218 protein-coding genes, 1 tRNA gene, 2 pseudogenes and 1 riboswitch (1 of these 222 cut by a window edge) are annotated in these 223,417 nt (G+C 65.8%); of the genes and pseudogenes, 114 read left to right on the top strand and 107 right to left on the bottom strand.

Features of this window, described 5'->3' with window-relative positions; genetic code table 11:
- Positions 1–37 precede the first annotated feature (37 nt).
- The 4 genes from AC5RWU_RS02145 to AC5RWU_RS02160 all read right to left on the bottom strand — a co-directional run bounded on the left by AC5RWU_RS02145 (position 38) and on the right by AC5RWU_RS02160 (position 1,722).
- Entirely contained in the window at positions 38–574 is a 537-nt protein-coding gene (locus AC5RWU_RS02145; protein ID WP_494031664.1) for a hypothetical protein, read from the bottom strand.
- Positions 575–778: 204 nt separating this feature from the next.
- Positions 779–1,147, bottom strand: coding sequence for a hypothetical protein (locus tag AC5RWU_RS02150; RefSeq protein WP_494031663.1), 369 nt, complete (start codon positions 1,145–1,147; stop codon positions 779–781).
- 22 nt (positions 1,148–1,169) lie between these two features.
- On the bottom strand, positions 1,170–1,313 hold the full coding sequence (locus AC5RWU_RS02155) for a hypothetical protein (RefSeq protein WP_494031662.1): 144 nt from the start codon (positions 1,311–1,313) through the stop codon (positions 1,170–1,172).
- 88 nt (positions 1,314–1,401) lie between these two features.
- On the bottom strand, positions 1,402–1,722 hold the full coding sequence (locus AC5RWU_RS02160; protein WP_494031661.1) for a hypothetical protein: 321 nt from the start codon (positions 1,720–1,722) through the stop codon (positions 1,402–1,404).
- A 175-nt stretch (positions 1,723–1,897) separates the two neighbouring features.
- Here AC5RWU_RS02160 and AC5RWU_RS02165 point away from each other — a divergent pair, with 175 nt between their 5' ends.
- Positions 1,898–2,404: a hypothetical protein gene (locus tag AC5RWU_RS02165; RefSeq protein ID WP_494031660.1), complete on the top strand. Its 507-nt coding sequence runs from the start codon at positions 1,898–1,900 to the stop codon at positions 2,402–2,404.
- 217 nt (positions 2,405–2,621) lie between these two features.
- On the opposite strand, the gene AC5RWU_RS02170 is transcribed toward AC5RWU_RS02165, so the two are convergent.
- Complete coding sequence (locus tag AC5RWU_RS02170; protein WP_494031659.1) at positions 2,622–3,401, bottom strand: hypothetical protein; 780 nt, start codon at positions 3,399–3,401, stop codon at positions 2,622–2,624.
- 1,484 nt (positions 3,402–4,885) lie between these two features.
- Between AC5RWU_RS02170 and AC5RWU_RS02175 the strand changes: the two genes are divergently transcribed.
- On the top strand, positions 4,886–7,837 hold the full coding sequence (locus tag AC5RWU_RS02175) for a P-loop NTPase family protein (protein WP_494031658.1): 2,952 nt from the start codon (positions 4,886–4,888) through the stop codon (positions 7,835–7,837).
- Here AC5RWU_RS02175 and AC5RWU_RS02180 read toward each other — a convergent pair.
- Entirely contained in the window at positions 7,834–8,127 is a 294-nt protein-coding gene (locus AC5RWU_RS02180) for a hypothetical protein (RefSeq protein ID WP_494036884.1), read from the bottom strand. The two genes, AC5RWU_RS02175 and AC5RWU_RS02180, sit on opposite strands and share 4 nt — an antisense overlap.
- Before the next feature lie 146 nt (positions 8,128–8,273).
- Here AC5RWU_RS02180 and AC5RWU_RS02185 point away from each other — a divergent pair, with 146 nt between their 5' ends.
- From AC5RWU_RS02185 to AC5RWU_RS02215, 7 genes are all read left to right on the top strand, one after another.
- Entirely contained in the window at positions 8,274–8,516 is a 243-nt protein-coding gene (locus AC5RWU_RS02185; protein WP_494031656.1) for a helix-turn-helix domain-containing protein, read from the top strand.
- The gene (locus tag AC5RWU_RS02190) at positions 8,513–9,052 is read left to right on the top strand and encodes a hypothetical protein (protein WP_494031655.1); all 540 of its coding nucleotides are present in this window, start codon (positions 8,513–8,515) and stop codon (positions 9,050–9,052) included. The genes AC5RWU_RS02185 and AC5RWU_RS02190 overlap by 4 nt, the downstream gene beginning before the upstream one ends.
- On the top strand, positions 9,049–9,540 hold the full coding sequence (locus AC5RWU_RS02195; protein ID WP_494031654.1) for a hypothetical protein: 492 nt from the start codon (positions 9,049–9,051) through the stop codon (positions 9,538–9,540). Before AC5RWU_RS02190 ends, AC5RWU_RS02195 begins: the two co-directional genes overlap by 4 nt.
- A 130-nt stretch (positions 9,541–9,670) precedes the next feature.
- Positions 9,671–10,042 carry a hypothetical protein gene (locus AC5RWU_RS02200; protein WP_494031653.1) on the top strand — a complete coding sequence of 124 codons (372 nt, stop codon included), beginning with the start codon at positions 9,671–9,673 and terminating at the stop codon, positions 10,040–10,042.
- Positions 10,043–10,445: 403 nt separating this feature from the next.
- Positions 10,446–10,853, top strand: coding sequence for a hypothetical protein (locus AC5RWU_RS02205; RefSeq protein WP_494031652.1), 408 nt, complete (start codon positions 10,446–10,448; stop codon positions 10,851–10,853).
- Positions 10,854–11,119: 266 nt separating this feature from the next.
- Positions 11,120–11,410, top strand: coding sequence for a thioredoxin domain-containing protein (locus AC5RWU_RS02210; protein ID WP_494031651.1), 291 nt, complete (start codon positions 11,120–11,122; stop codon positions 11,408–11,410).
- A 2-nt stretch (positions 11,411–11,412) separates the two neighbouring features.
- Entirely contained in the window at positions 11,413–11,730 is a 318-nt protein-coding gene (locus AC5RWU_RS02215; RefSeq protein ID WP_494031650.1) for a hypothetical protein, read from the top strand.
- A 289-nt stretch (positions 11,731–12,019) separates the two neighbouring features.
- Here AC5RWU_RS02215 and AC5RWU_RS02220 read toward each other — a convergent pair whose 3' ends face one another.
- From AC5RWU_RS02220 to AC5RWU_RS02260, 9 genes are all read right to left on the bottom strand, one after another.
- The gene (locus AC5RWU_RS02220; protein WP_494031649.1) at positions 12,020–12,817 is read right to left on the bottom strand and encodes a hypothetical protein; all 798 of its coding nucleotides are present in this window, start codon (positions 12,815–12,817) and stop codon (positions 12,020–12,022) included.
- A 560-nt stretch (positions 12,818–13,377) separates the two neighbouring features.
- Positions 13,378–13,884 carry a DUF6650 family protein gene (locus AC5RWU_RS02225; RefSeq protein ID WP_494031648.1) on the bottom strand — a complete coding sequence of 169 codons (507 nt, stop codon included), beginning with the start codon at positions 13,882–13,884 and terminating at the stop codon, positions 13,378–13,380.
- A gap of 829 nt (positions 13,885–14,713) precedes the next feature.
- Complete coding sequence (locus tag AC5RWU_RS02230; RefSeq protein WP_494031647.1) at positions 14,714–15,349, bottom strand: recombinase family protein; 636 nt, start codon at positions 15,347–15,349, stop codon at positions 14,714–14,716.
- Positions 15,350–15,748: 399 nt separating this feature from the next.
- Complete coding sequence (locus AC5RWU_RS02235; protein ID WP_494031646.1) at positions 15,749–17,005, bottom strand: MFS transporter; 1,257 nt, start codon at positions 17,003–17,005, stop codon at positions 15,749–15,751.
- A complete protein-coding gene (locus AC5RWU_RS02240; RefSeq protein ID WP_494031645.1) occupies positions 17,002–17,937 on the bottom strand; it encodes an NADP-dependent oxidoreductase in 936 nt (311 codons plus the stop codon). The genes AC5RWU_RS02235 and AC5RWU_RS02240 overlap by 4 nt, the downstream gene beginning before the upstream one ends.
- 51 nt (positions 17,938–17,988) lie before the next feature.
- Positions 17,989–18,378, bottom strand: coding sequence for a tautomerase family protein (locus AC5RWU_RS02245; protein ID WP_494031644.1), 390 nt, complete (start codon positions 18,376–18,378; stop codon positions 17,989–17,991).
- Between the two features lie 128 nt (positions 18,379–18,506).
- Complete coding sequence (locus AC5RWU_RS02250) at positions 18,507–19,583, bottom strand: alkene reductase (protein ID WP_494031643.1); 1,077 nt, start codon at positions 19,581–19,583, stop codon at positions 18,507–18,509.
- A 55-nt stretch (positions 19,584–19,638) separates the two neighbouring features.
- Complete coding sequence (locus tag AC5RWU_RS02255; protein WP_494031642.1) at positions 19,639–20,490, bottom strand: alpha/beta fold hydrolase; 852 nt, start codon at positions 20,488–20,490, stop codon at positions 19,639–19,641.
- A gap of 42 nt (positions 20,491–20,532) precedes the next feature.
- The gene (locus tag AC5RWU_RS02260) at positions 20,533–21,489 is read right to left on the bottom strand and encodes an NADP-dependent oxidoreductase (RefSeq protein WP_494031641.1); all 957 of its coding nucleotides are present in this window, start codon (positions 21,487–21,489) and stop codon (positions 20,533–20,535) included.
- A 206-nt stretch (positions 21,490–21,695) separates the two neighbouring features.
- On the opposite strand from AC5RWU_RS02260, the gene AC5RWU_RS02265 reads away from it, so the two are divergent.
- The gene (locus AC5RWU_RS02265) at positions 21,696–22,079 is read left to right on the top strand and encodes a winged helix-turn-helix transcriptional regulator (protein WP_494036885.1); all 384 of its coding nucleotides are present in this window, start codon (positions 21,696–21,698) and stop codon (positions 22,077–22,079) included.
- An 82-nt stretch (positions 22,080–22,161) separates the two neighbouring features.
- On the opposite strand, the gene AC5RWU_RS02270 is transcribed toward AC5RWU_RS02265, so the two are convergent.
- Positions 22,162–22,527: a PaaI family thioesterase gene (locus AC5RWU_RS02270; protein WP_494031639.1), complete on the bottom strand. Its 366-nt coding sequence runs from the start codon at positions 22,525–22,527 to the stop codon at positions 22,162–22,164.
- 159 nt (positions 22,528–22,686) lie between these two features.
- On the opposite strand from AC5RWU_RS02270, the gene AC5RWU_RS02275 reads away from it, so the two are divergent.
- The 3 genes from AC5RWU_RS02275 (at position 22,687) to AC5RWU_RS02285 (ending at position 25,974) form a co-directional block, all read left to right on the top strand.
- Positions 22,687–23,751, top strand: a complete 1,065-nt coding sequence (locus AC5RWU_RS02275) for a transposase (protein WP_494036886.1) — start codon at positions 22,687–22,689, stop codon at positions 23,749–23,751.
- The gene (locus AC5RWU_RS02280) at positions 23,751–24,563 is read left to right on the top strand and encodes an AAA family ATPase (protein ID WP_494031637.1); all 813 of its coding nucleotides are present in this window, start codon (positions 23,751–23,753) and stop codon (positions 24,561–24,563) included. The genes AC5RWU_RS02275 and AC5RWU_RS02280 overlap by 1 nt, the downstream gene beginning before the upstream one ends.
- 232 nt (positions 24,564–24,795) lie before the next feature.
- Complete coding sequence (locus tag AC5RWU_RS02285; protein WP_494031636.1) at positions 24,796–25,974, top strand: PDDEXK family nuclease; 1,179 nt, start codon at positions 24,796–24,798, stop codon at positions 25,972–25,974.
- Between the two features lie 124 nt (positions 25,975–26,098).
- Here the strand turns inward: AC5RWU_RS02285 and AC5RWU_RS02290 are convergent, their stop codons facing one another.
- Positions 26,099–27,730, bottom strand: coding sequence for an S-layer homology domain-containing protein (locus tag AC5RWU_RS02290; RefSeq protein ID WP_494031635.1), 1,632 nt, complete (start codon positions 27,728–27,730; stop codon positions 26,099–26,101).
- Positions 27,731–28,192: 462 nt separating this feature from the next.
- Positions 28,193–28,432 carry a hypothetical protein gene (locus AC5RWU_RS02295; RefSeq protein ID WP_494031633.1) on the bottom strand — a complete coding sequence of 80 codons (240 nt, stop codon included), beginning with the start codon at positions 28,430–28,432 and terminating at the stop codon, positions 28,193–28,195.
- 225 nt (positions 28,433–28,657) lie between these two features.
- Here AC5RWU_RS02295 and AC5RWU_RS02300 point away from each other — a divergent pair, with 225 nt between their 5' ends.
- A complete protein-coding gene (locus AC5RWU_RS02300; RefSeq protein WP_494036887.1) occupies positions 28,658–29,815 on the top strand; it encodes an RNA-guided endonuclease InsQ/TnpB family protein in 1,158 nt (385 codons plus the stop codon).
- Positions 29,816–29,990: 175 nt separating this feature from the next.
- On the opposite strand, the gene AC5RWU_RS02305 is transcribed toward AC5RWU_RS02300, so the two are convergent.
- On the bottom strand, positions 29,991–30,389 hold the full coding sequence (locus AC5RWU_RS02305) for a hypothetical protein (protein WP_494031631.1): 399 nt from the start codon (positions 30,387–30,389) through the stop codon (positions 29,991–29,993).
- Between the two features lie 127 nt (positions 30,390–30,516).
- On the opposite strand from AC5RWU_RS02305, the gene AC5RWU_RS02310 reads away from it, so the two are divergent.
- A complete protein-coding gene (locus AC5RWU_RS02310) occupies positions 30,517–31,140 on the top strand; it encodes a hypothetical protein (RefSeq protein WP_494031630.1) in 624 nt (207 codons plus the stop codon).
- On the opposite strand, the gene AC5RWU_RS02315 is transcribed toward AC5RWU_RS02310, so the two are convergent.
- The 4 genes from AC5RWU_RS02315 to AC5RWU_RS02330 form a co-directional block, all read right to left on the bottom strand.
- The gene (locus AC5RWU_RS02315) at positions 31,124–31,432 is read right to left on the bottom strand and encodes a hypothetical protein (RefSeq protein ID WP_494031629.1); all 309 of its coding nucleotides are present in this window, start codon (positions 31,430–31,432) and stop codon (positions 31,124–31,126) included. The genes AC5RWU_RS02310 and AC5RWU_RS02315 overlap by 17 nt on opposite strands.
- 13 nt (positions 31,433–31,445) lie before the next feature.
- Complete coding sequence (locus AC5RWU_RS02320) at positions 31,446–31,682, bottom strand: DUF2188 domain-containing protein (protein WP_494031628.1); 237 nt, start codon at positions 31,680–31,682, stop codon at positions 31,446–31,448.
- Between the two features lie 106 nt (positions 31,683–31,788).
- A complete protein-coding gene (locus tag AC5RWU_RS02325; RefSeq protein ID WP_494031627.1) occupies positions 31,789–32,235 on the bottom strand; it encodes a hypothetical protein in 447 nt (148 codons plus the stop codon).
- 56 nt (positions 32,236–32,291) lie between these two features.
- Positions 32,292–32,717 carry a hypothetical protein gene (locus tag AC5RWU_RS02330; protein WP_494031626.1) on the bottom strand — a complete coding sequence of 142 codons (426 nt, stop codon included), beginning with the start codon at positions 32,715–32,717 and terminating at the stop codon, positions 32,292–32,294.
- 141 nt (positions 32,718–32,858) lie between these two features.
- On the opposite strand from AC5RWU_RS02330, the gene AC5RWU_RS02335 reads away from it, so the two are divergent.
- From AC5RWU_RS02335 to AC5RWU_RS02365, 7 genes are all read left to right on the top strand, one after another.
- A complete protein-coding gene (locus AC5RWU_RS02335) occupies positions 32,859–33,734 on the top strand; it encodes a hypothetical protein (RefSeq protein ID WP_494031625.1) in 876 nt (291 codons plus the stop codon).
- A gap of 26 nt (positions 33,735–33,760) precedes the next feature.
- Positions 33,761–34,216: an SHOCT domain-containing protein gene (locus AC5RWU_RS02340; RefSeq protein WP_494031624.1), complete on the top strand. Its 456-nt coding sequence runs from the start codon at positions 33,761–33,763 to the stop codon at positions 34,214–34,216.
- Between the two features lie 404 nt (positions 34,217–34,620).
- A complete protein-coding gene (locus tag AC5RWU_RS02345; RefSeq protein WP_494031623.1) occupies positions 34,621–36,138 on the top strand; it encodes a type I restriction-modification system subunit M in 1,518 nt (505 codons plus the stop codon).
- Positions 36,128–37,345: a restriction endonuclease subunit S gene (locus AC5RWU_RS02350; RefSeq protein WP_494031622.1), complete on the top strand. Its 1,218-nt coding sequence runs from the start codon at positions 36,128–36,130 to the stop codon at positions 37,343–37,345. The genes AC5RWU_RS02345 and AC5RWU_RS02350 overlap by 11 nt, the downstream gene beginning before the upstream one ends.
- Positions 37,346–37,427: 82 nt before the next feature.
- Positions 37,428–40,457, top strand: coding sequence for a type I restriction endonuclease subunit R (locus AC5RWU_RS02355; RefSeq protein WP_494031621.1), 3,030 nt, complete (start codon positions 37,428–37,430; stop codon positions 40,455–40,457).
- Positions 40,458–40,532: 75 nt separating this feature from the next.
- Positions 40,533–41,261, top strand: a complete 729-nt coding sequence (locus AC5RWU_RS02360; RefSeq protein WP_494031620.1) for an SOS response-associated peptidase — start codon at positions 40,533–40,535, stop codon at positions 41,259–41,261.
- 93 nt (positions 41,262–41,354) lie between these two features.
- Positions 41,355–41,672, top strand: coding sequence for a hypothetical protein (locus AC5RWU_RS02365; protein WP_494031619.1), 318 nt, complete (start codon positions 41,355–41,357; stop codon positions 41,670–41,672).
- A gap of 236 nt (positions 41,673–41,908) precedes the next feature.
- Here AC5RWU_RS02365 and AC5RWU_RS02370 read toward each other — a convergent pair whose 3' ends face one another.
- The 3 genes from AC5RWU_RS02370 to AC5RWU_RS02380 form a co-directional block, all read right to left on the bottom strand.
- Entirely contained in the window at positions 41,909–42,319 is a 411-nt protein-coding gene (locus AC5RWU_RS02370; RefSeq protein WP_494031618.1) for a hypothetical protein, read from the bottom strand.
- Positions 42,320–42,519: 200 nt separating this feature from the next.
- Entirely contained in the window at positions 42,520–43,182 is a 663-nt protein-coding gene (locus tag AC5RWU_RS02375) for a DUF7255 family protein (protein WP_494031617.1), read from the bottom strand.
- A 58-nt stretch (positions 43,183–43,240) separates the two neighbouring features.
- Complete coding sequence (locus tag AC5RWU_RS02380) at positions 43,241–43,444, bottom strand: hypothetical protein (RefSeq protein WP_494036888.1); 204 nt, start codon at positions 43,442–43,444, stop codon at positions 43,241–43,243.
- A gap of 193 nt (positions 43,445–43,637) precedes the next feature.
- Between AC5RWU_RS02380 and AC5RWU_RS02385 the strand changes: the two genes are divergently transcribed.
- The gene (locus tag AC5RWU_RS02385) at positions 43,638–43,841 is read left to right on the top strand and encodes a hypothetical protein (RefSeq protein ID WP_494002690.1); all 204 of its coding nucleotides are present in this window, start codon (positions 43,638–43,640) and stop codon (positions 43,839–43,841) included.
- A gap of 117 nt (positions 43,842–43,958) precedes the next feature.
- On the opposite strand, the gene AC5RWU_RS02390 is transcribed toward AC5RWU_RS02385, so the two are convergent.
- The 3 genes from AC5RWU_RS02390 to AC5RWU_RS02400 are packed head-to-tail and all read right to left on the bottom strand — an operon-like array spanning position 43,959 to position 44,423.
- Positions 43,959–44,123: a hypothetical protein gene (locus AC5RWU_RS02390; protein WP_494002691.1), complete on the bottom strand. Its 165-nt coding sequence runs from the start codon at positions 44,121–44,123 to the stop codon at positions 43,959–43,961.
- Positions 44,120–44,245, bottom strand: a complete 126-nt coding sequence (locus tag AC5RWU_RS02395) for a hypothetical protein (RefSeq protein ID WP_494031615.1) — start codon at positions 44,243–44,245, stop codon at positions 44,120–44,122. The genes AC5RWU_RS02390 and AC5RWU_RS02395 overlap by 4 nt, the downstream gene beginning before the upstream one ends.
- The gene (locus AC5RWU_RS02400; RefSeq protein ID WP_494031614.1) at positions 44,235–44,423 is read right to left on the bottom strand and encodes a hypothetical protein; all 189 of its coding nucleotides are present in this window, start codon (positions 44,421–44,423) and stop codon (positions 44,235–44,237) included. Before AC5RWU_RS02400 ends, AC5RWU_RS02395 begins: the two co-directional genes overlap by 11 nt.
- A gap of 291 nt (positions 44,424–44,714) precedes the next feature.
- Here AC5RWU_RS02400 and AC5RWU_RS02405 point away from each other — a divergent pair, with 291 nt between their 5' ends.
- A complete protein-coding gene (locus AC5RWU_RS02405; protein ID WP_494031613.1) occupies positions 44,715–45,107 on the top strand; it encodes a hypothetical protein in 393 nt (130 codons plus the stop codon).
- A gap of 164 nt (positions 45,108–45,271) precedes the next feature.
- Positions 45,272–45,844 (top strand): annotated as a pseudogene (locus AC5RWU_RS02410) (IS1634 family transposase); the annotation flags it as partial.
- Between the two features lie 41 nt (positions 45,845–45,885).
- On the opposite strand, the gene AC5RWU_RS02415 reads toward AC5RWU_RS02410, so the two are convergent.
- A complete protein-coding gene (locus AC5RWU_RS02415; protein ID WP_494028128.1) occupies positions 45,886–46,962 on the bottom strand; it encodes a DUF4062 domain-containing protein in 1,077 nt (358 codons plus the stop codon).
- Between the two features lie 542 nt (positions 46,963–47,504).
- Between AC5RWU_RS02415 and AC5RWU_RS02420 the strand changes: the two genes are divergently transcribed.
- Positions 47,505–47,804: a DUF4193 domain-containing protein gene (locus AC5RWU_RS02420; RefSeq protein WP_494028127.1), complete on the top strand. Its 300-nt coding sequence runs from the start codon at positions 47,505–47,507 to the stop codon at positions 47,802–47,804.
- Positions 47,805–47,981: 177 nt separating this feature from the next.
- A complete protein-coding gene (locus AC5RWU_RS02425) occupies positions 47,982–48,491 on the top strand; it encodes a hypothetical protein (RefSeq protein ID WP_494028126.1) in 510 nt (169 codons plus the stop codon).
- Positions 48,492–48,504: 13 nt separating this feature from the next.
- Here AC5RWU_RS02425 and AC5RWU_RS02430 read toward each other — a convergent pair whose 3' ends face one another.
- The 4 genes from AC5RWU_RS02430 to AC5RWU_RS02445 all read right to left on the bottom strand — a co-directional run bounded on the left by AC5RWU_RS02430 (position 48,505) and on the right by AC5RWU_RS02445 (position 51,316).
- Positions 48,505–49,587: an HNH endonuclease gene (locus AC5RWU_RS02430; RefSeq protein WP_494036889.1), complete on the bottom strand. Its 1,083-nt coding sequence runs from the start codon at positions 49,585–49,587 to the stop codon at positions 48,505–48,507.
- Between the two features lie 143 nt (positions 49,588–49,730).
- Positions 49,731–49,979: a hypothetical protein gene (locus AC5RWU_RS02435; RefSeq protein WP_494028124.1), complete on the bottom strand. Its 249-nt coding sequence runs from the start codon at positions 49,977–49,979 to the stop codon at positions 49,731–49,733.
- 96 nt (positions 49,980–50,075) lie between these two features.
- Positions 50,076–50,465: a hypothetical protein gene (locus AC5RWU_RS02440; protein ID WP_494028123.1), complete on the bottom strand. Its 390-nt coding sequence runs from the start codon at positions 50,463–50,465 to the stop codon at positions 50,076–50,078.
- Complete coding sequence (locus AC5RWU_RS02445) at positions 50,462–51,316, bottom strand: hypothetical protein (protein WP_494028122.1); 855 nt, start codon at positions 51,314–51,316, stop codon at positions 50,462–50,464. The genes AC5RWU_RS02440 and AC5RWU_RS02445 overlap by 4 nt, the downstream gene beginning before the upstream one ends.
- A gap of 168 nt (positions 51,317–51,484) precedes the next feature.
- Between AC5RWU_RS02445 and AC5RWU_RS02450 the strand changes: the two genes are divergently transcribed.
- A complete protein-coding gene (locus AC5RWU_RS02450) occupies positions 51,485–51,862 on the top strand; it encodes a hypothetical protein (RefSeq protein WP_494028121.1) in 378 nt (125 codons plus the stop codon).
- Between the two features lie 42 nt (positions 51,863–51,904).
- On the opposite strand, the gene AC5RWU_RS02455 is transcribed toward AC5RWU_RS02450, so the two are convergent.
- The 5 genes from AC5RWU_RS02455 to AC5RWU_RS02475 are packed head-to-tail and all read right to left on the bottom strand — an operon-like array spanning position 51,905 to position 58,115.
- Positions 51,905–52,735, bottom strand: a complete 831-nt coding sequence (locus tag AC5RWU_RS02455; RefSeq protein ID WP_494028120.1) for a hypothetical protein — start codon at positions 52,733–52,735, stop codon at positions 51,905–51,907.
- The gene (locus AC5RWU_RS02460; protein WP_494028119.1) at positions 52,728–53,522 is read right to left on the bottom strand and encodes a hypothetical protein; all 795 of its coding nucleotides are present in this window, start codon (positions 53,520–53,522) and stop codon (positions 52,728–52,730) included. The genes AC5RWU_RS02455 and AC5RWU_RS02460 overlap by 8 nt, the downstream gene beginning before the upstream one ends.
- 52 nt (positions 53,523–53,574) lie before the next feature.
- Positions 53,575–55,908 carry a type IV secretory system conjugative DNA transfer family protein gene (locus AC5RWU_RS02465; protein ID WP_494028118.1) on the bottom strand — a complete coding sequence of 778 codons (2,334 nt, stop codon included), beginning with the start codon at positions 55,906–55,908 and terminating at the stop codon, positions 53,575–53,577.
- Positions 55,909–55,924: 16 nt separating this feature from the next.
- On the bottom strand, positions 55,925–56,845 hold the full coding sequence (locus AC5RWU_RS02470) for a hypothetical protein (protein ID WP_494028117.1): 921 nt from the start codon (positions 56,843–56,845) through the stop codon (positions 55,925–55,927).
- A gap of 25 nt (positions 56,846–56,870) precedes the next feature.
- Positions 56,871–58,115, bottom strand: coding sequence for a hypothetical protein (locus AC5RWU_RS02475; RefSeq protein WP_494028116.1), 1,245 nt, complete (start codon positions 58,113–58,115; stop codon positions 56,871–56,873).
- Positions 58,116–58,360: 245 nt separating this feature from the next.
- Between AC5RWU_RS02475 and AC5RWU_RS02480 the strand changes: the two genes are divergently transcribed.
- The gene (locus AC5RWU_RS02480) at positions 58,361–58,741 is read left to right on the top strand and encodes a hypothetical protein (RefSeq protein ID WP_494028115.1); all 381 of its coding nucleotides are present in this window, start codon (positions 58,361–58,363) and stop codon (positions 58,739–58,741) included.
- A 111-nt stretch (positions 58,742–58,852) separates the two neighbouring features.
- Here the strand turns inward: AC5RWU_RS02480 and AC5RWU_RS02485 are convergent, their stop codons facing one another.
- Positions 58,853–59,509 (bottom strand): hypothetical protein, encoded by a 657-nt coding sequence (locus AC5RWU_RS02485; RefSeq protein WP_494028114.1) that lies wholly within the window; start codon positions 59,507–59,509, stop codon positions 58,853–58,855.
- Between the two features lie 400 nt (positions 59,510–59,909).
- Positions 59,910–61,289, bottom strand: coding sequence for an S-layer homology domain-containing protein (locus AC5RWU_RS02490; RefSeq protein WP_494028113.1), 1,380 nt, complete (start codon positions 61,287–61,289; stop codon positions 59,910–59,912).
- 846 nt (positions 61,290–62,135) lie between these two features.
- On the opposite strand from AC5RWU_RS02490, the gene AC5RWU_RS02495 reads away from it, so the two are divergent.
- The 4 genes from AC5RWU_RS02495 (at position 62,136) to AC5RWU_RS02510 (ending at position 65,494) form a co-directional block, all read left to right on the top strand.
- Positions 62,136–62,375, top strand: coding sequence for a hypothetical protein (locus AC5RWU_RS02495; protein ID WP_494028112.1), 240 nt, complete (start codon positions 62,136–62,138; stop codon positions 62,373–62,375).
- 195 nt (positions 62,376–62,570) lie between these two features.
- The gene (locus tag AC5RWU_RS02500; RefSeq protein ID WP_494028146.1) at positions 62,571–63,452 is read left to right on the top strand and encodes a SagB/ThcOx family dehydrogenase; all 882 of its coding nucleotides are present in this window, start codon (positions 62,571–62,573) and stop codon (positions 63,450–63,452) included.
- A gap of 218 nt (positions 63,453–63,670) precedes the next feature.
- The gene (locus AC5RWU_RS02505) at positions 63,671–63,832 is read left to right on the top strand and encodes a DUF8189 domain-containing protein (protein ID WP_494036899.1); all 162 of its coding nucleotides are present in this window, start codon (positions 63,671–63,673) and stop codon (positions 63,830–63,832) included.
- A gap of 72 nt (positions 63,833–63,904) precedes the next feature.
- On the top strand, positions 63,905–65,494 hold the full coding sequence (locus tag AC5RWU_RS02510) for a peroxidase family protein (RefSeq protein WP_494028110.1): 1,590 nt from the start codon (positions 63,905–63,907) through the stop codon (positions 65,492–65,494).
- Positions 65,495–66,662: 1,168 nt separating this feature from the next.
- On the opposite strand, the gene istB is transcribed toward AC5RWU_RS02510, so the two are convergent.
- Positions 66,663–67,508: an IS21-like element helper ATPase IstB gene (gene istB, locus AC5RWU_RS02515; RefSeq protein WP_494028109.1), complete on the bottom strand. Its 846-nt coding sequence runs from the start codon at positions 67,506–67,508 to the stop codon at positions 66,663–66,665.
- Positions 67,505–68,830, bottom strand: coding sequence for an IS21 family transposase (gene istA, locus AC5RWU_RS02520; RefSeq protein ID WP_494028108.1), 1,326 nt, complete (start codon positions 68,828–68,830; stop codon positions 67,505–67,507). Before istA ends, istB begins: the two co-directional genes overlap by 4 nt.
- 410 nt (positions 68,831–69,240) lie before the next feature.
- On the opposite strand from istA, the gene AC5RWU_RS02525 reads away from it, so the two are divergent.
- The 4 genes from AC5RWU_RS02525 to AC5RWU_RS02540 all read left to right on the top strand — a co-directional run bounded on the left by AC5RWU_RS02525 (position 69,241) and on the right by AC5RWU_RS02540 (position 72,244).
- On the top strand, positions 69,241–69,492 hold the full coding sequence (locus AC5RWU_RS02525; protein WP_494036900.1) for a hypothetical protein: 252 nt from the start codon (positions 69,241–69,243) through the stop codon (positions 69,490–69,492).
- 177 nt (positions 69,493–69,669) lie between these two features.
- The gene (locus AC5RWU_RS02530; RefSeq protein WP_494028107.1) at positions 69,670–70,074 is read left to right on the top strand and encodes a hypothetical protein; all 405 of its coding nucleotides are present in this window, start codon (positions 69,670–69,672) and stop codon (positions 70,072–70,074) included.
- Positions 70,075–70,169: 95 nt separating this feature from the next.
- A complete protein-coding gene (locus AC5RWU_RS02535; RefSeq protein WP_494028106.1) occupies positions 70,170–71,171 on the top strand; it encodes an MvdC/MvdD family ATP grasp protein in 1,002 nt (333 codons plus the stop codon).
- Between the two features lie 11 nt (positions 71,172–71,182).
- The gene (locus AC5RWU_RS02540; RefSeq protein ID WP_494028105.1) at positions 71,183–72,244 is read left to right on the top strand and encodes a TIGR04500 family putative peptide maturation system protein; all 1,062 of its coding nucleotides are present in this window, start codon (positions 71,183–71,185) and stop codon (positions 72,242–72,244) included.
- Between the two features lie 833 nt (positions 72,245–73,077).
- Here AC5RWU_RS02540 and AC5RWU_RS02545 read toward each other — a convergent pair.
- The 6 genes from AC5RWU_RS02545 to AC5RWU_RS02570 form a co-directional block, all read right to left on the bottom strand.
- Positions 73,078–74,004 (bottom strand): fascin domain-containing protein, encoded by a 927-nt coding sequence (locus tag AC5RWU_RS02545; protein ID WP_494028104.1) that lies wholly within the window; start codon positions 74,002–74,004, stop codon positions 73,078–73,080.
- A 67-nt stretch (positions 74,005–74,071) separates the two neighbouring features.
- Positions 74,072–74,950 (bottom strand): hypothetical protein, encoded by an 879-nt coding sequence (locus AC5RWU_RS02550; protein ID WP_494028103.1) that lies wholly within the window; start codon positions 74,948–74,950, stop codon positions 74,072–74,074.
- 443 nt (positions 74,951–75,393) lie between these two features.
- Entirely contained in the window at positions 75,394–75,585 is a 192-nt protein-coding gene (locus AC5RWU_RS02555) for a hypothetical protein (RefSeq protein WP_494028102.1), read from the bottom strand.
- 308 nt (positions 75,586–75,893) lie between these two features.
- Positions 75,894–76,307, bottom strand: coding sequence for a hypothetical protein (locus tag AC5RWU_RS02560; protein WP_494036890.1), 414 nt, complete (start codon positions 76,305–76,307; stop codon positions 75,894–75,896).
- Positions 76,308–76,614: 307 nt separating this feature from the next.
- A complete protein-coding gene (locus AC5RWU_RS02565) occupies positions 76,615–77,955 on the bottom strand; it encodes a tyrosine-type recombinase/integrase (RefSeq protein ID WP_494028100.1) in 1,341 nt (446 codons plus the stop codon).
- Position 77,956: 1 nt separating this feature from the next.
- The gene (locus tag AC5RWU_RS02570) at positions 77,957–78,181 is read right to left on the bottom strand and encodes a helix-turn-helix transcriptional regulator (protein ID WP_494028099.1); all 225 of its coding nucleotides are present in this window, start codon (positions 78,179–78,181) and stop codon (positions 77,957–77,959) included.
- Between the two features lie 338 nt (positions 78,182–78,519).
- Here AC5RWU_RS02570 and rlmN point away from each other — a divergent pair, with 338 nt between their 5' ends.
- Positions 78,520–79,776 carry a dual-specificity RNA methyltransferase RlmN gene (rlmN, locus tag AC5RWU_RS02575; protein WP_494028098.1) on the top strand — a complete coding sequence of 419 codons (1,257 nt, stop codon included), beginning with the start codon at positions 78,520–78,522 and terminating at the stop codon, positions 79,774–79,776.
- A gap of 30 nt (positions 79,777–79,806) precedes the next feature.
- On the opposite strand, the gene AC5RWU_RS02580 is transcribed toward rlmN, so the two are convergent.
- Positions 79,807–81,261, bottom strand: coding sequence for a lipase maturation factor family protein (locus AC5RWU_RS02580; protein WP_494028097.1), 1,455 nt, complete (start codon positions 81,259–81,261; stop codon positions 79,807–79,809).
- A gap of 144 nt (positions 81,262–81,405) precedes the next feature.
- On the opposite strand from AC5RWU_RS02580, the gene gluQRS reads away from it, so the two are divergent.
- Together gluQRS and AC5RWU_RS02590 are read left to right on the top strand one after the other, a co-directional pair.
- The gene (gene gluQRS / locus AC5RWU_RS02585) at positions 81,406–82,302 is read left to right on the top strand and encodes a tRNA glutamyl-Q(34) synthetase GluQRS (RefSeq protein ID WP_494028096.1); all 897 of its coding nucleotides are present in this window, start codon (positions 81,406–81,408) and stop codon (positions 82,300–82,302) included.
- Between the two features lie 40 nt (positions 82,303–82,342).
- A complete protein-coding gene (locus AC5RWU_RS02590; protein ID WP_494028095.1) occupies positions 82,343–83,401 on the top strand; it encodes a lactonase family protein in 1,059 nt (352 codons plus the stop codon).
- 33 nt (positions 83,402–83,434) lie between these two features.
- On the opposite strand, the gene AC5RWU_RS02595 is transcribed toward AC5RWU_RS02590, so the two are convergent.
- From AC5RWU_RS02595 to AC5RWU_RS02635, 9 genes are all read right to left on the bottom strand, one after another.
- On the bottom strand, positions 83,435–85,156 hold the full coding sequence (locus tag AC5RWU_RS02595; RefSeq protein ID WP_494028094.1) for a dipeptide ABC transporter ATP-binding protein: 1,722 nt from the start codon (positions 85,154–85,156) through the stop codon (positions 83,435–83,437).
- The gene (locus AC5RWU_RS02600; RefSeq protein ID WP_494028093.1) at positions 85,153–85,995 is read right to left on the bottom strand and encodes an ABC transporter permease; all 843 of its coding nucleotides are present in this window, start codon (positions 85,993–85,995) and stop codon (positions 85,153–85,155) included. Before AC5RWU_RS02600 ends, AC5RWU_RS02595 begins: the two co-directional genes overlap by 4 nt.
- The gene (locus tag AC5RWU_RS02605) at positions 85,992–86,951 is read right to left on the bottom strand and encodes an ABC transporter permease (protein WP_494028092.1); all 960 of its coding nucleotides are present in this window, start codon (positions 86,949–86,951) and stop codon (positions 85,992–85,994) included. Before AC5RWU_RS02605 ends, AC5RWU_RS02600 begins: the two co-directional genes overlap by 4 nt.
- Positions 86,936–88,585, bottom strand: coding sequence for an ABC transporter substrate-binding protein (locus tag AC5RWU_RS02610; protein WP_494028091.1), 1,650 nt, complete (start codon positions 88,583–88,585; stop codon positions 86,936–86,938). The genes AC5RWU_RS02605 and AC5RWU_RS02610 overlap by 16 nt, the downstream gene beginning before the upstream one ends.
- A gap of 115 nt (positions 88,586–88,700) precedes the next feature.
- Entirely contained in the window at positions 88,701–88,913 is a 213-nt protein-coding gene (locus tag AC5RWU_RS02615; protein ID WP_494028090.1) for a hypothetical protein, read from the bottom strand.
- 85 nt (positions 88,914–88,998) lie between these two features.
- The gene (locus AC5RWU_RS02620) at positions 88,999–90,819 is read right to left on the bottom strand and encodes a hypothetical protein (protein WP_494028089.1); all 1,821 of its coding nucleotides are present in this window, start codon (positions 90,817–90,819) and stop codon (positions 88,999–89,001) included.
- Complete coding sequence (gene zapE, locus AC5RWU_RS02625; protein ID WP_494028088.1) at positions 90,816–91,973, bottom strand: cell division protein ZapE; 1,158 nt, start codon at positions 91,971–91,973, stop codon at positions 90,816–90,818. The genes AC5RWU_RS02620 and zapE overlap by 4 nt, the downstream gene beginning before the upstream one ends.
- 62 nt (positions 91,974–92,035) lie before the next feature.
- A complete protein-coding gene (gene corA / locus AC5RWU_RS02630; RefSeq protein WP_494028087.1) occupies positions 92,036–93,031 on the bottom strand; it encodes a magnesium/cobalt transporter CorA in 996 nt (331 codons plus the stop codon).
- Positions 93,032–93,113: 82 nt separating this feature from the next.
- The gene (locus AC5RWU_RS02635) at positions 93,114–94,121 is read right to left on the bottom strand and encodes a nitronate monooxygenase (RefSeq protein WP_494028086.1); all 1,008 of its coding nucleotides are present in this window, start codon (positions 94,119–94,121) and stop codon (positions 93,114–93,116) included.
- Between the two features lie 79 nt (positions 94,122–94,200).
- On the opposite strand from AC5RWU_RS02635, the gene AC5RWU_RS02640 reads away from it, so the two are divergent.
- Together AC5RWU_RS02640 and AC5RWU_RS02645 are read left to right on the top strand one after the other, a co-directional pair.
- Positions 94,201–94,836 carry a RibD family protein gene (locus tag AC5RWU_RS02640; RefSeq protein ID WP_494028085.1) on the top strand — a complete coding sequence of 212 codons (636 nt, stop codon included), beginning with the start codon at positions 94,201–94,203 and terminating at the stop codon, positions 94,834–94,836.
- Positions 94,837–94,879: 43 nt separating this feature from the next.
- On the top strand, positions 94,880–95,809 hold the full coding sequence (locus tag AC5RWU_RS02645; protein WP_494028084.1) for an N-acetylglucosamine kinase: 930 nt from the start codon (positions 94,880–94,882) through the stop codon (positions 95,807–95,809).
- Here AC5RWU_RS02645 and AC5RWU_RS02650 read toward each other — a convergent pair.
- Positions 95,717–96,529 carry an alpha/beta fold hydrolase gene (locus AC5RWU_RS02650; protein WP_494028083.1) on the bottom strand — a complete coding sequence of 271 codons (813 nt, stop codon included), beginning with the start codon at positions 96,527–96,529 and terminating at the stop codon, positions 95,717–95,719. The genes AC5RWU_RS02645 and AC5RWU_RS02650 overlap by 93 nt on opposite strands.
- Positions 96,526–97,020, bottom strand: a complete 495-nt coding sequence (locus AC5RWU_RS02655) for a MarR family winged helix-turn-helix transcriptional regulator (protein WP_494028082.1) — start codon at positions 97,018–97,020, stop codon at positions 96,526–96,528. Before AC5RWU_RS02655 ends, AC5RWU_RS02650 begins: the two co-directional genes overlap by 4 nt.
- Before the next feature lie 226 nt (positions 97,021–97,246).
- Between AC5RWU_RS02655 and AC5RWU_RS02660 the strand changes: the two genes are divergently transcribed.
- From AC5RWU_RS02660 to AC5RWU_RS02685, 6 genes and pseudogenes are all read left to right on the top strand, one after another.
- Positions 97,247–98,368, top strand: coding sequence for an ABC transporter ATP-binding protein (locus AC5RWU_RS02660; protein ID WP_494028144.1), 1,122 nt, complete (start codon positions 97,247–97,249; stop codon positions 98,366–98,368).
- A gap of 1 nt (position 98,369) precedes the next feature.
- Positions 98,370–99,089 carry an ABC transporter permease gene (locus AC5RWU_RS02665; protein WP_494028081.1) on the top strand — a complete coding sequence of 240 codons (720 nt, stop codon included), beginning with the start codon at positions 98,370–98,372 and terminating at the stop codon, positions 99,087–99,089.
- Complete coding sequence (locus AC5RWU_RS02670; protein ID WP_494028080.1) at positions 99,086–99,838, top strand: ABC transporter permease; 753 nt, start codon at positions 99,086–99,088, stop codon at positions 99,836–99,838. Before AC5RWU_RS02665 ends, AC5RWU_RS02670 begins: the two co-directional genes overlap by 4 nt.
- Entirely contained in the window at positions 99,835–100,797 is a 963-nt protein-coding gene (locus tag AC5RWU_RS02675; RefSeq protein WP_494028079.1) for an ABC transporter substrate-binding protein, read from the top strand. Before AC5RWU_RS02670 ends, AC5RWU_RS02675 begins: the two co-directional genes overlap by 4 nt.
- Before the next feature lie 83 nt (positions 100,798–100,880).
- Positions 100,881–102,098, top strand: coding sequence for a pyridoxal phosphate-dependent aminotransferase (locus tag AC5RWU_RS02680; protein ID WP_494028078.1), 1,218 nt, complete (start codon positions 100,881–100,883; stop codon positions 102,096–102,098).
- 10 nt (positions 102,099–102,108) lie between these two features.
- Positions 102,109–102,962, top strand: a pseudogene (locus AC5RWU_RS02685) (PPK2 family polyphosphate kinase).
- On the opposite strand, the gene AC5RWU_RS02690 reads toward AC5RWU_RS02685, so the two are convergent.
- Positions 102,959–103,234: an exodeoxyribonuclease VII small subunit gene (locus tag AC5RWU_RS02690; protein WP_494028077.1), complete on the bottom strand. Its 276-nt coding sequence runs from the start codon at positions 103,232–103,234 to the stop codon at positions 102,959–102,961. The pseudogene AC5RWU_RS02685 and the gene AC5RWU_RS02690 overlap by 4 nt on opposite strands.
- Positions 103,235–103,368: 134 nt before the next feature.
- Positions 103,369–104,637 carry an exodeoxyribonuclease VII large subunit gene (gene xseA, locus AC5RWU_RS02695; protein WP_494028143.1) on the bottom strand — a complete coding sequence of 423 codons (1,269 nt, stop codon included), beginning with the start codon at positions 104,635–104,637 and terminating at the stop codon, positions 103,369–103,371.
- A 185-nt stretch (positions 104,638–104,822) separates the two neighbouring features.
- Between xseA and AC5RWU_RS02700 the strand changes: the two genes are divergently transcribed.
- Genes AC5RWU_RS02700 through AC5RWU_RS02715 form a run of 4 tightly spaced genes read left to right on the top strand, consistent with a single transcriptional unit; the run spans position 104,823 to position 107,172 of the window.
- Positions 104,823–105,656 carry a hypothetical protein gene (locus AC5RWU_RS02700; protein ID WP_494028076.1) on the top strand — a complete coding sequence of 278 codons (834 nt, stop codon included), beginning with the start codon at positions 104,823–104,825 and terminating at the stop codon, positions 105,654–105,656.
- A gap of 9 nt (positions 105,657–105,665) precedes the next feature.
- Positions 105,666–106,751, top strand: coding sequence for a 4-hydroxy-3-methylbut-2-enyl diphosphate reductase (locus AC5RWU_RS02705; RefSeq protein WP_494028075.1), 1,086 nt, complete (start codon positions 105,666–105,668; stop codon positions 106,749–106,751).
- A 5-nt stretch (positions 106,752–106,756) separates the two neighbouring features.
- Positions 106,757–107,017: an ACT domain-containing protein gene (locus tag AC5RWU_RS02710; RefSeq protein ID WP_494028074.1), complete on the top strand. Its 261-nt coding sequence runs from the start codon at positions 106,757–106,759 to the stop codon at positions 107,015–107,017.
- Entirely contained in the window at positions 106,966–107,172 is a 207-nt protein-coding gene (locus AC5RWU_RS02715) for an ACT domain-containing protein (RefSeq protein ID WP_494028073.1), read from the top strand. The genes AC5RWU_RS02710 and AC5RWU_RS02715 overlap by 52 nt, the downstream gene beginning before the upstream one ends.
- A gap of 47 nt (positions 107,173–107,219) precedes the next feature.
- Here the strand turns inward: AC5RWU_RS02715 and AC5RWU_RS02720 are convergent, their stop codons facing one another.
- The gene (locus AC5RWU_RS02720; RefSeq protein WP_494028072.1) at positions 107,220–108,455 is read right to left on the bottom strand and encodes a DNA recombination protein RmuC; all 1,236 of its coding nucleotides are present in this window, start codon (positions 108,453–108,455) and stop codon (positions 107,220–107,222) included.
- A 230-nt stretch (positions 108,456–108,685) separates the two neighbouring features.
- Here AC5RWU_RS02720 and AC5RWU_RS02725 point away from each other — a divergent pair, with 230 nt between their 5' ends.
- The 10 genes from AC5RWU_RS02725 (at position 108,686) to AC5RWU_RS02770 (ending at position 122,066) form a co-directional block, all read left to right on the top strand.
- Positions 108,686–110,284, top strand: coding sequence for a multicopper oxidase family protein (locus tag AC5RWU_RS02725; protein ID WP_494028071.1), 1,599 nt, complete (start codon positions 108,686–108,688; stop codon positions 110,282–110,284).
- A 3-nt stretch (positions 110,285–110,287) separates the two neighbouring features.
- Positions 110,288–110,782, top strand: a complete 495-nt coding sequence (lepB, locus tag AC5RWU_RS02730) for a signal peptidase I (RefSeq protein WP_494028070.1) — start codon at positions 110,288–110,290, stop codon at positions 110,780–110,782.
- Positions 110,783–110,838: 56 nt separating this feature from the next.
- Positions 110,839–111,924 (top strand): redox-regulated ATPase YchF, encoded by a 1,086-nt coding sequence (gene ychF, locus AC5RWU_RS02735; protein WP_494028069.1) that lies wholly within the window; start codon positions 110,839–110,841, stop codon positions 111,922–111,924.
- Positions 111,925–112,141: 217 nt separating this feature from the next.
- Complete coding sequence (locus tag AC5RWU_RS02740) at positions 112,142–113,743, top strand: multicopper oxidase family protein (protein ID WP_494028068.1); 1,602 nt, start codon at positions 112,142–112,144, stop codon at positions 113,741–113,743.
- Positions 113,744–114,118: 375 nt separating this feature from the next.
- Entirely contained in the window at positions 114,119–115,759 is a 1,641-nt protein-coding gene (locus AC5RWU_RS02745; RefSeq protein ID WP_494028067.1) for a peptide ABC transporter substrate-binding protein, read from the top strand.
- A 126-nt stretch (positions 115,760–115,885) separates the two neighbouring features.
- Positions 115,886–116,815, top strand: a complete 930-nt coding sequence (locus AC5RWU_RS02750) for an ABC transporter permease (RefSeq protein ID WP_494028066.1) — start codon at positions 115,886–115,888, stop codon at positions 116,813–116,815.
- On the top strand, positions 116,805–117,779 hold the full coding sequence (locus AC5RWU_RS02755; RefSeq protein WP_494028065.1) for an ABC transporter permease: 975 nt from the start codon (positions 116,805–116,807) through the stop codon (positions 117,777–117,779). Before AC5RWU_RS02750 ends, AC5RWU_RS02755 begins: the two co-directional genes overlap by 11 nt.
- A complete protein-coding gene (locus AC5RWU_RS02760; protein ID WP_494028064.1) occupies positions 117,776–119,479 on the top strand; it encodes a dipeptide ABC transporter ATP-binding protein in 1,704 nt (567 codons plus the stop codon). The genes AC5RWU_RS02755 and AC5RWU_RS02760 overlap by 4 nt, the downstream gene beginning before the upstream one ends.
- Before the next feature lie 121 nt (positions 119,480–119,600).
- Positions 119,601–121,517: a translational GTPase TypA gene (typA, locus tag AC5RWU_RS02765; RefSeq protein WP_494028063.1), complete on the top strand. Its 1,917-nt coding sequence runs from the start codon at positions 119,601–119,603 to the stop codon at positions 121,515–121,517.
- Between the two features lie 9 nt (positions 121,518–121,526).
- Positions 121,527–122,066: a hypothetical protein gene (locus AC5RWU_RS02770; RefSeq protein ID WP_494028062.1), complete on the top strand. Its 540-nt coding sequence runs from the start codon at positions 121,527–121,529 to the stop codon at positions 122,064–122,066.
- 15 nt (positions 122,067–122,081) lie between these two features.
- On the opposite strand, the gene AC5RWU_RS02775 is transcribed toward AC5RWU_RS02770, so the two are convergent.
- Positions 122,082–122,330 carry a putative acetyltransferase gene (locus AC5RWU_RS02775; RefSeq protein WP_494028061.1) on the bottom strand — a complete coding sequence of 83 codons (249 nt, stop codon included), beginning with the start codon at positions 122,328–122,330 and terminating at the stop codon, positions 122,082–122,084.
- 134 nt (positions 122,331–122,464) lie between these two features.
- Here AC5RWU_RS02775 and fdxA point away from each other — a divergent pair, with 134 nt between their 5' ends.
- The 3 genes from fdxA to AC5RWU_RS02790 all read left to right on the top strand — a co-directional run bounded on the left by fdxA (position 122,465) and on the right by AC5RWU_RS02790 (position 125,406).
- Positions 122,465–122,791 carry a ferredoxin gene (gene fdxA / locus AC5RWU_RS02780; RefSeq protein ID WP_494028060.1) on the top strand — a complete coding sequence of 109 codons (327 nt, stop codon included), beginning with the start codon at positions 122,465–122,467 and terminating at the stop codon, positions 122,789–122,791.
- Positions 122,788–123,951: a succinyldiaminopimelate transaminase gene (gene dapC / locus AC5RWU_RS02785; protein WP_494028059.1), complete on the top strand. Its 1,164-nt coding sequence runs from the start codon at positions 122,788–122,790 to the stop codon at positions 123,949–123,951. The genes fdxA and dapC overlap by 4 nt, the downstream gene beginning before the upstream one ends.
- 171 nt (positions 123,952–124,122) lie before the next feature.
- Positions 124,123–125,406, top strand: coding sequence for a citrate synthase (locus tag AC5RWU_RS02790; protein WP_494028058.1), 1,284 nt, complete (start codon positions 124,123–124,125; stop codon positions 125,404–125,406).
- Between the two features lie 83 nt (positions 125,407–125,489).
- On the opposite strand, the gene galE is transcribed toward AC5RWU_RS02790, so the two are convergent.
- Positions 125,490–126,503: a UDP-glucose 4-epimerase GalE gene (gene galE / locus AC5RWU_RS02795; protein WP_494028057.1), complete on the bottom strand. Its 1,014-nt coding sequence runs from the start codon at positions 126,501–126,503 to the stop codon at positions 125,490–125,492.
- A gap of 119 nt (positions 126,504–126,622) precedes the next feature.
- On the opposite strand from galE, the gene AC5RWU_RS02800 reads away from it, so the two are divergent.
- Complete coding sequence (locus AC5RWU_RS02800; protein WP_494028142.1) at positions 126,623–127,234, top strand: hypothetical protein; 612 nt, start codon at positions 126,623–126,625, stop codon at positions 127,232–127,234.
- Between the two features lie 3 nt (positions 127,235–127,237).
- Here AC5RWU_RS02800 and AC5RWU_RS02805 read toward each other — a convergent pair whose 3' ends face one another.
- Together AC5RWU_RS02805 and dapD are read right to left on the bottom strand one after the other, a co-directional pair.
- Positions 127,238–128,095 (bottom strand): hypothetical protein, encoded by an 858-nt coding sequence (locus tag AC5RWU_RS02805; RefSeq protein ID WP_494028056.1) that lies wholly within the window; start codon positions 128,093–128,095, stop codon positions 127,238–127,240.
- A 20-nt stretch (positions 128,096–128,115) separates the two neighbouring features.
- A complete protein-coding gene (gene dapD, locus AC5RWU_RS02810; protein WP_494028055.1) occupies positions 128,116–129,126 on the bottom strand; it encodes a 2,3,4,5-tetrahydropyridine-2,6-dicarboxylate N-succinyltransferase in 1,011 nt (336 codons plus the stop codon).
- A gap of 81 nt (positions 129,127–129,207) precedes the next feature.
- Between dapD and dapE the strand changes: the two genes are divergently transcribed.
- The gene (dapE, locus tag AC5RWU_RS02815; RefSeq protein WP_494028054.1) at positions 129,208–130,329 is read left to right on the top strand and encodes a succinyl-diaminopimelate desuccinylase; all 1,122 of its coding nucleotides are present in this window, start codon (positions 129,208–129,210) and stop codon (positions 130,327–130,329) included.
- On the opposite strand, the gene AC5RWU_RS02820 is transcribed toward dapE, so the two are convergent.
- From AC5RWU_RS02820 to AC5RWU_RS02835, 4 genes are all read right to left on the bottom strand, one after another.
- Entirely contained in the window at positions 130,326–131,210 is an 885-nt protein-coding gene (locus tag AC5RWU_RS02820) for an amino acid ABC transporter permease (protein WP_494028053.1), read from the bottom strand. The genes dapE and AC5RWU_RS02820 overlap by 4 nt on opposite strands.
- Positions 131,207–131,854, bottom strand: a complete 648-nt coding sequence (locus AC5RWU_RS02825) for an amino acid ABC transporter permease (protein ID WP_494028052.1) — start codon at positions 131,852–131,854, stop codon at positions 131,207–131,209. The genes AC5RWU_RS02820 and AC5RWU_RS02825 overlap by 4 nt, the downstream gene beginning before the upstream one ends.
- Before the next feature lie 99 nt (positions 131,855–131,953).
- Positions 131,954–132,865, bottom strand: a complete 912-nt coding sequence (locus tag AC5RWU_RS02830) for a glutamate ABC transporter substrate-binding protein (RefSeq protein ID WP_494028051.1) — start codon at positions 132,863–132,865, stop codon at positions 131,954–131,956.
- Positions 132,866–132,931: 66 nt separating this feature from the next.
- A complete protein-coding gene (locus tag AC5RWU_RS02835; protein WP_494028050.1) occupies positions 132,932–133,705 on the bottom strand; it encodes an amino acid ABC transporter ATP-binding protein in 774 nt (257 codons plus the stop codon).
- Between the two features lie 153 nt (positions 133,706–133,858).
- Here AC5RWU_RS02835 and AC5RWU_RS02840 point away from each other — a divergent pair, with 153 nt between their 5' ends.
- From AC5RWU_RS02840 to AC5RWU_RS02865, 6 genes are all read left to right on the top strand, one after another.
- Entirely contained in the window at positions 133,859–134,674 is an 816-nt protein-coding gene (locus AC5RWU_RS02840; RefSeq protein WP_494028049.1) for an LOG family protein, read from the top strand.
- A complete protein-coding gene (locus AC5RWU_RS02845) occupies positions 134,671–135,153 on the top strand; it encodes a DivIVA domain-containing protein (protein WP_494028048.1) in 483 nt (160 codons plus the stop codon). Before AC5RWU_RS02840 ends, AC5RWU_RS02845 begins: the two co-directional genes overlap by 4 nt.
- On the top strand, positions 135,138–135,728 hold the full coding sequence (locus tag AC5RWU_RS02850) for a DNA-3-methyladenine glycosylase I (protein WP_494028047.1): 591 nt from the start codon (positions 135,138–135,140) through the stop codon (positions 135,726–135,728). Before AC5RWU_RS02845 ends, AC5RWU_RS02850 begins: the two co-directional genes overlap by 16 nt.
- On the top strand, positions 135,718–136,971 hold the full coding sequence (locus tag AC5RWU_RS02855; protein WP_494036891.1) for a hypothetical protein: 1,254 nt from the start codon (positions 135,718–135,720) through the stop codon (positions 136,969–136,971). Before AC5RWU_RS02850 ends, AC5RWU_RS02855 begins: the two co-directional genes overlap by 11 nt.
- Positions 136,972–137,131: 160 nt before the next feature.
- Entirely contained in the window at positions 137,132–137,299 is a 168-nt protein-coding gene (locus AC5RWU_RS02860; RefSeq protein ID WP_494028045.1) for a DUF3117 domain-containing protein, read from the top strand.
- Positions 137,300–137,307: 8 nt separating this feature from the next.
- On the top strand, positions 137,308–138,942 hold the full coding sequence (locus tag AC5RWU_RS02865; RefSeq protein WP_494028044.1) for a leucyl aminopeptidase family protein: 1,635 nt from the start codon (positions 137,308–137,310) through the stop codon (positions 138,940–138,942).
- Between the two features lie 3 nt (positions 138,943–138,945).
- On the opposite strand, the gene AC5RWU_RS02870 is transcribed toward AC5RWU_RS02865, so the two are convergent.
- Positions 138,946–139,590, bottom strand: coding sequence for an O-methyltransferase (locus AC5RWU_RS02870; RefSeq protein ID WP_494028043.1), 645 nt, complete (start codon positions 139,588–139,590; stop codon positions 138,946–138,948).
- A 157-nt stretch (positions 139,591–139,747) separates the two neighbouring features.
- Here AC5RWU_RS02870 and sigE point away from each other — a divergent pair, with 157 nt between their 5' ends.
- From sigE to AC5RWU_RS02885, 3 genes are read left to right on the top strand one after another with little or no spacing between them, the layout of a single operon-like run.
- Positions 139,748–140,368 carry an RNA polymerase sigma factor SigE gene (sigE, locus tag AC5RWU_RS02875; RefSeq protein WP_494028042.1) on the top strand — a complete coding sequence of 207 codons (621 nt, stop codon included), beginning with the start codon at positions 139,748–139,750 and terminating at the stop codon, positions 140,366–140,368.
- A 6-nt stretch (positions 140,369–140,374) separates the two neighbouring features.
- Complete coding sequence (locus tag AC5RWU_RS02880; RefSeq protein ID WP_494036892.1) at positions 140,375–141,397, top strand: anti-sigma factor family protein; 1,023 nt, start codon at positions 140,375–140,377, stop codon at positions 141,395–141,397.
- Between the two features lie 51 nt (positions 141,398–141,448).
- Positions 141,449–141,934 (top strand): twin-arginine translocase TatA/TatE family subunit, encoded by a 486-nt coding sequence (locus AC5RWU_RS02885; protein ID WP_494028040.1) that lies wholly within the window; start codon positions 141,449–141,451, stop codon positions 141,932–141,934.
- Between the two features lie 8 nt (positions 141,935–141,942).
- Here AC5RWU_RS02885 and AC5RWU_RS02890 read toward each other — a convergent pair whose 3' ends face one another.
- From AC5RWU_RS02890 to AC5RWU_RS02900, 3 genes are read right to left on the bottom strand one after another with little or no spacing between them, the layout of a single operon-like run.
- Positions 141,943–143,064: an Mrp/NBP35 family ATP-binding protein gene (locus AC5RWU_RS02890; protein WP_494028039.1), complete on the bottom strand. Its 1,122-nt coding sequence runs from the start codon at positions 143,062–143,064 to the stop codon at positions 141,943–141,945.
- A 3-nt stretch (positions 143,065–143,067) separates the two neighbouring features.
- Positions 143,068–143,739: a DUF1003 domain-containing protein gene (locus AC5RWU_RS02895; RefSeq protein ID WP_494028038.1), complete on the bottom strand. Its 672-nt coding sequence runs from the start codon at positions 143,737–143,739 to the stop codon at positions 143,068–143,070.
- Positions 143,732–145,015, bottom strand: a complete 1,284-nt coding sequence (locus AC5RWU_RS02900; RefSeq protein ID WP_494028037.1) for a magnesium transporter MgtE N-terminal domain-containing protein — start codon at positions 145,013–145,015, stop codon at positions 143,732–143,734. The genes AC5RWU_RS02895 and AC5RWU_RS02900 overlap by 8 nt, the downstream gene beginning before the upstream one ends.
- Positions 145,016–145,175: 160 nt before the next feature.
- Here AC5RWU_RS02900 and AC5RWU_RS02905 point away from each other — a divergent pair, with 160 nt between their 5' ends.
- Entirely contained in the window at positions 145,176–146,033 is an 858-nt protein-coding gene (locus tag AC5RWU_RS02905; RefSeq protein ID WP_494028036.1) for a YflT domain-containing protein, read from the top strand.
- A gap of 68 nt (positions 146,034–146,101) precedes the next feature.
- On the opposite strand, the gene AC5RWU_RS02910 is transcribed toward AC5RWU_RS02905, so the two are convergent.
- A complete protein-coding gene (locus AC5RWU_RS02910) occupies positions 146,102–147,685 on the bottom strand; it encodes an aminopeptidase P family protein (RefSeq protein ID WP_494028035.1) in 1,584 nt (527 codons plus the stop codon).
- 112 nt (positions 147,686–147,797) lie between these two features.
- On the opposite strand from AC5RWU_RS02910, the gene AC5RWU_RS02915 reads away from it, so the two are divergent.
- The 3 genes from AC5RWU_RS02915 to AC5RWU_RS02925 all read left to right on the top strand — a co-directional run bounded on the left by AC5RWU_RS02915 (position 147,798) and on the right by AC5RWU_RS02925 (position 151,020).
- A complete protein-coding gene (locus AC5RWU_RS02915) occupies positions 147,798–148,646 on the top strand; it encodes a PHP domain-containing protein (protein ID WP_494028034.1) in 849 nt (282 codons plus the stop codon).
- Between the two features lie 551 nt (positions 148,647–149,197).
- Positions 149,198–150,874 carry a sodium:solute symporter family protein gene (locus tag AC5RWU_RS02920; RefSeq protein WP_494028033.1) on the top strand — a complete coding sequence of 559 codons (1,677 nt, stop codon included), beginning with the start codon at positions 149,198–149,200 and terminating at the stop codon, positions 150,872–150,874.
- 14 nt (positions 150,875–150,888) lie between these two features.
- On the top strand, positions 150,889–151,020 hold the full coding sequence (locus AC5RWU_RS02925) for a putative transporter small subunit (protein ID WP_494028032.1): 132 nt from the start codon (positions 150,889–150,891) through the stop codon (positions 151,018–151,020).
- An 80-nt stretch (positions 151,021–151,100) separates the two neighbouring features.
- Here the strand turns inward: AC5RWU_RS02925 and AC5RWU_RS02930 are convergent, their stop codons facing one another.
- From AC5RWU_RS02930 to AC5RWU_RS02940, 3 genes are all read right to left on the bottom strand, one after another.
- Entirely contained in the window at positions 151,101–151,973 is an 873-nt protein-coding gene (locus AC5RWU_RS02930; protein WP_494028031.1) for a DNA-methyltransferase, read from the bottom strand.
- 8 nt (positions 151,974–151,981) lie between these two features.
- Positions 151,982–153,700, bottom strand: a complete 1,719-nt coding sequence (locus AC5RWU_RS02935; protein WP_494036893.1) for a DEAD/DEAH box helicase — start codon at positions 153,698–153,700, stop codon at positions 151,982–151,984.
- A gap of 301 nt (positions 153,701–154,001) precedes the next feature.
- The gene (locus tag AC5RWU_RS02940; protein ID WP_494028030.1) at positions 154,002–155,525 is read right to left on the bottom strand and encodes an RNB domain-containing ribonuclease; all 1,524 of its coding nucleotides are present in this window, start codon (positions 155,523–155,525) and stop codon (positions 154,002–154,004) included.
- A gap of 44 nt (positions 155,526–155,569) precedes the next feature.
- Here AC5RWU_RS02940 and AC5RWU_RS02945 point away from each other — a divergent pair, with 44 nt between their 5' ends.
- Positions 155,570–156,262, top strand: a complete 693-nt coding sequence (locus tag AC5RWU_RS02945) for a ferritin-like fold-containing protein (RefSeq protein WP_494028029.1) — start codon at positions 155,570–155,572, stop codon at positions 156,260–156,262.
- Between the two features lie 3 nt (positions 156,263–156,265).
- Here AC5RWU_RS02945 and thiE read toward each other — a convergent pair whose 3' ends face one another.
- The gene (gene thiE, locus AC5RWU_RS02950; RefSeq protein ID WP_494028028.1) at positions 156,266–156,964 is read right to left on the bottom strand and encodes a thiamine phosphate synthase; all 699 of its coding nucleotides are present in this window, start codon (positions 156,962–156,964) and stop codon (positions 156,266–156,268) included.
- A 71-nt stretch (positions 156,965–157,035) separates the two neighbouring features.
- Positions 157,036–157,173: riboswitch (TPP riboswitch) on the top strand.
- Between thiE and thiO the strand changes: the two genes are divergently transcribed.
- The 4 genes from thiO (at position 157,169) to AC5RWU_RS02970 (ending at position 160,129) form a co-directional block, all read left to right on the top strand.
- A complete protein-coding gene (gene thiO / locus AC5RWU_RS02955; RefSeq protein WP_494028027.1) occupies positions 157,169–158,341 on the top strand; it encodes a glycine oxidase ThiO in 1,173 nt (390 codons plus the stop codon). (Overlaps the previous riboswitch by 5 nt.)
- On the top strand, positions 158,338–158,574 hold the full coding sequence (thiS, locus tag AC5RWU_RS02960) for a sulfur carrier protein ThiS (protein WP_494028026.1): 237 nt from the start codon (positions 158,338–158,340) through the stop codon (positions 158,572–158,574). Before thiO ends, thiS begins: the two co-directional genes overlap by 4 nt.
- Before the next feature lie 3 nt (positions 158,575–158,577).
- Positions 158,578–159,393 (top strand): thiazole synthase, encoded by an 816-nt coding sequence (locus AC5RWU_RS02965; protein ID WP_494028025.1) that lies wholly within the window; start codon positions 158,578–158,580, stop codon positions 159,391–159,393.
- Positions 159,394–159,442: 49 nt separating this feature from the next.
- Positions 159,443–160,129, top strand: a complete 687-nt coding sequence (locus tag AC5RWU_RS02970; protein WP_494028024.1) for a 4a-hydroxytetrahydrobiopterin dehydratase — start codon at positions 159,443–159,445, stop codon at positions 160,127–160,129.
- Positions 160,130–160,177: 48 nt separating this feature from the next.
- Here the strand turns inward: AC5RWU_RS02970 and AC5RWU_RS02975 are convergent, their stop codons facing one another.
- The 3 genes from AC5RWU_RS02975 to AC5RWU_RS02985 are packed head-to-tail and all read right to left on the bottom strand — an operon-like array spanning position 160,178 to position 161,396.
- Positions 160,178–160,480 (bottom strand): hypothetical protein, encoded by a 303-nt coding sequence (locus AC5RWU_RS02975; RefSeq protein ID WP_494028023.1) that lies wholly within the window; start codon positions 160,478–160,480, stop codon positions 160,178–160,180.
- Between the two features lie 23 nt (positions 160,481–160,503).
- Positions 160,504–160,728 carry a DUF3107 domain-containing protein gene (locus tag AC5RWU_RS02980; protein ID WP_494028022.1) on the bottom strand — a complete coding sequence of 75 codons (225 nt, stop codon included), beginning with the start codon at positions 160,726–160,728 and terminating at the stop codon, positions 160,504–160,506.
- Between the two features lie 47 nt (positions 160,729–160,775).
- Entirely contained in the window at positions 160,776–161,396 is a 621-nt protein-coding gene (locus AC5RWU_RS02985) for a TetR/AcrR family transcriptional regulator (RefSeq protein ID WP_494028021.1), read from the bottom strand.
- 121 nt (positions 161,397–161,517) lie between these two features.
- On the opposite strand from AC5RWU_RS02985, the gene moeB reads away from it, so the two are divergent.
- A complete protein-coding gene (gene moeB, locus AC5RWU_RS02990) occupies positions 161,518–162,696 on the top strand; it encodes a molybdopterin-synthase adenylyltransferase MoeB (RefSeq protein ID WP_494028020.1) in 1,179 nt (392 codons plus the stop codon).
- 40 nt (positions 162,697–162,736) lie between these two features.
- On the opposite strand, the gene AC5RWU_RS02995 is transcribed toward moeB, so the two are convergent.
- The gene (locus AC5RWU_RS02995; RefSeq protein WP_494028140.1) at positions 162,737–164,101 is read right to left on the bottom strand and encodes a glutamyl-tRNA reductase; all 1,365 of its coding nucleotides are present in this window, start codon (positions 164,099–164,101) and stop codon (positions 162,737–162,739) included.
- A 150-nt stretch (positions 164,102–164,251) separates the two neighbouring features.
- Here AC5RWU_RS02995 and hemE point away from each other — a divergent pair, with 150 nt between their 5' ends.
- From hemE to hemL, 8 genes are all read left to right on the top strand, one after another.
- On the top strand, positions 164,252–165,313 hold the full coding sequence (hemE, locus tag AC5RWU_RS03000) for a uroporphyrinogen decarboxylase (protein WP_494028019.1): 1,062 nt from the start codon (positions 164,252–164,254) through the stop codon (positions 165,311–165,313).
- A 41-nt stretch (positions 165,314–165,354) separates the two neighbouring features.
- Positions 165,355–167,226: a protoporphyrinogen/coproporphyrinogen oxidase gene (locus AC5RWU_RS03005; RefSeq protein ID WP_494028018.1), complete on the top strand. Its 1,872-nt coding sequence runs from the start codon at positions 165,355–165,357 to the stop codon at positions 167,224–167,226.
- 64 nt (positions 167,227–167,290) lie between these two features.
- Positions 167,291–167,989 carry a hydrogen peroxide-dependent heme synthase gene (gene hemQ, locus AC5RWU_RS03010; RefSeq protein ID WP_494028017.1) on the top strand — a complete coding sequence of 233 codons (699 nt, stop codon included), beginning with the start codon at positions 167,291–167,293 and terminating at the stop codon, positions 167,987–167,989.
- 62 nt (positions 167,990–168,051) lie between these two features.
- Entirely contained in the window at positions 168,052–169,200 is a 1,149-nt protein-coding gene (locus AC5RWU_RS03015; protein WP_494028139.1) for a ferrochelatase, read from the top strand.
- Between the two features lie 29 nt (positions 169,201–169,229).
- The gene (hemC, locus tag AC5RWU_RS03020) at positions 169,230–170,228 is read left to right on the top strand and encodes a hydroxymethylbilane synthase (protein ID WP_494028138.1); all 999 of its coding nucleotides are present in this window, start codon (positions 169,230–169,232) and stop codon (positions 170,226–170,228) included.
- Between the two features lie 41 nt (positions 170,229–170,269).
- Entirely contained in the window at positions 170,270–171,190 is a 921-nt protein-coding gene (locus tag AC5RWU_RS03025; protein WP_494036894.1) for a uroporphyrinogen-III synthase, read from the top strand.
- Positions 171,191–171,200: 10 nt separating this feature from the next.
- Positions 171,201–172,184, top strand: coding sequence for a porphobilinogen synthase (gene hemB / locus AC5RWU_RS03030; RefSeq protein WP_494028015.1), 984 nt, complete (start codon positions 171,201–171,203; stop codon positions 172,182–172,184).
- A complete protein-coding gene (gene hemL / locus AC5RWU_RS03035) occupies positions 172,185–173,492 on the top strand; it encodes a glutamate-1-semialdehyde 2,1-aminomutase (protein WP_494028014.1) in 1,308 nt (435 codons plus the stop codon).
- Between the two features lie 129 nt (positions 173,493–173,621).
- On the opposite strand, the gene AC5RWU_RS03040 is transcribed toward hemL, so the two are convergent.
- From AC5RWU_RS03040 to AC5RWU_RS03055, 4 genes are all read right to left on the bottom strand, one after another.
- Entirely contained in the window at positions 173,622–174,467 is an 846-nt protein-coding gene (locus AC5RWU_RS03040) for a MetQ/NlpA family ABC transporter substrate-binding protein (RefSeq protein WP_494028013.1), read from the bottom strand.
- Positions 174,468–174,590: 123 nt separating this feature from the next.
- Positions 174,591–175,271: a methionine ABC transporter permease gene (locus AC5RWU_RS03045; RefSeq protein ID WP_494028012.1), complete on the bottom strand. Its 681-nt coding sequence runs from the start codon at positions 175,269–175,271 to the stop codon at positions 174,591–174,593.
- Positions 175,268–176,248, bottom strand: coding sequence for a methionine ABC transporter ATP-binding protein (locus AC5RWU_RS03050; protein WP_494028011.1), 981 nt, complete (start codon positions 176,246–176,248; stop codon positions 175,268–175,270). Before AC5RWU_RS03050 ends, AC5RWU_RS03045 begins: the two co-directional genes overlap by 4 nt.
- A 234-nt stretch (positions 176,249–176,482) precedes the next feature.
- Positions 176,483–177,193 (bottom strand): 3'-5' exonuclease, encoded by a 711-nt coding sequence (locus AC5RWU_RS03055; RefSeq protein ID WP_494028010.1) that lies wholly within the window; start codon positions 177,191–177,193, stop codon positions 176,483–176,485.
- A gap of 106 nt (positions 177,194–177,299) precedes the next feature.
- On the opposite strand from AC5RWU_RS03055, the gene AC5RWU_RS03060 reads away from it, so the two are divergent.
- The 3 genes from AC5RWU_RS03060 to AC5RWU_RS03070 are packed head-to-tail and all read left to right on the top strand — an operon-like array spanning position 177,300 to position 184,371.
- On the top strand, positions 177,300–177,683 hold the full coding sequence (locus AC5RWU_RS03060; protein ID WP_494028009.1) for an MGMT family protein: 384 nt from the start codon (positions 177,300–177,302) through the stop codon (positions 177,681–177,683).
- Positions 177,680–180,949, top strand: coding sequence for an ATP-dependent helicase (locus AC5RWU_RS03065; RefSeq protein WP_494028008.1), 3,270 nt, complete (start codon positions 177,680–177,682; stop codon positions 180,947–180,949). The genes AC5RWU_RS03060 and AC5RWU_RS03065 overlap by 4 nt, the downstream gene beginning before the upstream one ends.
- Positions 180,946–184,371, top strand: a complete 3,426-nt coding sequence (locus AC5RWU_RS03070) for an ATP-dependent helicase (RefSeq protein ID WP_494028007.1) — start codon at positions 180,946–180,948, stop codon at positions 184,369–184,371. The genes AC5RWU_RS03065 and AC5RWU_RS03070 overlap by 4 nt, the downstream gene beginning before the upstream one ends.
- An 18-nt stretch (positions 184,372–184,389) precedes the next feature.
- On the opposite strand, the gene AC5RWU_RS03075 is transcribed toward AC5RWU_RS03070, so the two are convergent.
- Entirely contained in the window at positions 184,390–185,721 is a 1,332-nt protein-coding gene (locus AC5RWU_RS03075; RefSeq protein WP_494028006.1) for a macrolide 2'-phosphotransferase, read from the bottom strand.
- Between the two features lie 120 nt (positions 185,722–185,841).
- Here AC5RWU_RS03075 and nudC point away from each other — a divergent pair, with 120 nt between their 5' ends.
- Positions 185,842–186,822, top strand: a complete 981-nt coding sequence (nudC, locus tag AC5RWU_RS03080) for an NAD(+) diphosphatase (RefSeq protein ID WP_494028005.1) — start codon at positions 185,842–185,844, stop codon at positions 186,820–186,822.
- Complete coding sequence (locus AC5RWU_RS03085) at positions 186,819–188,930, top strand: ATP-dependent DNA helicase UvrD2 (RefSeq protein WP_494028004.1); 2,112 nt, start codon at positions 186,819–186,821, stop codon at positions 188,928–188,930. The genes nudC and AC5RWU_RS03085 overlap by 4 nt, the downstream gene beginning before the upstream one ends.
- 29 nt (positions 188,931–188,959) lie before the next feature.
- Here AC5RWU_RS03085 and AC5RWU_RS03090 read toward each other — a convergent pair whose 3' ends face one another.
- Entirely contained in the window at positions 188,960–190,108 is a 1,149-nt protein-coding gene (locus AC5RWU_RS03090; RefSeq protein ID WP_494028003.1) for a ThiF family adenylyltransferase, read from the bottom strand.
- A gap of 114 nt (positions 190,109–190,222) precedes the next feature.
- On the opposite strand from AC5RWU_RS03090, the gene AC5RWU_RS03095 reads away from it, so the two are divergent.
- Positions 190,223–190,849, top strand: a complete 627-nt coding sequence (locus AC5RWU_RS03095) for a M48 metallopeptidase family protein (RefSeq protein WP_494028002.1) — start codon at positions 190,223–190,225, stop codon at positions 190,847–190,849.
- A gap of 53 nt (positions 190,850–190,902) precedes the next feature.
- Here the strand turns inward: AC5RWU_RS03095 and AC5RWU_RS03100 are convergent, their stop codons facing one another.
- Positions 190,903–192,366: a zinc-dependent metalloprotease gene (locus AC5RWU_RS03100; protein ID WP_494028001.1), complete on the bottom strand. Its 1,464-nt coding sequence runs from the start codon at positions 192,364–192,366 to the stop codon at positions 190,903–190,905.
- Between the two features lie 317 nt (positions 192,367–192,683).
- On the opposite strand from AC5RWU_RS03100, the gene AC5RWU_RS03105 reads away from it, so the two are divergent.
- From AC5RWU_RS03105 to AC5RWU_RS03120, 4 genes are all read left to right on the top strand, one after another.
- Positions 192,684–193,769, top strand: coding sequence for a YlbL family protein (locus AC5RWU_RS03105; protein ID WP_494036895.1), 1,086 nt, complete (start codon positions 192,684–192,686; stop codon positions 193,767–193,769).
- Between the two features lie 191 nt (positions 193,770–193,960).
- Entirely contained in the window at positions 193,961–196,984 is a 3,024-nt protein-coding gene (locus tag AC5RWU_RS03110; protein ID WP_494027999.1) for a UPF0182 family membrane protein, read from the top strand.
- A gap of 103 nt (positions 196,985–197,087) precedes the next feature.
- Positions 197,088–197,161: transfer RNA gene (locus AC5RWU_RS03115), tRNA-Met, on the top strand.
- A gap of 89 nt (positions 197,162–197,250) precedes the next feature.
- A complete protein-coding gene (locus tag AC5RWU_RS03120; RefSeq protein WP_494027998.1) occupies positions 197,251–197,769 on the top strand; it encodes a DUF6328 family protein in 519 nt (172 codons plus the stop codon).
- A 96-nt stretch (positions 197,770–197,865) separates the two neighbouring features.
- Here the strand turns inward: AC5RWU_RS03120 and AC5RWU_RS03125 are convergent, their stop codons facing one another.
- Complete coding sequence (locus AC5RWU_RS03125) at positions 197,866–198,642, bottom strand: PspA/IM30 family protein (protein ID WP_494027997.1); 777 nt, start codon at positions 198,640–198,642, stop codon at positions 197,866–197,868.
- A 41-nt stretch (positions 198,643–198,683) separates the two neighbouring features.
- Positions 198,684–200,777, bottom strand: coding sequence for a TPM domain-containing protein (locus AC5RWU_RS03130; protein ID WP_494027996.1), 2,094 nt, complete (start codon positions 200,775–200,777; stop codon positions 198,684–198,686).
- A gap of 284 nt (positions 200,778–201,061) precedes the next feature.
- On the opposite strand from AC5RWU_RS03130, the gene AC5RWU_RS03135 reads away from it, so the two are divergent.
- The 4 genes from AC5RWU_RS03135 to AC5RWU_RS03150 all read left to right on the top strand — a co-directional run bounded on the left by AC5RWU_RS03135 (position 201,062) and on the right by AC5RWU_RS03150 (position 205,490).
- A complete protein-coding gene (locus tag AC5RWU_RS03135) occupies positions 201,062–202,588 on the top strand; it encodes a S1C family serine protease (protein WP_494027995.1) in 1,527 nt (508 codons plus the stop codon).
- Positions 202,589–202,889: 301 nt separating this feature from the next.
- Positions 202,890–203,708, top strand: coding sequence for an electron transfer flavoprotein subunit beta/FixA family protein (locus AC5RWU_RS03140; RefSeq protein WP_494028137.1), 819 nt, complete (start codon positions 202,890–202,892; stop codon positions 203,706–203,708).
- A gap of 76 nt (positions 203,709–203,784) precedes the next feature.
- Positions 203,785–204,729 carry an electron transfer flavoprotein subunit alpha/FixB family protein gene (locus tag AC5RWU_RS03145; RefSeq protein WP_494027994.1) on the top strand — a complete coding sequence of 315 codons (945 nt, stop codon included), beginning with the start codon at positions 203,785–203,787 and terminating at the stop codon, positions 204,727–204,729.
- 5 nt (positions 204,730–204,734) lie between these two features.
- Positions 204,735–205,490, top strand: coding sequence for a PIG-L deacetylase family protein (locus AC5RWU_RS03150; RefSeq protein WP_494027993.1), 756 nt, complete (start codon positions 204,735–204,737; stop codon positions 205,488–205,490).
- Here AC5RWU_RS03150 and AC5RWU_RS03155 read toward each other — a convergent pair whose 3' ends face one another.
- The 7 genes from AC5RWU_RS03155 to AC5RWU_RS03185 all read right to left on the bottom strand — a co-directional run bounded on the left by AC5RWU_RS03155 (position 205,491) and on the right by AC5RWU_RS03185 (position 211,731).
- Positions 205,491–206,258 carry a MerR family transcriptional regulator gene (locus tag AC5RWU_RS03155; protein WP_494027992.1) on the bottom strand — a complete coding sequence of 256 codons (768 nt, stop codon included), beginning with the start codon at positions 206,256–206,258 and terminating at the stop codon, positions 205,491–205,493. It abuts the gene before it with no gap.
- A gap of 33 nt (positions 206,259–206,291) precedes the next feature.
- Positions 206,292–207,101, bottom strand: coding sequence for a class I SAM-dependent methyltransferase (locus tag AC5RWU_RS03160; protein WP_494027991.1), 810 nt, complete (start codon positions 207,099–207,101; stop codon positions 206,292–206,294).
- Positions 207,102–207,127: 26 nt separating this feature from the next.
- Entirely contained in the window at positions 207,128–207,595 is a 468-nt protein-coding gene (locus tag AC5RWU_RS03165) for a tRNA (cytidine(34)-2'-O)-methyltransferase (RefSeq protein ID WP_494027990.1), read from the bottom strand.
- A gap of 34 nt (positions 207,596–207,629) precedes the next feature.
- Complete coding sequence (locus AC5RWU_RS03170; protein WP_494027989.1) at positions 207,630–208,628, bottom strand: J domain-containing protein; 999 nt, start codon at positions 208,626–208,628, stop codon at positions 207,630–207,632.
- Positions 208,629–208,733: 105 nt separating this feature from the next.
- Positions 208,734–209,537, bottom strand: coding sequence for a pyrimidine reductase family protein (locus AC5RWU_RS03175; RefSeq protein WP_494027988.1), 804 nt, complete (start codon positions 209,535–209,537; stop codon positions 208,734–208,736).
- Complete coding sequence (gene folP / locus AC5RWU_RS03180) at positions 209,537–210,394, bottom strand: dihydropteroate synthase (RefSeq protein WP_494028136.1); 858 nt, start codon at positions 210,392–210,394, stop codon at positions 209,537–209,539. The genes AC5RWU_RS03175 and folP overlap by 1 nt, the downstream gene beginning before the upstream one ends.
- 101 nt (positions 210,395–210,495) lie before the next feature.
- On the bottom strand, positions 210,496–211,731 hold the full coding sequence (locus AC5RWU_RS03185; RefSeq protein WP_494027987.1) for an NAD(P)/FAD-dependent oxidoreductase: 1,236 nt from the start codon (positions 211,729–211,731) through the stop codon (positions 210,496–210,498).
- A gap of 103 nt (positions 211,732–211,834) precedes the next feature.
- On the opposite strand from AC5RWU_RS03185, the gene AC5RWU_RS03190 reads away from it, so the two are divergent.
- Genes AC5RWU_RS03190 through AC5RWU_RS03205 form a run of 4 tightly spaced genes read left to right on the top strand, consistent with a single transcriptional unit; the run spans position 211,835 to position 215,864 of the window.
- Positions 211,835–213,112 carry a cysteine desulfurase family protein gene (locus tag AC5RWU_RS03190; RefSeq protein ID WP_494027986.1) on the top strand — a complete coding sequence of 426 codons (1,278 nt, stop codon included), beginning with the start codon at positions 211,835–211,837 and terminating at the stop codon, positions 213,110–213,112.
- Positions 213,112–214,317: a tRNA 2-thiouridine(34) synthase MnmA gene (mnmA, locus tag AC5RWU_RS03195; RefSeq protein WP_494027985.1), complete on the top strand. Its 1,206-nt coding sequence runs from the start codon at positions 213,112–213,114 to the stop codon at positions 214,315–214,317. Before AC5RWU_RS03190 ends, mnmA begins: the two co-directional genes overlap by 1 nt.
- A gap of 49 nt (positions 214,318–214,366) precedes the next feature.
- Positions 214,367–214,768 (top strand): chorismate mutase, encoded by a 402-nt coding sequence (locus AC5RWU_RS03200; protein ID WP_494027984.1) that lies wholly within the window; start codon positions 214,367–214,369, stop codon positions 214,766–214,768.
- Positions 214,769–214,802: 34 nt separating this feature from the next.
- Entirely contained in the window at positions 214,803–215,864 is a 1,062-nt protein-coding gene (locus AC5RWU_RS03205) for a uroporphyrinogen decarboxylase/cobalamine-independent methonine synthase family protein (protein WP_494027983.1), read from the top strand.
- A gap of 27 nt (positions 215,865–215,891) precedes the next feature.
- Here AC5RWU_RS03205 and AC5RWU_RS03210 read toward each other — a convergent pair whose 3' ends face one another.
- From AC5RWU_RS03210 to AC5RWU_RS03235, 6 genes are read right to left on the bottom strand one after another with little or no spacing between them, the layout of a single operon-like run.
- The gene (locus AC5RWU_RS03210) at positions 215,892–216,572 is read right to left on the bottom strand and encodes a DUF4166 domain-containing protein (RefSeq protein ID WP_494027982.1); all 681 of its coding nucleotides are present in this window, start codon (positions 216,570–216,572) and stop codon (positions 215,892–215,894) included.
- Between the two features lie 6 nt (positions 216,573–216,578).
- On the bottom strand, positions 216,579–217,871 hold the full coding sequence (locus AC5RWU_RS03215) for a DUF58 domain-containing protein (RefSeq protein WP_494027981.1): 1,293 nt from the start codon (positions 217,869–217,871) through the stop codon (positions 216,579–216,581).
- 18 nt (positions 217,872–217,889) lie between these two features.
- Positions 217,890–218,966: an AAA family ATPase gene (locus tag AC5RWU_RS03220; RefSeq protein WP_494027980.1), complete on the bottom strand. Its 1,077-nt coding sequence runs from the start codon at positions 218,964–218,966 to the stop codon at positions 217,890–217,892.
- Positions 218,963–220,171, bottom strand: coding sequence for a DUF4350 domain-containing protein (locus AC5RWU_RS03225; protein WP_494027979.1), 1,209 nt, complete (start codon positions 220,169–220,171; stop codon positions 218,963–218,965). Before AC5RWU_RS03225 ends, AC5RWU_RS03220 begins: the two co-directional genes overlap by 4 nt.
- A complete protein-coding gene (locus tag AC5RWU_RS03230) occupies positions 220,168–220,887 on the bottom strand; it encodes a DUF4129 domain-containing protein (protein ID WP_494027978.1) in 720 nt (239 codons plus the stop codon). Before AC5RWU_RS03230 ends, AC5RWU_RS03225 begins: the two co-directional genes overlap by 4 nt.
- A 6-nt stretch (positions 220,888–220,893) precedes the next feature.
- The gene (locus tag AC5RWU_RS03235; RefSeq protein ID WP_494027977.1) at positions 220,894–222,153 is read right to left on the bottom strand and encodes a DUF7847 domain-containing protein; all 1,260 of its coding nucleotides are present in this window, start codon (positions 222,151–222,153) and stop codon (positions 220,894–220,896) included.
- A gap of 167 nt (positions 222,154–222,320) precedes the next feature.
- Here AC5RWU_RS03235 and mtrA point away from each other — a divergent pair, with 167 nt between their 5' ends.
- Both mtrA and mtrB read left to right on the top strand, forming a co-directional pair.
- On the top strand, positions 222,321–222,998 hold the full coding sequence (mtrA, locus tag AC5RWU_RS03240; RefSeq protein WP_494027976.1) for an MtrAB system response regulator MtrA: 678 nt from the start codon (positions 222,321–222,323) through the stop codon (positions 222,996–222,998).
- Position 222,999: 1 nt separating this feature from the next.
- Positions 223,000–223,417, top strand: the start of a protein-coding gene (gene mtrB, locus AC5RWU_RS03245; RefSeq protein WP_494027975.1) for an MtrAB system histidine kinase MtrB. It continues 1,439 nt past the right edge of the window; 418 of the gene's 1,857 nt are visible here — the first part of the coding sequence; its start codon is at positions 223,000–223,002; its stop codon lies beyond the right edge, outside the window.

Below are 223,417 nucleotides of genomic sequence, written 5' to 3' on the forward strand. Positions count from 1 at the left end.
GCCCTGCCGGCGGCAGGGCGGACGCCGGGGGAACGGATTAGGCTTGGGATTCCAGTGCCCGCAGATCGGCGACGGCCCTGTCTCCCTCCTTCTTGAGCCGTTCGAGGTACTTGTTGGTGGAGCCGGCGCCGTTCTCCTGCAGCCAGGCCAGCTCTTCGGCTTTTAGTGCGGCGTACACGGCCTCCAGCTCGTCGGCGGTGATGCCGTTGAGGATCGTTGTGAAGCGCTCGGCCAGCTCTGCCGCGTGGCCGTGGCCCGGTGCCTGGGCGATCACGCTGCCTTCCAGGTCGCACAGCGAGATGCGGATCGTGAAGTCGTAGGACCGGAATTCGCCGTTGAGGATCCGCCCCTCGGTGACGGTCAGGCGGTCGTTGGTGATGTAGACCAGGGTGATGTTGCCCTGGTTGTCGCCGGTGATTTCCCGCGGTGCCCGGTGGCGCTCCTTGATGAGCTGGACGCGGGCGCGGACGAAGGGGTGCTCACTGTAGAGGCCGTCGGCGATGAGGATGTTGCGTCCGGCGGTTTCCTTGGCCCAGGCTTCGCGCTCTTCGGGGGTGTCGACCTGATCGATCATTTCTGCTCCTTTTGGCGTCCTGCCTTGTGACTCTAACATTACACGAAATAAATGGTTTAGGGAACACTTTTTCGTAATAATTGTCACGTTTGCGTAACATCTTTACGGAGGAGGCCGACCATTCCCGGGGGGCGTGAATACCAGTGCGGCGGCGGCATGACAATGTGGCCAGCCCTTGGGTGGACCGGCCGCACGGCGTCAGGGTCAGACGGCCAGGCGGTGTAGCGCGTCCAGGTAGGCCGGCACGGTGCGCCGGTTCGCCGCGCAGCGCACATCCAGGTAGGGCGTGGCCTCGGCAAGCATCTCCAGCACCTCCGGAGTGGCGTTCGGCGCGTGCAGCACCGCCGTGTGCAGCTCCCGGTCGGCGGCGGACCGGTGGGCGGCACTGTAGAAGACGCGGCCGGTGGCATGCGGGCTCGCAACATAGGCCGCCAGTACATCCGCCCAGCCGGCGTCCACGGCGCGGGAGGCGGTGGTCTCCAGGATTCGGGCGTCAGCACATGGGGCGGATGCAGCAGCAGCCAGGGCCTTGCGGTTCTTGGATTCGTGGGCGAGTCGTGCAGACGGTTCCACCCGTAGCCTTCGTGCATGACGGCTAGGGGAGCAGGGACGGAAAGCGGTTCCCGATATGCCGGGCGTAGCGGGCGCTCGTGCCGCCCCGCGGCAAGGCGCGGGCCTCGGCGGCGGTGGACGGGGAACAGTCGGTGTCGCACTTGGCGGGGAGGGTCTGGGGCGTCATGGTCGTCATCCTTTGCTCGGTGCAGCGGTGCGTGGAGGGTCGAGGAAGCTAGGGGAGGGGCCCTGGTGGTGGCCCCTCCCGGGGTGGATCAGGCGGCGGCGGCGAAACCGGTGACGAGGCTGTCGGCGAAGACCTTCGGCTCCAGGTCCTCATCCCTCCAGGCACCGATGATGTTGCGGTAGTCCATGCCGTACCGGTCGGAGAAGGCGCGGGCGGCGGCCTTGGCGGCCACGAGGTCAGTGCGGGCGAATTCGTTCTGTTCGTAGAGGGCGGCCTTGGTGCTGATGATGATGCGCATCAGGTCGGCTGCCGGCAGATCCCAGGCGGTCAGGTAGGCGATGTCGAAGCCGCCGAGGGACACCATGCCGTCGGTGGCGATGTCCCGGCGGATGATGGTGATGAGGTCCATTTTCGATCCTTTGCTTGTTCCTGCCTTGGTGTATATAACTATACACACAATAAAGGGTTTAGGGAAAATGTTTCCCACTTGTTCCGCGGATCGACCCGGATTTAGCTGACACTAATAATGGGTTCTTTTGGGGACAAGGGCTTGGTTTAGATTACATCTAATGTAGGGTTTGTGCGTGACTACCATCGAATCAGTCCAAGGCGCCGTCGATCTGGCGCGCCTAGCCAAGGCGCTCGGCGTCAAGATCCCGCGCGTTCATCAGTGGCTGGAAAGCGGCGCCGGCGTCGGTGCTGTCCTGCCCGCACCGGACGGGGTACTGAACACATCGTTTGTCTGGCGTGAAAAGGTGCTGCTCGCGGTCTGGGATGAGATCCTCGCCGCGCAGGCCCGCGTCGGCCGGCCGCCCGCTACGCAGGTGCCGCGTCCCATGGATCTGGCCGCCGTTGCCGCCCACCGGAGCACCACCAAGGGCGTGCCCAATGTGGCCGGCCTGCTGGATTCGGCCCTGGTCGCCGAGTATTTCGGCGTCGCCAACACGAGACTGCCCACCGTCTGGATGCAGAAAGGCCTGCTCGGTGCCGAGGCCGGCATTGTGGGCCGCGGCCGCGGATGGTCGGTCGAAACGGTTCTCGCCGCCGAGGACGCGATCCGCAACCGGCGCGCCCGCGCCAAGAGTGCCTGAGCACCGGTCTGATTCATCCCGGCGGGGATATGGAATACCGAGGCGTGCGGCTGCATGGTCAGCTTGCGGTTCGTCGTCCGCCCCGCTACGCGGCGGCGTCCCGTCAGTAGGAATAGTAGGAGGACTACTACTACTCCCGGGGCATTGAAACTCACCGGAGACGGGAAGGCCCCGCCCCGGAACGTATCCGGGGCGGGGCCTGCTTGTTCAGCCCGGGCTAGCTGGCGATGGTGCTGTTCACGCCGGCGGCTTCCAGGGCCTCGGCGATCCGGAGACGGTCCTCCACTGCGGCCAGCAGATGGCGCGGGTCCTCCGGGTCCACGGTGAAGCCGATGCCGGCCAAGGCCAGGTGTCCGGCGACGAGCGGCAGGAAATGGCCCTGTCCGCATTCGGGGCTGACGGCTGCCTTGCCGTTCTCCTGCCAGATGACAGCATGCAGGCGGCTGGGGCAGCATGTGTTGGCCGGTTCCGCAGCGTCCTGGCAGTCGGCACGGCCGGTCGTGGTCACCTCGGCGTTCTTGTCGTCCTCGGGAAGGTGGACTGTGACGTCGTGGCCCGACTCGACCAGCTCGTAGAGGACGTCGTCCAGATGCTCCAGCGGCACCAGGATGCTGGCTGCGTCCTGCCCGTCTTCGACGGGGATCCCGGAGAGTGTCAGATACCCGGCCGCGGTGATGAGCTCGACGCTCTCATCATCGCCGCTGGTGATCTCGACACAGCCCTCCGCGACCTCGACGAGCATGTGCGGGACGTGGTTCCTCTCGCGTGAGGTAGTTGCGGCTGTGAGGTACTGTGCACCAGTCTGCAGTGCCTGGCTCAGGCGGCGGGTAACCTCGGCCCGGCGGTTCTCCAGGGTCTGCTCCAGGATCGGCCGGCGGGTGGCCTTGTAATCCTCTGGGATGGTGTGCAGAGCGGCCCGGAGGCGGGCGGTTTCGCCGTCGCGCTTCAGGGTCAGCTCGAGAGCGTGCTGGGGCATGGTGGTGGTGGCGGTAGTCATGCGGTCTTCCTTCTGTTCGATGTCGCTGTTCGTGTTGCTGGATGGAACTCCCCGGCGGTCGGTGCCGGGGTGCGGGCCTGTCGCTGAGGCCTGCAACTGTTATCTATGCGGCCCGATCGCCGACGGGCGTAATGGGACGAGAAACTCAGAGGCGCCAGTCGCGGGCGTAGTCGGTCTCCACGACGCCGGGGCTGTGCCGTTGCACCCGGCCCAGGAGGCTGTCCTCATCGCGGGTCAGGATGAAGTCGGCACTGACGCGGCCGCGGATGCCGGGGGAGAGCTCTATGACGATCAGGTCGGCGGCCGTCCAGTCCTCGACCCGGTAGCTGAACCGCTGCTCCAGCAGTTGCAGGTGCAGGCCCGAGGCGTCGGCGCGGTAGGCGGTGTTCTTCAGCCAGTGCAGAACTCCGGCGGTGTCGCGGATGCGCTGGACGGTCAGCCGGCCCGGGTGCGATCAGCTGGCTTGGTCCCACCGGTAGACCTCGAAGACCAGGCGGGAGTAGGGAGGCCTTGGCGCCGGTCCAGGATAAGCGCAGTCTCGCGGACTCGATCTGCACATCCAGGTAGCGGCTCTCTTTCCGGCAGCCTCAGCCCGTGCCTCCGCGGAGCACATGCAGGTGGGGCAATGCTTCGGTCCATCGGTGCTCATCAGCAATTTGCTCGCGCCCAAGGCTCCGTGCTGTCCAGAACGATGCCGTGGAGCAAGACGAAGGCCGGCTGTCTCTCGGAGGAGAGTCAGCCGGCCTTCGAGCACAAGAAACCCAACGAAGCAACCGTATTGCGTTGCCTTTGAATAATGCAAATAAGACTCACTATTATTTAGCGCAGCAGCCTGATGGAGCGGGGATGCCTCGTTCCGGCAGTTCCGCCTTCCCTCGATGCAGGCAGAGTGGGGGAAGCAGGGATGTACATGATGGGCTCCTGGAGTTCAGGAACTGCGACGGTCCGATTACTCCAGTTCCGCCAATGTTCCGATACCTGGAACAAAGAATCCGCGCCGTTACAGGGATCCGCGGCAGTGTTCCGGTTGTTCCGGGTTTTCCCATGTCTGAGAGGTATAGGGGGAAGGCATGCATAGTGAGAGGCCAGGGTGGGGGAACTAAGTATGTGTTTGACCTATAAGGAAAAGAGCTGGGAAAACATGGAACAACTGGAACAAGCTTCCTTTTAGATAGACGGCCTACCACAACTCCCCTTTATTACGCGGTTTTTGCTCACCGACCCCATGTTCCGGCTTTTGTTCCAGCCTGTTCCGGATTCTTCGCCTTGTTCCGGTTTCTCCGGACCGGGCGCCGTGTTCTGCTCGATATTGCATGATGCAAATCTCTCACCTAATGTTGTTCATGCAGCCCCGTGGCCTTTACCGACAGCACCGCCCCGTCCGCCGGGGACACCCGCCGCCGGATTCTACGCATAGGAGATAGGGGAACCGCCCAACAGGTTCCGCCCAACACCAGCAGACGAGTTCCACGGAGGAATCAGAAATGCGCAAGGCCACCCCCACGACCGCCCCGGCTGCCGAGAACGACTTCGACTTCATGCCGGACGATGCCTTCGATCCGGCCGACCTGGAGGACTACGCCCCGGACGCCGAAGAGTATGTCTTCGATCCGGACCTGGGCCATGCCGGACACGAAGTCACCATGGCGTCGGCCGTCACCGCCCCGTCCGCAGCATTCGGGACGTCCGGACCCGTCCAGGCGCCGGACGCCCCGGAATACACCGGCGGTTCCGCCTTCGGCCGCACCCTCACCGACGGCCATGTGGATTACCTGAAGACCGAAGGCATTTCCCGCGAAGCCGCCGAAGCGCAGGGCGCCTTCTCCGTCGCTAGGAAGGCCGAAATGCCCAAGGAACTGCAGTTCGCTTGGGACGGCCCGGGGATCATCTTCGTCCACCACCGCGTCGACGGGTCCCAGGTGCCGCAGTACCGCCCGGACGAACCGACCCGCACGAACGAAAAGGGCAAGCCCCTCAAGTACGTCCTGCCGAAGGGCTGCGGGAACCTGCCCTACATCAGCCCTCTGCAGGAGCATCTCCGGCGCACCGCGAAGGTCATCTGGGTCATCGAAGGAACCAAGGGTCTTCTGTCCGTCCTGACGGCGCTGATCGAAGCCGGCCGCCTGGATGAAGTCCTTCTGGTCTCCGTGACCGGCGTCTGGGGCGGCCGTGAAGACGGCGTCCTGGCCAGGGACTTCAATAAGCTGATCGCACCCGGCGCGCAGATCGTGGCCTTCTTCGACGGTGACACCGCGACCAACGCTGATGTGCACACGGCCGCGGAAAAGTTCCAGGGCGGCATCGAGGACACCTTCGGCGACACCGGCGTGGCGGTGAAGTTCGCCAAGCTGCGGGGCAACTCCGGTTCCGCCGGCGTTTCGGACTGGCTGGGCACGCTGGAAGAATTCGAGCCGGCCGAGCGCGCACGAAAGATCTTCCACGTCGCCGGGCTGGCTTCGGAGAAGCTGGGGCGCAAACCGGCCGCGAAGAAGAAGACAGCCCCGGTCCGCACCGGTGCCGACGGCGCCTCAGCCATGTCCTCCGTCTCCGGCGTGAAGGTCTTCTGGAATGAAGGGGTCATCGCCCGGACCTTCATCGACGAGGCCGGAAGGGAAAAAGTCGGCGAGGTCTTCGTGGACGCGGCGATCAAGCTGACCGCCATCCACGAGGTGTTCGACGACCTGGCCAAGAACACCGTCCGCGTCGGCGAGTTCGACCTGATGGTTAAGGTCGGCGGCATGGAATACCCGCTGCACAAGGTTGACGCCGAGAAGATCAACAATCCGCGCTACATCCTCTCCCAGGTGCCGCACGCGGCCGGTGAGCGGGCCACGGTCCGCCCGCGCAGCGGTGAGGAGATCGGCGAGGCCATCCGCGCATCCGGCGGCCTGGACGAGATCCCGGTGATCCGCCGCCTCACCCGCTGCGGCTGGTACGGCCGCATGGAGGTCGGCGCCAACGGGGAACAGAAGATGGTCTGGCGCTACGTCGCCGGCAACATGGCCATCGGCCCGGACGACTCCGTCACGGACCTGGTCTGCGAAGTCGCAGAGGACACCTTCGACGGATACGAAGTCGTGGACCCCCACGAGGTACCGGTGGAGGACACCTGCGAGGCCATCCGCGAGTACCTGCGCTTCGGCGACACGATGCTGGTGGACAAGACCCCCTGGCTCATCGGAACCGGCTACATGTACGGAACCGGCGCCGGCCTCAAGGATCAGGGTGGCATGATCCTGGTCGGCGAACCCGGCTCCGGCAAGACGGAGATCGTCCTGGGCCTGGCCGCCAACCAGTTCCCCGGGCGGCCGCGCATGGCCAACTTCGAAGGCACGGAAAACTTCATCGCCTCCGTGGGAGCCGGGGTGGATGGCGCCACGTGCTTCCTGGACGACCTGCGCAACCGGGCCAATGGCAACCACCGCTCCCTCGAGGTCCAGAACGGCGCCTTCGAGGCGGTCATGAGGATGATGTACGGCGGGGACCAGTACAAGAAGGGCCGCCAGTACGTCGACAAGGTCCGCGACGAAATCCGCTCCCGTGAGAAGAAGCGCAACAACCCGTCCTTCATGATCACCGCCGAGCCCGGCGCCCTGCCCGAGGGTGTGAACCCGGACGGGACTGCCAACTCCAACATGGAACGCGGTCTGTTCATCACGGTGACGGAGGAGTCCACCTTCATCCCCGGCGGCGCGGATGCCCTGGAGGCCATGGGCCGGGAGGGTCTCCAGCACCTGGCCTGGGTCGGATACCTCAAGTGGATCGCCCGCGAAATGCAGTCCAAGAAGCGTGACGGGATGGGCGCCTGGATGGACTACATGCGCACCCTCCACAACCGCACCCGGGAATCCCTGCAGGACCTGTTCCCCGGCATCCCGAAGACCCGCCCCTACAAGGTCGCCGCCGGCGCCCTGGTCGGATACCACCTGTTCCTCCAGTACGCCATGGACATGGGCGCCATCGACAACGCCGGTTACCAGATGCGGCTGCGGGAGATGCGCCAGATCGTCGGCGAGGCAATGATCAAGTGCTGGGAGACTTTCCAGGGCGGCTCCGGCAAACGCACCGCGCTGGAAATGCTGGTCGGATCGGTCTTCTCCCACGAGTACTTCATCCAGGGCCTCTCCGGCTCGCAGGCCGAACGGACCCGCATGGGCTGGACCGGTACCGTCCGCACCGATGAGGGCGTCATCGACGTCATCAACGTACTGCCCGGCATCGCGGAGAAGGTCACCGGCCTGAAGGGCAAGGCCCTGGGCCAGGCGCTCAAGGCTCACCTGCTGCCGGGCAAAGACTCCCCGTACATGCGCAAGGCCCGCGACAAGGACCTGGGCGGGGTGTCCGTCTACGCGATTCGGATGGACTCCTGGGGCGCCAGCGTGACCCCGTACAGCGAGGACGACGCCGAGTTGGAGGCCCTGCCCGCGGCCGCCTAACGGGGCCGGCCGAAGGCATGGAAGACCGCTCCCCGCGTCATCCCGAGGAGCGGTCCCAGCTCTTCGCCGTGGACCTTCACGGCCGGGACGCCCTGGTCTTTCCGGTCGGCGGTGTACTCATCGACCGCCTGGCGGGCCAGGGCATCCGTGAGGGCCTTGAACCGCTCTTGCGCCGCCAGGTACAGGGCCGGGGCCAGCTGGCCGTCGTGGAGGGCTTCCTGACCGTCCTGGCGGGCCTGTTCCTCCAGGCGCACGATCTGTTCCCGGAGGCGCTCCACGAGGGCTTCCACGGGCCCGTCCACAAGGTTTGTGATCCAAGCCGGTTGAGGGTGTCGCTTAGGTGCCATGCGGATGAGCCTACCGCCCCGTCAAGTCGAAAAATCGCAGGAACCAACAAGAAATTGCATGATGCAAATACATGGTGCATACTAATTGCATGATGCAAATCCGAGAAGCCGCCGAACCGGCCGTCAGCCCGCTGCTGACCGTCCAGGAAGCCGCCGCGTTCCTGGGCATTTCCTACAACAACCTTCGCGGCGCCATCGACCGAGGTGAATTCGTCCTCGAGCCGGTCCGCCTCACCCGGTCCGACCGGGGGAAGCGCTACTTCCGCCGGACCGAACTGGAATCCCTCATCAACCCGCACGAAACCCAACATCCACGGAGGAAAAAACCATGAACGCCAAGCCCAACACCACCGCCCCGCCCATCGTCGCCACCGCGGAAGGACTGCCGACCCGCGCCGGCGCCGTCGAAGACCTGCGGAACGTGCTCACCGCCGCGACCACCGTCGACCTGGTCCGCAAGGCCAGCGGGGGCCCCAAGGCCATGCTGTACGCGAACCTGGTCACCGTGGTCATGTCCTTCCACTTCGCCGCCGGCTCCATGGCTTACCGGGCCGCAGCCATGATCCTGCTGCCCGCCGCCCACCGCGGCGCCAAGGAAACCGGCATCAGGACAACCGACCTGGCCCGGCTCGAACGGCGGGTCCGCCAGGCCTGGGAGGAGGCCTCCAGGGAAGCCACCCTCGAGGAGCTGAACGAATTCCACACCGCCAGCGACGGGGACGGTGGACCGCACACCCCGCGGGCCGCAGCAGCTTCAACACAGCCACCGGCGAAGCCGAACACCGGCGCGGCCCGGCCTTCCGCTACCGCCCCGCCAACTGACCATCCACCCGCACGAAACCCAACCCAAGTAAGGAACCTGCCATGAACGCCGTCACCACCACGAAGACCCCGGCCATCCGCATCCGCCATATCGACCGGCTTATGGAAGGCGTCCGGGACGCCTACCTGGCCATCTATACCGAAGAGGAGTGGGCCCGCTACGCCGTGGACAACAACTATTGCAGCCAGGACATGCAGGACGACGGCACCGACCGGGGGATCCGGGGGGCGGTCCGCTGGACCGAAGGCCATAAGGCCGTCACGTTCCGCCTGGCGCACACGCTGCGCGGCTGGAACGTCAACGCGACGGCGCTGGAAGGGGCTGACGCCATCCGGCGCGGGGCCATCGCCTTCGGTGCACCGTCCGGCGCGGAATCGTTCGCAGCCGAGGCAGTAAGTCACCACGTCAATGAGGACGCGTGCGAGTCCTATTCACGGGCTCAACCGATCGACTACTTCTTCAACAATGTCCGCGCCGCCATGGAAGCGGCCCTGGACGCGGGCGTCCTTTATACCCGGACCACTTCCCGCTGAATCAGTCCCACCCACACGAACCCCAACAGTAAGGAACCCGCCATGAACGCCGTCATCACCGCCCCGTCCGCCCCCGTCATCGTCGAAGGAACCACCACTACAACCGCCGGCCTCGTCTCCGACGTCACCGGTGCCGCCCCGGCCGACCGCTACGGGAGGCTCCGACCGCTACGGGAGGCTGGCCGTTATCGTCGCCTCCGAGGCCTTCGACACCGGCTCGATCGCCCACCGGGCCGCGGCCATCATCCTGCTGCCCGTCCTCTACGCCGCTGCCAGGGAGACCGGTGCCGACACCGCGAACCTGCGGTTCATCGAACGGCTGATCCTACGGGCCTGGCGCGAGTCCGCTCCGGACACCACGGTGGAGGACCTGAACGCCGCCCACACCGCCGGGGACGGCGGCCGCTGGATCCGGACACCCCGGTCCCTCACGTCCTTCAAGGACGGTGGCGTCCAGGTCACGGACTACTCCGTCTTCCGCTACCGCACCGCCGCCAACTGACCAACCCGTCCGGCCCGTCATCCCGGCTGGCCGGACACCCACCCTGCAAGAAACCCAACAGGCAAGGAACCACCCATCATGCCCCAGATCGCCCCATTTGAGATCCTCACCATCTCTAACACGGACGGCAGTGTCCTCGTCCGCTTCCGCGACGGCCTGGACCATCGCATCGTGACCGCCATCGACGCCGGCCTGGTCCGCACCGGCGGCCGGATCGACGGCTACGCCGTCACCTACGAGGCCTACGAGGAAGACCCGGAAAACCTGGCCTGGCTGCTGGAGAACGCCGAGTACTCCGGCCAGCTGGCCTTCCGGGCAGCCCTGCCTCCGGCGCCTCCCTGGCGAAGGCCGGGGCCGCATCCCGCCGCGCCGTCAAGGAATACAACAAGGCCAAGGCCGCTCGATGAACCGCCGCCATGTCCACGCCGAACCAACCATCACCCTGAACCCGAAGGAGACCACTACCATGCCCCGCCACGCCCTCACGACCGCCGAAATCGTCGCCCGTATTGTTGCCCGCTCCGCAGCCCAGGCCATCGAGGCCCGCCAGGCCAGTGAACGTAACGCCGCCCTGATCCGACATCTGGCCAGCACCGGCCTGCATAATCCTGACCCGGCGGCCCGGGCCGCCTATGAGGCCCGGCTGCGCAAGGCCCACGGTCTGCCGCCCGCCCAGGAAGACCGCGTGTTCCAAAGCCTGCGGGGCATGCTGGCTGACATTGACAAGCCGGACCTTCCAGCCGCCGTGAACGCCTTGCCGGCCAGTGCAGCCCGTCCGGCCCTGCGTCTGATTCAGGGTGGCCGGGCATGATGACCGCTGAAGACCTGGGCATTGAGCCGGTGGCCCAACCTTGTAGCGGCAGTCAGGAAGTGTCGTGCCACTCCCTGCTTTTCCGCGCAGTTCCGACCGCGGCATAGACCATCGTCCGTCCGTCCGGCCGAATCGGGATCTGAACGCCCGTCGAAGCGTTCCCGTCCGCCACATTCCGGCTCCGTTGCCCATGCCGACAAGTACGCGGGGCCTTTTCGAGGGCCACCCATAAAACGAATCCCCACCAGCACCGAAAGAGGTAACCTATGTCCGACACCTCAACCATTTCCCTGACCGTCTACGGCAAGCCCGCCTGCGTCCAGTGCACCGCCACCGAGCGCGACCTCAGCAGGCGGGCCGTGGCCTACAACCACGAAGACGCCACCGCCCAGGCTAGCCGGGCCATCTACGCCCCCTTGGGCCACATGCAGGCCCCGGTGTGCATCGTCCGCGATGCTGCCGGCAACATCGTTGATCACTGGTCCGGGTACCGTCCCGACCGGATCGCCGTCTGGGCGCCGCAGCTGCCGCTGCTGGACGTGCCGGCGGCCGCCTGACCATGCGCTTCGAGGCCAGGATCCCGGGCAACAGCGCCCGCCGCGGCTACGACGCCGACCGGCACCGGCGCACGGTCCGGATGCGCCTCGACGGCACCTTCGCTCACCGTCTCGGGGAGTTCCGTGGGCACGGCCTGACCGTGGCCGCGGAGCTCCCCAGGGGCGGCTTCATTCTCACCGGGCCGTTCACCCCGGCCCTGCACCGGCGGCTGACCTTCTGCTTCGGTTTCCCGTCCCAGATGGAATTGGACAGCCTCAAGGCCGCTGCCCGCCGCCACCTGAAAGGACCCCGGCATGCCACCGGTTCCGGGCTGAGCTAGCTCTAGCCGCCTGACCGCTGTGAGGTAAACCTACCTGATTACGAACAGCGACTCGATCTGCAGCGGCAGCACACCGGGTCGGATGAGCACGGCGCGAATTGTTCGTGTTCAGGACGTCTGCCCGTGTAGACGAGCCATCCTCGTGCCGAAGGTCCCCGATGCGGCGCTGGTACCAATGCCCCCAGAACACACTTCCCGGTTTTAGGACCTCCACCGCCCGATTGGAGGAGTAGTCGGCTTACATGAGAGCGCGCATGCCTTTCAATCCGACTCGCTACTCAATCGCACGTTAATCCGGTACGGCATTGAGCAAGGGGGCACATAGTAAGTCTGCGACAAAGAGTTCGAGATAGGCTCCTGCAACATTGACCTCGTTCAGGTCTAGGCCAATCGAGCTCCCGTGCACGATTTTACTGCGCAGCGTGTAGCAATTTTGAAAGAACACCGCCGGCTCCAAGCCTTGGTACTTGCGCCCTGAGAGGACTGTGGATGCAAGTTCCTTTCCTGCCTGTCCCACTGACTGCTTTTTCATCTGCCGCAAGGAGCCGGTGAGCGAAGCTTTCAGTTCTTCAGGAACTGCAGCAGAAGCTAGTTGTTCGTTGAATTGATTTATTAGCTGGACTACTTCCGTAGGGTGAGTTCGCTGGATGATGAGCGTTTCCACAGCCATCATCAGTGTCACTAACCGTGATGTGAACGATGCCGACGAAAATGACATGCCAAAGAGGTCAAAAGCTATGCGATGGGCGGGGGGCTGGACAAGATTCTTGGCCCTAGCAGCCTGCACGGCGGTGACAATTCTGGCTGGGTCTTTATTCACGACGGCGGCCGCGCTCCACCGCGAAAAGTAAGGTGGAGGATCTGTTTGATAGATGATTTTTCCAGGCCCGTCCTTAAGGATCGGCCGGCCTTCGCACATACCAAGGGGTCTTCCTGCATCCGGCGAAGGAATATCGAATTCTGCTCCTACATATCGTCTGGCCAGTCCAATTTGAAGATATGACGTCCATTTCTCAGCCGCCTGTGCCGCTTCATTACGGTTCGCGAAACCCACCCCCTTGAGGGCAAGGTCTGCGGCATCGCTCATTGACGATCCGTCCAGGGTAGTAATGAAGACGGATTGTGAAGAATCTACCTGCGAAGCCAAGACAAGTTCATTTTTCTCTTCGGCGATCCGGACCCTGTCCCCAAGGTGAAAACGCTCCCGAAAGGAATACATAGTAGCTGTCCCTCCCCAACGATTTCCGTTTAGTACTGGGTCTGGATGTGGCGCAAAATTTTGTCCGATAGTGCCGCACTGGGTGCGCGTATAGCCCCTTTTCTCGTGAGTCTCTGGTCTGGTTGTGGGAGCGGTCAACCGGGGGTCTTCACTCGTGCCATGAAAATCGGAGAGCGGGTTCGAGGGTTACCTCATTCCAATACACCCCTGCCTATGCAATATGGCACTCTGACGAAGTAGAGCTTCGAGGCTTCCTTTTGACCAGTGTCAATGGCATGAGCTCCTGGTTCAAAACCCAAGGGATAGAGGCCGAGCAGGCCGTCGCCCACTTGGATCCGGAGTATGCCTATGGGGATGCGGCTCATACCCATTTCATGGATAACGTTGGGATCTTCTGGGCCGGTGCCGGGTAGTGAGATTTTCCGGAACTAACGCGCGGAAGGACTTGTCTGACCGTCGTAGCCGCCCAACCGCTCAAAGAACCAGCCTGCACCGTCCGGCACGATCCGGGCGAGGTCATCTGACACGTCCAAGCCATATCGAAATGCCAACTCTCCAACTTGCATCCCGACAAGCCCTCGAAGTCTCCCTAGTGCAACGGACAATCGGTCGGTCCCATAAGGGGACATGTGTCGCCTCCATAGGTCTTCGTCACCAACCTCGTCCATAAAGGCCCGGAACGATGCCTGCAACGCATTGATCTGGGCGCCTAGACCGTTACTGATCTCTGGGTTGTTGAGCAGGATGCCGAGTTCGCGCCGCACCTGCTCAGCAGATTGGACGCAATGCTCCTCGATCTCCCGGCTGAAGTCCGCCCACAGCATCCGTCGGTCGCCTAAGAGGTTGAGTACGCGCCGGGCGATCTCTTTGTCGTCGTCTTTGCGTTCCCATTGGATGCCCCAGATCGAAACCCCTGTAGGCCGAAACCTAACCATTGCGCCGCCCCTTCGTCTGTCGTTTGCCCGAGTGGGAGAACCGGATTCGTTGCAGGTCACTCCGAGCCACTGCCAGTGCCTCCAAAGTCCGGGCTGCAGCTCTGGCCGACCTGTACGAACCTCAGGTCTCACCGGAGCCATACAAGCGTGTGTCAGTCTAGATCGCGATCGTTACTCGGGTGTTACTGCCATGACGTCCCAGCAAGGTTTGGAACCCTAACTGGCTGCTCGCGGTCTGCTGACCATTCTGCCGGTGGCAATGCCTGGATACACTCTGGCTGATCTCCGGTTCTCCTGACTGCCTGATTCAATGGGCCGAGGACGCCGGGGAAGTGCTCTCCTGCTGGGTCCCGGCCAAGAACGTGCACAGGTGTACCCCGGAGCAATGGCAGGGAAACTACCTGGCTAAGTGATGCGGGGGAGCGGTTGCTGAACCCCGCCCGATAGCGCTGCAAAAACTCCGCCAAAAGTCACGAACTGCGCGGTGAAGCGGTCGATGAGCTGATTCGGCAGAGCGAAGAACGTGGCCTCTATCCGCTGTTGAAGCGGGAGCCCTGATATAAGGGCTATAGCTTGATTTCGCGCATACTCAGCAGGACCATTTCGTCCTCTGGCATGTGGATGTTCAGCTCCTCAATCCCTTCAATGAAGATCTCCGGATCAGGTCCGATCTGCTCGCGGATGGCGCAGCTAGCAGGGGCACCGATTCTATGTTCACGGTGCGCCCTTCCCCGTAACGGACGACGAACGGTGTCGCGCCCGGTCGGGGGCGGTCCTCCAGCACTCAGACATGGGAGAAGCGGCCCGCAGGATCGCCTTCAGAGCTTGGTCAGAAAGCGTCACGGACGGACCCTGCGTCGGTTTCTTCGCCCCTGAGCTTCGGGGAGGTGTCCAGGTAGCGATACATGGTGGGCACTGAGACACCTAGAGCCCCCGCAATTTCTTTCACGGTCAGCGTCCCTTCGTCGTAGAGGCGCTGGGCGCGGCGTTTCTCCGTAAGGGTGAGGGCCTTCGGACGTCCGCCCTTGCGCCCCCGCGGTCTGCCTGCCGCTAGGGCGGCTTGGGTGCGTTCACTAATCGGGGAGCGTTCGAATTCTGCAACCATCCCCAACATTTGCAGGAGGAGCAGGCCCGTCGACGTGCTGGTATCTAGGGCCTGGTCCAGCACCACGAGGGAAACCCCCTTCTTTTCCAGTTCGTCGTGGATGTCGATCAGATGCTTCAAGGACCGGCCGGCGCGGTCCAGCCTGGTAATGACCAGCTTGTCGCCCGAACGGAGCGCTTTCCGGGCGTTATCCCATTCCGGTCGTGACGCCTTCGTTCCGGTCATCACGTCACTGTAGATCTCATCGCACCCGGCCGCCCTCAATTGGGCCTTCTGGGCCTCTAAGGATTGTTTGACGGTGCTGACCCGCGCATACCCGATCAGTGCCTCAGAAAACCCGATCGATCTGGCTGTCAGCATCAGGGAGTGGGGTCAAGGACAGACCCCTCAATCTGGCCGTGACGTCCTTGATGCTCACTAAAAGCTCCTTGGGCCGGTTTGTCTCCCATCAGCGTCCGAGGGGACGGCGATTTGGAGTGCAGTTCTCAAAACTACCACCCCTTTCAAGAATTAGATTCTGAGATGATTTTGAGAATAAGGGACCCCCTGCGGTGTGACTTTTAGGCTTGTTTGGCGGCTGCTTGCGGCTTCGAATGGCGTTCTTGACCACCGTAAGCGGTGGAGTCTTTGCCTTATCTAACTGTTCCTCCGTGGCCACTTATGAGGCTTTTGTAGCTCTGGCCAGTGAAGGCGGACAGGTCCTTACTTGTCCGGTCCAACATCGTGACCGGCTGGCAGTTCATTGGCAGAAGCTCTGCATCAGGGTGTGTCGAATGCTTCAGAGGAGTCCGTGGTCATAGTCGGCTGATGTGCCGGTGAACGTCTGGTGCGGGCATCAGTGATTGTGAGTACAAGCAGGGCGAGGCAGAGACCGGTCAGTGCTGCCGCTGCTGCGCTGACCGCGATGCCGAGCGTGGTCGCTGTGGCAAGTGCGCCTATCCCGATTGCGGTGGCTGCCTGGAGTGCGTAGGCGATCAGGTAGAGCAGGGACAGGGTCGCACCACGGTGCTCCAAGGGGGCTGCGTGGTTGATCACGCCCAGCCCGCCGGAGAATGCGAAGGAGTAGGCGACTCCGCCGATGATGCACCAGGCCAGGAACAGCACGATGGAACCGAACGCTGCGGCAGCGGCCATCAGTGCGAGGCTGAGAATGGTCAGAATGGCTCCGGCTCGAACTGAGACGTGCGGGGGTACTCGTGCGAGCAGCAGTGCCGTGACACCGATGGCCGCGGATGAGCAGCCCAACAGCACGCCGACGACGGCGGTGCCGGGGGTTTGGGCGAACTGGTTGATCATGTGTGCGCCGAGTGAGAGGAAGATCGCCCCGACGCAATAGGCAAGAGCTACAGACAGTGTCGCGATCGAGAAGGTCAGCCGCAGTTCTGGGAGGAGTCGCAGAGCCTGGGGCCGCCACCGTCGGGAGTGGGCAGGCCGGTCGTTAGGAGCCAGCGCGAGGGCAACCACTGCTGCGACGGCCAACGCAAGCAGGATGATGTAGCTCCAGACCAGAGGCATGGGCACGAATTGAGCGAACACTCCGCTGAGCACGAGGGCGAGTGTGAGTCCTGTGGCGGTTGCAACGGTCGCCAGTGAGCTGGCGAATCGCGGGTTGGCCGTGGTGTTGTTCTCGACCAGAGAGGCCGTCGCTGCGCTCATCGCCAAACCGGACCCAGCCCCCTGAAGCACGCGTCCCAGGAAGAGGAACGCGACATTCGGAGCGAGAGCGAAGATGAGCGCCGAGGCCGCCACCAGCCCCATACCCCAGATCATGACGAGCCTGCGACCGAACTGATCGGACAGGTTGCCGAAAAGAGGGAGGACGACGAGCAGCGACAGCTGGTAGGTGGCGAACACCGAGGTGACCACGACCGGGCTCAGCGACCACTGCTGTGCGTAGATCGGGTAGAGCACGCTTGGTGCCGCACTTGCCCACAGCACCAGTGCCAGCACTGCTGCTGACGCCCAGAATGTTCCTCGCCTGCTCAGCCGTGGTCGGCTCGCCTCGGCCCTTGTCATGGGAGCGTGAGGACGGTTTTGCCCGGCCCGGACTTGGTGTCCTGCGCGGTGCCGGCCTGTTCCAGCGGGTATGTCGCTGCGATGGTGGGGGTGAGCTGGCCGGTGTCGACGAGGTCGCCGAGTGCGGTCATGCCGAGTCGGTCGGCCTCGACGAACAGCCCGGCGATCCGGATGCTGCGCTCAGCTGCGCTGTCCGCGACTTCCGCGAGGGTGGGAGGCAGTGTGGACACGAGGATGCCGCCGGGCTTGAGCACCTCAAGAGCTTTGGCCGGGTAGTCGCCGCCGATGACCTCGAGGACAGCGTCGACGTCCTGGACCGCCTCGGTGAAGTCAGTCGTGGTGTAGTCGATGACCTCGTCGGCACCCAGTGCCCGCACGAACTCCACCTTCGCCGTCGATGCCAGTGCGATGACGTGAGCGCCGCGGGCCTTGGCGATCTGCACCGCGAAATGTCCGACACCGCCGGCCGCACCGTTGATCAGCACGCGGCTCCCCGTGCCGATCTGGGCGGTCTCCACCAGCGCCTGCCAGGCGGTGAGTCCGGCCAGGGGAATGGCCGCAGCCTGCACATGGTCCAGACTGGCTGGCTTCGGAACGAGCACGCGTGTCGGAGCCACGACGTACTGGGCATAGGCGCCGTGGCCGTGGGGGAAGGGAAGCATCCCGAACACTTCGTCACCGGGCTGGTACAGGGTCACTCCCAGACCGACTGCCTCGATCGTGCCCGAAACGTCCCACCCGAGGATGAACGGCGGTTCGCCGGAGAATGTGCCGTGTTGGCGATTCATCGCATCGGCGGGGTTCACGCCGGCAGCGTACACGCGGACGAGGACTTCTCCGAGGCCGGGCTCGGGGCGCGGAACGGTGGTGGGCTTGAGGACCTCGGGCCCGCCGAGCTCATCCTGGCTGATGGCCTGCATCGTGTCATTCATGCGTCACTCCTGACTGGGAAACGGTGGTGTGGACGGTTCGGACGCTGCTGCTCAGCCTTGGGCCAGTTGAAGCTCGCCGCGGCCGAAAGAGAAGTTCTCCTTCGGGACCGGCACCAGTGCGATGAACACGTCATCGGGGCTGATTCCCAGCGCCTTGACGGTGTTGTCGCAGATCGTCCGGACGACTGCGCGTTTGTCGGACAGCGGTCGTTCCGCAGTGAAGAGAACGGTGATGATCACTGCGGTCTCGCTGCGGTTCATCCCCATGTACGACGGGTCGAGGAACAGTGAACCGGCCGGCTGGTCGGAGATGATGACGAACTGGTCCTCGCGGGGAATGCCCAGGGCTTCGTGGAGAGCCTCGGGCAGCGCCGAACCGAGCGCCTGCTTCTGTTGAAGCGAGAATCGGTCAGCGGGGATGTGTGCTTTGAATACCGGCACGAGTCAGCCTTTCATCGGAGTGAATTGGTGCCTTTCGGCGTGTCTTGCAGTCCCTGGGGTCGAAACCCACCGCGATCGGCTACTGGGGGTACATCGCTTCGACACGCTAGCGACCCCCAGAACGGAAGTCAGACCCTGGTCAGGGTCGGGTAGTCGGTGTATCCGGCGGCCCCGCCTCCGTAGATGGTGGCCGGGTCGACGTCGTTGAGCTCGGTCCCTTCGCGCAATCTGTCGACGATGTCGGGGTTGGCCAGAGCGAACCGGCCCAGCGGGGCGATGTCCGCGAGACCTGCGTCGATGTCGGCCGCGATCTGCCCTCGTTCGCGCCCGTACCGGACCACCAGGACCGCACTGCGCCAGACCTCGCGGAAGGAACGCAGCAGCTCGTCATCGCCGAGGTGGTGGACATGCAGGTAGGCCAGATTCAGCGTCGCGAGCTCTCCAACGAGGTGGCGGTACTGTGTGCGCACCTCGCCGGCGTTGCCCTCGTCGAGTCCGCCGAGCGGGAACGCCGGGGATATGCGGATGCCGGTGCGATCCGCACCGATCTCCTCTGCGACAGCGTGGGCGACTTCGATCACGAATCGCGCACGGTTCTCCACCGATCCGCCGTACTCGTCGGTGCGGTGGTTGGCGTTCGGGGCCAGGAACTGGTGCAGCAGATATCCGTTGGCGGCATGGATCTCCACGCCGTCCGCCCCCGCTGCGATGGCCGACGCGGCCGCGTGGCAGAACTCGCCGATCACGTCCTGGATCTCCGCGGTGCTCAGTTCGCGCGGCACCGGTGTCTTCTGCGGTCCGGTGGGGGTGGGGATGTCCTGCTCGGCGGAGATCGCCGACGGCGCAACGGGCCGGCGGTGGTGTGGGGTGTTGTCCGGATGGGAGATGCGCCCCACGTGCATCAGTTGTATGAACAGGTGACCACCGCGCTCATGCACCGCCTCGGCAACGTCTCGCCAGCCCTCGATGTGCTCAGGAGTGTAGATGCCAGGAGTGTTCATATACCCCTGCCCATCCGCTGACGGTTGAGTGCCTTCGGTGATCACCAGTCCGAGGGACGCGCGCTGCGCGTAGTACCGGGCGGCCAGGTCTCCCGGCGTGCCGTCTGGATTCGCGCGGTTGCGGGTCATCGGTGCCAGAGCAAGGCGGTGCGGGAGCTGGAGGCGACCCAACGTGAAGGGTTGCCACAGTGAAGTCGTCGTCATCAGAGGAGAACGGTTCCTTTCGAGCGAGCGGGTGATCAGATGGGCACATCGCAGGTCAGTGGGCTGTCTCGGTTGAGTCCAGGAAGAGCCGGGTGTCGGTGACGAACCGTTCGGGGAATTGGAACAGTGAGCCGTGTCCGGAATCGGGATAGATGATGAGCTGCGCGTCCGGGAGGTGCTGGGACAGGATGAAGGAGTTTGCCGTCGGTACCATCACGTCGGTGTGTCCGTTGACCACCAGGGCCGGGTGGCTGATGCGTTTCAGGTATTCGAAGCGTTCGCCGCGCGGCTTGCGCCATTCGGCGATTGCGGTGGCTTGGGCGTGTGCAGTCTGCGCATCGGACGGGGGGTCCTGCTCGGTGCGCTGATGGCGGCGTTCCCAGAAGGCCTCGCCGGCCGCACGGCTGGTCTGCGTGGCAGCGAAGAACAGGAAGAGGAAATCGTCCAGTGTCGGAACTGGGTTTCCGGCCACTGCGAGCACTCGTTTATCCGTCGGCGGTTCGCCGTTGCGCGGGCCGGTGCCCACCAGGACCAGCTTTCGCACCAGCTGCGGGTGGGCCAACGCGAAGGCCTGGGCGACGAACCCGCCGATCGAGAACCCGAGGAGATCCACCTGGGGCAAGCCGAGCACGTTGACGAAGGTGGCTACATGCTCAGCCATGGCGTCGATCGTGTCGGGTGTTTCGCCGCTGGAACTGGCCACACCGGCGTTGTTGAACAGGATCACCGGCCGGTCCTTCGCCAGGCCATCGGTGACAGCAGGATCCCAGTTGTCCAGGCCACCGCGAAAGTGCTGCAGGAAGAGCAGCGGTGTACCCGTCTCCGCGCCGAAGCGCCGATACGCATAGCGGATTCCATTGGCCTCGACGAAACGAGTGGGGGCGGTGATGTGAGTTTCAGTAGGCATGATTCTCTCCAGATGGGGTGAGTCGACTTCTGAGGACATCGGTCAAGGGCGGCCAGAGCCAGTGCTCACCAGGACTTTGCCCCGTGCCCCGTCGGACAGCAGTGATGCCAGCGCCTGCGGGGTGCGGTCGAATGGAACGACCCGGTCGATGACCGGTCGGATGATGTTGCGGTCGACCAGGTCGGCGATCCTTCGGAGGTGTTCGCCCTCGGGCCGGATGAAGAGGAAGCGGTAGTCGACGCCGCGCCGGCGTGCGCGCCGGCGAACTCCGCTGCTCATGAGGCGGATCGCTGTCTGCACCAGCGGGTTGGCACCCACTCGTGTTGCGAAGTCGGGGTCTGGCGGGCCGGTGAGGCCGATAGCGGTACCGCCCGGGCGCAGGATATCCAGCGACCGCTTCAGCGTGTCACCGCCTTGGGTGTCGAGCACCAGGTCGACATTCTCCACCTTGTCCGTGAAGTCCTCGGTGCGGTAGTCGATGACGACGTCTGCGCCGAGCTCACGCACGAACGCGATATTGGCGGCACTGACCGTGGTGGCCACCGTCGCGCCGATGTGCTTCGCCAGCTGGATCGCCAGCGATCCGACGCCGCCGGAGCCGCCCTGGATGAGAACGGTCTGCCCGGCACTGAGATTGCCCATCTCCACGAGTCCTTGCCAGGCGGTCAACCCGGCGACCGGCAGCGATGCAGCCTGGAGGGCGTCCACGGACTCCGGACTGGCGGCAAGGTGGTCCTCATGGATGGCGATGAGCTCAGCGAATGCACCCATCCGGGCCTGATCCGGATACGCAAACACCTGCATCCCCGGGTGGAACGCTGTCACTGCCGAACCAGTCGCCACGACTTCCCCGGCGAACTCACTGCCCATGACCATGGGCAGCGAGAACGGAAAGACCTGTTTGAACTCTCCTGACCGGAGTCGTTCATCGCCATGGTTGACTCCGGCTGCGAGCATCCGGACCAGGACCTCACCATCGCCCAGCACGGGATCGGGCATACGCACCCGGCGTATGGAGGATCCATATTTCTCGAGAACGAATGCCTTGATCTCAGCTCCTGTAGACGACCCGGCCGACGGTATGTGCAAACGTCGGACCGCTAACTAGTTGCAATGTGTTACTAGTAGGACCGTATAGAATCCAGTAACAGGATGCAACCACTAGAGGGGGTGGCATGATCACGTCGCCACGGTCCGGATGTCCGGTGAACCGGGCCCTTGAGATGCTCGGAGACCAGTGGAGCCTGGTGATCCTGAGGGACATCGCGCTCCACGACCGGCGCAGCTTCCGCGAGCTGCTCACCGCCAATGCCGAGGGGATCAGTGCCCCGGTGCTGTCGAGGCGACTCACCGATCTGACGGAAGCGGGCTTCTTGACCAAGGCTGATGCGCCGCCTGGGAAGCAGGGCAGATACTCGCTGACCGAACTGGGACTGCAGACGGTCCCACTGATGGTGGAACTGGCGCAACTCGGAATCCTCATCGATCCCGCGACGGCCGAGCACCGGCCGGATTTCGCGCGGTCATCCGACGCCTCCGCCCTGGATGCAACGATGGCGGAACTCCGAGAACACCACCTCGGCGGCTGATCCAGCGCAAACGCACCGTCGGCCTCAGAGCGCTGACCTTCAGGCCACGTGCATGCGTCTCATGCCCGATGACGCCGCTGAGTCACCCGGTGGGTTCCAGCGGGAAGATCAGCAGCGACCCCGAAGCGGTCGCCACGGTCTTGCCATTGGTGTCGACAACCTCCCCCTCGGCGAACGCGACTCGACGCCCGGCTTTGACGACCCGACCGGTGCAGGTCAGTGGACCGCTGTCAGCGCTGACCGGTCGGAGGAAGTTGGTCTTGATCTCGATGGATGTGTAGCCGGTGCCTGCCGGCAGCGTGGTGTGGACGGCACAACTCTGACCACGCTGGCCGCGACCGAAGGAATCGGCCTCCGGACCCTGCAGCGCTGGCATGCGGCATACCGCCGCCACGGCATCGCAGGACTCATCCCCACCGTCCCACCCAAGCGCGAGCGAAGAACCCATCCGGAGCTCCAGACACTGATTGAGGGTCTCGCCCTGGTCAAGCCACGGTTGTCGACCACTGCGATCACTCGGAAAGCCCGTGCAATCGCTGAAATGCGCGGGTGGGCGGCGGTCTCCTACAGCACCGTCCGATCCATCGTCACCGCAATGGACCCCGGCATGATCACGCTGGCCCACCGCGGCGGCGCTGCCTACCGCGACAACTATGAAATCGTATGGCGGCACCGAGCGGAACGCCCCAACGCCACCTGGCAGGTCGATCACACCGAACTCGACATCCTCCTCCAGGACGCCAATGGCACACCGGCCCGGCCGTGGTTGACCGTAATCCTCGACGACTACTCCCGGGCAGTATGCGGCTACATGGTGTTCCTGGGCGCCCCATCCGCCTTGAACACTGCCCTGGCACTGCGCCACGGCATCTGGACGAAGAATGACCCGCACTGGCCGATGTGCGGCATCCCCGACCGGCTCTACGTCGACCACGGCACCGACTTCACCAGCGACCATCTCTCGCAGACCGCCAAGGATCTGCACTTCGAGATCATCTACTCCGCAGTGGCAAGGCCGCAGGGGCGCGGCAAAATCGAGCGGATCTTCGGCACCATCAATACCGAACTCCTGGCCACGCTTCCGGGCCATCTTGCAGAGGGCCACCGACATCCTGACCCAGTGCTGACACTGCCGGAACTCGACACCACCATTGGGGCGTTCATCGCCGATGACTATCACCAGCGCGAGCACCCGGAGACCAAAGCATCTCCGCACCAAGCGTGGCTCGGCGACGGATGGCTGCCCCGCCTGCCCGAAACTGTCGATGACCTCAACCTGCTGCTGCTGACCGTAGCCAAACCTCGCATCGTCCACCGCGACGGCGTCCATTTCCAAGGCCTGCGCTATGTGTCTCCGCTGCTGGCCGCCTACGTCAAAGAGCCGGTCATCATCCGTTACGATCCCCGCGACATCTCAGAAGTCCGCGTCTTCCACAAAGGGCAATACATCTGCAAAGCCGTCGACCCCGACCACGTTTCAGCCACCGTCAGCCTCAAAGACGTCCAGGCAGCACGCGCTGCCCGACGCCGCGAGCTGCGCGGACAAATCAACGAACGCCTCGCCGTCGTCACCCGACATCAACTGGCGCCTCCACCCACGCGGCAACCGACTCCCGCTGAACGTCCGAGCAACAAGAAGCCGAAACTGCGGACCTACCTTGAGGATGACTGATGCCCCAGCAACGATTCGTCGCCACGAAAGAACACCGCAGGTTCGTCGAGTTCGCCGATGCCGTGCGCCGGCAACGCACCATCGGCATCTGCTACGGGCAGGCAGGAATCGGCAAGACTCTGTCGGCCCGGCGATACGCCAACTGGCACAAGGCCGAGAAGCTCCTGGAACAATGGGGTCCCCGCGATGACTCGGACTACCAGGTCTACGCCGCCTTAGCCCAAAGGCGAACCGTGTTCTACACCCCGCAGGTCCTCGCCAGCCCGCGGCAGTTCATGCAAGACCTCACCCATATCACCTCTCGCGTGGCGATCTGCATCGACCAACACCTGAACAAGAACGGCACGCGGGAAAGACTGGGCACGGACTGGGACAAGCGCGTCGAACTCATCGTGATTGACGAGTCCGAAAGGCTTCGCCCTGCCGCTCTGGAGTACCTGCGCGACCGCTACGACCGCGCCAACACCGCGCTCATGCTGATCGGAATGCCCGGAATCGAGAAGCAATTCAGCCGCTACGCACAGCTCTACAGCCGCGTCGGCTTCGCCCACGAGTACCGGCCCCTGGCCGAAGACGAACTGCAATTCGTCCTCGAACGCCGCTGGCGCAAACTCGGCCAAACCCTCGACCCCGACGACTTCACCGACGCCCAAGCCATCGCGGCGATCGCTCGCATCACCCGCGGCAACTTCCGCCTCGTCGACCGCCTCTTCACCCAAATGGAACGCATCATGAAGATCAACGATCTCAACACCATCACCGACGACGTCGTCGAAGCCGCCCGCTCCACGCTCGTCATCGGCATCAGCTAAAGCCGCCACCTCAGCTGCAGAAAGCCGCCAATCCGAGCTAACAGTCACACCCCTGCGGCACGACTCGGTCCTTTCTCTCAAAAAGGTCCGTGTTTTGAGAGGGGTCGCTTGTGGGGTGGATCACATGCGCTGTGAGCGGCAGCGTCGACATACTCGAGTGACTCTCGTAGAAGATGGGGGTATGGAGCGAGACAGCACCGTGGCCGCAGCGACCCCAAAGGCACCGCGTCGAGTGCCGAAGTTCTACTACTCTGGCTCGGGCCGACCAGAGATGAACCGGCTGCAGAAGTCGTTCTACCGCCGCGCCTTCTTCCCATCGTTGCTCGCCGGCGACCCGGTGGATGTGCAGGGGCAGTCGGGGCACGGGTTGGTGTTGCTATACGAGCTGCTGGACGAGCGTCGGGTGAACCCGATCGATGCCAGGCGCACACTGGAGTCTTTGGTGAATGCATACCGTGGGGCTGACCTACCTCTTTATGCGGAGGACGCATTGGCTGACTTCTACTTTCTTGAGGGTGACTTCGCTTCCGGCTACGCTGCGCTCGGCGGGCAGGTTAGCCCGTCACACCACCTGACACTCTCGGCGTATCTCGACCACCCTCCGCTGACAGCAACGCAAGTATTTAGGTGGGCGGAGTGGGGAATCACCAGAAAGGGCATCGGGCACCTCGACGCGATTATGAACGCGCTTCAGGCACGGCTCGATGACTTCCATGCCTCTCATGGCGTGAGCATCCTGGAGGACTTCTGGCGGCGAGTGACTGCCGACAGGTCAGTGAACGAAGTCGCGGCCAGCATCGAAGATGAGGTCGTGCTGCGCTTCACGGGAGAAGATGTACGGGCTCTCCTCTCGGAAGCGCGTAAAGATAGCAGATTAGGAGAACCACCTAGAGCATTCCAGGAGTGGCCCGGGTATGAGGAGCCAATTGATTGGCCCGGACCCTGGGTCTCGTGGACTCTCCATTACGCGCTCCTTTTCGCTCGATTTCGCACTCTCATCCGGGAATCCGAAAACGTTGCCCGAGACGAAGCCGGGATTCCCCGAGTCGGAGAGGGGCGGGTGTCGGAGATGGCACTCCTGCGCCAGGTGCAGGCCGCATTCCCAGAGGAACGAGTAGTGCACCAGGCCCGTCCAGGTTGGCTCGCACCACAGAGCCTCGATATTTATCTCCCTGATTACAACATCGGGATCGAGTATCAAGGGGCTCAGCATTCATCCCCCGTCGAGCACTTCGGCGGTGCCAAAGCGTTCGAGCTTCAGCAGGAACGAGACGCCCGAAAGCTAGGCATCTGCAGACAGTACGGTTGCGTGCTCATCGAGGTGCACCCGGGCTATCAACTTGAACAAGTAATAACCCGAGTGAAGGACGCCATTCAGAAGGCGGACGGCAGACCACCCGTGGTCTCGTGACCGTTGTTCACGGGCATGTCACTGGTGAAGAGCCTTACGCCAAGATCGAGGCTCCAGGCCGCAAGACCGTTAAATAGGAGAGGGTGCCCATGATCCCACGGGCACCCTCAGACCACACAGTCGGCTAGAGACCTGTTCCAAACAGCCGGTCGAACCGGTACATAAATGCCGCCATGGATTCCCTGTTCACGGGCTGGTAAGGGCGGAAAGTGTTGTCATGGGTCCAGCCACTTGAAATTCCGGTGGATGCCAGCCAGGCGATCTCCTTGTAGAACTGGTTGTCGGTTGTTACATCGACGAATGGGGAGACTGCGGGAGGAGCGAACTCGGGTTCACCCGCCAGCCTGTACAGGAAGGCCGCCATCGCGTCGCGGTTGACCGAGTCCCAGGGGCGGTAGGTCTTGTCGGGCCACCCTGTGGAGATTTTGTTCTCAGCAAGCCAGGTGACTTCCTTGTAGAACTGAACACCGGATCTGATGTCGTTGAACGGGGATACCGCCGGCGCTGTGAAATCGGGGGAATAGCTCAGCCGGTACATGAACGCGGCCATTGCATCCCGGTCGATGAGGTCATAAGGGCGGAAGTTTCCGTTCGGGTATCCGGTGGAGATGCCGGCAGAGGCAAGCCAGGTTATCTCTTTGTAGAAGTAGGCATTTGCCGGGGCGACATCGGTGAACGACCGGCTCGTCGCAGTAAGCACCCGTTCGGGGGTCGGCTCACTCATCTCTTCAAGGGACTCAGTTGTCCCTTGGGGTGTACCGGTGGCGGATACTGTGAACCGATGACCGACGTCGTCGGGTCCAAGTACGTACTGCTGCCCGGTTTGCCCCTCAACGAGCTGTCCGCTCCGGTACCACTGGTAGCGCGGTGTTCCTGCTGAGGGGTCCCAGCCTTCAGAGAAAGCAGTCAGAATCTTTCCCTCCTTGCTGAGCCCTTCAATCCATGTGATTACAGGGGCGGAAGGGTCTTCACTTCTCGCTATGGCAACGAAACGCTCATAGACGTTGTTGGCATAGGTAATCATGTCGTAGGTAGTCTTGTCAGCTGTGACAAATACTTGGATCCGACGCCCCGCCATTTCTGCTGGTGGAACGAAAGTTTTTTGTGTCGCTCCATGTATCGGCACCCAGCCCCGGCTTTGGTCGTCTGTCATCCACTGATAGCTGATGACGTCGGGTTCTACGTTCCATATTGGCGGAATCGCCGCGAGCCGATGACCCGTGATGGCGTACCCGGTAACGGGGTCGAGTCCAGCGATTCTTGGCGCCGTGACTACCTCAAACTTGCGCGTGGGCTGCACTGGGGTGGTGGGCGTGCTGGTTTCTGAATGGCTTGTATAGCCCGGCTTAGTGCCGGTAACGGTCACGGTGATTTCCGCTCCGGTGTCCCCCGGGGTCAGGGTATACGTGGGGCCGGTAGCCCCGGGGATCGGCCTTGAACCGGTGAGGATAGTGACCCGGTTCCACTGGTAGGTCAGCGATACGGGGTCGGGCCCCCAGTCGCCGGGATCGACCGTCAGTGTGTGATCGACAAACACCGGGTTAGGTGCGTCGACGATCACAGGCGTCACGCTGCTCAGCTGCGCAGGGTCGGCGGTGGGTGCAGGGCTTGGGGTCTGCACGGTAGCCGGGGTGTAGCTCAGGCTTGGCTCTGTGGCCGAGGCGGGCAGAGCGCCAACGAAAAATGTAGTCAGAACCGTCGTCATTGCCGCAGCCACCGTGGTGCGCCTCCGGCGTGTGGCCTGTGAAATGGCCATACTTCCCCCAAATGTTCTCTTGAATGATGGGCACCAAGTAGCTGCCCTGCTGTGTGAAACGGCATAGTCGCATCGGGCCTGGAGTGCGAGTGATGGTGCATTCAGACACGGCAAACGACCTTCTAAATCCTACAGTCGGCAGGTCCGAAGTCGAGGTGAGGAATAATTGAGTTTTCAGCCCTCGAGATGGAACGGGGCGCGCCTTCCACTGACCGCGCTACGCGGCAGCATCTCCTCCTGCACCGTGCATCCGGGCCTTGCGCCTGATGTCAGCCCTGGCGTTGCGGTCCCCGCGGCCGCGCCCCGGACTGGCCGGCAGGGTGATGACAGGACCGTCGGGAATCGCCATCCGAAAATGTCCGTTTCCCAGCCGGCCGCGCCACTCGAAGCCGTGCTCCTGGGCATAGCGAACCAATTCCCGCACATCTTTATGCACGCGTGTGGCGCCGCTGACTCGGCCGTTCATGACCGCGCCTCCTGTGCTTTGCCGTCCCGCAGCACCTCGGCCAGCAGTACGTCATATCCGAAGATGTCACTGCATTCGTGCCTGGACGCGAGGATCGTCTCGGGTTCCTGGAATCCGCACAGCAGGCAGATGACGTTGATCCAGCAGTCCTCGCATGGGTGCGTGGGCAGGACGTACCCGGTGCGGTAGTGATACTCGAGGGTGAAGATCTCGGCAGTGTTCGATTTGCGGCTCATTGTGGGTCCTTTCCGGTGCCCCATTCGGGGCCTCTTGCTGGTGTGCACCCTTAATGTGTTTGGAGCCGCCGATTTCTCTCCCCGGTGAACCAAAAAACCGGGCCTACTGCCCGTTTTTGTGGTGAAAATCACCACAAAGATCTGAATGAGGGCGATAATCGGAGGACGGGCCATTTGTGGGCGGCAGGGTACTTTTCGCAGCCGCCGGCCGGAAGGCAGATGCTCATGGAGCTGACGCAAACCAGGCGGTACCGGTACCGGATCTACCCGGACCGGGACCAGGAACTCTTAATGGCCAAAACCTTTGGGTGTGTCCGCCTGGTCTACAACGATTTCCTTGCCGCCCACGAGCAGGCCTACCTGAATGGGGCCCCGGAATACACCTACGTCCGGGCCTCCGCTGAGCTGACCTGCGAGAAACGAACAGTGGAACGGGCGTGGCTGGCGGAGGTTTCGAGCGTGGCCCTGCAGCAGGCGTTGAGGGATGCCGAAGCGGCGTACAAGCGCTTCCTTGCCCAGTTTCGGAAAGGATCGACCAGGAAGAGGGCAATCGGCCGGCCACGATTCAAGAAACGGAAGGCAAGGCAGGCGTTCCGGCTCACCCGGGGGCTTTCCAAGATCCGGCCGCTTCCGAACGGGCGAGGACAGTTGTATTTGTCGAAAATCGGCTGGATGCCGATCCGCTTATCCCGGCCGCTGCCTTCCGAGCCTTCTTCTGTAACGGTCGTACGTGAAGCCGATGGGCGCTATTACGCGGGGTTCGTGGTGAAGGTGCCCCTTCAAGTGCTGGAGCCTAGTCCGCGGATCAGCGGCATCGATGTGGGGCTGAACCATTTGGCTGTCATTGCCAGCTCTGATGGAACCGTCGAGAAGGTGGAGAATCCCCGGTATTTGAAGCACCAGTTGCACAGGCTCAAGCGAGCCCAAAGAGTATTGTCACGGCGTCAGAAAGGATCGGCCAACTGGGAGAAAGCGCGAAGGAAAGTAGCCGTCTTGCATCGCAGGGTCAAGGAGACTCGGTTAGACCACTACCACAAGCTCGCTTATCGGCTCTGTCACGAGAACCAAGTGATTGGGCTGGAAAGGCTGAGTATCTGCGGTTTGGCCCGAACCCATCTGGCTAGGTCGGTTGCAGACGTCGCGTGGGGACTTCTCGTCAGGCTGATCGAGGAGAAAGCAGCTCTGTATGGAAGGACGGTTGTTCGGGTGAGACGGGACTTTCCATCGACTCTCCGTTGCTCGGAGTGTGGGTTGAAAGCCCCCAAAATGCCTCTCAGCGTTCGAATCTGGACGTGCACCGGCTGCAGTACGGTGCACGACCGTGACGTGAACTCAGCCAAAAACCTACTGCTCGTCGCCGAAGGGCTAATCGAGGGGACATAAACAGTCCAATCGAGGGGACGTAAAACGCCTGTGGAGGGAAGGTTAGACCGGTTAGACCGGCGCATCCCGGAGAAGCAGGAACCGCCGAACAATTGGCGGAGGTCAAGCCCCGTCTGTGTGCGGTTGTTGTTACTGGGCATGTGGATGAATGAAAGCATGCAGGCATGCATGAATGTCAACGCAGCCGGTCGGGCAGCGTGACGTCGTATGGATCGAGTTCGGGTCGGGCGCGCAGGTAGCGGACCAGGTGCCGGAAGGATTCGCCGGTCCAGGTGGCGTCGGCGGAGATCTCCACGACGATCGGGTCCACCGGGATGGCCGGTATGGTCTCGCGGCCGAAGCGGCTGGTGCCGGCCAGGTCGTCCTCGGTCCCGGGGTGGTCGTGGCCGGCGGGGTGGAGCAGCCGGCCCAGATCGCGGGCGGCCGGAGCCTTGAGCGGCAGGGAGCATCCGACCATCTGCAGCCGCCCGTCCAGAGGGACGGCGATGACGATCCGCTCAAGGCGGTCATAGGGCCGGGTGCGGCGAAAGGCGGGTACGGACAAAATAGGGTCAAGGATGCCGCGGGTAGTCATGCGGGCCCTCTTTCTGGTTGATTCCGGGCTGAAGAACCGGGTCGGTCCCCAGCCCCATCAGCCACTCGCCAAGGGGCATGCGTAGATCCCGCCGGTCAGGCTTCTTGGCCGCTGTTAGGCTGGCCGCATGGGGATTGAGGACGAGCTGAACGTTCACCTGCAGGCCATGGATGCGCTGCCCGATGAGCGGCCGCCGCACCGGGTCGAAGGCGAACGGCTGGTGCGTGAGGTCCGGGAACTGTGCGCCGACATCGCCCGTGTGCTGCGGGAACGCGGGGTGCCTACCCAGCCAATCGAGGTGAAGTCAGACAAGCCGGCCAACCGGTTCGTCCACTTCTTCAAGGGCGATGAGTCCAACCCGATGGTCAAGGCCACCGACGGCTGGGAGATCATCGACAGCCTGTGCGTGGACGTGAACGGCGGGCTCTGGGAATACCGGTTTATTGTCCTGAGCACCTGGAGTACGGACCAGTGGGGTCATGAAGCCTCCGGTTACCACGGCTGGCAGCAGATCGATTTTGCCGAGTGGGTGAAAGAGTTCTCGAAGGATCTGGACAGCCGGTACGTATGGGTGTCCCTGGGCAGCCGGTATCTGCACCGGCGATATAACCGGTATGACGACGAGTTCGAAGAAACCTGGCTGGAGATGACAGACAGTCAGTTCTCTGATGAGCCGGATGAGCCGGAAACCTTTGAAACATTCCGGGATCAGCTGCTGCGCGAAGCGGCCCGCCTCATCGCCGGACGATGAGACGGGCCGCCTTGAAGCAACCGGGCAATGGGCCCGCGGCTGTTAATTTCGGAGCGGAATCGACCTCAGTAGGGCTAGCCCACATCGCCGAGAGGACGGTGCCTTGGCAGGACCAGAGCGTAGTCGTGTTGCCGTCGCGCAGGATGACGACGCGGTAACCGTCGTACTTGGGCTCATACAGGGCCCCGCTGTCCAGTGCGTCTGGGTCCGGAATGGTGTCGACTACACGGGACAAGGTGACCTCGACCGGCGGCTGCAGGGATGCCCGCAGCCGGGTGTCGTCCACCTCCACGGGCGGGAGTTTCCTAGACTGTCAGCGGCAGGCGGTGGGACGGTTCCCGGGCCGGGGTGCTGACGGTGACGGTGTCGTCCTCGTCTCGGATGAGGTGAGCGACTCCGTACACGGCGGCATCCCGCTGCCCCTGTTCGATCATTGCCTTGCGGCTGCCGGTAACGGCGGCGGCGAACGGGTTATCGAAGCCGACCCGGCGGTTGGACCAGCGGCCGTTCTCGCAGTAGGTTTCGACGTCGCCTTTAGCCATGATGCGGTCCTTCAGGTTAGTGCGGGGTGTCCGGGGTACAGCGTACTGGCCGGGAATGGCACAGGCGTAAAGGGGGTGTAGGCAGATTGGAAGGCTGATTGAGGCACTACAGCAGACCGAGTTCGGCTGCCTTCAATTCGACGGCGGCGGCGTATTCGTGGACCGCGGCGGTCATCCGGGCACCCGTGAGCTCTTCTTTGAGGGCGCCCAAACTGCCGTTGATGTAGAGGATGTTGACCTCTGCTGCGTCATCGGTGGAAAGGAAGGGCAGTAGGTCCGTTCTGGCCCGGCGGTCCAGGTCGGACAGGGCAGCAAGGGCAGCGGTGTCATCCTCGAATGGGCCTTGGGCGATTTTCAGCGCTTCTTTGAGTGAGGCCGGTTCGTAATCCGGGTCAGAGGTCGGTTTTGACGTCGGCTTCATGACCATGGACGTCGCCGGGACGCTGGACTTCGCGGAGGGCGACGAGGTGTCGCCGGAGACGGCCGGCGTAGCGCAAGCGGACAGCAGGATGGCCCCGGCAACCAGGCAGGGGGCAATACGGGTGATGTTCACACAGATCCTTCGGTGGAGTGTTTGAAGTCAGCAGCAGGTCGAGGAGCGGCTGAGCGTCAGCTGTTGACGCGCTTGACCAGCCCGCCGATCAGGGCCACCACGCCCAGGGCCACGGCGGCGAAGCCTGCAGCCACGAAGAAGCCGGCGGCCTGCAGGTTGATGACCCGCTGGACAATCTGCCCGATGATGAATAGGATCACGGCGGCCGGGATGCCGGCGATACCCAGGGTCAGCGCCAGGGCGCCGGGCCGCTTCCCGGGAGCTTCCGGAGTGCGGGTGGCCCAGATGCCGGTAACGATCCCGCCGGCCAGACACAGGCCCAGCGAGGTAAACCGCATCATGGGTCCGAGCTGGAAGTTGGTGTTGCTGAGGATAAACAGCAGCAGCCCGGCCGCGGCCAGGACGACGCCGGTGATGAACGTTCCGTTGTATCGCTTCGCCGGAACAGCCTGCCGTCCCGCGTTTTCCTGTTCGATGCTCATAAATTCCCCCAACAATGCTCGGCTGCACGTCACCCGGATGGATGCCTTCGCATAGATTATCCGAAGTTTGAGCGTGGATGGCACGCAACCGTTCAACGCACACATATGATCAATCCGTAAATCGAATGTTGGGGGAAACACTTGAATCACTCTGCCCTGGGCCGCGTCTCCGTTCTGGCCGTTGTCGCTGTCGTCGCTCTGACCTCCTGTGCTTCTCCGGCAGCCAGTGAAACTCAGCCGTCCAGTCCGGCTGCTGCAGAAGAATCCTCCCGCTCCCAGTTCCAGCTGCAATGCTACGGCGACGGAGCGGACGATACCGCTTACTCCTCTCTGGAAGAGCTGTGGGCCGATGAGCTGGACGGCATGCTCATCTGCCATCCAGAGGCAAAGAATGGTGACGTCCGGTTGACAGCAGCTGATCTTGAAGCGGCGGCTGCGGCTGACCCTCAGAAAATCTGGCGGGACGACATGGCCCGCTTCGAGAGGGTGCTGCAGGCCTGCGCCACCTTCAGCGAGTCCCGAACGCAGTTCTTCGGGAACCGGGCAGACAAGGACCAGCTGCGGGCGGCTCTCACGATATGCCCCGATCATCCCGAGGCCGACCTGATGCGGGAATTCATGAACGCCCCCGTGCCCCAGCGGCAAACTGTCACAGCCACCCCGACTCAAACTGCCGCCCCGACGCGGCCCGCCGAGCGGGTCATCACATATGTGATTGAAGCAGACGGCTCCATCGAGGTGATCACCTATACCAACATGATTGGCGGCGACATGGGTCAGGAGCAGGCTTCCGGGCCGCTGCACGGGCCGGTTACCAAGGAGTACCGCTACCCTGAAGCCCGTTTCGGGGGCAGCTATAACGTCTGGTCCTTCGGCGTCAGCGCCCAGGCCGGCGCGGATACAACCTCCATCACCTGCCGGGTGCTGATCAACGGGTATGAGGTTTCGGCACAAACTTCCACTGGTCCCTACTCGATCGCCACCTGCAACGACGGCGGCTACCGCGTCAGCCCGTGAGCCAGCCACAAGGACAAGGAAGCAACATGGAACAGACCCCTGCCAACGAGGTCCAGGGCGCACGATCCGGAAGCATGGCGGCCGTCTGGCTGACCGTCCTCGGCATCACCTCAGTGGTCATCGGGATCATCATCGGATTCATGGAGGTGGGGTCTCTGTGCGGCAGGCCGTTCAGCCCCAACAAACTGGCCCCAGCGCTGTACGACACCATGGTCTCCAACGGGAGCAGCGAAGCCGACTGCAGACGCGACATTGCTAGCGCCACCTTCGTAACCTGGGCATTCATCATCGTCGGTGTGCTCTTGTTTGTCAGCGGCCTGATTGTCAACGCTCTCCGTAAGGCACCGAATAGTGCTCCTATCGCAACCGGCACCCCGACGGTCGCCGATGAGATCACCGGACTGGCACGCCTCCGCGACCAGGGCTTGCTGACCCCTGAGGAATTCGAAGGTAAGAAGCAGGAGCTGCTGAACCGGCTGTAACTGCTTCGCCCGCCGAAATCGTACAGCGCCTCTCCGGCCGGACATTGGCGCCGAGTGACGGGTGGTAAAGCCCGCTCAGGGCCGCAAGGGCGGGAGCACGGTCAACGGCTACAGTCTTGTGCTCAGCTTCCCTTGCGGATGCTCAGCAGCTCGTAGCCCTTCGGGATGCTCGCTTCGAGCGCCGCTTTCTACTCATAGGTGGCGCCTTCGGCGACGATCTCGTCGGTGGCGCCGGTGCGGATAATACCTTCACGGTTTCACCGCAAGAGTTTATTGGGCGACAGGCCGGCTCTGCCGTTACACGGGACATGCATAGGCAGGAGGCAGCGTGGAGCATTTTCGGACGAAAATGCGGGCGGTGTTAGAGTCCGAATCGACGTCTAGTATCAGTGAATCGAGTAAGAGTGACGCTCAGCGCAACCGAACCACACCACCTGACCCAGCAGCAGCTTGAATCCACTTTGTGGGCTGCCGCCAACGCCCTGCGGGGGCCGGTGGACCCGGGGGACTTCAAGGCCTATGTCTTCCCGGTCCTGTTCTTCAAGTGGATCTCGGATAACTGGGACTACGAGCACGCCCAGGCGGTCGAAGACTTCGGTGACGCGCTGACCGACGATCTGGAGGCTGGACTCCACACCTTCATGATTCCGGAGGGTTGTCACTGGTCTGATGTCATCGGCACCGCCCAGCACACCGGGGCAAAGCTGGACGAAGTCCTGCAGCGCCTGCAGACCGCCAATCCGGATTCCCTGCGGGGCGTTTTCGGTGACGTGCAGTGGGCGAACACGGACCGGCTGCCGCAGTCGGCGCTCATGGCCCTGCTGAACACTTTCCACTCGGTGCGGCTCGACCCGGACTCGGTCAACGGCGACATGCTCGGCAGCGCCTATGAGTACCTGCTGCGCGAGTTCGCTGAAGCCTCCGGCAAGAAGGCCGGAGAGTTCTTCACCCCGCGCCACGTCGTGCACCTACTGGTGAAGCTGCTGGATCCAAAACCGGGGGACGAGATCGCCGACCCCGCCTGTGGCTCCGGCGGAATGCTCGTCGAAACCGTCTCTGCAGTCCGGGCGGCCGGCGGCAACCCGAACACGCTGCGGCTGCACGGACAGGAAATCAACCTGACCACCAGCGCCATCGCCAAGATGAACCTCTACCTCCACGACCTGGAGGACTTCACCATCGTCCGCGGTGACACGTTCCGCGAGCCGAAACTGCTGGACGGCGCCGGGCTGAAGAAGTTCGACATCGTGATCGCCAATCCGCCGTTCAGTCTTCAGAACTGGGGCGCGGACACCTGGGCCTCCGACCCGTACGGGCGCAGCAAATACGGGGTGCCGCCGGCGAAGAACGGCGATTATGCCTGGATCGAGCATATGGTCGCCAGCATGAAGGATGAAACTGGCCGGGTCGGCGTTGTCATGCCCCACGGCACGCTGTTCCGCGGCCAGCAGGAGAGCGTCATCCGTGAGGCGATCATCCGTGACGACCTGCTTGAAGCCGTCATCGGCCTGCCCAAAAACCTTTTCTACTCCACTGGCATTCCCGTCGCTATTCTGGTCTTCCGAAAGCGCAAGAGCGCCGAGCGTCAGGGCAAGGTGCTGTTCATTGACGCCTCTGAGCGGTTCGTGTCCGGGAAGAACCAGAACAGTATGTCCGAGGAGGACATTGACGTCATCGACACCGCCTACAAGCAGGGCGTCGACATTGACGGTGAGAACGGGCTCAGTTTACGTCTTGTAGAGATGGCCGAAATCGAAGAGAACAGTTTCGACCTGAACATCGGCCGTTATCTGAGGACCGAGACCGCCGCCGAGGCCAACGTAGAGGAGGCTTTGATCGAGTACCAGGAGGCCCGTGAACGCCTCGCTGCAGCCGAGGAAGTCCTAGCCGAGAAGCTGAAGGCGGCCGGCTTTGAAATCTGACTGGAAGATACTGCAGCTGGGAGAATTGCTGACTCTGCAGCGTCGCAAGGCTGAAATTGATCCCGAAGCGACCTACAAGCTGGTCACCCTGCCGTTGCACGGACAAGGTGCCCGCCTCCGCAAGGAAGTACTGGGTCGCGAAGTGGGAACAGCTAAGTTTGTGGTTCACGCCGGAGATCTCATGATCTCTAAGATTGACGCCCGCAAGGGATCCAACTCGGTACTGCCAGCTGAACTGGACGGTGCTGTTGTGACAGGTGACTTCCTGTCATACTCCGTGGATGAGTCACTCGCTTCCCGCGAGTATCTCGATCTTGTCATCCGCACCCCGTGGTTCGAGGAACTGTGTGACTCGGTCTCTAGTGGAACAACGAACCGGGTACGGCTCGATGCAACCCGCTTCCTGACACTCCCTCTCAGCCTTCCGTCCCTGGATGAGCAGCGGCGTATCGTGGATCTAATCGGTGATATTGACGACACCATCGAGGCCGCCGAAGGTGAGCAGAAGTTTCGGCTTGTGCTGCGAGACAGTCTTGCTGATTCCGCATATGCGAAGGCTCGAGACGGGGAATGGCCCCTCCAATCTTTGGCAGAAGTCGTCGGCGAGAGTGGCCTGATTCAGACGGGCCCGTTTGGCAGTCAGTTGCATAGCTACGACTACACCGAGTCCGGGACCCCTGTTGTGATGCCTACAAACATTCAGGATGGACGAGTCGTTGTAGACGGTATCGCTCGGATTTCGGAGGCGAATGTAGCCCGCCTCAAGAAGCATTTGCTCCAACCAGGTGACATAGTTTGGGCGCGGCGCGGTGATGTTACGCGCTTTGCACGGATTACCGAGGACGACGAGCAAATGATCTGCGGAACTGGTTGCCTGCTGGTCCGCCCCGAGTCGCCAGAAACTGCTTCGTGGCTGACAGTCTGGTTGTCAGCTAAAAACATGCAAAACCTGATTGTTGACCGCGCGGTTGGGGCAACCATGCTCAACCTAAACACCACGATCCTCAGCGAACTTCCCGTTGCCATCCCCGAGGACGGCGAGGGGCTGGCAGAGACTCTTGAAGCCATTGGCGAGTCTTATGCGGCGGGAAGAGACCACGTTATCTCCCTCCGCTCCCTCCGCTCTGAGCTGCTGACCGCTCTTCTGTCTGGAGCCCACAGCATTCCGGAGTCGTATGACCGGGTCATGGAGGCTGTCGGCGCGTAACGCTGATGCATCTGCGCATGTTCCTGCAGGGAGACACATAGGGTGGTCTCAGGCAGAGTCGTCGATTTTCAGGGAGCTAGGTTTGGGGCAATTCAACGAGTCGAATACCGTCCAGCAGCCGATCCTTGACCTGCTGGTAGCGTCCGGCTGGAAGCATATTCCCGGCAACCGGCTGGCCCGGCACACCGAGGACGCCTTCATAGAGCCTGATCTCACGGCTGCCCTGACGCGGCTGAACCCTGCGGTGGCCGATGATCCGTCCCGTGCCACGGAAATGCTGAGCACCCTGCGGGCCATGGTTCTCTCGGCCCGCGACGACGGATTGGTGGCAACCAACCAGAGGTTCCTGGAGTGGCTGCGAGGGCAGAAAACCCACCGGTTCCAGGGCCGTGAAGGCTACGAGCCGGTCCGCCTGATCGATTTCCAGAATCTCCAGTCGAACACCCTGATTGTCTCCGACGAGGTGACCATGGGGCCGGCCGGGCACCAGTGCCGGTTCGACCTGGTCCTGTGGGTGAACGGCATACCACTCGTTGTAATCGAGACGAAGACCCGGCTGCAGGCCCGGGTGTCCTGGGTGAACGCCGCCCACGAGATTCACACCGTCTACGAGCCGGGCTGGCCGGAATTCTTCGTGCCCAACGCCTTCTCAATTGCCACCGACGGCAAGGAACTGCACTACGGGGGAGTGGGCACCGACATCGACCACTGGGGTGTCTGGGGATGCACCACCGAGGAGATTCCCCGGGCCGGCTGGGACCGGGTGAAGCGGTCCGTCGAACTGCTGCTGAACCCGGCGACCGTGCTGTCCGTCGTGAACGACTACACGGCCTTCGAGCTGAAGGGCCGCCACTCCGGCGCGCCCACCCTGCACAAGATTGTCCCGCGCTACCCGCAGGTGGAGGCTGTCGAGGCCATCCACGCCCGGGCGCTGCACGGCACCAAGCGCCAGGGCCTGATCCACCACACCCAGGGCTCCGGCAAAACCATCGCCATGCTGTTCGCCGCGGTGAAGCTGGTGAACGAGCCGCGCCTGAAGAACCCGTCGGTCATCCTCATCGCTGACAGGGTGCAGCTGGTCTCGCAGATGTACCGGCAGTTCAAGCGGGCCGGCATGCCGTCCCTGGAGACCCCGGAGACCGCGGCCGATCTACGCAAACTGCTCTCCGAGGACCGGCGCGGCATCGTCTTCACCACGGTGCACAAGTTCAAGGACGCCGGCGTGCTCAACGAGCGGGATAACATCATCGTCCTGGTCGACGAGGCTCACCGCACTCAGGAGGGCCAGCTGGGCAAGCACCTGCGCAAGGCCTTCCCGAACGCCCGGTTCTTCGGCTTCACCGGCACCCCGATCGCAGACGAGGACCGGAACACCTACGAACTGTTCGGCGACCCGGATGATCCCAACCATGCGATGAATACCTATGACTCGGACCGGTCCATCGCCGACGGCACCACGGTCCCGATGCATGTGGCACCCCGCCTGGTCGACTTCCACATCCGCCGCGACGACCTGGACAAGGCATTCGACGAGCTGGCTACTGAGATGGAATGGTCCGAGGAGACGCAGGAGTTTGTCGCCTCCAAGGCCATCTCCACCCGCACCATCTTCGCCAACCCCGAACGGGTTGAGAAGGTCTGCTCCGACATCGTGGAGCACTTCTACTCGACCATCGACCCGCTGGGCATGAAGGCTCAGGTTGTGGTTTTCGACCGCGGCCTGTGTGTGGCCTACCAGGAGGAACTGACCCGGCAGTTGGCTCAGCGCGCCGGCGCTGACGGAACCCCGGATGAGGCCGCCGTCGTCATGTCCGTCCAGTCCAAGGACGACCCGGAATGGCAGAAGTACAAGCTCACCGACGCCCAGGAAGAGCAGCTGCTGAACCGGTTCCGCGCCCTCGGCGACCCGCTCAAGTTCCTGGTCGTCACCTCCAAGCTCGGCACCGGGTTCGACGCGCCCATCGAGGGCGTCATGTACCTGGACAAACCGATGAAGCTGCACACCCTCTACCAGACGATCACCCGCACCAACCGGAACTGGAAGAACCCGGTCACCGGGCAGGAGAAGCTCTACGGGCTCATCGTCGACTACGTAGGCCTAGGCGACGGGTTCGCCCGCGCCATGAAGCCGGCCAACCCGGAAACGGCCCGCAAAGAGCTGGAGGTGGACGCCCTCATTGAGCAGTTCGAAATCGAACTGGCTAACACCCTGGACCGCTTCGCCGGCGTCGACCGCAACGCCAGCGGGTTTGAGGCCCTCCAGGACGCCCACGCCCGGATCCCCGACGATAAGGCCCAGGAACGCTTCTCCGCCCAGTTCGGGATGGTCCAGGGCATCTGGGAGGCCGTTTGGCCGGACGAGCGGCTGGAGCCCCACCGGGACGACTACAGGTGGCTGTCCAAGGTCTATGCCTCGATCCTTCCCGCGGACAGCGCCCGGTCTCTGCTGTGGGAAAGCATCGGCGCCAAGACCCTCGAACTGGTCCATGGCCACATCGGCCAGGTCACGGTCAAGGACGCCGGCGTCGATGTCGTCATTGCCGACGAGGGCACCATCAAACGGCTCATTGAGGCCGGAGTCATTGTGGATGAGGAGCCGGGCGAGAGCACCGTCGTCACCGCCACGGAGGTCGTCCAGAACATTGCGGGGCGGCTACAGCGCCGACTGGCCGGGGCCAACGGCAACCACGCCGTCTACCGGTCCCTCGCCGAGCGGCTGGAACGGCTGCGCGAACGCCAGTTCGCCAAGGCCCAGGAATCTATCTCCTTCCTGCAGGACATGCTCGACCTGGCGCGGGACCTGTCCGCCGCGGAAAAGGCGGAGGACGATGCCGGGACCCGCGGCCTCGACCTGCTGCCGGACCCGCACATCGGCGCTCTCACCCAGATCTTCGAGGAATACAAGCCGGAAGGGACCCCGGTCATCCTGGAAAAGGTTGTCCGCGACATCGACGAGATCGTCAAAATGGTCCGCTGGGACGGCTGGAACAACACGAAACGCGGTGACCGGGCGGTTCGCACCGCCATCCTCAAAGTCCTCCGCAACTACGAACTGCCTCTACAAGGGGACTTGTTTGATCATGCCTACGCCTACGTCGCGGAGAACTACTGACCACCTCACTGCTTGATCGCGCCGGGAGGCGGCAACGGCTGGTCCGGCACCTTCCGATGTTGCAGAATCGGTCCCATGTGCGGACGCTATGTGATGTCGAAGGCCACCGGAGACCTGGTCTCCGCCTTCAACGCGGACGAGGCGGCGGGCACGGACCTGCGGCCGTCCTGGAATGTGGCCCCGACCCAGAAGGTGCGCCTGGTTATCGAGCGGCTGGATCCGGAGACCGGGGAGCTGACCAGGGTCCTGGAGACGGTCCGCTGGGGGCTGGTGCCCTCCTGGGCCAAGGACGCCAAGGTTGGTTCCCGTATGATCAACGCCCGCAGCGAGACGGTGCTGCAGAAGCCTACCTTCCGGTCGGCGGCGGTCAAGCGCCGGGCGCTCGTGCCGGCGGAAGACTACTACGAATGGATGAAAACCGCTGACGGCAAAGTGCCCACTTATCTGCGCCCCAAGGGCGACGGCTCCCTGCTTGGCTTCGCGGGGCTGTATGAATACTGGCCGGACCCGGCCCTGCCCGAGGATCACCCGGCCAAGTGGCTGGCCACCTGCACCATCCTGACCCGGCCGGCCACGGATGCTCTCGGCCACATCCATGACCGGACCCCGGTCATCGTGCCCGAGGACCTTCAGCCGGACTGGCTGGATCCGAAGACCACCGCCCAGGATGACGTCGCGGCCATGCTGGACGCCATCCCCGAGCCCACGCTGGTGCCGGTGACGGTCAGTGCCCGGGTGAACTCGGTGCGCAACAACGGTCCGGAGCTGCTCGAACCGGTGCCCGAGGCACAGGCCGCCGTGTAGCGTCGCCTCCGCTGTCACCGGCAGGTGGCAGGCTGTCTCGAGGCCAGGAGAGAGGATCCTGACCGGATAATGGTGACAAGGCGGCGAGTAGCGATGAACAGCAAGCTTGATTTAACCGCGGCAGTACGTGGGCTGTCGGGGCTTCATGAAAAGTGGCATCCGGACTTTGATGTAGAGCCCGCGACCCACGCCCCTTACCGCCGTGAACCCTACGTACGGGCCCGACTTGTGGGCACAGACGACACCATGACGGTCATCGACGGTAAGGCCACCGCCTGGACCCGCGCGCATGTGCTCTTCCACTGGGTCGACACTAATTTGCATCATCACGAGGCCTGGCTGCCCGCAGGTGAGGTGCAGAGAATTGCGCGAGAGGAGTCACAGTGGATCGACCCCTACGACCTACGGTGACATACTGGTCCGCGGTGCCCTTCGATTTCACTTGATCCCCTTGCAAGTCGGAGGGGCTTTTATCTGCGCTAACCGCCCATGCAAGGATAGGGCGAAACCTCATTGCATGGGCGGACAGCGCAATTGGCAGACACTCGAGATTTTGGTTCTCGTATCCGCAAGGATGTCTGGGGTCGACTCCCATGCCTGGCACTCCTGCATAGGCTGAACTTTGGGCAGACCACCTGCCAGCTATTTCACCGGTAGTCCGGCTCCAGTTCGACCGGGTACCCCGACGCTTCACAGGACTCGACCAAATCATCCCTGGTGTCGTCAAGCGAGACTCGCACGTCCAGGAAGCTGTACGGCAAACCAGACTCGGTCTGCGTCTTGTCGTACATATCGACATAGGAAGCGTATGAGCCCAGGTTAGATTTGACGTCCCCGGAAGCCGTCTCCGCACCGGCCCTGGCAGCCTCACCCACCTTCAGCAGTGAAGGCAGGTACTCCTCGCCACTGGGCACGCGGATATTCATTTTGTCGCGCAGGTCGGCGGCATTGTAGGCGGCTGCAAAATCGTTGCAGGGAGCCTCGTTTTTAGCTGACGAGCAGCCGGTCAGGGCGGTGACGCCAAGACAGAGGGCAAGGACGGAGAAGATTGGTTTCACTGCGTCATCGTATGATGGCCAGCTCGTCGGCTTACTGCGACACTCCGCAGTACCGGATTCACCCACAGCCGACACTCCGGTAATGACTCTCACCCCCTGCCGGCGGCCCGGTATCGGCCGGACGCCCCATCTGGCGAACAGATCATCGGGCCGGGCCGGTAGTCAGCAGATGAATGTTAGGTATCGCTGACCGTAGTCGTTCATGAGGCATGCACCGTACGGGCCAGTACGAACTTGCGTAGTGCTCTTGGGTCCAATCCATTACCGGCGTACAGGGCGGGGTCGGCAACGACTCCGCCGATTGTGTCGTAGATGGATAGGCGGGCCATGGCGAGGTCCGGCGTGTAGTGCACATAGGCGTCTTTGACCGCATCGTAAAGTGCGCGCTGTTTCCATCTTGACGGCCCCAGGGGACCGAGGGTTCCGGGAGGATCCGACCCGCCGAACATGCGATCGCTGGGTGGGTTCGCCCACTTCCCGCCGTATGAACCGGCCTTCAGGCATAGATGCTCCCAATCGCTGCTGTACCGGGCGTAGCTATCCGTCCAGGGAGTTGCAGTAGCCCAGGGGACTTCGAGGGATGCGGCGCGGTAACGGTTGAAGTGGAGGTCCTCATCGAGTTCGATGTGGAGCCCGCCTCGGGTGGCCAAGTCCCATCGCCCGCTGGTGAAGTCCTCATCTCCTCTGACGCCGCCGAGCCTGCGGTATAGGTCGGCCAGTTCCGCTCGGACCGGGCGCGGCAGTGCATGAGTGCTCGCTTTTTGTAGCCCCCAGCACTCCTTGTCGCTGAGCAGATCGAAGCCGGCGGCCTGCAGAAAGGCCCTGAGGGACTGGGCCCTGTTCCGCTTCCGCTTCTTCGTCATACGGACAGGCTATCGACTATTGAGGCCGATGACCGGTGAGCAGGAGTCTGGCGTATGTTTAGGATTCCGGTGGATTACCCACCAACCTGGTAACGCTGACAATGGGCGTCGTTTCCCGGTAGGTGAGGACACCGTCGCCCCGAAGGTCGACCACAAAGGCGCCTCGTTCCCCGACATGGAGTCGGTGGATGTGTATCAGCGGGATGCGGTCGCCGTCGCGGCGTAGGACGCTGATGGGAACGGTCGTGAAGCGTTCGGTCATGGGGTACATCGTCCGCAGCCGCTGGGTGTACCGCCGGCCATCTGCACAGAACTCGAGAAGGTGCGCGCTCCCGCTTTCAGTCCGGACGCAATAAGAGCCGACCGGAGAGCCGTCCGTTAGCTCATTCATGCGGGCAGTGTATCGGCCGGCTCCCCTACACTGGTCGCATGACGGCTGAGCGGAGGCACTGCTTGTGCTGGTGACCGCTGCGGGGAAACGGGCCGATGAGCTGACCGACCGGCTGCTGGAGGTCATGACCCCGGCTCAGGCCGCTTTGTGGCTCCGCGGTAGCGATCCGCATCTGGCATGTGCCCGGCCAGCCGATGTCCTGCAGCTCGAAGGCCCGGACCCGCTGTTCGACGCGCTGGACGCGTACGAGCAGGGCGTCTTCGCCTGATTAGACGTCAGGCTGGCCTTCTGCCTGCGCCCGTGCGGCCGCCAGGACGCCGGGCATTCCCTCCCGAATAGCGGTAACAGGTGTGTTCTCAGAGAACCTGGGATTCCCGCCGATGAATCACATCCGCGCCATATGCGCGCCGTCAGCCTCCTCCAGGATCTGCCACACCCGGCAAGCCATCTCCAGCCGCGGATCATCCGGTGCGGCGTCCCGTCCGGCCAAGGCTGCGGTCAGCGTTGATCCCAGCCGGGCCCGCATGAACTCCAGGGCGTTGTCGATCATGCGTCCTCCAGACGCTTCAACAGCTCGGCGTCATGCTCCCTGAGGAAGGCCAACCCCGCCTCGATCTCCCGGCGGCGCTCCGCCTCGGACAGATCAGCGTCCTGTCGCTCCTCACTGTTCACGGGGATCATCCGGCCAGGGCGTCCTGTTGGCCAGCTCCTGGACCCAGGCGGGGGACGGAACGTGGTCTCGGCGGTCGAGCACGATCTGCAGCCGGGCCGCCGCTATTGCGACTTCCAGCGGGACGCCGTCCCGGACCTCGGAGCTGCCTTCAGGGCGTGCTGTCTGGTTGTCGCACATAGTCGGACTCTCTGGGGTAGGTGACTTCGGCGGCAAGTTCTTTGACCCAGCCCGGGGAGACCTTCCCCAGCTTGCGGTCCGTGACGAGCCGCAGGCGGGCGGCCTGGATCTGAACACGCCGCCGGGACTCCTGCTCTTTGCGGCGCTGCCGATGCGGGCAACGTTCCTCCGGTGCCGATCGATCATCACACATGCCGGCCTCCTCCGCCCTGTCTCCAGTGTGCCCCAGGATCAAGACCGGCGGCACCGGGGCAGGAACATAAAAACTGCTATACCCGTATCCTTGCCTTCATGAGTGCCCTGCTGCCGGAGCTGAACGATTTGGCGGAGCGGACCGGTCCGTTTTACGACACGGCTGCGCTGAACGCCTGGCTGGGCGTCACCCGGGATGCCCTCGACCGGCAAAGCCAGGACGGAGCGTTGCTCTCTGTCACGACTTCCGACGGGATCCGGCTGTACCCGACCTGGCAGTTTACGCCTGACGGCAGTCTTGTCGCTGGCCTTCAGGACGCACTGACTGCTTTACGGGCCGGAACCGATTCGGACTGGGTGATCGCCCTCTGGCTCGTAACCCCCGTCGTGGAGTTGGACGGGAAGTCGGCGATCGAATGGCTCAAGCAGGGGCGAACAGCCGTTCAGGTCCTTGAGCTGGCCCGCCATGACGCCGCCGTCTGGTCCGCCTGAACGACTGGCGCTCAATGGAGGAGGGGGCGTCCTGCCACTCACGGATTCGCATCCAATGCGAACATCACAGAGGTTACTGGTAACCGTGCGTATTCGTTCTGGTACTAATCCGGCTCATTGAGCCCAGGCGTCCGAATCCAGATTCCGCTCGGCTTTGCGACATACTCGGGTCAAGGCGCGCAACGAACTTCCGATCAGTTGCAAGGACGCAGTGGCGATGTGAAAGGCACCTGATGATCGACAAGGCCGAGCGCATCGTCGACGGCAAGGCCCCGCTGAAGAAGGCCAGGTTCCTGAAGGTCACCGGCGCGGCCAAGGAACTCGACCAGGCCACCATCGACCGGGCCAGACAGCTCGCCGGCCTGAAGGGCTACGTCACCAACCTCGAGAAGGCCAGGATGCCCGGAGCGGAGGTGATCAGCGCCTACCACGACCTCTGGCAGGTCGAACAATCCTTCCGCATGACCAAAAGCGACCTCAGGGCACGGCCGGTATTCCACCGCCAGCGCGAGGCCATCGAGGCGCACCTGACCGTGGTGTTCGCCGCCCTCGCCATCGCCCGCCACCTCCAGGACAGCACCGGCGTCACGATCAAAAAGCTCGTGCGGACCCTGCGCCCGCTGCGCACCGTGACCATCAGAATCGGCAGACAGACCATCACCGCAGCCCCGAACATCGGCCCCGACGCCCGCACCATCCTCGACCGGCTACCGCCCATCAACGCACCGGGGCACTAAACCTGTGCAACTCAGGTAAGAGAAAGAGCAGGGAGAAAAAGTCAGCGACTAACGTCCTCGCCCTTCTTAATTGCCCGCAGCTTCATGAGCGTATCTTGCCCGAGAGAGGTTAGAGACCAGTATTTGTTGCGGTCGGTAGTGGAACGCTTCTTGACGCCGTGGGCAATGAGGCCTAGCGCGAAGAGTTGGACAATTACATCGTCAAAAGATTCTTTGAATACTGAAGCGCTCTGCACTTGGCCAAAGTCATCAGGGAGCTTCTCATCCTCGTGGTTGAAGATGGTACTCAAAGCAAAACGATCGAGAATTTCATCTAGGTCATGTTCGCTGGCCTCGTTTATAAGCGCTGCTCCAACATCGTAGAAGATTTCGTTCCAAGTTACGGTAAGTACACGTTGCTGTCTGGTCCGTGGAGAGTGGCTATAGACACCTTTAGCGACCGTATCCTCGGTGTAATAGTAGAAGTTGCAATACATCTGATACTTGTCATTGCCGGACGCGAGGTCTTCGGGAATGGTTTCCTTCTTAGAGCTTGCAGTCGTGAGTTGGTTATTCAACTTCAACTCGCTGACCTGTGCCCGAAGCTCAGCGATTTCAGCCTGTGTCTCCGGCGTCATAGCGAAGCGGCCGCGCACCCACCCTTCGGCCGCAGTGTTCTTCATGGCGATATTCAGCGCACGTGAGACCTTCGACCCCAGGTCTTCGGCATTCTGGTACATCTTCACGTGGAGCGTCTGCACCTTGGCCCGGAAAGCCTCCAATCGATCTCGTGCGGCTGAGTCTAGCTCGCTCTTATTGGCGGGAATGCTGCCTGGGTCAGCATGAACGAAGCCAAGGACCGGTTTCCCCGTTTCCACGGCGTAGTCGTACTCCATCTCCGTGTAGCTAATGCCTTCGGCGGTGGTGCTGCCGTACCGTCCACCGACAATAACCACATAAAAGTCACTTTGATCGATGACTCTGCGGATTAGCGACCACTGGTCTTCGCTGGCCGCTGGAAAAATTTCCATGCCAGCTGGCAGGCAGTCCATCTCCAGGAGCGCCTGTATCACCTCGCGGCGCTCCTCGATTAGGTCGCGGAAGGTGGAGCTTACAAAGACTTGGTAGCGGCGTTCCATGCCTAATGTCTAGCACGCAGGGCCGACATGTCCCGTCGCCGTCGACCACGATGCCGAGGTGGGCTTCACTCCGGCTGTCCCAAGGTCATCATGTGTTCACACAGATGCTGTCCGGGTGGCGTAACCAACAGCTAAGCCGGAATCTTGCGCTGGGCACGATTGAATTCCGGGAAAAGCTGGTCCTGCGGTTCCAGGACCTCACCAACGAGTATCCAGCAGCCGGACCACGCCGATCTCCAGCACGCGCCCCGATGAATCAGCGCATTCCACCGCACAGCTAGGGCCTGATGGAGGCGTCGCGCACGAAGTCCTGATCAGCAAGGGTCGGGGGTTCAATGAATACGCGACACTCGTATTCAGCCCCGATGGTGGATTCGTCACACACATTCAGTGCCGGAACGGTCAGGTGACCGATTAGACATGCCTTCGACTAGGCCTTTCTCTGCCAGACGGAATGTGCCACAGCCGGTGGCACATTTGCCCGCGATGGTGTCTAATGCTTGCTCAGATATTCCCACCGCACTGGAGGCAATGAGCCGCATATGGCAACCGATTACGATGCACCCCGGACCACCGTCGAGGACGAGCCCGCCGACTCCCTTGAAGGATTGCGCGCCCAGCGCAGCGCCACCTCGACCGCCGTCATCGACGTGGACGAGAACGACACCGCCGAAGGCATCGATCTTCCGGGCGCGGATCTGTCCGGCGAGGAGCTGCACGTCCAGGTGATTCCGGTCCAGGCCGACGAGTTCACCTGCGGATCCTGCTTCCTGGTGAACCACCGCTCCCAGAAGGCGCGCGAGAAGGACGGCGTGGCCTACTGCCGCGACTGCGAAGGCTAACCGGCACCCTGTCCGGCTGAAGGCCCGGGGCTACTTCTGGTGGCCCTGGGCCTTTCCGTTGCCGTTGTTGCTGTTGCCCTGGCTGCCCGGATCAGCCGTCGGATTGCGCCAACCTCTTCCGTCTTTCGTGCCAGTGTTCCCAGGACCTTGACCGAACTGAAGTCGTATCCTTGCCCCATGAGGGATCACCCTGCCACCGGACCGGGAGGCAGCGATTGCGAGGACCTGTCGCCCCGGGAACGCCGCTTCTGGGCAGAGCATTCGGGCATCCCGGCCGCCGCGCCAAGGCAGCTGGATCGGATCCTGGCTGAGAATGCTGCGGCACGGAAGCGGATGGACTCGGAATCCCTCCCAGCAGAGGCTGCGGCGCAAAACCTGCAGCTGCCGCTCTCGACCATCCGGCAGTATCAGGCCGCCCGCAAACTGTATTCCTATCCGGTCAATGGAAAGCCGGCGTTCCCCACCTGGCAGTTCACTGCGGGCGGCCAACCGATCCCGCTGCTGGAGCAAGTGCTTCAGGTCCTTCCTGAGGGCCTCCACCCGCAGACTGTGGCCGGATTCTTCCTGACACCCCAGCCTGACCTCGTTTTGAACGGGAAACCGGTCAGCGCCAAGGAGTGGCTAGAAGCCGACGGAGCGCCCAACCACCTAGTTGAGCTGGCCGCGGAATGGACGTCCGGTCACTGACCGCCATTAGGCCTCAGCCAGTCATCTCTGAATCCGGCAGCCGGAAGAATTCCTCAGTGACTTGGATGGCCCGCAGAAGCTCAGGATGTTCCGCAGCCCTCTGCAGGACCGCCGGCAGCGGCCCATTCTCATCCCGCCAATTTGTAGGCACCCACGGATTTCCCTTCCTGCCTCGTGGGGCGGTCTTGTCCCAGCGCGGCTTGCCGCCGAGGAGAACTGGAGCCCACTCGAAGAGCAGCAAGCGGTTTAGCTTGCTTCCGTTGCACCCCGAGCAAGCAGGCGTGACGTTATAGAGGGCGTGGGGGCCGCCCTCACGAAGGGGAATGATGTGTTCCATGTGCATATCATCAGGATCAGTCTCCCCGCCGCAGTAGGTGCACCGGTACTCCAGGCGCTCGACCAACTCAACCCAGTCATCGACGGTAAACGGCTCGAATCCCGGATTGTTCAGCTTCTGGGCCTTGCGCATGGCTTGAGAAATGCGCTTACGCATTCGGATGACTTCGATGTTCCTGGCGGTACTGGCTGCATGCGTGCATTTGGTACTGCAATACTTCGCATTGCGCCGGGCAGTCGACATGTCATTCCCACACTCCGGACATTCCCGCGGTCCAAGCTCGGCGGCTCGTTCACCAGCGCGCTTATGGCGAAGGTAATGCATGTTGCACCTGCCGGCCTTGAACTGTCCGCTGGGGTCCGTCTCAGGCGTGACCTCGCAACCGGGTTCAGCACACACGGGCGAGTCGAATGATCCGGTGGCCTCCCTCAGCTGCCAGTGCTTTCGACAGAGGCCGTCATACAGTTTGTTCTGCGGTCCGCAGTCGACCCCTACGGAGCAGGTCGAGGGTATTTCGGCCCGCTTCTTCGCGGCCTTGAACTGCTGGTAATGCTTGGGGCATCTGCCGCCCACGAATTTATTCGCCTCGGCGGTGGGTTTGATGTCGCAGTCCGGCTCGATACAGGGGGCAACGTCGGCGTAGAAGTGGTGCTCCCGGCATTTGCCGCCCCAGAGCTTCGTCTGCGGTCCGCAGCCCTCTCCCCCCACCGAGCAGATGAGCTCGTAAGAGCTGTACCTTTTCATCCGCGCGTTGTGCATCCCGCAGACGCCGTTGATCAGCTTGGCCTGCGGGCCACATGCGTCGCCGCCGTAAGAACAGGTGTAAATGGCCGTAATCCCTTCGTCTCAGTGCGGAAGCCGCACTGTATCGGCCATTATGTCCCCCACCGGGGACAAGATAACTAGGCGGCGTCACAGGCGTTGATCTGGACGAGTTCCCGCGGCAGGCCGGCCCGGTCGATCAGGTCCAGCAGGATGCCGAATTCGTGATGCCCGGCGTCCTGGCGCCAGAAGCCGTACCAGCCGCCAAAGCGCGGTGTACAGGTGAAGCCAGCGGCGTGTGCGATACGGGTGAGATCGTGCAGCAGTCGTCGGCCGGGCAGCAGAACGGTGATGGTGCCGGGACGCTCAGGGACGTGGATGGAGGTCATGCGAGGCGGTCCTTCGTGTCGGTTCGGACTGGTTTGAACCGGTTCGGGTGGGCGTGGTGTGGATCTGGGCGGGGGTTTTATACGCGTTTAGATTCTTTAGATTTCACTAGGCGGAAAATAGCGCTTCTTGGTGCCGACAAGCTCGACCCGGAAGCCATATTTGCCGGGGTTCGCAGCGACGGTGTCGGGATGCCGGCCCACGCTCCGGGCGGCCGCGGCCAAGGTCAGTCCGGGCAGCTCCACGGGTCCGACGAGGTGCCCGTAGCGGGCCTGTGCGGCCTGCCGGGATTCGAAGCCCAGCTCATCGGCTACGTATTGCCACGTTGCTCCGGAGGCCAGGGCTCGGCTGACGTTCTCCGCCACGGCGGCATCGGCCAGGGTGCGGATGCGATTGGCGGCGGTCAAGGCGGATGTTCCTTCGACGGCGGCGGCCTCATCGATCAGGGCCCGTAGTTCGTCAGCGGGGTGTTTCTCGGTGTCTTTCATGCGTATGACCTCCAGGGATCGTCGCCGCTGCCCAGGACGTCGACGAAGGTGCCCGGTCCGGTGAGTTCGGCGATCTTGTCAGCATCCCCCGGGGTCAGGATGATGCCGAACCTATCCGCCTCCGCCCAAGAGTCCTGCGGATAGCCGCAGTCGGGGGACGGGCCGAGGATCGAGATGGGGGCAACGTTCTGTCTCGGTGTCGCATCCGTGGTCTCGGCCTGGGCGACAAGCATCGTTGGCAGCCCTTCCCCGCAGGTGGCATTGGCGACCGGGGTTCCGGAGGCGACGAAGCTCGGGCCGGAGGGCACCTCGGTACCGATCCGGGCCGGCACGTCGGCGAGCACGGTGCTGCCGGAGGTCACTTGGACGCGTCCGGTGGTCTTGTTGATGAAGATCCGGGGGCCGGAGTCTGTCAGGGTGACGGCCGATTCCAGAACCCAGGCGGTGCCGCCGTTGACCGGTCCACCCTGGCTGGCCAGTCCCACCCTTGAGGGGAGCATGACACGGACCCAACCGGCTCCGCCGCCAACCACCGGCACGGTCTCGGTGACCGGCAGTACGGCCAAGGGTGTGCCGCCCGGGGCGTCATAGACGGCAGTTCCTTCGGCGTTGGCGACGGCAGTCTGTCCGGTGCTGGCCGCACGCCCGTCGATCAGGGGTGCCCGGACGATGCTCAGATAATCGGCCGCCGGCAGCGGGAGCCCACTGGTGGGTGCCGGAGGAGTTGGCATGGCCTGGGCGGTTGCAGCCGGTGGTGCGGTTGCCTGAACGGGATCCTCCACGACGCCGTTTGTCAGCAGCAGGATGGTGCCGAGCAGAGCGACAGCCGCCGGCAGGTGGACGTTTCTCAAGGGTGATGTGCCTTTCGGGTCGGGCGTCATAGCGGATAGGTGTACAAGATGCAAGTTATGTACTTGACTCTACGGAAGATTTCGATTACTGTCAAAATTATCTTGACAACCAACGAAAGAGGACGTCATGGAAACCAGAACAGCCGCACTCACCGCAAAGGATTCGAAATGCCCTCCGCAGCAGCCACCGCAACGTCACTGACCATCCTGATCGGCGCCCTGGCCAGCGGCGCGGTCTTCGCCCAGGAGCAGTTCACCGAACTGACTGAGGACGCCTACGTGCACAACATGACGAACGATTTGAAGCTGGCCCAGTCCGAGATCCTGATGGATGTCGGCTTCACCGGCGGCCGTTTCACCCAGGCCGGCGCTCTGGCCTCCCTGGCGGATTTCACTCCGTCGGATGGAACCAAGCTGGCACTGAGCGTGAACGAACCGTCCAACTGCCTGACCCTGTACGCCACGCACCCGTCGGTGACCAAATACAACGTCGCCCTGGACGGCTGCGCCGCACAGCCTGGCATCAAGGTGACCGCCAAGAACTAGGGGCCCACCCCGTTTTCCGAGGTGGGCCCCTAGTCGTATGTTCTAGGCCGCCAGTGCGACGTCCTCTTTCTTCTTCGGCCGTCCCGTGTTCAGCAGACCGTCCTGCGCTGCCTTCGCGCTCTTGAGCCGCTTCTCCGTCGCTGTCAGCCGCGCCTCGGCGGCCTCCAGGTCCCGGACGGCCTGGTCATGGTCGGGCATCTGCTCGTAGAGCTTCCGCAGCCGCTCCTCATGCCGGACCGCGAAGCCGTGATCCTTCTCGACCGCCCGGTAAGCCTTCATCCGCCTGGACCAGGCGCCATTGGCGTTCGGCTTGTGGTCTCCGGGCCTGAGCTTGTCCCAGGCTGCCTTCAGCTTCTCCTCCGCCTCCGCCAGCTCCGACTGGGCCTCGAAGAACTCGATCTCCGCCAGATGCTTCGGAGTGTAGAAGCCCTCCATAGGCCGGGTCCGGATCTCCATTTCCACGGCGTCCTGGTGGGCATCCACCGCAGCGATATGCTCCTCGATGGCCGCGGTGGTCTCCTGAACGGCCTCCTCGGCCCGGACCCGGCGTTCCTCATCCTCGATCTTGGCCAGCCGCTCGGCCATGCGCTCCGCACGGACCTGCGCCAGCTTGGCACGGCTCTCCACCAGATGCTGCCGGACCGTGTCCATCGCCTTGGCCGCCTCCCGCATCATCCGCCGCCAGAAGGACAGAACACCGTCAGCAGACTCCTTGTCCTTGGCCTCGGCCAGGGCGCGGTGGCGGTCTCCCAGGACGGAAACCACGGCAGCGAACTTCTCGGTGGCCTTCGTGACGGCCCGGTCAACCACGCGGGCGACGGGATGGTGTTTCAGGCAGCGGCGGTACGCTGGGGTGTTCTTCTCCCTACACATGGCTAATCCCTTCAGTGGTGGTCTTTCGGTTGTTCTTGCGTATGTTCGGCAGGCAGGCCAGTGCCCACCAGGTAACAGCGATGATGCCCGCGACAGTTGCCACGCCGGTGCCGGCAGAGGTGACAGTCTCCGCCAAAGCCGAGGCTTCACGGGTCACAGACTCCCCGGCGCCCATGAACTCCACGGCATCATGCCCGGAGAAGTCCCGGGCAGCGTTGTCGATGGTTCCAGCGAGCCAGGAGGAACCCAGCCAGGCCAGCAGTCCGATGCCGGCCAGGGTCAGCTTGCCGCCGAGACGGTGGCAGGCCATACCCACGGTCAGTTCCACTCCTGCGGTTGCCAGGATCCGGCGCACCGCCACTGCTGCTGCGGCGGCCAGCGGGATCAGCCCCCACGGCACGCCGATGACGGCTGCCAGGACGATACCGGTAACGGCCAGCACCAGCGCCGAGGCCCACTGTGCCGGGGCGGCCATGAATCCGCCGCGGCTGGTCTCCAGGTGCTCTTTGCGGTCCCACAGCAGGGTGGCGCCGACACTCAGGCTGGCAGCCTTCACTGCCCAGAGCGCCCAGCCGGCCGGGGTGCGGTCAGCCGGCAGGATGTACGGGTTGTACGGGGCCAGGGTCAGCAGGCCGGCGGTGTTCACGGTGGCGGGGCGGCGCGGGTTGCGCGACGCTGAGGGCTGCGGTTCGGCTGCCTGCTGCGGGGCCGGGGTCTGTACGTGCCGGATGTGCCCTACCGGCCGCGGCCGCGAACGGGGCATAGCCGGGGTGGCCGGTGAATCCATGGTTCCTCCTGTTGTGCTGTGAGTGGTGGTGCCGGACTCCGGCTTAGTCGTCTCAGAAGCTGAACGGGTCGTCATCGTCAGCCTCCTTATTCAGGAAGGTCCGGGAAACCTTCGGCGTCTCTGTGCCGAAAATGTCCTCGTCGCCCGCGAAGACGGGCGTCTTCACGACGGGCAGCGGCTTGGTGACCGGATCCGCGGCGAACGGGTCGTCGTCAGCGGCAACCGGTGCCGCAGCGGATTCCTCCTCGTCCGTTTCCGGCACAGGAGTTGCTGCCGGGGTGTCCTCAGCCGCGGACGAGTCGTTCCAGTCCAGCTCCTCCTCGGGTTCTGCCGGAGTGTCTTCCTCGTCGGTGTCCAGATCGTTCCAGTCCAGTTCCATCTCACCCAGGTCCACCACGGCCGGCACCTCCGGCTTCCTGGCCGAACCTCCCCAGCCCATCGGCAGGTCATTGGTGTCTTCGTCCTTGATGGCGGCTTCGACGGCCCATTGCTTCGGCCTCGGGACGTTCCGGTCCTCCAGAAATCCGGGAATGTCCGTTTTTGGGGCGAAACCGACCCGGAATCCATCCACCTCGCCGCCGTCGGAGCCCATGACTCCCAGTCCGGGCGAGCGGCCGTTGTCCAGTTCCGCCAGCGTCTCTTGGGCCGAGATCAACTCGTCCCCGGAGAACAGCATCCCGAGGGCGTCACGTGAGGGCAGTTTGCCGGGCTTGGCCAGCTGAATTGCAGAGGTCAGATTGGAACGGAACTCACCGCTGCCCAGGAGGTTAGCGTCCGGGCGCTGCATGGCAATGGCCAGGTAAATTCCGACCCAGCGCAGCTCGCGGGCAATCTTTCCGGTGTACAGGGAAATGATCGCCTTGTGCTCGTTTGTCCGGGTAGCCTCCTTGACCGCCGGGTGTTCCTTGTCCAGAGTCTTCGGGATGGAGTCGGCCAGCAGCAGGGACGCGAACTCGTCAACCATCACAAGGGTGGGGTTAATGTTTTCCCGCTTCCGGACGTCGGAGGGCAGGTCTGCCCAGAAGGCGACGCCGTGTGCCTTGAGGATTTTCTTCCTGCGGACTCCCTCGTTGTAGGCGGTCACGATAATGTCGGCAGCATCCTTGACCGTCTCACCCCATGCGGAGCACCACGGTTTGATCTGCGCGAAGTCGGCACCCTCCTTGATGGCATCGACCAGGATGACCTCATGCCCCCGGGTGAGTGCCGAGACAGCCAGCTGCAGCAGCGCGATCGTCTTGCCCGAACCGGTGGGCCCCACCAGGATTGAATGCGGCCCGAGTTTCAGGTCGATGGCCGCGACCTGATTTTCCGGGTTGCGCCCCAGGGGCAAGGTCGCCCACTGGTCGGCGCGCAGGTTGTCCGGCAGCAGATCCTCCATCGGCACCATTTCCGAGAGCATCCGCAGCGTGCCGTACTCGAGCTGCGCCTGTCCGGAGACCGCATCCTCAGTGACCTTCCAGCCCGGAGTGCCGCCGGGAAGGACGGCGAGCATTTCACGCCAGGTCTCCAGCCGCTTGGCGGCGGCCACCCCGACCAGGGGTCCGCGCAGCACCGTCACCTTGCGCAGAGCAGTTACGCCCGGCTCGGTCTGCCCGTATTCGACGGCCAGTTCCAGCTCCCACGGGGCGGTCTTCAGCATGGCGGCGAGCCTGTCCCGCAGCGCCACCGTGGAGGGCAGCACGTTGGCCACAATCGCCTTGTGCTCATACGGTGCCCACTCCACCAGGGTCATCCCTTGGGCGGCGGCCTGCGCCGCACACTCAGCGGCCTTGGACGGAGAGACGTCGGCGGACAATTCCCAGACCAGGGTGGAGGGGCGCGGGTCCACCGCTCCGGTGACGATGACCGCGGCACCGTCCCGGATCTCCTGGATCTGCCAACCTTCCCCGGCCTGACGGGTGATGGCAGCGTGCAGCTTGGCGTGCGACTGGGAGGTGTCCGTGTAGCCGGCTGGCAGCGCCACCACCTGAATCTGTGCGGCGGGCACCACCGCAGCAGGCTCGGCCTCGTGGGGCTCGGCGTCATCCTCATCGTCCAGGCCCAGGGAAGCGTAGTACTGGTCGATGGCCGGCGGCACATCGGCGGCCGTCAGGCCGGCCTTGCGCAGCAGCTTCTCCGAACCCTTTTCATCGGCTTCATGCAGGGCCAGGGCGGAGCGGGCAATGGCAATCTCGGCGTCCGTGTAGATTCGGGTGCCAGGTTCCGGGTGGAAATGATCCAGGATGGCGTCGACGTGCTCCTGGGTCCAGCCCTTGCGGGCCAGCAGCAGGTTCGCCTCGTCGCGGTCGCCGGCCTCGTGCAGGTCGGCAAACTCCAGGGCAGACCTGTGGTCGGAGCGGCTGAAGCCGGCGGTGCGGGTCTTCTTGAACAGGGTGGACAGCAAGGGAGGGGCTCCTTTCTTAGGCGAGGTCGTCGGCGGTAATGGTGAACGCGGCAGGTGCTGCGGCCGGTACGGCTGCACCCACCGGGGCGGCGGGCTGGACGCCGGCGATGAGACCACCGGTCTGTGCGGCCATCTGGCGGCGCTGGACGGTCGCCTCGGAGGCCTGCGTCAGCACGAGGCGGGTGTGATCGGATTCTGCGGAGAACTCCCATTCCGGGGCGATCATGGCCAATTTTTCGTCCGCCTTCGGGTAGTTGAAGACGGCTGCCGCCGGCGGCTTGAGCACTACCAAATCCAGCCCCTCACGGGACACATCGCAGTGCTCCCAGTCCGCCAGCGGGGCGGAGAACGCCTTGACCAGCAGGTCGATGGAGCCGGCGCGGACCCGCTCGGCCTCGAAGGCTGCGGAGGTGTTCAGTCCGGAGGCCTTCACGGCCACGGTCAGCCAGGTGACCCAGGTGAAGGTCAGCAGTGCAATCCAGATGTACGTGGTGAACGCGGGCATGCTGAATCCGCCGCCCCAGGGGAACTGACCGAGGACGCCCACGGCCAGGGTCACGCCGGTGCCCCACAGGGCTGCCTTGCGCAGCGTCTGATTCATCAACGTTTCGGAGATGTCGGCACGGAAGTCGCGGAGCAGGTAGGGCACACCCTTCATTGCGGAAACCCGGCGGGCGACGATCAGCATGGTCAGGGCCAGGGACAGAAAACCGAACGGACCGTGGGCCAGGATCAGCCACCACGAAAGGAAGACGTGGAAGATGGCGGAGAGCCACTGGCCAGCCCGGGAGTACCAGGCCTCCTCGGACGGGTCGCCGACCCGCGATGGGGTATCGCCGATGAAGCCGAGCGGGATGATGATGAAGAAGATGAAGGCGCTGATGCCCTTGCCGGTATAAAGGGCGTTGCGCATCAGTTTGCGGCGGCTGGTGCTCATGGTGTTGCGGGTCCTTTCGGGTGGGTTATTCGGCCGCCGGCGGCTTCGCCAGCCGCAGCGTGTAGGCCATGATGAGGGCGGGGAGGATGGCGCTCGGCAGGGTCTGGCCGATATTGCCCAGGGCGTCCATCAACCAGTTCGAGCCGTCGCTGGCGGATGCCGCTGCAGGTTCGTCGGTCTTTTCGGAATGCGGCTCGGACGGTGCCGCCGGCGCGGATGACCCGGCTGTAACTGGGGGGCTGGCCTCCGGAGCTGTGGGATCCGCCGTGGCGGTCGGGGCCGTCAAATCCACCGGCTGAATGTTCCCCAGGCTGGTGGTGGTCGAGATGACGTAGCCGACAATTGCCCCGCTGTCTTCGGGCAGGGCAATGGCGACCCAGGGGACATGGTTGATCATGAACGGCAGGCTGGCCTTGTACGGATCCCCATACATCGGGACGTCATAATCCAGGGGCTCTGTCGTGTTGTCCGGAACCGGATAGACCTGGCTCATCATGTTGACCTCGGCGGTCTCGGTCAGCTCGGCAACCGTGGCAGGGTAACCCGCGGCTGCGTCGGGTGTGAGCGCCGGATCGGTGACCTTGGCGGCGGTGGCCGGCTCGATCTCCTGGACGAAGAACGCCTGGACGTAGCCGACACCGGTCTCGGTGTGCCCTTCAGTAACCTTGATGGCGATCCATTCCTGTCCCCGGTATTCGAACGGGGCGGAGGCGGCAGTGGTCTGCTCGCCCTCGGGCAGCGGATGGCCTGGGATTCGGTCCCCGCCGGGTGTGGCGGACACGGTGACGCCGATATTGACGTTCACAACACCGGTCAGCTCTTCGACGGCGGTCGGGTAGCCGGCCTTGGGCGCAGTGGAGGTCAGTGCGGCCATCGGTTCGGGCAGGTTGCCGAAGAAGTCCTCGTTCGGGGCAGTGCCAGCAAAGGGCAGGAAGCTCACGGCGTCGGCGTCCACATAGGCGACACCGGGTTCGACGGGTGTATGAATGGCCACCCACTGATCCCCAGCGGGACCGAAAGGCTTGCTGGCGTAGAACTTCCCATCCGCGTCATCGGCGATCCGGAAGTCGTGCAGTACACGCATGTCGGCGCCGGTGGGTGTGCTGTACACGACGGCAGTCGGATCGACGACAGCCCGCAGGGTCAGATCGGAGACGAATACCGCAACTTCGGCCGGTGCCTCAACGGCGACTGCGGCCGCGGCGGGTGCGGTCAGCAGGATTCCGGCAGCCAGGAGGGCCAGGGCGCCTCGGTTAGGGCTGGAAATCAAGGTGGTGCCTTTCAGTGGGTGCACGCTATGTACAGTACTTGAGTCTTGTACAAGCGTAGCCTATCTGTTTCACCTTTGGTACCCCTTTTCGGGCACAAAAAAGGAGGAGCTGGGAGATTGCTCCTGGGGCAGGCGGCCTGTACCCTCAAGGGGCAGAACACAGGCACAAGGCAGGCATGAACCGGGCAAAACACGAGCATGACCGGGGCCTGAGCGGTAGGCTGGGATGGCCGAAAGGGGAGCGTATGACGATGGCGCCGGGCGGACCCCGCCACAGGGCAGGCTCCGTCTACATGGACATTTCCGACGTCGTCCGCGAACTCTGCGATTCCATTACCGCTAGGCTCGTTGCCAGCCTCGCCGGCGTCAAGGACCCCGGACAGGTCCGCAAATGGGCCAACGGCCGGCTGCAGCCGACCCAACCGGCGCAGCAGCGCCTCCGGTTCGCCTACGACATGCTTCACGAGATTGAGGGCAGCCAGGGCCGGCGGACCGCCCAGGCCTGGATCATGACGGTCAACCCCCGGTTGGGCTACGAATCGCCCCTCAACGCCATCCGGGAAGACCGTTTCCCGGAGACCGCAGCCGCCGCCAAGGCACTCCTGGATGAGGGCTACGACGGTTGAGACACTGGACCTGCACGGAGACGGGCCTCGCCATAGTGGAGGGGCCCGTCACCATATACGTGAATTTCCGCAAAGATCATCCTCGGGCCCACACTCCCTCCCTGTCGACGACTAACCGGCCTTGCGGCGTGAACGCTCCTTGGCCGGCGGACGGATCGGCATACCGTTCTCATCCAACTTCGGGAAGTACCGCATGACCGGCTTCCCGGCCCGCAGTACCGGCTGTCCGTCACGTTCAAAGGGACGCGCCTCCAGTCGGCCGTCCTCGGCCATCGCCGCGATGGTCGCCCTGTTCGTCGGCCAGCCCGGCACCTGCGACAGCTGGTTGATGCTCCAGCCCGGCTCGGGTTCTCGTTTCGGAAGCCCGGCGCGCAGTTTCGCGACACGCTTCCGGGTCTGCAGCTTGCGCTTTTTGTGGGCGACCATGGGCGTATCGCCTTCGCGATTGCCACCGAATTTGTTCTGCACCGTCGCCACGGACCAACCCAGTTCCTGAGCGATCATGGGCATGGTGGCACCCTGATTGATCCGCGCGTTCTCCACCTGGGCCGGAATGAGCTCCTGATCGAGGAAATCCCGAAGCATCTTTGTTGAACCCGCATCGCTGGCGGGGCGACGGTCCGCCGGGTTCGGGTGCCGGAACTCCTCCAGTCGCTGTGACATTTCCAGGCCCAGCTCGCGGATCTTGTCCTGTACAGCTTCTGTACTTGGTACATCCATGGACATGACGGTACAGGATGGATCGGGGGCGGTGACGGCAATGCTCACGGGAAGGTCCTCCGGTTGTGGACCGAGGCGCCCCCGCGCTCGTGCGGAACGCCCCGGCGGGATGAATGGGTCAGAAGTCGGCCAAGGCGGCCATCGGCTCGGGAAGGCCGGCGGTACGGCTAAGACTGGAAGACGTTCGCCCGAACCGGGTCCGCGGCAGGCGACTGCGGCTCTACGCTGGGCCCCGGCAGGCCCAAGCCGGTTCGCACGAGGCCTGCATGTTGACAGGTAGTGCGGCGCTGGCGGGCAGTGCGGCCCCGGAGAGCAGAACCGCAGTGGCGGCCAGAGCGGCACGGACGGTTGAACGGGACAAGCGGTGCTCCTTCGGAACGCGGTCGGAACGGCTGTACAAATAGGGCCGGGGCGCCCTGGTTGGTCAGGACGCCCCGGTTGAGCGGACTTACTTGGCGGCGTTATCGAAGCGGTACAGGAACGCTGCCATCGCGTCCCGGTTCACCGGGCTCCACGGGCGGAAGGTCTTGAAACCGTTGCCCTCATCCCAGCCGGTGGTGATCTCCTGCTCGGCCAGCCAAGCGACCTCCTTGTAGAACTGGACGCCCGGGGCGATGTCGGCGAATGGGGATGCCTCGGGTGCCGTGTACTCCGGGGAGCCAGCCATCCGGTACAGGAAGGCAGCCATGGCGTCACGGTCGATCGCGGCATCCGGACGGAAAATCTTCGTACCGTCAGCCTCGGTCCAGCCGGTGGAGAGGCTTGCGGCGGCCAGCCAGGTGATCTCCTTGTAGAACTGGTGGTCGGGAGCCACATCGGCGAACGGGGACACTCCCGGGCCGATGAAGTCGGGCTCCCCGGCCATCCGATACAGGAATGCAGCCATAGCGTCACGGTTCACGGCGGCGGTCGGCTTGAAGGCTTCGTAGTCCCATCCGGTGGAGATCTTCTCCGAGGCCAGCCAGGAGATCTCCGTGTAGAACTGGGCACCGAACGGCACGTCAGCGAAGATCGGGGTCGACGGGGCGACGTACTGCATCGTCACCGAGGTGGAGGAGGTGGTCCGGTCCGCCTGGGCGGTGGCAAGGACGTCACCGTTGCGGGTGGACGCATCGGCCGGGATCTGCAGCCCCATACTGATCTTGCCTTCGGCGTCAGCCTGGGTTTGGAATGCATACTTCTGTTGGAAGGTCACGATGACGGTGTCGTTGGCGGGGAACCCCTCGCCTTCAAGGAGCACCGTGCCGCCGGGCGCAACGGGGCCCTGGTTGAGCACCTTGACCGAGTGGCTCTGGCTGAAACGGAGCGCCCCACAGCCGACGCCTTCCTGTGAGGGCAGGATCAGCACATCGCCTGTTGCGCAGACGCCGGTGTAGACCGGCGCCGAACGCAGGGAGATGTCAGCGGCAACAACAATCTTGCTGGACTGGCCCCGGGCGTACAGGCGGGTGTCGCCGGGGTGGGCGTCGGCCGGGACGGTCCACAGCGTGCCGATGCTGCCCTGGGCGTCGGCGGTGACCACAAAGCTGCCCTTGGGGCTGTTCTGGAAGGTGACCACGACTTTCTCGCCGGGATTCCATTTGGTGCCGGTGATGACGAGCTTTTCTGAGGGCGAGGCAGCCGGCTTGCTGAGGGAGAGGGTCTGGCCCTTCGCGTCAATGGCGGTGTGGTTGCAGCTGATGGTGTCTCCGGTGGAGAGCGTGATGGGGGTGTGGCTACTGCAGACACCGATATATTCGGCGGCCTGGGCGGGAAGCGCCACGCTGCCGGCCAAGACTACTGCTGTTGCCACGGCGGCCAGGGAGTTGCGGATGGATGGATGTAGCACGGGGGCCCTTTCGGATGGTGGTGGATACACTAGCTGGGGCCAACTGCGTACACCCCTTGTGTCTTGTGCATAACCGTACCATCTGAAACGGGTCAGTGTCACTACGTTCCTGCGGTGATGGCCAGGGGAAGGGGTGTTCTTCTACAGGCTGACGAAAGCGCCATCTGTGGGGAATGACTCACCAAGGGCCGAATTGCAGTCGGCTGTGGCAGGGCTGAGCGGTGGAGGGGGTCAAATCCTCGCCGGAGCACAAGAGCGCGCGGCATCAGCCCGTCCGGCGCCCACCCCTGGGCCGGGAAGCACACCGGAGGCAACACGAAACGGAGAACCCATGTTTCCGGTCGAAATGCGCGGCACCAAGAAACGCGGTCCACCTGTGGGCCCACGAGCATGAGGTGGAACCGGTCGCCCTGCAGGAGCTGCGCAACAGCGCCTCCCTCGAATGGGTGCACGGGGTGCGGGGGATGCCGGACGGGACCACGTAGCTGTTATCTGGACAAGGAGCAAAATGCAGGAACTGACCGCCAATAAGTGAGGCAGCTTGGCTTTTTTGTACGTCGTTACAGACCTACGACATAAATCGTAAGCTCATACTCTCATTGGCAGGCTGCTGCAAAACCATAACGGCTGAGCGCTAGCTAGCATCTAGATACCTAGACCTATAGGCTCCTTATTAACTGCAGGCCCACCTCAGGCGTTCAAGACTGCCTAAACTTCCTTAGAGACCACGGCGACTGGGCCGATAAAGTCCACAATTCCGCTTGCTTTAGTAACGGTCGAATAACGCTCCAGGTGTGTAATAGTCCCACTTTAATGATTCATTTCGCATTTCGAAGGACTCTGGCCATGGAAGCTGAACGGGAGGGCCAACCCTCGCAGGAGTTGTCGGCCCAAATCAAGCAAGAGGCCGAAAGGCAGCGCATCACGGTGGAACTGACAGAAGAGCAATTGGAAGCATTGCGCGCGGCCTGGGATGACGGCGATCCTAAGGCTGCTGCGCAGCTTACCTTCCTGGTCAGGGGCAAGCCCGTTGCCGAGATGTCCGTGGCAGGATACCGCTACCGCGGCGACACCTGCTGCGCATAGTTGTCCGGTTCGGCCGCGGTTGTGGGTGACGGTCCCAAGGTACGTCGGGCAAACTGCCTGCTCGGATGGTTTGACGACGGCCAGCTTCTGCTCGAAAACTACCTTACAGGCCGGCAAAGCGTTATTCACCCGGTCCTGCTACCTCTCCTGGGGTCCGTCACGGCTCCGGAAACGGAGTCCGCGATTCTGACCCGTATGGGTGGAGACGGCTATCGAACCGTCCTCGACCAACTGATCGGCCAAGACATCATCCTTCGATGCGGCAGTGATACAGAGGCACGGGACCGGTTAGTCCACCAGCGTTGGGTTTGGGGACATGATGCCCGATATTTCCACTATTCGACGGGCCGGACTCAATTCCTGTACGACCTGCAATCTGAACGCGATGCGCTTGTGGACCGTGCGCGACTTCTCGCTCAGCCGCCTCCATTCAAAGACTATGGAAAAGAAGATGCCCTTGATTGCCGGGCAGACCCGCGCCCAGCCGACCTGTGGGAGACGCTCTTAAGGCGAAGGACCGGAAGAAAATTTAGGCATTTACCCCTGAGGTCCTCGGAGCTAGCCGCCATCCTTAAATGGACGTGGGGCATCACTGATATCCGGCAGGATCCTGGCGTCGGAGTCGTGGCCTTGAAGACTTCTCCCTCGGGAGGAGCCCGTCATCCGGTAGAGGTGTATCCGGTCGTTCGACGCGTGGTGGGGGTCGCCCCCGGCGTGTATCACTACAACGCAGGCTCGGATCGACTGGAACAGCTCAGAGCCGGAAATTTCGAGAACGAGATCCTTCGCGCGTGCACCTTCCAGCCGTGGGTTTCGGACGCCGCCGCTGTCTTCTTCATGACCGGTGTCGTGAACCGGATTACATGGAAATACGAGCAGTCGCACGCGTACAGGGTGCTGCTTCTCGATGCAGGCCATACCGGGCAGACGTTTCATCTCGTCTGCACTGCCATGGACCTGTCGCCTTGGACATCAGCAGCGTTGGATGAACGTGCGGCCGAAGCACTGCTGGGAATCGACGGCATTGGCGAAGTCGTCATCTACGCTGCGGCTTGCGGGCGGAAACCGGAAGGCTAGGACGTGTAACGGCGTAGTAACGGCAGAGGTGTTTGCTTTCAGGTGTATAGGACACTGTCTAAACGACTCCTCGACGCAAAGCTTGGTAGCCAGCGGCCAGATGGCGCCGTTACATAGAACTAACGGCTAATTCTGACAGGAAGACGGCAAGGAGGAGACTCGATGAGCTGGTTTGGGCGGGGTTTTGACCAGCGCCCTGTCGGCGTCGTCCTGTTGTGGTGCCCGGGAGGCTGGATGCGTTTATGCGTGGTACGGACTCGGCTTTGCCGCACAAGTGGTTACAGAACGGTTGGTCCGGTTGGCGGAGCCTAGGGGCCCTCATATCGGTACCACGATACCGGCGAGCGTTCACTTTGCCTGGATTCACTAACACCGACTAAGTCGCCGTCTGATTCCACGAGAGCTTCGTCGGAGCCTCCATCCTCATCTTCTAAACCAGGAAGGCACGTCAAATGGCCGCACCCATTAACCCGCTTCCCCCGAACCGTACGCTCGACGGCTCGGACAACAATCCTGATCATCCTCGGTGGGGAAGCATTGGTCAGCGCCTCGTAAGACTGTCATCAAACGCCTACGCGGACCGTGTCTCGCGGCCCTCCGGCGTCAACAGACCGAATGCGCGGGTTATCAGTAATACGGTTTGCAAGCAGACAAAGTCAGTTCCCGATCGACGTGGTCTCAGTGACTGGGTCGGAGTATGGGCCCTGTTTCTCGCCCACGGCTTTCAGATCTTTCGAGCGGCTGAACCGGAAGAACCCTTCGGCATCCCGGTTCCTCCGAACGACCCCGTCTTCCCACCAGGTAGCACAATTCCGGTGAGCAGGTCGGCGTACGACATCTCCACCGGGCGGGGATCGACTAGCCCCCGACGCCAGCTGGTCAACGCGACTTCTTATTTGGATGCTTCGTTAGTGTACGGCGTCGACCCCAGCCGAAGCTCTGTCCTTCGGACTTTCACCAAAGGGACGATGAAAGTAACCGACGGAGATCTTCTTCCATTCAACATCTTCGACCTGCCGAACAGGGTGCCGGGCTCGAACTTCTTCGTCGCCGGCGACGACCGCGCCAACACCAGCTTCGCGCTTTGCGCCCTACACACTATCTTTGTTCGAGAGCATAATCGGCTCGCCGGAGAGATAGTTCGCGCTGATCCCAGCCTGAAGGACGAAGAAATTTTCCAACGCGCCCGGCATCTTGTGGACGGGCAGATACAAGCCATTACCTTTAATGAGTTCCTTCCCGCCCTTCTGGGCCCCAACGCACCTACTGGCAAAGTGTCCTACGACCCCCTCACGAATGCGACAATCAGTGATCTGTTCTCGATCGTTGGCTTGCGCTTCGGACACAGCGTGCTGCCTCCCAGGTTCGTACTCATCTACGACAATGGCGACGTGAAGCTCGTCCCGCAGAGGAACTCGTTTTTCAACGTCGAGGTCATCAAACAGGACGGCCTGGATCCCATCTGCCGTGGTCTGGCCTCTCAGGTGATGCAGAACATCGACCCTCAAGTCGTCGATGACATCCGCAACCAGACGATCCGATTCAACGTCAGGATCGATCTGCTTGCCTACGACATCCAGAGTGCACGCGATGTCGGCATTCCGGACTACAGTAGAACGCGACAGGACATGGGTCTCACCCCGGTTAGTCGGTTCTCCGACATCACCTCTGATGCCCAACTGCGGCACGACCTGCAATCCGTCTATAAGGATGTCAAAAACATCGACCCCTTGATCGGAGGCCTCGCAGAAGATCATCTGCCCGACTCAAGTCTGGGACCATTGTTCACCACCATCTTGGTCGAGCAGCTCGAGCGCGCCCGAAAGGGCGACCGCTTCTGGTACGAGAACAACCCGGCATTGTCGGCGGATGACGTCAAGAAACTTCAACGCACGACACTGGCTGACCTGATCCGCCGCAACACCGGAGTGCACGACATCCAGGACGACGTGATGTACGCGGTCGAACCAGGATTCCTTCGCTCCGATACAACGCCCACCAGCGTGATCGAACAAGAGTTGCTAGCGATTCCAATCAGATAGGTATCCGCATGGTCGCTGGGGCGTGTAGGCAGGGGCGGGAAAGCCAGATGTTGTACTCGGCCAAGTTGATATGTCCAAGGTGCTGTCCGTCGGTACCCTCGAAGATCCACAGGAGGGTGATCATTATCCGGTCCTGGACATCGGCGTCTCGTTGACACCAAATATGGGGGGCAGTTGATTGCGTGGCGCAAACTGCAGGATAGATCGGCCCTGCGCAGTGCCTTCACTATCCTTGAAAATCAACAGGTGACAGCGGACAAACAGTCCGCACTCCCACAGTGAGAACAAAAAAGCTGCGTGATAACCAATGCTGCTAGCATGCGATTTTGAGCACGGACACGACGATTGGGTAGCACTTCATCTCGCCGACAAAGTAACGGTGAACCATCCCGATATTGGTGATAAGGCATACTCCGGAACACATGTCCTGCGCGTCAGCACGACACAAGCCGGAGCTTCGGTTGCCGCCGACTTTTGGCGACTCAAGCTCGTTACCTGTGAAGGAGGTCGTAGCATACGTGAGAATGACATTGGCGCCATGGCCATGGTCCGCGTAAACCCGGACTCCGCTGCCAACACTATGGCGTGCACTTTCGCATTATGGGTAATCCAGAAATATCCTCACCTTCCCGCCCCCGATTACACGCAAAAGGGGATGAAGGCATACACCAACTTTGTGGCTACCAAAGAATGGAAACCTGTGTTTTGTTCACTGCGCGGGCCGGACGGTGCCCTTAACTGCCCCCCGCCGCCGTGGCCTTACCTACGTGCAGAAATCTACCTCGGTACGGCAAATGTCGAATTAGACATCGATTCAGTCCAGGTCACTTAACTGCCAGACCGGGCGGATTCTATGCGGTCGTACAGGGCTGCTGGCGGCCGCACACAAAGAAGGCATGACCACCTTCGCCAGCCCAAAGGGCATCCCGACCGGCGGCCAGTCCCCCGCAGTCCACCGGGAGAGCTGTGCATCTTTCGGGAGCACAGCCGCCGTGGCATCGTCCCGGGATTTCCCGGACCTGATCGAGCTGACCCCGGAAGCCGTCCAGGTGCTCGATGGTGCTCGATGCTTGCCGGGCCGCCGCCGGACGGCCGTTGATTGTCGGCGGTGACGGCGCTCATTTAAGTTCCCCGGTTTTGCTCGGTGGTTTTCCCCACTTCGCGTGAGTCAGGTTAGCAGGCTCCGGGGTGTTCCGGTGGTGGCTTTCCTGAGTTGTTCGGCTGCGTCCTGGTGGGCTCTGAGCCGGTAGGATTCCCCGTCGAGGTTCAGGACCATGGATCGGTGCAGGAGCCGGTCGAGCATCGCGGCGGCGACGGTGGTGTCGCCGAGGATTTCGCCCCAGGCGCCGACGGGCCGGTTGGTGGTGATGACGATGCTGGTTTTCAGGTAGCGCTGGTTGATGACCTGGAACAGGGCCGAGGCTGCTTCCCCGGGCAGCGGCAGGTAGCCCAGTTCGTCGATGACCAGCAGGGTCGGGCCGGCGAAGAAGCGCATGGTGGTGGCCCAGCGTCCCTCGATCGCGGCCTTGTGGCAGCGGGCGGCCAGGTCCGCGGCGGAGGTGAAGTAGGTGCGGTAGCCGGCCTCGGCGGAGGCGCGGGCGAGTCCTGCGGCCAGGTGCGTCTTGCCCGTGCCGGGCGGTCCGATGAGCAGGATGTTGGTGGCGTTTTCGATCCACCGGCAGGTGGCCAGTTCGCCCAGCAGGGGCCGGTCGATACCGTTGGCGTGGGAGAGGTCGAAGCTGTCCAGGGTGGCCGGGGTGGGGATGTTCGCGAAACGCAGCCGGCCGGCCATGCGGCGGGCTTCGGCCTGGTCGACTTCGACGGCCAGGAGGCGTTCGAGGGTTTCGGTCATCGACCAGCCTGCAGTGCGGGCTTGGTCGAGGATACCGGGCAGGGCCTCGGCGGCCCCGGTGAGTTTGAGGGTCGCCAGGTGGGTGCGCAGCTGCTGGTAGACGGTGGCCTGCGCGGTCGGGACTGGGGCCGTAGTCTCGGTACCGGTGGTGGGGTGGTTCATCGGGTGAGGGTCCTTTCGGCCGCGGCACGTTCATAGGCGGCCAGCGGGTTGATCGTGGCATCGGGGCGGGGATCGGCCTGCCCGCGCAGCAGCGCTGCCGCGGCGCGGGCCTCGGGTCCGGGCGGAATGCGTTCCTTGCGCCGGTGCGGACGCAGGCTGGAGGCGGCGGCCATCGCGGCGGCGTTGAGGGCGATGACGTGTCCGCCGTCGCGGACGGTGATCCCGGCGCCGTTGCCGGCGCGCAGGTGCCGGGCGATCACGGTCCCGGCGGTGGTGGTGATTTCCAGGTGCCTGTTGCCGAGGCGGTGGGTGACGGTGACCTGCGCGCCGGCCAGCTCCGGCGGGACGGAGTAGCGGTTGCCGCGCCAGGCGACCAGCGCCTGCCGGGTGGCGGTGCGCGGTTCTGCCAGCACCACCGGGTACGCCTCCGGCACCGGTGCCAGCGGTTCGGCGGCGGCCATGGCCGCCACGGTGGTGTTGCCCTCCGGGCCGTGGCGGGCCCGCCCGTCCTGGCGTGCGGCGAACGCGGCCACCGATTCCTGGGCCGCCTCGAAGGTGGTCTCATCGGGCAGGGTGCGCCACCAGCGCTGCGCGGCGGTGTGGTTGTTCTTCTCCACCACGCCCTTGCGGTTGCCCGCCCGCGGCGGGCAGATCGCGATGCTCACCCCGTGGTGTTTGGCGAAGCCGGCGAAGGCCGGGTTCAGCTCCCCGGTGGGAGGGTTGCAGACCGTGGCCATCCGGTCGAACCGCCAGATCCTGGTGACCCCGCCCAGCTGAGCGGTGACGGCCGTGATGGCCTCCAGCAGGTGGGGCTGGTCCATCGACGGGGCCAGCACCGCCCGCCATTTGCCCGAATGGGCCAGGGAACCGACCAGCAGCAGGGCCTTCTTCATGCCCCATCCGGCCGCCGGGTCGGGCAGTTCGAGCCAGTCGAACTGGGTCTCCTCACCGGGCGGATGCTCGATGACCGCGTTGGGCCGCTGCGCGGTGGTCCGGCAGGCCTGGCAGGCAGGGCGCAGGTTCCGTTCGCGGATCCTGCGGGTCAGGGACTGGTACGAGAGAGTGAAGCCCAGCGGCGTCAGTTCATCCATCAGCGTCTGCGCCCACAGGTGCGGATCCTCGATCAGCCGGGCCCGCACGTAATCCTCGAACGCATCGAACGGGTCAGGGGCGCTGCGTCTGCGTACCCCCGCGGTCCGTTCCCCGTTCAGATACGCGCGGATGGTTTTGCGGTCCCGGCCCGTCCTGCGGGCGATCTCGCTGATCGTCATTCCTTGTCGTCTCAATGCGTGGATGTCCACGTCTTCCTTCCGTGTCAACATGAAGGAGCGGGCCTTTCTCGTCAGCCGGTGTGTGGTCAGAGACCACCAGCTTCGGGGAAGGCCCGCCCCCGTTAAGGGACTGACACGAAGTGGGGAATTTCAGTGAGCAAAACTGGGGAATTTCGGTGAGCGCGATCAGCGGCGCCGACCGGAACGCCCTGCTCACGCCGGTCCAGGGCAGCACCGTCATCCCGAAGGACATCGACATCGAGGTTCACGGCCTGTGAGTGAGCCGGATCGACTGAAGATTGAACTGGTCGCTGACGGTAGCGTGAGTGAGCATCGGGCCGACTTCGTTCTGCTGGGCGTAAAGGTGGGCGGGCAGGAATTCGACGGGTCCTCCCGCGCCGGGTCCCTAGGACCGGGGCCGGCCACCGCGGCTTCGAGGTCACCGTGGACCATGCCTGAGCATCGAGGATGCGTCCGCCCGCCACGACTTCACCATCAACGGGACGTGGTGGGACCCGAAGACCGGGGTACTGGTGGACCCGTTTGACGGGGACGCAGACCTGGAGGCGAGGATCCTTCGCCACACCAGGATGCGTTCACCGACAACCCGCTGCGGGTGCGGCGCGGAGTCCAGTTTGCCGGGGTGCTGCTCGAGCATACTGCCATCCGCCTCGGAAAACAGTCCCTACAAGTCCCTAACCGGTTCAGGTTGAAATGCCGCATCAGGTAGCTGTAACGCAGCAGTAACGCACACGCCATTACGCTACCAGCCAATGAGGACACCGTCTGTTGTGGCAAATGCGAACCAAAGCGGGTTCAGCAGGGGCCGGTGAACCCTCATCGTACGTCTAATTCTTGCGTTCCGAGCTTGGAAACTTAGGAGACAGTCAATGAATCAAGACCCAGCAATCTGGGAAGAAGTGACGAACCGCGCTTCTGAGTCGCCGGAGTTTCGACAGCGTCTGATTGAGAACCCACAACAAACGCTCGACGAACTTGGCATCGAATTACCAGAAGACGTGACAATATCGTTCCGTGAGTTCAGTCCTAACGAGCTCGTGATTTTTCTTCCGCCGGACGAGGGAAGGGAGCCAGCGTCGAAAAGGTTCCACGCGCACTATGTCACTATGGAACCGTCCAACTCGGGGCAGCCTCCCTCGATTCACACAAGAATCCGGGATATTGCTGCAATCGGTCCCCTCTTGGATGAAGGCCGCCTGGTCACGGCATTTCTTGCCCAGTCCAAGGATGGGGGTTCTGACGCGACAGGCGGTCCGTGCGGGGCTTGCCATTGATCTTGAGGCTGAGTGTCCTTTTACTGCTTCTGCGACGTACGATCCGCATATCCGAAATGGCAGTCTTTGTTCTTGTTCGGCTTAGGTAACGCGCGATGACCGGAAAAGTACTGATTTTGACCGAAGAGGAGGACGCCACAGCTTCGCGCATCTTCGATCTATTGACCCACCGCAAGGTGAAAGTAATTGCCTTCGACCCGGCTTCCTTCCCTTCACAAGCCACCTTGAGCGTGACCGTCATGCCAGGGGCACCGATCCGGCGCCAACTTGCAGACCGGAACCAAGTTGTCGATTTGGAAGAAGTCTCAGCAGTCTGGTTCCGACGCCCAGCAGAACCAGTCGTTCACCCTACGCTGCGGGACCCGATCGCGCGCATGTATGTGGAGCACGAGTGCGCAGCGTTCGTGGCAGACCTCTGGGACAGTTTGAGGTGTAAGTTTGTGCCAGCAGTAGATTCTGTTGTGAGGCTAGCGGCAAGAAAAATACACCAGCTTTCCCAAGCAGTTCGAGTAGGGTTCGAATTGCCCCCAACGCTCATAACAAACGACCCCGATGAACTGATCGACTTCTACTGCGTCCATAACGGAAATGTCATCACGAAAGTCGCTGACCAACTGGGTACCTACACGACGAAAAATGACTTCGTACGATATACCCAATTTGTATCGCCGCGCGACCTCGTAAGAGTTCAATCCCTTCGCTTGGCACCCATAATTATCCAGTCATACATACCCAAGTCGCTGGAGGTGAGGGTCACGGTAGTAGGCAGTGAAGTTTTCGCGGTCGAAATCGACTCACAGAAGAGCAATCATGCTCGGGTCGACTGGCGCCGATACGACACTCGAACGACGCCACATAGAATCCATTTTCTACCGCCGTTGGTAGAAGGGCAATGCCGAAAACTCGTATCAGAACTAGGGTTGGTGTACGGGGCACTCGACTTGATTATCGATCCGGATGGACGATACATCTTTCTCGAAATCAATCCTAATGGTGAGTACTTATGGCTTGAACGATTGACAGGATTACCGATCAGTAATGCTATATGTGACCTGCTGCTCGACGATGACCGACCGACCCCAATAAGAGACTTCTGAAAGCTGCGTAAGTGTTTTCCCCAGAAACTGCCAAAAAAGCGATTATGGGTTCCTTGGACTATTTGCGCCGTATTGACCTAGATCAGCTCAGTCCGTCAGTAGCTAAGGCGCAATTAGCTGAACTTGCTGCCCAGCACCCAGATGTGAAACTGCGATTGGTTTGGCAGCAGGAAGCATTCGATAACTCAACTAATTACGATATGCTGCTCTTTTTTGACGGTGAGATGACCGTCTCGCTCGCATATAGCAGTGGGTTGCGAATGCCTTGGACACTATCTGGTGGACAGCGTGTACGCGACCACTTACTTCTCCGTGTCAACGGCATCGAGATGGAAGTGGGCCAAGCAATTGCGACGTTAGATTTCATTTGGGACGATGCCCGGTTCACTGACCGTCTGATCACATCTTGCCTGATCCGTGCGGAATTAGAACGGGATCCTGTCACACTAGATGATGCACGTCTGCAAGAAGCGATGGATGCTTTCCGCCGCGCGCGCGGACTTCTGACTGTTGAATCCACCCGGGCGTGGATGAGGACACATGGTCTCTCGCATCAGGATTTGGAGGAAGTGGTTGCGCTAGAGGCGGCTGTGGCTATTTTGCGGCGTCGAATAGCTGGAGCTGACGATGCTGTTGAAGCGTATTATCACCAGCACCGACAGCAACTGTGTGTCCTCACATTCCTCAAACTCGCCTTTAAGAGTGATACTGAGGCGCGACATGCGGCGGACAAGCTTAGGTTGGGCATTGATTTCTATGAAACAGCGGAGAGCCTTTGGAAACAGGGATTGCTTATGGGTTCAGGCCCTGTGTACGTCACGACGCGTGGTCTTGAAATGCCGACTGACATCACGGTCAATCTTCTGGCGGAAACGTCTGGAGCTGTTATCGGTCCAGTTAATTGGGACGGAGAAGCCGTCGTGTTAAGGCTTATCGACATTGTGGATCGGGGCCTTAACACTCAAACGCGTGAGTACATCGAGCACAGATTGTTCGATGACTGGTTGGAAGCACGTAAGGCTGCTGCGCGCATTGAGTGGTACTGGGGGGACAGGGCGCGAACTGGCCCGTAGTCGGGCTGCTTAACGGAATGGCGCCGCCAAACAGCAGGTCTATGGCTGTCTCCAGGTTTGCGGCGGCTCTTCTGCCAGCCGGGTGATGGGGGTACGGGGATCGTGCTGAGGTACGTGCCGCTGTCGACGCCGCCGACGTTAACGATATATGCGCCGCGTTCACCGACGCGGAGGCAATCGATATGCAGCAGTGGAATCCGTCTCGCACCTACACTCGGGCCATCGCACGCCCACGTGTGGGTTGGGCAGCAGGTCCAGGCCGGTAGCACCCTTGTTGTCCTCGACCTTCTCGGGGGGCCCAGGTCACGGACCAGTTCCAGCTCCTTCAGGAAGTCCACAGGAAGTCCACGGACTCCTGGGCCTTGGCCATCTGGCGTTCGCGCAGCCGCCCAGACGATCGGCCAGCGACCGGTACACCGGGAGCCGTTGGTGGCGGCCAGCCAGCGGCGCAGCCTGGTGGCGATGTTGTCCGCAACCTCGGCGCCGATGAGGCGGTGCCTTCATCGGTGATGACCACGTCCACGGCGCTGTCCTTGACGGTGCTGGCTGTGGATCAGTTCGAGTGTCTTGGCACCCAGACGGTGCCAGAGCAGATCGGGGCAGTATCGGAGGGCAGGACTTGTAGACGAACGGCCTGTACGACGACACCAAGGCCTACGTGCAGTCGGCGCTCCGCAACCAAGCCAGCTTCCCGTAACAAAGACCTATATGGGGGCCCGTGCCGTTTATCGGCGCGGGCCACTTCACCGTGCATGCCGTTTTCAGCATTTGGTGCGCAAAGCTGCCTGATATTACATGCTGGAAATGTTCAATTCTCCACCGGTGTAACGGAGTCATAACCTTCGCCCGAATTCGAGCAGAAAACGCTCCCCGGGTCCTACGGAATTGCCGGCTGCCCTTACCCTTCCCACGCGATCGGCCCAGACGTACTGGCCGTTGACCGCCTGAAGTGAGACTATGTATGAGTCTTGGCTTATAGGCGGTTCTATATTGCGTAGTCGGAGGGGCTCATAAGGTCCCACGACGACTCCTTGCGCCAGCAGGAGGCCTCCGCCGCCACCGGCGGCATAAACAAACTGTCCGCCATCGGCCCGAAGAGCGTATCGACTATTTGGATAAAAACCAATGTAGTCAAGGCAGTGGAGGCGAAACAGCTCCCATTGGCCAACCTCGCGTCGGTTCGCTACTAACTCGCGACCCCCGCCGCCTTCAGCCGTTACAATCCCGTAACTAGAGGTCTGTAAGTATATGGGGCCGACAGACACTTCAAGGGTGAACGGCTCATATCCGCCAATCTGCGGACCGCCGGCGCGGACCCTGCCATCCGGGGTGGCATAGACGAACCTGCCGTTCACGGCCTGCAGGGCGATGCGAGATCCATAGGTAATTTCGCCACCGGGGTTATTTATGTTGTGAATGGTGAATGGCTCCCAGGCCCCGATTGACAGGCCGCGGGCGTACAACACAGATCCTCCGGCGTTTTCTGCGTAGACCCACCGATTGTTGTACGCCTTGATAGCTATCTGGTCACGGTCCTGTAGTACGAAACGACCGCTCAGGTTCTCGATTTCGAACGCTTCCCATGAATCCCAGTTGACGACGGGCTTGGTTCGGTCGGCAACAACTAAGTCGCTCCCGGGCTCCAAGGAAAGGTATTTGCCATGAACGGAACGGAAATGGAAGCTGGCGCGATATACCACGACCGCTGTCTCCCTTCTAACTAACGGGGGGATATTTGAGTTTGGCGTCTGTTGGTACACCGAATTTCTATGTGGGCGGCCTCCGGATGGGTGAACAGTTTCAGTCTGCGGCAGACTGGCGAGGGCTTTACGAGGGGTGCAGACGACGGGGCCATCGCAGCTTCGGGCTGCCCGTCGTTGCGAAGACCTGCCCGTCATCGGTCACCATAATGCGCAGAACATCCGACATGGTGATCCGAGAAGGCTCGGGGCCGACCAGCATCAGCGCGAAGCTGCCGGTTCCGGGCGTCGGGGCGGCAAGTGTCGTTTCGATTACTGATGGGGCGTCCGGAGCGCCTCGTATGGACCGCGGGAACACACCGACGCGCCAGCCGTCCGGAAGCGACAAAACCCGGGCCATGGAGTCGTGGAACTCTTCACTGTCAGGACCGCTAAGCGTATCCATCATGATTTCGTCCTCGGGGTCATCGGCATTCTGGAATTCTTCCTTTATCCCCTCCATCATCTGATCTGCCAGGGGAGCGCCGGAAACCGCTGTCACCGTGAGCACCGGATCAATGGCGTATGTGACGTCCCAGCTAATGGTGGCCTCTCCCTGGAAACCCGGAATAGGGATCGGGATTTCAGCGCTCAGCCCTAATCCCGGCGTCACCTTGGCAACCCTGGAGCTGTAGATCCTGGCCGATGCGGAATGTGAATACTGCTCGGCGAATACATACGCGGTAGTCCAGCGCAGCCCCCTAGGAACGGGAAGGGACCACGGTGCATCCGACTGGTAAATGCGGCCCGGATTAATCGGCTTTGGGATGAAGCTAACAACACGGCGCTTGGGCGGAACACGGAAATCTTTGCGTAGCCAGGTAAGTATCGGGTTGAACACCTGATAGACCGTCAGTTCACCGGGCGGAAGCCCATCCATCTGCACCGTCTCCATCACCAGGTTCTTTGGCGGCAGGAACACGCCTTCGTCAACCACGGCATCGTTTGCTTTCCAGCGCAGCAGCATAGCTGTCTTCCTTCGGTGGTTCGGAGAATAAGTGAGTCGGCTTCATTCCAGATGTGGCGATAGGCGGAGTGCAAGCGCTACCGGTGTACGCCCGGATTCGCTGCGGAACTAAAAGGATAAGTGACCTAGCGTAGACAAAAAGTTATTGGTATCGACAATATTGGCTCTTCAGGTGTTATTAGAGCGTTATTACTGGCATCCAGTACGCGCCTAGCAAATGTCAGCTCAGATCGTTGCAACGATCAGTTATGCCTTGGTCCCTCTCCATTAGGCGTGACGTCGCAGATGGAAACCTGCGGCATCTGGTCTGATTTAGGGTAGGGGTGTGTGCGCGATGCGGCATGAACAATCACTGCGAATGATAATTTGCCCAGCCCAGCAGCGGCCTACGCGCGGCATGGAGGACACACCATGTAGATCCGTACGCCCTGGCTCCCCGCAGGTCAGTAGCTCTCGACCACGTAAGCGTAAGCGTGGTCAAACAGGCCGCCTTGGGCCGGCAGGCCGTAGTGGATGAGCGTCTTGCGGAAGGCAATGCGGACCTCCTTGTCGCCCTCCTTAGTGCCTTTCCAGCCGTCCCAGCGGACTTCCTTGACGATGGCGTCGATGTCGGCGACCACCTTGCCGACGATCACCGGGTCCCCTTCGGGCTCGTATTCTTCGAAGATCTGAGTAAGCGCGCCGACGTGCGGGTCCGGCAGCAGATCCAGCCCCGTGGTGCCCTGATCGTCCTCGGCCTTCTCGGCCGCGGCCAGGTCGCGGGCCAGATACAGGCCCTAGGGTTGTTGCCTAGCCGGCAGCGCCGAATGGGTGGGGAACTGCGGGAGCACGAGATGCAAGCGATGCGACAACGCACGGCGCCGATGATCTACTAAGCGTGTGAGTGGGTCGGGGAGTTATGGAAGGGGCCGCCCATGCGGCAGCAGGGGCGGGCATCAGGAGATTATGCGGGGTACGTCCAGACCCATCCACCGAAGCCTGAGGGGTCAACGGCGATTTCACCGGTTGGAGTGGTCGCGTCAAGAATGACGACGCCGGTAACCTTCTCTCCCTTGCCGATGTAGTCAGGCAATAGCTGCGTCCGGTCGGCTAGGCAGTTGTGATGAAGGCCTGTATCAACGGTGTTCATCCGCGTTCCGTTGTCTGCGTATCCCTTCCAGTAATAGGGGCCGAAGCTGATCAACCCAGGCTGGCCATTGACACTCAGAGGTCCTTCGAAGTCGGCTGTCGTTTCGATTTCCATAGTGACTGCCAACGGGATTCCAGTGGGCTGGGCATAGAGCGTGTCACAGGTGATTGGCTGTATGGATGTGACCTTGAAAGTCATGGTCACATTGCTTTCGTCGTCCTGCCACATGGTCCCGACCTGACCGATCGCCGAGGGAATTTGGCCGCGCTCATTCGTTTTTGGGCCCGTAGGCGTAGGCGTAGGCGTAGGTGTCGGCGTTGCGCTGGCCTGGGCCGGTTCGACGGATACCGTGGGTGCGGGCTTTGCCGGTTCAATTGTTCCCCCAAGCAGATGCAGTTTGATACGGCAACTATCCAATGGCCTGCGGGAGACTGGATTTGCCTCCAGCGTAACTGCCAGACTGCCCGGGATAGCGCCGGGGCAGTCGTTCTGGGGACGGATGTTGGACCGGGGACCGGAGACAGCGTCCGCATTATCATGATCCCGGCAAGGACCTCCTGCCCTGTGAATGGTGCCGCCGTTCCGTTGGTCCGAGGCCGAGCGAGCCATCCTGTCCTGTGATGTCCAGATAAACCCCCCTGGTAGCCAGGGCTTCCAAGAAGGCTCGGGTATCGGGGACCACCCGTTCCTTTCTGATGTAGTGCTTCCGCGTGACACTCTCCGGCAAAGCGTGCCCGAGCTGCAAAGAGGCGGTCCTCTCGTCCGCTACTTCCTCAATGAAGGTTGCCACGGTGCGCCGAAATGTGTGGGGCGTAACGTCCATCAGTGCTGTATCAAGATCCAGATCGAACTCAATGGTCAGCTCTTCCCGGACCTGTCGCCAGCGCCGCCGCCAGTTGTGGGGGGACACAAAACGACCGGATCGTGCTGGAAAGACCGCGTTGGCGTCATTGCGGATACCCGCATCCTGCAGGGCCTGGCGCCGTTTGAGGACTTCGACGGCGAACGGCGCAATTGGCAGGATCCGCCAGCTTGCCTCCGTTTTCGTGTTCTCCTGCCGGATCAGGCCCTTCCCCTTGACCTGCACAAGCGTCGCTGCGACCGTAATTGTCGGAAAATCTGGATCCAGGTCTACCTGGTCCCAGGTCAGCGCCAGCAGCTCGCCGATGCGTGCACCGCTGCCGAAAAACAGGTCGAGGGCATCTGCAATGTCGGCCGTCGGTTTTGGGCCGGGGCGGTTATAGGGGCGCTCGGTATGCTCTCGAACAGCCTGTCGAAGGATCGGGACCTCTTGGGGTTCTACAATTTGCACCTCCTTCTTCGGCGCGCTGGGAAGCCTTACACCGGCTGCGGGATTCGCCGGGATGAGCCGGCGGTGCGCCGCCCAGTCCAGAACCTGTTTCAGTACATTTCGAGTGTTCTCTGCATTGGAGTATCCGGTGCCGTTCTTGATCAGGCTCCGCAGGTAGACGGCGCACTTGATGGTGTCGATTTCATTCAGACGTAGCGCGCCCAGGGCAGGAATGACATTGCTGTGCACCAGCCGCTCGTACTCAGCCAGAGTTCCCATGCTCAGCTCACCGTCCTTGGCCTTCTCAGCCAGCCATTTTTCGGCAATGGCAGCAACCGTGCTGTCCGCGGACAGGGATGCTGCATGGCTGTCCCGACGTCGGAGAAGTTCATCCAGCAACGCCCTCTCGGCCTTGCGCTTGGTTGTACCGGAACGCCTCACCAGCTGCCGCTTGCCGTCATGGCCGCGATAGTAGGCGCTCACCTCATAAACGAAGTAGGTGCCGTTATTGCCGGTGCTGCGACTGATCTGCTTGGGTTCGGAGAATTCTCCCCACGTCCCAGGGGCGAGGCGAATCTGTGGCATGTCAGGCCGCCTTCCGGCTGGCTGCGATCCATGCCCGGACTTCTTCACGGGAATAGCGCACTGCTCCATCCCCGAATCTGTAGTAGGCAGGTCCCAGTCCCGCCGACGCCCAGTTCCGGAGCGTCCCAGGGGCTACCTCAAGCCAGTGGGCAACTTCGCGGCGTGTGAGCAGGGCGTCCGGCACTTCCGGATTCTCGTGGCGTTTCTTCAGCGGTTCATCTCTCATGCCAATTCCTATGCAGCCCAAGGGCCGACGGCTGCTCAATTCCGCATGCGAGTACTTTGCGATTACTTTCCTTGTGACACGCCGTGATTCCCCCAAAGGGAACTTTGACCTGGAACGTGACGTATGCCCTAGTGAGAGCTGGGTTGGAGAGGCTGCTATGATTGTTCGTGATTCGGGGCCCGCAATGAGAAGGTCAGGGGTTCGAATCCCCTTAGCTCCACCAGTTATGGCGCCCCGGCCCTCGGACCGGGGCGTTTTGCGTGCAGCTGGCGTCCGCGGCCGAAGAACCCGCGCGCATCGACAGCTGTCAATCAGAATCCCGCGAAATAATTGAGCCAATGCCTGAACTGAAGTCTCCCTCCGCTCCTGCCTCCGCCGGACAAACCGGATCCGAACGAGCCCGCCCCCAGCAGTCCCGCCCCCAGGTGCGTCCCAAAGTGGAAGGTGCCGAGCCCGTCGTCACCAGTGACGGCCGTCCCCTGCTGCAGTTCAAGTCCCCGCGGGTGCAGCAGCCGGCCACCCACCTGGCGGACCTGACGCTGGCGGAGCGGCAGGACAAGCTCAAGGAGCTGGGCCATCCCGGGTTCCGGGCCAAGCAGCTGTCCACGCACTATTTTTCCCACTACACCACGGACCCCGCAGCGATGAGCGACCTGCCGAAGGCCGGACGCGAGGAGCTGGTGCAGGCCATGTTCCCGCCGCTGCTGACCGAGGTGAAGCGGCTGAAGACGGACAACGGGGACACAATCAAGTTCCTGTGGCGCTTATTCGACGGCGCGCTGGTCGAGTCCGTGCTGATGCGCTATCCGGGCCGGGTGACGCTCTGCGTCTCCTCGCAGGCCGGCTGCGGCATGAACTGCCCGTTCTGCGCCACCGGCCAGGCCGGGCTGACCCGCAACATGTCCACCGCCGAGATCGTGGATCAGGTGGTGGCAGCCAACCGTGCCATCGCGGACGGTGAGCTGGGAGGCACCCGCAAGGACGGCGGCCACGACGCCGAGCGTGTGACCAACATCGTCTTCATGGGCATGGGTGAGCCGCTGGCCAACTACAAGCGGGTCATGGCCGCGGTGCGCCGGATGGTTGGCGACGCGCCCGAGGGCCTCGGAATGTCCGCCCGGAATATCACCGTTTCCACGGTGGGCCTGGTGCCGGCGATCAACAAGCTGGCTGCCGAGGACATCCCGGTGACCTTCGCGCTGTCCCTGCACGCGCCGGACGACGAGCTCCGCGACGAACTGATCCCCGTCAACACCCGCTGGAAGGTGGACGAGGCCATCGATGCCGCGTACAACTACTTCCGCACCACGGGCCGCCGGGTCAGCATCGAGTACGCACTGATCAAGGACATGAACGACCATGCCTGGCGCGCCGACCTGCTGGCCAAGAAGCTGAACAAGCGCGGCCGCGGCTGGGTGCATGTCAACCCGATCCCGCTCAACCCGACCCCCGGCTCCATCTGGACATCCTCGGACAAGGATGTCGCGGCCGAGTTCATCCGCCGGCTGCAGGAAGCGGGCATCCCCACCACGCTGCGGGATACCCGGGGCAAGGAAATCGACGGCGCCTGCGGCCAGCTGGCAGCGACTGAATAGTCCGGCGGGATAGTCTGACCGGATAGGCTGCTACTTCCTGGCCTGGCTCTGCCGCAGCCCGATGGTCCGTACATACATGCCGGCCGGGTAGCGCACCCACCAGTCGCCGGTTTCCCGCCGTTCCTTCCACGTCGTATACCGGTAGCGGTAGAAGCGCGCACGCACCCACCGCGGCCGCTCGCCGTCGAACGGGTCCACCCGCAGCATCCGCAGGGTCGGCCGGTCCGCCTCCAGCAGCTTGACCAGCAGCGGAATGAACCAATGCTCCCCCGGGGATCCCAGGGCCAGGAACCACATGAGCCAGTCCAGCCGCAGGTGGTACGGAGCGAACTGGCGCGGCCTCCGGTGTGGGTCGCCTGGCTTGCCGCGGAAGTGGTACTCGCGCCAGTCTGCGTCGTCACCGGGGTCCTCGTCCAGGGTTCCCTCGATCACCACCTCGTAGCGCTGGCGGGTGATGCTGCCAAAGGCGCCGTATGCGTTGGCCAGGTGCCACCGGTTGAAACTGGTGTTCATCAGCTGGTAGTCGGAGAACAGGTTGCGCAGCGCCGGGTAGCTCAGCCAGAGCATCCAGACCGTGACGGCAAGCACGATGACGATGAACCAGACCGGTGCCGGCGCCTGCACCTGGGGTACATCCGGGATCGCCGGGATGATCGCGTGCGCGGCCTGGTCGCTGACGGCGGAGAAAGCCAGGATGACGGCCATGGCGTTGAGCCAGGCGAAGTTGCCGGAGATGACCAGCCAGAGCTGGGTCACGATGATCACGGCCGCAGCCATGCTGGCCAGAGGCTGCGGGGCGAACAGCAGGAACGGGACAATCAGCTGCGTGAAATGGTTGCCCAGGACCTCGAGCTTGTGCAGCGGCTTGGGCAAGTGGTGGAAATACCAGCTGAGCGGTCCGGGCATGGGCTGGGTTTCATGGTGGTAGTACAAGGCCGTCAGGTCCCGCCAGCAGGAGTCGCCGCGCATCTTGATCATGCCGGCGCCGAACTCCAGCCGGAACACCAGCCACCAGAAGAGGACGATGATGGGCAGCGGGGGAGCGGTCTGGTTCGAACCCAGGAACGCGGCCAGGAACCCGGCCTCCAGCAGCAGGCTTTCCCAGCCGAAGCCGTAGAACACCTGGCCTACGTTCACGATCGACATGTAGAGCCACCAGATCAGCAGGAACGCCAGCATCGGCAGCCATGGCGGCCCCAGCTGCGGCAGGCCGAGCAGCAGCGTGGCGGCCACCGCCGCGCCGGTCCAGGCGATGGCCAGCAGCAGCTTGTCCGAATACGGCGTGCGGCGCCAGCGGAAGAGCGTCGGGCGGTCCCGGCCGGACGTCCGTTCAAGGTAGTCGGGCACCGGAAGGAGTCCGTGTTCCCCGAGCAGCACGCGGAACTGTGCGACGGCGGAGACAAAGCCGACCAGGTAGATGGCGGCAATGCCCCGCTGCAGGACCTGTCGGGCGAATTCATACCCTTCGGCATCGAACCAATCCATCGCACTTCCAACGTTAGAACGCGGCTTAGGGGTGTCAAGGGCGGCGGCGCGGCGGCAGTCCGGTGCGTTGTGGAAGTACCACGGCGGTACCTCAGGGTTTGGGATAATGTTCCGGTCCGTAGTCCCCACTGCAAGGAATCCTCGTTGCCTGCTCCCGCACCTGCCGGTCGGTTCGCTCCCAGCCCCTCCGGCGAGCTGCACCTGGGGAACTTCCGTACGGCGATGCTGGCGTGGCTGTTCGCCCGGAGCACCGGCCGGCGCTTTTTGATCCGGTTGGAGGACCTGGACCGGGAACGGCCGGGGGCCGCGGAGCGGCAGCTGGCGGACCTGGCGCGCCTGGGGCTGGACTGGGACGGCGAGGTGGTCCGCCAGACGCACCGGCTGGACCTGTACCGCGAGGCCATCGACCGGCTGCACAGCCAGGGCATGGTCTACGAGTGCTACTGCACCCGCCGCGAGATCCTGGATGCCCCGCGTGCGCCACATGCGCCCCAGGGCGCCTATCCGGGAACGTGCCGGAACCTGGACAGCCGGCAGCGCGCGGAGCGGGGGGCCGTCCGCCCGGCGGCCCTGCGGCTGCGCGCCGAGCTCGCCGAACTCACCATCCATGACCTGCTGCACGGCGCATTCACCGGCGTCGTCGACGATATGGTGCTGCAGCGCAACGACGGCGTGCCCGCCTACAACCTTGCCGTCGTCGTTGATGATGCGGCGCAGGGGATCGACCAGGTGGTGCGGGGCGACGACCTGCTCAGTTCCACGCCCCGGCAGGTCTACCTGGGCTCGCTGCTGGGCCTGCCGTCGCCGGAATACGCGCATGTGCCGCTGATCGTCAACCGGGCCGGACACCGGCTGGCCAAGCGCCACGGCGCGGTGACCCTGGACCATCTGGAACCGGACACCGCGCGCGATCTGCTGCTCGAATCCGCCGGCCTGCCGCCCGGACCGCTCGAGGAAGCGCTGGCAGCCTTCGACCCGGCCAAGCTGCCGCGCGAGGCCTGGGTCTTTGCCGCGGAGCACCACCGCCGGCACCATTCGTGAGGCTCCACGCAGGTGAACCATCATTGCTAGGGTTGCCTCTATGAGCCCAACCGCTGTGTATGTCGCCTGCGCCAAGGCGAAGAGGATCGACGTCTTCCACCTGGACCTGGTCTCCGGGGCGCTGGTTCCGGCCGGTAGCCACCAAGCGGACCACCAGGTCTCCTGCCTGGCGCTGCATCCGGACGGGCGGACCTTGTATGCGGCGCTGAACTCGCAGCCGGCCTCCGTGGCGTCCTTTGCCCTGGGCGCAGGCACAGGTGAACCGGCCCCGGTCGGAGCGGGTGAACTCGCCGCGAACATGGCCTACCTGAGTGTTGACCCGTCGGGCCGGCAGTTGCTGGCCGCGTCCTACCATGACCATCTGGTCACCGTCAGCGGCATCGGCGACGGCGGTGTCGCGGGCGGTGCGCCGACGGCGCAGGAGACACCGGGCCGGCACGCGCACGCCGTCCTTCCGAGCCCGGACGGTGGCTTCGTCTATGCGACGGCCCTTGGCGATGACTGCGTGGTCTGGTGGCCGCTGGATGCAGCCAACGGTACTTTGGGGGGAAGCGGCCGGATCCAGTCCCGACCGGGCAGCGGCCCGCGGCACCTGCGCTTCTCGCCTGCCGGTGATCGGCTCTACGTGCTGCATGAAATGTCCGGCGAGGTCACTGTCTACGGACGTGACAGTGGCACCGGTGCCCTGACCGAGCAGCAGACCGTCTCCTCCATTCCGCCTGAGCTGGACCTGGTGCCGGGCAAGGTCCGCAACGGCACCGGACCTGAGCCTGGGCCGAATGCCATCTGGTGCGCCGAGCTGCGGTTCACCCCCGACGGACGCTTCCTCTACACGACGGAGCGCTCCAGCAGTACGATTTCCATCTTTGCAGTGGACCAGGCGGACGGTTCGCTGACCTTGGGCGGCGGGGTCGGAACGGAGAAGCAGCCCCGCGGCATGAACATCGACCCGACCGGACAGTACCTGCTGGCCGCCGGCGAGGAGTCCGATCGGATCGCGGTGTACCGGATCGGCCACGAGGACGGGGCCCTGCAGCAGCTGGGCAGCTATCCCTGTTCAGCCGGACCGCGCTGGTTCGAGTTCGTCGCGCTGGCCTAACGCACGTGGATTCCGGCTTCTCCCGCTGACACCTCAGTGCCGCAGCCGCGGCGTGGAATCGAGCAGTTGCCGGCTATAGGGATGCCGCGGCGCGGTGAAGAGCTCCTCTGCAGTGGCCTCCTCCACGATCCGTCCGCGCTGCATGACAGCGACTCTGTCGCTCATATGGCGGACGACCCCCAGGTCGTGCGAGATGAACAGATAGCTCAGCGACAGCCGGTCCTGGAGTTCGTCGAGCAGGTCCAGGATCTGGGCCTGCACCGAGACGTCCAGGGCGGACGCGGGTTCGTCGCACACGACGATCCGTGGCCGCGGCGCGAGCGCGCGGGCGATCGCGACGCGCTGGCGCTGGCCGCCGGACAGGGTCCGGGGTCCGCGGTCGGCCAAGGCGGGGGAGAGCCCGACGAGTTCGAGCAGTTCGTCGACTTGCCCGCGCCACTGCCCCGCCCGGATGGTGCGCCCGCCGCTGAGGGCATCGGCGAGCGTCTGCCCCACTGTCAGCCGCGGGTCGAAGGAACTGAGCGGATCCTGGTACACCGCGCCGATCTGAGAGCGGCGGGCCCTGCGCTGCTGCTCCGGAACGCTGCTCCATGGTTCACCGAAAAGCCGCACCTCGCCGTTGTCCGGGGCCTCCAGGCCCAGCACCAGGCGGGCCGTCGTGGTCTTGCCGGACCCGGATTCGCCCACGATCCCCAGAGTCTCGCCGGCGCCGAGCGTGAAGGACACTCCGCCAAGCGCCCGCAGGAACAGCCCGTCCCGGCCCGGCGTGCGGTAGGTCCTGCTCAGGTCCGTGGCTTCCAGAACGACGGCGGAACCACCGGTTGTGCCGGAATCCCCAGCACCTGCCGCGCCGGCTTCGTCCAGCCAGCGTTCGGACAGGCTGAGGGTTCCGGGGGAGAGCCGCGAGCGGCGGGGATGCTCCGCCGGCACGGCCTGCAGCAGCCGCTGCGTGTACGGGTGCCGGGCAGCGCCGAGGACGGTGCGGGTGGGCCCGGCCTCCACGATCCGCCCCTGCGTCATGACGGCGACCTCATCCGCGACCTGGTCGACGACGGCCAGGTCGTGGCTGATCAGCAGCACGGCGGTGCCGCGGCGCTGCAAGGTCTGCAGCAGCTGAAGGATCTGGGCCTGGATGGTGGCATCGAGGGCCGTCGTGGGTTCATCGGCGATCAGCAGCGCGGGCTCCAGCGCCAGCGCGGAGGCGATCAGCGCCCGCTGGCGGAGCCCGCCGGAGAGCTCGCCGGCCCGCTGGCCGGCGCGCAGCTGCGGGTTGTCCATTCCCACGTCGTGCAGCAGTTCCAGCACGCGGGAACGCCGCTCGGCCGGACCAAGCCGGGTGTGCAGGCGCAGGGCGTCGTCGATTTCCCGGCCGATGGTGCGCAGCGGATCCAGCGACACCAGCGCGTCCTGCAGCACGAAACCCACCTGTCGGCCGCGGACGGCCCGCCACTGCCGGGCGGACAGCCCCTGCAGGGAGCGGCCATTGAGCTCAAGCCGGTCGGCGTCGACGGACGCGTTGGCGCCCGCGAGCCCGGCGACGGCGCGGGCGGTGACGCTCTTGCCGGAGCCGGATTCGCCCACCAGCGCCAGGCAGCGGCCGGCCGCCAGCGACAGCGAGACTCCGGACACTACCGGGTCCGCCCGCCCGAAGCGGACGGAAAGGTTCTCCAGCTGCAGCACCGGGGTGCCGGCGTCGTCATCCCTGGGCAGCGTTCCGCCGCTCACCGTTCCGCCGCTCACCGTTCCGCCGCTCACCGTTCCGCCAGCCGGCGCTGCAGCGCCCGCCCCAGCAGGGTGGTGGACGCGGCGGTCAGGACGATGAAGAGGCCGGGGAAGAATGTCATCCACCATGCGGTGGCCAGGTAGGTCCGGCCGGCGGACAGCATGGAGCCCCATTCGGCGGCCGGCGGCGGCGCGCCCAGGCCCAGGAAGCTGAGCGACGACGCCCAGACCACGGCCTGCCCCAGGCCGAGCGTGCCGAGGATGAAGATCGGGGACAGTGCGTTGGGCAGGATGTGCCGCAGCAGCAGCCGCCAGCGCGGCCTGCCCAGCACGACGGCGGCCTCCACCATCGCGGAGCTGCGCACCTGCAGGATTTGGCCGCGGATGATGCGCGCGTAGCCGGGGGCGGTGGACAGGCCCACGGCGACCACGGAGGTCACCACGCCGGGACCGGCCAGGGCGATGAACACCAGCGCCAGCAGCAGGCCGGGCAGCGCGAACATCACCTCCAGGAGCCGGCCGACGCCGAAGTCCAGTCTCCGGCCAGCGAGCCCTGCGACCGTGCCCAGGATGACGGCCAGGCCCAGCCCGATCGCGGTGGCGGCAGCTCCGATCAGCAGCGAGGTGCGGGCGCCGTGGACCACGCGCGCATAGATGTCCCGTCCGGACTCGTCGGTGCCAAACCAGTGCTCGGTTGATGGCGGCTCGAAGGCGTCCCGCGGGTTGATCGCCAGCGGATCCGTGGCGGTCAGCAGGCCGGGGAAAGCCGCGGCCAGGGCCAGGAAAACAACGACGGCGGCAGCCGCCGCTGTCACGAAGCCCACCGCCGGCGGGCGGCGCCGGGAGGCGGATACGGGCAGGATTTCGGTCATGCCGCACGCAGCCTCGGATCGGCGATGCGCTCGGCCAGGTCGCTGAGCGCCATGATGACGACGTAAGCCAGCGCGGAGACCAGTGCCACGCCGGTCACCAGCGGGATGTCGCGCAGCGTGACGGCGTTGAGCAACGTCCGGCCCAGGCCCGGCCGGGCGAAGATGGATTCCACCACCACCGCGCCGCTGACCAGGGAGCCGAAGGCCCAGCCGGACAGCGCGATCCCGGGCAGTGCGGCGTGGCGCAGCGCATGGCGGAAGAGTACGCCGTTCTCCGTTTCGCCGCGGGCCCGGGCGGACAGTGCGAACGGGGACGTCATGGCGTTGAGCATGGATTCCCGCATGACCTGCCCCAGGAAGCCCGCCAGCGGCAGCGCGAGCGTGGCCACCGGCAGCACCAGGCCGGCGGCGGTGCCGGTGCTGACCGGGGGCAGCCAGCCCAGGCTGTTGCTGAAGACCAGGATGAGCAGGCTGGCCAGCCAGAAGTGCGGCACGGCGGCGCCGGCGATTTCCAGGCCGGAGGCCACCAGTGCTGCGGCGCGTCCGCTGAGCGTCGACCAGCCGGCCAGGCCCAGGGCCAGCAGCCAGGCCAGCGCCAGGGCCAGAACGGAGAGCAGCAGGGTACCGGGGAGCTGGTCCGCGATCAGTTCGGAGACAGGCAGCCGCAGCGAATAGGACTGGCCCAGGTCCAGCTGCGCCAGGCGGGCCAGCTGCAGGAAATACTGCACCGCCAGCGGCTGGTCGAGGCCATACTCCGCGCGGACCTGGGCAACAGCTTCCGCGGAGGCCTGCGAGCCGGGTCCGCCGAGGATGGCTTCGGCGGGGTCTCCGGGGATGAGCCGGATGGCGAAGAAAATGAGCGTGGCCACGGCCCAGAGCACGAAGAGCGCACCCAGGGCCTTGGCCGCGAGCCAGCGGGAAGCCGGCCGCAAACGGACTTTTAGCTGCTCAGCCACGCGTCGTGGAACGTCGGGGTGGACACGTGCGGCATGGCCCGCAGGCCCTGCACCTCGGCCCGGTGCAGATAGTGGTTCTGCTGGTCGTACAGCGGCAGGATGTAGAAGCCCTCAAGGATCATCTTCTGTGCCTGCTCGTAGAGCTCCGCGCGCCGGGCCTCGTCGGTAACCCGGCCGGCTTCCTCCAGGATCGCGTCCAGTTGCGGATCCTTCAGCTTGGACAGATTGGCGAAGTACCCGCTGGGCGCCGGAATCGTTCCGGCGGAGTGGTAGAGGATGCGCAGCACGTCCGGTCCCACCTTGGAGTAGGGGGCGCTGACCAGGTCGTATTCGCTCTTGCCGAGTGCGCTGTACCAGCTGGACAGGTCCAGCGGGTGCAGCCTGACCTCGAAGCCGGCTTCCTTGGCCGTGGCCTGGATCTGCTCGAAGAGCGACTGCTCGGCGGGGATCGACTGGTTGGTGCTGACGGGGAAGTCAAGGGTCAGCCGCTGGCCGTCCTTCACCCGGTAGCCCTCGGCGTCGGTCTCCGTCCAGCCGGCCTCATCCAGCAGCCGCTTGGCCGCTTCCGGGTCATAAGTGAAAAGCTCCGGGTCGGAATAGCCCAGGGCCTCGATGCTGGACAGCGGCGAGTGGGACCGCGGTGCGGTACCGAAGAACAGGCCGTCGATGGCCGAATCCACATCGGCGGAACGGATGAAGGCCTCGCGGACCAGCGGATCGTCGAACGGCGCCTGGCCGGAGTTCAGCTCGATCCGGTTGGAGGCACCCGGGCGGGGAGCGTTCAGCTCCACCAGCGAGCCGTTCTGCTCGGCCGCCGCGAGGGTATCCGGCTGGGCGTTGTCGATCACGTCGACCTCCCCGGCCTGCAGCGCGGCATACCTGGAAGCGGATTCGGGGATGAAGCGCCACGTGATGGAGTCCAGGTAGGCCGGTCCCTGGTGTGCGGCGTCGGCGGGCGGGGAGTTGTAGTCCTCGTTCCGGGTGAAGGTGATCGCATCCTGCTTTACCCAGGACTCGACCTTGAACGGGCCGGTCCCCACCGGCGCGGCACAGTTCTCCGCGGCGGGCCGCTGCAGCGCGGCGGGGGACTGGATGGCCAGCCACGGCTGGGTGAGGGATTCCAGCAGGGCGCTGTCGGGCTGGTTCAGGTTGAACAGGATCGTGTGGTCGTCCACGATTTCGGTGCCGGTCACCTTGGCCAGGGCCAGGAAGCCGGTGGAGGACGCGGTGGCCGGGTCCTGCAGGTGCTCGATGTTGGCCTGCACCGCCTCCGCGTTCAGCGGGGTGCCGTCGGTAAAGCTGACATCCTCACGCAGCGTGAAAGTCCAGTTCAGCCCGTCCTCGCTCTCCTCCCACCCGGTGGCCAGCCAGGGAATGATCCGGCCTTCCGCGTCCCGGGAAACCAGCTGCTCCAGGAACTGGGTGGCCGCGAGCGCCTGCGGGTAATTGCCGCCCACGTGCGGATCCAGGCAGGTCGGTTCCGCGTCGCCGGAGGCGTACACCAAGTGGCCGCCCGAGACCGGCTCGGTAGCTTCGGGCTCCTGGCCGGGACTGCAGGCCGTGGCCAAAAGTACGACGGCGGCCGCTGCCGCCGTGGAAATGGTTACGCGGGAGGAGGGCCGGGCGTGCGGCATTGGGGGTACCACCTGTGTGCGGTCGGGAAACAAGCTCCCATAGACTCTATACCGCGCGGACTCCAATACCCGCACCGGGTTGTGTGCCGGGACGGTGCCCGGATTATCCCGGCGGCTAGCCCTCCCGGCGCCAGATGCTGTATTCGTCCAGGTGAAGCAGCTTCCGGGACCCCAGCAGGTCTTCGCTGATCCAGACGACTCCCAGGCCTGGAGCGGTGTCGATCACCATTCCGCGGTAATGTACAACGTCGTGCTGCCGGGCTTCGATTTCGTCGCCGCGGTTCAGCTGGGTGAGATCCTGGACCAGGGTGTGCGCATTCAATGCCATGAGGCCGCTCCGTAGGTAAGGCGTATCGGTTGCTGCCTCCGATCATTCGGAATCCACCTTGAGGTTTTCCTGAGCCGGCACTGCCCTAGCCGGTGTCCGCCCCGCCTGCGCCGTCGTCGTTCCGGTGGTCCAGTTCGTTGGCGGCGGCGCGCGCCGCCTCGGCCTCCGCCGCCCTGCCGAGGGTGTCCAGTGCGGCTGCCAGCTCCAGGTTCACGGCAATGCCCAGCGCCTGCTGGTCCCCGGTGTGGTCCAGGGCGTTGCGGAAGATGGGCACGGCATCCCGGGCGCGGTCCAGGCCGGTGAGCACACGGGCGGCGAACAGTTCGGCGTTTCCCGCGGCGGGGACGTCACCGGCTGCGGCGTACAGATCCGCCGCGTTCAGGGCCGCAGTCACCGCCTGCTCCCCATGACCCAGGACCCACAGGCCGCGCGCCCGGCTGTCAGTGAAGTCCGCCGCGAACCAGGCGGCGCCGTAACTGCGGGCCAGGTCGATGGCCTCGTCCAGCCGGTCGAGGCCTTCGGGGTCGCCCGCCTCGCAGAGGGCATAGCCGAGGGTATGCAGGGATTCGGGCAGCGCCGCGGGATTGTCCTGAGCTTTTCGGGCGGTATCGACGGCGGCCCGGAAGGCGGCAATGGCTTCCTGCTGCCGGCCGTCCTCGGCCAGCAGGGTGCCGATGGCCAGCAGCATCCGGGCGGATTCGGAATGCGCCCCGGCGCTGCGGAAGAGGCGGTTAGCTTCCTGCCAGGCATGCAGGGCGGCGGCATGGTCCTCACTGTGGCGGTGGGCACGGCCCAGACTGGCCAAGGTATCGGCCAGCTCGAGCCCGTTCGTGCCCGAGCGGCGCTGCAGCAGCAGTACTTCGGCCAGCACTTGGGCCGCAGCGCCGTACTCTTCAGCCTCGAGCAGGGCTTTGCCCAGATTGAGCTTCAGCGGCGCCAGCACCGGGTGTTCGCCGCGCTCGGCCTGGTCGACGGCGATCCGCAGGGCCGCGGCGGCATCCGCATGGCGGCCGGCCCCGACCAGCAGCTGTGCCATCAGGGTGCCGGCGGCGATGGCACCGGTCCGGATGCCGGTGGCCAGGTAGAGTTCCAGCGCGTCCAGGGCATCGGCACCGGCCGCTTCGGACCGTGAGGGGGTGCCGAGGCCGAGCTTGGCCCGCTGCAGCAGGACGGAGGCCCGCAGCGCCCGGTTGAGGTCCATGGCCAGCAGCTGGCCGCTGATGTCCAGCGCCTCCTCTTCGCGGTCCAGCTCCACCAGGCAGTGGGCCAGGTACATCAGGGAACCGGCGACGCCGTCGGCATGGTTGGACGCCCGGTACAGCTGCACCGCGCGCTGCAGCAGGGGGAGCGCCTCCGCGCTGCGGCCTGCTTCCTCATGGACGACGGCGATCGCGGAACACACATCCGCGGTGATGGCGTTGCGGTGTTCCGTTCCGTCCCGGTGCCCCATGGCGTCCAGCCGCTCCAGCTCGGCGGTCAGCCGCGGCAGTTCGGCCTCGGTAGCTTCGCGGAAGAGCAGCAGGCCCAGGCGGGATTCGACGTCGGCCTGCAGATCCATGCCGGCCGCGCGCAGCAATTCCAGCCGGCGGCGCAGGCTGTCCAGCGCGGCGTCTTCCGCGCCGGCGTTGGCCTGGACGGCAATCAGGATGCCGAGCAGGCGGACCTGCATCCCGACGTCGTTCCCGGCGGCGGCAATGCCGAGTTCGGCATTCCGGATGGCGCCCCGGGGGTCTTCGGCGAAGGAACGCTCGTAGGCGCGGTCCAGGAACCAGCGGGCGGACCTTATTTCGTTGCGCCCGCTGCTGCCGGTGCCGCCGATGTCCGTGGCGCCGTCGGAATCCGCCGTGGTGCTCCCGCTGGCGGCCAGCAGCCGCCGGAGCCGTTCGCCGGCCTCGCGCATGCTCACCGCGCCGCTTCCCGGCACGCAGGGAACACCGGTTCCGACCGGTGGGCCAGCAGCGACAGCCGACTGACGATGCGCGCCACATCGATGGGATGGGCAATTCCCGGATGGGCAATGTCCAGGGGGGCCGAGCTGACCAGGTCCAGGCGGCGGTCCTCGTCATAAAGCACATCCACAAGGTTGCTGAAGCGCTGCCAGCCGTCTGCGCCGGCTTCGTCCAGCGGCGGAACATCGCTGATAATCCAGTGGTCGAAGGCCTCGGCCAAGGCCAGGTAGTCCTGCGTTGCCGAGGGCTGTTCGCAGAGATCCGCGAAATTGAACCACAGCTGCCGGCCCTGCGCCCGGAGCGCGGTGAGCGCGTGCGTTGTCGGCTGCAGCCGGGTTCGTTCGGCCGGTTCCGGAGCCAGGAGTCCGACGGCGGCCAGCTGGGCAGCGGTGCCGGGCACCAGGAAGCTGCCGGCGGCAAATCCCCGTGCGCCGTCCACATGCTCCGGCCGACCCGGCACGGTCCGGTAGTCGACCGGGCCGGCCACGGGGACCAGCTGCATCTCCTGCTCGATCAAACTGATGGTAGGCAGGAAAATATCGTGGTACAGCGGGTTGGGCAGCAGCTGGTGCGGTGCGTAGTTCGACGTGCAGACCAGCGTTATTCCGCGGGCGAAGACCTCTTTGAGGAGCCTGCTGGCAAACATCGCGTCACCCACGTCCTGGACGTGGAATTCGTCGAAGCACAGCAGCCGGGAGTTACCGAGCAGGTCCGTCAGCGCCTGGTCGAAGGCGCTGGACATGCTGCTGTTGCCGGTATCGGCCGCGTGGGTGCGGGCATGGAGCTCGCGGAAGAAATCGTGGAAGTGCAGGCGGCGCTTGCGGTCGATCGGAACGGCCTGGTGGAAGACATTCATCAGCCAGCTCTTGCCCCGCCCCGGGGGACCCCAGAGATACAGGTGGGCAGCCGGGTGGCCTGCGGAGACGCCCGCGGCGACACCCGTCGAGATGGCGGCCCCCAGTGCGGCCAGCCGGTCGAGCGCCTCCAGCTGCTGCTGGTCCGGCTCGATGCCCTCCGCCGAGGCAGCGGCGAGCATACCGTCCCGCAGCGACGCCGCAGCGGCGGCGCGTCCGATGCGGAACCGGAGCCGTGACCGTGGTGAGCTGCCCATTTGACAGTTCTACCGGCGTCGTACGTACCAAGGCAAACAGGGCGGGGCAGGCACGCCGCGGCTCACAGCCACCGTTTCCATTTGAAGATGGCATACAGGCCGCCGGTCATGGCCAGCATGAGTGCGATCGCCATCGGATAGCCGAAGGTCCAGTGAAGTTCCGGCATGTGGTCGAAGTTCATTCCGTAGATGGCCCCGACGACCGTGGGGGCGAAGAGGATGGCCGCCCAGGAGGAGATCCGCTTCATCTGTTCGTTCTGGGCCACGCTGGTTTCGTTGAGCCGCGCCGCCGTCAGCGTGCTGTCCACGGTCAGGGCGTTCTGCAGTGTATTGCGGAAGGTGTCGGCGCGGGCGATGACCCGCTGGACATGGTCATCCACGTCCCGCAGGTAGTGCCGCAGCTCCATCTTCACCTCATGCTTGTCGAAGCCGCGGGAGAGGGACTCGATCATCCCGGAGAGCGGCTCGACCGCACGCTGGAACTCGACCACTTCCCGCAGCAGCTGGTAGATCCGGTGGGAGACGTCCGTGGCGCCGGAGAAGAGCTGGTCCTCGATCTCGTCAATATCGTTTTCCAGTCCCGCCACCACCGGGGCGTAGTCGTCGACCACCTGGTCCATCAGCGCGTACAGGACTGCCTCCGGGCCCAGCCGCAGCAGTTCCGGAGCCGCCTCGAGCCGGTCCCGCACGTGAGCGACGCCGCCGGTTTCCGCATGGCGGATAGTAATGACGAAGTCCGGCCCGGTGAAGACATGCAGTTCGCCGATCTCGACCACTTCGTCCCGGTCGATGTACCGGGCCGGGCGCAGCACCGTGAAGAGGTGGTCGGCGTAGCGTTCCAGCTTGGGCCGCTGGTGCGCGGAAATGGTGTCCTCGATCGCCAGCGCATGCAGGCCGAACTCCTTAGCTACGGAGGCGACCTCCTCGGGCGAGGGACGGTACATCCCGATCCAGGCCATGCCGCCGCGGTCCTGGAGCGTCTTGTAGGTCTGGTCCAGGCTGGCAGGATCGGCCGTGCGGAGGCCGTTGACGTAGATGGCATTGCGGATGATGCTCACCGGACCATTATGTGCATGCCGGGAGGCTGCAGCGTCTGTCTGCTGCCGCGCCTGTGCGCTGTAGCGGGCCGCCGCGGCTGCTTCAGTCAAGCTGGCCGAGCAGGTCCGTGACGACCTCGGCTGCCCCGGTTTCGCGCGCCTGGCGGAAACCGGTGCCGGCCCAGAGATTGACGCCGTCGGCATCGCCGGCGGCTACGGCGGCCTTCCGGATGGTGGAGGTCAGCTGCTGGACAGCGGGATAGCCGTGCGGGGCATCGGCGTGTTCGCGCATGAACCGGTTGGCGAGTCCGCGGGCGGGCCGGCCGCTGAAGGCGCGGGTCACCGCAGTCTCCGTGAACCGGCCGGACGCCAGGGCGGCCTTGTGCAGCGGGCTGGCGCCGCTCTCCTCGGTGCGCAGGAACAGCGTGCCCAGCTGGACTGCGGCCGCTCCCGCTGCGAGGGCGTTCCGGGCTGCTGTCCTGTCCGCGATGCCGCCGGCGGCGATCAGGGGAAGGGCACAGGTCCGGCTGATGATCCGGATGAGCTCCGCGGCGTCGGCGGCGGCTTCGGGGCGGGGGTCCCGCGGGGTGAAGGTGCCGCTGTGCCCGCCGGCGTGGGGGTGCTGGACCACCAAGGCATCCACGCTGGCCTCGGCAGCCTGGGCCGCTTCCGCCCCGTTGGTGACCGTGGCCACTACCACCGTGCCGCGCTTCCGCAGGGCCGCGACGGTGTCCGTGGGCGGAAGGCCGAAGGTGAAGCTGGCGAAGGGAACGGGGTCGGTTAGCAGGAGCTCAAGCTTGTCCTGCCAGGCATCGTCGTCCGGGTGGACGGCGGGAATATCGACCCCATAGCGGCGGGCATCCGCCTGCAGCTGGCCGCGGTACCGCTGCAGCTCCGACTCATCCGGCTGCCCGTGGTTGGGCACGAACAGGTTCACGCCGAACCCGGTGCCGGCGGCGCGGACCGAGCCGATCTGGCCGCGCAGCTGCTCCGGGGTCTTTAGGCCCCCGGCCAGGAATCCCAGCCCGCCGGCCCGGCCCACCGCCAGCACGAGCTCCGGGGTTGTGGGGCCGCCGGCCATTGGCGCGGATATGATGCGGGACGGGAACATGGATCCTCCGTGGTTGTGGTCAAGCTGGTTCAGGCGGGACGGCTTCCGTAGCTTTCGCCTCGATTCTAGAATCTGGACTATGCCAGCGGGCATTCCCAACCGGCAGCAGCGTCCGTACGTGGTAGCCCACGTGGCGGTGTCCGTCGACGGGGCGACAACGGGATTCGTTCCGGACGGGGCACAGTTCTACCGGCTCATCAGCGCCTGGCATGAAGATGCCACCCTCGCCGGCGCGGAGACGATCCTGGCCCAGGAACCGGCACTGACTGTGGCTCCGCGCCCCGGACCTGCGGGGGACGGTCCGCTGCTCGCCGTCGTCGACGGACGGGGCCGGGTGCGCCAGTGGGAGGCGCTGCGCGACGTCGGCCACTGGCGGGATGTCCTGGCGCTGCACTCGGCGGCGACGCCGCCGCGCCCGCCCGGCCGCGCTGTGGCTGAACTGGTAGCCGGCGAAAGCCGCGTGGACCTGGCTGCCGTCCTGGAGTTCCTGGGCCGGTGCCACGGTGTCCACGTGGTCCGCGTGGAAAGCGGCGGTGCCCTGATCGAAGCGTTGCTGGCCGCCGGGTTGCTCGATGAAGTCAGCCTGCTCATCCACCCCTGCCTGGTCGGTGTCCATGGTCTGCGGCTCTGGCGTAGAGCTGTGCCCGCCGCCCTCACGCTTGCCTCCAGCGAGACGCTGGACGGCGGTCTGGTCTGGCTGCGGTATCGCCTGTAGACAGCGGCGGCTCCAAGGCTTCCGCAGTGGGTACGCTGGGCGCATGGAAACGACGCCGGCCGTCCGGGACACAGGTGGGCACGAGCTGGTCGGGCTGGACATTGGCGGCACCAAGACCCACGGCATCAGGTTCCGCAGCGGGCGGCCGGTCACGGAAGCGAAGGCCGGCAGCGCCAACGTCCAGAACGTGACGGTAGCTCAGGCACGCGAGGCGCTCGCCGACCTTTTCGCCGCATTGGGTCCGGAACCGGTGGACCGGGTGATTGCCGGTGCCGGTGGCGTTGATACGCCCGAGGATGCCCGGCGGCTCGCCGCGCTGATCGCGCCGCACGCACCCGGCGCGCGGATCGACGTCGTCCATGACACCCGGCTGATCCTGGCCGCCGGGGGAGCCCGGACCGGCATCGCGGTCATCGCCGGCACGGGCACGGTCGCCTGGGGAATGAACGACGCCGGTGCCCAGGCCCGCGCGGGCGGCTGGGGCTACCTGCTGGGGGACGAGGGCAGCGGCTATTGGATCGGACGCGAGGCCGTCCGCCATGCGCTCCGCCAGTTCAATCAGGGCAACGATCCGGACCGGCTCACGGTGTCCCTGCTGCGGGACTGCGGGCTGGATGAGCCGGGACAACTGATCGGGCTGTTCCACGGTGGAACCGGGCGCGGCTACTGGGCGGCGAAGGCGCAGTTGGTCTATGCAGCTGCCGCGGACGGCCATCGACCGAGCCTGGCGGTCCTCGACGCCGCCGCTATCCACCTGTGCGCGCTGGCCGAGCAGGTGGCGGACCAGCTGGACCTGGAAGGCCCGGTGGTCGTGGGCGGCGGCATGGCCGCCAATCCGCTGCTCCAGGACCGGATGCTGGCGCTGCTGTCCGGTGCGGGGCTAGCGGACATCCGCTTTCTGACCAGGGATCCCGTCCACGGCGTCGTTCAGCTCGCCGCTGACCCGTCCTTCGGCCAGCCAGACGCGCAGTGACCGGTTGAACAGCCCGCTGTCCTCGGCACTCCACTGATGGTGCATGCCCGGGGCCACTGCCACCTTTGCTCCGGGAATGTGCCGGGCCGCCATGGGCAGCGAAGCCTTGACGATTTTTGCGTCCTTGCCGCCGGCCACGTAGAGCACCGGGGTGCTGATGGCTGCCAGGACATCGACCGGGAAACCGGCATAGACCTCCGGGAAGATCCGTTCGCGGTTGTCCTTGGTGACCCCGAGGGCCGTCTCGGTGAACAGCTCCAGGTCCTGGCCGGTCATGCCGTATCCGCGGCCGGCGACATTCCAGAACCACCGGTAGTCCCACGCCTTCAGCTGGATCTGCAGGAGCAGCTTCGTCAGCGGTCCGGCCTTGGCCAGCGGGCCGCCGGCCAGGAAAGCTGAACGGACCTCATGCGGATGCCGCGCCGCCAGGTGCGCGCCGAGCACGGCGCCCAGCGACAGCCCGACAACGTGGGCCCGGCCGCCGTGCGCCTGCCCGCGGATCAGGTCCGCGACCTGGTCCGCGACGGCCGCCATGTTCTCCCACCTTTGCGCCCGCCCGGCACCGTAGCCGGGCAGGTCAAGGGCCAGGCAGTGATAGTCCGCCAGATCCGTGATCTGCGGTTCCCACATCCAGCCAGCCACATTCCCGCCGTGCAGGAAGACGACCGTCTGGGCGGCCTCCGGATGGAATTCCTGGTAATTGATGGGTGAGCCGTTCATCGATGCGGTCCTTCCGGGTTGTTCCCGCGGTTCCAGGAGACGGGTATGGGCTGCTGGCCTTGCTGCTTCGCCAGGACTGCCAGGGAATTGTGGATGAGGCGGTCAAGCTGCGCGGCCAGCGCCGCTTCGTCAACGCCTTCATCCACCTGGGCAAGATCCCGGTCCAGGCCCTGCCAGGCAGCATCGACCAGCCTTTCCCCTTCGGGGGTGAGGCTGACCAGGTTCGCCCGCGGATCCGCCGGACTGGGTTCCACCCGGAGGAGGTCCCGTTCCCGCAGCGCCCCAACCCGCTGGGTGATCGACGCCCGGCTGACATCCAGGGCGGTGGCGATCGACTGCTGGTCCGTTGGCCCCAGAACCTTGACCATGAGCAGCACCAGATAGGGAGCGAAGCGGATCCCGTGGACGCTCTGCAGGTAGTTGTCCGCCACACGGTCGATCAGCGCCGTTGCCTGATGGAGTTTGAAGGACGTGAACTGGGTGATTTCCATATTGTTAAGCACTTAACAATAGATGTTGCCTGGGCGTCAAGACCCGGGCTTGAATAGGTCCCGCTGGGCCCGAGAAGAACCGGGAGCATCCCGCTTTCTGGACGGGCAAAGTCCGGGTGCAATACGTTGGTACCTACGGCCACGGGACGGAAGGCGAGCCTTGACACCAGTAACTTCTACTGCAGGGCAGGAGAGCCGGCGGACTGACGGCGGGGCCGGCGGCCCCATGATCCAATTCCGGGGCGTTACCAAGAGCTACGCCGGCGGCGCTCCCGCTGTCGACAACCTGAACCTGGACATCGCACGGGGCGCCATCACGGTTTTCGTCGGACCCTCGGGCTGCGGCAAGACGACCTCACTGCGGATGATCAACCGGATGGTCGAGCCGACGTCCGGCACCGTCCTGGTCGACGGGCAGGATGTCGCCGGGCAGAAAGCGGCCAGGCTGCGCCGCTCCATGGGCTACGTGATGCAGTCCTCCGGGCTGCTGCCGCACCGGACCGTGCTGGACAATATCGCCACGGTACCGAGGCTCAACGGTGAGGGGCGCAGTTCCGCTCGGCGACGCGCCGCGGAGCTGCTCGACGTCGTCGGGCTGGCCGGGGATCTGGGCAAACGGTATCCGGCGCAGCTGTCGGGCGGCCAGCAGCAGCGGGTCGGTGTGGCCCGCGCCCTGGCCGCCGATCCGCCCATCCTGCTGATGGACGAACCCTTCAGCGCCGTCGATCCCGTAGTCCGGGCGGAACTGCAGGCAGAGCTGCTCCGGCTGCAGCGGGACCTGGCCAAGACGATCGTGTTCGTCACCCATGACATCGACGAGGCCACGGTCCTCGGCGACAGCGTCGCGGTGTTCGCAGCGGGCGGCAGGCTGGCGCAGTATGCGGCGCCGGAGGAAATCCTGCGTGCGCCCGTGGATGACTTCGTAGCCGGTTTCGTGGGGCGGGATCGTGGCTTCCGGCATCTGTCCTTCCAAGACGGGCAGGCGGTCCGGCTGCATCCGGTGCCGACCGCAACGCTGGAGGGGCTGGCAGCCGGTACAGCCGCCGGGTCGACCGGTTCCGGACCGACAGCCGCCTGGACCGTGGCAGTGGACGGGGACAACCGCCCCCAGGGCTGGATTCCGCCGGCCGGCGGGGCAGCCGGACCTGCTGCCGACCGGATCGTGCCCGGCGGATCCCTGTACCGCAGCGGGGAGAGCCTGCGCCGGGCACTGGATGCGACGCTTTCCTCGCCCTCGGGGCTGGGAGTGGCGGTCGACGACGGCGGCCGGCTGGCCGGCGTCGTCCGTCCCGCCGAGGTGCTGGAACTGATCGAGCAGTCGCGCCGGCGCAGGAACGGCGAAGCCTGAGATGGAGTGGTTCCTTGACAACTTCGGCCAGGTCGCCGAACTGGCCGGCCTGCACCTGTACCAGTCCGTTGTTCCGCTGATCCTTGGCGTTGTCATCGCGGTGCCGCTGGCCCAGCTGGCCCGCAGCAGCAAGGCCGCCGGCGGTATCATCCTGCCGGCTACCTCGCTGCTCTATACGCTGCCGTCGCTGGCCCTGTTCGTGCTGCTGCCGGCGGTTCTCGGCACCAGGATCCTGGACCTGGCCAATGTCCTGGTGGCGCTGACCGTCTATGCCGTGTCGCTCCTGGTGCGCTCGACCCTGGACGCGCTCAATTCCGTGGATGACAGCGTGCGGCAGGCCGCCGTCGCCCTGGGTTACCGGCCGCTGAGGCGCTTCCTTACCGTCGATCTGCCGCTCGCCGTTCCGGTGCTGTTCGCCGGGCTGCGCGTCATCTCCGTCAGCAACATTTCCCTGGTCAGCGTGGGCGCCATCATCGGCATCCCGAACCTGGGCTTCTTCTTCACCGACGGCCTGCGCCGGGCCTTCCTGACCGAGATTATGGTGGGCATCGTGGCTACGCTGGTGCTCGCCGTTGTCATGGATGTGCTGCTGGTGCTGCTGGAACGGGTGCTGACACGATGGACGCGGGCCGGCAAGGTGCCCCGCGGACAGACTGCGCTCCCGCAGAACGACGGCGGCAGCGCGGCTGCGGACGAGGCACTCCGGACGGTGGCCCGGTGACCGAGTACTCGAGCAGCAATCCGCTGGTCCAGGGGACCGAGTGGCTGCTGGATCCGGCGAACTGGACCGGCAGCGCGGGAATTCCCGTCAGGCTCGCTGAACATCTGGGCTACAGCGGACTGACCATCCTGATTGCCGGACTCATCGCGGTGCCGGTTGGGTTGTATGTCGGACACACCGGTCGTGGCAGGGTCCTCGTGGTGGCCCTGGCGGGAGTGCTGCGTGCGCTGCCCACGCTGGGTGTCCTGACCCTCTTCGTCCTGCTGGCCGGGCTGGGCCTGATGCCGCCGATCTGGTCGCTGGTGCTGCTGGCCATCCCGCCGCTGCTGGCCGGCACCTATTCGGGGATCGCCGCCGTCGAACGCCATGTGGTGGACGCGGCCAGGGCGATGGGCATGACCGAATGGCAGATCCTGTTCCGGGTCGAGGTTCCCAACGGCCTGTCCGTCATCCTGGGTGGATTCCGTGCAGGCGTGCTGCAGGTGATTGCCACCGCGGCCATAGTGGCCTTCATCAACCTCGGCGGGCTGGGCCGCTACCTGATCGACGGCCTGGCCGTGAGCGATTACGGCCGGGTCTTCGGCGGCGGCGTGCTGATTGCCGTGTTGGCTATTGTGGTGGACGGGGCGCTTGCCGCTCTGCAGAAAGTTGCCATTTCGCCCGGTTTGAAAGCGGTCCGCCGCACAGCGGGCGGTCCCACTGCCGGCGGTGGCACAGTCACCGCCGGCGCACAAGGAGGAAAAGCATGACGCACAAGCGCCGAGCAGCGGTCGGACGGCGCGCTGTCCTGGGTCTGGCCGCCGGAATTTCTGCGGTCCTGACCCTGGGCGCCTGCGCAGGAGGAGGCAGTCCGCTGGAGACGTCCACCGGCAGCGCTCCTGCCGCCGAGGGTTCGCCGACGCCGGTGGTGGTGGGATCCGCGGACTTCCCGGAGAGCCAGACCATCGCCGAGATCTACGCCGGGGCGCTGAACGCCGCGGGCATCGAGGCGACCACGAAGCTGAGCATCGGCACCCGGGAGATCTACGTCAGGGCGCTGCAGGATGGTTCGATCGACGTCATCCCTGACTACTCCGGCAACCTCCTGGGCTATCTGGATCCGGCGAACACCATGGTGGAAGCGGACCAGATCCTGGCCGCACTGCCGGAAAAACTGCCGGAGGGCCTGGGCGTGCTTGAGGCTGCCGAGGCGCAGAACAAGGACGCCATGGTGGTGACCGCCGCCACCGCGGAGGAATACGGTCTGGCGTCCATTACGGACTTGGCCGAGGTCTGCGGGGAGCTGACCCTGGGCGCACCGGCGGAATTCGCGGAGCGGCCCTACGGCCTGCCCGGCCTGAAGGAGAAGTACGGCTGCGAATTCAAATCCTTCGAGCCGATCAACGACGGTGGCGGAGCCATTACGCTGCAGGCACTGATCACCGACCAGATCCAGGTCGCCGACATTTTCACGACGACGCCTTCCATCGAGGACAACGGCCTGGTGGTGCTGGAGGATCCGAAGAACAACTGGCTCGCCCAGCAGGTCCTGCCGCTGGTGAAGGAGGACCGGATCGACGACGCCGCCGCCGAGGCGCTCAACCGCGTGTCCGGGATGCTGACCACGGAGGACCTAATCAGCCTGAATCGTGCCGTCAGTGGCGACCAGAAGCAGAATCCGAAGGACGCCGCAGCCGACTGGCTCAGGGAAAAGGGCATCACCTCCTAGCCGTGTGCCGTACCTAGCCGGAGCTCTTGCCACAGCCCGGGTCGTGTCGGAGGACACCGCCTGGGCTGTGGCATTCTTAACGAATGGCAACGTACAAGCAGTCAACCAAGCTCCACAATGTTCTCTACGACATCCGGGGTCCGCTGCTTGAACACGCCCAGCGCATGGAGGCCGAAGGGCACCGCATCCTGAAGCTGAACATCGGCAATCCGGCGCCCTTTGGCTTCGAGGCCCCGGACGCCATCCTGGTGGACATGATCCGCAACCTGCCCACGGCGCAGGGCTACAGCGACTCGCGCGGCATCTTTTCCGCCCGCACAGCCGTCTCGCAGTACTACCAAAGCCGGGGCATCCAAAACATTCAGGTGGATGATATCTACCTGGGCAACGGCGTCAGCGAACTCATCACCCTGTCCCTGCAGGCGCTGCTGAACAACGGCGACGAGGTGCTGGTGCCGGCGCCGGACTATCCGCTGTGGACGGCTTCGGTCAGCCTGGCCGGCGGGACGGCGGTGCACTACCTCTGCGATGAGGATTCCCACTGGTGGCCGGACGTCGAGGACATCGCTGCCAAGATCACGCCCCGCACCAAGGGCATCGTGCTGATCAACCCGAACAACCCCACCGGTGCGGTGTACCCGGAACACATTCTGAAGGCCATCATCGAACTGGCGCGCGAGCACAATCTGGTGGTGTTTGCCGACGAAATCTACGAGAAGATCCTGTACGGCGATGCGGTGCACGTCAACGCCGCTTCGCTGACGGGTGACGAGGTCCTCTGCCTGACCTTCAGCGGACTGTCCAAGGCCTACCGGATCGCCGGGTTCCGCAGCGGCTGGATGGCGATTTCCGGACCCAAGCACAAGGCGGCGGATTACCTGGAAGGGATCAACCTGCTGGCGAATATGCGGCTGTGCGCCAACGTGCCGGCCCAGCACGCCATCCAAACCGCGCTGGGCGGATACCAGAGCATCAATGACCTGATCCTGCCGGGCGGACGCCTGCTGCAGCAGCGGAACAAGGCATACGAACTGCTCAACGCCATTCCGGGCGTCAGCTGTGAACAGGCCGACGGCGCGCTGTACCTGTTCCCCAAGCTCGATCCGGAAGTCTATCCGATCAAGGATGACGAGCAGTTTGCGCTGGACCTGCTCAAGCAGCAGAAGATCCTGATCTCCCACGGCACTGCTTTCAACTGGATCCGGCCGGACCACTTCCGCATGGTGACGCTGCCCAGCGTCGAGGACATCGAGGACGCGGTCGGTCGGCTGGCGGAATTCCTGGATACGTACAAGCCGTAGGCACGCCGCCATGACCAACGTCCGGAGTTTCGAGTCGAGCCCCAGCCAGCTGCTGCGGGTCCGGAACGGATTCCGGCTCAGGCGGGTTGATACCTCGGCTACCCCCGGTTACAAGGGGACCAAGGAGGAGGGCGCAGCCACCTTGGCGGCGTATGGCGAAAAGCTGGCAACGCTGCAGGAAAAGCTCTTCGCAGCGAGCCGGTTCGGCAACAGCGATTCGCTCCTGCTGGTGCTGCAGGGCATGGACACTGCCGGCAAGGGAGGCATAGTCCGCCACGTCGTCGGGCTGGTCGACCTTAGAGCCTCACACACCACGCCTTCAAACTGCCCACCGCCGAAGAGCGCCAGCATGATTTCCTGTGGCGCATTGAGAAGGAAGCGCCGGCCCACGGCATGATCGGCGCCGTTGACCGCTCCCACTACGAGGATGTGCTGGTCCACCGCGTGCACGCGCTGTCGACCCGGAAGGAAATCGAGCGCCGCTATACGGCGATCAACAATTTCGAACGGCTGCTGGCCGAATCCGGCACCCGGATCATCAAAGTGATGCTGCACATCAGTAAGGATGAGCAGAGAAGGCGGTTGCGCGAACGGCTCGAGCGGCCGGAGAAGCACTGGAAGTACAGCCCGGCAGACGTAACGGAACGGGCCTTCTGGAACGACTACCAGCAGGCCTACCAGGTGGCGATTGAACGGACCAACACCGTCGTTGCGCCATGGTTCGTGGTTCCGGCGGACAACAAGTGGTACGCCCGCATCGCCGTCCAGCAGTTGATGATCAATGCCCTTGAAGATCTGGACCTACGATGGCCGAAGGCGGACTTCGACGTCGAAGCGGAAAAGAAGCTGCTGGACGAGTCCTAGCCCTGGCTACCCTCTGTTGACGCCGAGCGCGCCGATTCCAGTCGGCGGCGGGCCCCCTCCAGCCATTCTTCGCAGCGTGCAGCAAGGGCCTCGCCCCGTTCCCACAGGGCCAGGGATTCCTCCAGGCTCACGCCGCCGGCCTCCAGCTGGGTGACCACGGCCACCAGTTGCTCCCGGGCCTGCTCGTAGGACAGTCCATCGACATCCGTGGAGGGAGCCGCCGGCTGCTGCGGAACGGTTCGCTGTCCGCCGCCGTTGGGGTTTTCGCTCATGATTGCCTCTTTCCGTTCCGGGCTGTTTACTGCCCATACTGTCTACTGCTTATGCTGCCTGCCGGTCACGCCGGCCGGTGCTCACGGCGCATAGCCGCATGCCGTCCAGCGCGGATGCCATCTACCGCGCCGTGCTACCGCGCCGTGGCGTGGAATTCGCCGACGGCGACGCGGATCCGCAGGTCTTCCCCGGACGCCACGTCATCCGCGATCCGCACCACACTGCCGTCAGCCTGCTGGATGACGGCGTACCCACGGTCCAGCGTGTTCTGCGGCGACAGCGCCCGCACCTGCGCGCGGAGGTGCTGGATGCGGTCAGTGTCGCGGTTCACGGCGGTGGAGATCGCCGAATGGGCCCGCTCCCGGAACCGCCGAAGGTCGTCCTGGCGCACCTCCACCATGCCCTCCGGACGGGCCATGACGGGACGGGTGCGGATGGCGGTGATGCGGTCCGTTTCACGGCTGACCAGATGGTCGATGCAGCGGTCCAGCTGGGTCCGCGCCTGCCGGATCCGCTGGAGTTCCTCGCCCACGTCCGGGACGACGCGTTTGGCCGCATCAGTTGGCGTGGAAGCCCGCAGGTCCGCGACTTCGTCCAGCAGCGGCCGGTCCGCTTCATGGCCGATGGCGCTGACAACCGGCGTGCGCGCCGCGGCCACGGCGCGCACCAGATCCTCGTGGCTGAACGGCAGCAAGTCCTCGAGGGACCCGCCGCCGCGGGCGATGATTATGACGTCAATCTCCGGCATGGCATCCAGTTCGCCCAGGGCGCCCATAACCTGGGACACGGCATTCACCCCCTGGACCGCCACTTCACGAATTTCGAAATCGACGGCCGGCCAGCGTAGCTTTGCGTTGCGCAGGACATCCTTCATGGCATCCGAATTGCGGCCAGTGATCAGTCCGATGCGGTGGGGCAGCAGCGGCAGCCTGCGCTTGCGCTCCGCGGCGAAGAGGCCTTCGGCATCCAGGGCGCGCCGCAGCATTTCGATCCGCGCGAGCAGGTCGCCCAGGCCAACGGGGCGGATGTCCTGTGTCTGCATCGAGAGCCGGCCGGTCTTGAGCCAGAAATCCGGCTTGATCCGCGCCACGACGCGGGCGCCCCGTTCCAGCGGGGTCGCCAGCCGGTTCATGACCGAAGTCCAGACGGTGAGGGAGAGCGAAACCTCGGCATCGGTGTCCCGCAGTGTGACATAGCAGACATTGGCCCGCCGGTTGAGTTCGATCACTTGACCCTCGACCCAGGCGGCGGGCGACCTTTCAATATGCATCTTCAGCTTTTCGGACAGCACGTGCAGCGGCCACGGGTGGTCCGCGGACGTGTCCGCGGCAGTGGCCGGCAGGGTGGTGACCGGCTCCGAAGTCGCCGTGCCGAGGTACCGGCCGCCGCCGTCGTCGTTCATGTTCTCATGCTCCAAAGCTGGGGACTCTGACCTGTTCATGTCTCATTAAGTGTCTATCAGGTGCCGCGGACAGTTTGACGCGCACCTGCGCCGGCGCCACGGCACGTACAGAAAGCGTTCCGGATACTCTGGCAGAATCGCGCACGGAGTTTCATTCAGTGTTGCAGACCTTGAGGGGAGGACGCATGCGGACCGTAGTTTCCGGCCTGATGGCGCTTGTCGCCCTGGTCCTGGCCGCGGCCGCCATTCCGGCGGCGTGGCTGGACCGGAACGTTGTGTCGCAGGAAGGGTTCGTCCAGCTTGCCGGGCCGCTGGGTGCCGACCCTGAATTCCAGGCGGCGTTGGCCCGAGACATTTCCCAGCAGGCTGCTGCCGCGTCCGGCATACCGGACGCATTGGTCCCGCTGGTCCAGCCCATGATGGAGGAAGCCGCCAGCCGTGTCACGGAGCTTCCCGGCTACCAGCAGGCATGGTCGGAGACGCTGCGCCGGTCCCATGAACTGAACCTCGGGGGAGCAACGCAGAACCCCTCCGGTACCGCCGGTGAACGTCTGGTGCTTGACGCCACACCGCTGGTGGCCCTGGTGGCGGAGGAAATCTCCACGGTCCTGGGCGTACCGGTTCCCGAGCCCGGACCGGCACTGGTTCCGGCGGCCGGACCGGATGAACTGCGGGTGGTGAAGTCGCTGCGCGGTGCCGCAGTATGGCCGTGGCTGGCAGCGGGCGCCGTTGTTGCCGGACTGCTCTCGCTGCTGTCCGCCCGCCGGACCTCGGCGGCCTTGACCGGACTGGGACTCGGCCTGGCCCTGACCGGCGGGCTCTACTGGCTGGCGCTGCAGGCTGGCAGCAGTGCGCTCCGCCAGGCTCCGGCCGGGAGCGAAGCAGCGCAGGCGTTCAAGGAGGCCCTGGTCTTCCGGGTGGCAGAGAGCTTCGGACAGTGGATAGGGCTGACCCTCGCCGGAGCGGCCGTGCTCGTGGTTCTTGGACTCGGTTCGAGGCTGGCCGCAGGCCGCCGGTAGCATGGAGCTATGTCCGCCACCTCCGTTTCCGTGCCCATGCCCAGCATTCCCCGCAAACGCCGCAGCCCCGAGGAAGTCGCGGCGGCGGCGCCCGTGGATAAACCGCGGAAGGTGCTGCTTGCTGCTCCGCGCGGCTACTGCGCGGGAGTCGACCGGGCGGTCATCGCCGTCGAGAAGGCACTGGAGCACTATGGTCCGCCGGTCTATGTGCGCAAGCAGATCGTGCACAACCGGCACGTGGTGAGCAGCCTCGAGGAAAAGGGCGCCATCTTTGTCGACGAGACGGACGAGGTGCCTGAAGGCGCCCTGGTGATCTTTTCCGCCCACGGCGTCTCCCCGGCGGTGGTGCAGTCGGCCGAGGACCGCGGCCTGCGGACCATCGATGCCACCTGCCCCCTGGTCACCAAGGTGCACCGCGAGGCGGTGCGCTTCGCCAAGGATGACTATGACATCCTGCTGATCGGGCACGAGGGGCACGAGGAAGTCGAAGGCACTTCGGGCGAGGCTCCGGAACACATCCAGATTGTCAATGGCCCTGACGACGTCGACAAGGTCCAGGTCCGCGATCCGAACAAGGTGATCTGGCTTTCCCAGACCACCCTGAGCGTCGACGAAACAATGCTCACGGTGAACCTGCTCAAGGAGCGGTTCCCCACGCTGCAGGATCCGCCCAGCGATGACATCTGCTACGCCACCTCCAACCGCCAGGCCGCCATCAAGAAGATCGCCCCCCAGGCAGACCTGGTCATCGTCGTCGGATCGGCAAACTCGTCCAATTCGGTCCGTCTTGTGGAAGTGGCTTTGGAGTACGGTGCCAGGCAGTCCTACCGGGTGGACTTCGCCAACGAGGTCGACGAGTCCTGGTTCGAAGGCGTCTCCACCATCGGCATCACCTCCGGTGCATCAGTGCCGGAAGTGCTGGTCCGCGATGTCCTCAGGCTGCTGGCCGACTACGGCTACGCCGATGTGGAAGAGGTCGTGACCGCAGAGGAAGACATCCTGTTCTCGCTGCCCAAGGAACTGCGGGCTACGCTCAAAGCCGTGGGGGATTCCTCCCGCGGACTGGGCGGACGCGGAGCCCGTCCGACGTCCTGACCGGCATGCGGGAGCAGCAGGACCAAAGCCTCGCCGCGCTGCTGGCGGGCATGCGGCCCACGCTGCGGCAGGGCTCCTTCGTCTTCATTACCGTGCCTGACCGGGCCGCACTAGGTACTGCAGTGCCCCTGGCCACGGTTGCCGAGGCGGAGGGCCTGAGCGCGGTCCTGGCCAGGCCGGATGCGGAGGCACTCGGGGTGTCCTTCGAACTGAGTTGTGCTGGATCACTCTGGAAGTCCATTCCGCACTGGACGCGGTCGGACTGACGGCGGCCGTGAGCAGCGCGCTGGCCCGGGCTTCCATCGGCTGCAACGTTATTGCGGGATACCATCACGACCATTTGTTGGTTCCGGAGGACGATGCCGCCACGGCCTTGGCAATCCTTGCGGACCTTGAAGTCACCAGCGGCCGGCAGCCGTAGGCTCGCTGCGCTGCTGAGCCTAGGGCGTCACGGACCGGCCGCTCGCCTTATGCGCTGCGTTCGGCAGCCTCCGGGTCAGCCAGCAGTTCCGGTGCACCCAGGACGCGGGGAGTCGACTCGACGGCCGTGAGCGGTGCGGCCGGTTTGTCGAGCGTGGCGGGATCGAACGCATTGATCTTCCGGGCAGTCGGCAGCACCCGCGATTCCAGCGTGCCGACGAAGGAGTTGTAGCGCTCCACCGAGGTCTTGAGCGAATTGCCCAGCTTGGTGACATGGTCCCCCATAGTTCCCAGCCGTTCATAGAGCTGGCGCGAGAGTTCGAAGAGCTCCTTCGCGTTCTCCGTCAGCACGTCCTGCCGCCAGGTGAATGCGACGGCCTTCAGCGTGGCCAGCAGGGACACCGGCGAGGCAAGCGCGACGTTGCGCGCGAAGGCGTACTCCAGCAGTTCCGGATCGGCCGTGAGCGCCGCTCCGAGGAAAGATTCGGCCGGGATGAAGCAGATCACCAGTTCGGGGCTGTTGACGGCTCCGTTCCAGTACTTCTTCTGACCCAACGCATCCACGTGTGCCTTGACCGCCTTGGCATGCTGGGCCAGCAGCTCGCTGCGGCGCCGGGCCTCAAGTTCGCCACCGGATTCCGGGAGGTCCTGCGCCTGCAGGAAGGCGCTGAGCGGCACCTTGGAATCCACGACCAGTTCCTTCCGTCCAGGAAGCCGGACGACCATGTCCGGGCGTCCGGTGCCGTCCGCACCGGAGGCGCTGACCTGCTCCTGGAAGTCCACATAGGGCAGCATGCCGGCTGCCTCGACGATGCGTCGAAGCTGCACTTCGCCCCATTTGCCGCGCGCGCTGTTATTGCGCAGGGCCGACGCAAGGGACTGGGTGGTCAACAGCAGCTGCTCATCCGCATGCCTTGCGGCCTGCAGCTGTTCAGCAAGCTGTCCAAACTGTTCCACCCGGTCCCGTTCCAGCACGCCCACCTGGGCCTGGACATGGGCCAGCTTTTCTGCGACCGGAGCCAGCGCCTGAAGGACCGAATTATCCTGTGCCGCCTGGACTGACAGCCGTTCGTTGTGGCCGGTCAGCAGCCGGTTTTCCGCTTCGGCGGCAGCCAACGCGGACGTGACCTCACCCAGACGGCGGCTGACGCCGTCGAAATCGGCCTCCGTTTCCCTGAGGCGGGTCCCATACTGCCTGGACACTACCCACGCTCCGGCCAGCAACCCCAGCAACAGCGCAGCGATGAACCCCAAAACGACCAGCAGAACCATGAAACCATCCATGGGTCCACCTTCCCACGCACCGGTGACGATTTACGGCGAAGGCGGCCGGAGGCTGCGAAACCGCGCTTTCCCCCCGTGAGGAATTCGCAAGGTTTCCATAAGCGCCGGGGAGGAACCTTTTCCTGAGACGAACATCGAGTACGTAGGTTTGTCGTCGGGGGTCAGTCCACATCCCGATGTACGTCCCGCCAATGGTAAGGGGCCACTGCAAAAAAGGGGATGTATCCACTATGTCTATCAGCCGCCGCAATGTGCTGGCGATGGGCGGACTCGGGGTGCTAGGGGCAGCCGCAGTCTCTGTACCGCTGACCTCCGTGCAGGCCAAGTCAGCCAGTTCCTTGCGTGAGTCAAGGATGCCGAAGCCGTTCCAGGCGGAGTTCGTCCGCCCGCCTGAACTGGTTCCGGACCGGACCGGCATCGACGCGGACGGCCAGCCGGTCAACTACTACACGCTGACCGAAAAGGTCGGAACCGCCAACATCGTCCCGGGGATGGCCACCACCGTTCTCGGCTACAACGGCATCTTCCCCGGGCCGACGATCAGCGTCGACCAGGGCACGCGCGCAGTGGTTACGATGCGGAACCAGCTGCCGGCCCAGCACCCCGTTCTCGGTACTCCGATGCACACCTCCACCCACCTGCACGGATCCGCCTCCCTGCCCCAGTACGACGGCTACGCCAGCGACGTGACCAACCCCGGCTTCAAAAAGGACTACATCTATCCGAACTTCCAGCCGGCGCGGACCCTCTGGTACCACGACCACGGCGTGCATTTCACCGCGCAGAACGCCTACTCGGGCCTGGCCGGACTGTACCTGATGCATGATCCCATCGAAAGGGACCTGCTGCCCCAGGGCGAGTTTGATGTGCCGCTGGCCGTCAACGACATCCAGCTGGCCGGCAACGGCAACCCCTCCTACGACGACCACTCCCAGAGTGGGCTGTGGGGTGACCTCATCCTGGTCAACGGGGTCCCGTGGCCGGTGATGCAGGTCAAGCGCCGCATCTACCGCTTCCGGTTCCTGAACTGCTCCATCTCCCGCTCCTTCCGTCCAACGCTGAGCACCGGCGAACCGATGATCATGGTGGCCACCGACGGCGGCCTCATGCCCAAGTCGCAGGCCGCGGGCAGCTACCGCCACGCCGGTGCCGAACGCTACGAATTCCTCATCGACTTCTCGAAGTACACCCCGGGCACCCGGATCGAACTGCGGAACCTGTCGAACAAGAACAACATCGACTACGACCACACCAACAAGATCATGGCGTTTGACGTGACCGACGAGCCGTTCCAGGACGCCGGCACCACCAACACCATCCCGGACCTGCTGGTGGACAGCACGCCCATGCAGCTGACACCGGGCCAGTCCGTGGCCAAGCGGCACATGCGCCTGGAACGCCAGAACGGGGAATGGAAAATCAACGGCAAGAGCTGGCACGACATCATCGCCAGCAACTTCGAATGGACCTTCGCCAACCCCGGCCTCAACGACGTCGAGCTGTGGGAACTGGAAAACAAATCCGGAGGATGGTTCCACCCGCTGCACGTCCACCTGATCGACTTCCAGATCCTCAACCGCAACGGAGGCGCCCCTTTCACCTATGAGCGCGGCCCCAAGGACGTCGTGTACCTGGGCGAGAACGAAACGGTCCAGGTCCTGGCCAAGTTCGAACACCAGCAAGGCAGGTACATGGTGCACTGCCACAACCTGCCGCACGAGGACCACGACATGATGATCCAGTACAAGGTCGGGCTCAAGAACGGCGAGCCCGACCCCAACCATCCGATCGAGGCCGCCCGGGCGGTGCTTGATCCGCAGGTCGGGTAAAGCATGGACCGGCGTCTTCGGCGGATCGTCCTGGTGGTCGCGTTCCTCGCAGCGATCGTGCTCACCAGGACGTTCGTCCTGCAGCCCCAGACCGTGGTGTCCACCAGCATGCAGCCCACGATCTCCAAGGGAGACGTGGTCCTGGCCAACCGGCTGGGCCTCGTCCTCGGCGGCGTCGGACAAGGTGACCTCGTGACCTTCGAGACGCCCACGACGGGGGAGCTGATGGTCAAGCGGGTCGTGGCGATGCCGGGGCAGACAGTGGCGATCGAAGACGCCGAACTGGTCGTCGATGGGAAGAAGGTCGACGAGCCCTATGTGGACCGGACACGGCTGGACGCCATCTACTACGGACCGGTCACGGTCCCGGAGGGGCATGTGCTGGTCCTGGGTGACAACCGCCTGGAGTCGATCGACTCGCGCGACTACGGGCCGATCCCGCTGGATACCATCCAAGCCCGCGTTGTCGTAACGCTCCCGCTCCACGGCGGGCAGTAGCAGCCGCCAGCGGTGCATTCACGGTCCCGGTGCGGCCGGCGGTATCCTTGAATACCGTGGCTCTTACTATTGGCATCGTCGGACTGCCCAACGTCGGCAAATCAACACTTTTCAATGCGCTGACCCGCAACCAGATCCTGGCCGCGAACTATCCGTTCGCCACGATCGAACCGAACATCGGCGTCGTCAACCTGCCGGATCCGCGCCTGGACCGGCTGGCGGAGATTTTCGGATCCCAGCGCATTCTTCCGGCCACCGTCTCCTTCGTGGACATCGCAGGGATTGTGAAGGGTGCGTCGGAGGGCGAGGGCCTGGGAAACCAGTTCCTGGCGAATATCCGCGAGGCCCAGGCGATTGCGCAGGTCATCCGCGTCTTCGAGGACCCGGATGTGGTCCATGTCGAAGGCAGGGTCGATCCGGTTTCCGACATGGAGACCATCAATACCGAGCTGATCCTTGCGGATCTGCAGACTATTGAGAAGGCCATTCCGCGCATCGAGAAGGAAGTTAAGATCAAGAAGCGCGACGCTGCCGAACTCGCCGCCATCCAGAAGGCCAAGGAAGTCCTGGAACGGGGCGACACGATCTTTGAGGCGGCCGAGGGCGACAAGCTGGACATGGAGCACCTGCGTGAACTGAGCCTGCTCACCGCCAAGCCGTTTATCTATGTGTTCAATGTCGACGATGCCATCCTGGCCAGCCCCGAGCGCCAGGAGGAGCTGCGCAAGCTCGTAGCCCCTGCCGACTGCGTGTTCCTGGATGCCAAACTGGAATCCGATCTGGTTGAACTGGATCCTGAGGAAGCTCGCGAAATGCTGGAAATGAACGGCCAGGAGGAGTCCGGGCTGGACCAGCTGGCACGCGTCGGCTTCCACACCCTCGGCCTGCAGACGTATCTCACGGCCGGCCCCAAGGAAGCGCGCGCCTGGACCATCAACCGCGGCGACACCGCGCCGCAGGCGGCCGGCGTCATCCACTCCGACTTCCAACGCGGGTTCATCAAGGCTGAAGTGGTCTCCTTCGCCGACCTGGTCGATGCCGGCTCGATGGCCGAGGCCAAGGCACGCGGCAAGGTCCGGATCGAAGGCAAGGACTATGTAATGGCCGACGGCGACGTCGTCGAGTTCCGCTTCAACGTCTAGCAATCCGGCGCCCAGGGCCTGCTTCCCACTGCGGGGAGCAGGCCTTTTTGCTGCCGGCGGGAAAATGAAACGTTAGTGTAGCGCCGAAACTCGCTGGCGCAAGTTTTCTCCAACTGCCGTCCCGCATTCTCTTGCCTAGACGAACATCGAGTCACTGTCTTGTCGGGGGTCAGTAGCCGCCGATGTACGTCCTTCAATTAATGAGAGAGGGACAACAATGAGTATCAGTCGACGCAATCTACTGGCGCTGGGAGGACTCGGCGCACTGGGTGCCGGTGCCATGGCCATACCGCTGTCATCCGTCAGCGCGCAGACAGTCAGCGCCCTGCCGGCGGCCAACATGCCGCAGCCCTACCAGGCGGCCTTCAGGATTCCGCCGGTACTGCAGCCGTTCCAGACGGAGACCGATCCGTCGGACGGCAGCCCGGTGAACCACTATAAAATCACCCAGCGGGCGGCCATGGCCGAGGTCGTTCCCGGCCTGGCAACCCCCATCCTGGGCTACAACGGGATCTTCCCGGGGCCAACCATCAGCTTGGACCAGGGGACCAAGGCAGTTGTCACCATGCGGAACCAGTTGCCGGAAAAACATCCGGTCTTCGGTACGCCGACGGCGACCTCTACCCACCTGCACGGCTCCGCCTCCCTGCCGCAGTATGACGGCTACGCCAGCGATGTGACCATGCCGGGCTTCGTCAAGGACTACCACTACCCCAATTTCCAGCCGGCCCGCACGCTGTGGTACCACGACCATGGCGTGCACTACACCGCGCAGAATGCCTACTCCGGGCTGGCAGGCGTCTACGTGATGCATGATCCGCTGGAGCGGGACCTGCTGCCGCAGGGCGAGTTCGATGTGCCGCTGGCCGTCAATGACATGCACTTCCAGGCCAACGGCGCCGCGGCCTATGATGACCGCACCCACAGCGGCCTGTGGGGCGACGTCATCCTGGTCAACGGTGTGCCGTGGCCGGTGATGAAGGTCAAGCGCCGGGTCTACCGCTTCCGGTTCCTGAACTGCTCGATTTCCCGGTCCTTCCGGCCGACGCTGAGCACCGGCGAGCCGCTGGTCATGGTGGCGACCGACGGCGGTCTGATGCCGAGGTCGCAGGAGGTCGCCGAGTACCGCCATGCCGGTGCGGAGCGCTACGAGTTCCTGATCAACTTTTCCAAGTACCAGCCGGGAACGCGGGTGGAACTGCTGAACCTGTCGAATCCGAACAATATCGACTACGACAACACCGGCAAGATCATGGCCTTCGATGTGACGGACGAGCCCTTCCAGGACGCCGGGACCACCAATGTCATCCCGGATCTGCTCGCCGAAAGCAGTGTCATGAACCTGAGGGAGGAACAGTCCATCCGCAGGCGCCACATGGCGGTTGAACGGCAGAACGGCCAGTGGATGATCAGCGGAAAAACCTGGGCCGACGTCATCGCCAGCAACTTTGAATGGACCTTCGCCGACGTAGGACTGGACGACGTCGAGATCTGGGACCTCGAGAACAAGGCCGGCGGCTGGTTCCATCCCCTGCATATCCATCTGGTCGACTTCCAGATCCTCAGCCGCAACGGCCAGGGCCCGTTCCCGTGGGAGCTCGGTCCCAAGGATGTTGCCTATTTGGGCGAGGGCGAGACCGTGTCGGTGCTCGTGCGGTTCGAGCACCAGCGCGGCCGGTACATGGTGCACTGCCACAACCTGCCCCACGAGGACCACGACATGATGGTCCAGTTCCGCGTGGGCCTGGGGGAGGGCGAACCGGATCCCAACCACCCGGTCGAGGCGGCGCGGCCGATCCTCGATACCGAAATCGGCTGACCGGCCCGCTGAGCCGCTGCGCCCCGGGACATGCTGCCCCGGGGCGCCGGTTTGGTCACGCCACAAGCAGTGCAATAGTGATTCGACTCTGCAAATATCGGACAACGGCCCCGCCAGTGCCAGACGGAGGGCCGGAAATTCCAAGGATTTCCCACGCTGGTGAGCAGAATTCCGTCACAATCCGCGCGTACTTGACAGTAGGTTTCTTGATTGCAGCTCGATAACAACTTTTTTCCAAGGTCGGGCTCCCCCTGAAATGCCCGGGAAAGAAGCCTAAGCTGTTGGCCATGTGAGGTACGCCACTCCCATCAGGGGTGCGCTCCTGCCCGGCACGCGATGTCGCCGGGATTTCCACACTATGAATTAGGAGGCGGAATGCGTTTCGGACGTACTTCCAAAGTTGTGAGCATGGCGGCCATCGCCGCGCTCCTGCTGAGTGGCTGCAATGGCGGAGGCGGCGATGAAGGCGGCGAAGCCGGCGGCGACACCAGCGCAGTGATCACGGCCAACGGCACGGAACCCCAGAATCCGCTGCTGCCGGCGAATACCAATGAGGTTGGCGGCGGCCGCATCATGGACCTTATTTTCGAGGGCCTGGTGAGTTATGACGCGCAGGGCAACGTGGTCAACGAGCTGGCCGAATCCATCGAGACCGAGGATTCGCAGACCTACACCATCACCATCAAGCCCGACCAGACGTTCACCAACGGAGAACCGGTGACGGCGGACTCCTTTGTCAACGCCTGGAACTTCGGCGCCGCGGCGGCGAACGGTCAGCTGAACTCCAACTTCTTCGAGAGCATCGCAGGATTCGCCGAGGCCAACGCGGAAGGTTCGACCGCCCAAACCCTCTCCGGCCTCACGGTCGTTGACGACCGCACCTTCATGGTCGAGCTGTCCCAGCCCGAATCGGACTGGCCGCAGCGCCTTGGCTACACTGCATTCTTCCCGCTGCCCGAAGTGGCATACCAGGACATTGCCGCGTTCGGCGAGAACCCGGTCGGCAACGGACCGTACATGCTGGCAGGCGAGGGCGCCTGGCAGCACGACGTCAAGATCGACCTGGTGCCGAACCCGGACTACCAGGGTTCGCGTACGCCGCAGAACGGCGGCATCACCTTCACCTTCTACCAGTCCTTCGAAGCCGGGTACCAGGACCTGCTGGCGAACAATCTGGACGTCCTGGATTCGATTCCGCCCAGTGCCCTGAGGAACTTCAAGACCGACCTAGGCGAGGGCCGCTACATTGAGAGCCCGTACGCCGGCAACCAGACCATCACGCTGCCCAACTACCTGCCGGAGTTCAGCGGGGAGGCCGGAAACCTGCGCCGCCAGGCCATCTCGATGGCCATCAACCGGGACGAGATCACCGAAGTCATCTTCAGCGGCGGCCGTCAGCCGGCCGTGGAATTCACGGCTCCGGTCCTCCAGGGCTACAACGACAGCATCCCCGGTTCGGAGGTCCTGCAGTACAATCCCGAGCGCGCCAAGGAGCTGTGGGAGCAGGCGGAAGGCATTTCGCCGTGGCCTGCGGACAAGCCGTTCACCATCAGCTACAACGCCGACGGCGGCCACAAGGAATGGATCGATGCCGTAGCCAACGGCATCTCCAATACCTTGGGCATCCCGGCGGAGGGCAAGCCGTACGCCACCTTCGCCGCGGTCCGCACGGATGCCACCGCGAAAACCATCACCGGCGCGCTGCGCACCGGCTGGCAGGCCGACTACCCGTCGCTGTACAACTTCATGGGTCCGCTGTACCGGACTGGTGCAGGCTCCAACGACGGAGACTATTCGAATCCGGCGTTCGACGCCAAACTGCAGGAAGGCCTCTCCGCCGGTTCCGCTGAGGAGGGCAACACCATCTTCAACGAGGCCCAGGAGATCCTGATGCAGGACCTGCCCGTTGTCCCGCTGTGGTACATGGTCAGGCAGGCCGGCTGGAGCGACCGGATCGGCAATGTCGAGATCGGCTGGAACGGCGTGCCCATCTACTACAACATCACGGCCAGCTAAGGCCCGGCGCCGCCACCGGGGCCCGGCCGGGCCCCGGTGCGCTTCCACTACAGCAGGTAAAAAGATGCAATCACAGATTCACACCCCCGCCGCTGGCTTGCGGCGTCCGCAGGGAGGGGGAGCGTAATGGCGTGGTACATTCTCCGCCGGTTCCTCCAGCTCATCCCGGTCTTCCTCGGGGCAACCTTTCTCGTCTACTTCCTGGTCTTCTCGCTGCCGGGAGACCCGATCCAGGCGTTGTTCGGCGACCGTCCGGTCAACCCGGCGACGGCGGCCCAGCTGCGGGAGCAGTACAACCTCGATGAACCCTTCATCGTCCAGTACCTGCTTTATCTAAAGAACCTCGTGACCTTCGACCTGGGGACGGATTTCTCCGGCCGCGAAGTTGCCGACGTACTCGCGCAGGTCTTCCCGGTGACCATCAGGCTAGCGGTCATGGCGCTGGCTTTCGAGGCAGTGTTCGGTATTGCCTTCGGGCTGGTGGCCGGCCTGCGCAAGGGCAAGGTGTTCGATGCCACCGTCCTGGTGGCCTCGCTGGTCGTCATCGCCATCCCGATTTTCGTCCTGGGCTTCGTCCTGCAGTTCGTAGTCGGTGTCAGGCTCGGCTGGGCGCCGCCGACCGTCGGCTCCGAGGCGGACTGGGGGGATCTGGTCCTGCCGGCCATTGTGCTGGGCCTGGTCTCCTTCGCCTACGTCCTGCGCCTGACGCGCACTTCGATCATCGAGAACATGAGTGCGGACTACGTACGCACCGCGACAGCCAAGGGACTTTCCCGGCCGCGTGTCGTCGTCGTACATATTCTGCGCAACTCGATGATCCCGGTGGTGACATTCCTGGGCGCCGACCTGGGGGCCCTGATGGGCGGCGCCATCGTCACCGAGGGCATTTTCAACGTGCCCGGGGTGGGAAACCGGCTCTACCAATCCGTGCTCAGGGGCGAAGGCCCCACCATCGTATCCATCGTCAGTGTCCTGGTCCTGGTCTATGTGCTGGCCAACCTGGCCGTGGACCTGCTGTACGCGTGGCTCGATCCGAGGATCCGATATGCAAAGTGAATCCAATACGCAGCGTGAATCCAACCGGAAGACCGAACATTTCGTGGCGCCTCTGGAGGAGACTCCGCTGCAGGCCACGGACGCGGTCAAGGAGGATGTCCAGCCGCTGAGCCTGTGGGGCGAGGCCTGGCGCACCCTGCGCCGGCAGCCGCTGTTCATCGTGTCCGCTCTGCTGATCCTGCTGGTGACCGCCGTTGCGCTGTTCCCGGGCCTGTTCACCCAGGCTTCGCCCTCCGAAGGCTGCCTGCTGGCCAATTCCGACGGCGGCCCGGCGCCGGGACACCCGCTCGGCTTCACCCTGCAGGGCTGCGACGTCTACGCCCGCATCATCTACGGCACGCAGGCATCGCTGACCGTGGGCATCTTCGCCACACTCGGCGTGCTGGTCATCGGCGGCACGGTCGGTGCCATCGCGGGCTACTACGGCGGCTGGATCGATGCCGTGCTGGCGCGGCTGGGAGACATTTTCTTCGCGCTGCCGCTGATCCTGGGCGCGATCATCATCATGCAGCTGCCCTTCTTCCGGCAGAACCGCAATGTCTGGACCGTGGTGGTGACGCTGATCGTCCTTGGCTGGCCGCAGATCGCCCGCATTACCCGCGGCGCGGTCATCTCGGTCCGCAATGCCGACTTCGTCACCGCCGCGCGTTCGCTGGGCGTCTCCAAATCGGGTGCGCTCCTGCGGCATGTGGTGCCCAATTCGCTGGCTCCGGTCATCGTGGTCGGAACCGTCTCACTGGGCACCTTCATCGTCGCGGAGGCCACCCTGTCCTTCCTGGGCATCGGGTTGCCGCCCAGCGTAATGTCCTGGGGCAACGACATCAGCTCGGCGCAGGTGTCCCTGCGGTCCAACCCGGCGACCCTGCTGTGGCCGGCGGCGGCGTTGTCGATCACGGTGCTGAGCTTCATCATGCTGGGCGACGCGGTCCGTGACGCCCTGGATCCAAAGGCACGCAAGCGATGACGGAAATCAAGGTAGTGTACGACGCCGCTGCAGCGGCTCCGCTGCTGGAGATCAGGGACCTGGCGATCACTTTCGCCACGTCCACCGGCGAGGTGCAGGCGGTGCGCAACGCGCACCTGACGGTCATGCCCGGCGAGACGGTTGCCATCGTAGGCGAATCCGGCTCGGGAAAGTCGACGACGGCGCTCGCCGCCATCGGCCTGCTGCCCGCCAATGGGCGGGTCAGCGGAGGGCAGATCCTTTTCAACGGCGAGGATCTGGTCGGTGCCAGCCATAAGCGCATCGTGGAACTGCGCGGCAACTCGATCGGCATGGTTCCCCAGGACCCGATGTCCAACCTGAACCCGGTATGGAAGATCGGCTACCAGGTGCGCGAGACCCTGCGGGCCAACGGCCGTCCCAGCTCTGCCGGGGATATCGCCAAGGTGCTGGCGCAGGCGGGCCTGCCGGATGCCGGGCGGCGTGCCAGGCAGTACCCGCATGAGTTTTCCGGCGGCATGCGCCAGCGCGCACTGATTGCCATTGGCTTGTCCTGCCGGCCCAAGCTGCTGATCGCCGACGAGCCGACCTCCGCACTGGATGTCACGGTCCAGCGGCAAATCCTGGACCACCTTGAGACGATGACCCAGGTCCTGGGCACTGCCGTGCTGCTCATCACCCACGACCTGGGCCTGGCGGCCGAACGGGCACAGAAGCTGGTCGTGATGTACAAGGGGCAGGTGGTGGAATCGGGTCCCGCGCTGGAAATCCTGCGCAATCCCCGGCACCCGTACACGCAGCGGCTGGTGGCCGCGGCGCCGTCGCTGGCGTCCCGCCGCATCCAGTCCGCCAAGGCAGCCGGCATTAAGACGGAGGAACTGCTGGCGCCCGCAGAGGCGGAAATATCCCGGAAGGCGGATACCGTCATCGAGGTCAGGGACCTGACCAAGGTCTTCAAGCTGCGCACCGGTTTCGCGCGGGCCTCGGACTTCACCGCGGTCGATGACGTCTCCTTCGCCATCACGCGCGGCACCACCACGGCCGTGGTGGGAGAGTCCGGGTCCGGCAAGTCCACGGTGGCGCGGATGGTGCTGGGGCTGGAAACGCCGACGTCCGGGCATATCCTTTTCGACGGCGTGGACATCACCACGCTGGACAAGAAGAAGCTCTTCGATTTCCGGCGCCGGGTGCAGCCCATTTTCCAGGACCCCTACGGTTCCCTTGACCCGATGTACAACATCTTCCGCACCGTCGAGGAACCGCTGCGGGTGCATAAGGTGGGCAATGCCAGGAGCAGGGAAGCGAAGGTGAAGCAGCTGCTGGACCAGGTGGCGCTTCCGACGTCCGTTATGCGGCGTTTCCCGAACGAGCTTTCCGGCGGCCAGCGCCAGCGCGTGGCCGTGGCACGCGCGCTGGCCCTGGACCCGGAGGTGGTGATCTGCGACGAGGCGGTGTCCGCGCTCGATGTGCTGGTCCAGGCCCAGATCCTCAACCTGCTGGCGGACCTGCAGCACGAACTGGGGCTGAGCTACCTGTTCATAACCCATGACCTTGCAGTGGTGCGGCAGATCGCTGACCACGTCTGCGTCATGGAGAAAGGCAGGATCGTGGAAACGGGGACGACGGACGAGGTCTTCGAATCCCCGCAGCAGGCCTACACCAGCGCCCTGCTGGCCGCCATTCCCGGGGCGAGCCTTCAGCTGCCGCCGGAGGTTGCCTAGCCCGTTAGGTGGGTTATTCATGACCGTATAGAATGGAGTGTCGGCCCACTATCGGGGCGGCTGCAACGACGCTGGACTCCAGCCGCATTCCCTGTTCTCAAGATGAATTGAGCCATTACGCATGTCCGAAACCACCACCAAGACGGCGGTCCGAAGCGATCTCCGAAACGTCGCCATCGTCGCGCACGTCGACCACGGTAAGACCACTCTGGTGGATGCCATGCTGCGCCAGACCGGGGCATTCTCCAGCCACGGGGAGACCGAAGAGCGCGTCATGGACTCCGGCGAACTCGAACGCGAAAAGGGCATCACCATCCTGGCCAAGAACACCACCGTGTTCTACTCCGGCCCGTCCGCCGACGGCGAGACCATCACCATCAACGTGATCGACACCCCCGGCCACGCCGACTTCGGCGGCGAGGTCGAGCGCGGCTTGTCCATGGTCGACGGCGTCGTGCTGCTGGTGGATTCCTCCGAGGGCCCGCTGCCGCAGACCCGCTTCGTGCTGCGCAAGGCGCTGGCCGCAAAGCTGCCGGTGGTCCTGCTGGTCAACAAGACGGACCGCCCGGACGCGCGTATCGACGACGTCGTCGCTGAGTCCATGGACCTGCTGCTCGGCCTGGCATCCGATCTGGCTGACGAGGTCCCGGACCTTGACCTCGACGCGGTGCTGAACGTGCCGGTGGTCTATGCCTCGGGTAAGGCCGGCCGCGCGTCGCTGACGCAGCCCGCCAACGGTACGCTGCCGGAGAATGAGGACCTGGAGCCGCTCTTCGCAACCATCATGGAGCACGTACCGGCGCCGGCCTATGACCCCAACGGAGTCCTGCAGGCCCACGTGACCAACCTGGACGCCTCCCCGTTCCTGGGCCGCCTGGCCCTGCTGCGCGTCCACAACGGCACGCTGAAGAAGGGCCAGACCGTCGCCTGGGCGCGTGCGAACGGCGAGCTGAAGAACGTCCGCATCTCCGAACTGCTGGCCACCAAGGGCCTGTCCCGCGTTCCGGCCGAATCCGCAGGACCGGGCGAGATTGTGGCCGTCGCCGGGATCGAAGAGATCACCATCGGCGAAACCCTGACCGATGCCGAGAACCCCCAGCCGCTGCCCCTGATCACGGTGGACGATCCGGCGATCTCCATGACCATCGGTATCAATACCTCCCCGCTGGCCGGCAAAGTGAAGGGTGCGAAGGTAACCGCCCGCCAGGTCAAGGACCGGCTGGACAAGGAGCTGATCGGCAACGTCTCCCTGCGGGTGCTGCCTACCGAGCGCCCCGATGCATGGGAAGTCCAGGGCCGCGGTGAGCTGGCACTGGCCATCCTGGTCGAGCAGATGCGCCGCGAAGGTTTTGAGCTGACCGTGGGCAAGCCCCAGGTGGTCACCCGGACCGTGGACGGCAAGATCCACGAGCCGATGGAACACATGACCATCGACGTGCCGGAGGAATTCCTCGGCGCGGTGACCCAGCTGCTGGCCGCCCGCAAGGGCCGCATGACCAACATGGCCAACCATGGCACCGGCTGGGTCCGCATGGAGTTCCTTGTTCCTGCGCGCGGCCTGATTGGCTTCCGTACCCGCTTCATGACCGACACGCGCGGTGCGGGCATCGCGTCCTCCTATTCCGAAGGCTACGAGCCGTGGGCCGGGGAAATCGAGTACCGCACCAACGGTTCGATGATCGCCGACCGCGCCGGCGTGGTCACGCCGTTTGCCATGATCAACCTGCAGGAACGCGGGTCTTTCTTCGTCCAGCCGACCTCCGAGGTCTACGAGGGCATGATCGTCGGCGAGAACTCGCGCGCGGATGACATGGACGTCAACATCACGAAGGAAAAGAAGCTGACCAACATGCGTGCGGCGTCCTCGGACAGCTTCGAAAACCTGACTCCGCCGCGCACCCTGACGCTGGAGGAATCGCTCGAGTTCGCCCGCGAGGACGAATGTGTTGAAGTTACCCCGGAAGCCATCCGCATCCGGAAGGTGATCCTGGACGCCAACGAGCGCAATAAGGCAAACCGCGCCCGCGCGAAGGCCTAAAGTAGTCATATGACTCAGCAGTGGCAACCCATCAATGGTGGGTTGCCACCTGCAGTTAACGGACGCGCGGAAGGACCGGCGAACGACGGACCGCAGCAGCAGACCGCGGACCGCCGGCCTTCCGCGCTGCCCGAGGCGACGAAGCTGGGGGCGGTGAGTGCCGTCGTCGTTGGCGCCTTGGTGGCGGCGGGGCTGGGAACTGCGCTCCACGCCCAGTTGCTCTACGTCGGCGAAACAGCGTTGCCCGTGGGTGCCGTCGCGGCGCTGGCATTCAGCGGCAGCACCGCGCTCTTCGCCGGCATGTGGGCCGGCCGGGTCTGGGTCACCGCCCTGACTGGCGTGCTGACCTACCTTCTCGTGGGCTTCTTCGCCACGGCCCGGCGCAGTTCGATCCTGATCATCACGGGGGATACCCGGGGCCTGGACCTGGCGTCGGCAACGGCAGGCAATATCTGGATCTTCGGTATTGCGGTCGTCACCGTCGGCGCTGTCCTCATCGCGCTGCGCGTCCTGCATCCGCGCCGCCGCAAGGGCCGCCGGCGGGCGTAACGGGCTGCCGGTCCGCTAGTCCGTGGGCCGGCCGCCGCGCGCGGTCCTTGGCTGCGGGGCCGGCGGGACCTGCTTTGCTGCCACCACCAGTTCAAAGGGCACGACGACGGCCCCCCGGCGGGTTGCCACGGTGCAGCCGGAGGAATCCAAGGCGGTGAGGGGGCCCAGGGCGTCCGTGAACCCGGAGCCGATCCGGTAGCGGACCACCACGCGCGTGCCCAGGGGCAGGCGGCGGAGGGCCTCGGCGGCGGGTGTTGGACTCATCACTTCATGGTACGCGGGGAGTGCCGGTTGGAGGATAATGTGGGATTGCAACTAACGTTGAGGTACCGCCGCTGAGGCAGCACGGAATGAGGCCGCCTGAAGTCAGGCTGCAGGGAATCCAGAAAGGTCGGGACGTGACGTACGTAATCGCACAGCCGTGCGTGGATGTTAAAGACAAGGCATGCATTGAAGAATGCCCGGTGGACTGCATCTATGAAGGCGAACGCTCCCTGTATATCCATCCGGACGAATGCGTTGACTGCGGCGCCTGCGAACCGGTCTGCCCTGTTGAAGCCATCTACTACGAGGACGACGTTCCGGAGGAATGGGCCGACTACTACAAGGCCAACGTAGAGTTTTTCGATGATCTGGGCTCACCCGGCGGCGCTGCCAAGATCGGCAACACCGGCAAGGACCACCCGCTGATCGCCGTCCTGCCGCCCCAGAACCAGGAAGCATGAGCCCGGCTCCTGCAGCCGGCGCAGGCCGGAAACAGTTTGGGCTGGCGCTTCCGGAATACCCGTGGAATGCCATGGAGCCGTACGCGGCGAAGGCCGCTCATCATCCGGACGGGGCGGTGAACCTGTCCATCGGCACACCTGTGGATCCGACCCCGGAGATCATCCAGCAGGCCCTGAGGGCAGCCGCGGACGCGCCCGGCTACCCGACGACGCACGGCACTGCCGCACTGCGGGAGGCGATCGCGGACTGGTTCGCCCGCCGCCGGAACGTCCCGGACCTCGATCCTGCGGCCGTCATGCCGACCGTCGGTTCGAAGGAATTCGTGGCGTGGCTGCCCATGCTGCTGGGGCTGGGAGCGGGCGACGTCGTCGTACGCCCCGCCGTGGCCTATCCCACCTATGACATCGGGGCGCTGCTGGCCGGTGCCACGCCGGTGGCTGCCGATGATCTTGACGAGCTTGACGCCGCCACCCGCGCCCGCGTCCGCTTGGTCTGGGTGAATTCGCCCGGGAATCCCACCGGCACCGTCCGCAGCCGCGAATCCCTGAAGGCACTGGTGGACCAGGCCCGCGGGCTGGACGCCGTCGTAGCTTCGGATGAATGCTACGCGGAGCTGGGCTGGGGGGAGTGGGACACCGCGCGGGGAGGCAAGCCGGTCCCGTGCGTGCTGGATCCGTTCGTCAGCGGCGGCAGCAACGAGGGGCTGCTGTCCGTCTATTCGCTGAGCAAGCAGTCGAACCTGGCCGGCTACCGTGCCGCCTTCGCTGCCGGTGACGCGGAACTGATGGCGAACCTGGTCAACAGCCGCAAGCACGCCGGAATGATTGTGCCTTTTCCGGTGCAGGAGGCGATGCGCGCGGCGCTGGCGGATGACGGGCACGTCGCGGAGCAAAAGGACCGCTACCGCTCCCGGCGGGAGCGGCTGCTGCCGGCGCTGGAGCGGTTCGGCCTGCGGATCGAGCATTCCGAGGCCGGACTGTACCTCTGGGCCACGGCTGGGGAGGATACCTGGGCGACGGTCGAGCGGTTCGCCGCACTTGGAATGGTCGTGGGCCCGGGCATTTTCTACGGTGACGCCGGCGACGGCTACGTCCGCATCGCGCTGACCGGATCCGATGAGCGGATCGATGCCGCGGTCCAGCGGCTGGCGCAAGCGTAGCCTAAGCGTGAAGTGGGTCACGTTCAAGTGGATTGTGGCTAAAATCCGGCACATGGATTAGTGCACTCGGCCCAACTGCGGGTAGCGTTTAGCTGAATGCGCATATAAGGGGTGCGGATGATGTCGGCGCCCGTGTGCAGATATTTTCGAACACCTCCTGAAGGGGATTCTATGTCTGAGCAGAACGGTGCCAGCCTGAACTACGACGGCGGCCAGCTCAACCTCGCCCGCATCCAGGCGGCTGAAGGCAATGATGGCTTCGATGTATCCAAGCTTCTGAAGGAAACCGGAGCGGTCACCTTCGACCCGGGATTCATGAACACGGCCGCCACCACTTCCGCCATCACCTATATCGACGGCGACGCGGGGATCCTGCGTTACCGCGGCTACCCGATCGAGGAGCTGGCCCAGCATTCGAGCTTCCTGGAAGTCTCTTACCTGCTGATCTACGGCAACCTTCCGACGCCGGCCGAACTGGAGGCCTTCGACCACCGGATCCGCCGCCACACCCTGCTCCACGAAGACCTCAAGGGCTTCTTCGGCGGTTTCCCCCGCGACGCGCACCCGATGCCGGTCCTGTCCTCGGCGGTGTCGGCGCTCTCGACGTTCTACCAGGACTCCCTGGACCCGTTCGACGACGAGCAGGTTGAGCTGTCCACGTTCCGCCTGCTGGCAAAGCTGCCGGTCATCGCTGCCTATGCGCACAAGAAGTCCATCGGCCAGCCGATGCTCTACCCGGACAACTCCATGAACCTGGTGGAGAACTTCATGCGCCTGTGCTTCGGCCTTCCGGCCGAGCCGTACGAGCTCGATCCGGTCATGGTCAAGGCTCTGGACCTGCTGCTGATCCTGCATGCGGACCACGAGCAGAACTGCTCCACCTCCACCGTCCGCCTGGTCGGCAGCTCCAACGCGAACATGTTCGCCTCCGTCTCCGCAGGCATCAACGCCCTCTTCGGCCCGCTGCACGGCGGTGCCAACGAAGCCGTGCTCAATATGCTGCGCCAGATCCAGGCCACCGGCATGCAGCCCGAGGACTTCATGGAGAAGGTCAAGAACAAGGAAGGCGGTGTGAAGCTCATGGGCTTCGGGCACCGCGTCTACAAGAATTACGATCCGCGGGCCAAGATCGTCAAGGCGACAGCGCATGAGATCCTCAGCAAGCTCGGCGGCAACGACGAACTGCTGGACATCGCGATGCGGCTGGAGGAGAAGGCCCTGGCCGACGATTACTTCATCCAGCGCAAGCTGTACCCGAACGTGGACTTCTACACCGGCCTGATCTACAAGGCCATGGGTTTCCCGGAGAAGATGTTCACGGTGCTGTTCGCCATCGGCCGCCTGCCCGGCTGGATCGCGCAGTGGCGCGAAATGATCAAGGATCCGCAGACCAAGATCGGCCGTCCGCGCCAGCTCTACACGGGTGAGCTGGAACGGCAGTACCCGGCCCGCTAGGCCACTCCAGTAATTCTCGAAAAACCGCTGGGCCCTGGATCAAATCCGGGGCCCAGCGGTTTCGTGTCTTCGTAAGCGCGCAGCTATTGCGCGTAGCCCATTGGGTTGTTCTTCTGCCAGCGCCAGTGGTCTTCGCACATCTCGTCCAGGTTCCTGGTCGCAGCCCACTCCAGGTCGGCCAGGGCGGCGGAGGAATCCGCCCAGAATGCCGGTACATCCCCGGGGCGCCGGTCGGTGACCTCATAGGCGAGTTCATGGCCGACGGCCTTTTCGAAGGAGCGCAGGACCTCGAAGACTGAGGAGCCCTTGCCGGTGCCAAGGTTCCAGCGGTGCACGCCGGGGTGTGCCGGCAGATAGTTCACGGCGGCCACATGGCCCTGGGCCAGGTCCACGACATGGATGTAGTCGCGCAGGCAGGTGCCGTCGTGGGTGTCGTAGTCGCCGCCGAAAACCATGAGCTTCTCCCGGCGGCCCACGGCCACCTGGGCGATGAACGGGACAAGGTTGTTGGGGATGCCTTGCGGGTCTTCGCCGATCCTGCCCGACTCATGGGCACCTACCGGATTGAAGTAGCGCAGCAGGGCGATCTGCCAGCGCGGATCCGCAGCCCCGATGTCGGAAAGAATGTCCTCGATTTGCTCCTTGGTGCGGCCGTAGGGGTTGTTCGCATCCAGGGGCATGTGCTCGATGTATGGCACCGGATTGTTCTCGCCATAGACCGTGGCCGAGGAACTGAAGACAATACTGCGGACGCCGTGCTGCTCCATGGCGCGCAGCAGGTTGATGCTGCCTGCGACGTTGTTGTGGTAGTACCGCAGCGGCTCGGCCACGGATTCGCCGACGGCCTTCAGGCCGGCGAAATGGATCACGCTGTCCACCGGGGCCGCCGTGAAAACACGGTCCAGGCCGGCTTGGTCCAGCAGGTCGATCTCATGGAAATCGACCGACTTGCCGGTCAGTTCCTCCACCCGGTTCAGGGATTCCCGGCTCGAGTTGGAGAGATTGTCCAGGACCACGACCTCGTGCCCGGCCTCCAGCAGGCTCAACACTGTATGGGATCCTATGTAGCCGGTACCGCCGGTCACCAAAATTCTCATGGCTTCAGCCTAGTTGGCCGGCAAGGCCAGGCAGCGCAGGGACATGTAGAGACCCGACACACTTGGGTCTACCCTAGTAAATTAGGAGCATTGCAAGGCTGCAGAAGGGCTGGCTGATGGTGCATCATGTAGGCGGACCGGGATGGGGCATAACCGTTGACACCAACGGAATGATGCTGATGGCTTTGTACTTCCGGGATGTGGCCGGAATGCTGGGAGCGGGCAAACCCGCAGTGTCGCCGGTCCGTCCCGCTGTGCATGCGGCGGATCCCCGGCAGCTGACGTCCCACAAGGGTGGACCGGACGCGCTGCGTGCGGAATGGGAGTACTGGTGGGAGCAGCTGGTAATGGAGCATCCGGATGCCCGGACGGATCTGTCGCCGCCGGACTTTGATGAATTCAGCGAATTGCCTGCCCTTCAATGCCTGCTCCAGGCCCACTTCGGGGGTGCACTGACGTGGGCGAGGGAACGCCGGGACGAATACATGCGGCTCTCCCAGGCGCGTGAAGCCACGGGACGGAGCGCTTTGTTCGGCCAGCTCGTCGAGGACCGCGAGATGGAGCTGGGACGCAATGCGCGCAGCTTCGAACTCTCCGTCATCGAACTGCCCTTGAGCGAACCCCGGGCCTGGTACATCGAGCCGAACAAGGTCATCATGAGCCAGGAACTGGTCGAAGAGGAGCAGATCTTCCGGAGCTTCTTCCAGCCGGTGGTGGAGTTGCTCGTCTGAGGGCTATTCAGCCGAAGCGACGGTGACCAGGACCGTACCGTCGGGTGTTCCGGCACTTGACCAGCCGCCGTCGTCCCGGTTCCATTGCAACCCGGCGAAGGACACCGCCTCCACGTTCAGTGCCTTGGCGTTGGCCACGGCCCATTGGGCGGCGGCCCAGCCGAGCGTGTCAGCGGCTTCGATCCTCAGCGTCGCACCCTCCGCTGCGGCCGGCAGCGGGCCGAACACCTGTGAAAACGCGGCCTGCACCTGGGCCGGATCTCCCGGGTCTTTCGCCGTGCGAAGCACGCAGTTCAGGGATGCGGGGGAGTGCCCGGTCAGCGCCGAGGCAAAGGCACGGCCCTCGCCTTCATGGTCGGCATAGGCGTCAGGGAAGGCGCTGCGCTGGACGATCTGTGCGGCCTCGGTAATGGGCAGTGCCTCATAGCCGCCGACCTCGGCCAGCGCGTCATAGAACCGGCTGGCCGAGTAGACCGGATCCATGATCTGTTCTTCCGTGCCCCAGCCCTGGGACGGGCGCTGCTGGAATAGGCCGATTGAGTCCATGTCCCCGAAATCGATGTTGCGGAGCTTGGATTCCTGGATGGCGGTGGCCAGGGCGATCGATGCGGCCCGTGCCGGCAGGCCGCGCTGGACCGAGATCCCCGAGATCAGCGCCGCATTGGCGGCCTGGCCGGGGTCCAGTTCATAGGTCTCGGTGCCGACGACGGCCGTACACCGCTCGCGGACCAGCGCCTGAGTGGTGGTGAGGTAGTTGGCGGCGAGGTACACCCCGCCGCCAACCAGCGCCACGAGCAGGATCAGCACGGACACGGTCCGCAGACGGCGGCGCTCCTGATTACGTCCTGCGCGGCGTGCCACTGCTGTCTCCGGACGGTGCGTCAGTTTGCGTGCAAAGCCACGTTCAGTTCCACCGTCTGGCCCTTGCGGGGCAGGACCTCCACAGTGCCGGTGGCGGAATTGCGGCGGAACAGCAGGTTGGAGACGCCGGACAGTTCGACGGCCTTGACCTCGCGCGGTTCGGCGCCGGGGGTTTCGAACACCTTCACGCGGGTGCCGGCGGTCACGTACAGACCGGCCTCCACCACGCAGTCATCCCCGATGCTGATGCCGACGCCGGAGTTGGCTCCGAGGAGCACGCGTTCGCCGAGGCTGATCCGTTCCTTACCGCCGCCGGACAGGGTGCCCATGATGGAGGCGCCGCCGCCGATGTCCGTGCCGTCGCCGACGACGACGCCGGCGGAGATACGGCCCTCAACCATGGAGGTGCCCAGGGTGCCGGCGTTGAAGTTGACGAATCCCTCGTGCATGACGGTGGTGCCCTCAGCCAGGTGGGCACCGAGGCGGACGCGGTCCGCGTCCGCGATGCGGACGCCGCTGGGCAGAACATAGTCCACCATGCGGGGGAATTTATCCACGCCGTAGACGACGACGGGGCCCCGGCTGCGCAGCTTCAGGCGCGTGAGGTCGAAATTGCCGACGGCGCAGGGGCCGTAGTTGGTCCAGACGACGTTGGCCAACTTACCGAAAATGCCGTCCAGATTGAGGGAATTCGGCTTGACCAGCCGGTGGGAGAGCAGGTGGAGGCGGAGGTAGGCGTCCGCGGTGTCCGCGGGCGCCGCATCCAGGTCGATGTCGCGGGAGACGACTTCCTGCACCGTGCCGCGCCCGGAATCCGCGCCCTCCGCGGCCAGCGCGGCCAGCTCCTTTTCGACGCCGGCATGGTCACCGGCGGTGCCGAGGGAAGGCTGGGGATACCAGACGTCGAGGACGGTGCCGTCGGCGGCTACCGTCGCCAGGCCCAGGCCGTAGGCGCGGCGGGAAGCCGGGGAGGTGGGGTCTGCGGCGGCGGAAGTCGCGCCTGCTTCGGTGGTTGCGGGGCTTTCAGTCATGGCTCCCAGTCTACCGAGCGGCGGCGGCAGTTGTGGCCCGTGGCCCGCAGCCAACGCGCTGCCCAAAGGTAGGGTAGAGGGGTGACCGACTATGCTGCTGCCTTGGACCTGACGGACGATGTCGCCCTGCTGACCGCCGCGCTGATTGACATCAACAGTGTGTCCGGGAACGAAACAGCGCTGGCGGATGTCATCGAGGCAGCGCTGCGCAGCTGCGGGCACCTCCAGGTGCTGCGCGACGGGGACGCAATCATCGCCCGGACCAGCCTCGGCCGGGCCGAGCGCGTGATCCTGGCCGGCCATCTTGACACCGTACCGCTGCCCACGGTGCCCGGCTCGCGCGGGACCGTGCCCGGCAGCTGGGACAGCCTGGACGGAGCCGATCGGGACGTTCCCGGGCAGGGTATTCTCTACGGCCGCGGTGCCACGGACATGAAGGGCGGAGTGGCCGTCCAGTTGGCACTGGCCGCGACATTGCCGGAGCCCAGCCGGGACGTGACTTTCGTGTTCTACGACCATGAAGAAGTGGAAGCGTCGCTGAGCGGACTCGGCCGGCTGGTGGCGAACCATCCGCAGTGGCTGCAGGGCGACTTCGCGATCCTGCTGGAGCCCACGGACGGCACCGTGGAGGGCGGCTGCAACGGCACCATGCGCTTCGAGGCCACCACTATCGGCCGGGCGGCGCATTCGGCCCGGGCCTGGATGGGGGAGAACGCCATCCACGCCGCGGCCGAAATCCTGGCCCGGCTGCGTGACCATCAGCCTGCCACGATCACGGTGGATGGCCTGGATTACCGGGAAAGCCTCAACGCAGTGAAGATCCATGGCGGGACGGCGGGAAATGTCATCCCGGACCGGACCGTGGTGGAAATCAATTATCGTTTTGCTCCGGACAAGTCCGTGGAGCAGGCGGAGGCCTATGTGCGGGCCCTGCTGGACGGGTTCGACCTGGTCCGCACCGACGCCGCCGCAGGCGCGCGGCCCGGGCTCAACCACCCTGCAGCGGCGAGCTTCGTGGCGGCAGTCGGCGCGGAACCGAAGCCCAAGTACGGCTGGACCGACGTCGCACGCTTCAGCGCACTGGGCATCCCGGCGGTCAACTTCGGCCCGGGGGATGCGCTGCTGGCGCATTCGGACAATGAGCATGTGCCCGCGGAGGCCATCCGCGCCTGCCTGGCTGCCCTGCGGACCTGGCTGGCCTAGCGCAGCGCCGGCCCCACGGTGGCTTCGTCCGGCGGCTGCAGTTCCGTGTCCGCACCCAGCGGCCCTGCGAGCTTCGGGCTGCGGCGCATGCGGGACTCCACGTACTTGGCGATGCCGGCCAGGATCAGGCACAGGCCAATATAGATCACGCCGACCACCAGGGCGGCGGGAATGATCGGGGAACCGTACTGCACCTGCGAGCCGAAGAACTTGGCTTGGAACAGCAGCTCCTCATAGGTGACGATGAAGCCCAGCGCTGTGTCCTTGAGGATGACGACCAGCTGGGCGATGATCACCGGCAGCATGGACCGGACCGCCTGCGGCAGCAGGATGATGGACATCACATGGTGCTTGCGCAGGCCGATCGCATAGCCGGCTTCCTTCTGGCCGCTGGGAACGGCTTCGATGCCGGCACGGAACACCTCGGCCAGCACGGAGCCGTTGTACAGCGTCAGGCCGGTGACCACGGCGATGAAGGGCGTGATGCCTTCCACGCCGAGGGGCGGCAGGCCGTAGTACATGATCATCATGAGGATCAGCAGCGGAACGGCACGGAAGAGCTCGGTGAACCAGTGGCAGGGCGTGCTGATCCACTTGCGGTCGGAGAGCCGGCCGAAGGCCAGCACGATGCCGAGGACCAGGCTGAGCACGGCCGCCGAGGCGAAGGCCTGCAGCGTCGCCAGGGTTGCCTGCAGGATGGTCTGCTGCACCCGCGGGAAGGTGAACAGCTCCCACTTCGCGGCATCGAACTGGCCGCTGACCGCGAACCGGTAAACGATGAAGCCGGCAATGCCGAGGATGACCAGGGTGGCCAGCAGGCCCAGCAGGCGGTTCCGGCGGATGGCCTTGGGTCCGGGGGCATCAAAGAGGACGGAGCTCAACGTGCCACCTTCCATTTCTTTTCGAGGCGGTGCTGCAGGGTGGAGAGCAGCATGACAAGGAGCACGAAGAAGAGCGCGACCCACAGCAGCCCGACCAAGGCAGGCTCGCCGCGTTCGGACAGGTTGGCGCGGATGGCACCGGCTTCGGCGACCGAGAAGCCGGCGGCTACCGTGGTGTTCTTCAGCAGCGCAATGAACACGCTCATCAGCGGCGGAATCACCGCCCGGAACGCCTGCGGCAGGATGACCAGGGACAATGTCTGCATGAACGGCAGGCCGATGGCGCGGGCTGCTTCCGCCTGGCCCAGCGGTACGGTGTTGATGCCGGAGCGGATCGCCTCTGCGACGTAGGTTCCGGTGTACAGGCTCAGGCCGATGATCGCCAGGGTGATGAAGTCCAGGCTGGGCAGCCCGAGCTTGGGATAACCTAGCGCGAAGAAGAACAGCACCAGCGTCAGGGGTGTGTTGCGGATCGTGTTCACGTACAGGGTGCCGGCAGCCCGGGCGGCAGGAACCGGAGACACGCGCATGCCCGCCACGAGGGTTCCCAGGGCCAGCGCGAAGATGGCGGAGAAGAAGAACAGAATCGCGGTATTGCGGAACCCGGTCGTAAACAGATCGAGGTTGTCAAGCAGTGTGTCCACGGGTCACTGTCGCTTTCGATGGACGTTCGGGAGGAAGGGTGCTGCAGCGGGGCAGGTGGTGCCGCCGGGCGGCACCACCTGCTGTCTGCCTGGACGTTTTTAGTAGTCGTCGACTGCCGGCTGCTCGACCTGGGTGCCGGACTGGCCCAGGGTGCTGTCATAGATGGCGGACCAGGTCTCGCCGCCGTCCGTCAGCTTCTGGTTGAAGAAGTGGCGCAGCGCGTCGTCGCCCTTGGGAAGTCCGATGCCGTAGCGTTCCTCGGTGAACGGCTCGCCCACGACCTTCAGCGCCTCCGGCTCCTGCGCGGCGTAGCCGATCAGGATGGCCTGGTCGGTGGTCACAGCGTCGGCCTGGCCGCTCTTGAGGGCTTCGACGCACTGGGAGTACGTTTCGAACTCGGTGGTTTCGGTGTCCGGGAAATTCGCCTTGATGTTCTGGATGGGGGTCGAACCGGTGGCGGAGCAGACGTTCTTGCCGGCCAGATCCGCTTCGCTGGTGATCTCTTCATTGTCGGCGGCCACCAGCAGGCCCTGGCCGGTGATGAAGTACGGACCGGCGAAGTCGATCTGCTGCTTGCGGTTGTCCGTGATGGAGTAGGTGCCGACGTAGTAGTCGACGTCGCCGTTGGTGATCGCGGACTCGCGGTTCGCGGACGGAATCGCCTTGAACTCGATCTGGTCTTCGCCCAGGCCCAGTTCCGCCGCCATCCACCGGGCGATCTCAATATCGAAGCCGGCGTATTCGCCCGTGGCGGCATCCTGGAAGCCGAGGCCCGGCTGGTCCTGCTTGACCCCGACCACCACCTTGTCGGCGGCCTGGATGCTGTCGAACGTCGGGCTGCCGGTCAGCTGGACATCGCTGGCTACGGTGTAGGGAGCATCGCCGCCGCCCTCGCTGCCGGCTTCAGTGGTACCGCCACCGCAGCCGCTCAAGGCCAGGGCTGCCGCGGCAAAGGCGGCGAAGACCGGGGCTTTCCTCGTTAGCGGCGCCTTCTTCATGATTGTCTTCATCGGTTTCCTTTCGTTGGCCGGCCTTGCGCTGCCGGCCGCTGGATAGTCACATTCGGCGGTTGTTGGTCATTTCAGGATCTTGGAGAGGAAATCCTTCGCGCGGCTGCTCTGCGGGTTGGTGAAGAATTCCTCCGGGGAGGCCTGCTCGACGATCTGTCCGTCCGCCATGAACACCACCCGGTCCGCTGCCTTGCGGGCAAAACCCATTTCGTGGGTCACGACGATCATGGTCATGCCTTCCTTGGCCAGCTGCACCATGACATCGAGGACCTCGTTGATCATCTCCGGATCCAGCGCGGACGTGGGCTCGTCGAAGAGCATGACCTTGGGCTTCATGGCCAGGGCGCGGGCGATGGCCACACGCTGCTGCTGGCCGCCGGAGAGCTGGGCCGGCAGCTTCGGGGCCTGGTGCCCGACGCCGACACGGTCGAGCAGCTTCATCGCCTCGGCCTCGGCTTCGCTCTTCTTCATGCCCTTGACCTTGATCGGACCCAGCGTCACGTTCTCCAGGATGGTCTTGTGCGCAAACAGGTTGAAGGACTGGAACACCATGCCGACGTCGGCCCGCAGCCTGGCCAGCTCCCTGCCCTCCGACGGCAGCTTCCGGCCGTCGATGGTGATCTCGCCGCCGTTGATGGCTTCCAGCCGGTTGATCGCCCGGCACAACGTCGACTTCCCCGACCCGGAAGGACCGATGACAACGACGACCTCGCCCCGCTTGACTTCCAGGTTGATGTTCCTCAGGACGTGCAGGTCTCCAAAATGCTTATTGACGTTCTTCAGGGCCACCAGCGCCGTGGATGTGGCCGTAGTGGAGTCAATCGGTGCATCAGTTGTCATGTCATGACCCTATGGAATGTTGTGCCTGCAGTCACGTGATGTATCACATATTGTGATATAGCCCACGGTTGTCCTTGCAGCAGACACTATTGCGTGGGAATACACCGGGCTGCCAAAGGTCCAGGGCGGGCGCAACTGGACTAGCCTAGATCCATGGTGAACGACGAACATGCAGGTCAGGGCCACCCGCTGTCCCGACGCAAGGGCTCGGTCGAGCTGCGCCGCAGCCAGGCCGAGGTGGCCCAGGCGGACCGCTACCTGCTGGACACCAAGGACGGGGCGGACTTCACGCACACTGATCCATGGCGCGTCCTGCGGATCCAGAGCGAATTCGTTGAAGGCTTCGGGACCTTGGCTCAGATCGGACGGGCGGTCAGCGTTTTCGGTTCCGCACGCACACGGCCCGGCAGCGACTACTACCAGATCGCCGAGAAGATCGGCCGCCTGCTGGTCGAAGCCGGTTTTGCCGTCATCACCGGCGGTGGGCCCGGATCGATGGAAGCGGCCAACAAAGGCGCCTGCGAAGGGGGCGGAGTTTCGGTCGGCCTGGGTATCGAATTGCCGTTTGAACAGGGCATGAACGACTGGGTGGACCTGGGCATCAACTTCAGGTACTTTTTCGCCCGCAAGACGATGTTCGTCAAGTACGCCCAGGGATTCATCGTGATGCCGGGCGGCTTCGGGACCTTGGACGAACTGTTCGAAGCTATGGTCCTGGTCCAGACGCAGAAGGTCACGTCCTTCCCCATCGTGCTGATCGGCCGGGACTTCTGGGGGCCGCTGTGGGACTGGGTGCGGCACACCCTTGTCGACGACGGCATGATTTCCGAATCCGACCTGAACCTGGTCCACCTGGTGGACGATCCGGCCGAAGCCGTCCAGCTGATCATCGCCGACAGCGCCCAGCACCATGATCCCGACCGCCAGTCGGAGGTCCGCAGGTCCCCGTCTGGGACCATTGATCTGTGAGCACTTTCCTTGTTTTCCTGGCCATTGTGGTTGCCGGCGCTGCCGGCCTGCTGATCGTCGGCGGGTTCCGCCGCCGCCCGCAGGCCGAAGTGCCGGATGCCAACGGGAACGACGGCGGCGGGGCGCCGGGGGCCGTGGCCGAACCCGGGGGTGCCGGGCAGGCCGCGACCGGCGAGCCGGTGACCGGACAGGCCTCGGACAGGACCGCCGTCGGACCTTCCGATGACGGCCACGCGCCATGGCAGCGCGGGGAAGTTGCGGCACTGGCGGGGCTCACGGAGCCGCTGCCCAACCTGCCTCCCGTCCTGCTGCCGGACCGCCCCCGGGCGGCGGACATTGACCAGCTGCGGTTCTCCGTGGCGTTCCGCGGATACCGGATGGACCAGGTGGATGAGGTACTGGACCGGCTGCGCGCCGAACTGGCCGCCCGGGAAGCCGAGATCCGCGACCTGCAGGCCGAAGCATGGCGGCAGCGGTGAGCTCTCCGGCTACCGGAAACGACGGGAAGATCCGGTGCGGCTGGGCCGCGGCCACCGTGGAGTACCAGGCGTACCACGACCGGGAATGGGGCCGTCCGGTAGCCGGCGATGCCGCAATCTTCGAGCGCCTGAGCCTGGAGGCGTTCCAGTCCGGACTGAGCTGGCTCACTATCCTGCGCAAGCGGGAGGCATTCCGTGCCGCCTTCGCCGGTTTCGACCCGGCCGTCGTGGCTACCTTCGGCGAGGCCGACATTGAACGGCTGATGGGTGATGCGGGCATTGTGCGGAACCGGGCCAAGATCCTGGCTACCATCGCCAATGCGCAGGCCGTACTGCAGCTGCCGGAGGGGGAATCCCTGGCCGCCCTGCTGGAACGGTACCGTCCGCGGCCGCGGCCGGCGCCGGCGACGACGGCCGACATCCCGGCGGCCACGGCCGAATCCACCGCACTGGCCAAGGCGCTGAAGCAGCACGGCTTCCGCTTTGTCGGGCCCACCACCGCCTATGCGACCATGCAGGCGATTGGACTGGTCAATGACCATCTGGCCAAGTGCTGGGTCCGCAATGCGCCCTGAAGCGAAGTCCGACCCAACGGTGGAAGCCGGGCAGCCCCCGGGCACCCTGCGGCAGGCGTTCGGGCGGGTGGCTGCGCGGGCGGAAAGCTGGCCCTGGTACGTCCAGATCGCCCTCATCTACCTGGCGGCCCGGGCTGTCTCGCTGGCCATTTTCGTGGCGGTGGCGCGGCAGCAGGGACCCAACCCGTGGTATGGCGCGGAGCCCAGCTACTGGGAGTTCATCAATATCTGGGACAGCGCATGGTACCGGACGATTTTTTCCGAAGGCTATCCCACGGACATTCCACGTGATGCCTCGGGGGCGGCCACCGAGAACGCCTGGGCATTCTACGCGCTGTTCCCGTTCACGGTCCGGGCCCTTTCAGGGCTGACCGGACTGGGATGGGACGTGCTGGCTCCGCTCGTTGCGGGGCTGGCCGGACTGGGTGCGGCGCTGGTCATCTACCGGCTGTTCCGCGTCTTTGCCGGCCACGGCACAGCGGCCTGGGGCGTCGTCTTCGTCTCCACCTTCCCGGTTTCGCCCATCCTGCAGGTACCGTACGCGGAGTCACTGCACCTGCTGCTGCTGGCTTCGGCGCTCTACCTAGTGGTCGTGGGCCGCTGGCTGGCGGCGGTTCCCGTCGTCATATTGATGTCCCTGGCGCGGCCGGCGGGCGTTCCGTTTGCCGCGATGCTCAGCTGCCTCCTCGTGTACCGCTGGTGGACCGGACGGCGGGCGGCGGAGCCGGACGGGAGTGGCCTGCTGCCGCTGCTGGTGCTGACCGCGGCGGCGGGAATCTCGGCCCTGGCCTGGCCGCTGATTGCCTGGGCGGTCACCGGAGAGTTGACGGCCTACACAGATACGGAGACTGTGTGGCGCGGCGGCGGCCTGGTGCTGTTCGCGCCTTGGTTCGAGACCGGCAGCATGCTGTTCGGGCCGATCCTGGGTGCAGCGGCCCCGGTCGTGCTGGCCTTGGCCTTCGCACTCTGCCTCCGGTCAGCGCCTGTGCGCCGCATCGGCGTGGAAATGCGCCTGTGGTGCGCCGCCTACATGCTGTACCTGCTCGCTTTCCTCCATCCGCAGACGAGCACCTTCAGGCTGCTGCTGCCGCTGTTCCCGCTGGCCCTCGGCGCAGCGTTCCTGTCCCGCTCCCAGGCCTACCGTGGGACCGTGGCGGTGATGTTCGTGCTGCTGCAGATCGTCTGGGTCAGCTGGCTCTGGCAGTGGACGCAACTGCCCGGAGGCGGGGACTATCCGCCGTGATGGCGTGCTCCACGCCACTTCCCGGATTCGCACCGCATGCCGATCTACGGGATAATGAAGACGAATGAAGGCACGGCGTCCTGTTGTGCCGCCGTGTGGCAGATGTTGACGTACAGCCGGGCCGCAAGCCCGGCTGCGCACTGTGGAAGGGAAATTCCAGATGGCTGCGATGAAACCACGAACCGGTGACGGACCTATGGAAGTCACCAAGGAGGGGCGCAGCCTGATCATGCGGGTGCCGATCGACGGCGGCGGCCGCCTGGTCCTGGAACTGAATGCCGAAGAAGCCGGCAAGCTTAAAGACTGCCTGCTCAGCGCCACCGATTAGGCGCTGTGATGAGCCCCGCCTGGAAGCCTTCGGCCCGGACGTCCGCGGCCCGCGGCGCCGGGGCCCGGACCAAGGCGGTGCTGGAGTCGGCACTGCACGCTCCGGCGCCTACCGTCATCCATGTGCTGCCCTCGGGAGCATCCGCGGGCGGACAGGGTGTGCCGGCGCAGGGTGTGTCCGCACAGGGCAACGCAGCCGATATCCTCGTCGTGCCGATTGGAGCGCAAGAGGCCACGCCGCAGCCCCGCCAAGGCGCTGTGGAAGCAGCCATCGCCTATGACGTGGACGTGGCGACCCGCGCCGACGCCGGCGGAATCACCGGCAAGGCCGGCGAAATCCTCACCGTCGAGGCTCCAAAACCACCTACGGACCGGACCGGGGCCCTGGCACCGAAGTTACTGTTCCTGGGCGTGGGAGATGCTTCAGCGGCGAGCCTTCGCAAGGCCGGCGCGGCCCTGGCGAAAGCCACTGTCGGTGCGGGTACCGTGCGCTCGACCGTCGTGGACGGGCTGGCGGAACAGGCGCAGGAAGCCTTCGTCGAAGGCTTCCTGCTGGGGGGTTACCGACCGCCCCGCGCCGGCGTGGCCGCGGCGCCGAAGCCGATGGCAGCGCGGCTGGAACTGACAGGGGCGTCGGCCGGGGCCGTGGAGCAGGCGGTCAGCACGGCGGCGGCCACCTGGTTGGCCCGCAGCCTGGCCAACATGCCGTCCAACATCAAGAATCCGCACTGGATGGCTGAGCAGTGCCGGCGGATCGCCGGCGACGCCGGCCTCGGCATCCGGGTCTGGGACCGCGGACAGCTGGCGGCCGAGGGCTTCGGCGGGATCCTGGCGGTCGGTGCCGCATCGGCGTCCGAACCCCGCCTGGTCCAGCTCTCCTACACCCCGCAGCGGCCGGACCGGAATTCCAGGCACATCGTGCTGCTGGGCAAGGGCATCACCTTCGACAGCGGCGGCGTTTCGCTCAAGCCGCGTGAGTCGATGGCCTCGATGAAGGCGGACATGGCCGGCTCCGCGGCGGTCCTGGCCGCCGTCGCGGCAGCAGGCGCCGCCGGCGTCCGGCACCGGGTTACCGCGCTGCTGGCACTGGCGGAGAATTCGCTGGGCGCAGCGTCGTACCGCCCCGGAGACGTCGTGACCTCCTACGGCGGAACGACGATCGAAATCGGAAACACCGATGCCGAAGGCCGGATTGTGCTGGCCGACGGGCTCTCCTACGCTGCGGCGCAGCTGGCGCCGGATGTTCTGGTGGACGTGGCCACGCTGACCGGTGCCGCTGCCCTGGGGCTGGGCCGCCGGCATGCCGCGCTGTTCAGCAACACCCCGGCCCTGGTCGAAGCGTTCCGGCACGCGGCCGACGCTTCGGGGGAGAAGGTCTGGCCGATGCCGCTGGTCCAGGAATACGCCTGGGCCATGGAATCTTCCGTGGCGGACCTGGCGCACATCCCGCCCGCCGGCGCGAAAATGGGCGGCGGCTCAATCTTCGCGGCGCTGTTCCTGCAGGAGTTCGTCGGGCGGATTCCCTGGGTGCATCTGGACATCGCCGGACCGGCGCAGGCCGCGGCGGACGAGGACGAGGTCGTCAAGGGCGCCACCGGCTACGGAACCCGCCTGCTGCTGTCCTACCTCCGCGACTGGGCCTGAGGTCTACTTGCTGGCGGCCTTCTTGACCGCCAGCAGCAGGCCGTCGCCGGTTGGCAGCACAGCGGAAAAAAGTTCTTCGTTCTCCCGAATGGCCTTGCCGACCTGACGCAGCGTATTGGTGGTAGCATCCCGGATGGCCGGATCCGACACTTTGTCCTGGTCCAGTGCATCGTTGACGATGAGCAGTCCGGAGGGCTTGAGCAGACGGACGGCCTGCTCCACATAGCGCGGGAACGAGGGCTTGTCCGCGTCGATGAACACCATGTCGTAGGCCGCATCGGTCAGCCGGGGCAGGACGTCGCCGGCACGCCCGGAAATGGTGCGCGTGCGGTTGCCGGGGATGCCTGCCTCGGCAAAAGCCTCGCGGGCGGCCCGTAAATGGTCGACGTCGGAATCGATGGTGGTCAGCACGCCGGCCGGTGCCAGGCCGCGCAGCAGGGACACACCCGATACGCCGGCCCCTGCCCCCAATTCCACCACGGTCTGGGCCTTGGAACTGGCCGCAAGGACAGTGAGCGCCGCGGCCACGCCGGTGCTGACCGGCGTCACGCCGAGTTCGAAGGAGCGCTCACGGGCGCGCAGCAGAACCTCATCCTCGGTCGGCAGTGCCTCCGTGTAGGACCAACTGGTCTGCTTATCCGCGCTCATGCATCATCACCTTCGGTTCGGTCAATGTCCCTCCAAGCCTACTGCCAACGGAGGGCGGTTTAATAAAGGGCCATACCCGGCGCAGCGGCAGGCTGCTAACAGGAAACTCCCAGCTTGATCGGCGAAGATACTTACTCGGGCCCAGAGGGGAGTAATGATGTCCAGGACTCAAACGGTAGCAGTGGCGGAGGCAGCCCAGACACCCGACGCCGCCTGGGTGGCACCCTCGTGGGAGGAAGTGGTCACCACTTACTCGCCCCAAGTCTATAGGCTGGCCTACCGCCTCACCGGCAACAAGTTCGACGCCGAAGACCTCACCCAGGAGGTATTCGTCAGGGTCTTCCGTTCGCTCGCGAATTTCAAGCCGGGGACCCTGGACGGCTGGCTGCACCGCATCACCACGAATCTTTTCCTGGACCAGGCCCGCAGGAAGACCCGGATCCGCTTCGACGGGCTGGCCGAGGACGCCGAAAGCCGGCTGCCGACCCTGCAGCCGGGACCGGAGCGCAGCTTCGAATTCAACAATCTTGACATCGACATCCAGTCGGCCCTCGAGGAGCTGCCGCCCGACTTCCGTGCCGCCGTCGTGCTCTGTGACCTTGAGGGGCTTTCCTATGATGAAGTTGCCGAGGCGCTGGGAGTCAAGCTGGGTACCGTCCGCTCCCGGATCCACCGGGGCCGGACCCTGCTCCGGGAAAAGCTCGCGCATCGGGATCCCCGTCCGCCGCGGGCGGCCGCACCGCGGCTGAAGCTGTCCCGGATTGCCGGCATCAGCTGAATGCCGATGGTTCACCCCGAACGTCACCTCCTTGAGTACCTCGACGGCGAACTTCCCGTCCACCAGGTCGCGGGCCTGGAACGCCACCTGGCCCGGTGCGAACGCTGCCGGAAGCGGGTGGAGCAGCATCGGCTGATCAAGCACAGGCTGCGCAGCATGGCGGTGCCAGGCCAGCACAGCGAGCTCAGTCACCGGATCCTGGAGCGCACCCGCCTCGCTGCCGGCCGGCCGGATATCCATGGCAGTGCCGATCCCCAGGGCCGTTACGGCACCCCGGAACAGTGGCCCGATGCTGCACGCCAACGGCTGCGGTACCGGGGCTCCGGGCGGCGGCAGGACCGGGACGGACACTTCGTGCGGCCGGGGCGCAGGGCCGGCGTCGCAGTGGGCAGCGCACTGGTTGCCGTCACCGCAGCGACGCTGGCGGGTGCCTATATGATCGGGGGCGAGCCGTCGCTGGAGGCAGGCTCCACGAACAGTGTTACCTCAGGCTGGTCCGCCATCATGGACCTCCAACGGCTGACCCTGGCCGGTGCGGACATTGAAGCGCTGCGCACCGAGGGCTGGAACTGTCCGGAACTGAAGGGGATGGGGTTCAGGCTGGACTCCGCCCGGGCAGTGCGTATCGGCGGCGAACCGGCGCTGGAACTGGTCCTGGTCAACGGCGCCAAGTCGGTGACGATCACCGAACAGCGCCGGTCACAACCGGCGGCCGATCCGCAGCGGCCGCCTGTCAACGCGGTGACGGCCCATTCGGTGACGGCCGACGGGTTCGAACGGATCGGCGGGACCGAACTGGAAATGTGGGCCAAGCCCGGCAGCCCCTGGCAGGTCGTGCTCGATTTGGACGATGTCACCTACACCATAACTTCCTCGCTGCCCGTGTCGGAGATGCCGCGGGCAGTAGCGGGCATCGTGGTGACGGAACGGGCGCAGCTGGCCGGAGTGCCGCAGCCCAAGCCCGCCGATCCGGTTCAGCGGATCCAGCGCGGGCTGGTAAAAATGCTGTCGCCGGACGGAATTGGCTGAGTACGGCGTCTCAAGTGGCCGCTGGTTGAGGGGAAAAGGTAGTCTTCATTCGTGTTCGGAATTAACGGTGGGGAATTCATATTGCTGGCGATTATCGCCGTCATGGTGCTTGGCCCCGAGCGCCTTCCCCAGTATGCGGCCCAGCTGGGCCGTCTGGTGCGTGAACTGCGCCGCATGGCCACGGGAGCGCGTGAACAGCTCCGCGAAGAAGTAGGCCCTGAATTCGACGACGTCGACTGGCGCAAGCTCGATCCCCGCCAGTACGATCCCCGCCGCATCATCAAGGAAGCGCTGCTGGAGGATCTGGAGGACGCCAACCCGTTTGCGAAGCCCGGCGCGGGCCCCCGGTCGGACGCGGGGAAGAAAACTGCCGCCGGAGGCGGGCAGACCGCCGCGGCGGCCGCCGGCATGGCGGCCATTTCCCCGTCGCCGGCCGCAACAGGCGCAGCCGGCTCCGCGCCGGCAGGCGCTCCGCCGCGGCAGTTCGAGCACCTGGCCGCGGGGGAAGCCGCCCCCTTTGACCGCGAAGCCACCTAACCCCTACGCTACGCCGGTGTGACTCCCAGCGGACGCCGTGCCAGGCCCCGCGGGCGCCGGGCCAGACCGCGGGCGATGGACCGGAGCGCTTCGCCGGCCGCCGAATCCTGTTCGGAGAGGACGATCGGAGCGCCGGCATCGCCCCCTTCGCGCAGCGCAATATCCAGGGGAACGGAGCCCAGCAACTCGACGTCGCTGCCGACCGTCCGGCTCAGCCGCTCCGCCAGCGCCGTCCCGCCGCCGGCTCCGAAGACCTCCAGGCGTTCTCCGGTCGGCAGCTGCAGCCAGGACATGTTCTCGATGACTCCGGCCAGCTTTTGCCCCGTCTGCTGGGCGATCGCTCCGGCCCGCTCCGCTACGTCCGCCGCAGCGCTCTGCGGGGTGGTGACCACCAGGATCTCCGACTGCGGCAGCAACTGGGCCACGGATATGGCGATGTCCCCCGTGCCCGGCGGAAGGTCCAGGAAGAGGACATCCAGATCGCCGAAATAAACATCGGTGAGGAACTGCTCCAATGCCCGGTGCAGCATGGGACCCCGCCAGGCGACAGGCTGGTTGGCGGAGACGAACATTCCGATCGAGATCACCTTTACCCCGTAGGCCACCGGCGGGAGGATCATCTCATCCACCCGCGTCGGTGCCTGCGTGATGTTCATCAGCCCCGGTACGGAAAATCCGTAGACGTCCGCATCGACAATGCCCACGCGCAGGCCCTGCGCGGCCAAGGCGCAGGCCAGATTGACGGTGATGCTGGACTTTCCGACCCCGCCCTTGCCGCTGGCTACGGCGTAGACACGCGTCAGCGAACCCGGTTCATTGAAGGGAATGCCGCGCTGCGGGCCGCTGCCGCGCAGCAGCTCCTTCAGGTCCGCCCGTTGCTGGGCGGACATGACGTTCATCCTCACAGTGACGGCGGATACGCCGTCCAGCGGCGCCAGGGCCTGCTCCACATCGCGGGTGATTGTCGCGCGCAGCGGGCATCCGGCGATGGTGAGCAGGACGCCGACGGTGACCCGTCCGTCGTCGTCCATATCCACGGATTCCAGCATTCCCAGTTCCGTAATGGGACGGCGCAGTTCAGGGTCGATGACGCGGCCGAGGGCCGCGGTGATGTCGGCAGTGGTAGTCAACTTCTACTTCTCCGCTGGGGGTTGGTTTCTGGGCACCGCGCCGGCAGGGTCGGCGGGGCGCTGCTTTCCGGGCTTCGGCTGCTTGGCCTTCGGCCCCGGTTCCTTGGCCTGGACTTTGGGCAAGCTGACCGCGGCGTCTGACACCTTCTTCCGGGACTTCGACAGCTTGACCTCGCCCTCGGAGGCCTCGAGCATTTCCTCCAGCACAGAACGCAGCTCGGAGCGTACATAGTCGCGGGTGGCGACGTCCCGCAGCGCGATCCGCAGCGCGGCGAGCTCCCGGGTCAGGTATTCGGTATCGTAGAGATTCCGCTCGGCCCGCTGCCGGTCTTCCCGCAGCGATACCCGGTCCCGGTCATCCTGGCGGTTTTGTGCTAGCAGCAGCAGGGGAGCCGCATAGGAGGCCTGGAGCGAGAGCATCAGCGTCAGCAGTGTGAAGCCAAGGTCGATGCTGTCGAAGCGCCACGCTTCCGGGGCCCAGGTGTTCCAGCCGAGCCAGACCAGGCAGAAAACAGTCATCCACATCAAGAACTGCGGAGTACCCATGAAGCGGGCGAAGTTCTCGGTGGCCTTGCCGAAGGCATCCGGATTCGGGGTCAGTCTCGGGAATAGCCTCTGTCTCGCCGCCCGGGGGGTTTCCAGTCCCGGCGCCGTTACCTTCCTGCGCTCAGCCATTGCGCCCTCCTCGCTTACCTATGGGCGTATCGTCTTCCTGCGCACGCCAGTCCTCGGGCAGCAGGTGGTCCAGGACGTCGTCGACTGTCACCGCCCCCACCAGGCGACCGGCATCGTTGACCACCGGCAATGAATTCAAATTGTACGCAGCCAGAATCCGGGAGACATCGCTGACGTCGGCCTGGTCGGAGACCGGCTCCAGGTCCGTGTCCAGGATGTTGCCCAGGGGCTCGGGCGGAGGATAGCGCAGGAGGGCCTGGATGTGGACCACGCCCAGATACCGGCCGGTGGGAGTCTCCAAAGGCGGGCGGCAGACAAAAATCGCCGAAGCCAGTGCGGGGGTCAGATCCTCCCTCCGGACATGTGCCAGGGCCTCGGCAACGGTGGCTTCCGGCGGCAGGATGACCGGCACCGGCGTCATCATGGAACCGGCAGTGTTTTCCTCATACTGAAGCAGCCGGCGCACGTCCATGGCTTCGTCCGGTTCCATCAGCTGCAGCAGGACTTCCTTCTGCTCCTCGGGAAGCTCGGCCAGCAGGTCGGCGGCGTCGTCCGGATCCATTTCCTCCAGAACGTCCGCGGCGCGTTCCACGTCCAGGGAGGACAGGATCTGGACTTGGTCGCTGTCCGGCAGTTCCTGGAGCACATCGGCAAGCCGCTCGTCCTGCAGCTCCACGGCCACCTCCAGGCGGCGCTTGTCACTCATATCGTGGAGTGCCTCGGCGAAGTCCGCCGGCTTCAGGTCCTCATGGGTGGCGACGAACTGCGTCGCTGCCTGGGGTTCGTCCTCCCCGCCGTGGAAAGCATCGGACCAGTCCACGATCAGCGTTTCGCCACGCCGCAGGCTGCGCAGCGGAGACATCGAATGTCCGCGCCGGACGAACAGCTGGGAAACGAACCAGTCTCCGGAACGGTTCTTCTCCATGGCAATGTCTTCTATGGTTGCGTCGCCGCTGCCGTCCAGCAGGGTGACCCGGCGGTCGAAGAGCTCCGCCACCATCAGCATTTCGGCTCCGCGCTGCTCGAAGCGGCGCAGGTTCACCAGTCCGGTGCAGATGATCTGGTTCTGGTCCATCGATGTAACCCGAGTCATCGGTACGAAGACACGCTTCTTGCCCGGGATCTCCACCACGAGGCCCACCACCTGCGGGGGCCGCAACGGTCCGCGGTCCAGGACGACGGCATCACGCAGCCGCCCGAGACGGTCACCCAGGGGGTCGAACACATCAAGGCCGAGCAGGCGTGCGACGAACACACGGGTTGGATTAGCGATCACATTTACAGGCTACTTTGTGGGGGTCTGTTCCGCCGTATTAACCAAGGGCCGACTGTCGGTCAACTGCCGGTTAACGGCGGGACCACCGCCGCCCCGGTTCGGCCGTTCACTTCCAGCGATATACCCACCTTCGGGAACTGAAGTGGGGAAGAATGGAAATATGTCGAACCTACTTGGCCGCACGCCGTCCCGCGATGAAGGCCGGGCACTGCCCAAAGGTGAGACCATAGGCCGCTACGCGTCGTACCTGGACGCGCAGAAGGCAGTGGACTACCTGGCCGATCAGCAGTTCCCGGTGGAGAACGTGTCCATCATCGGCAATGACCTCAAGACCGTGGAACGGGTGACCGGCCGGCTCAGCTACCCCCGCGTGGCTTTGTCCAGCGCGGCCACCGGCGCGTGGTTCGGTTTCTTTGTGGGTTTGATTCTGATGCTCTTCGGCGGGCAGACGTCGTATCTGTCCGTGGTCTCTTCGATGGCCCTCGGAGCCGTGTTCTGGCTGCTGTTCGGGGTCATCGCCTATGCATTCCAGCGCGGCAAGCGTGATTTCACCTCCACCAGCCAGGTGATCGCGACGAGCTACGACGTCATTGTGGCTCCGGAGGTCTCCGCCGAGGCCCGCCGCCTGCTGGCGCAACTGCCGATGGGCGGAGCAGCCAGCCCAGGCGCGCAGCCGCCGTACCAGCAGCAGCCTTGGCAGGACCCGCACCAGCAGCCCGACGCTCCGGTACGCCCGGCCGGCTGGGAAGATCCGTATGGCGGGCAGGGTGCTGTGTCCGGGGCTCCGCAGGGGGCCGGCCAGCCGGAAGGGCAGCAGCAGGCTGCGCCCCCGCGCGGCACGTTTCCCGACCTGCCGGACGGCCGTCCGCAGTACGGCGTCCGGCTGCCCGCCGAATCGCCGGCACCGCCGCCGGCCGAGGGAACGTCCCGGCACGGGGAGCATGGGGATGGCAGCGGGGAAGAGTCGGTTCACAACGCCCACGGTCCGGAAGCACCGCGCCGGGACCAGGAGACCTGAGTCAGCAGGTCACGCACGAATACGCGCCCGGACGTGCGTGACCTGCTGACTCAGCCGAGGGCAGCGGGCTATTCGCCGGTGGGGCTGAAGATGCCGGCCATCCAGGATTCGACGTCCTCGGGCGCGCGGGGCAAGGCCGCGCTGAGGTTCACCGGGCCGTCGGCGGTCATGAGGATGTCGTCCTCGATGCGCACCCCGATGCCCCGGTACTCAGCGGGCACCGCCAGGTCTTCTGCCTTGAAGTACAGCCCCGGTTCGATGGTGAAGACCATGCCCTCGGTGAGGATCCCGTCCAGGTACAGCTCGCGCTTGGCCTGGGCGCAATCGTGGACGTCGAGTCCCAGATGGTGGCTCGTACCGTGCGGCATCCAGCGCCGGTGTTGCTGGCCTTCAGGGGAGAGCGCTTCTTCCAGCGGGACCGGCAGCAGTCCCCACTCGTCCAGCCGCTGGGCCAGGACTTCGACGGCGGCGGCGTGGACGTCGCGGAATTTCCGGCCCGGCTGCGCGGCGGCAAAACCGGCGTTGGCGGCATCCAGCACGGCCTGGTAGATCTTCCGCTGAACGTCGGTGTACTTGCCGCTCACCGGCAGGGTGCGGGTCACATCCGCGGTGTACAGGGAGTCGGCCTCGACCCCCGCATCCAGGAGCAGCAGGTCGCCCGGGCGGACCGGACCATTGTTGCGGATCCAGTGCAGGACAGTGGCGTTGTTGCCGGAGGCTGCGATGGTGTCATAGCCAAGATCGTTGCCTTCTTCCCGTGCCCGTGCGAAGAAAGCGCCCTCGACAACGCGCTCGCCGCGTTCGTGGCTGATGGCCCGGGGGAGTGCCTTGACCACCTCGTGGAAACCGTCGACCGTGGCCTGCACGGCGATCTTCAGCTGCGCCACTTCCCACTCATCCTTGAGCAGGCGCAATTCGGACAGCGCCTCGGCCAGCTTGGCGTCCAGGGCGTCGGCCTGCTCCAGATCGACCCCGGTATTGATGCGCGAGGTATCCACCAGGGCGTCCACATTGAGGTCGACTTCGCGCAGCAGCCGGATGGACATGCCGCCGATGTAGGTCACGCCGGCATCCTTGGTGACCGCGGTTTCCAGGTCGTCCAGGTCAGCCGTGGGCAGGGCCAGCCGTGCCTGCATCTGCGCCCGGCTGAGCCGGGCGCCGATCCAGAACTCGCCGTAACGGGCGTTGGCGTAGAACTCGTCGGTGTCCCGTCCTGCCAGTTCGCGGAAGTACAGCGTGGCCCGGTGGTTGCCGCCGTCGTCGCCGGCGCCTTCCTCCGTTGGCTCCATGACCAGCACGGCCTCCGGTTCATGGTCAAGGCCCAGGCCGGTCAGGTGCGCAAATCCGGAATGCGGCCGGAAACGGTAGTCGGTGTCATTGGAACGGACTTTCAGCGGGCCGGCCGGGATGACCAGGCGCTCGCCGGGGAACAGACCGGAAATGGCACGACGTCGGCGGGCTGCGTATGGGGCCACGGACGCCTCAGCAGGGAGGTCGTGTGAGGCGGGGGCCCAGTTGCTTGCCATGAAAGCCTTGAACGCGTCCGATTCCGGACGCTGGGACCGGTTGCTTCCGCGGTCGGCCAGCGGCTGGTCTTCGGAGAGCGGTTCGTCGAGGTTCGAGGTTGTCTTGCCATTCGCGTCTGTACTCACCCGTCTATCGTCTCACCGGGCCCGGAGGCAGCCAAACGTCCGGCGCAGGCCCGGGCTGCGGCGTGCGCGCGGCATGAGCCCGGCAGCATGCAAGGCCGCGTACATTGGAACAGTGAGGATTGACCTGCATACGCATTCCACCGTTTCAGACGGGACAGAGCCGCCGGCGGTGGTGCTTGCCGAGGCACGGACCGCGGGACTGGACGTCATGGCGCTGACCGACCACGATACGACAGCCGGCTGGGAGGAGGCCGCAGCGGCGGCCGGTGAACACGGGGTGACGTTCGTGCCGGGCATGGAGGTCTCCTGCCGGACCGAGGAAGGCATCAGCGTCCACGTGCTGTCCTACCTGCACGACCCCGCGCATGCCGGACTGCTCGAGGAAATCGGCAAAGCCCGGGACGCACGGCTGACCCGGGCGGAACGTATGGTGGAGCTGCTCTCCGAGGATTTTCCCATCACCTGGGCCGGCGTGCATGAACACGTCGGGGAGGGGGCCACGGTGGGACGGCCGCACATCGCGGACGCGCTGGTGGCCGCTGGCGTGGTGTCCGACCGCAGCGAGGCCTTTGCGCGCATCCTCACGTCCCATTCCCGCTATTACGTGACGCACTACGCGCCGCATCCGGTAGTGGCCGTGCGGCTCATCCGCGAGGCCGGCGGCGTACCGGTCTTCGCCCATCCGCTGGCCTCGTCCCGCGGCCGCGTCGTGGCGGAGCATACCTTCCGTGAAATGATCGACGCCGGCCTGGCCGGCCTGGAGATCGACCATCGCGACAATTCCGAAGAGGGCAAGACGTGGCTCCGCGGCCTTGCTGCCGAGGCCGGCCTGATCATTACCGGATCCAGCGACTACCATGGCGCGGGCAAGCCGAACCTGCTGGGGGAGCACCTGACCTCACCGGAGGCTCTGGCGAGGATCGAAGCTGAAGGTACCGGAACCGCCGTCGTACGTCCCTGACGCTGCGCTGTTTCCGCTTTGGCATAACGGGTGGATAACGGTTCTGCCCGGCACGGAAGCCAGCCTCGGCGCCGTCGGAATCCGGGTAGGGACGCGGAATTTCCGCCCGGAATCCCGGCTGTCGCCCGCCGCCCTGGCGCTGCAGTGGCTGCCGCTCAGCCGGCCCGGCCGGAGCTGGTCCGCCCGCTCCTGATAAGCTCCTTCCATTGCTGATGTTTGCCTGCGGCAAGTTTTCCGATGCATTTGAGCCGGAATACCGCAGTCCAAAGCATCCTCGTCCCGTGCGTGGTTGATGGACAACCACTGCCTGACCGGGCGCAGGGCCGCGCAATTGCGGCACGCCCGGTGTCTGCTCCTGTCGTGGCACAGCGGTGTTTGATGGTCCGGCGTCGGAGCCGGGCGGGACTGCGCGCCTTGAATCCCTCACCGGGTTTTTCGGCCTGCCCGCGGCTGACCGCCGCCCGCCGGCCACGTGAAGTAGTGCCTTGGACGGCCGGCGCGCGCAAAAATGCGGCGGGCGCCGGTGAGCCTGCCCTGACGAGAGGAAAAGAATGGCACCGGAAGGTGGCTTCTACCAGCTCAGCGGCTGGACCGTGATTGCACTGCTCGTGCTGTTCTATGGCGGCACATTCCTGATGTCCACATTCATCGGGAAGAAGAAGGAGAACGCCGACGGCTACATGACCGCCGGCAACAACATCGGCTTCGGAGTGTCCGCAGCCAGCATGACAGCCACCTGGATCTGGGCGTCGTCCATGTACGCCTCAGCCACTTCCGGGTACACCTACGGCATCTCGGGGCCGATCCACTACGGCCTCTGGGGGGCCCTGATGATCCTGTTCATCTACCCCTTCGGTAGACGGATCCGCAAAGTTGCGCCCAAAGCGCATACCCTCGCCGAGGTCATGCACGCCCGGCACGGCAGTTCCAGCCAACTGCTGCTGGCCGGTTCCAATCTCGTGGGCAGCGTCATCAGCCTGACCTCCAACTTCATTGCCGGCGGTGCGCTGGTGGCGCTGCTGTCCCCGTTCAGCTTCGGGCAGGGCGTCATCGCCGTGGCGGCCGGCGTCCTGCTGTACACGCTGTGGTCCGGCTTCCGCGCCTCGGTGCTCACTGACTTTGCCCAAGTCGTGGCCATGCTGGGCGCTGTCGTCATCATCATTCCAGTGGTCTTCTTTGCCGCCGGTGGCCCGGCTATCTTTGAGCAGGGCGCAGGCAACCTGACGGCCGAACAGGGCAACTTCTTCTCCGGCGAGGCGTTCCTCAACCAGGGCGCGCCGTACATCGCCGCCGTGCTGGCCTACGCGATCGGCAACCAGACCATCGCGCAGCGGCTCTTCGCCGTCCGCGAGGACCTGATCAAGCGGACGTTCGTCACTGCGACCATCGGCTACGGCGCCACCATCATCGGCATCGGCATGCTCGGCGTGCTGGCCCTGTACCTGGGGATGGAGCCTGCCGATGGCAACGTGAACAACCTGATTCCGCAGATGGCGTCGACGTTCCTGACCCCGATCCTGCTCGGCGTTTTCTTCATCATGATCCTCGGTTCGCTGTCCTCGACAGCGGATTCGGACCTGTCCGCGCTGTCCTCCATCATGATGGCGGACGTCTACGGCAAGCACCTGGCCAAGAAGAAGGCCAACCCGAAGACCATGTTGCTGATCGGCCGCGTCACCATGATCGTGGCCACGGCCGCGGCGCTGTACTTTGCCAGCGGACAGATGGACATCCTTGACCTGCTGGTCTTCGTCGGCGCGCTGTGGGGCTGCCTGGTGTTCCCGGTCATCGCCAGCTTCTACTGGGACAAGGTCACCAACAAGGCCTTCACTGTTGCCGTCATTGTGGCACTGGCGGTGTTCATCCCGGTCCGTTTCCAATGGATTCCGATGGACGGTGCCACGGGCATTATCGTCGACTTCCTGTCCGTCATCGGCGTCGGCGTGGTCCTGGGCCTAATGAGCTTCGGCTTCTTCGGAATCAAGGCGGGCCGGATTATCGGCGCCGTGGGTGCCGTGGTTTCGGCTCCGTTCGTCATCGGCTTCCTGCACGACTATGAGGTGCTGTCCGGATCGCTGGTCGCCTACGCCGTCAGCACCGCGATCTGCTTCCTGATGTCCGTCCGGAACAAGAAGCCGTTCGACTTCGAGCTCATCAAGCAGCGCGTCGGCGACTATGACAACCGGACCGCCGCAGAGCTTGATTCCGCCGTCGCTGCCGGCAAGTAAGTAAGGAGAAAACCGTGGAGACATTTTGGCTCACGCTGTACGTATTGGTCTGGCCCGTCATCGTGGCAGGAACCCTGTTCATGATCTGCAAGGGGTTCTTCAAGGACTGGTATGAGGCTCGGAAGGAAGGCCGGGACATCATTTAGGCTCCGGATCGGGCACTGAAGGCCGGTGGACATCGTCCACCGGCCTTCAGTCTTTGCCGGCTCTTACGCGCTGCCGGCCTTCACTCGTTGCCGGAGCCCACGACGTCGGCCACCCCGTCCAGGCGGCGGCGCATCACTTCGATGGCCTGCGGGTTCTGGTCCACGCAAACGAAGCGGCGGCCCAGCTGGGAAGCCACGGCACCGAGCGTGCCGGAGCCGGCGAAGAAGTCCAGCACCCAGTCATCCGTGCGGCTGCTCGCCGCCACCACCCGCCGTAGCAGGCCCTCGGGCTTCTGGGTGGGATAGCCCGTCTTTTCCTTGCCGGTGGGGGAGACGATGGTGTGCCACCAGACGTCCGTGGGGAGCTTGCCCAGGGCCGCCTTCTCCGGCGTCACCAGCCCGGGCGCCATATAGGGCTCCCGGTCCACCTCCGCGTTGTCGAAGTGGTACTTGGCCGGGTCCTTGACGTACACCAGGATGTTGTCATGCTTGGCAGGCCAGCGGCTCTTGGCGCGGCCGCCGTAGTCGTAGGCCCAGATGATCTCATTGAGGAAGCATTCCCGGCCGAACAGCGCGTCCAGGAGCACCTTGGCGTAATGCACCTCGCGGTAGTCCAGATGGACATAGAGCGTGCCGTCGTCGGCCAGCAGCCGCCAGGCCTGCGCCAGCCGCGGCTCCAGGAACGCCCAGTAGTCCTCGAAGACGTCGTCGTAGCTGTGCAGCGTGCCCTTGAGCGTCGAATAGGACCGGCCCTTGAACCCGATCCGGTCGCCCGCACCGTCGAGGCTGCGGACCATGGTGGTCTGCTGGCGCCGCTGGGCCCTGCCCGTATTGAACGGCGGGTCGACGTAGATCAGTGTGAAGGCGCCGTCCGGCAGCGTGGGCAGGAACTGCGCGTTGTCCGCGTGCACTACCAGATTGCTGCCGTCCGGCGCCCAGACAGATTCCCCCATGGAGGCGGCTACGCCTCCGCCTCGGGCGCGCTGCCGCCGTCGGCTTTGTTCACAACCTCGCCGTTGCGGCGCCGTGTGCGGGTGCGGCTCCGCCGCGGACGCGACGGCGTTCCAGCGTCGCCGGTGGCCTCGGCCTGGGCGGCCTGCGCGGCACCGGCCTGCGCGGCACCGGCCTCAGCGGCCGCGGACTCGCCCGAACCCGCGGCGGGACGACGACGGCGGCGCTGGCTTGCCTCGGAACGTGAGCTTTCGCTGCGGGAACCTTCGGACCGGCCGCCCCGGCGGTCGCCCGACCGGACCCCAGTCCGGGACCCACCCGGCTTCTTCCCGGTTTCGCCCAGATCCTCGATCGCCTCGGCGTCCAGACCGGCCAGCTTCCGCTTGCTCCTGGGCAGCCGTCCCTTGGTGCCCTCCGGGATGTCCAGGTCGGTGTAGAGGTGCGGAGAGGAGGAGTAGGTCTCGACCGGTTCCGGTACATCCAGGCCCAGGGCCTTGTTGATCAGGGACCAGCGGGGCACGTCCTCCCAGTCCACGAAAGTGACCGCCGTGCCCTTGTTGCCCGCGCGGCCAGTGCGGCCCACACGGTGCAGGTAGGTCTTCTCATCCTCGGTGCACTGGAAGTTGATGACATGCGTGACGTCGTCGACGTCGATGCCGCGGGCGGCGACATCGGTGGCCACCAGGACATCGATCTTGTCGCTGCGGAAGGCACGCAGGGCCTGCTCACGGGCGCCCTGGCCCAGGTCGCCGTGGATGGCAGCGGCTGCGAATCCGCGGGAAACCAGTTCATCGGACAGCTTCGCCGCCGTGCGCTTGGTCTTGGTGAAGATGATGGTCTTGCCCCGGCCGCGGGCCTGCAGGATGCGGGCCACCACCTCGTCCTTGTCCAGGCTGTGTGCCCGGTAGACCAGCTGCCGGATATCCTTCTTGGTCATGCCCCCGTCGTCCGGATCCGCGGCGCGGATATGCGTCGGCTGCGTCATGTAGCGGCGGGCCATGGCGATGACCGGACCGGGCATGGTCGCGGAGAACAGCATGGTCTGGCGGACCTCCGGCGTGGCACCCAGCAGTGTCTCCACGTCGGGGAGGAAGCCGAGGTCCAGCATTTCGTCCGCTTCGTCCAGGACAACGATCTTCACGTTTTTCAGGGACAGGTGCTTCTGCTTGTAGAGGTCGATCAGCCGGCCCGGGGTGCCGACCACCACTTCCACGCCCTTGGCCAGGGCCTCGATCTGGGGCTCATAAGCGCGGCCGCCGTAGATCGTGGCGATCCGCGCATTGCGCTTGCGGGAGGCGGTGCCGAGGTCGTTGGCGACCTGCACGGCAAGTTCACGGGTGGGGACGATGACCAGAGCCTGCGGGGCTCCGGGAGCGGGCAGCCTGTCGAAGCCCTCGTCCTGCGGGCCGATGACCCGCTGCAGCGCGGGAATACCGAAGCCGAGGGTCTTGCCGGTGCCGGTCTTGGCCTGGCCGATGATGTCGTGTCCGGACAGCGCCACGGGCAACGTCATGGCCTGGATGGGGAAGGGGTGGGTGATGCCGGCATCGGCCAGCGATTCGACAATGTCCTGGCGGACGTTGAAATCGGTGAAGGTCTGCTCGGGCAGTTCGTGCGGGGCTTCGTCGCTGACCAGCGACTCTTCCACTGTTATTTCGTCATCGCTGTTGTCGGCGTGGAGATGGTGGTCCAGGACCTGGTCATCCACCGTGGGATTCTCTGTATTCAACTAAAATTACCGTTCGGTTAGGCGCCGTCCCGCCCCAGGCTCAACGGGTGGCCCCGTCAGCCGGGTCCGCTCGGAGCGGGGCGGAAGCATGGCGCATCCAGTGGAAGCCGATCGCGGGCTTACAACTGCAAGCAGGCACTGGATGGGAAACAGTGCCGGCTCCTGAAGAATTCAAGATCGCGTAGGTTTGCGGGTCATAACAACTGATACTGACGACCGGGCATCCATTACTACGGTTTCCATTCTACCGGCAATAGCCCCCTGCCCTGTTTGCCGCCCGTCATATGTGTTATTCCGTCCGTCAGACCAGTTCGAAGCGGATCCGGCGTTTGACGATGTCCGCGGTCAGCAACCGGACCCGGACGTGGGTGCCGGATTCCATGACGCCGTCGCACTTGGCTGTGACCGCCGGTTCCGTGAGCTGGATGACGCCGGAGGGTTTGTACCCGTTCCGGCCGTTGTTCCCGTTCCCGTTCCCGTTCCCGTTCGCGTTAGCGCCGGCGTCGGTTCCGTTACCGTTGCCGTTTCCGTTGCGGCCGGGGCGGGAGCCGGACAGGACTACGGCGTCGAATTCCTGGCCCACATGGTTGCTCAGCAGCGCCGCTTCGACGGCGTCGAGGGCCCCGCGGTCCAGCCGGGACGCGAGCTGGTCCGAGGCCGCCATCAGGCCGGGCAGGAGCGGAAGCGCGGCGCGGACCGCCGCCGGCACTTCCCGGCCGGCGCACAGGGCCTCGCAGATCACGAGCACGAAGCGGTCCACCAGGCGCCGCAGCGGCGCCGTCGTATGGGCATACGGTGCGGCGATCGCGGCCTGGATCGAGTCCTCGGGCAGCTCGCCGTCGAACGGTGTGTAGTCCGCCCCGCGGAACAGCGAGCCCGCCGCATGCATCAGCGCCAGATGCCTGGGGTTCGTTGCGTCCAGGGTGCGCAGGTAGTCGCCGTAGGGCAGCCCGTCCCCCCAAGGGTGCCCCAGCGCCTCCGTCTGGCGGCGGAAACGCATTTCGGCCTGCTCGTCGGCCTTCGGCATGGTGCGCAGGATTCCGACCTTGCCTTCAAGCATGAGCTGGGCAGCGGCCATGCCGGTCATGAGGGAGATCTGCGCGTTCCAGTCCTCCACCGGCAGCTGCGGACGCGCCACGATGAAGTAGTGTTCGCCGTCGTGCACGATTTCCTGTTCCGGCATGTTCAGGTTCGCGCCGCCCCGTTTGCGTTCCAGTTCGATCCGCTTCAGGCCGATTTCCTCCAGCAGCATGAGGGATTCGGGCGCGCCGCCGGAGTCGATGTCCTGCTGGACTTCCTGGTAGTTTAGCTTGGCCACGCTGCGGACCCGGGCGCGCCGCACGTGGGTGGAGAGGACCTCTGCAGCCGGGTCCAGCTCGAATTCCCAGACGAAGGCAGCGCGAATTTCGTCGGCCAGCAGGCTGCCGGCATCCTCACTGATGATTTCCGGATGCAGCGGGATCCGTCCATCCGGGGCGTAGACCGTCTGGCCGCGGCGGCGTGTCGCCGCGTCGAGGGCGCCGCCGGCAGGGACGAAGGATGGCACATCCGCGATCGCGTACCAGGCCCGGTAGCCGGTGCCCTTGCGTTCAAGGTAGAGCGCTTGGTCCAGGTCCGTGGAGGTGGGAGGGTCGATGGTGACGAAATGCAGCCCGGTCAAGTCGGATTCGGGCAGCTGGTGCCGCGCGACGGACTGCTCCGCCTCCCGCAGGACCTCCGGCGGGAACTCAGCCTGCAGTCCCAGCTCGGTCCGCAGGTCGCGCAGCGACTGTGCCAGCACGTGCTGCGGCCTGCCGACCCGGACATCGAGATGTGAGTACGGCACAAACCTTAGCGTACCGTCGTTTCACCGCAGGTACGCTTGGAAGCATGACAACAGTGCCCTCAGCAGCGGCGTGCCGGCTCGCGGACGCCGGCTACCGACGGTTCCTCGCCGATCTCTTCGGCGTCATGGCGTACGGCGAGCTGTCCGCCTTCGAGCGGCTCTCCTTCGATGCGCGGTTCTCACCCACGCTCCATGACCGGGCCACGCTGGGCCGGATGGCGGTGACCGAATTCCGGCATTATGAGCTGGTCAGCGAGCGGCTGGCCGGGATGGGTGCGGACGTCGAAACAGCGATGGCACCGTTCCAGCCGGCCATCGATGCCTACCATCAGCGGACGCGGCCGGGGGACTGGTATGAGTCCCTGATGAAGGCCTACGTCAACGACGCAATCTCCGCCGATTTCTACCGCACCGTCGCCGACCGGCTGGACCCGGACACCAGGGAACTGATTGACCGGATCCATGACCAGGAACAGGGCGACGTCCTGCTCGGCCGGCTGCGCACTGCCCTGGCGGAGGATCCTGCGCTCGGCTCCAGGCTCGCGCTCTGGGGCCGGCGGCTGGTGGGCGAGGCCCTGATCCAGACCCAGCGGATCGGCGTCGAACGCTCATTCCTGGGAGAGTTGATGCAGGCCGGCAAGGGAGCGCAGCAGGACTCGGACGCCGTGGCGCCGCTGCTGTCCCGGCTCACCGCCAATCATTCACGCCGGATGCACGCGCTGGGCCTGACTGCCTGAAGTTCAGCGAACTGCCAGCAGTCCGGGGAGCAGGGCGCGGAGGGTGCGTGCGGCTTCCGCGGGATCCTCCGCTTCCGTAATGGCGCGGACGACGACGATGCGGTGCGCCCCGGCGTCGACCACCTGCTCCACATTCGAATGGTCGATGCCACCGATGGCGAACCATGGGCGCACCGAGCCGGTTTCGGCCTGCCGGCGTGCCGTGGAGGCCACCAGTTCCAGTCCGACGGCGGCCCGGCCGGGTTTGGTGGGCGTGGCCCAGAGCGGGCCGGTGCAGAAGTAGTCCAGCTCCGCCGCATCCATGGCAGCCGCCGCCTGCGCAGGCGTATGGGTGGACAGCCCGATGGCTACATCGGGTCCCAGCAGCCGCCGTGCCGCGGCAACGGGCAGATCCTCCTGGCCGACGTGGAAGACGCTTGCCCCGGACAGTGCTGCGATGTCCGCGCGGTCGTTGACCGCGAACGGCTTGCCATGGCGGCCGGCCACGGTCCTCAGCACGTCGAGGAGCTCCAGCTCCCGGGCCGGGTCGATCTGCTTGTCCCGCAGCTGGATAATGTCCACGCCCCCGGCGTAGGCCGCGTCCACGAACTGTTCAAAATCGTCCTGGGCGGGCCTGGAGTCGGTGCACAGATAGAGCTGGGCGGAAGCAAGCGACGCCGAAGCAAGCGACGCCGAATCAAGAGCGGCGGGATCCAAAGACATGGTTCCTAGGTTACGGGATGCCCCGTCCAGCCGGCTGCCTTGGCGTGCGCCGCCCGACTGGCCGTAGACTTGGGGGACACTGCGGGAGCCCGCGGTGCGGGATGCGCCTGGAGCGCACCGCGTACCTGCCAGGGCTGAGAGGGCGTTCGACGCCGACCGTTTCACCTGATCCGGGTCATGCCGGCGTAGGGAAGGATCATTTCAATGTCTGCACATGTCGCCGTCGTCGGCGGCGGAGTCATCGGTCTGGCCATTGCCTGGGAGACCATCCGCCGCGGCCACCGCGTGACGCTCATCGATCAGGCCCCCGCGCAGGGGGCCACGCACGCCGCCGCGGGGATGCTGGCGGCCGTGAGCGAGCTGCACTACCAGGAAGAAAACCTGCTCACGCTCACCCGTGCCTCTGCCGGCCTGTATCCGGAATTCACCGCGGCGCTGGAGAAGCAGACGGGGGAGCGGACCGGCTACCTGGCCACCGAAACCCTGGTCGTGGGCCTTGACGCCGCGGACCGCCGGGCGCTCGCCGACCTGAAGGAAGCCCAGCTGGTCCAGGGCCTGCAGGTTGAAGAACTGACTGTCCGCCAGGCCCGCCGGCAGGAGCCCATGCTGGGGCCGCAGCTTTCGGGCGTCTTCCGCATTCCGGACGACCACCAGGTGGATCCGCGCCGCCTGGCGGCCGCCCTGCTGGCCGCTTTGCAGCATTATCCTCAGGCCGACCTCGTGCCTGCCAGCGCCGCGGGGTTGCTCAGGAACGAGTCCGGCACGGTCACAGGCGTCCGGCTGGCCGGCGGTGCCACCATCGAAACGGACGAGGTAGTGCTGGCGAACGGACTGGGAGCGGCCGGCCTGGACGGGCTGCCGGACGGACTGAAACTGCCGCTGCGGCCGGTCTACGGCGACATCCTGCGCCTGGCGGTGCCGGAGCACCTGCGTCCGCTGGTCACCGCGACCGTGCGGGGGCTGGTACGCGGCTTGCCCGCGTACCTGGTCCCGCGCGAGGACGGCACCGTGGTCATCGGAGCCACCCAGCGCGAGGACGGGTCCGCCGCGGTTTCCGCGGGCGGGGTCTACGAGCTGCTGCGCGATGCCCAGCAGCTGGTGCCGGCCGTAGCGGAGCTGGAACTGCTCGAGGCGACGTGCCGCGCCCGCCCGGGAACGCCGGACAACGCACCGCTGCTGGGACGGGCTGATGTCCCCGGGCTGATCATCGCCACCGGGTTCTTCCGCCACGGCGTCCTTCTGGCACCCATTGCCGCACGCATCTGCGCAGACCTGGTCGACGGCAAACCGGCAGACCCGGCACACCGTCAATTCCGGCCCGACCGCTTTTCCCATCCCTCGAACCCTGTCACGGCAACGTCTGGAGCGACATCATGACAATCACCCTCAACGGCAAAGCACACGCGGTGGACAGCGGCACCATGCTGCTCGACCTGGTGGCCAGCGTGACCGGACGGCCGCTGGACCCCGGCGGACAGCCCGAGGACGGAGCGCGGCTCGGCGTCGCCGTGGCGCTGAACTCGGAGGTCGTGCCGCGCGGCAGCTGGGCGGCAACGGCAATCAAGGCCGGTGACGACGTCGAACTCGTCACCGCGGTACAGGGAGGCTAAGGAATGAGCATCAACGGCGGAACCACAGCGGAAACCCAGCAGGAAGCCGGCACCGACGCCCTGGTGATCGACGGCGTCGCACTGGACTCGCGCCTGATCATGGGCACCGGCGGCGCGCCCAGCCTCGACGGGCTGGGTGCGGCACTGGTGGCATCCGGGACCGAACTGACCACGGTGGCCATGCGGCGGTACAGCCCCGAAGTGGGCGGCTCCTTGTTCGACCTGCTGCTGGAACACAATATCCGCGTGCTGCCCAACACCGCCGGCTGCTTCACCGCGCGGGAGGCGGTCATGACCGCCGAGCTGGCCCGGGAAGCGCTGGAGACGGACTGGGTGAAGCTGGAGGTGATCGCGGACGAGCAGACGCTGCTGCCGGACGCCGTCGAACTGGTGGACGCCACCGAGATGCTGGTGAACCGCGGATTCAAGGTGTTCGCTTACACCAACGACGATCCCGTGCTCGCGCGCCGGCTGGAGCAGCTGGGCGCCGCCGCGGTCATGCCGCTCGGCGCGCCGATCGGGACCGGCCTGGGCATTCTGAATCCGCACAACATCGAACTGATCGTCGCGCGGGCGCAGGTGCCGGTGGTGCTCGACGCCGGCATCGGCACCGCCTCGGATGCCGCCCTGGCGATGGAGTTGGGGTGCGACGCCGTCCTGCTGGCTACCGCGGTCACCCGCGCCCAGGATCCGGTCCGGATGGCCGAGGCCTTCAAACATGCGGTGATCGGCGGTAGGCTGGCCGCGCAAGCCGGACGCATTCCCAAACGCCAGCATGCCCTGGCCTCGTCGCAGACGGAAGGCCGTCCGGACCTCTAGGAGCGGCCTGGGGCGGCGCCCGGCTGCGGGACGGCGGGAGGCGCTTTCAATGGGTTCTGCACAGGATGTCCTGACCCGGACGGCGATCGACGAGGAACTGAAGAAACTGCCGGACTGGCGGTACCGGCTGGGCAGCCTGTATACGGTGTACAAGCTGGACAGCGCCCGGAAGGCGCTGAACCTGATAGCAGCGGCCGGGGACATTGCGGAGGAACTGAACCACCACCCGGACCTGGACTGGCGCTACAACCGGGTGTTCATCACGCTGACCTCGCACGACGCCGGCAGCGAGGTGACCAGCCGGGACATCACCGCGGCCAGTTCCATCGGCAGGGCCGCGGCGGTCCTCGGGGCGGTTGCCGAGCCGGCCAGGAGCCGTACGGTCGAGATCGGCATCGACGCCAAAGATCCGGCGGCGCTCTCGGAGCTGTGGCGCAAGGCGCTGGGCTACAAGGCCGGCCGGTTCGGGGACCTGATGGATCCGTTCGGCCGCGGACCCACAGTCTGGTTCCAGCAGACGGACACCCCCAGCGACAACCGGCTGCATCTTGATATCCACTGGAGCGAGAGCGACATCGCCCCGGTCCTGGAGCAGGCGGCGGAGGCCGGCGGCCGGCTGGATGCGGGGCAGGCCCCGATGTTCACGGTCGTCACCGACCCTGACGGAAACCGCTTCTGCCTGTGCACCGAGCACGGCCACGGGCCGGACGAGAAGAACCTGCCGGCTTCCGGCTGAGCTTCGGCTGGGCAGGCCCGCAGACCGAGAAGGCCGGAGGCCTGACGATCAGAGGCGCAGGGCTGCGTTGAGGCGGGCGACGTCGGCCCGGGACCGGCGCCGCCCGAGGAAAAGTCCCGCTATGGCCGCTGCGGCGGCGCCGGCAACCATGGGAATCAGCCAGCTGAGCCAGAAGATCCGCGGCTGGGAGGCCAGGCCGGACATCACCAGGATGATCCACAGCAGCACGGCAGCCGCGACGGCGATACCCGGCACCAGCAGCACCCCATAGCTGCGGTGGTGCCGGTCCAGGCCCCACCAGAGGAAGCCCGCTGCCGCCGCCACCGCTGCGACCAGCGTCAGTTCAAGCATGTCCGGCCGGACCTCTGCTCCCGCTAGAGGGCGCCGAAGCCCACGCGGCGGGCCTCTTCGGCGCCGATCTCGACGTAGCCAAGAACGTTGGACGGGACGATGACCATGCGGCCCTTGGAGTCCTTCAGGCGGAGTTCGGCGCCGCCGTTCATGGCCTTGGAGACGATCTCGGCGACGTCCTCCGGAGCCTCCTCCGACTCGAAGACGATTTCCCGGCCCACGTTCTGAATGCCGATCTTGATTTCCACCCTTGGTGCCTCCTGTGTTGTGAACTGTCGTCCCGACGAAATCTACTCTAAGTCTCTTTCGGGAAACGACTGATTCCGCGCCAAGCTAAACGGTAGATGAGGTCGCTGGCAACCCCCAGGTCAAGATCCCCGTCCTTCTCAAGCCAGAACCGGGCGCTGACCTGAGCCATTCCCAGCAGGCCGCGGCCCAGCAGCGTGGCCTCCGGCTGGGTCATGCTGGTGTCCTCGGCAATGACCCGGGCAATGGCATCGGTGTAGGCGAGATTGAAGGCCTCCAGCCGCTCGCTGACCTCCGGATCGTTGTTCAGATCGGATTCGAAGATCAGCCGGTGGGCCTGGCTGTCCTGGGCGACGAACTCGAAGTAGGCGCGCATCGTGGCGCGGACTCTTTCCTTGTTGTCCGTCGTGGAATTGAGGGCATCCGTGAGCAGCCCGGTCAGCTGGGCCAGGTGGCTGTCCAGCAGGGCCAGGTACAGTTCCCGCTTGCCGGGGAAGTGCTGGTAGAGAACTGGCTTGCTGACCTTGGCAGTCTCGGCGATTTCGTCCATGGCGGCTCCGTGGTAGCCGTTGGCGACGAAGACCTGGCGGGCTGCCTGCAGCAGCTGCCGGCGCCGTTCCTCCCGGGGGAGCCGAGTTGCCTTGCCGTTGGGCCGGGCTTCTGTAGTCACGATGACTTGCCTTTCACGGAACGTGCCGGATGCCGGCGCTTTGATTCAGTTTACCCGGGGGTAATAACGGCCGCGTATGCTGCAGTTTCCCCTGTGCCATGCCGGGGCATAGATTGAAGGAATGAGCAGTAACGAACCCCTGAGCCTTCCGCCCCTGGTGGAGCCGGCCGACGGCCTCACCAAGGAAGAGACGCAACGCTATTCCCGGCACCTGATCATTCCCGAGTTCGGCATGGCGGCCCAGCAACGGCTCAAGAACGCCAAGGTGCTGGTCATGGGCGCAGGCGGTCTCGGGTCTCCCGCCCTGCTGTACCTGGCCGCTGCCGGGGTGGGCACGATCGGGATCGTGGACGACGACGTCGTGGATACCTCCAACCTGCAGCGCCAGGTCATCCACGGGGTATCGGACGTGGGCCGGGCCAAAGCCGAGTCGGCGCGGGACTCGATCCTTGAGCTCAACCCGCTGGTCTCCGTGCAGCTGCACCAGGTGCATCTGGACTCCTCCAATGCGCTGGAGATCTTCGCCGGCTACGACCTGATCCTCGACGGCACGGACAACTTCGCCACCCGCTACCTGGTCAATGACGCCGCCGCCATCCTGGGCAAGCCGTACGTCTGGGGTTCCATCCTGCGCTTCGACGGCCAGGTCAGTGTCTTCTGGGAAAAGCATGGTCCCACCTACCGCGACCTTTATCCGGAGGCCCCTCCCGCGGGCTCGGTCCCGTCCTGCGCAGAGGGCGGGGTCCTGGGCGTGCTGTGCGCGCAGATCGGCTCCGTGATGGTCAATGAGGCCATCAAGCTGATCACCGGCACTGGCCGCACCCTGCTGGGCCGGGTGCTCATCTTCAACGCGCTGGACATGAGCTGGCGCGAGATCCGGGTGCGCAAGGATCCTCAGGCGCAGCCCATCACCGAACTGGTGGACTACCAGGCGTTCTGCGGCCTGCCCGCGGCCGGAACCGCACGCGAGCTTCCCGCGGTCACGGTGGCGCGGCTGCAGGAGCTGCTGGCCGAACGGGAGCGCGGGGAACGGGATTTCGAGCTCATCGACGTGCGCGAACCGGGCGAACACCAGATTGTCAGTATTCCCGGCGCGGTGCTGGTGCCCAAGGGTAGAATCCTTGCCGGTGAGCGGGAACTGCCGCGGGGCAAGGAGCTGTACATCCACTGCAAGTCGGGGGTGCGCTCCTCGGAAGTGGCGTCCTATCTGCTGGACCACGGTTACGAATCGGTCTTCAACGTCTCCGGCGGGATCACGGACTGGGTCCGGCAGATCGAACCGGCCAAGCCGCTGTACTGAGCAGGTCGCAGTGCTGGGCCAGTCGCTGTACTGGGCAGGTTCAGGCGCCCTTGGCTGCGTCGGCCAGGGCAGCGTGGTCCACCGGGCAGGCTGCAGACGCGGTTTCCGCTGTGGACGCTGTATCGGCAGCGGTCTTTGCCGCAGCGGACCGCTCCTCTACCGTGATGCCGTAGAGCGCTTCCAGACCGGCGATATACGCGGCCTGCTGGCCGTTGGCGGCCAGTTCCCGCGCCCGGACGGTGGGAATGTGGAGCAACTGCTTGACCATCCGCCGCAGCGCGAATTCGACTTCCTCCGCGGGCCCGGTGCAGCCATGCTGGGCGCGGACGCGCTCCAGTTCGGCGTCGAGCACGGAAAGCGTGTGCTGGCGCAGCGCGACAATGGCGGAGTCCACGCTGCGTGCCTGCTGCTGTTCGGCGAAGGTCCGGGCAGCCTTGTCGACGATCTTGCTGGCCTGACGCAGGGATTCGGACTGCTCTTCCGGAGCGGCCAGGCGGACGGATTCCAGGGTGATGAGCTCGACGCCGGCCAGTTCGCCGACGGCGGGGTCGAAGTCGTGGGTCAGGGCCAGGTCAATGACGATCAGCGGCTTGCCGGCGCCGGCACGGACGCGTTCAATGTCGGCCGCCGCCACCCGGTTCTCGCTTCCGCTGCAGCCGATCACCACATCGGCGGCGGCCAGGGCTGCAGGAAGGGTTTCCGCCGTGAGGGCGGTGCCGCCGCGGGTGGCGGTGAACGTCCCGGCGCGGCCGGACGAGGAGTAGACGGAGATATTGCTGCAGCCCCGTTCGCGCAGCAGGGCCATGGTTGCCCCGGCGTAGGCGCCGGTTCCGAAGACAACAACGTTCTTGGCTGACCAGTCCGGGCTTTCGGAGATGTCGGTGGCCAGTTCCAGCGCCACTGACACTACGGAAAGGCCGCGGCTGCCGAGTGCGGTCTGGGCGCCGACTTCCTTGGCAGTCCGGGACGCGGTCTGGAACAGGCGGACCAGCGCCCCGCTGGCCGTGCCCTGGTCCTGGGCTTCGATCAGCGCGCGCCGGACCTGGCCCGCGATTTCGCGTTCACCGACGACGGCGGAGTCCAGGCCCGCGCCGACGGTGAACAGGTGCTTGGCGACGGCCTCGCCGGTGAGGGTGCCGAACGCGCGGGCGACGCGGTCTTCGGGAACTCCGGACTGGCGGCTGATCTGCGCGATTACTTCCGACCGCGCGGCCTCGACCTCATCCTCGGAGGGAGCTTCGCAGTAGATCTCATAGCGGTTGCAGGTCGCCAGAACGACCGCGCCCTTGAGGGCCTGACCGTCGTCGAGCACGGATGAAGCGACCTCGGAGGCGCCGGCACTGAGGCGGGCGACGGTTTCCAGGTCGACATCGGTGTGAGTTGCGACAAGAGATATGAGTACCACAGTGTTCCCCATAATAACGAGCGAGTCCTTCATCCGGGTAATAGGCTCGCCTTAGTCAGGGGTCCGTTCCGCGGTGATTCCGGCCACGTACAGTGTGCCGGCGGGACCTTGCGTTAACCATGTGCGGGGGTTCTTGGGCAGAATCGAGCTATGACTCTTAGCGCATCCCACCCCCTGATGGACGGCCGCACGGCAGATTCCCCACTGATTACCGCCTACCGGGGCAGGAAACCGAGCCGTCGTCCTGTGTGGTTCATGCGCCAGGCCGGCCGTTCCCTGCCTGAGTACCGCAAGATCCGCGCGGGCATCGCGATGCTCGATTCCTGCCTGGATCCGGCGCTGGCCGCCGAGATCACCCTCCAGCCGGTCCGGCGGCACGACGTCGATGCAGGTATCTTTTTCTCGGACATCGTGATTCCGCTCAGACTGGCCGGCGTGGATGTCGACATCGTTCCCGGTGTCGGGCCGGTGCTGGGAACCCCGATCCGCACCGCCGAGGATGTCGCGGCGCTGCCGGAGCTGACCGAGGAGGCCCTGGATCCGATCCGGGAGGCCGTCGGCCTGGCGGTGGCTGAGCTGGGGACCAAGCCGCTGATCGGCTTTGCCGGAGCTCCTTTTACCCTAGCGGCCTACATGGTCGAGGGCAGGCCGTCGCGCGACCACCTGGGACCGCGGACCATGATGCATGCGGACCCCGGCACGTGGCAGGCGCTGACCAGCTGGGCGGCGGATGCATCCGGCAAGTTCCTGCGCGCACAGTTGGAGGCAGGTGCCAGCGCCGGCCAGCTCTTCGACTCGTGGGCCGGTTCCCTCGGTCTGGCGGACTACACGGAGCACGTTGCGCCGGCGTCGGCCCGGGCGCTGGACCACGTGCGCGGACTGGGAGCGCCGTTGGTCCATTTCGGCACCGGAACCTCGGAACTGCTGGCAGCCATGCGCGACGTCGGCGCCGACGTTGTGGGGGTCGACTACCGTCTGCCGCTGGACGAGGCGAACCGCAGGCTCGGCGGCGCCACCGTGCTGCAGGGGAACATCGACCCGGCGCTGCTGTCCGCGCCGTGGGAGGTGCTCGAAGCGCATGTCCGTGGGGTGGTCGAAGCCGGCGCCGCAGCGCCCGGACACGTGGTCAACCTCGGCCACGGTGTGCCGCCGCACGCGGATCCAGACGTGCTGACGCGGATTGTTGAGCTCATCCACTCGATCGAGCCATAGCGATGCCGGCCAGCAACAGCAGACTAAACCGGAGTCAGCAGATGCCCAATGCAGGCAAGGTAAACAAGGCCGACAAGGCAGACAAAGCGGATAAAACCGGCGCCGCCAAGGGCCACCGGCCGCACCTGCAGGTCCCCCACCTGCCGGGTCTCCACCGGCCCGGGCGGGCGACGGCGGAAACCAGGCCCGGTGCCGTCGTAATCGGTGGCGGAATCTCCGGACTGGTGGCCGCCCTTGAGCTGGCCAGGGCCGGCTATGCAGTCACCGTGCTGGAACGCAGCAGGGCGCTGGGCGGCTGCGTCGGGCAGCACGAAGTTGCCGGGCTGACGCTCGACAGCGGCGCCGAATCCTTCTCCACCCGCTCGGAGGCTGTGGCTGACCTGATCGCCGAACTGGGCCTGGCCGAACGCATCCAGGCGCCGAATCCGCAGGGGGCATGGATCCAGCTGCCGGTCAAGGGCGGCAGCCTGGCGGGCGGTGCCCAGCCGCTGCCGCGGACCGGGATCCTGGGGATACCCTCGGATCCGGCGGATCCGGCGATCGTGCGCGCCATCGGCAAGGCCGGCTCGGTCCGTGCGGCCCTGGACCGGGTCCGCCCGATGGGCAGCCTGCTGAAGAAGGACCGGGTGAGCCTGGGCGAGGTGGTCCGGACCCGGATGGGCGAGCAGGTGCTGCGCAATCTGGTGGCGCCGGTGGTTGCCGGCGTCTATTCGGCCGATCCGGACCTGCTCGATGTGGATTCAGTGGCACCCGGACTGCGTGCGGCCATGGCCGAGCATGGCTCGCTCGGAGCCGCAGTGGCAGCGATGCGCGCGGCGGCACCGGCAGGCTCCGCGGTCGCGGGGCTGGCCGGCGGCATGGGTGAACTGACCAATGCGCTCGCCGCGGCCCTGCGCGGGCTCGGCGTCCGGCTGCTCACGGAGGTTGCGGTCGAGGGTGTCCGGCGAGGCGGTGACGGGAGTGCCGTGTCGCAGGAACCAGCGCCGAAGCCAGGGCAGGAGTCGGCAGGCGCCGTCACGGTGGTTGACCAGACCGGCGGCCTGGTCACGGCGGCGGGGGCGGATGCTGCAGGTACCGGGAGCCCCGGCCCGGGAGGCCCCGGCCCGGCAGGTTCCAAGCTGGCAGGCCCCGGCCCGGAAACTGCCGCACACGGCACGCGGCCTGCATCCCGGTGGCTGATCGCCGCCGGCGGGCGCGAGTATGCTGCGGATGCGCTGGTGGTGGCCACCGACGGCGGGACCGCCGTCGACCTGCTGGAGCCGCTGGTGCCGGGCCTGGCGGAGCTGAAGCCGGAACCCGGGCCCGGCGTGGCGCTGGTGACACTGGTGGTCGACCTGCCGGAACTGGATTCCCATCCCCGCGGCACCGGCGTGCTGGTGGCAGAGGAAACGCAGGGCGTTGAAGCCAAGGCGATGACCCACGCAACGGCGAAGTGGCAGTGGCTGGCCGACGCGGCCGGCCCCAGCAACCATGTGCTGCGGCTGTCCTACGGGCGGTCGGGAGCCGGCTCCGGAGCCGGACCTGACTCGCGCAGCGACGGGAACCTGTACCTGCAGGCCCTGGCCGATGCTTCGGCCCTGCTGGGCGTGAAGATCACCGACGCCGACGTCGTCGGATGGGACGTGGTCCGCTGGGTCGGTGCCTTGCCGTTTGCCGCCGTCGGCCACCAGGAACGCGTCGCGAAGGTTCGGGGGCTTGTCGCAGCAGTGCCCGGACTGCAGGTGGTGGGCGCCTGGCTGGCCGGTACGGGGCTGGTCTCAGTGGTCAGCGATACCCGCCGGCGGGCCGCGGCCCTGACGCCGGCAGCGGCGGCCGGAAGCCCGGCCGGGACGGCGGAAGCGGCGCTGGCCGACGACGCGCCGGCAACCGCTGCTGAACGTCCGGACGGCGGGCCGCAGACATCCCCGGAATAAGTTCTACACGCTGTAGAATAATGCTGTTTCGACTTAGCCATAGCCAGGAGGCAGACTGTTAATCATGAGTGAGACTTTGGGCGGAAACCAGACCATTTCCAATGAATCAGAAGAACAGTTCTTCACCCTGTGGACGGTGTTCAAGCGTCTGGGGGAGGCGGACCGCAGCGGCGCGGTCGGCGCCTTCGATGAGCTGACGGCGGAACTGGCCGCTGCCGGCGTGACCCTGCGGGGTGCCTACGATGTGTCCGCGATGCGCGCCGATGCGGACATCATGGTCTGGCTGCACGGGCCCAAGCCGGAGGAGCTGCAGGCGGCTGTGCGCCGGATCCGCCGCTCGGGCCTGTTCGCCAACACGGAAATCGTCTGGTCCGCGATGGGCGTCCACCGGGAGGCGGAATTCGCCAAGAGCCATTCCCCGGCCTATTCCCGCGGCGTTGCGCCCAGCACCTGGCTGTGTGTCTACCCCTTCGTGCGCTCCTATGAGTGGTACCTCCTGCCGGCCGAGGAGCGCGGCAAGATGCTGCGTGACCACGGCATGCTGGGCCGCGATTTCCCGCAGGTCCTCTCCAACACTGTGTCCTCCTTCGCGCTCGGCGACTGGGAATGGATCCTGGGCCTGGAAGCGCCCGAGCTGGTGGATCTGGTGGACCTTATGCGCCACCTGCGCGCCACCGATGCCCGCAATCACGTGCGTGAGGAAATCCCGTTCTACACCGGCCGCCGGATTTCCACGAAGGAGATCGCCGAGGTCCTGCAGTGACCGAACAGTCCCTGGACACCCCCGGGTTCGACCCCTTGGCAGGTGTCGACGAGCACGGCCGCATGGCGCCGAAGGCGTACGATGCCATCCTCCTGGCCTCCTTCGGCGGTCCCGAGGGGCAGGACGAGGTCATCCCGTTCCTGCGCCACGTGACCCGCGGCCGGGACATCCCGGACGAGCGGCTCGAGGAGGTGGCCCACCACTACCGTGCCTTCGGCGGCGTCAGTCCGATCAACTCGCAGAACCGCGCGCTGAAGGCCGCGCTGGAGGCGGAACTGGCCGCCCGCGGGATCGGGCTTCCGGTGCTCTGGGGAAACCGCAACTCGCAGCCCTTCGTCGCCGATGTGCTCCGGGAAGCCTACGACGCCGGCCACCGCCGGATCCTGGCCGTCACCACCAGCGCGTATGCCAGCTATTCGAGCTGCCGCCAGTACCGCGAGGACTTCGGCATGGCGCTGGAGGAGACCGGGCTGGCCGGGAAGCTGGAGCTGGACAAGGTGCGGCAGTACTTCGACCATCCCGGTTTCGTGGCGCCGTTCGTGGAGGGCCTGGCCGACGGCCTGGCCAAGGTCCGCGAGGGGCTGGCTGCGGCCGGCCCGAAAGCCGGTCCCATCCACATCCTGTTCTGCACACACTCCATTCCGATGGCCGATGCGGCGGCAGCCGGTCCCCGGCTGCCCGAGGGCGAGGAATACGACGGCGGCAGCGCGTACGTCGCGCAGCACCTGGCCACGGCGCAGGCCGTGCTGGAACGCGTCCCGGAAGCCGCCGGCGTCGACTGGTCCCTGGTGTACCAGTCCCGCAGCGGATCGCCGCACGTGCCCTGGCTGGAACCGGACATCAATGATGCGCTCACCGAACTCGCCGGCAAGGGCGTCAAGGGCGTCGTCATGGTTCCGCTGGGCTTCGTCAGCGACCATATGGAGGTGGTCTGGGACCTGGACACCGAGGCGAAGGACACCTGCGCGGAGCTGGGCCTGGTCGCCGAACGCGTTCCGACGCCCGGCACGCACCGCAGGTTCGTGGCGGGCCTGGTCGATTTGGTTTGCGAGCGTACAGTGGAAAACAACATTGCGGACCGGCCGGCCGTTACCTCGCTGGGGCCATGGTTCGATGTTTGCCGCACCAACTGCTGCGCAAACCTCCGCGGGCCCAAGCCCACGATCGCCGGCGAGGACTCGACCGTCGGAGTGAAGCCTTGCGTGAAGTGACCCAACAACCAGACGAGTCCACCGTGGACATGGCCGATCCGGACCGGCCCGCCCCGGAATTCACCGTGCGGGTCGGCACCCGGGGCAGCGCCCTGGCGCTGACCCAGACCGGTATGGTGGCCGAGCGTCTGTCACATCTGGGCGGTTTCGCGGTGGAACTGGTCCGCATCAGGACCGAAGGCGACGTCAAGACCGGACCGTTGTCCCAGCTGGGCGGCACCGGGGTCTTCGTCGCTGCACTGCGCGAGGCGCTGCTGGCCGGCCGCTGCGATATTGCCGTGCATTCCCTTAAGGACCTGCCCACCGGCCAGGCCGACGGCCTGACCGTCGCAGCGATCCCGCCGCGCGTGGACATGCGGGACGTGCTGTGCGCCCGCGACGGCCTGACACTGGCAGAGCTGCCGGCCGGAGCGCGGATCGGCACAGGTTCGCCGCGCCGCGCCGCGCAGCTGCGCGCCGCGCGGCCGGACATCGAGGTCGTGGATATCCGCGGCAACGTGGACACCCGGCTGGGACGGGTGTCCGGAATGGTGCCCGGTGCGGAACGGATCGAAGGCAAGCAGGGCGACCTTGACGCCGTCGTCCTGGCCGCCGCCGGCCTGACGCGGCTGGACCGGCTGGAAACTGTCACCGAGTTCCTGGATCCGGCGATCATGCTGCCGGCGCCCGGGCAGGGGGCGCTCGCGGTGGAATGCCGCACGGCGGATTCCACTGGCGACGGTCCGCTGGCCGCGGCCCTACGGGATTATGACGACGCCGACACGCGGCTTGCGGTGACCGCGGAACGGTCGCTGCTGGCGCGTCTGGAAGCCGGATGTGCCGCGCCCGTGGGGGCGTTGGCCCGGATCGCGGATGGCTCGCTGACGCTGGAGGCGGTGGTCTGCAGCGAGGACGGAGCCAGGCTGCTGCGCCGGTCCGAATCCACCGCGGAGCTGACCGGCGACGCGGCACTGCGACTCGGCATCCGGCTGGCAGAGCGCCTGCTGGAGGCCGGCGCGGCCGAACTGGCCGATCTGGCGGTCCACTGATCATGCCGGCACACAGGCACGGGCAACCCCCGGTCGATTCAGTGCCGCCGCATGAGCACAACGCCCTGGCAGGGCTGACGGTGGTTCTGCCGCGCGGCGCGGACCGCTCGGCGGGCATGGTGGCCGAATTCCGGCGCCGCGGCGCCCGTCCGCTGCTGATGCCGCTGATCGACTTCGAAGCGCTGGCCGATGTGTCCGAACTCGACCAGGCCTTGGGGCTGCTGGCTGAGGGGCGGTTCGCCTGGCTCATCATCACCAGCATCACCACGGTCCGCGCCCTGAAGGAGCGTGCGCAGGCCAAAGGCGCAACCCTGGCGGAAATGGTTCCGGAACTGACCAAGGTAGCTGCCGTGGGGGAGACCAGCCGGCAGGCGCTTGAAGCCGAGGGCGTCCCGGTGGACCTGGTCCCCGACAGCGAACAGTCCGCGCGCGGGCTCGTCGAAGGCTGGCCGGTGCCGGAGGACAACCCGGTAGGAACGCCGACATCCACGGCGGTGCTGCTGCCGCAGTCGGACCTCGCCGCGGACACCATCTTCAAGGGCTTGATGGACAAGGGCTGGCAGGTGCTGCCGGTGGTGGCCTATCGCACCGTGGACTATCCGGCTGCCCAGGACAGGCGCCTGACGGTGCCTGCGCCGCCGGCCGACGCCAGTGGCCAGACCGGGACGGAGGGTGCCGCCGTCGACATGCTGACGCCCGCGCAGTTTGCTTCCCTTGCCGCCTCCGGCGGCGTGGGCGCGGTCGTCCTGACCTCCCCGAGCGTCGCACGGCGCCTGATGCGGGAAGCCGGGCCGGTTCCGCCGCGGGTGCTGCTGGTGGCGATCGGGCGCACCACCGAGGCGGAAGCCGGCGTGCTTGGCCTGCGCATTGCAGCAACGGCAACCGAGCCCGGGCCGGAGGGCGTCGCAGATGCCGTGGCGGCGGCCGCCGTCGAACGCGCCCGGCGAGAGAACAACGACTGAAGGATCCCAGATGAGCTTTCCCCACCATCGTCCCCGCCGCCTGCGTGCCAATGCCGGCCTGCGGCGGCTGACCGCAGAACACCGGCTGGACCCTGCCGAGCTGATCCTGCCCGCCTTCATCCGGGAGGGGATCAGCGAACCGGTCCCGCTGACCTCCATGCCCGGCGTCGTCCAGCACACCACCGACACCCTCAAGCGCGCCGCGGCGGAAGCCGTCGAACTGGGCGTCGGCGGAATCATGCTGTTCGGGGTGCCGGCCACCCGCGACCCGGAGGGGAGCGCCGGCTGCGATCCCAAAGGCGTCCTCAACCAGGCGATCCGCGACGTCGCCGCCGAGGTGGGCGACGACCTGGTGGTCATGAGTGATCTGTGCCTGGACGAATTCACCGACCACGGGCATTGCGGCATCCTGGGGACCAACGGCGAAGTGGACAATGACGCCACGCTGCAGGTGTACGGGCGGATGGCCGTCGCGCAGGCCGAGGCCGGGGCGAAGGTGCTGGGACCGTCCGGCATGATGGACGGCCAGGTGGCCGTGATCCGGCAGGCGCTGGACGCGGTCGGCTATCAGGACGTCGCCCAGATCGCCTACGCGGCCAAGTATGCCTCCGCGTTCTACGGTCCCTTCCGCGAGGCCGTCGATTCCCAGCTCAAGGGGGACCGCCGCACCTACCAGATGGATTCGGCGAACCGGCGCGAAGCGCTGCTCGAGGTCGAACTCGACATCGAAGAGGGCGCGGACATGGTGATGGTCAAGCCCGCCATGAGCTATCTGGACATCCTGGCAGACGTTGCCGCCATGTCGCCCGTCCCGGTCGCCGCGTACCAGATTTCCGGCGAGTACGCGATGATCGAAGCCGCGGCCGCCAACGGCTGGATCGACCGCAGGGCTGCTGTCGAGGAGTCGGTCCTGAGCATCAAGCGGGCAGGAGCCAACATGGTTTTGACGTACTGGGCCTGCGAGCTCGCCGCCTGGCTGAAGGAAAGCAAGTAAATGACCACTTCTGAAGAACTGTTCGAACGCGCCCGCGCCCTCATGCCCGGCGGCGTCAATTCCCCGGTCCGCGCTTTCGGCTCGGTCGGCGGGACGCCGCGGTTCATTGTCTCCGCCAAGGGCCCGTATGTGACCGATGCAGACGGACGCGACTATGTGGACCTGGTGTGCTCGTGGGGGCCGGCGCTGGTCGGCCACGCCCACCCGGACGTGCTCGCAGCCGTGCACGCAGCGGTGGACCGGGGACTCTCCTTCGGCGCCTCGACTCCGGACGAAGCCGTGCTCGCCGGGATGGTCATGGAACGCGTTCCCGCCGTCGAGCGGCTGCGCATGGTGTCCACGGGCACCGAGGCAACCATGACGGCGGTCCGGCTGGCCCGCGGCTTCACCGGGCGCAACCTGGTGGTCAAGTTCGCTGGCTGTTACCACGGACACCAGGACGGCCTGCTGGCCGCTGCTGGCTCCGGCGTGGCCACCCTCGCGCTGCCGGGCTCGGCCGGCGTGACCGAGGCGACGGCGGCGGAGACGCTGGTCCTGCCGTACAACGACGTGGACGCCGCCCACGCCGCCTTTGCCACGCACGGGGACAGCATCGCAGCCGTCATCACCGAAGCCGCCCCCGCCAATATGGGCGTGGTCACCCCGAACCCTGGCTTCAACGCCCAGCTGGCCGACCTCACGGCCAGCCACGGCGCGCTGCTGATCCTGGACGAGGTGCTGACCGGCTTCCGGGTTGGCCCCGGCGGCTACTACGGCCTCACCGGTGCCGCTGAGGGCTGGAAGCCCGATCTGTTCACCTTCGGCAAGGTTATCGGCGGCGGGATGCCGGTCGCCGCACTGGGCGGCCGGGCCGATGTGATGGACTACCTTGCCCCGATCGGACCGGTTTACCAGGCCGGAACGCTCTCCGGGAACCCAATCGCCATGGCCGCGGGCGTGGCCACGCTGACCGCGGCAACCGCAGCGGTGTATGAGCACATCGACGCCAAGTCCCTTGAACTGTCCGCAGCGGTCAGCTCGGCACTGGACGGGGCCGGCGTGGACCACAGCATTCAGCGGGCAGGCAATCTGTTCAGCGTGGCTTTCGGCACCTCGGCCGCCGGCGTGCACAACTATGCCCAGGCCCAGGCCCAGGAAGCCTTCCGCTACGGTCCGTTCTTCCATGCCATGCTGGAGGCAGGAGTCTACCTGCCGCCGTCGGTCTTCGAAGCCTGGTTCCTGTCCAGCGCGCACGACGATGCCGCCATGGACCGCATCTTCACGGCGCTGCCGGCGGCCGCGAAGGCCGCCGCAGCGGCGGAGGCTTAGCGGCGGAGGCTTAGCAGCGAGTCAAAAAGCGTGGAACTGGATGAGCCCCCGGCCATGGCCGGGGGCTCATCCAGTTCCCGTGGTTTCCTTGACCGGGCGGCACCGGTTCAGGAGGCCGGGCCGCTTCGGCTAGGAGGCCGGAATAACGTCGCCGTTGGGCCAGGTTTCCGTGATGAACTGCTTGACCTCTTCGCTGTGCAGCAGTTCGTCCAGCTTCTGGATCGCGGCATTGCCCTCGTCTTCGACGCGCCAGGCCAGGAAGTTGCCGTACTGGCTGGACTGGGTGTCCTCGACGGCCAGGGCGTCCCCGACGCTGAGCCCCGCCGCGATGAAGTAGTTTCCGTTGAGGATCGCCATATCGATGCTCGGATCCCGCATGTCATTGACCAGCAGTTCGGGCTGGTTTTCGGAGAACTCCAGGTTCTTCGGATTCTGCTCGTCCGTCAGGGTCAGCGCCGCGGAATCCGCTTCAATGTTCTGGAGCAGGCCTTCTGCCTCCAGAAGCTCGAGGGCACGGACCTGGTTCGACGGGTCGTTCGTGATGGCGACGCGCGCGCCGTCACTGAGCGCGGAGATATCCTCCACCGTTTCAGAGAAGGCGGCGTAGGGCTCAATGTGGATCGGCTCGCCGTGGGCGAAGTCGTAGCCCTTGTCCTGGACCTGCTGGTCGAAGAATGGCTGGTGCTGGAAGTAGTTGGCGTCCAGAGTGCCATCGCTGAGCGCCGTATTCGGCGTCTGGAAGTCCTCGATTTCCTGGATTTCCAGATCCAGGCCGGCATCGGCTGCCAGTTCGGTGTCGACGAACTCCAGGATGCGGGCATGGGGAACCGGGCTGGCACCCACCGTCAGCGTCACAGGGTTCTGCGGGTCGAGTGTCGTGACTTCGGCGCTGGGGGCGGAGTCTCCTCCACCGCAAGCCGTCAGCGCCAACGCAGCAACAGCGCCGGTTGCCAGAAGGGAGAATTTCTTACGCATCGAGTGCGTTCCTTTCACGTCAACCCGGCGGGTACAGGTCCGGCGCCGGGCAATGATGCAGCAAGCGGCTACTCGCTGCAGTTCTTTCGGGCGCAGGCCCGCAAAGTCTGGAGGCAGGCGGTGCTAGCGATGGTCGATGCGCTTGGAGATCTGGTCACCGACAACCTGGATGATCTGCACCAGTACCACCATGACCACGATCGTAACAATCATGACGGTGGTGTCGAATCGCTGGAACCCGTAGTTGTAGGCCAGCCGGCCCAGACCGCCACCGCCGATGAGGCCGGCCATGGCCGAGTAACCCACCAGGGTGACCACCGTCGTCGTCATAGCTGCTATCAGGGTGGGCAGGGACTCCCGCAGGAGCACTTTGGTGACCACCTGGAGGTTGGTGGATCCCATGACCAGAGCAGCGTCTATCTTGCCGGAGTGGACATCGCGCAGAGCGGTCTCCACCAGACGGGCAAAGAAGGGGATCGTACCGATGGTCAGGGACACCGAGGCGGCGATGGGCCCCAGGCTCGTTCCGACAATCAGCCGCGCCAGCGGGATGAGCGACACCATCAGGATGGCAAAGGGGATCGAACGGGTGATATTGACGACGATGTCCGAGACGATCCGGTTGAACACCGGCATCGGGCGCAGGCCGCCCGGCGCCGAGGTGTGCAGCAGGACACCCAGCGGCAGGCCGATCAGTACCGTGAAAACGGTCGAAATGCCGACCATCTGCAGGGTTTCGACGATTGCCGACGGCAGTGCCTGGGTGAGGGCGGGATTGGTGAACAGATCTTCAAGGAAATTCATGCGGCAACCTCCACTCCGACGCCCTGGTCCCGGAGATAGGCCATGATTTCCGCTACCGGAGCCTGATCCGCCAGCTGCACCCGCAACCGGCCGAACTGGCTGCCGGCCAGAGTTTCGATGCTGCCGGCCAGGACATTGACATCCACATCGAACCGGCGGGTGATGGTGGACAGCACGGGTTCGGACGCGGTTCCGCCGGAGAACCAGATCTCCAGGACCGCCCCGCGGCCGGGGATCGCGGCGGGCGGCAGCGGAATCAGGGATTTGGCCAGCTGGCCGTTGAGGTCGGCGGCAACTTCCCTGAGCGGCCCGTGTTCGACGATCCTGCCCTTGGCCAGCAGCGAGACCGAGTCGCAGATGCGCTTCACAACGTACATTTCATGGGTGATGACCAGCACCGTCAGCTGGAGCCGGTTGGTCAGATCCTGGATCAGGTCGAGGATCTCCGACGTCGTCGCCGGATCCAGCGCGGAAGTCGGCTCATCACAGAGCAGCACATGCGGATCCGCGGCCAGCGCCCTGGCGATGCCGACACGCTGCCGCTGCCCGCCGGACAGCTGCGCAGGATAGGCGTCCTCGAACCCCTCCAGTCCCACGAGCTTCAGCAGCTCCGCGGCCCGGTCCCGGATTCTGTTCCTGGGCGTCCGCACCAGCTCCATCGGGTGCGCGACATTACCGGCGGCTGTCCGGGAATCAAGCAGATTGGCGTGCTGGAAGACCATACCGATCCGGCGGCGCGCCGCGCGCACCTCCGTATCCTTGACGGTGGTCAGTTCCTTCCCATCGATATTGACGGATCCCGACGTCGGCCGGTCGAGCAGGGTGAGGCAACGTACCAGCGTGGACTTCCCGGCACCCGAGTGGCCCACGATGCCGTGGATCGAGCCCTTGGGCACCTGCAGGCTCACACCGTCAAGGGCGACGACTTCCCGCGTGCCCTGGTGATAGACCTTGCGCAGATCGGTAACGGTAATCATGCAACCTCAATGATGGGCGGAATCCGCGGCACGCGGCTGTTCTGGGGGATCCGGCCGCCGGGGCCGCCGGGGTTCGGGACCGTCCGGCCGCTGCCGGCGCCGGAACGCACTGGGCAATTAAATCACGCGGCAGGAACATCACGGGGACTGAGCATCACCGGGACAACCATCGAGGCGTGGACGGCTCCGAGATCCGGCCAGCGGGGCATGGACGCCCCGTCTGCTGCCGCGTCCCTACACTACCGTCGCTGCGGCATCCGGAGCGGGCTGGAGGGGCCAGCAGCCGTTGACCACAGCATCGGGATTCCGGCGCCGCAGGTAATCCTGGAAACTTGCCGCCTGTTCCGCGGCCCATCCCACCTGGGCTTCATGCAGCCGGACGGCATCACCATGCAGCTGCGGGAACCGGGAGGCCAGCGCAGAAGCAACGCCGAGGGTCGCCATGACGTCGGCGGCGGAAGTATGGGCCTTCTCGAAGCGCACGCCGTAATGCTGGCTCAGTGCCGTCAGGGTCCGCTTGCCCCGGCGGTAACGGTCCATCTGCTTGTCCATGATGTAGGGATCGATGACCGGCAGCGGCGTACATGCAGTGATTCCGTGGCGGCGGCACTCAGCCCCGAGGACAGTGAAGTCATAGGAGGCGTTGAAGGCCATGACGGGGACCCCGGCGTCGAACATGCCGGCCAGGACCTCCAGCACCTCGGCGGCAACCTGCGCCGCCGGGAGTCCTTCCGCACGCGCCTTTTCAGTGGAGACCCCGTGGATGGCCGCCGCTTCCGCCGGGATGGGAATGCCGGGGTCGGCCAGCCACTCGTGGCTGCGGCGCACGTCTCCCCGGCCGTTGACCAGTACGATGGAGGCAGTGACGATCCGGGCCTCGTGCGGATCCCTGCCGGTGGTTTCGAAGTCGAATGCTGCGCGGGGTAGTTCATGCCAACTGTTCATGCTCCCAAGCTATCGGCCGCCTCCGACGTTCCTGGGGACCTTCCGCGGGGCGACATCCGCCGGTGCCTGGCCGGGACGGCGCCGCCGCCCGGTTAAGGTATTGATCATGCGCGGGGACTATGTGGAAGCGGTACTGGATGTGGCCGCGGCCATCCCGGCGGCCCGCGTGCTGTCCTACGGTGACATTGCGGAGATCCTCGGCGCCGGCGGTCCCCGTCAGGTAGGCGCGGTGCTGTCCCGCTGCGGCTCGGACGTTCCGTGGTGGCGCGTCGTGCGGGCCAGCGGCCTGCCTCCCGAAGGGCATGGGCTGGAAGCCTGGCACCATTACCGCGAAGAACGGACAGCACTGAAGGGAACGCCGGATGATGCGGGCCATGGATACCGCGTGGACATGCGGCAGGCCCGCTGGACACCCGGAGTCCGGGATATGGAGGCATTGGAGGCCATCGCGGCAAAAATGTCAGAGGGGATTGCTGAAGTAGAACCATGACGATGACGACCGCAGACAACGCCGGGACCGCGTCCGGATCCACTGCCGGAAACCCTGCCGCAGGCCTGGAAGCGCCGGGACTCCGGCTGGTCCGCCCCGCAGCCGCCGTCTGCGCTGCTCCGGTGCTGAGCGCCGACCAGCAGAGGGTCGTGGACCTGCCATCCGGTTCCGGTCCGGCCCTCATCCTTGGAGCGCCCGGAACCGGCAAGTCCACCGTGCTCGTGGAATCTGCAGTAGCACGCATCGAACGGGACGGGCTGGAAACATCGTCGGTGCTCATCCTGGCGCCGACACGGCTGGCTGCTGCCCGGCTGCGCGACCAGTTCACAGGACGGCTGAACCGCAGCCTGAGCACAACCCCCGCCAGGACCTGGTCTTCATATGCCTTCGATCTGCTGCGCCGGGCCAAAGTGGAAGGCAGGCTGGCGCTGGAACGCGCGCCCAAGCTGCTGTCCGGCCCGGAACAGGACCACATCATCACCGAACTCCTGCGCGGACATGACGCGGGCTTCGGTTCCACAATCCGGTGGCCGGACGACCTCCAGGCCGCCCTGCCCACCCGGGGCTTCCGGCAGGAACTGCGGCAGCTCTTCGACCGGGTCATCGAATACGGGCTGACGGCGCCGGACCTTGCACTCCTGGGGCAGGAGCACGGCCGGCCGGACTGGACCGCGGCGGCCCAGTTGTTCCAGGAATACCGGGACCTCATCGACATCCGTATGCCCGAAGCCTTCGACCCAGCCGGCATCATCACTGCGGTCCGCCAGCTGTTCCAGGAACAGCCGGACTTCCTGGCGGAGGAAAGGCAACGGCTCGGCCTCATCCTGGTCGACGACATCCAGGAAGCCAACCCCGCCATCTACGAGCTGCTGGCGGTACTCGGAGAGGGGAAGGACACTCTCGTCACCGCCTGCCCGGATACGGTTGTCCAGGGCTTCCGCGGCGCCCGGCCGGACCTGGTCCCGCAGGCAGCCAGGCTGCTGGCCCCGGTCGGGGGCGAAACACGCCGGATGGTGCTTACCACCTCGCACCGGCTCCGTCCGGCAATGGCCGCGGCCTGGGGCAGGGTGGCCGGCCGGATTGCCCAGACGGGCGAGGCACACCGGATCCGGCAGCTGGACTGCGCCGGTGGCAGCGGCACCGGCCTCGCTGAAGCGCACATCGTGCCGTCGGCGGTCCACGAGCTCAGGTATGTCGCCCAGCGGATCCTCGCTGCCCAGCTCAGGGACGGGCGCAGGCTGTCGGACATCGCGGTCATTGTGCGCACCGGTGCCAAACTGGCGGAACTGCAGCGGTATCTCTCCGGCCAGGGAATCCCCGTCAGTGTGCCGGTAGCGGAAAATGCGGTGCGGGATGAAGTAGCGGTCCGTCCGCTGCTGGACGCCTTCGCGGTCGCAATGGACAGCAAGGAACTGACTCCGGACCTGGCCGTCGGCCTTCTGACGTCCCGGATCGGCGGGGCTACCGCCATCGACCTGCGCCGGCTGCGGCAGTCGCTGCGTAGGGAGGAGGCCCTCGGCGGCGGTGGACGGGGCAGTGACAGTCTCCTGGTCGAGGCCCTGACGGAACCGGGCGCGCTCGAAACCCTCGGCTGGGAAGCCAAGGCGGCGCGCCGCATAGCCCGCATGCTCGCTGACGGCCGCCGCGCCGCGGCCGAGGCCGGGGCCAACGCAGAGTCGGTGCTTTGGGTACTGTGGGAGGCAGCCGGCCTGGCGGACCACTGGGCCCGGGTTGCGATGGAGGGCGGGCCGGCAGGAGTACGGGCCGACCGCGATCTGGATGCCATCATGGCCCTGTTCCATACCGCGGAGCGGTTCGTGGACCAGCTTCCGGGGTCGACGCCGCAGCAGTTCCTGGATTATTTGCTGAACCAGGACCTGCCGATGGATACGCTGGCCCAGCGTGCGCAGGTCGCCGATGCCGTGGAGCTGCTGACGCCGGCAAGCGCGGCGGGACGGGCCTGGCCGGTGGTGATCGTGGCCGGCCTGCAGGACGGCGTCTGGCCCAACACCAGGCTCCGGGGAGAGCTGCTCGGCAGCACCGAACTTGTGGACGTCCTCGAAATGGGCTCCACCGAGGCACGCCGGGTCAGTGCTGTCAGCCGGCTGCGGGACATCCGCTATGACGAGCTGCGCAGCTTCTCCACCGCGGTGTCGAGGGCCGGAGAACACCTGCTCTGCGTCGGTGTCTCTTCGGAGGATGACCAACCCTCTTCGTTCCTGGACCTCGTGGATCCTTGGGAAGACGACGAGCAGCCGCGTCCCCTGACCGAAGTCGTCCGTCCGCTGACGCTGCGGGCACTGACGGCCGAACTGCGGCAGGCGGCCCAGACGGCCCAGACGGATCCGGAGGAAGCGGCGGCGGCAGCCCGCCAGCTGGCCGTGCTGGCGGCAAACCCCGTGCCGGTGCGGGGCGCGGATCCCAGCGAGTGGTGGGGCCTGCTGCCGCTGAGCTCCACGGACTGCATCGTCGCGCCGGGGCAGCCGGTGCCGGTTTCGCCGTCGAAGGTCGAAGCCGTGCACAAATCGCCTCTGGATTGGTTCATCCAGGCGGCCGGAGGCGAAGCAGCCACGGACTTTGCACGCAGCCTGGGCACGCTGGTCCACAGTATTGCCCAGGACCTCCCGGATGCTTCGGGAACGGAATACGTCGAGGAACTCACCCGGCGCTGGCCGTCACTGGGGATGAAGGACAACTGGGAGGGACGGCTGGACTTCAGGCGGGCCGAACGGATGGTCCGCCAGCTGGCTGAGTACGTGATCCTCATGCGCCGGGCAGGCCGCAGCCTGCTGGCCACCGAGCAGGACTTCGAAGTATCCGTACCGGGCGCCGACCGTACCGCGCTCCTGCGCGGCCAGGTGGACAGGCTCGAAATCGACGCAGAGGGCCGGCTGGTCATCGTCGACCTCAAGACCGGCAAATCCAAGCCGACCGCGAAGGACATGCCGCAGCATCCGCAGCTGGCCGCCTACCAGACGGCGGTCCGGGAAGGCGGATTCGACGAGGTGCGGCCGGGGACGGAAAGCGGTGGTGCCGCTTTGGTCCAGCTCGGCGTCGACGCCGTCAAGGTACCGATCCAGGAACAGGAACCACTGGCACCCGATGACACCTGGGCACGGGACCAGGTGCTGGATGCCGCAGCACTGATGGCCGGGAACAGCTTCCTGGCCCGCCACGACCCCGGGAGGAACTCCGGCAGCGGACACGGGTGCCGTGTACCGGAAGTCTGCCCTCTCTGCGCCGAAGGAAAACAGGTGACCGAATGACGATCGTCGAGGAAGAAGCCCCCGCAGGCGAACTGCCCGAACCCGCTTTCAGCCCGGCGGAGCTGGCGCGCCTCATGGGCGCAGAACATCCGCCGACGGCCGAACAGGCCGCCATTATCAGCTCTCCGCTGGAGCCGATGCTGGTCGTGGCCGGCGCCGGGTCTGGCAAGACCAAGACGATGGCGGACCGGGTGGTCTGGCTGGTGGCCAACGGCTGGGTCCGGCCGGAGGAAATCCTCGGCGTCACTTTTACCCGCAAGGCGGCCGGCGAGCTGTCCGCACGCATCCGTGCGCAGCTTGCCCTGCTGGCCAGAAAGGGGCTGATGCCGAAGCCGGACGGGGAAGCGGCCGACGAGATGCTTGATCCCAAGGTCTCGACGTACCACTCCTATGCCAGCGGAATCGTGGCGGATTACGGACTCCGCCTGGGCATCGAACGGGACACGGTACTGCTCGGTGCCGCCCAGTCGTGGCAGCTCGCCAGCACGATCGTCGAGTCCTACGAAGGAGCCGCCGAACACTTCACTGCGGCCAAGTCCTCGCTGGTCAAGGCGGTCATCGACCTGGCCGCCGAATGCGCGGAACACCTCCGTGATCCTCAGGAGGTACGGGACCTGTTGGATGACGCCGTGGAACGGCTCAGCGGCCTGCCCTACGTCTCCGAAAGCAGCCGGAAGCCGTCGCAGGAAGTCGGTAAACTCGTCAACCGGCTGCGGACCCGCTCGACCGTCGCGGAACTTGTCCAGCACTACATCCGGGCGAAGCGTGCCCAGGGCGCCATGGATTTCGGCGACCTGATGTCCCTGGCTGCGCGCATCGCCGTCGACATCCCCGCGGCGGCCCAGCTGGAGCGCCAGCGCTACCGCGTCGTGCTGCTCGACGAGTTCCAGGACACATCGCACGCCCAGATGGAGCTGTTCTCCCGCCTCTTCGGAGCCGGGCACGCGGTGACTGCCGTGGGGGATCCAAACCAATCGATCTATGGGTTCCGCGGCGCATCCGACGGCCAGCTCTTCAGGTTCCCGGAAAGGTTTCCCAGGGTGGGGCCTGAAGGGCGCAGGGAACTGGCAGCCGTCCGGTTCCTCACCACCGCGTGGCGAAATTCCACCAATATCCTGGACATGGCCAACGCCGTGGCAGCGCCGCTGAACGGACCCGCAGTCAACGCATCCGCCGGCACCGGCACAGGGTCAGGCGCCGGACGCATCCGCGTTCCGGCCCTGCAGGCCCGGCCGGGTGCCCCCGCCGGCGGAGTTCGGCTGAGCCGGTTCGCCTCGGACAAGGATGAGGCAACCGCTGTCGCCGACCGGATCCAGCAGCTGCGCGGACCCGGTGCCCAGGAGCCCGGCGCGCCACGGCAACTGCCGTCCATGGCGGTCCTGTGCCGCAAGCGGGCCCAGATGGAGCCACTGCGGCGCGAGTTCGAAGAGCGCGGAATCCCCTATGAGATCGTGGGGCTGGGCGGCCTGCTCAGCACCCCCGAGATTGTCGACCTGGTGGCCGTCCTGCGCGTCCTGGCGGACCCCACCCGGTCCGATTCGCTCATGCGGCTGCTCTCCGGCGCCCGCTGGCGCCTCGGCCCGGCGGACCTGATGGCCTTCTCGGACTGGTCAAGGCATCTGGCCAGGCAGCGCGAGGCGGCCGCGCGGCAGCACATAGCGCTGGACCTCGACAGCGATGAACCGCCGGCGGGAGAACCTACCATTGAACATGACGTGGTGGACGGCTCCAGCCTCGTCGAGGCCCTCGACCGGCTGCCGCGGCCGGGGTGGACTTCGCGGCACGGGCGGTGCCTCACCGACGCTGCGCTGGCCCGGCTGTCAGCCCTTCGTGCGGAGCTGAGGCACCTTCGTTCGTTCGTCGGCGACGACCTGACGACGCTGATCGGTGAGGTCGAGCGGGCCACTCTGCTGGACATCGAAGTTGCATCCAAGCCAGGGGTGAGCATCCACCAGGCCCGGCGGAATCTGGACGCCTTCACCGATGCCGCGGCGGGATTCCTGCAGACCTCGCAGCGCGTCGACCTGCTCGCATTCCTGGGCTGGCTGGAGGCCGCGGCGGCGGAGGAGGGCGGCCTCGACGTCGTCCAGACGGAAGTCAGCCATGATGCCGTGCAATTGCTGACCGTCCACGCCTCGAAGGGGCTGGAGTGGGACGTGGTGTTTGTTCCGGGGCTGAATGCCGGGGCGTTCCCGTCGAACAAGGATTCGCGCTGGAGCAGCGGGAACTCGGCGCTGCCGTGGCCCCTCCGCGGAGATCACGCGGAGCTGCCGGCCTGGGATACCGACCAGCCGGACCAGAAGGGCTGGCTGGACAGCGAAAAGGCCTTCAAGGGTGACTGCCAGGCACACGGCGAGCTGGAGGAACGGCGGCTGGCCTATGTGGCCTACACTCGGGCCCGCCACGAGCTGCATTGCAGTTCCGCGGCCTGGGTGGGATCCCGTGCTGCCGCCGCTGGCACCTCGACATTCCTCGCCGAACTCCTGCCCCTGGCTGAGGGGCCGGCTGCATCGGCCCAGCGGGGGACCTGGATCGACGACGAGGCCGTGGGGAGCGAAAACCCCAACAACGCCGCGGAAGAGACCGCTTTGTGGCCGTATGATCCACTGGAGGGTCCGCTGGATGCGACGACAGGCAGGCGGCTGCGGCCGGGTGCCGGCCGCCGCGCGCAGGTGGAAGGGGCAGCGGGGGCCGTGCGGGCGGCACGGGCCGAACTGGCAGCGGGCGCCGTCTTCCCGCCCGACCGGTGGAGCCGGGAAACGGAACTCCTGCTCGCCCGGCACAATGACCGGAGTCAGAGTGCCGACGTGCAGCTTCCTGCGCACATCTCGGCTTCCCTCCTGGTGGAACTGGCGGACAATCCGGCCGAGGTCACCCGCCGGCTGCGCCGGCCTGTTCCCCGGAAGCCGGGCATGGCCGCGCGGAAGGGAACTGCGTTCCATGCGTGGGTCGAGGACTATTTCGGCAGCAGCGGCATGCTGGACATCGATGAGTTTCCCGGTGCAGCGGATGCGTATGTGGACGAGGCCTACGAGCTTGAGGAGATGATCCGGACTTTCAAGGCGTCACCCTGGGCCCAGCGGAGTCCGGCGTTCATCGAGGTGCCGGTGGAAACCCGCGTGGATACCGTCGTCGTCCGGGGTCGGATTGACGCGGTCTTCCGCGGGCCGGACGGCAGCTGGGAACTGGTCGACTGGAAGACAGGCCTTCCTCCGGCCAAGCCGAAGCTGGGTATCCGGTCGGTACAGCTGGCTGCCTACCGCCTGGCCTGGGCGCGGCTGAAAGGCGTCGAAGTAAACCAGGTCAAGGCCGCCTTCTACTATGTGGCAGCGGACACCATCATCCGGCCCCATGATCTGGCCGGCGAGGCGGAACTGGAGGAAATCGTCCGCAGGGCGTATGCGTCAGGAGACGGTGCATAGGCCCTGCGGGTGCAGCGGCTAGCCGAGGTGCCGGACGACAGGCATCGCCGTGGTCACAGTGTCCACCGCGGACACCGGGCCGGCGTCCGCCACCGTAGTAATCGCTGGCTCGGCCATTCCCGCTGGCTTTCCCTTGCCGCCCTGCCCCTGGGCCTTGCGGAAGACGGCACCGTATTCGGTCGCTGTCCGCGGCCTGCCGCTTATCGGCGTGCTGTTGGCGGCCGTCGGGGTGCTGTTGGCAGCGGAGCTGCTCGGTATGGGACCGGTGTCCGCAGCACCGCCGGCCATGCCGCGGGCAGGGGCAGCGGCCGCGGTGGCGTTTGCAACCGGTTTCGCAGCGCTGCCCGCGGCAGATGCTGGGGGAGCGGCAGGTGCTGGGGGAGCGGCGGGACCGCTGCCGGAAGGACCGATGCCGGATGCGGGCGACGGGGAGGCCTCGTGGGCGATGATGTCCGCCTCCAGCGTCGCCAACATTTCCTCGGCTTCCTCGACCATCTGCTGGTTCTGCGCGGCCAGGCCGCGAACCAGCCACTGGGCCAGCGCGAATTCGGCGGACAACGCCGCGCGGCGCAGCAGGTGGCGGTCGGGGGTTTCCTTCCGGGCCGCCGTATACGCCTTCAGCACCGTGTCGGCGAAAGACGACTCATTGGCGGCGATCAGCCAGGCGAAGTCGTCGGCGGGATCACCGATGCGCAGGTCGGTCCAGCCCGTAACGGCCGTGACCCGGCCGGCGGACAGCAGCAGATTGTCCTCGTGCAGGTCGCCGTGGACCACGCAGGGATTGAAGCGCCACAGGGAGACATCCTCCAGCGCGTGCTCCCAGCGGCGCAGCAGGACGGAAGGGATCTTGCCTGTGGTGGCCGCCTGGTCCAGTTCGTTGAGCTTGCGCTGGCGGAACTCGTTGGCGGTGTAGCTGGGCAGGTCCGCGTTCTGGACGATCTGGGGAGGCAGGTCATGGATGGCTGCCATAGCGCGGCCGATTTCGGCCGGAATGGTTCCGCCCTCTGCCACCAGCACGTCCACGTCCCGGGCGAAGCCGGGCAAATGCGAATACACGAAAGTCGTCAGTTCCCCCAGCCGCACGGTGCCGGCAACGGAGGGCATATTGAACGGCAGGTCGGCCCGGACGCCCGGATTGAAGCCGCGCAGGACCAGTAGTTCCGTCTCCAGCCGCATGCTGGCTTCGGCATGCTTGGGGGAGCGGACGCGCCACTGTTTTCCGGCGTCGTCAATAAGTACCGCCGAATCGAAGTCGGCGGTGTCGTCGGGGAGGCCGGCGACGCCGGTGGGAGCGAGCCCAGGCACGGCGGCGCTAGCAATTGCTGCCAGTTCCATGGGTGTGCGTTTCACACCCTCCACCGTAAAGCGCCAAGGGCCGCTTCGGCCTGTCCGACGGCGGCGAGTCGCCAGAACAATGTGCGCTCCGCACCCGAAATGCGAATTGGGGGCGGGAGTCAGTACGGTAGAGACATGAGCAGTACGACGCCGGCCACCGCAGTTCCCCCACTTGGACCGCTGGCGCTGGCGCGCAGTGCTGTCGACCGCGGATGCGAGCGCCGCGGCGCAGACGGCCTCATCGAGGACCTGTGGGGCAAGCCGGGCACCAAGGTGATGTACATCGCCGGCGGCAGGACGCCGGTCCGGGACAATGGGCTCCTCCTGCTGGATACGGCCGGACGCCGGCTCCCCGCCCTTCCGGTGTACCTGGGGCGCACGCTCGACGGATCCGGTCCCGAACCGGCCGGCACCGAGATCGTGCTGGCCGCGCTCCCCGCGCCGGTCGCCGATTCGGAGGTCGGTGATTCAGCGGCCGACGCCGAGTGGCTGGGACTGCGGGAGGTGGCCCTGGGGTTGTCCCCGCGGGATGCCGGATTGTTCGTGGAAGCAGCCGCGATCGCCAACTGGCATGCAACGCACACGCACTGTCCCCGCTGCGGACACCGCACCGAGCCGGAACAGGGCGGCTGGGTCCGGCGCTGCCCGGCGGACAACAGCGAGCATTATCCGCGCACCGATCCGGCCATCATCGTCACGGTGGTCGACGAGCAGGACCGCCTGTTGCTGGGATCGTCGAAGCAATGGGCCGGCAACCGCTTTTCCACCCTGGCCGGCTTCGTCGAACCCGGAGAGTCGCTGGAGGCGGCAGTGATCCGGGAAGTTGCCGAGGAATCCGGCATCGAAGTCCATTCACCCCGCTACATGGGCTCCCAGCCCTGGCCGTTTCCCTGCTCGCTCATGGTCGGCTTCACCGCGCAGGCAAGCAGCACCGAAACCCGGCCGGACGGCGTCGAGATCGTGGATGTCCGGTGGTTCACCCGGGAGGAGCTGGCACAGGCCGTGGCCAGCGGGGAAATCCGGATTGCCAGCGGCGTATCCATCGCCCGCTCGCTGATCGAGCACTGGTACGGCGGTCCCCTGGCGGAGGCGGCAGCGGAGGTGCGCCAGCAGTGACCGGGCTTGAAGAGCGGATCCTTTCGGGCCTGGATAATGAACAGCGCCAGGTAGCGACGGCGCTGACCGGGCCGGTCTGCGTGCTGGCCGGCGCCGGGACGGGCAAGACCCGGGCCATCACCCACCGCATCGCCTATGGTGTCCATACCGGGGTCTACAAGCCCCAGCAGGTCCTGGCCGTCACGTTCACGGCACGGGCCGCAGCGGAAATGCGGACCCGGCTGCGCGACCTGGACGTGGGCGGGGTCCAGGCCCGGACCTTCCATGCCGCAGCACTGCGCCAGCTGCAGTATTTCTGGCCCCAGACCGTCGGCGGCCAGCTGCCCGGGTTGCTGGAGCATAAGGCCGGGCTGATCGCCGAAGCCGCCAGGCGGCTGCGGCTCAGCACGGACCGCGCGGCGATCCGCGATCTGGCGGCGGAGATCGAATGGGCCAAAGTCTCCATGCTGACCCCGGCAGGCTATGTCCGGGCGGCTGCGGGCCGGGCGGAACCGGCAGGATTCGACCTCACCACTGTGTCCCGGCTGTTCCAGGCGTACGAAGACGTCAAGATGGACCGCAATGTCATCGACTTCGAAGATGTCCTGCTGATCACCGTCGGCATTCTGCAGGAAGACGCCAAGGTGGCTGCCGAAGTGCGGTCCCAGTACCGCCATTTCGTGGTCGATGAATACCAGGACGTCTCGCCGCTGCAGCAGCGGCTGCTGGACCTGTGGCTGGGGGAGCGGCAGGAACTGTGCGTCGTGGGCGATGCCAGCCAGACCATTTACTCCTTCACCGGTGCCACCTCCAAGCATCTGCTGCGCTTCACCGAGCGGTTCCCGGACGCCCAGGTCGTCAAGCTCGTACGCGACTACCGCTCAACACCGCAGGTCGTCCAGCTGGCCAACGGCCTGCTGGCTGCCCGCACGGCGGAAACGCGCAGGCAGTCCGGTCCCTCCACCTGGCCGACCCCGCTGGAGCTGATCGCCCAGCGCCCGGCCGGGCCGGCGCCGTCGTTCGCTGAATATCCCGACGACGAGGCCGAAGCTGCCGACGTCGCCCAGCGGATCAGGAAGCTGATGGCCGAGGGGGTCCAGGCCAGCCAGATCGCGATCCTGTACCGCACCAACGGCCAGTCGGAGGCCTACGAGCAGGCGCTCGCCGCGGCCGGGATCGGCTACCAGCTGCGCGGCGGTGAACGGTTCTTCGCGCGTAAGGAGGTCCGTTCGGCGATGCTTCAGCTGCGGGCCGCGGCGCGTTCGGTTGGGGACGACCCGGTCCCGCAGCTGGTGCGGGACATCCTCGTCTCCTTGGGCTACTCCGAGCAGGCACCGCAGTCCGGCGGGGCGGTGCGCGAGCGCTGGGAATCGCTGGCTGCGCTCGTGGCGCTGGCCGACGAACTGCAGGTCACCCGGACCGCCCAGCCGGGATCGAAGTTCACCCTGGCGGATTTCGCCGCGGAACTGGAAGAACGCGCGGCGGCGCAGCACGCGCCGACCGTCCAGGGAGTCACCCTCGCGTCCCTGCATGCTGCCAAGGGGCTGGAGTGGGACGCCGTGTTCCTGGTGGGACTGAGCGAAGGGCTGATGCCGATCTCCTTTGCCGATACCCCCGACTCCGTCGATGAGGAACGCCGGCTGCTCTACGTTGGCATCACTCGTGCGCGTATCCACCTGGCGCTCTCCTGGTCAACCTCGCGCACTCCCGGCGGCCGGGCCACCCGCAGACCGTCCCGCTTCCTGGACGGACTGCGGCCGCCGACGGCGCGCGAGGCCTCCGCAGTCCGTCCCGGCCGTACGCGCACGCAGCGCAAGCCGGCCGCGCCGGCGAAGTGCCGTGTCTGCGGCAGTATGCTTACGACGCCGGCGGAACGGAAGGTGGGCCGGTGCGGCGATTGCCCTCCCGGTTATGACGAAGCCACCTTTGAGGCGCTTCGCCAGTGGCGGCTGGAGGAGGCCCAGGAGTCCTCCGTCCCGGCGTTTGTCGTGTTCACCGACGCTACACTCGTGGCCATTGCCGAGGCGCGGCCCGAATCGTTGCAGCAGCTGTCCGCGCTGGCGGGGGTGGGACCGGCCAAGCTTGAACGCTACGGTGAAGCGGTGCTGCGGGTACTAGCCTCGCACTGAGGCAGCCGGGCCCTTGTCCGGCCGTGCGGCTAGGCAACCTCCTCCTTGGCCGCGCCCTGCAGGCGGCAGGCGCAGTCCGGATGCGGTCTGTAGGTCCGCCGCGTGAACAGCCCGTCGCTGGAACGCAGCTGCCAGACGGCCGACCAGGCACTGGGCTGGTTGACCCCATCCACGAACAGCAGGGCCTGCATCGCTGCCAGCCCGGCGATTGCGATGGACTGCGTCACCTCGCCGAACGGAAGCGCCCGGCCGTCCCGGTCGGCCGTGGGCTGATCCTCCCAGCCGGCCTGCCAGGCCGGATCCGTCCCGGCCCGATGCCGGTCCACGCAGTCCAGGCAGGCCCCTGCGCCGGGAACTACCAGAGGCCCGACTTGGCAGTCCTGCTCCCGCAGCAGTACGGCCAGATGCGGAACCTCGGCCTGCATGAGGTAGCCGCAGATGGACCGTGACGCTGCTGCGCCGCCAACGCAGATGGCCAGATCCAGCGTCCGGGGTGCCACCGTGGCCGCCTGGCCGGAGGCCGCACCGGGTGCCGGGCCCGGGCCGGTGCCCGGCGCCGGGGCCAGTGGACCGCCGCGCATCCGGAGCGCGTGGGTCTGCACGGTCGGGTCGATCTGGCGGATCTGCCGTCGGGTGGCCTGGACCCGGGGCATGCCGACGTCGGCCAGCCGGTACGATCCTGCTCCGACATCCGACGGGGAAACCGTGGCGGGATCATCGAGGATAAGTGTTCCGACACCAGCGGCCGCCAGCGCCTGGGCGATGGCGCTGCCGGTCCTGCCCAGGCCGACGACCTGGACAACTGCGCGTGTCCGGCGTGCGACGACGGCGTGACCGTCGCACTGGTATCCGGCCGACCACAGGCGGGCGTCCGGTTCCAACCGGTCTCCGCGCAGGCCGCCCAGCGGGACGGCGGCGGCGTCGGTTTCGACCAGCACCGGACCCAGAGCTTCGACCAGGGCCTCCGCGCGTCCGTCCGGCAGTCCGCATGTTCCGGCCACGGCAGCGACGGCGTGCTGGGCGACGCCGCGGCGAAGCTCGCCGATGAAGCGATGGTCCGCGGCGGTCAGGCCGTCGACGATGATGGACACAGCTCCGGTGCCGATCTGCAGGCAGGTCGGAGAATGGGCCAGGACGCGCAGCCCCGCATTGATTTTGACGCCGTTGTTGTTTTCCATGCCGACTCCTATCCGCGCAGCAGCTTGTTTCATGCTGGCATGCAGGAGGAGCGGCGCCAGGGGTTTTCCACAGGGATTTGCCGACAAGTGGGCATTTCGCGGTACCTTCGGACTATGCCTCAAAGACCTGCCCCAGGCCCGGGTGCGTTCTCTGTTCCGCGGACCACCAGCGGCGGCCAACCCGTTGAAGTCCGGCGTTCCGCCCGGCGGCGGCGTACCGTGTCCGCGGCCTGGCGGGAGGGGACCGCAGTCATCTCCATTCCGGCTGCCTTCAGCGAGGCCCAGGAAGCGGAATGGGTGGTCCGGATGCTGGCCAAGCTGGAGAACCGCACAGATCCTGCGGGATCCGGCTATGCCGGGCCGGCCGCTCCAGGTGAGTCCTATCCTGACGGCACCGGTGACCGGCTGATGGACCGGGCCATGGAACTGTCCCGGCGCTATCTCAATGGCCGGGCGCGGCCCCGGAGCATCCGGTGGGTCGGAAACCAGATAACGCGCTGGGGCTCAGCCACCCCGGCGACCGGCACGATCCGGTTGTCCAACCGGCTTCAGGGTATGCCGGCCTGGGTGGTCGACTATGTGATCCTGCACGAGCTGGCGCACCTGATCGTGCCATCCCACGGCCCCGACTTCTGGCGCCTGCTCGAGAGCTACCCGGAAACCGAAACCGCCAAGGCGTTCCTGGCCGGGGCGGCATTTGCCAGCTCCCGCGGCCTGTCGGGCGAGGTCGGCGAGGACTGAGCGGCCCCCCGGCCGCCGTCGTTCGTCCCGCCGTCGTTTGTCCGGCCGGCGCGTTACCGTCCGGAACCGCCCGTGCCTTCAGGACCGCCGTCTTCCGGGTCCTTGGGCGTGCTGTCCGGCTCCTCGCCCTGACCCCCGGCATCCGGTTCCCCGGCACCTTGTTCCCCGGTCGGTTCCTCCGGCGTGTCGAAACCGCCGGACAGCAGCCGCTCCAGCGCCGCGTCCACTTCGGATTCGGTGGCTTCCAGCAGCTGGCGCCGCGAGCTGAAGCCCGCCGGGTCGTCCAGGTCCTCGGGCGTAGGCAGCAGGTCGGGGTGGTGCCAGACGGCGTCGCGGCCCTCGATGCCGCGGTCCTTCTTCAGCTGGGCCCACAGCGTGGCGGCATCGCGCAGCCGGCGGGGACGCAGTTCCAGGCCCACCAGCGACGCGAAAGCGTGCTCGGCCGGCCCGCCCGTGGCACGCCTGCGCCGCACGGTCTCCCGCAGGGCCGGCGCGGACGGCAGGTTCGTGGTGGCGGCGGCGGTCATTTCGTCCACCCATCCTTCGACCAGTGCCAGTGCGGTCTCCAGCCGGGACAGCGCCGCATCCTGCTCCGGGGTGCGCTGCGGCATGAAAACGCCCTGCGACAGCGCGCTCTGGATGGATTCCGGATTGCCCGGGTCGATGTCCCGGGCCAGATCCTCGATCTTCGTCATATCGATATGGATGCCCCGGGCGTAGCTTTCGATCGCGCCCAGCAGATGCCCACGCAGCCACGGCACATGGGTGAACAGCCGCGCATGGGCGGCCTCGCGGACCGCCAGGAAGAGGCGGACCTCCGCATCGGGAACGTCGAGGCCGGCCCCGAACGCCGCCACGTTCGCCGGCAGCAGCGCCATCTGGGAGCCGGCGAGCGGCAGGCCGATGTCGGTGGAGCTGACCACTTCCTTGGACAGGGCGCCGACGGCCTGGCCGAGCTGCATGCCGAACATCGCCCCGCCCATGTTCTGGAGCATGGACTGGGCGCCGCCCATCATGGCCTTCATTTCCTCGGGCAGCTGTTCGCTCAGTGCATTGGACAGTGCCGCGGCGATGCTGTTGGCCACCGGTTCGGTCAGTCGCTTCCACGTTGCCAGGGTCTCCTCGACCCATTCGGCGCGGGACCAGGCCCGGCCACTCAGTCCGGTACCGGCGAAATCCGTGACCGGGTCAAGCCAGATTTCCGCCAGGCGCAGTGCTTCATCGATATCCCTGCGCTGCTGCGCGCTGACCGACGGGTCGTTGTCCGCGGCCGCGACCCGGCGTGCGCTTTCGTGCGCCAGCTGCCAGTTCACCGGCCCCTCGCTGGGGGCGCTCATCATCGCCTGGATCTGCTGGAACATCATGGCCAGCGCGTTCGGGTCTGAAGGAAGGCCCGCGGCCTTGGCCAGTTCCCGGGGATCTATTCCACCCGCGCCGGCACCGCCGAAGAGCTTGGCGAACATTTCCGACAGTGGATCCTTGGGCGTGTCGCCTTCATTGGATGGGTTGGAGGTCATGGATACCACCGATCCTGGAGAGTACTGGCTGCTGGTCACCGGCGCACGGGAACGACCTGGGACCGCCGGTGGATTCAACGTTACCGGCAGCGCGGCGGCGTTGTCGCGCTGGGGCGGCATAGTTCGCTGTAGGCAAAGCGGCCGCTGGATTCGTCCCGCCGCGCTCCCGGGCCGCCACTTCCAAGGAACGACGGCGGCTGGGAGGTTACCGTGAAAACCTGCCAATGCCGGGGGAGCCAGGGAACCGGGGCGTAGGCTGGATGGGGAAAACAGCAGCGTCCGGCCGGAAAGATGGAGTGTTGAGCCAAGCAAACACAGTGCAGGTACACGAATCGGCCCAGGCGCAGCCGCCCCGTGATCCGCGGGCGATGGCCATGGCCGTCTCCGGCGTGCTTGCGGTGGTCCTGGGGGCCGCCGCGCTGATGCTGCCTGCTCCGTACGTGGTCGAGTCGCCGGGGCCGACGTTCAACACGATCGGCGAGGTCAACAATGAACCGCTCATCCAGATCGACGGCCATGAAAGCTTCGAGACCTCAGGCGACTTGTCGCTGACCACGGTATACGTCGCCGGCGGGCCGAACGGCCGCATCACTGTCTTCGACGCCTTCCGTGCGTGGATGGATCCCAACCAGTCCGTGGTACCGGTCGAACTGGTCTATCCCCCCGGAACAACCGAGGCGGAGGTTCAGGAGCAGAACACTTTAGCCATGACCTCATCGCAGGAATCGGCCATTGCAGCGGCACTGGGTCAGCAGGGAATCGACTACAGCCAGGAACTGTCGGTGGTCGGCTTTACGGAGGACTCAGCCTCCGAAGGCCGGCTGCGCGAAAACGATGTCATCCTCAGGGTCAACGGCGCCGAGGTGTCCGGTCTCGACTTCCTGCGCGAGGAGCTGAACGCCGGCGGCGGGGAAACCGTGCAGATCACCGTCCGCAGGGACGGGGCCGAAGTCACCGAGGAAGTGACGCCGCGGCAATCGGACGACGACACTTACCAGCTGGGCGTCATGCTGGCGACCGATTTCGAGTTCCCCTTCGACGTTCAGATTGAACTTGACCGCGTGGGCGGACCGAGCGCTGGACTGATGTTCGCGCTGGGTATCGTGGACAAGCTCACCCCCGGTGAGCTGACCGGGGGAGACCGTTTCGCTGGAACCGGCACGATCGATTCCGCCGGCGAGGTCGGACCGATCGGCGGCATCGCGCAGAAGATGGTCGGCGCCCACAACGCCGGAGCCGAATATTTCCTGGCCCCCGCCGGGAACTGCAACGAAGTCGTGGGAAATGTTCCCGCAGGGCTGGAAGTGTTCAAGGTGGAGACGCTCCAGGAGGCGATCACCGCCGTCGAAACCGCCGGATCCGGCGGCGACACGTCCTCGTTGCCGCGCTGCAGCGCGGCCTGACCCAGCCGTCGGTCACAATCCCGCCACATTCGGCGGCGGACACGCCTCCGGTTGGCCGATGCCTGCGCGGGCAGGGCAGAATGGAAGTTCATGGAACCTGCACGCTTGTTCAATCGTGGCTCTTATGGAGACCGCGTCTGCAGCCAGGTGCGGGCCGCCCTGATGAGACGCGCCAACTGATGAGGTAACGAGTGACTTTCGGAGCAGATCGGCCTAGTGACAGCAGGCCAAGCGGGCCAACAACCCTGACCAAGCGCCGCCCGGGCGCCCTGATTCCGACCCTGATCGTGGTGGGCGTGCTCGTCGTCGGGTTCGTCTATTTCTCGCAGATCTATGCGGACATCCTGTGGTATAACCAACTGGGCTACCTGGAAGTCTTCCTGAAGGAAAACGGGACGAAGCTGGCCGTGTTTGCCGCTGCCTTCCTGGTGATGGGCGCAGCCATCTATGCCAGCCTCCGGATGGCGTACAAGTCCCGTCCCGTCTACGCACCCGACAGCGCGCTGCAGGACAACCTCAACCGGTATCAAAGCCAGTTGGAGCCCATCCGCAGGCTGCTGATGATCGGCATTCCGGTGGTCTTCGCGGGCTTCGCCGGCACTGCGGCGGCCTCGCAGTGGCAGCAGGTGCTGCTGTTCTTCAACCAGGAACCGTTCGGGGAAACCGATCCCCAGTTCAACCTGGATTTCAGCTTCTACCTCAATACCCTGCCGTTCCTGGGGTTCGTCGTCGGCTTCCTGATGAGCGTCGTCGTGATCGCCGGCATTGCCGGCCTGCTGACCCACTACCTCTACGGCGGCGTCCGCCTGGAGGAAAAGGGCGTCTTCACCAGCTCCGCCGCCCGCATCCACATTGCTGTTTTCGTGACCTTGTTCCTGCTCCTGCAGGCGGTCAACTACTGGCTCGACCGGTACAACACGCTTGAAGGCACCGGCGGAAGGTGGACCGGCGCGCTGTACACCGACGTGAACGCGGTCATCCCCACGAAGGCGATCCTGGCCGTCGCTGCCGTCATCGTGGCAGTGCTTTTCATCGTCGCGGCCGTGACCGGCCGCTGGCGGCTGCCGGTCATCGGCACCGCCATGCTGATCATCACCGCAATCCTGGCCGGCGGTGTGTATCCGTTCGTCATCCAGCAGTACCAGGTCCGCCCCTCGGAGCAGACCCTGGAGCGGCCGTACATCGAACGGAACATCCAGCTGACGCGCAAGGCTTACGGGCTCGACGACGTCCAGACCATGCCATACGACGCGACGGTCTCAGCCACCCAGGGGGCACTCCAAGCGGATGCACAGACCACCGCAAACATCCGCCTGCTCGATCCCAACCTCGTCTCCGCGGCCTTCGGCCAGCTGCAGCAGTTCCGTCCGTACTACCAGTTCCCGGACACGCTCAGCATCGACCGTTACGAGGTTGACGGCGAAGTCCGGGACACGGTCATTGCAGTCCGCGAGCTGAACCCAAACCCCAGTGACACCTGGTTCAACCAGCACATCGTCTACACCCACGGCTACGGGGTGGTCGCGGCCTACGGCAGCCAGGTCGCGGCGGACGGGCGTCCGGAGTTCATGCTTTCCGGCATTCCGTCCACCGGGGTACTCGCCAATGACGGCACCTACGAGCCACGGATCTACTTCGGCCAGTCGTCGCCCGAGTACTCCATCGTCGGTGCGCCGGAGGGAAGGGACCCTCAGGAGCTTGACCGTCCCCAGGACGAGAATGCGCAGACGGACGCCAGGACCACTTTCACCGGCGACGGCGGACCCAGGGTCGGCAATTTCTTCAATAAGCTGGTCTACTCGCTGAAGTTCCAGTCCACGGACCTGCTGCTGTCCGACGCCGTCAATTCGGAATCGCAGATTCTGTATGACCGCGATCCGCGCGAGCGGGTGGAGAAGGTCGCACCCTACCTTACGGTGGACGGGAACGCCTATCCGGCGATCATCGACGGCCGGGTCAAGTGGATCGTGGACGGTTACACCACGAGCGAGCACTTCCCGTATTCGACGCAGCAGCAGCTGGCATCCGCCACCCGGGATTCTCTGACGGCGGACGGGCGCACCGTGCCGCTGCCTGCCGATGAGGTGAATTACATCCGGAATGCGGTCAAGGCCACCGTCGACGCTTACGACGGCTCCGTGGACCTGTACGCGTGGGACGACCAGGACCCGCTGCTCAAGGCCTGGCAGAAGGTCTTTCCGACGACTCTGAAGCCCTTCAGTGAAATGTCCGCTTCCCTGATGGACCACGTCCGCTACCCGGAGGACCTGTTCAAGGTCCAGCGCGAACTGCTTGGCCAGTACCACGTGACGGATCCGGGGGCCTTCTACCAGAACAACGACGCCTGGAGCGTACCGAACGATCCGACGGTGGCGGACCAGGAGGTCAAGCAGCCTCCGTTCTACATGTCCCTGCAGATGCCAGGGCAGGAAGCCCCGGCCTTCTCGCTGACGTCGTCGTTCATTCCGCAGGTCACCCAGGGCGCTGCGCAGCGGAACGTGCTGTATGGGTTCCTCGCTGCCGAGGCGGATGCCGGTACCGGTGAACCGGGCGTGAAGTCGGAGGACTACGGCACGCTCAGGCTCCTGGAACTGCCCAGATCGACGGCCGTTCCGGGACCGGGCCAGGCCCAGGCACGGTTCGACTCCAACACGGAGGTCTCGCAGGAGCTCAACCTGCTTCGCCAGGGCGCTTCCGACGTGATCAACGGCAACCTGCTGACCCTTCCGGTTGGCGGAGGCGTCCTGCACGTCCAGCCGGTCTACGTGCAATCGACGGGTGAGACGGCGTACCCGACGCTGCGGCGCGTCCTGGTCGCCTGGGGCGAGGAAGTCGGGTTCGCGCCGACGCTCGACGAGGCCTTGGATGAGGTCTTCGGCGGCGAATCCGGTGCGGTCACCGGTGATTCCGGGAATGTCGGGGGTGCGCCTGCCGATCCGACGGCACCGACCGAGACGGATACTCCCGTCGAGGCCACCGCCCGGGCCGAACTCAAGGCGGCCCTGGACGAGGCGAACGCTGCCATCCAGGAGGGCCAGGCGGCTCTGGCCAGCGGTGACTTTGCCGCTTACGGCGAGGCCCAGTCCAAGCTGAACGGCGCCCTCCAACGGGCCCTTGATGCGGAGGCGCGGCTGGAGGAGGCCGGGGGAGCCCCGGCCGACGGCGGTGCGCAGCCCACCGAGGGGGCGTCGCCGGAACCGACGACGGGCAGCTAGGGCCGCAGGGCCCGGCCGAGCTTGGGAGGCTGGAGAAGGCCCGACGCGCTGATTCCGTTGATTTGCTTCGGACTCCCGCGGCCGGTATAGTTTTATATCGCGCCGCGGGGTGGAGCAGTTCGGTAGCTCGCTGGGCTCATAACCCAGAGGTCAGAGGTTCAAATCCTCTCCCCGCAACGAAAAGCAGGTCCCTGCCAGGCATTATGCCCGGCAGGGACCTGCTGCTTTAACCGCCGGGAGCATCCTCCGGCGCCTAGACTGTCAGCATGGCGAAGGATTCCAAGGACCGCGACAGCCCGCTGGATCATCTTGTGGACGACGAGCGGCCGGAGTCGCCGGTGGAGAAACTCGACCGCAACTGGCAGGAGATGCTTCAGGAACTGCGCGTGATGCAGACAGGCATCCAGATCATCACCGGATTCCTGCTGACGCTGCCGTTCCAGCAACGATTCTCCGAGCTGGATGACTTCCAGGTCGTTGTCTACCTGGTGCTGGTCATATTGTCTGCCCTGACGACTGTGGTGCTGCTGACGTCGGTGTCGATGCACCGGATCTTCTTCCGCCGCCATATCCGGGAAGTCCTGGTCCGGAACACGGACCGTATTCTGCGCGGAACCCTCCTGCTGTTGGGGCTGGTCCTGATGGGAACCTGCTGGCTAATCTTCGACCTGGTCGTCGGACGAAGCGCCGGTATTGTGGTCGCGGCGGTGTTGGCGTTAGTACTGCTGATCCTCTGGGTCGTTGGCCCGCTGATGCTCCGCTCGAAGTCCCAGCGCCGGGACTGAGCACCGCGTGGAGCCGGAGCCGGTGGGACAGCGGTTGCTGCCCCACCGGCTCCGGAAAGGTCCTGGCGACTGCCGTCCTGAGGGGCTGCCGGCGGACTACTGGTTGCTGGCAGGGGACTGTGCTGACTGCTGCTGGCCTGATGGCAGCGCAGAGGGGGCCGTGCCGCCGGCTTTCAGCGCGGCGAGGCGGGCTTCGATCTCCGTCTGCTCGCCCAGATCCTCGAGCGACTCGAACTGGGCGTCCAGGCTGGAGGCTGCCAGTTCGGCCGCGCCGCGGACCTTGGCCTCTTCGCGGCGGATCTTGTCCTCGAAGCGGCTGACCTCGCTGGTGGGGTCCATGATGTCGATGCTGCGGACCGCGTCCTGCACCTGGGCCTGCGCCTGGGCCGTCCTGGAACGTGCGATCAGCTCATCCCGCTTACGCGTGAGTTCGTTGAGCTTGGTCTTCATCTGGTTCAGACCGGTCTTGAGCTTTTCGACGATTTCGTTCTGGGACGCGATGGTCGGCTCGGCGCCCTTGGCCTCGTTTTCCGAGTTCATCTGGTGCTGGATTGCGACCTTGGCGAGTTCGTCGAACTTCCGTGCATCAGCGTCGTTGCCGGCGGCGCGGAACTCGTCGGCCTTCCTGCTGGCCGCCAGGGCCTTGCTGCCCCAGCTCCGGGCACTTTCAAGGTCCTCGTTGTAGTCTTCCTGCAGCATGCGCAGATTGCCGATGGTCTGCGCCACGGCGCTTTCGGCCTCCGCGATGTTGTTGCTGTAGTCACGGACCATCTGGTCCAGCATCTTCTGGGGATCTTCTGCCTGGTCCAGGAGGGCGTTGATGTTGGCCTTGGCGAGTTGGGCCATGCGGCCGAAAATGGACTGCTTAACCATGATGTAACCTTTCGATCTGCTGTTTGCTGTCGTTGATACGGTCAGAAATTTCCGCCCGAGGACCCGAAGTCGCCTCCGCCGAAGCCGCCGCCGCTGCTGCCGAAGCCGCCATCGCCGCCCCAGCCGCCGAAGCCGCCGCCTCCGAAGAATCCGCCGCCGTCCTCGTGTCCGCCACCATGCCCCCCGTGCAGGATGGAGTCGATCAGGATCCCGCCCAGGATGGCCCCGCTTAATCCGCCGCCGAAGCCGCCGCCGCCGCGCCGGCCGCCGAACATGCCACCGCCGCCGAAGCCGCCCATGCCTCCCATGCCCGCAAATCCGTCGACATCCTGCTGCGCCATCTGCGCGGCCTGGGCAGCCAGGGCATTGGCCTGCTGGGCGTAGGAGAGCGCAGACACCGGATCGCTGTGCTGGATCTGGAGCGCGTAGTCGAGGTTCCGTTCGGCTTCAGCCAGGCGGGTGCGGGCCTGGCTGCCGACGCCGCCGCGCCGTGCCCTGATGTAATCGGACGTGCCGGAAATCTGGGCCTGCGCGGACATAATCGCATAGTGCAGCGCTTCTCTTGCCCGCTGGACCTGCTCCTGCTGGTTGCGGATGCCGCCCAGCGACGCGTCCAGCTGGCCATGGGCGCTTTCGATCCGCTGCATCAGGGCCATGGGGTCGATCCGGCCGTCCTGCACCTCGCGCTGGACTGCTGCCAGGGTGGCTTCGACGGCGGCCACGGGACCGGCAAGTTCCGGGTTCTGTCCATTGGCCACCAGCGCCCTGGCATGGGCCAGATCCTGGGCGGCATTCGACACTGCCCGGTCCATTTCCGCCCGGGCCGCCTCCAAATCGTGCGCTGTCCGGTCGATCGCTTCGAGCAGGACATTCATCTGGTGGACGCTCTCTTCCGCTGCGCGGACCGCGACCACCGCGGCGCTGGTGTCGCCGGACGCGAGCTTCTCCTCCGCGGTCTCTGAAGCATTCCGGACGAAGGCGAGACGTTCATTGGCCTGGTCGACATTATCGGCCACCTGGGCCAGGGCGCTGTCCGCATAGCGCGTCCGCAGATCCTCGAGCTGGGTCCCGGCTGCAGCGACCCTCGTCGCAGCATCCCGGCCTGCGGTCTGTGCTGCGGCCAGGGCCTGCGGGGCATTCTTCTCGAGCTGGCGCAGTGCGTCGAAGTCCGCCTTGTGCTCCTGGAGGGACTGGTTCACGGCCTCGCACCTGCGGATGATGTCGCCCAGCCAGGCGCGCTGCTGTTCTTCGGTGTCAGGGATGTGGTCATCGAGCTGCTGCTGGAGCTTGAAGGACTCCATCATGTGGGCCTTGGCCGCCGCAATGTCCTCGCCGAACGGCTTGACGGCCTCCTTGCCGTACTGGGCTTCCGCAAACCCCAGTTCCTGTTCGCTGGACTTGATGGCATCGTCGGCGGCGATGAGCAGGCTGCCGGCCTGGCGGCGCAGTTCTTCGACGCTCATGGCGGCCAGGGGATCCAGGGGCATGCCGTCGGGGCCGGTCTGGATTTCATAGTCACGGTCAACGTGCTGTTTTTGCTTCCGCGAGCGCATGTACAGATAGGTGCCAACGCCGCCGACGGCGATGACGCCGCCGACGAGCAGCGCGGGGGCCAGTCCGCCGCCGCCGGAGGATACGGTTCCGCTCCCGCCGCCTGCGGCATCCTCCAGGGCATCGGCGGCATTGATGGCCGCGGCCGCCCAATCATCGGCGTCGAAGCTGCTCTGGCCCACCAGCGGGTCCGTGGCCGCCGCCGCGACATTGTCCCGCTGCTCGGCCGTGATGGGGCTGGAGTTGCTGGTCGCAACGTTGAGCTGCCGGTCCTCGGTGGCGACGGACAGCAGGGCTTCGCGGCTGCCCATGTTCTTGTTCCGGATGACCTCCTGGGCCCAGGCTTCCCGGTCCGCAGGGTCGGTGAAGCTGTCCACGTAGACCACGTACAGTGTGAAGCCTTCGCTTTCCTGGACGTTGGCGATCGCCTCTTCGACGTCCCCCGTGCGGTTGCCCAGCACATCCGCGTTATCGACAAGGAACTCTCCCGGCGGAATATCCACCGGGGGCACCGCAGTGGCTGCACCGGCGGGGGCAAGGAAGAGGATGGTCAGACCCGCAACGGCCGCCGTTCTCCTGGTCATCGATCGCATGTAGCACCCTTCGGCATCGTCGGCCAACGTCTCCCATGGATTCTCCTGCTACCCTCCCGGGTATCCTCCTGGGAATACGAAAATGGGCTCCGGCCCACCCGATTTTGATTCTATGGTGCGCCCTGTGGCGCGTCCACCGGGAGGCGGCGGGCCCGTTGGATGCGTACTCCGCGGACGGCTTTACTGCTAATTCACAGCAAGCTTCCAGCCAACATCGCTTCTCGGCACAGAATGCGCTGGCATAGTGGAGGAGCCATGAATGGAAAGGATGCCCAATGACTGAAAACGGCGGTAGCCAGTTCGGACCTCAGCGCCCGCTCCCTCCCCGGCCGGCGACTCCGCCGTCCGGTGATACCTTCGGTTCCTCCCGGACGCCGCGCGAAGAAGAGACGACCCGCCAGCTTCCGCCAGCCTACGCCCAGCCGACCTACGGCCGCCCAGCCCAAGGCCAGCCGGGCTATGGCCAGCCGACTTATGGAGGCTACGGCCAGGCCCAAGGCGCACATCAGGGCGCACATCAGGGCGGACACAGCGCCGCCTATGGCAGCCAGTCCTATGGCGCCTTCGGCTCATCCGGAACAGGCCATCAGCCCGGGAAGGCAGCGGCCGGTAGGCGCTTCGGCACCGGAACGCTGGTGGCCGGGATGCTGGTGGCCGGACTTGTCGGCGGCGGGGTAGCCGGCGGTATCACGGCGCTGAGCGACGGCCCGGAGCAGGCCTCCACGTCGGCCGGGGGCGCTCCCCGCAGCGTCATCGTGAACAACACCGAGAGCGTCACTGCCATCACTGCGGCGGCTGAGAAGGCTTCGCCCAGCGTGGTGACCATCGGCGTCAGTGCCGGCGGCTCGGGCGGCTCCGGTTCGGGGATCATCCTCGACGGCGAGGGCCACATCCTGACCAATACCCACGTGGTGACGCTCGGAGGCCAGACTGGCAATCCTGCGATCGAGGTCCGGACCAACGACGGCCGCGTCCACCAGGCCCAGGTGGTCGGCACGGATCCACTGTCCGACCTGGCGGTGATCAAGATCGATGCACCGAACCTGGTCCCGGCCGAGCTCGGCGATTCGGGAAATATCAATGTCGGAGACACCGCGGTGGCCATCGGAGCGCCGCTGGGCCTGAGCGGAACGGTGACGGACGGCATCATCTCCACCCTGAACCGGACCATCGCTGTCTCCTCCTCCGCCGTGCCGGAGGACCAGCTCGATGCTCCGGAAGGCGAGGACGGCGACGGCTTCAACTTCATCCCGCCGGACGGGTCCCGGCAGCAGCAGAGCCAGAACCAGGGGTCGGTCTATCTCAATGTCATCCAGACGGACGCGGCCATCAATCACGGCAACTCCGGGGGCGCGCTGGTCAATTCGAACGGCGAGATCATCGGCGTTAATGTCGCCATCGCCTCCGCTACCGAAGAAAGCGGCAGCATCGGCGTCGGATTCGCCATTCCGATCAACTACGCCAAGCGCATTTCCTCGGAACTCATCGCCAACGGCCGGGCCACCCATGGCTTCCTTGGCGTCAGCGTGACGCCGGCGGCGTCGGAGGGATCGTCGGATAATACCGGGTTCTCGGTCGGTGCGGAGGTTGCCGAGGTGACGGATGGATCTCCGGCTGCCGATGCGGGCCTGCGCGCGGGCGATGTGATCGTTGACTTCGCCGGGCTGCCCATCGAGGACGGCCAGGCCCTGACCGCAGCGGTCCGGCAGCAGCCCGAGGGCGAAACTGTGGAGATCAGCTATCTGCGGGACGGCTCGCGCGAAACCACGGATGTCACCGTGGGGGACAGCCCACAGCAGTAGCCGGTGTTATCAGCCGCGTGCGGGTGCGTCATATGACGCCCCGGCCGCTCTGTGGCGCCCCGCCCCGCCCTGTGACGTTGCGCAACGCTGTGTGACGCTGCAGCGGCTGGCAGTTGGCGACGGAGGGCGCCCCTGCCGCTAAAGGCGGCCTCCGCCGCGTCAATATGATTAGCTTGGACTGGTTGCCCTCCCCGGCCTGCAACGGTAGGGGCAGGCAACCGAAGGCAATTCGATTCATCTATCCCTGCGGCGGTGCCCGAGGGATGAAAGGCGTTCAATGCAGCAAACAGCTAACCCGGGCCTGAAGATCGTGGTTTTGGTCAAGCATGTGCCGGATGCGCAGTTCGACCGCCACCTCACCGGCCCCGGCAACACCATGGACAGGTCGGAAAGCATCCTCTCCGAACTGGACGAATACGCCTTGGAAGCCGCTCTGCAGCTCAGCGAGGCCCGCGGCGGAGCCAAGGGCGGCAACAAGGTCGCCGCCCTGACCATGGGCCCTGCAGGGGCAGTGAACGCAGTGAAGAAATCGCTGCAGATCGGCGCCTACGAGGGCGTGCACCTGACCGATGACGCGCTGGCCGGCTCCGACGCCGCCGGAACTTCCCTGGCCCTTGCCGCCGCCATCCGCTATTTGGGCAGCACGGATTTCGGTCCGGTCGACCTCGTGCTCACCGGCATGGCCTCCACCGACGGCGAGACGTCCCTGGTGCCGGCCCAGCTGGCCGAGCGGCTTCAGCTGCCGCAGGTCACCTTCGCTGCCTCCCTGGAAGTGACCGGGGACGACGGCGGCACGAAGGTGATTGCCCGCCGTGACGGCGACACCCATTCCGACACCGTCGAAGCGCCGCTGCCGGCCGTGGTGTCCGTAACGGACCAGATCAACGAACCGCGCTACCCGAACTTCAAGGGCATCATCGCGGCAAAGAAGAAGAAGATCACCACGCTCTCGCTGGCGGATATCGGAGTGGACCCGGCCGAGGTCGGCCTGGCAGGTGCCTGGACCGCCGTCGAAACCGCCGAGCCGCGCCCGCCGCGGGCTCGGGGCACCATCATCACCGACGAGGGCGACGCCGGCATCCGCCTGGTGGATTTCCTCGCCGAGCACAAGATGCTCTGACCGCCCCCGTATTCGTCCGAGAACCGTCCCACGTCCCCGCAGGCTGCGGGGACGAGCACCCAAAGGAGTTCGGAGCATGGCTCCCGTACTTGTCTTCATCGATACGCCCGGCGAATCCCTGCACAAGGCCCACCTGGAGCTGCTGACCATCGCCGGCGCCGTCGGTGAACCGGTTGTTGCCTTCAACGGCGAACTTGCCGATGCTGCGGCTGCGGCACTGGCGGAGTATGGCGTCACCGCCATCTACCAGCCCACCGCGGCCGATCTGGACCAGTACCTGGTGGCGCCCAAGGCGGCGTACCTGGCGCGCATCGCCGAGCAGGCGGCCCCGGCAGCGGTCCTGCTGCCCAATACCTTCGAAGGCAAGGAGATCGCGGCCCGGCTGGGGATCAAGCTCGGCTCCGGCGTGATCACCGACGCAGTGGAGGTGGCTCCGGACCTGGCAGCCACCAAGTCCGTGCTGGCTGGCTCATACACCGTCAAGGCACGCGCCCAGGGCACGGCGATCATCACGGTCAAGCCCAACACGGTCGAGCCCCGGCCCGCTGCAGCCCCCACCGTTCCGGAGCGCATCAGCATCGAAACCGGCAGCGCCGGCCCCGCGGCGCGGATCACCGGACGCACGGAAAAGCCCGCCAGCGGCAGGCCCGAGCTGACTGAGGCCAGTGTGGTCGTTGCCGGCGGCCGCGGCGTCGACGGCAACTTCGGGCCGATCGAGGAACTGGCCGATGCCCTCGGCGGAGCCGTCGGCGCCTCGCGGGCCGCCACGGATGCAGGCTGGATCGAGCATGCCGCCCAGATCGGGCAGACGGGCAAGACGGTCTCGCCGCAGCTGTATATTTCGGCCGGCATTTCCGGAGCCATCCAGCAGAAGGCCGGCATGCAGACGGCCAAGGTGGTCGTGGCCGTGAACAAGGACGAGGATGCGCCGGTCTTCGAGATCGCGGACTTCGGCATTGTGGGCGACCTGTTCGAGGTGCTGCCGCAGGCGGCGGCCGAAATCAAGCGGCGCCGGGGCTAGGCGGCGTGGTGCTGTTCGACCCGGAGGTGCAGTCCGTGGAGCGTGTGCTGGTCTTCAGCGCCCACCCGGACGATGTGGATTTCGGCGCGGCGGGTACGGTGGCCGCCTGGACAGCTGCCGGCGTCCAGGTCAGCTACTGCATCATGACCGACGGCGATGCCGGCGGTTTCGACGAAACCGAGCGAGGCCTCATCCCCGAAATCCGGCTGGAGGAACAGCGCCAGGCCGCCGCCGCCGTCGGCGTCACGGACCTGCATTTCCTGGGCCATCAGGACGGCTACCTGCAGGTCAACGACGAACTGATCCGACAGATCGTCCGCCTGATCCGCAGGATCCGCCCGGACATCGTGGTGTCGATGAGCCCGGACCGCAACTGGGAACGCCTGCAGAAGAGCCATCCGGACCACCTGGCCTGCGGTGAGGCGGTCACCCGGGCCATCTATCCCGCCGTCGAGAACCCCTTCGCATTCCCGGAACTGGCCGCCTCCGGCCTGGAGGCATACAAGGTCCCGTGGCTGTGGTTTTATGCGGGGCCCACGGCGCGCGAAAATCACTTCGTCGACGTCTCCAGGCATGTTGATGCGAAGCTGCTGGCCCTGCGGAGCCACTTCAGCCAGCATCCGGATCCGGAGGCCATGGACGCTTTTGTGCGCGCTGCCCTCGTCGAGCGCGGCCGCGAGGCCGGTTTCGACGACGGCCGCAGCGTGGAGGCCTTCCACGTGGTGAGCGTCAACAATCCGGGGACGATCGCCGGCTTCTGACTACTGCCGCTGCAGCCGTGCCGCGGCGTAGACCTTGATGCCTTCCAGGAGGTAGGCGGCCAGCCCCGGCATGACGGTGTCATAGAAACTGGTGAAGCGGGCGTCCTCGACATACATCATGCCCAGGCCGACATAGCTGTCGGCGTTCGGGGTCCAATGGAAAGCGACCCAGCGGTAGTGGCGTTCGACGGCGGCCTGGACGGCCGGGTCGTCGGCCAGCAGACCTGCTTCCATGCAGCGGGCCAGCTCTGCATTGATGTCCGCGGCTTCCTTCGCCAGCGCCTCCTTGTCGGCGGTGGACAAGCCTGCATGCCTGGCCTTGCCAGCCTCGACCGCTTCCTTCCCCCAGCGGGCGATGGCTTCTTCTTCATACGGATTCTCGTCGAATCCGGTGAACATGTCCTGTGCTTCCATTTCTTCTCCTTGGTCGATTGCCTCGATGGTGCGCGCTACGGTGCGGGCCATCCGTGCCATCCGGTCCCGTTCGGCGAGCAGCCAGTCGCGGTGCACCGCCAGTGCGGACCTTTCGTCCGTCTGGCCGTCCAAGACTTCGCCGATCGTGCCCAGGCTCAGTCCGAGTTCGCGCAGCAGCAGGATCCGCTGCAGGCGGCGGACTTCGGCCGGGCCGTAGTAGCGGTAGCCGTTGGCTGCGGTCCAGGCGGGAAGCAGCAGGCCCAGTTGGTCATAGTGCCGCAGCGTCCGGGAGGACACCTTGGACATCCTGGCGACTTCCGATATCGACCAGCCGGCGGCTGTTTCCTGGTGCATGGTCCCAGCGTAGAAGTTGACGTGGCGTCAAGGTCAAGGAGCCGGTGTCCTGCCGACGGCAATGAGGGAATCGGCATTGAACTCGTGGCGTTCGCCTAAGGCAGCCAGGAAATTCCGGCGCAGTTCGCCGAGTGCGGCGGGGTCCTCCGGCAGCAGCCGGCGGTAGCCGGTCCCCAGCACCATCGACCAGGCCAGGGAGCCGTCGAGGGGCACACGCAGGGACACCTCGCGGACGTCGATGTCCTCCAGACCGAGGGCCTGAAGCCAGTCGCGCAGCTTGGCGGCGGAGTCCAGCCGGGCGATGTTTTCCCGAAGCGGCGCCAAGGGGTTGGCCAGGCCGGGGGAGGCAGCCGCGCACAGGCCGTGGAGGATCGAGGCGAACGGCTCGTGGGCGCCGCTGGCCCAGGTGCTGAGCGCCAGCCTCCCGCCTGGCACGAGCAGCCGGGCCAGATGGGCCGCCGCGTGGTCCATCCGGTCGAAGAAATAGCAGCTGTAGCCGCAGAGGACAGCGTCGTAAGGCTGCTGCGCCGTCCACGCGGCGGCATCGGCCTGGGTCCACCGGATATTGCCCAGGCCCAGCGCATCGGCCTTGGCCTGGCCCACGGCCAGCGGCGCGCCGGCCAGATCGACGGCGTCGACGCAGCCGTCCGGAACGACCAGCTGCGCCGCCGGGACGGTCGCTGCCCCGCCGCCGCACCCGGCATCGAGAACGCGGTCACCCGGCTGCAGGTCCGCCGCGGTGGCCAGCGCGTTGCCCATCGGATTCCACAGCGCCGGCGAGAGCTGTTCGAATTCCGCTGCTGCTGCTTCATTGGCCGTCTGTTCGGCGTGGGATTCTGGCACGGTGCCTCCTTTGGGTAGGGATGTTGCTAGATCTTGGCCCCGGCAAACCCGTTCTGCCGCCAGGCCTCGTAGAGGGCAATGGACGCGGAATTGGCCAGGTTCAGCGAGCGCAGCGACGGCAGCATGGGGAGCCGGAGCCGGGCGGTGACGTGCGGATCGTGCTTGACCGCTTCTGGAAGGCCCACCGACTCCGGACCGAAGAGCAGGATGTCGCCGGGACGGTAGGCAATGTCGGTGTAGGAAGCTTCGCCGTCGGTGCTGAACGCGTACACGCGCTCCGGCCGCAGCGCTGCCCAGGCATCATCGAGCGACTTGTGCACATGCAGCACCGCCAGGTCGTGGTAGTCGAGGCCGGCACGGCGGAGTTTGGAATCCTCCAGGTCAAATCCGAGCGGTTCCACCAGGTGGAGCTCGGCACCGGTGACAGCGGCCAACCGGATGGCATTTCCCGTATTGCCGGGGATTTCCGGGGTATAGAAGAGGATTCGGAACACGGATCCATCCTAGTCCTGTGCCCCGGCCCGGTTCTTACCTGCCGCTGCCGTCGGTCAGCGCCAGGAGCCGGGCCAGTATCGGAACCTGCACCACATTGGGTTGGGGCCCGGTGGAGAGGAACCGCCGCAGGTCCCGCTGCAGGCTCCCCGGGTTCACCACTTGGACCTGGGCGAAGCCGGCGCGGTTGAACGACGGCGGGGAGTCCACCACCGGCTCGAACGGATTGCCGTGGGCGTTGTGGACCACCAGCCAGCCGCTGACATGGCATTCGGGGAAGAGGTCCTGCATGCGCCGCACCGCCGCCAGCAGCCGGACCGGTCCCAGCGGCCGGCCGCTGCGGCGGAGCGTGCGTCCGTCCCAGTGCAGGTTGCCGGGCGGCAGCAGCGTCGAATCGACTACTGCCAGCCGGTAGCCGGCCAGGACGGCATGCCCTACGTCCAGGTGGTCCGCGCCGCCCGGGCCGCCGTCCAGGCGCAGGCCGTTGACCAGGCGGGCCGCGGGGAAGGAGGGGAGGAATGACTGGGCCAGGGCCTGCACGGTGAGGTTCTCGCCGTCGTAATTGGCAGCGGCACCGGCGCCGAGGCGGGCCCAGAAGCCGGGACGGCGCGGCGCGCCGTGCAGCTGCCGGGTGGCGACATCGAGCGGGAGGACGGCAGGGGCGGAGGCGGCGTAGGGCGGCTGGAAGAGCGGCGCTTCGCGGTACAGGTCCGGAGCCGGGGCCCCCGGGGCGCGGGTTGCTCCGGAGGTGGAGGTGGCGAAGGTCCGTTCGCGGCCGTCCGTGCTGCTGGCCGGCTGCCCGCCGCTGCGGCTGCGGGACTCCGGGCGGCCGTCGCTGCGCAGGCCACGGTCGTAGGCGGCGCGCCGCTGCGGATCACCCAGGGTTTCGAAGGCCAGCGCGATGGCGTGGAAGTGTTCCGGATTCCCGCCGAGATCGGGATGCGCGGCGCGGGCCGCCTTGCGGTAGGCGGACTTGATCTGGCGCGCCGTTGCGTCGGGGGTCAGTCCGAGCACATCGTAGTGGTTCCCCGGCACGCGGGTCCTTCCTGTCGGCCCCGTGGGGCTGGTTGCTTCGCTGTATTTTCCTAACGAAGGACGGCGCGTCTGCGTTTCCCGGCAGGGTTCCGGCAGTTTTCCGGGTCAGGACGACGGCTGGCCGGCATACCGCAGGTACAGGGAGGAACCGGAGCGGAGCACCTGCACCAGCTCGAGGCTGTCCAGGCCGTCCTCCTCGGGGGTCACCGCGATTCGCAGATTGGACCCGCCGACCAGCAGGGGGCTTAGGGACAGGCAGAGCTCGTCCACGCACCTGGCCTGCTGGAAGGAACCGAACAGGTGCGGACCGCCTTCGGACAGGATCTGGCCGAGGCCGCGGCCGGACAGATCGGCCACCAACGCCGGAATGTCCACGAACCGGCCGCCGGCTACAACCACGTCGGCGAGCTTTTCGAGCCGGGCGCGCCGGCCGGCGTCGGCCTGCTCGGTGGTGTAGATGATCGGCCGCACAGGCGCCTGCGCGAACAACTCGCTGTCCGGGTCCAGGTCCAGGTCCCCGGAGACGACGGCGAACGCGGGGTGCGCGGGAAGGCCGCGGCCGGTGCGCCACGCCTGATCCTCGGCGCTGACCAGCTCGCCGGCATAGCCCTCGACGCGCACGGTTCCGGCACCGACGAGGATGACGTCTGCGAGCCGCCGCAGCAGGGCGAAGATCCGCTTGTCCCCGGCATCGCCGAGTTTGCCGGACCGTCCATTGTGGGTCGCCGCGCCGTCGAGACTGGAGACGAAGTTGAAGCGGACCCACGGGGCCCCGTTCCCCGGTCCGGTGCCGGCGGCGTACCACTCGAGCAGTTGCTCGTCGGAGGCATTCTGGTGCGGGGACGGGTGCAGGCGGTCGATGCCGGAACTGTTGCCGGGCGCGGCCGGTGCTGCAGTTTCCAGTGACATCAGGAGGCCGTCCGTTCGTTGACCTCGCCCATGTTGTGCTTCAGGTAGGCCGGTTCGCGCCAGCCGAAGACTGCTTCGGTCAGGCGCAGCGCCGCATGGGCGGCCGCGATGTTGTGCATCCGGAGGATGCGCGCGCCGTTCATGACGCAGACGACGGCGGCGGCGAGGGAACCTTCCAGCCGTCCGGACTTCGGCCGGTCGAGGGTTTCGCCGATGAAGTCCTTGTTGGACACCGCAGCCAGCGCGGGAAAGCCCAGCGCGGCGATTTCGTTGAACCGGCGGGTGATCTCCAGCGAGTGCAGCGTGTTCTTGTTCAGGTCATGGCCCGGATCGATGATGATCTTCTCCGGCTCAATGCCCAGCTGCACCGCCAGCTCCACCCGTCGGGCCAGGAACTCGGCCACTTCGGTGACGACGTCGCCGTACTGCGGGCGCGGATAGACGGTCCGCGGCGTGGCCAGGCTGTGGGTGATCACCACATGGGCGCCGCTGTCGGCGATGACGGCGGCCAAGTCCGGATCCCGCAGCCCGGTGGTGTCGTTGATGACATTCGCGCCGGCTTTGATGCTCAGTGCCGCGACCTCCGGCAGGAAGGTATCGGCCGAGATGATGGCGTCCGAGCGGCTGCGCACGGCCTCGATTACCGGGACGATGCGGTCCGCTTCCTCCGCCGCGCTGAGCACGGGCCCGGGGGAGAACGGCACGCCGCCGATGTCGACCCAGTCGGCGCCGTCGTCCACCGCGGCCAGAGCGGCCTGGACCGCCGCATCGAGCGCGAAGGTGCGGCCGCCATCGTAAAAGGAATCCGGAGTCCGGTTGATGATCGCCATCAGTGCCAGCTGCCGCCTGAAATCCATGGTCCTGGTGCCGAAATGGTGCACCGGATGCCGCAGCGGCGGCGTGTAGGCGCCGCCGTCCGTGGACGGTCCGGCGGGCGCAATGGCGCCCGTGTGGTCCTTCACAGTGAATTCAGCTCCCGGGTGGTGTCGGCCAAGGCCTCGCTGTCGACGGTGCGCCCGGAACGGATCAGGTCCTTGATCGGCTCCTGGACATCCCAGACATTTACATTCATACCAGCAATGACTTTGCCGTCCCGAACCCAGAAGGCGATGAACTCACGCCGGTCCAGATCCCCGCGGATGACGACGTCGGCGTCCGCTGCCAGCGGGAAGTAGCCGGAGTATTCCATGCCGAGGTCGTACTGGTCCGTGTAGAAGTAGGGGATGTCGTCGAAGACGATCTCCTGTCCGAGCATGGCTCTGGCCGCGGCCTTGCCGCCGGCGATCGCGTTGGCCCAGTGCTCGCTGCGCAGCCGCGCGTCCAGCACCGGGTGGAAGGCATTGGCTACGTCCCCGGCCGCATGGATGTACGGATCGCTGGTGCGCAGGGACGCGTCCACTTCGATGCCGTTACCGACGGCAAGGCCGGCAGCTTCTGCCAGCTCCGTATGGGGAGACACACCGACCGCGACGATCACCAGATCCGCCGGCAGGGTTTCGCCGCCGTCGGTGACGACTGCGGCCACGCGGCCTTCGGGCGCCGCAGGGCCTTCGAGCGCCGCCGGGCTGGTGGAGTGCCGGAATTCCACGCCGTGTTCCTCATGCACTTCGGCAAAGAGTCCGCCTAGGTCATCCCCGATGGCCTTGCGGAGCGGAACCGTGTCGCGGCCCAGTACCGTGACCTGGTTGCCGTAGGTCCGTGCGGCGGCAGCGGTCTCCATCCCGATCCAGCCGGAACCGATGATGACCACCTGCCGGCCGCCGCCCGCCAGTTCATCCCTGAGCCGGGTGCTGTCCTCCAGCGTGCGCAGGTAATGGACGCCCTGCAGGTCCGCTCCGGGAATCCGCAGTTTCCGGGGCGAGGCACCGGTGGCCAGCAGCAGACGTTCATATTCGAGGCTGTCACCGCCCGCCAGCACAACAGTCCGCCGTGCCGGATCGATCCCGGAGACGGTTTCCCCGAGCCGCAGGTCGATGTCCCGGCTTCGGTACCAGCCAGCGTCGTGTACCAGCGCGGCTTCTGCGTCCTGCTTGCCGTTCAGGTACTCCTTGGACAGCGGCGGGCGCAGGTAGGGAAGGTGCTGTTCCTGCCCGATCAGAATGACGGGCCCGGCGTATCCTTCCTTACGCAGTGTTCCGGCCGCCGTCGCTCCGGCGAGGCCGCCGCCGACAAGGACCATCGGATTTCCCGTCATGTTTCCTCCTCAGGCACAGGTCCTCCCAGTACAGCCCGGATCGGAAGCGGGGACAAGGGCAGGGACCGGGCCGCCGAATTGACCGGTTCCGTAGAATGGTTGCGTGCCCGTGTACCTTGACCACGCGGCTACCACGCCCATCTCGGCGGAAGCTCTGGCCGCACTTACCCGTGAACTCAGCCGCAGCGGCAACCCGTCCTCGCTGCACGGCTCCGGCCGGCGTGCCCGCAGGGCGGTGGAGGACGCCCGCGAAACCCTGGCTGCCGCCGCCGGTGCCCATCCCTCCGAGGTGGTTTTCACTTCGGGCGGCACGGAGGCGGATAACCTCGCCGTGAAGGGACTGTACTGGTCCCGGCGCGACGCGGACCCCGCCCGCACCAGGATCATCTGTTCGCCGATCGAGCACCATGCGGTGCTCGACGCCGTCGAATGGCTGGAACGGCACGAAGGCGCGGAGGTGTGCTGGCTGCCCGTGGACGGGGAGGGGGTGGTATCCCTGGACGCACTGCGCACCGAACTGGCGGCCGACGCCGCCCTCGACCAGCCCCGGACCGCCCTGGTCACCGTGATGTGGGCCAATAATGAGGTGGGCACCGTCCAGCCGATTGCCCGGATCGTCGAGATCGCCCACGAATTCGGGGTCCCGGTGCACTCGGATGCCGTCCAGGCCTTCGGCGCCCTGCCCGTGGACTTTGCCGCGTCCGGCCTGGATACCATGGCCATCAGCGGCCACAAGATCGGCGGTCCGGTGGGCGTGGGCGCACTGCTGGTGGGCCGGTCCGTGAAACTCACCCCGGTCCTGCACGGCGGGGGACAGGAACGCGACATCCGGTCCGGAACCCTCGATACGCCGTCGATCGCGGCCTTCGCCGCGGCCGCCGAAACCGTGGTGGCACAGTTACCCGCCGAATCCGCGCGGCTGGCGGACCTGCGGGAGAAGCTGATTGCCGGCGTCGCACGCGCCGTCCCGGAAGCGGTGCTGCGCGGACCGGCCGATCCGGACCTGGCCGGCCGGCGGCTGCCCGGCAACGCGCACTTCACTTTCCCCGGCTGTGAGGGTGATTCGCTGCTGTTCCTGCTGGATCTGGCCGGCATTGAGTCCTCCACGGGATCCGCCTGCACCGCCGGCGTCCCGCGTCCGTCCCATGTGCTGCTGGCCATGGGGCTGAGCGAGGAAACGGCCCGCGGCGCGCAACGCTTCACGCTCGGGCATACATCGACCGCCACGGACGTTGAAGCATTGGTGGCCGCACTGCCGAACGCGTACCGGCAGGCGAAGAAGGCCGGCATGGCCGGCCACAGATCAAGTATTGAAACCGCCGGGACAAAAGCCCGGCGGCTGAACGAAGCCGGTACCCCGGCGTCTGGAGCAGCAAAGTAATGCGAGTACTGGCAGCCATGAGCGGCGGCGTGGATTCCGCCGTCGCCGCAGCACGGGCCGTGGAGGCCGGGCACGACGTCGTCGGCGTCCACCTGGCGCTGTCCCGCATGCCCGGCACCCTGCGCACCGGCAGCCGCGGCTGCTGCACCATCGAGGACTCCCGCGACGCCTGGCGCGCCTGCGACGTGCTGGGTATTCCGTACTACGTCTGGGACTTCTCCGAGCGCTTCAAGGAAGACGTCGTGGACGACTTCGTCGCGGAGTACGCCGCCGGACGCACCCCCAACCCCTGCATGCGCTGCAATGAGCGGATCAAGTTCGCCGCGCTGCTGGAGAAGGCGCTGGCGCTGGGTTTCGACGCCGTCTGCACCGGCCATTACGCCAAGGTGGTCGAGGACGCGGACGGCAACCGGGAACTGCACCGGGCAGCGGACTGGGCCAAGGACCAGTCCTACGTGCTGGGCGTGCTCACCCACGAACAGCTGAAGCACTCAATGTTCCCGCTGGCCGACACCCCGTCCAAGGCCGAGGTCCGCGCCGAGGCGGAGCGCCGCGGGCTGTCCGTGGCGAACAAGCCGGACAGCCACGATATCTGCTTCATTTCCGACGGCGACACCCGGGGCTGGCTCGAAGAGCGCATCGAGATGACCGAGGGCGAGATCGTCGACGAAACCGGCACCGTGGTCGGGTCCCATCCGGGCGCCAACGCCTTCACCGTCGGGCAGCGCCGCGGGCTCAAGCTCGGCCGGCCGGCACCGGACGGGAAACCGCGCTTCGTGCTGGAAATCCGCCCGAAGGAGAACAAGGTGGTGGTCGGCCCGGAGCACCTGCTGGCCATCGATCGGATGCGCGGTATCAAGGTTTCCTGGGCCGGCCTGCCGATCGCCGAAGTCGCCGCCGTGCTGGATACCCCGGTGGTTGAGCGGAGCGCCAGCGGAGTCGAAACCCGCCGCTCCGCCGACTTCGACTGCACCGTCCAGGTCCGGGCGCACGGCGACCCGGTGCCGGCCCGCGCGCATGTGGAGCTGGCAGCGGACGACGCCGGCGACCTCCGCGAGGAGCTGACGGTCACTCTGGCCGAGCCGATGCGCGGCGTGGCCCCGGGCCAGACGATGGTGCTGTACCAGGGCACCCGTGTCCTGGGCCAGGCGACCATTGATTCCGCGCGCTCGCTGAACTGGAACCCGGAGCGGGTATCGGCGTGACCGGCCCTGCCGGGCACAGTTGTCCTGCCGGACAACTTAGACTGGAACAATGACCGAGCCGAACCCGCCCAGTACGCAGGAGACCTTCGACCCTTCCGCCAGCTCCCTGGCCGGCCAGGTGGATCCCGCCGTCATGGACGAACTGCTCCGCCTGCGCAGCAGCATCGACAATATCGATGCAGCGCTGCTGCACATCCTGGCTGAGCGGTTCAAGGCCACCCAGCGCGTTGGCGTGCTGAAGGCCGCGCACCATTTGCCGCCGGCGGATCCGGAGCGCGAAGCCGCGCAGATTGCCCGGCTGCGCCGGCTCGCCGAAGACGCCCATCTGGATCCGGCGTTCGCGGAGAAGTTCCTGAACTTCATCATCAGTGAAGTGATCCGCCACCACCAGGCCATTTCCGAAAACCACATCGCGGCCCGGCAGTCCGCCTCCGGCACCCGTGCGGACTGAGCCGCCCGGCACCCCGGAGGATGCCCCCGCCAGAATGTTCGCCCGCTCAGGCCTGGTGACGGCTACAGCCCTGGGCACTTGGCCGGGGACGGACCCGCTGGAGGCCGTCCGCATTGTCCGCGGCGAACTGGGCGAGCCGCACCTTCCGCACCTGGTGGAACTGCCGGACCGGGGTTCGGGATCCGACGCCGTCGGGCGGACCGCGGCTATGCTGCTGGAACTGCCGGTCGATCTTCAGCCGCACGGCTGGCGGCTGGTGGACCGTCCCGGCCAGGACCAGCGCCGCGCCACCTCGGCGCTGAGCACCGATGTCCATGTGCTGGCGGACATCATCGGCGCGGAGGAAAAGCCCAGCGACCAGCTCAAGCTGCAGTTGCGCGGGCCGCTGTCGATGGCGGCCAACTTGTACCTGCACAACGGCGAACGCGCCCTGCTCGACGCCGGCGCGCGCCGGGACATTGCCCAGTCACTGGCCGGCGGCCTGGCCGAGCACATTTCCCGCGTTGCCGGCATCGCGCGCGGTGCCGGGATTGTGGTCCAGCTCGACGAGCCGGAGATCGCGCCGGTCATGGCCGGGAGGATTCCGACGGCAAGCGGGTACCGGACGCTGCGCGCGGTGCCGTCCGCCGAGGTGTCCCAGGTCTGGCACCTGGTCGCGGAGGCCGCGCGGAGTGCGGGCGCCGTGGAAGTCGTAGTCTCGGCGCCGGCGGAGGGCGCTCCCTTCCACGAGGCGGCGACCAGCAGCCTCGACGGCATCGCCGTGCCGCTGGCCGGCCTGACGACAGGCCAGTGGGAGGCGATCGCGGCTGCGGTCGAAGCGGGCCGGCAGATCTGGGCCGGCGTCCTGCCGGTACCGGAGGGACGGGCCGATGGACGGGCCGCGGGCCGGCCGGCCGGGCTGCCGCAGGTAACCCGCCTGGTGGAGGCAGTGCGGCGTCCCTGGAGCCAGCTTGGACTGCCCTACGCGCGGTTGGACCAGCTGCGGCTGACCCCCTCGGCAGGGCTTGCGGCCCAGGCGCCGGAAACGGCCCGCAAGGTGCTGAAGCGCCTGACCCAGACGGCGGCGGCACTGAGCCAGGTGAAGGCTGAGGCGTAGCCTTCAGCGCGTCTGCGCCGGCATTGGCTAGCTGCGCGGCTGCCAGCGCGCCGGGGCCGCGTCGGGCGGCAGGCCGCCGTCGTACTCCCGCAGGCCATAGCTGAAAGCACCCGCATAGACGAAGAGCGTGCCCAGCTGCGGCTGGACCACCTCGGTCCGGATCCGGAACAGTCCCGCGGCGCCGTCCCACCATTGCTCCGTGCATGCAGTCGCATCAACGACGGCCGGAAGCGCCAGCCGGAGCGGCCCCGCGAAGAGCCGGGTGCGCCGGGAGACCAACCGCAGATGCCCGGCGGCCGTGACTTCCGGTTCAAGATCGGTGACGATGCCGTGCCTGCTGCCGACATAATCCAGCAGGCGCATCCGGGAGCCGCAGCACGTCGTGTCCTCGAAGACCCGCCTGCCGCGCGGGAAGACCATGATGCGCCGGGCGGTCAGGGACGGCCTGCCGAACGGATCCAGATGCGCATAGTTGGCGACGGTGAACGGGACGGCCGAACCGTAGTCCGGAAAGAAGGAATTTTCCGGCGCGGCGGCCAGTGCCGGGCGGATCAGGGCATTCGGACAGCCTGCCACGTCGAACACGCCGCGGCCGGTACCGTACCGGCGGGAGCCGGGCGCCAGGCTGAAGTACTCCTGCAGTTCGGGCTGCAGGCACGCGAAATCCCGGCCCAGCCGCAGCTGGTAGACGGAGCCGGCGCAGTCCACTGCGGCCTATAGCCGGCCGGAGGCCTTGAGCCGGATGTACATGTCCGCGAGCCGCGGCGGCAGGTCGTGTGGACCGGCGTCGACGACTTCCGCGCCGAGCTGCCTGAGCTGGGCCGTCACCGCGGCCCGGTCCAGCAGAGCCCGCTCGGCGGCGGCAGCGCGGTAGGTCTCAGTCGCGGTGTCCCGCTTCAGGCGCAGCTCGTCCAGCCGCGGATCCCGCACGGATGCCACGACCACCACGTGGCGGGACGTCAGCTGGGCCAGCACCGGCAGCAGGCCTTCCTCGACCGCGCCGGAATCCAGCGACGTCAGCAGCACCACCAGGGAACGGTGCGAGGAGACGGAATGGATCTGCGCCGGGATCTGCGTCCAGTCCGCCTCGATCAGTTCGGCCTCGAGCGGAGCCATCGCCAGGACGAGTTGGTTCAGCAGGTTCCCCTTGGACGCCGATTCCACCCGTGCGCGCAGCCGGCGGTCGAAAGCCAGGAAATCGACCCGGTCGCCGCCGCGTTCGGCCAGGACCGCCAGCAGCAGCGAGGCCTCGATGCCGGTGTCCAGCCGCGGCTCGTCTTCGATCCGCGCCGCGGAGGTCCGCGACGTATCCAACACAATCACCACGCGGCGGTCCCGCTCCGGACGCCAGGTGCGCACCACCGTGGTCTGCCGGCGCGCCGTGGCCCGCCAGTCGATGGAACGGACGTCATCGCCGCGGACATATTCCCGGAGCGAATCGAACTCCGTTCCGGCGCCGCGGATCTGCACCGCCGCGCGCCCATCCAGCTCCCGGAGCCGGCGCAGCTTGGACGGAAGGTGACGCTTGGCGTGGAACGGCGGCAGCACGCGGATTATCCCCGGCGCCGGGATGGTCAGCTGCCGCGCGGCCATTCCCAGCGGCCCGTAGCTGCGTACCGTGACGTGCTCGACCTTCAGATCGCCCCTGCGCTCCGGCATCAGGCCGACGGTCATGCGCCGCGCCTCGCCGGACGGAACGGCCAGCCGCTGCACCGGGTTGCGTGCGCCGGCGGACGGCTGCCAGCCGTCGCGGACCAGGGCCCGCAGCGTCCGCCGGCTGTAGTTGCGCACCGTCAGCGTGGCCGCGGCCGGTTCGGTGAGGCGGACACTGTCCGGCAGCCCGCGCACGATTCCGACCTTCCGTGGCGAGGCGGCCAGCGCCAGGTCCGTGCCGGCGGCCGCCACCAGCAGCAGGGACCACCACAGCATCGTCGGCACGCCCGGGAAAAGGATCAGCGGAATCAGTCCTGCCAGCGCCAGCAGCACCAGCCGTCCGGTAATAGCCATCGTGGATGCCCGCCGGGCTCAGCGGGGGACGGGCACTGTGGCAAGGATGCTCAGGAGGACATCATCCACGTGGACGCCGTCCATCTGGGCCTCCGGCCGCAGGCCGACGCGGTGGCGGAGCGCAGGCAGGGTCAGTGCCTTGACGTCGTCGGGCGTGACGAAGTTCCGGCCGGACAGCCAGGCCCAGGCCCGGGAGGTGTTCAGCAGGGCGGTGGCCCCGCGGGGCGAGACCCCCAGCTGGAACGACGGCGCCGAGCGGGTCGCGCGCACCACGTCCACGATGTAGGCAATGACCTCCGGACCCACCACGACGGCGGCGACGGCCCGGCGGGCGCGGTGCACGTCCTCGGCCGAAGCCACCGGACGCACCCCGGCGGCCGCCAGGTCGCGCGGATCGAAGCCGGTGCTGTGGCGGCGGATCACCTCGATCTCATCCTCGCGGCTGGGCAGGTCCAGGGTCAGCTTGAGCAGGAAGCGGTCCAGCTGGGCTTCGGGCAGCTGGTAGGTGCCTTCATACTCGATGGGGTTCTGCGTTGCGGCGACGATGAAGGGATCGGGCAGCGGCCGGGTGACGCCGTCGGCCGAGACCTGACGTTCCTCCATGGCTTCCAGCAGCGAGGCCTGGGTCTTGGGCGGCGTGCGGTTGATCTCGTCCGCCAGCAGGATGTTCGTGAAGACCGGACCTTCCCGGAAGGAGAATTCGGATTCCCGGGAATCGTAGATGACCGAGCCCGTCACATCGCCGGGCATCAGGTCCGGCGTGAACTGCACCCGCTTGGTATCCAGGCTCAGCGCGGAGGACAGCGTGCGGATCAGCAGCGTCTTGGCTACGCCGGGAACGCCCTCCAGCAGCACATGCCCATTGGTCAGCAGGGCAATCAGCAGTCCCGTGACCGCGGCATCCTGCCCGACGACGGCCTTGGCCACTTCGCTGCGCACCTTCAGCAGCGGCGCCAGCGCCGGATCGTGGACCGAACCCCGGCCGGACTCCGGCTGTCCGGACTGCTGCTGGTTGGGGTGCTGCGGCACTGGAGACTCCGGCATTGGGGTCGCATGCGCGGGATAACCCGACTGCGGGGGATGCTGCTGGCTCATCGGTTCCTGATCTCCTTCTCTAGCTCTTCAAGTTCCTGTGCCCACCGCACCAGCCGCGCGTCGTCGTCGGGCCAGTAGTGGACCAGCAGCCGCTGCAGTTCGTGTTCCGGACGGGAGGATAGCCGCGCCACAGCCTGGACCACCGACTCCGCCTGGCTGTCCGGGCCAAGCCGCAGGTGGGCGGCCAGCCGCGTCAGCGCCGAGGCCCGCAGGATCGCTGCGGCGCGCCGAATTGCCCGCGAATCCTGGTACAGCCGCGCCCGGCCCTCCGCAGTTTCGGCGGCGCGTACGACGACGGGCAGTGGCTCGGCCACCAGCGGGCCGGTCCGCCGGGCCTGCCAGAAAATGGCGAGCACGCCCACCACCAGCAGCCACAGCAGCACCGGCGCCACCCAGTCCGGCAGCAGCTGGGCCGGATCGACAGCTTCCCCGGCGGCCGTCAGATCTGCGAGCGTGGGCTGGTACCACACCAGGGTTTCGTGGGCGCCGAGGGTACGGAGCGACAGCGCGGCGTTGCCCTCGTGGGCGATGCCCTCGTTGTTAAGCAGGCCGTCGAAGCCGAGGACGACGACGGTGCCGTCCTCGGACCCCACGTAGCTGGCGGACGCGCCTCCGGGGCCGTCGCTGCCAAAGCACATCACCGGTCCGCGGTAACCGAAGCCGCCGCGTTCGATGGTTCCGGCCGCCCTGGCGTCCGCGACATCGCAGGACGCAGACAGGGGCGGCCCCTCCTGGTCCGCCAGGAATCCGGCCGGCCTGATGTCCGGGGCGAAAACCCGCAGCTGCTCGAAACCGGGCCGCATCAGGACTGTCCGGGCGGCGGCGCCGTCGAGCTGCTGGAGCTGGTCCGGGGTCAGCCGTCCGTTCGGATCGGCCAGGAACAAGGTTGCGGAGGTGCCGCCGTCGGCCTGCGCCAGGGTTGAGAGGGCATCCTCCAAGGAGCCCGCTGCATGTACCTGGACACCCTGCTGGCCGAGCACCTCGGCAGCGGCCATCGCGCCTTCGGGGGCAGGATTGTCGGGGGAGAGCGGCTCGGCGTTCCGGTCTCCGCCGCCCAGGATGGTGGCCAGCACGACGGCGAGCAGCATTGCGCCGAGGATGAGCCAGAAGCGCCAGCGGCGCAGGCCCGCGCGCAGGGAGCTGCCAACGCTGCCTCCCCCGACGGCCTCGGCCGCCGGTTCCCGCAGTGCCGTTCCGGTGCTCATCGGGGAACTGCCAATCCGGCCGGCGGCCCGCCGAGCACCGGCTTGGCCTTCACCAGCCGGTTATCGAGTTCGACGGCGGTGGTGAAGTCAGGCTCATGGGCCGTGGCACCGCCGTAGTGGACTTCGTTGAACCGCCGGGCCAGCCAGCGCAGGCCCGACTCCTCCGCGCTGAAGGCGAGGCAGAGTTTGGCCGCCACTTCTTCGGCCGTCTGTCCGGGCTGCGGATCAATGACCGTGCGTTCCTCCGCGGAGCGGATGATGGCACGGAATTCTTCGGCCAGCGCAAGGTCCCAGCGGCCCTCCCGGGCGGCTTGCTGTGCCAGCCCGCGGTGCTCTGCGGCGGTGCGGGTGACATCGTCGTCGAACAGCGCCGCGGCTGCCTGTTTGCGTGCCGGATTCAGCCGGGGCTTGACGAGCCAGACCGCGACCGCGATGACCACGGCGGCGCCGAGCACGATGAGGACAACGCCAAGATTGGCATCCAGGCCCTGGAAGTCGGACAGCACGTCGGCCAGCCACTGGCCGATCGCGTCCCGGATACGCTCCAGGAGCGAGGGCTGGGCCTGCTGGTAGACGGTCCTGGCCAGCTCTTCTTCCACCCAGCCGCGGGCTTCATCGTCGTCCGGGACCACCGGCACGTCCACGCGCACGGCGCCAGGGACGGCACTCTGGGCGGCGTGGACGGCAGCGCGGGCAGCAGGCAGCAGTACGGACATCGGGCGTCAGCGGCCTGGCCCGCCGGGCGGATTGGGATTGTGGCCGAACTGCTGCGGGGGGTACGGCCCGCCGGGAATGGCGGAGCCCGGAGCGGCCGGAGCGCCCTGGCCCGGGATGCCGCCGCCGTCCGTTCCGCCGGACACCTCATGGTCCTTCATGAGCACCACGTCGAAGCCTTCCCGGCGGATCCGCAGGTCCACGTACAGCAGGGCGATGACACCTGACTGGAAGGCGAACCCGATGGCCCCGAAGACAGAACTGATCAGCGAAGTCGCGATCAGCAGGGGAATCGACTGCTCCATGAAAGCGGCCGGATCCATCTCCGCGTTGAAGACGGCGAACTGGCCCATGATGAAGGACAGCGGCGCAGTGACCACGGAACTGATGATCGTCACGATGAGGTACATCAGCAGCAGGATGCCGAAGGATCGCCACCAGTTCCGCTGCGTCAGGATCCAGGACCGGCGGATGGACGCGAAAATTCCCGCCCCTTCCATGACCAGGGCAGCCGGCGCCAGGACCAGCTTGACGACCAGCCAGATGACGGTCGCCATGAAGGCCAGCATGGCCAGCAGCATCAGGGGGATGGAGGCTTCGGCGAGCAGGGCCCCCAGCGCGATCAGGACGACGATAACGACGACGGTGGCGACAGTCATGGCCGCGAGGATCAGCAGGCCCATTCCGATCAGGGGCCACAGCCGGTGCTTGGCGAGCCGCCACATCTGGCCAAAGCCGGTGCGCCGGTTGAGGATGGCCCGGGCCACCGGAATCACCAGGACGCCTTGCAGGACCAGCACACCGGCGAAGCTGAGCAGGCTCAGCAGCAGGAACGCCGAGAACAGCGACAGGCCCAGGGTGGCGACCTCGGCGGTGTCGATATTGGATTGCAGGGTTGTATCGAACTGGCTGAGGGCCGCGAACGTGCTGCCGGTCAGCAGCGCTGACAGGCCAGCGATGACCAGTTGGAACAGCACCGCGGTGCCGAAGGTCGCGGCCGGATTCCGGCGGCAGGCCTGGAACGCCCCGTCGAGCATCTCTCCCAGGCCCAGGGGACGGAGCGGAATGATGCCCGGTTTGGGCGGCGCGGTGTAGGCCTGGAACCGGCCGGGGGGCATCTGGTTCCAGGCCGGCGGGCGGGACTGATCCCACTGCGGCTGCTGTCCCCATTGCGGTTGCTGGCCCCACTGGGGCTGCTGCGGCGGCGGGCCCTGCGGGGGAGGCTGCTGAGGGTGGTACTGCCGGGAATCCCCGGGCTGGTCGGTCATCGTTTCCCCCTGCTTTCGGCTTTCCTTCAGCCTATAGTTTTTCTGTACCGTCTACCTACTTGCTTTCGGGCGGTGGAAAATCTCCGGGGCCGGCTTCCGGAGGGCGGAGCGGGGCCTGCGATGTGCCTCAGTGCGACTATGTCAAGGCAATGGTGGAATATAGAGGTATGAAGGCACGCATATTGGTGGTGGACGACGACGAGGCCCTGTCCGAAATGATTGGCATTGTCCTGCGCAATGACGGATTCGATCCTGTTTTCTGCGCGGACGGCGGCCAGGCGGTGGAGGTCTACCGGAATACGAAGCCGGACCTGGTCCTGCTTGACCTGATGCTGCCGGGACTGGACGGCATCGAGGTCTGCCGCCAGATCCGCAGTGAGTCGGACGTGCCCATTGTGATGCTGACCGCGAAGTCAGACACCTCGGATGTCGTGCGGGGACTCGAATCCGGTGCGGACGACTATGTGCCGAAGCCGTTCAAACCCGCTGAGCTGGTGGCCCGGGTCCGTGCGCGTCTGCGTCCCGGCGAGCAGAAGGCGCCGGAGACGCTGCGCATCGGAGAGGTGACCATCGACGTGGCCGGCCACACCGTGTACCGCGGCGATGAGAAGATTTCCCTGACCCCGCTCGAGTTCGATCTGCTGGTTGCGCTGGCGCGCAAGCCCTGGCAGGTCTTTTCCCGCGAGCTGCTGCTGGAACAGGTCTGGGGCTACCGCCACGCCGCGGACACCCGGCTGGTCAATGTCCACGTGCAGCGGCTCCGTTCCAAGATCGAGCGTGATCCGGAGGCGCCGGAGATCGTCCTGACGGTGCGCGGTGTGGGCTACAAGGCCGGACAAGGCTGATGTGAATTCCCGGTCCGACCGTTGGGCCCGGCAGCTGTCCACTCTGTGGGAGCGCTGGTCGGCAAAGCTTGCGGCCGTCGGACGGCAGGTTCGGCGGGTGGTGCTCGCCGTACGCGATGAGCTGTTCGGCCGCTGGCGCCGGTCCCTGCAGTTCCGCACTGTCATGGCCACGCTCCTGCTCACGGCCATTGCGCTGCTGGGCGTCGGTGCGTTCCTGTCCAACCAGATTGCCACCGGACTGTTCGAAGAACGCCGGACCCAGGCCGAAAGTGAAGCCGAAAAGGGCCTCACCCAGATCAAGCAGATCTTCGACAGCACCGTCGCCAGCGACCGTGAGTCCACGGAACGGCTCGTCCGGGACACCCTGCGGCTGCTGGAGGGGACCGGTGCGGATGCGCCGCGCCAGTTCCTGCTGGCAC

Source organism: Arthrobacter sp. B0427-1-12 (assembly GCF_059092905.1).

Excerpts from the sequence above, each read along its gene's own strand:
- AC5RWU_RS02530 (WP_494028107.1), top strand. The coding sequence starts at position 69,670 with ATGAATCAAGACCCAGCAATCTGGGAAGAAGTGACGAACCGCGCTTCT.
- AC5RWU_RS02400 (WP_494031614.1), bottom strand. The coding sequence starts at position 44,423 with ATGTGCGACAACCAGACAGCACGCCCTGAAGGCAGCTCCGAGGTCCGG.
- AC5RWU_RS03125 (WP_494027997.1), bottom strand. The coding sequence starts at position 198,642 with ATGGTTAAGCAGTCCATTTTCGGCCGCATGGCCCAACTCGCCAAGGCC.
- AC5RWU_RS02230 (WP_494031647.1), bottom strand. The coding sequence starts at position 15,349 with ATGCTGACAGCCAGATCGATCGGGTTTTCTGAGGCACTGATCGGGTAT.
- AC5RWU_RS02170 (WP_494031659.1), bottom strand. The coding sequence starts at position 3,401 with ATGACTACCGCCACCACCACCATGCCCCAGCACGCTCTCGAGCTGACC.
- AC5RWU_RS02790 (WP_494028058.1), top strand. The coding sequence starts at position 124,123 with ATGTCTGAGCAGAACGGTGCCAGCCTGAACTACGACGGCGGCCAGCTC.
- AC5RWU_RS02570 (WP_494028099.1), bottom strand. The coding sequence starts at position 78,181 with ATGAGAGATGAACCGCTGAAGAAACGCCACGAGAATCCGGAAGTGCCG.
- AC5RWU_RS02840 (WP_494028049.1), top strand. The coding sequence starts at position 133,859 with ATGGTGAACGACGAACATGCAGGTCAGGGCCACCCGCTGTCCCGACGC.
- AC5RWU_RS02655 (WP_494028082.1), bottom strand. The coding sequence starts at position 97,020 with ATGGAAATCACCCAGTTCACGTCCTTCAAACTCCATCAGGCAACGGCG.
- AC5RWU_RS02500 (WP_494028146.1), top strand. The coding sequence starts at position 62,571 with ATGGGTGGAGACGGCTATCGAACCGTCCTCGACCAACTGATCGGCCAA.
- AC5RWU_RS02975 (WP_494028023.1), bottom strand. The coding sequence starts at position 160,480 with ATGCTTGAACTGACGCTGGTCGCAGCGGTGGCGGCGGCAGCGGGCTTC.
- mtrA (WP_494027976.1), top strand. The coding sequence starts at position 222,321 with ATGAAGGCACGCATATTGGTGGTGGACGACGACGAGGCCCTGTCCGAA.
- dapC (WP_494028059.1), top strand. The coding sequence starts at position 122,788 with ATGAGCCCGGCTCCTGCAGCCGGCGCAGGCCGGAAACAGTTTGGGCTG.
- AC5RWU_RS03185 (WP_494027987.1), bottom strand. The coding sequence starts at position 211,731 with ATGACGGGAAATCCGATGGTCCTTGTCGGCGGCGGCCTCGCCGGAGCG.
- AC5RWU_RS03045 (WP_494028012.1), bottom strand. The coding sequence starts at position 175,271 with ATGAATTTCCTTGAAGATCTGTTCACCAATCCCGCCCTCACCCAGGCA.
- moeB (WP_494028020.1), top strand. The coding sequence starts at position 161,518 with ATGAGCAGTAACGAACCCCTGAGCCTTCCGCCCCTGGTGGAGCCGGCC.
- AC5RWU_RS02190 (WP_494031655.1), top strand. The coding sequence starts at position 8,513 with ATGAACGCCAAGCCCAACACCACCGCCCCGCCCATCGTCGCCACCGCG.
- mnmA (WP_494027985.1), top strand. The coding sequence starts at position 213,112 with ATGCGAGTACTGGCAGCCATGAGCGGCGGCGTGGATTCCGCCGTCGCC.
- AC5RWU_RS02290 (WP_494031635.1), bottom strand. The coding sequence starts at position 27,730 with ATGGCCATTTCACAGGCCACACGCCGGAGGCGCACCACGGTGGCTGCG.
- AC5RWU_RS02375 (WP_494031617.1), bottom strand. The coding sequence starts at position 43,182 with ATGACGAAGAAGCGGAAGCGGAACAGGGCCCAGTCCCTCAGGGCCTTT.
- AC5RWU_RS02680 (WP_494028078.1), top strand. The coding sequence starts at position 100,881 with ATGGCAACGTACAAGCAGTCAACCAAGCTCCACAATGTTCTCTACGAC.
- AC5RWU_RS03070 (WP_494028007.1), top strand. The coding sequence starts at position 180,946 with ATGACGATCGTCGAGGAAGAAGCCCCCGCAGGCGAACTGCCCGAACCC.
- AC5RWU_RS02645 (WP_494028084.1), top strand. The coding sequence starts at position 94,880 with ATGGAAACGACGCCGGCCGTCCGGGACACAGGTGGGCACGAGCTGGTC.
- AC5RWU_RS02945 (WP_494028029.1), top strand. The coding sequence starts at position 155,570 with ATGACAACAGTGCCCTCAGCAGCGGCGTGCCGGCTCGCGGACGCCGGC.
- AC5RWU_RS02360 (WP_494031620.1), top strand. The coding sequence starts at position 40,533 with ATGTGCGGACGCTATGTGATGTCGAAGGCCACCGGAGACCTGGTCTCC.
- AC5RWU_RS02480 (WP_494028115.1), top strand. The coding sequence starts at position 58,361 with ATGACGATGGCGCCGGGCGGACCCCGCCACAGGGCAGGCTCCGTCTAC.
- AC5RWU_RS02255 (WP_494031642.1), bottom strand. The coding sequence starts at position 20,490 with ATGCCTACTGAAACTCACATCACCGCCCCCACTCGTTTCGTCGAGGCC.
- hemC (WP_494028138.1), top strand. The coding sequence starts at position 169,230 with ATGGCCGATCCGGACCGGCCCGCCCCGGAATTCACCGTGCGGGTCGGC.
- thiO (WP_494028027.1), top strand. The coding sequence starts at position 157,169 with ATGTCTGCACATGTCGCCGTCGTCGGCGGCGGAGTCATCGGTCTGGCC.
- hemB (WP_494028015.1), top strand. The coding sequence starts at position 171,201 with ATGAGCTTTCCCCACCATCGTCCCCGCCGCCTGCGTGCCAATGCCGGC.
- AC5RWU_RS02965 (WP_494028025.1), top strand. The coding sequence starts at position 158,578 with ATGAGCATCAACGGCGGAACCACAGCGGAAACCCAGCAGGAAGCCGGC.
- AC5RWU_RS02365 (WP_494031619.1), top strand. The coding sequence starts at position 41,355 with ATGAACAGCAAGCTTGATTTAACCGCGGCAGTACGTGGGCTGTCGGGG.
- AC5RWU_RS03090 (WP_494028003.1), bottom strand. The coding sequence starts at position 190,108 with ATGGAAAACAACAACGGCGTCAAAATCAATGCGGGGCTGCGCGTCCTG.
- AC5RWU_RS02380 (WP_494036888.1), bottom strand. The coding sequence starts at position 43,444 with ATGACCGAACGCTTCACGACCGTTCCCATCAGCGTCCTACGCCGCGAC.
- AC5RWU_RS02415 (WP_494028128.1), bottom strand. The coding sequence starts at position 46,962 with ATGGAACGCCGCTACCAAGTCTTTGTAAGCTCCACCTTCCGCGACCTA.
- AC5RWU_RS02870 (WP_494028043.1), bottom strand. The coding sequence starts at position 139,590 with ATGAGCGCGGATAAGCAGACCAGTTGGTCCTACACGGAGGCACTGCCG.
- AC5RWU_RS02225 (WP_494031648.1), bottom strand. The coding sequence starts at position 13,884 with ATGGTTAGGTTTCGGCCTACAGGGGTTTCGATCTGGGGCATCCAATGG.
- AC5RWU_RS03130 (WP_494027996.1), bottom strand. The coding sequence starts at position 200,777 with ATGACCAGGAGAACGGCGGCCGTTGCGGGTCTGACCATCCTCTTCCTT.
- AC5RWU_RS02905 (WP_494028036.1), top strand. The coding sequence starts at position 145,176 with ATGTCGAACCTACTTGGCCGCACGCCGTCCCGCGATGAAGGCCGGGCA.
- AC5RWU_RS03155 (WP_494027992.1), bottom strand. The coding sequence starts at position 206,258 with ATGCACCAGGAAACAGCCGCCGGCTGGTCGATATCGGAAGTCGCCAGG.
- AC5RWU_RS02420 (WP_494028127.1), top strand. The coding sequence starts at position 47,505 with ATGGCAACCGATTACGATGCACCCCGGACCACCGTCGAGGACGAGCCC.
- AC5RWU_RS02300 (WP_494036887.1), top strand. The coding sequence starts at position 28,658 with ATGGAGCTGACGCAAACCAGGCGGTACCGGTACCGGATCTACCCGGAC.
- AC5RWU_RS02175 (WP_494031658.1), top strand. The coding sequence starts at position 4,886 with ATGCGCAAGGCCACCCCCACGACCGCCCCGGCTGCCGAGAACGACTTC.
- AC5RWU_RS02535 (WP_494028106.1), top strand. The coding sequence starts at position 70,170 with ATGACCGGAAAAGTACTGATTTTGACCGAAGAGGAGGACGCCACAGCT.
- AC5RWU_RS03205 (WP_494027983.1), top strand. The coding sequence starts at position 214,803 with ATGTTCGCCCGCTCAGGCCTGGTGACGGCTACAGCCCTGGGCACTTGG.
- AC5RWU_RS02590 (WP_494028095.1), top strand. The coding sequence starts at position 82,343 with ATGAGCCCAACCGCTGTGTATGTCGCCTGCGCCAAGGCGAAGAGGATC.
- AC5RWU_RS03065 (WP_494028008.1), top strand. The coding sequence starts at position 177,680 with ATGACGATGACGACCGCAGACAACGCCGGGACCGCGTCCGGATCCACT.
- AC5RWU_RS03200 (WP_494027984.1), top strand. The coding sequence starts at position 214,367 with ATGACCGAGCCGAACCCGCCCAGTACGCAGGAGACCTTCGACCCTTCC.
- AC5RWU_RS02665 (WP_494028081.1), top strand. The coding sequence starts at position 98,370 with ATGGAGTGGTTCCTTGACAACTTCGGCCAGGTCGCCGAACTGGCCGGC.
- AC5RWU_RS02280 (WP_494031637.1), top strand. The coding sequence starts at position 23,751 with ATGCCCCAGCAACGATTCGTCGCCACGAAAGAACACCGCAGGTTCGTC.
- AC5RWU_RS03055 (WP_494028010.1), bottom strand. The coding sequence starts at position 177,193 with ATGAACAGTTGGCATGAACTACCCCGCGCAGCATTCGACTTCGAAACC.
- AC5RWU_RS02920 (WP_494028033.1), top strand. The coding sequence starts at position 149,198 with ATGGCACCGGAAGGTGGCTTCTACCAGCTCAGCGGCTGGACCGTGATT.
- thiE (WP_494028028.1), bottom strand. The coding sequence starts at position 156,964 with ATGTCTTTGGATCCCGCCGCTCTTGATTCGGCGTCGCTTGCTTCGGCG.
- AC5RWU_RS02155 (WP_494031662.1), bottom strand. The coding sequence starts at position 1,313 with ATGACGCCCCAGACCCTCCCCGCCAAGTGCGACACCGACTGTTCCCCG.
- AC5RWU_RS02235 (WP_494031646.1), bottom strand. The coding sequence starts at position 17,005 with ATGACAAGGGCCGAGGCGAGCCGACCACGGCTGAGCAGGCGAGGAACA.
- AC5RWU_RS02210 (WP_494031651.1), top strand. The coding sequence starts at position 11,120 with ATGTCCGACACCTCAACCATTTCCCTGACCGTCTACGGCAAGCCCGCC.
- AC5RWU_RS02340 (WP_494031624.1), top strand. The coding sequence starts at position 33,761 with ATGGAACAGACCCCTGCCAACGAGGTCCAGGGCGCACGATCCGGAAGC.
- AC5RWU_RS02430 (WP_494036889.1), bottom strand. The coding sequence starts at position 49,587 with ATGCACAACGCGCGGATGAAAAGGTACAGCTCTTACGAGCTCATCTGC.
- AC5RWU_RS03135 (WP_494027995.1), top strand. The coding sequence starts at position 201,062 with ATGACTGAAAACGGCGGTAGCCAGTTCGGACCTCAGCGCCCGCTCCCT.
- istB (WP_494028109.1), bottom strand. The coding sequence starts at position 67,508 with ATGAACCACCCCACCACCGGTACCGAGACTACGGCCCCAGTCCCGACC.
- AC5RWU_RS02565 (WP_494028100.1), bottom strand. The coding sequence starts at position 77,955 with ATGCCACAGATTCGCCTCGCCCCTGGGACGTGGGGAGAATTCTCCGAA.
- AC5RWU_RS02560 (WP_494036890.1), bottom strand. The coding sequence starts at position 76,307 with ATGTGGCAGGACGACGAAAGCAATGTGACCATGACTTTCAAGGTCACA.
- AC5RWU_RS02205 (WP_494031652.1), top strand. The coding sequence starts at position 10,446 with ATGAACCGCCGCCATGTCCACGCCGAACCAACCATCACCCTGAACCCG.
- AC5RWU_RS02330 (WP_494031626.1), bottom strand. The coding sequence starts at position 32,717 with ATGAGCATCGAACAGGAAAACGCGGGACGGCAGGCTGTTCCGGCGAAG.
- AC5RWU_RS03120 (WP_494027998.1), top strand. The coding sequence starts at position 197,251 with ATGGCGAAGGATTCCAAGGACCGCGACAGCCCGCTGGATCATCTTGTG.
- typA (WP_494028063.1), top strand. The coding sequence starts at position 119,601 with ATGTCCGAAACCACCACCAAGACGGCGGTCCGAAGCGATCTCCGAAAC.
- AC5RWU_RS02510 (WP_494028110.1), top strand. The coding sequence starts at position 63,905 with ATGGCCGCACCCATTAACCCGCTTCCCCCGAACCGTACGCTCGACGGC.
- AC5RWU_RS02650 (WP_494028083.1), bottom strand. The coding sequence starts at position 96,529 with ATGAACGGCTCACCCATCAATTACCAGGAATTCCATCCGGAGGCCGCC.
- AC5RWU_RS02240 (WP_494031645.1), bottom strand. The coding sequence starts at position 17,937 with ATGAATGACACGATGCAGGCCATCAGCCAGGATGAGCTCGGCGGGCCC.
- hemL (WP_494028014.1), top strand. The coding sequence starts at position 172,185 with ATGACCACTTCTGAAGAACTGTTCGAACGCGCCCGCGCCCTCATGCCC.
- AC5RWU_RS02450 (WP_494028121.1), top strand. The coding sequence starts at position 51,485 with ATGCCCTCCGCAGCAGCCACCGCAACGTCACTGACCATCCTGATCGGC.
- AC5RWU_RS02270 (WP_494031639.1), bottom strand. The coding sequence starts at position 22,527 with ATGGGTTCTTCGCTCGCGCTTGGGTGGGACGGTGGGGATGAGTCCTGC.
- nudC (WP_494028005.1), top strand. The coding sequence starts at position 185,842 with ATGAGCAGTACGACGCCGGCCACCGCAGTTCCCCCACTTGGACCGCTG.
- dapD (WP_494028055.1), bottom strand. The coding sequence starts at position 129,126 with ATGACTGAAAGCCCCGCAACCACCGAAGCAGGCGCGACTTCCGCCGCC.
- AC5RWU_RS03050 (WP_494028011.1), bottom strand. The coding sequence starts at position 176,248 with ATGATTACCGTTACCGATCTGCGCAAGGTCTATCACCAGGGCACGCGG.
- AC5RWU_RS02160 (WP_494031661.1), bottom strand. The coding sequence starts at position 1,722 with ATGGACCTCATCACCATCATCCGCCGGGACATCGCCACCGACGGCATG.
- AC5RWU_RS02755 (WP_494028065.1), top strand. The coding sequence starts at position 116,805 with ATGCAAAGTGAATCCAATACGCAGCGTGAATCCAACCGGAAGACCGAA.
- AC5RWU_RS02610 (WP_494028091.1), bottom strand. The coding sequence starts at position 88,585 with ATGCCGCACGCCCGGCCCTCCTCCCGCGTAACCATTTCCACGGCGGCA.
- AC5RWU_RS03040 (WP_494028013.1), bottom strand. The coding sequence starts at position 174,467 with ATGCGTAAGAAATTCTCCCTTCTGGCAACCGGCGCTGTTGCTGCGTTG.
- AC5RWU_RS02145 (WP_494031664.1), bottom strand. The coding sequence starts at position 574 with ATGATCGATCAGGTCGACACCCCCGAAGAGCGCGAAGCCTGGGCCAAG.
- hemE (WP_494028019.1), top strand. The coding sequence starts at position 164,252 with ATGACTCTTAGCGCATCCCACCCCCTGATGGACGGCCGCACGGCAGAT.
- AC5RWU_RS02970 (WP_494028024.1), top strand. The coding sequence starts at position 159,443 with ATGGGTTCTGCACAGGATGTCCTGACCCGGACGGCGATCGACGAGGAA.
- AC5RWU_RS02860 (WP_494028045.1), top strand. The coding sequence starts at position 137,132 with ATGGCTGCGATGAAACCACGAACCGGTGACGGACCTATGGAAGTCACC.
- AC5RWU_RS03005 (WP_494028018.1), top strand. The coding sequence starts at position 165,355 with ATGCCCAATGCAGGCAAGGTAAACAAGGCCGACAAGGCAGACAAAGCG.
- rlmN (WP_494028098.1), top strand. The coding sequence starts at position 78,520 with ATGCCTGAACTGAAGTCTCCCTCCGCTCCTGCCTCCGCCGGACAAACC.
- AC5RWU_RS03175 (WP_494027988.1), bottom strand. The coding sequence starts at position 209,537 with ATGTCACTGGAAACTGCAGCACCGGCCGCGCCCGGCAACAGTTCCGGC.
- AC5RWU_RS02455 (WP_494028120.1), bottom strand. The coding sequence starts at position 52,735 with ATGTGTAGGGAGAAGAACACCCCAGCGTACCGCCGCTGCCTGAAACAC.
- AC5RWU_RS02690 (WP_494028077.1), bottom strand. The coding sequence starts at position 103,234 with ATGAGCGAAAACCCCAACGGCGGCGGACAGCGAACCGTTCCGCAGCAG.
- galE (WP_494028057.1), bottom strand. The coding sequence starts at position 126,503 with ATGAGAATTTTGGTGACCGGCGGTACCGGCTACATAGGATCCCATACA.
- AC5RWU_RS02865 (WP_494028044.1), top strand. The coding sequence starts at position 137,308 with ATGAGCCCCGCCTGGAAGCCTTCGGCCCGGACGTCCGCGGCCCGCGGC.
- AC5RWU_RS02220 (WP_494031649.1), bottom strand. The coding sequence starts at position 12,817 with ATGAGCGATGCCGCAGACCTTGCCCTCAAGGGGGTGGGTTTCGCGAAC.
- AC5RWU_RS02660 (WP_494028144.1), top strand. The coding sequence starts at position 97,247 with ATGATCCAATTCCGGGGCGTTACCAAGAGCTACGCCGGCGGCGCTCCC.
- hemQ (WP_494028017.1), top strand. The coding sequence starts at position 167,291 with ATGAGTGAGACTTTGGGCGGAAACCAGACCATTTCCAATGAATCAGAA.
- AC5RWU_RS02830 (WP_494028051.1), bottom strand. The coding sequence starts at position 132,865 with ATGAAGACAATCATGAAGAAGGCGCCGCTAACGAGGAAAGCCCCGGTC.
- AC5RWU_RS03215 (WP_494027981.1), bottom strand. The coding sequence starts at position 217,871 with ATGGCTATTACCGGACGGCTGGTGCTGCTGGCGCTGGCAGGACTGATT.
- AC5RWU_RS02895 (WP_494028038.1), bottom strand. The coding sequence starts at position 143,739 with ATGGCTGAGCGCAGGAAGGTAACGGCGCCGGGACTGGAAACCCCCCGG.
- AC5RWU_RS03015 (WP_494028139.1), top strand. The coding sequence starts at position 168,052 with ATGGCGCCGAAGGCGTACGATGCCATCCTCCTGGCCTCCTTCGGCGGT.
- AC5RWU_RS02425 (WP_494028126.1), top strand. The coding sequence starts at position 47,982 with ATGAGGGATCACCCTGCCACCGGACCGGGAGGCAGCGATTGCGAGGAC.
- AC5RWU_RS02675 (WP_494028079.1), top strand. The coding sequence starts at position 99,835 with ATGACGCACAAGCGCCGAGCAGCGGTCGGACGGCGCGCTGTCCTGGGT.
- AC5RWU_RS02495 (WP_494028112.1), top strand. The coding sequence starts at position 62,136 with ATGGAAGCTGAACGGGAGGGCCAACCCTCGCAGGAGTTGTCGGCCCAA.
- thiS (WP_494028026.1), top strand. The coding sequence starts at position 158,338 with ATGACAATCACCCTCAACGGCAAAGCACACGCGGTGGACAGCGGCACC.
- AC5RWU_RS02740 (WP_494028068.1), top strand. The coding sequence starts at position 112,142 with ATGAGTATCAGTCGACGCAATCTACTGGCGCTGGGAGGACTCGGCGCA.
- AC5RWU_RS02855 (WP_494036891.1), top strand. The coding sequence starts at position 135,718 with ATGCGCCCTGAAGCGAAGTCCGACCCAACGGTGGAAGCCGGGCAGCCC.
- AC5RWU_RS03145 (WP_494027994.1), top strand. The coding sequence starts at position 203,785 with ATGGCTCCCGTACTTGTCTTCATCGATACGCCCGGCGAATCCCTGCAC.
- istA (WP_494028108.1), bottom strand. The coding sequence starts at position 68,830 with ATGTTGACACGGAAGGAAGACGTGGACATCCACGCATTGAGACGACAA.
- AC5RWU_RS02275 (WP_494036886.1), top strand. The coding sequence starts at position 22,687 with ATGATCACGCTGGCCCACCGCGGCGGCGCTGCCTACCGCGACAACTAT.
- sigE (WP_494028042.1), top strand. The coding sequence starts at position 139,748 with ATGTCCAGGACTCAAACGGTAGCAGTGGCGGAGGCAGCCCAGACACCC.
- AC5RWU_RS02930 (WP_494028031.1), bottom strand. The coding sequence starts at position 151,973 with ATGGGGGAATCTGTCTGGGCGCCGGACGGCAGCAATCTGGTAGTGCAC.
- AC5RWU_RS02850 (WP_494028047.1), top strand. The coding sequence starts at position 135,138 with ATGGCGGCAGCGGTGAGCTCTCCGGCTACCGGAAACGACGGGAAGATC.
- lepB (WP_494028070.1), top strand. The coding sequence starts at position 110,288 with ATGGACCGGCGTCTTCGGCGGATCGTCCTGGTGGTCGCGTTCCTCGCA.
- xseA (WP_494028143.1), bottom strand. The coding sequence starts at position 104,637 with ATGAACGACGACGGCGGCGGCCGGTACCTCGGCACGGCGACTTCGGAG.
- AC5RWU_RS02195 (WP_494031654.1), top strand. The coding sequence starts at position 9,049 with ATGAACGCCGTCACCACCACGAAGACCCCGGCCATCCGCATCCGCCAT.
- AC5RWU_RS02750 (WP_494028066.1), top strand. The coding sequence starts at position 115,886 with ATGGCGTGGTACATTCTCCGCCGGTTCCTCCAGCTCATCCCGGTCTTC.
- zapE (WP_494028088.1), bottom strand. The coding sequence starts at position 91,973 with ATGGGCAGCTCACCACGGTCACGGCTCCGGTTCCGCATCGGACGCGCC.
- AC5RWU_RS03235 (WP_494027977.1), bottom strand. The coding sequence starts at position 222,153 with ATGACCGACCAGCCCGGGGATTCCCGGCAGTACCACCCTCAGCAGCCT.
- AC5RWU_RS02405 (WP_494031613.1), top strand. The coding sequence starts at position 44,715 with ATGAGTGCCCTGCTGCCGGAGCTGAACGATTTGGCGGAGCGGACCGGT.
- AC5RWU_RS03095 (WP_494028002.1), top strand. The coding sequence starts at position 190,223 with ATGCCTCAAAGACCTGCCCCAGGCCCGGGTGCGTTCTCTGTTCCGCGG.
- AC5RWU_RS02725 (WP_494028071.1), top strand. The coding sequence starts at position 108,686 with ATGTCTATCAGCCGCCGCAATGTGCTGGCGATGGGCGGACTCGGGGTG.
- AC5RWU_RS02760 (WP_494028064.1), top strand. The coding sequence starts at position 117,776 with ATGACGGAAATCAAGGTAGTGTACGACGCCGCTGCAGCGGCTCCGCTG.
- AC5RWU_RS02880 (WP_494036892.1), top strand. The coding sequence starts at position 140,375 with ATGGTTCACCCCGAACGTCACCTCCTTGAGTACCTCGACGGCGAACTT.
- AC5RWU_RS02440 (WP_494028123.1), bottom strand. The coding sequence starts at position 50,465 with ATGAAAGACACCGAGAAACACCCCGCTGACGAACTACGGGCCCTGATC.
- AC5RWU_RS02295 (WP_494031633.1), bottom strand. The coding sequence starts at position 28,432 with ATGAGCCGCAAATCGAACACTGCCGAGATCTTCACCCTCGAGTATCAC.
- AC5RWU_RS03100 (WP_494028001.1), bottom strand. The coding sequence starts at position 192,366 with ATGACCTCCAACCCATCCAATGAAGGCGACACGCCCAAGGATCCACTG.
- AC5RWU_RS02635 (WP_494028086.1), bottom strand. The coding sequence starts at position 94,121 with ATGTTCCCGTCCCGCATCATATCCGCGCCAATGGCCGGCGGCCCCACA.
- AC5RWU_RS02435 (WP_494028124.1), bottom strand. The coding sequence starts at position 49,979 with ATGACCTCCATCCACGTCCCTGAGCGTCCCGGCACCATCACCGTTCTG.
- AC5RWU_RS02460 (WP_494028119.1), bottom strand. The coding sequence starts at position 53,522 with ATGGATTCACCGGCCACCCCGGCTATGCCCCGTTCGCGGCCGCGGCCG.
- AC5RWU_RS02250 (WP_494031643.1), bottom strand. The coding sequence starts at position 19,583 with ATGACGACGACTTCACTGTGGCAACCCTTCACGTTGGGTCGCCTCCAG.
- folP (WP_494028136.1), bottom strand. The coding sequence starts at position 210,394 with ATGGATTTCAGGCGGCAGCTGGCACTGATGGCGATCATCAACCGGACT.
- AC5RWU_RS02615 (WP_494028090.1), bottom strand. The coding sequence starts at position 88,913 with ATGGCATTGAATGCGCACACCCTGGTCCAGGATCTCACCCAGCTGAAC.
- AC5RWU_RS02310 (WP_494031630.1), top strand. The coding sequence starts at position 30,517 with ATGGGGATTGAGGACGAGCTGAACGTTCACCTGCAGGCCATGGATGCG.
- AC5RWU_RS02305 (WP_494031631.1), bottom strand. The coding sequence starts at position 30,389 with ATGACTACCCGCGGCATCCTTGACCCTATTTTGTCCGTACCCGCCTTT.
- AC5RWU_RS02640 (WP_494028085.1), top strand. The coding sequence starts at position 94,201 with ATGCCAGCGGGCATTCCCAACCGGCAGCAGCGTCCGTACGTGGTAGCC.
- AC5RWU_RS02720 (WP_494028072.1), bottom strand. The coding sequence starts at position 108,455 with ATGGATGGTTTCATGGTTCTGCTGGTCGTTTTGGGGTTCATCGCTGCG.
- AC5RWU_RS02705 (WP_494028075.1), top strand. The coding sequence starts at position 105,666 with ATGTCCGCCACCTCCGTTTCCGTGCCCATGCCCAGCATTCCCCGCAAA.
- AC5RWU_RS02550 (WP_494028103.1), bottom strand. The coding sequence starts at position 74,950 with ATGCTGCTGCGCTGGAAAGCAAACGATGCCGTGGTTGACGAAGGCGTG.
- AC5RWU_RS02745 (WP_494028067.1), top strand. The coding sequence starts at position 114,119 with ATGCGTTTCGGACGTACTTCCAAAGTTGTGAGCATGGCGGCCATCGCC.
- AC5RWU_RS02185 (WP_494031656.1), top strand. The coding sequence starts at position 8,274 with ATGATGCAAATCCGAGAAGCCGCCGAACCGGCCGTCAGCCCGCTGCTG.
- AC5RWU_RS02580 (WP_494028097.1), bottom strand. The coding sequence starts at position 81,261 with ATGGATTGGTTCGATGCCGAAGGGTATGAATTCGCCCGACAGGTCCTG.
- AC5RWU_RS02320 (WP_494031628.1), bottom strand. The coding sequence starts at position 31,682 with ATGGCTAAAGGCGACGTCGAAACCTACTGCGAGAACGGCCGCTGGTCC.
- AC5RWU_RS02215 (WP_494031650.1), top strand. The coding sequence starts at position 11,413 with ATGCGCTTCGAGGCCAGGATCCCGGGCAACAGCGCCCGCCGCGGCTAC.
- AC5RWU_RS03060 (WP_494028009.1), top strand. The coding sequence starts at position 177,300 with ATGCGCGGGGACTATGTGGAAGCGGTACTGGATGTGGCCGCGGCCATC.
- AC5RWU_RS02775 (WP_494028061.1), bottom strand. The coding sequence starts at position 122,330 with ATGAGTCCAACACCCGCCGCCGAGGCCCTCCGCCGCCTGCCCCTGGGC.
- AC5RWU_RS03225 (WP_494027979.1), bottom strand. The coding sequence starts at position 220,171 with ATGAGCACCGGAACGGCACTGCGGGAACCGGCGGCCGAGGCCGTCGGG.
- AC5RWU_RS02470 (WP_494028117.1), bottom strand. The coding sequence starts at position 56,845 with ATGAGCACCAGCCGCCGCAAACTGATGCGCAACGCCCTTTATACCGGC.
- AC5RWU_RS02700 (WP_494028076.1), top strand. The coding sequence starts at position 104,823 with ATGCGGACCGTAGTTTCCGGCCTGATGGCGCTTGTCGCCCTGGTCCTG.
- AC5RWU_RS03220 (WP_494027980.1), bottom strand. The coding sequence starts at position 218,966 with ATGAGCCAGCAGCATCCCCCGCAGTCGGGTTATCCCGCGCATGCGACC.
- AC5RWU_RS02710 (WP_494028074.1), top strand. The coding sequence starts at position 106,757 with ATGCGGGAGCAGCAGGACCAAAGCCTCGCCGCGCTGCTGGCGGGCATG.
- AC5RWU_RS03230 (WP_494027978.1), bottom strand. The coding sequence starts at position 220,887 with ATGTCCGTACTGCTGCCTGCTGCCCGCGCTGCCGTCCACGCCGCCCAG.
- AC5RWU_RS02260 (WP_494031641.1), bottom strand. The coding sequence starts at position 21,489 with ATGCCCGATCCCGTGCTGGGCGATGGTGAGGTCCTGGTCCGGATGCTC.
- AC5RWU_RS02600 (WP_494028093.1), bottom strand. The coding sequence starts at position 85,995 with ATGACCGAAATCCTGCCCGTATCCGCCTCCCGGCGCCGCCCGCCGGCG.
- AC5RWU_RS02770 (WP_494028062.1), top strand. The coding sequence starts at position 121,527 with ATGACTCAGCAGTGGCAACCCATCAATGGTGGGTTGCCACCTGCAGTT.
- AC5RWU_RS02390 (WP_494002691.1), bottom strand. The coding sequence starts at position 44,123 with ATGATCGACAACGCCCTGGAGTTCATGCGGGCCCGGCTGGGATCAACG.
- AC5RWU_RS02835 (WP_494028050.1), bottom strand. The coding sequence starts at position 133,705 with ATGACAACTGATGCACCGATTGACTCCACTACGGCCACATCCACGGCG.